At 54.8% G+C, this 230,686-nt stretch carries 201 protein-coding genes, 1 pseudogene and 1 riboswitch (1 of these 203 cut by a window edge); of the genes and pseudogenes, 100 read left to right on the forward strand and 102 right to left on the reverse strand.

Annotated elements, in window-relative coordinates; translation table 11 throughout:
- Nucleotides 1–366 precede the first annotated feature (366 nt).
- A complete protein-coding gene (locus FE848_RS03240) occupies nt 367–1,146 on the reverse strand; it encodes a LysR substrate-binding domain-containing protein (protein ID WP_200201320.1) in 780 nt (259 codons plus the stop codon).
- Between FE848_RS03240 and FE848_RS03245 the strand changes: the two genes are divergently transcribed.
- Nucleotides 1,135–1,314 carry an RSP_7527 family protein gene (locus FE848_RS03245; protein WP_200201321.1) on the forward strand — a complete coding sequence of 60 codons (180 nt, stop codon included), beginning with the start codon at nt 1,135–1,137 and terminating at the stop codon, nt 1,312–1,314. The genes FE848_RS03240 and FE848_RS03245 overlap by 12 nt on opposite strands.
- A gap of 73 nt (nt 1,315–1,387) precedes the next feature.
- Here the strand turns inward: FE848_RS03245 and FE848_RS03250 are convergent, their stop codons facing one another.
- The gene (locus FE848_RS03250; RefSeq protein ID WP_200201322.1) at nt 1,388–2,323 is read right to left on the reverse strand and encodes a ketopantoate reductase family protein; all 936 of its coding nucleotides are present in this window, start codon (nt 2,321–2,323) and stop codon (nt 1,388–1,390) included.
- A gap of 95 nt (nt 2,324–2,418) precedes the next feature.
- Here FE848_RS03250 and FE848_RS03255 point away from each other — a divergent pair, with 95 nt between their 5' ends.
- From FE848_RS03255 to FE848_RS03275, 5 genes are all read left to right on the forward strand, one after another.
- A complete protein-coding gene (locus tag FE848_RS03255; RefSeq protein ID WP_200201323.1) occupies nt 2,419–3,345 on the forward strand; it encodes a LysR family transcriptional regulator in 927 nt (308 codons plus the stop codon).
- A 126-nt stretch (nt 3,346–3,471) separates the two neighbouring features.
- Complete coding sequence (gene dctP, locus FE848_RS03260; protein ID WP_200201324.1) at nt 3,472–4,497, forward strand: TRAP transporter substrate-binding protein DctP; 1,026 nt, start codon at nt 3,472–3,474, stop codon at nt 4,495–4,497.
- Between the two features lie 77 nt (nt 4,498–4,574).
- Nucleotides 4,575–5,066, forward strand: coding sequence for a TRAP transporter small permease (locus FE848_RS03265; protein ID WP_200201325.1), 492 nt, complete (start codon nt 4,575–4,577; stop codon nt 5,064–5,066).
- On the forward strand, nt 5,063–6,340 hold the full coding sequence (locus FE848_RS03270; protein ID WP_200201326.1) for a TRAP transporter large permease: 1,278 nt from the start codon (nt 5,063–5,065) through the stop codon (nt 6,338–6,340). The genes FE848_RS03265 and FE848_RS03270 overlap by 4 nt, the downstream gene beginning before the upstream one ends.
- Nucleotides 6,341–6,344: 4 nt before the next feature.
- Nucleotides 6,345–7,106: a M15 family metallopeptidase gene (locus FE848_RS03275; RefSeq protein WP_227714856.1), complete on the forward strand. Its 762-nt coding sequence runs from the start codon at nt 6,345–6,347 to the stop codon at nt 7,104–7,106.
- Nucleotides 7,107–7,149: 43 nt separating this feature from the next.
- On the opposite strand, the gene FE848_RS03280 is transcribed toward FE848_RS03275, so the two are convergent.
- From FE848_RS03280 to FE848_RS03325, 10 genes are all read right to left on the reverse strand, one after another.
- On the reverse strand, nt 7,150–7,920 hold the full coding sequence (locus tag FE848_RS03280; RefSeq protein ID WP_200201327.1) for a heme ABC transporter ATP-binding protein: 771 nt from the start codon (nt 7,918–7,920) through the stop codon (nt 7,150–7,152).
- A 12-nt stretch (nt 7,921–7,932) separates the two neighbouring features.
- On the reverse strand, nt 7,933–8,973 hold the full coding sequence (locus FE848_RS03285; protein WP_200201328.1) for a FecCD family ABC transporter permease: 1,041 nt from the start codon (nt 8,971–8,973) through the stop codon (nt 7,933–7,935).
- Nucleotides 8,963–9,844 carry a heme/hemin ABC transporter substrate-binding protein gene (locus tag FE848_RS03290; protein ID WP_200201329.1) on the reverse strand — a complete coding sequence of 294 codons (882 nt, stop codon included), beginning with the start codon at nt 9,842–9,844 and terminating at the stop codon, nt 8,963–8,965. The genes FE848_RS03285 and FE848_RS03290 overlap by 11 nt, the downstream gene beginning before the upstream one ends.
- The gene (locus FE848_RS03295) at nt 9,835–10,926 is read right to left on the reverse strand and encodes a hemin-degrading factor (RefSeq protein WP_200201330.1); all 1,092 of its coding nucleotides are present in this window, start codon (nt 10,924–10,926) and stop codon (nt 9,835–9,837) included. The genes FE848_RS03290 and FE848_RS03295 overlap by 10 nt, the downstream gene beginning before the upstream one ends.
- A gap of 5 nt (nt 10,927–10,931) precedes the next feature.
- Nucleotides 10,932–12,095: an HmuY family protein gene (locus FE848_RS03300; protein WP_200201331.1), complete on the reverse strand. Its 1,164-nt coding sequence runs from the start codon at nt 12,093–12,095 to the stop codon at nt 10,932–10,934.
- A gap of 25 nt (nt 12,096–12,120) precedes the next feature.
- Nucleotides 12,121–14,145, reverse strand: coding sequence for a TonB-dependent receptor (locus FE848_RS03305; protein ID WP_320159498.1), 2,025 nt, complete (start codon nt 14,143–14,145; stop codon nt 12,121–12,123).
- A 143-nt stretch (nt 14,146–14,288) separates the two neighbouring features.
- The gene (locus FE848_RS03310) at nt 14,289–15,110 is read right to left on the reverse strand and encodes an energy transducer TonB (protein WP_200201332.1); all 822 of its coding nucleotides are present in this window, start codon (nt 15,108–15,110) and stop codon (nt 14,289–14,291) included.
- Nucleotides 15,107–15,532, reverse strand: a complete 426-nt coding sequence (locus tag FE848_RS03315; protein ID WP_200201333.1) for an ExbD/TolR family protein — start codon at nt 15,530–15,532, stop codon at nt 15,107–15,109. Before FE848_RS03315 ends, FE848_RS03310 begins: the two co-directional genes overlap by 4 nt.
- Nucleotides 15,529–15,927 (reverse strand): ExbD/TolR family protein, encoded by a 399-nt coding sequence (locus tag FE848_RS03320; protein WP_200201334.1) that lies wholly within the window; start codon nt 15,925–15,927, stop codon nt 15,529–15,531. Before FE848_RS03320 ends, FE848_RS03315 begins: the two co-directional genes overlap by 4 nt.
- Nucleotides 15,917–16,609, reverse strand: coding sequence for a MotA/TolQ/ExbB proton channel family protein (locus FE848_RS03325; RefSeq protein WP_200201335.1), 693 nt, complete (start codon nt 16,607–16,609; stop codon nt 15,917–15,919). Before FE848_RS03325 ends, FE848_RS03320 begins: the two co-directional genes overlap by 11 nt.
- Nucleotides 16,610–16,812: 203 nt before the next feature.
- On the opposite strand from FE848_RS03325, the pseudogene FE848_RS19015 reads away from it, so the two are divergent.
- The 4 genes and pseudogenes from FE848_RS19015 to FE848_RS03340 all read left to right on the forward strand — a co-directional run.
- Nucleotides 16,813–16,926: pseudogene (locus FE848_RS19015) on the forward strand (CarD family transcriptional regulator); the annotation flags it as partial.
- Between the two features lie 63 nt (nt 16,927–16,989).
- A complete protein-coding gene (locus tag FE848_RS19020) occupies nt 16,990–17,304 on the forward strand; it encodes a hypothetical protein (RefSeq protein WP_413785003.1) in 315 nt (104 codons plus the stop codon).
- A gap of 130 nt (nt 17,305–17,434) precedes the next feature.
- Nucleotides 17,435–18,691: a cytosine deaminase gene (gene codA / locus FE848_RS03335; protein WP_200201336.1), complete on the forward strand. Its 1,257-nt coding sequence runs from the start codon at nt 17,435–17,437 to the stop codon at nt 18,689–18,691.
- Between the two features lie 159 nt (nt 18,692–18,850).
- Nucleotides 18,851–21,676 carry a M66 family metalloprotease gene (locus FE848_RS03340; RefSeq protein ID WP_200201337.1) on the forward strand — a complete coding sequence of 942 codons (2,826 nt, stop codon included), beginning with the start codon at nt 18,851–18,853 and terminating at the stop codon, nt 21,674–21,676.
- 36 nt (nt 21,677–21,712) lie between these two features.
- On the opposite strand, the gene FE848_RS03345 is transcribed toward FE848_RS03340, so the two are convergent.
- From FE848_RS03345 to FE848_RS03355, 3 genes are all read right to left on the reverse strand, one after another.
- Complete coding sequence (locus tag FE848_RS03345; RefSeq protein WP_200201338.1) at nt 21,713–24,199, reverse strand: EAL domain-containing protein; 2,487 nt, start codon at nt 24,197–24,199, stop codon at nt 21,713–21,715.
- Between the two features lie 15 nt (nt 24,200–24,214).
- Complete coding sequence (locus FE848_RS03350; RefSeq protein ID WP_200201339.1) at nt 24,215–25,261, reverse strand: spermidine/putrescine ABC transporter substrate-binding protein; 1,047 nt, start codon at nt 25,259–25,261, stop codon at nt 24,215–24,217.
- A gap of 100 nt (nt 25,262–25,361) precedes the next feature.
- On the reverse strand, nt 25,362–27,761 hold the full coding sequence (locus tag FE848_RS03355) for a neutral/alkaline non-lysosomal ceramidase N-terminal domain-containing protein (RefSeq protein WP_200201340.1): 2,400 nt from the start codon (nt 27,759–27,761) through the stop codon (nt 25,362–25,364).
- A gap of 230 nt (nt 27,762–27,991) precedes the next feature.
- Between FE848_RS03355 and FE848_RS03360 the strand changes: the two genes are divergently transcribed.
- The gene (locus FE848_RS03360) at nt 27,992–28,621 is read left to right on the forward strand and encodes an HPP family protein (protein WP_200201341.1); all 630 of its coding nucleotides are present in this window, start codon (nt 27,992–27,994) and stop codon (nt 28,619–28,621) included.
- 163 nt (nt 28,622–28,784) lie between these two features.
- A complete protein-coding gene (locus FE848_RS18640; RefSeq protein ID WP_227715131.1) occupies nt 28,785–30,263 on the forward strand; it encodes a fibronectin type III domain-containing protein in 1,479 nt (492 codons plus the stop codon).
- 144 nt (nt 30,264–30,407) lie between these two features.
- Here the strand turns inward: FE848_RS18640 and FE848_RS03370 are convergent, their stop codons facing one another.
- The 5 genes from FE848_RS03370 to FE848_RS03390 all read right to left on the reverse strand — a co-directional run bounded on the left by FE848_RS03370 (nt 30,408) and on the right by FE848_RS03390 (nt 35,268).
- Entirely contained in the window at nt 30,408–30,737 is a 330-nt protein-coding gene (locus tag FE848_RS03370; RefSeq protein WP_227715132.1) for a hypothetical protein, read from the reverse strand.
- A gap of 61 nt (nt 30,738–30,798) precedes the next feature.
- A complete protein-coding gene (locus FE848_RS03375; RefSeq protein ID WP_320159504.1) occupies nt 30,799–31,404 on the reverse strand; it encodes an EAL and HDOD domain-containing protein in 606 nt (201 codons plus the stop codon).
- 220 nt (nt 31,405–31,624) lie between these two features.
- On the reverse strand, nt 31,625–32,566 hold the full coding sequence (locus FE848_RS03380) for an AraC family transcriptional regulator (protein ID WP_200201343.1): 942 nt from the start codon (nt 32,564–32,566) through the stop codon (nt 31,625–31,627).
- 152 nt (nt 32,567–32,718) lie between these two features.
- A complete protein-coding gene (locus FE848_RS03385) occupies nt 32,719–35,007 on the reverse strand; it encodes a ricin-type beta-trefoil lectin domain protein (protein WP_200201344.1) in 2,289 nt (762 codons plus the stop codon).
- Between the two features lie 3 nt (nt 35,008–35,010).
- A complete protein-coding gene (locus FE848_RS03390) occupies nt 35,011–35,268 on the reverse strand; it encodes a hypothetical protein (protein ID WP_200201345.1) in 258 nt (85 codons plus the stop codon).
- Nucleotides 35,269–35,529: 261 nt separating this feature from the next.
- On the opposite strand from FE848_RS03390, the gene FE848_RS03395 reads away from it, so the two are divergent.
- Nucleotides 35,530–36,699, forward strand: coding sequence for an acyl-CoA dehydrogenase (locus tag FE848_RS03395; RefSeq protein WP_200201346.1), 1,170 nt, complete (start codon nt 35,530–35,532; stop codon nt 36,697–36,699).
- A gap of 12 nt (nt 36,700–36,711) precedes the next feature.
- Here the strand turns inward: FE848_RS03395 and FE848_RS03400 are convergent, their stop codons facing one another.
- From FE848_RS03400 to FE848_RS03420, 5 genes are all read right to left on the reverse strand, one after another.
- On the reverse strand, nt 36,712–37,680 hold the full coding sequence (locus FE848_RS03400) for an arsenic resistance protein (protein WP_200201347.1): 969 nt from the start codon (nt 37,678–37,680) through the stop codon (nt 36,712–36,714).
- A gap of 24 nt (nt 37,681–37,704) precedes the next feature.
- On the reverse strand, nt 37,705–38,094 hold the full coding sequence (locus FE848_RS03405; protein WP_200201348.1) for a DUF6858 family protein: 390 nt from the start codon (nt 38,092–38,094) through the stop codon (nt 37,705–37,707).
- A gap of 147 nt (nt 38,095–38,241) precedes the next feature.
- The gene (locus FE848_RS03410) at nt 38,242–39,543 is read right to left on the reverse strand and encodes an NAD(P)/FAD-dependent oxidoreductase (RefSeq protein WP_200201349.1); all 1,302 of its coding nucleotides are present in this window, start codon (nt 39,541–39,543) and stop codon (nt 38,242–38,244) included.
- A gap of 4 nt (nt 39,544–39,547) precedes the next feature.
- Nucleotides 39,548–40,939, reverse strand: a complete 1,392-nt coding sequence (locus FE848_RS03415; protein WP_200201350.1) for a cytochrome P450 — start codon at nt 40,937–40,939, stop codon at nt 39,548–39,550.
- 58 nt (nt 40,940–40,997) lie between these two features.
- On the reverse strand, nt 40,998–41,318 hold the full coding sequence (locus tag FE848_RS03420; RefSeq protein ID WP_200201351.1) for a 2Fe-2S iron-sulfur cluster-binding protein: 321 nt from the start codon (nt 41,316–41,318) through the stop codon (nt 40,998–41,000).
- A gap of 188 nt (nt 41,319–41,506) precedes the next feature.
- Between FE848_RS03420 and FE848_RS03425 the strand changes: the two genes are divergently transcribed.
- A complete protein-coding gene (locus FE848_RS03425) occupies nt 41,507–42,562 on the forward strand; it encodes an AraC family transcriptional regulator (protein ID WP_200201352.1) in 1,056 nt (351 codons plus the stop codon).
- On the opposite strand, the gene FE848_RS03430 is transcribed toward FE848_RS03425, so the two are convergent.
- Nucleotides 42,559–42,792, reverse strand: a complete 234-nt coding sequence (locus tag FE848_RS03430; protein WP_200201353.1) for a hypothetical protein — start codon at nt 42,790–42,792, stop codon at nt 42,559–42,561. The genes FE848_RS03425 and FE848_RS03430 overlap by 4 nt on opposite strands.
- A gap of 130 nt (nt 42,793–42,922) precedes the next feature.
- Here FE848_RS03430 and FE848_RS03435 point away from each other — a divergent pair, with 130 nt between their 5' ends.
- The 3 genes from FE848_RS03435 to FE848_RS03445 are packed head-to-tail and all read left to right on the forward strand — an operon-like array spanning nt 42,923 to nt 48,873.
- Entirely contained in the window at nt 42,923–45,787 is a 2,865-nt protein-coding gene (locus tag FE848_RS03435; protein WP_200201354.1) for a CHASE domain-containing protein, read from the forward strand.
- A 4-nt stretch (nt 45,788–45,791) separates the two neighbouring features.
- Nucleotides 45,792–46,703, forward strand: a complete 912-nt coding sequence (locus FE848_RS03440) for a GGDEF domain-containing protein (protein WP_200201355.1) — start codon at nt 45,792–45,794, stop codon at nt 46,701–46,703.
- Entirely contained in the window at nt 46,684–48,873 is a 2,190-nt protein-coding gene (locus FE848_RS03445) for an EAL domain-containing protein (RefSeq protein WP_200201356.1), read from the forward strand. Before FE848_RS03440 ends, FE848_RS03445 begins: the two co-directional genes overlap by 20 nt.
- A 16-nt stretch (nt 48,874–48,889) precedes the next feature.
- On the opposite strand, the gene FE848_RS03450 is transcribed toward FE848_RS03445, so the two are convergent.
- A complete protein-coding gene (locus FE848_RS03450; RefSeq protein ID WP_200201357.1) occupies nt 48,890–51,268 on the reverse strand; it encodes a DUF6351 family protein in 2,379 nt (792 codons plus the stop codon).
- A gap of 338 nt (nt 51,269–51,606) precedes the next feature.
- On the opposite strand from FE848_RS03450, the gene FE848_RS03455 reads away from it, so the two are divergent.
- The 10 genes from FE848_RS03455 (at nt 51,607) to FE848_RS03500 (ending at nt 63,900) form a co-directional block, all read left to right on the forward strand.
- Nucleotides 51,607–53,223: a cbb3-type cytochrome c oxidase subunit I gene (locus tag FE848_RS03455; protein ID WP_200201358.1), complete on the forward strand. Its 1,617-nt coding sequence runs from the start codon at nt 51,607–51,609 to the stop codon at nt 53,221–53,223.
- Nucleotides 53,220–53,849 carry a cbb3-type cytochrome c oxidase subunit II gene (locus FE848_RS03460; RefSeq protein ID WP_200201359.1) on the forward strand — a complete coding sequence of 210 codons (630 nt, stop codon included), beginning with the start codon at nt 53,220–53,222 and terminating at the stop codon, nt 53,847–53,849. The genes FE848_RS03455 and FE848_RS03460 overlap by 4 nt, the downstream gene beginning before the upstream one ends.
- On the forward strand, nt 53,846–54,502 hold the full coding sequence (locus tag FE848_RS03465) for a c-type cytochrome (protein WP_200201360.1): 657 nt from the start codon (nt 53,846–53,848) through the stop codon (nt 54,500–54,502). Before FE848_RS03460 ends, FE848_RS03465 begins: the two co-directional genes overlap by 4 nt.
- 1 nt (nt 54,503) lies before the next feature.
- Nucleotides 54,504–56,747, forward strand: a complete 2,244-nt coding sequence (locus tag FE848_RS03470) for a heavy metal translocating P-type ATPase (protein ID WP_200201361.1) — start codon at nt 54,504–54,506, stop codon at nt 56,745–56,747.
- 241 nt (nt 56,748–56,988) lie between these two features.
- Nucleotides 56,989–57,315, forward strand: a complete 327-nt coding sequence (locus FE848_RS03475) for a GreA/GreB family elongation factor (protein ID WP_200201362.1) — start codon at nt 56,989–56,991, stop codon at nt 57,313–57,315.
- Nucleotides 57,316–57,476: 161 nt separating this feature from the next.
- On the forward strand, nt 57,477–58,502 hold the full coding sequence (locus tag FE848_RS03480) for an AraC family transcriptional regulator (RefSeq protein ID WP_227715133.1): 1,026 nt from the start codon (nt 57,477–57,479) through the stop codon (nt 58,500–58,502).
- Nucleotides 58,503–58,748: 246 nt separating this feature from the next.
- Nucleotides 58,749–60,242, forward strand: coding sequence for a parallel beta-helix domain-containing protein (locus FE848_RS03485; RefSeq protein WP_200201363.1), 1,494 nt, complete (start codon nt 58,749–58,751; stop codon nt 60,240–60,242).
- A gap of 93 nt (nt 60,243–60,335) precedes the next feature.
- On the forward strand, nt 60,336–61,541 hold the full coding sequence (locus tag FE848_RS03490; RefSeq protein ID WP_200201364.1) for an SO2930 family diheme c-type cytochrome: 1,206 nt from the start codon (nt 60,336–60,338) through the stop codon (nt 61,539–61,541).
- Between the two features lie 138 nt (nt 61,542–61,679).
- Complete coding sequence (locus FE848_RS03495; RefSeq protein ID WP_200201365.1) at nt 61,680–63,191, forward strand: EAL domain-containing protein; 1,512 nt, start codon at nt 61,680–61,682, stop codon at nt 63,189–63,191.
- A gap of 145 nt (nt 63,192–63,336) precedes the next feature.
- Complete coding sequence (locus tag FE848_RS03500; RefSeq protein WP_200201366.1) at nt 63,337–63,900, forward strand: NADPH-dependent FMN reductase; 564 nt, start codon at nt 63,337–63,339, stop codon at nt 63,898–63,900.
- Nucleotides 63,901–63,960: 60 nt separating this feature from the next.
- Here FE848_RS03500 and nhaD read toward each other — a convergent pair whose 3' ends face one another.
- Together nhaD and FE848_RS03510 are read right to left on the reverse strand one after the other, a co-directional pair.
- On the reverse strand, nt 63,961–65,469 hold the full coding sequence (gene nhaD / locus FE848_RS03505) for a sodium:proton antiporter NhaD (protein ID WP_200201367.1): 1,509 nt from the start codon (nt 65,467–65,469) through the stop codon (nt 63,961–63,963).
- Nucleotides 65,470–65,631: 162 nt separating this feature from the next.
- Nucleotides 65,632–66,390 carry a putative 4-mercaptohistidine N1-methyltransferase gene (locus tag FE848_RS03510; RefSeq protein ID WP_200201368.1) on the reverse strand — a complete coding sequence of 253 codons (759 nt, stop codon included), beginning with the start codon at nt 66,388–66,390 and terminating at the stop codon, nt 65,632–65,634.
- Between the two features lie 91 nt (nt 66,391–66,481).
- Here FE848_RS03510 and FE848_RS03515 point away from each other — a divergent pair, with 91 nt between their 5' ends.
- From FE848_RS03515 to FE848_RS03540, 6 genes are all read left to right on the forward strand, one after another.
- Nucleotides 66,482–67,483, forward strand: a complete 1,002-nt coding sequence (locus FE848_RS03515) for an LLM class flavin-dependent oxidoreductase (RefSeq protein ID WP_200201369.1) — start codon at nt 66,482–66,484, stop codon at nt 67,481–67,483.
- Nucleotides 67,480–68,007, forward strand: coding sequence for a YqiA/YcfP family alpha/beta fold hydrolase (locus tag FE848_RS03520; protein ID WP_200201370.1), 528 nt, complete (start codon nt 67,480–67,482; stop codon nt 68,005–68,007). The genes FE848_RS03515 and FE848_RS03520 overlap by 4 nt, the downstream gene beginning before the upstream one ends.
- A 122-nt stretch (nt 68,008–68,129) precedes the next feature.
- Complete coding sequence (gene dctP / locus FE848_RS03525; protein WP_200201371.1) at nt 68,130–69,155, forward strand: TRAP transporter substrate-binding protein DctP; 1,026 nt, start codon at nt 68,130–68,132, stop codon at nt 69,153–69,155.
- Between the two features lie 116 nt (nt 69,156–69,271).
- Complete coding sequence (locus tag FE848_RS03530) at nt 69,272–69,865, forward strand: TRAP transporter small permease (protein WP_200201372.1); 594 nt, start codon at nt 69,272–69,274, stop codon at nt 69,863–69,865.
- A 39-nt stretch (nt 69,866–69,904) separates the two neighbouring features.
- On the forward strand, nt 69,905–71,191 hold the full coding sequence (locus FE848_RS03535; RefSeq protein WP_200201373.1) for a TRAP transporter large permease: 1,287 nt from the start codon (nt 69,905–69,907) through the stop codon (nt 71,189–71,191).
- A 32-nt stretch (nt 71,192–71,223) separates the two neighbouring features.
- Nucleotides 71,224–71,667 carry a universal stress protein gene (locus tag FE848_RS03540; protein WP_200201374.1) on the forward strand — a complete coding sequence of 148 codons (444 nt, stop codon included), beginning with the start codon at nt 71,224–71,226 and terminating at the stop codon, nt 71,665–71,667.
- Between the two features lie 34 nt (nt 71,668–71,701).
- On the opposite strand, the gene FE848_RS18860 is transcribed toward FE848_RS03540, so the two are convergent.
- From FE848_RS18860 to FE848_RS03580, 8 genes are all read right to left on the reverse strand, one after another.
- Nucleotides 71,702–73,978, reverse strand: a complete 2,277-nt coding sequence (locus tag FE848_RS18860) for a GGDEF domain-containing protein (protein WP_200201375.1) — start codon at nt 73,976–73,978, stop codon at nt 71,702–71,704.
- A gap of 146 nt (nt 73,979–74,124) precedes the next feature.
- Entirely contained in the window at nt 74,125–75,165 is a 1,041-nt protein-coding gene (locus tag FE848_RS03550) for an extracellular solute-binding protein (RefSeq protein ID WP_200201376.1), read from the reverse strand.
- Entirely contained in the window at nt 75,162–75,929 is a 768-nt protein-coding gene (gene potC / locus FE848_RS03555) for a spermidine/putrescine ABC transporter permease PotC (protein ID WP_200201377.1), read from the reverse strand. The genes FE848_RS03550 and potC overlap by 4 nt, the downstream gene beginning before the upstream one ends.
- Nucleotides 75,929–76,789 (reverse strand): spermidine/putrescine ABC transporter permease PotB, encoded by an 861-nt coding sequence (potB, locus tag FE848_RS03560; RefSeq protein WP_200201378.1) that lies wholly within the window; start codon nt 76,787–76,789, stop codon nt 75,929–75,931. The genes potC and potB overlap by 1 nt, the downstream gene beginning before the upstream one ends.
- Complete coding sequence (gene potA / locus FE848_RS03565; RefSeq protein WP_200201379.1) at nt 76,773–77,909, reverse strand: spermidine/putrescine ABC transporter ATP-binding protein PotA; 1,137 nt, start codon at nt 77,907–77,909, stop codon at nt 76,773–76,775. Before potA ends, potB begins: the two co-directional genes overlap by 17 nt.
- A gap of 173 nt (nt 77,910–78,082) precedes the next feature.
- Nucleotides 78,083–79,150: a TRAP transporter substrate-binding protein gene (locus tag FE848_RS03570; RefSeq protein ID WP_200201380.1), complete on the reverse strand. Its 1,068-nt coding sequence runs from the start codon at nt 79,148–79,150 to the stop codon at nt 78,083–78,085.
- A 103-nt stretch (nt 79,151–79,253) separates the two neighbouring features.
- Nucleotides 79,254–79,457 carry a DUF3565 domain-containing protein gene (locus FE848_RS03575; protein WP_200201381.1) on the reverse strand — a complete coding sequence of 68 codons (204 nt, stop codon included), beginning with the start codon at nt 79,455–79,457 and terminating at the stop codon, nt 79,254–79,256.
- A 10-nt stretch (nt 79,458–79,467) separates the two neighbouring features.
- Complete coding sequence (locus FE848_RS03580; RefSeq protein WP_200201382.1) at nt 79,468–80,337, reverse strand: cation diffusion facilitator family transporter; 870 nt, start codon at nt 80,335–80,337, stop codon at nt 79,468–79,470.
- Between the two features lie 95 nt (nt 80,338–80,432).
- Between FE848_RS03580 and FE848_RS03585 the strand changes: the two genes are divergently transcribed.
- Complete coding sequence (locus FE848_RS03585; RefSeq protein WP_200201383.1) at nt 80,433–81,314, forward strand: LysR family transcriptional regulator; 882 nt, start codon at nt 80,433–80,435, stop codon at nt 81,312–81,314.
- Nucleotides 81,315–81,320: 6 nt separating this feature from the next.
- Here FE848_RS03585 and rarD read toward each other — a convergent pair whose 3' ends face one another.
- Nucleotides 81,321–82,208, reverse strand: a complete 888-nt coding sequence (gene rarD / locus FE848_RS03590; protein WP_200201384.1) for an EamA family transporter RarD — start codon at nt 82,206–82,208, stop codon at nt 81,321–81,323.
- A 113-nt stretch (nt 82,209–82,321) separates the two neighbouring features.
- Between rarD and FE848_RS03595 the strand changes: the two genes are divergently transcribed.
- Both FE848_RS03595 and FE848_RS03600 read left to right on the forward strand, forming a co-directional pair.
- Nucleotides 82,322–82,702 (forward strand): rhodanese-like domain-containing protein, encoded by a 381-nt coding sequence (locus tag FE848_RS03595; RefSeq protein ID WP_200201385.1) that lies wholly within the window; start codon nt 82,322–82,324, stop codon nt 82,700–82,702.
- Between the two features lie 42 nt (nt 82,703–82,744).
- Nucleotides 82,745–83,728, forward strand: a complete 984-nt coding sequence (locus FE848_RS03600) for a GGDEF domain-containing protein (RefSeq protein WP_200201386.1) — start codon at nt 82,745–82,747, stop codon at nt 83,726–83,728.
- An 8-nt stretch (nt 83,729–83,736) separates the two neighbouring features.
- On the opposite strand, the gene FE848_RS03605 is transcribed toward FE848_RS03600, so the two are convergent.
- The 3 genes from FE848_RS03605 to FE848_RS03615 form a co-directional block, all read right to left on the reverse strand.
- Nucleotides 83,737–84,162, reverse strand: a complete 426-nt coding sequence (locus FE848_RS03605; protein WP_200201387.1) for a hotdog fold thioesterase — start codon at nt 84,160–84,162, stop codon at nt 83,737–83,739.
- A gap of 45 nt (nt 84,163–84,207) precedes the next feature.
- Nucleotides 84,208–84,885, reverse strand: a complete 678-nt coding sequence (locus FE848_RS03610; RefSeq protein ID WP_413785004.1) for a substrate-binding periplasmic protein — start codon at nt 84,883–84,885, stop codon at nt 84,208–84,210.
- Nucleotides 84,886–85,112: 227 nt separating this feature from the next.
- Nucleotides 85,113–85,865, reverse strand: coding sequence for a substrate-binding periplasmic protein (locus FE848_RS03615; protein ID WP_200201388.1), 753 nt, complete (start codon nt 85,863–85,865; stop codon nt 85,113–85,115).
- A gap of 206 nt (nt 85,866–86,071) precedes the next feature.
- Here FE848_RS03615 and FE848_RS03620 point away from each other — a divergent pair, with 206 nt between their 5' ends.
- The 7 genes from FE848_RS03620 (at nt 86,072) to FE848_RS03650 (ending at nt 92,367) form a co-directional block, all read left to right on the forward strand.
- Nucleotides 86,072–86,755 (forward strand): type 1 glutamine amidotransferase domain-containing protein, encoded by a 684-nt coding sequence (locus FE848_RS03620; protein ID WP_200201389.1) that lies wholly within the window; start codon nt 86,072–86,074, stop codon nt 86,753–86,755.
- Nucleotides 86,756–86,892: 137 nt separating this feature from the next.
- Complete coding sequence (locus tag FE848_RS03625) at nt 86,893–87,621, forward strand: flagellar motor protein MotA (protein ID WP_200201390.1); 729 nt, start codon at nt 86,893–86,895, stop codon at nt 87,619–87,621.
- Nucleotides 87,618–88,664, forward strand: coding sequence for a peptidoglycan -binding protein (locus tag FE848_RS03630; protein WP_200201391.1), 1,047 nt, complete (start codon nt 87,618–87,620; stop codon nt 88,662–88,664). The genes FE848_RS03625 and FE848_RS03630 overlap by 4 nt, the downstream gene beginning before the upstream one ends.
- 118 nt (nt 88,665–88,782) lie before the next feature.
- Nucleotides 88,783–90,117 (forward strand): DASH family cryptochrome, encoded by a 1,335-nt coding sequence (locus FE848_RS03635; protein WP_200201675.1) that lies wholly within the window; start codon nt 88,783–88,785, stop codon nt 90,115–90,117.
- 50 nt (nt 90,118–90,167) lie between these two features.
- Nucleotides 90,168–90,587 (forward strand): YkvA family protein, encoded by a 420-nt coding sequence (locus FE848_RS03640; protein WP_200201392.1) that lies wholly within the window; start codon nt 90,168–90,170, stop codon nt 90,585–90,587.
- Nucleotides 90,588–90,655: 68 nt separating this feature from the next.
- Entirely contained in the window at nt 90,656–91,432 is a 777-nt protein-coding gene (locus FE848_RS03645; RefSeq protein WP_200201393.1) for a MotA/TolQ/ExbB proton channel family protein, read from the forward strand.
- A 5-nt stretch (nt 91,433–91,437) separates the two neighbouring features.
- Entirely contained in the window at nt 91,438–92,367 is a 930-nt protein-coding gene (locus FE848_RS03650; RefSeq protein ID WP_200201394.1) for a MotB family protein, read from the forward strand.
- 7 nt (nt 92,368–92,374) lie between these two features.
- Here FE848_RS03650 and FE848_RS03655 read toward each other — a convergent pair whose 3' ends face one another.
- From FE848_RS03655 to FE848_RS03675, 5 genes are read right to left on the reverse strand one after another with little or no spacing between them, the layout of a single operon-like run.
- Nucleotides 92,375–93,460, reverse strand: coding sequence for a lipocalin-like domain-containing protein (locus FE848_RS03655; RefSeq protein ID WP_200201395.1), 1,086 nt, complete (start codon nt 93,458–93,460; stop codon nt 92,375–92,377).
- Nucleotides 93,457–95,745 (reverse strand): ABC transporter permease, encoded by a 2,289-nt coding sequence (locus tag FE848_RS03660; RefSeq protein ID WP_200201396.1) that lies wholly within the window; start codon nt 95,743–95,745, stop codon nt 93,457–93,459. Before FE848_RS03660 ends, FE848_RS03655 begins: the two co-directional genes overlap by 4 nt.
- Nucleotides 95,742–96,422 carry an ABC transporter ATP-binding protein gene (locus FE848_RS03665; protein WP_200201397.1) on the reverse strand — a complete coding sequence of 227 codons (681 nt, stop codon included), beginning with the start codon at nt 96,420–96,422 and terminating at the stop codon, nt 95,742–95,744. Before FE848_RS03665 ends, FE848_RS03660 begins: the two co-directional genes overlap by 4 nt.
- On the reverse strand, nt 96,419–99,556 hold the full coding sequence (locus FE848_RS03670) for an efflux RND transporter permease subunit (RefSeq protein ID WP_200201398.1): 3,138 nt from the start codon (nt 99,554–99,556) through the stop codon (nt 96,419–96,421). The genes FE848_RS03665 and FE848_RS03670 overlap by 4 nt, the downstream gene beginning before the upstream one ends.
- Entirely contained in the window at nt 99,553–100,791 is a 1,239-nt protein-coding gene (locus FE848_RS03675; protein WP_200201399.1) for an efflux RND transporter periplasmic adaptor subunit, read from the reverse strand. Before FE848_RS03675 ends, FE848_RS03670 begins: the two co-directional genes overlap by 4 nt.
- 143 nt (nt 100,792–100,934) lie before the next feature.
- Here FE848_RS03675 and FE848_RS03680 point away from each other — a divergent pair, with 143 nt between their 5' ends.
- Nucleotides 100,935–101,360 (forward strand): potassium channel family protein, encoded by a 426-nt coding sequence (locus tag FE848_RS03680; protein ID WP_227714891.1) that lies wholly within the window; start codon nt 100,935–100,937, stop codon nt 101,358–101,360.
- Here FE848_RS03680 and FE848_RS03685 read toward each other — a convergent pair.
- The 3 genes from FE848_RS03685 to FE848_RS03695 all read right to left on the reverse strand — a co-directional run bounded on the left by FE848_RS03685 (nt 101,357) and on the right by FE848_RS03695 (nt 107,903).
- The gene (locus tag FE848_RS03685) at nt 101,357–104,587 is read right to left on the reverse strand and encodes an efflux RND transporter permease subunit (RefSeq protein ID WP_200201400.1); all 3,231 of its coding nucleotides are present in this window, start codon (nt 104,585–104,587) and stop codon (nt 101,357–101,359) included. The two genes, FE848_RS03680 and FE848_RS03685, sit on opposite strands and share 4 nt — an antisense overlap.
- On the reverse strand, nt 104,584–105,633 hold the full coding sequence (locus FE848_RS03690) for an efflux RND transporter periplasmic adaptor subunit (RefSeq protein WP_200201401.1): 1,050 nt from the start codon (nt 105,631–105,633) through the stop codon (nt 104,584–104,586). Before FE848_RS03690 ends, FE848_RS03685 begins: the two co-directional genes overlap by 4 nt.
- A gap of 254 nt (nt 105,634–105,887) precedes the next feature.
- Nucleotides 105,888–107,903, reverse strand: coding sequence for a TonB-dependent receptor domain-containing protein (locus FE848_RS03695; RefSeq protein WP_200201402.1), 2,016 nt, complete (start codon nt 107,901–107,903; stop codon nt 105,888–105,890).
- Between the two features lie 247 nt (nt 107,904–108,150).
- Between FE848_RS03695 and gdhA the strand changes: the two genes are divergently transcribed.
- The 6 genes from gdhA to FE848_RS03720 all read left to right on the forward strand — a co-directional run bounded on the left by gdhA (nt 108,151) and on the right by FE848_RS03720 (nt 115,947).
- Nucleotides 108,151–109,500 carry an NADP-specific glutamate dehydrogenase gene (gene gdhA / locus FE848_RS03700; protein WP_200201403.1) on the forward strand — a complete coding sequence of 450 codons (1,350 nt, stop codon included), beginning with the start codon at nt 108,151–108,153 and terminating at the stop codon, nt 109,498–109,500.
- 16 nt (nt 109,501–109,516) lie between these two features.
- Entirely contained in the window at nt 109,517–111,577 is a 2,061-nt protein-coding gene (locus FE848_RS03705) for a PEP/pyruvate-binding domain-containing protein (RefSeq protein WP_227715135.1), read from the forward strand.
- On the forward strand, nt 111,531–111,848 hold the full coding sequence (locus FE848_RS18650; protein ID WP_227715136.1) for a hypothetical protein: 318 nt from the start codon (nt 111,531–111,533) through the stop codon (nt 111,846–111,848). Before FE848_RS03705 ends, FE848_RS18650 begins: the two co-directional genes overlap by 47 nt.
- Nucleotides 111,849–111,912: 64 nt before the next feature.
- A complete protein-coding gene (locus FE848_RS03710) occupies nt 111,913–113,181 on the forward strand; it encodes a sensor histidine kinase (protein ID WP_200201404.1) in 1,269 nt (422 codons plus the stop codon).
- A complete protein-coding gene (locus tag FE848_RS03715) occupies nt 113,178–113,711 on the forward strand; it encodes a response regulator transcription factor (protein WP_200201405.1) in 534 nt (177 codons plus the stop codon). The genes FE848_RS03710 and FE848_RS03715 overlap by 4 nt, the downstream gene beginning before the upstream one ends.
- A 115-nt stretch (nt 113,712–113,826) precedes the next feature.
- Nucleotides 113,827–115,947 carry a putative bifunctional diguanylate cyclase/phosphodiesterase gene (locus FE848_RS03720; RefSeq protein ID WP_200201406.1) on the forward strand — a complete coding sequence of 707 codons (2,121 nt, stop codon included), beginning with the start codon at nt 113,827–113,829 and terminating at the stop codon, nt 115,945–115,947.
- A 16-nt stretch (nt 115,948–115,963) separates the two neighbouring features.
- Here FE848_RS03720 and FE848_RS03725 read toward each other — a convergent pair whose 3' ends face one another.
- The 4 genes from FE848_RS03725 to FE848_RS03740 all read right to left on the reverse strand — a co-directional run bounded on the left by FE848_RS03725 (nt 115,964) and on the right by FE848_RS03740 (nt 120,933).
- Nucleotides 115,964–116,623: an energy-coupling factor ABC transporter permease gene (locus FE848_RS03725; RefSeq protein WP_200201407.1), complete on the reverse strand. Its 660-nt coding sequence runs from the start codon at nt 116,621–116,623 to the stop codon at nt 115,964–115,966.
- A gap of 109 nt (nt 116,624–116,732) precedes the next feature.
- On the reverse strand, nt 116,733–118,466 hold the full coding sequence (locus FE848_RS03730; RefSeq protein WP_200201408.1) for a SulP family inorganic anion transporter: 1,734 nt from the start codon (nt 118,464–118,466) through the stop codon (nt 116,733–116,735).
- Nucleotides 118,467–118,473: 7 nt separating this feature from the next.
- Nucleotides 118,474–119,340 carry an MBL fold metallo-hydrolase gene (locus FE848_RS03735; protein ID WP_200201409.1) on the reverse strand — a complete coding sequence of 289 codons (867 nt, stop codon included), beginning with the start codon at nt 119,338–119,340 and terminating at the stop codon, nt 118,474–118,476.
- A gap of 84 nt (nt 119,341–119,424) precedes the next feature.
- Entirely contained in the window at nt 119,425–120,933 is a 1,509-nt protein-coding gene (locus FE848_RS03740) for a diguanylate cyclase (protein ID WP_200201410.1), read from the reverse strand.
- A 195-nt stretch (nt 120,934–121,128) separates the two neighbouring features.
- On the opposite strand from FE848_RS03740, the gene FE848_RS03745 reads away from it, so the two are divergent.
- Nucleotides 121,129–121,782: a peroxiredoxin gene (locus FE848_RS03745; protein WP_200201411.1), complete on the forward strand. Its 654-nt coding sequence runs from the start codon at nt 121,129–121,131 to the stop codon at nt 121,780–121,782.
- 165 nt (nt 121,783–121,947) lie between these two features.
- Complete coding sequence (gene cobS / locus FE848_RS03750; protein WP_200201412.1) at nt 121,948–122,712, forward strand: adenosylcobinamide-GDP ribazoletransferase; 765 nt, start codon at nt 121,948–121,950, stop codon at nt 122,710–122,712.
- A gap of 16 nt (nt 122,713–122,728) precedes the next feature.
- On the opposite strand, the gene FE848_RS03755 is transcribed toward cobS, so the two are convergent.
- Complete coding sequence (locus FE848_RS03755) at nt 122,729–123,394, reverse strand: DNA-3-methyladenine glycosylase I (protein WP_200201413.1); 666 nt, start codon at nt 123,392–123,394, stop codon at nt 122,729–122,731.
- 223 nt (nt 123,395–123,617) lie between these two features.
- Here FE848_RS03755 and FE848_RS03760 point away from each other — a divergent pair, with 223 nt between their 5' ends.
- Genes FE848_RS03760 through FE848_RS03820 form a run of 13 tightly spaced genes read left to right on the forward strand, consistent with a single transcriptional unit; the run spans nt 123,618 to nt 135,011 of the window.
- Nucleotides 123,618–125,102 carry a YfcC family protein gene (locus tag FE848_RS03760; RefSeq protein WP_310965364.1) on the forward strand — a complete coding sequence of 495 codons (1,485 nt, stop codon included), beginning with the start codon at nt 123,618–123,620 and terminating at the stop codon, nt 125,100–125,102.
- A 14-nt stretch (nt 125,103–125,116) separates the two neighbouring features.
- On the forward strand, nt 125,117–126,346 hold the full coding sequence (locus FE848_RS03765; protein WP_200201414.1) for an arginine deiminase: 1,230 nt from the start codon (nt 125,117–125,119) through the stop codon (nt 126,344–126,346).
- 18 nt (nt 126,347–126,364) lie between these two features.
- Nucleotides 126,365–127,366 carry an ornithine carbamoyltransferase gene (locus FE848_RS03770; RefSeq protein WP_200201415.1) on the forward strand — a complete coding sequence of 334 codons (1,002 nt, stop codon included), beginning with the start codon at nt 126,365–126,367 and terminating at the stop codon, nt 127,364–127,366.
- 33 nt (nt 127,367–127,399) lie between these two features.
- A complete protein-coding gene (gene arcC / locus FE848_RS03775) occupies nt 127,400–128,323 on the forward strand; it encodes a carbamate kinase (protein WP_200201416.1) in 924 nt (307 codons plus the stop codon).
- 19 nt (nt 128,324–128,342) lie between these two features.
- Complete coding sequence (gene atpD, locus FE848_RS03780) at nt 128,343–129,719, forward strand: F0F1 ATP synthase subunit beta (protein ID WP_200201417.1); 1,377 nt, start codon at nt 128,343–128,345, stop codon at nt 129,717–129,719.
- The gene (locus FE848_RS03785; protein WP_200201418.1) at nt 129,716–130,126 is read left to right on the forward strand and encodes an ATPase; all 411 of its coding nucleotides are present in this window, start codon (nt 129,716–129,718) and stop codon (nt 130,124–130,126) included. Before atpD ends, FE848_RS03785 begins: the two co-directional genes overlap by 4 nt.
- Entirely contained in the window at nt 130,123–130,425 is a 303-nt protein-coding gene (locus tag FE848_RS03790; protein WP_200201419.1) for an AtpZ/AtpI family protein, read from the forward strand. Before FE848_RS03785 ends, FE848_RS03790 begins: the two co-directional genes overlap by 4 nt.
- Nucleotides 130,422–130,736: an ATP synthase subunit I gene (locus tag FE848_RS03795; protein ID WP_227715137.1), complete on the forward strand. Its 315-nt coding sequence runs from the start codon at nt 130,422–130,424 to the stop codon at nt 130,734–130,736. Before FE848_RS03790 ends, FE848_RS03795 begins: the two co-directional genes overlap by 4 nt.
- The gene (locus FE848_RS03800; protein WP_200201420.1) at nt 130,736–131,434 is read left to right on the forward strand and encodes a F0F1 ATP synthase subunit A; all 699 of its coding nucleotides are present in this window, start codon (nt 130,736–130,738) and stop codon (nt 131,432–131,434) included. The genes FE848_RS03795 and FE848_RS03800 overlap by 1 nt, the downstream gene beginning before the upstream one ends.
- Nucleotides 131,431–131,709 (forward strand): F0F1 ATP synthase subunit C, encoded by a 279-nt coding sequence (locus tag FE848_RS03805; protein ID WP_200201421.1) that lies wholly within the window; start codon nt 131,431–131,433, stop codon nt 131,707–131,709. The genes FE848_RS03800 and FE848_RS03805 overlap by 4 nt, the downstream gene beginning before the upstream one ends.
- Nucleotides 131,710–131,717: 8 nt before the next feature.
- Nucleotides 131,718–132,488: a F0F1 ATP synthase subunit B gene (locus FE848_RS03810; protein WP_200201422.1), complete on the forward strand. Its 771-nt coding sequence runs from the start codon at nt 131,718–131,720 to the stop codon at nt 132,486–132,488.
- Between the two features lie 35 nt (nt 132,489–132,523).
- Nucleotides 132,524–134,122 carry a F0F1 ATP synthase subunit alpha gene (locus FE848_RS03815; RefSeq protein ID WP_200201423.1) on the forward strand — a complete coding sequence of 533 codons (1,599 nt, stop codon included), beginning with the start codon at nt 132,524–132,526 and terminating at the stop codon, nt 134,120–134,122.
- A complete protein-coding gene (locus FE848_RS03820) occupies nt 134,106–135,011 on the forward strand; it encodes a F0F1 ATP synthase subunit gamma (RefSeq protein WP_200201424.1) in 906 nt (301 codons plus the stop codon). Before FE848_RS03815 ends, FE848_RS03820 begins: the two co-directional genes overlap by 17 nt.
- Nucleotides 135,012–135,032: 21 nt before the next feature.
- Here FE848_RS03820 and bluB read toward each other — a convergent pair whose 3' ends face one another.
- The 11 genes from bluB to cbiB form a co-directional block, all read right to left on the reverse strand.
- Nucleotides 135,033–135,704 (reverse strand): 5,6-dimethylbenzimidazole synthase, encoded by a 672-nt coding sequence (bluB, locus tag FE848_RS03825; protein WP_200201425.1) that lies wholly within the window; start codon nt 135,702–135,704, stop codon nt 135,033–135,035.
- Nucleotides 135,697–137,208, reverse strand: coding sequence for a cobyric acid synthase (locus FE848_RS03830; protein WP_200201426.1), 1,512 nt, complete (start codon nt 137,206–137,208; stop codon nt 135,697–135,699). The genes bluB and FE848_RS03830 overlap by 8 nt, the downstream gene beginning before the upstream one ends.
- Before the next feature lie 3 nt (nt 137,209–137,211).
- Nucleotides 137,212–137,823 (reverse strand): cob(I)yrinic acid a,c-diamide adenosyltransferase, encoded by a 612-nt coding sequence (gene cobO, locus FE848_RS03835; protein ID WP_200201427.1) that lies wholly within the window; start codon nt 137,821–137,823, stop codon nt 137,212–137,214.
- 27 nt (nt 137,824–137,850) lie between these two features.
- Nucleotides 137,851–142,005 carry a cobaltochelatase subunit CobN gene (locus FE848_RS03840; RefSeq protein ID WP_200201428.1) on the reverse strand — a complete coding sequence of 1,385 codons (4,155 nt, stop codon included), beginning with the start codon at nt 142,003–142,005 and terminating at the stop codon, nt 137,851–137,853.
- Nucleotides 142,006–142,036: 31 nt separating this feature from the next.
- A complete protein-coding gene (locus FE848_RS03845; protein WP_200201429.1) occupies nt 142,037–143,368 on the reverse strand; it encodes a cobyrinate a,c-diamide synthase in 1,332 nt (443 codons plus the stop codon).
- A gap of 25 nt (nt 143,369–143,393) precedes the next feature.
- Complete coding sequence (locus FE848_RS03850; protein ID WP_200201430.1) at nt 143,394–144,164, reverse strand: ABC transporter ATP-binding protein; 771 nt, start codon at nt 144,162–144,164, stop codon at nt 143,394–143,396.
- Nucleotides 144,164–145,123 carry a FecCD family ABC transporter permease gene (locus tag FE848_RS03855; RefSeq protein WP_200201431.1) on the reverse strand — a complete coding sequence of 320 codons (960 nt, stop codon included), beginning with the start codon at nt 145,121–145,123 and terminating at the stop codon, nt 144,164–144,166. The genes FE848_RS03850 and FE848_RS03855 overlap by 1 nt, the downstream gene beginning before the upstream one ends.
- A 33-nt stretch (nt 145,124–145,156) precedes the next feature.
- A complete protein-coding gene (locus tag FE848_RS03860; protein WP_200201432.1) occupies nt 145,157–146,038 on the reverse strand; it encodes a cobalamin-binding protein in 882 nt (293 codons plus the stop codon).
- Between the two features lie 14 nt (nt 146,039–146,052).
- A complete protein-coding gene (locus FE848_RS03865) occupies nt 146,053–147,873 on the reverse strand; it encodes a TonB-dependent receptor domain-containing protein (protein WP_200201433.1) in 1,821 nt (606 codons plus the stop codon).
- 159 nt (nt 147,874–148,032) lie between these two features.
- Nucleotides 148,033–148,241, reverse strand: a riboswitch (cobalamin riboswitch).
- A gap of 29 nt (nt 148,242–148,270) precedes the next feature.
- Nucleotides 148,271–149,350, reverse strand: a complete 1,080-nt coding sequence (gene cobD, locus FE848_RS03870) for a threonine-phosphate decarboxylase CobD (protein WP_310965377.1) — start codon at nt 149,348–149,350, stop codon at nt 148,271–148,273.
- Complete coding sequence (gene cbiB, locus FE848_RS03875) at nt 149,290–150,237, reverse strand: adenosylcobinamide-phosphate synthase CbiB (protein WP_227715160.1); 948 nt, start codon at nt 150,235–150,237, stop codon at nt 149,290–149,292. Before cbiB ends, cobD begins: the two co-directional genes overlap by 61 nt.
- A gap of 158 nt (nt 150,238–150,395) precedes the next feature.
- On the opposite strand from cbiB, the gene cobT reads away from it, so the two are divergent.
- Together cobT and FE848_RS03885 are read left to right on the forward strand one after the other, a co-directional pair.
- Nucleotides 150,396–151,466, forward strand: coding sequence for a nicotinate-nucleotide--dimethylbenzimidazole phosphoribosyltransferase (gene cobT, locus FE848_RS03880; protein ID WP_200201435.1), 1,071 nt, complete (start codon nt 150,396–150,398; stop codon nt 151,464–151,466).
- A 14-nt stretch (nt 151,467–151,480) separates the two neighbouring features.
- A complete protein-coding gene (locus FE848_RS03885) occupies nt 151,481–152,104 on the forward strand; it encodes a histidine phosphatase family protein (RefSeq protein ID WP_200201436.1) in 624 nt (207 codons plus the stop codon).
- Here the strand turns inward: FE848_RS03885 and cobU are convergent.
- Together cobU and FE848_RS03895 are read right to left on the reverse strand one after the other, a co-directional pair.
- Nucleotides 152,085–152,600: a bifunctional adenosylcobinamide kinase/adenosylcobinamide-phosphate guanylyltransferase gene (gene cobU / locus FE848_RS03890; RefSeq protein ID WP_200201437.1), complete on the reverse strand. Its 516-nt coding sequence runs from the start codon at nt 152,598–152,600 to the stop codon at nt 152,085–152,087. The two genes, FE848_RS03885 and cobU, sit on opposite strands and share 20 nt — an antisense overlap.
- A gap of 111 nt (nt 152,601–152,711) precedes the next feature.
- Nucleotides 152,712–153,830 (reverse strand): porin, encoded by a 1,119-nt coding sequence (locus FE848_RS03895; protein WP_200201438.1) that lies wholly within the window; start codon nt 153,828–153,830, stop codon nt 152,712–152,714.
- Nucleotides 153,831–154,102: 272 nt separating this feature from the next.
- Here FE848_RS03895 and FE848_RS03900 point away from each other — a divergent pair, with 272 nt between their 5' ends.
- Nucleotides 154,103–155,989, forward strand: a complete 1,887-nt coding sequence (locus FE848_RS03900; RefSeq protein WP_200201439.1) for a DUF294 nucleotidyltransferase-like domain-containing protein — start codon at nt 154,103–154,105, stop codon at nt 155,987–155,989.
- Nucleotides 155,982–156,710 (forward strand): 3'-5' exonuclease, encoded by a 729-nt coding sequence (locus FE848_RS03905; RefSeq protein WP_200201440.1) that lies wholly within the window; start codon nt 155,982–155,984, stop codon nt 156,708–156,710. Before FE848_RS03900 ends, FE848_RS03905 begins: the two co-directional genes overlap by 8 nt.
- A gap of 25 nt (nt 156,711–156,735) precedes the next feature.
- Here FE848_RS03905 and msrB read toward each other — a convergent pair whose 3' ends face one another.
- Nucleotides 156,736–157,908: a peptide-methionine (R)-S-oxide reductase MsrB gene (gene msrB, locus FE848_RS03910; protein ID WP_200201441.1), complete on the reverse strand. Its 1,173-nt coding sequence runs from the start codon at nt 157,906–157,908 to the stop codon at nt 156,736–156,738.
- A 293-nt stretch (nt 157,909–158,201) separates the two neighbouring features.
- Here msrB and FE848_RS03915 point away from each other — a divergent pair, with 293 nt between their 5' ends.
- The gene (locus FE848_RS03915; RefSeq protein ID WP_200201442.1) at nt 158,202–158,780 is read left to right on the forward strand and encodes a hypothetical protein; all 579 of its coding nucleotides are present in this window, start codon (nt 158,202–158,204) and stop codon (nt 158,778–158,780) included.
- 66 nt (nt 158,781–158,846) lie between these two features.
- Here the strand turns inward: FE848_RS03915 and FE848_RS03920 are convergent, their stop codons facing one another.
- The 3 genes from FE848_RS03920 to FE848_RS03930 all read right to left on the reverse strand — a co-directional run bounded on the left by FE848_RS03920 (nt 158,847) and on the right by FE848_RS03930 (nt 162,956).
- The gene (locus tag FE848_RS03920; RefSeq protein ID WP_200201443.1) at nt 158,847–160,244 is read right to left on the reverse strand and encodes a sodium-dependent transporter; all 1,398 of its coding nucleotides are present in this window, start codon (nt 160,242–160,244) and stop codon (nt 158,847–158,849) included.
- A gap of 122 nt (nt 160,245–160,366) precedes the next feature.
- Nucleotides 160,367–161,941 (reverse strand): methyl-accepting chemotaxis protein, encoded by a 1,575-nt coding sequence (locus tag FE848_RS03925; protein WP_200201444.1) that lies wholly within the window; start codon nt 161,939–161,941, stop codon nt 160,367–160,369.
- A 142-nt stretch (nt 161,942–162,083) separates the two neighbouring features.
- Nucleotides 162,084–162,956 (reverse strand): carboxylate/amino acid/amine transporter, encoded by an 873-nt coding sequence (locus tag FE848_RS03930; protein ID WP_200201445.1) that lies wholly within the window; start codon nt 162,954–162,956, stop codon nt 162,084–162,086.
- Between the two features lie 172 nt (nt 162,957–163,128).
- Here FE848_RS03930 and FE848_RS03935 point away from each other — a divergent pair, with 172 nt between their 5' ends.
- Nucleotides 163,129–164,532, forward strand: a complete 1,404-nt coding sequence (locus tag FE848_RS03935) for an MATE family efflux transporter (RefSeq protein ID WP_200201680.1) — start codon at nt 163,129–163,131, stop codon at nt 164,530–164,532.
- Here FE848_RS03935 and FE848_RS03940 read toward each other — a convergent pair.
- Nucleotides 164,521–165,528 carry a GGDEF domain-containing protein gene (locus tag FE848_RS03940; protein ID WP_200201446.1) on the reverse strand — a complete coding sequence of 336 codons (1,008 nt, stop codon included), beginning with the start codon at nt 165,526–165,528 and terminating at the stop codon, nt 164,521–164,523. The genes FE848_RS03935 and FE848_RS03940 overlap by 12 nt on opposite strands.
- Nucleotides 165,529–165,709: 181 nt before the next feature.
- A complete protein-coding gene (locus FE848_RS03945; protein WP_200201681.1) occupies nt 165,710–166,141 on the reverse strand; it encodes a CBS domain-containing protein in 432 nt (143 codons plus the stop codon).
- A 205-nt stretch (nt 166,142–166,346) separates the two neighbouring features.
- Between FE848_RS03945 and FE848_RS03950 the strand changes: the two genes are divergently transcribed.
- Together FE848_RS03950 and FE848_RS03955 are read left to right on the forward strand one after the other, a co-directional pair.
- Nucleotides 166,347–167,708, forward strand: coding sequence for an alanine/glycine:cation symporter family protein (locus FE848_RS03950; protein WP_200201447.1), 1,362 nt, complete (start codon nt 166,347–166,349; stop codon nt 167,706–167,708).
- 176 nt (nt 167,709–167,884) lie between these two features.
- Nucleotides 167,885–168,538 (forward strand): peroxiredoxin, encoded by a 654-nt coding sequence (locus FE848_RS03955; RefSeq protein ID WP_200201448.1) that lies wholly within the window; start codon nt 167,885–167,887, stop codon nt 168,536–168,538.
- Between the two features lie 93 nt (nt 168,539–168,631).
- On the opposite strand, the gene FE848_RS03960 is transcribed toward FE848_RS03955, so the two are convergent.
- The 5 genes from FE848_RS03960 to FE848_RS03980 form a co-directional block, all read right to left on the reverse strand.
- A complete protein-coding gene (locus tag FE848_RS03960) occupies nt 168,632–169,414 on the reverse strand; it encodes a MetQ/NlpA family ABC transporter substrate-binding protein (protein WP_200201682.1) in 783 nt (260 codons plus the stop codon).
- 27 nt (nt 169,415–169,441) lie between these two features.
- Nucleotides 169,442–170,107 carry a methionine ABC transporter permease gene (locus tag FE848_RS03965; RefSeq protein WP_200201449.1) on the reverse strand — a complete coding sequence of 222 codons (666 nt, stop codon included), beginning with the start codon at nt 170,105–170,107 and terminating at the stop codon, nt 169,442–169,444.
- On the reverse strand, nt 170,107–171,114 hold the full coding sequence (locus FE848_RS03970; protein WP_200201450.1) for a methionine ABC transporter ATP-binding protein: 1,008 nt from the start codon (nt 171,112–171,114) through the stop codon (nt 170,107–170,109). The genes FE848_RS03965 and FE848_RS03970 overlap by 1 nt, the downstream gene beginning before the upstream one ends.
- 113 nt (nt 171,115–171,227) lie before the next feature.
- Nucleotides 171,228–171,842: a hypothetical protein gene (locus FE848_RS03975; RefSeq protein ID WP_200201451.1), complete on the reverse strand. Its 615-nt coding sequence runs from the start codon at nt 171,840–171,842 to the stop codon at nt 171,228–171,230.
- 111 nt (nt 171,843–171,953) lie between these two features.
- The gene (locus FE848_RS03980; protein ID WP_200201452.1) at nt 171,954–173,456 is read right to left on the reverse strand and encodes an amidase; all 1,503 of its coding nucleotides are present in this window, start codon (nt 173,454–173,456) and stop codon (nt 171,954–171,956) included.
- A 52-nt stretch (nt 173,457–173,508) separates the two neighbouring features.
- Here FE848_RS03980 and FE848_RS03985 point away from each other — a divergent pair, with 52 nt between their 5' ends.
- Nucleotides 173,509–174,648: a transglycosylase SLT domain-containing protein gene (locus FE848_RS03985; protein WP_200201453.1), complete on the forward strand. Its 1,140-nt coding sequence runs from the start codon at nt 173,509–173,511 to the stop codon at nt 174,646–174,648.
- Nucleotides 174,639–175,406 (forward strand): sulfite exporter TauE/SafE family protein, encoded by a 768-nt coding sequence (locus FE848_RS03990; protein WP_200201454.1) that lies wholly within the window; start codon nt 174,639–174,641, stop codon nt 175,404–175,406. Before FE848_RS03985 ends, FE848_RS03990 begins: the two co-directional genes overlap by 10 nt.
- A gap of 10 nt (nt 175,407–175,416) precedes the next feature.
- Here the strand turns inward: FE848_RS03990 and FE848_RS03995 are convergent, their stop codons facing one another.
- A complete protein-coding gene (locus FE848_RS03995) occupies nt 175,417–177,762 on the reverse strand; it encodes a GGDEF domain-containing protein (RefSeq protein ID WP_200201455.1) in 2,346 nt (781 codons plus the stop codon).
- Between the two features lie 357 nt (nt 177,763–178,119).
- On the opposite strand from FE848_RS03995, the gene FE848_RS04000 reads away from it, so the two are divergent.
- The 5 genes from FE848_RS04000 (at nt 178,120) to FE848_RS04020 (ending at nt 181,811) form a co-directional block, all read left to right on the forward strand.
- On the forward strand, nt 178,120–178,638 hold the full coding sequence (locus tag FE848_RS04000) for an Hcp family type VI secretion system effector (protein WP_200201456.1): 519 nt from the start codon (nt 178,120–178,122) through the stop codon (nt 178,636–178,638).
- A 74-nt stretch (nt 178,639–178,712) separates the two neighbouring features.
- The gene (locus FE848_RS04005; RefSeq protein WP_200201457.1) at nt 178,713–179,063 is read left to right on the forward strand and encodes a hypothetical protein; all 351 of its coding nucleotides are present in this window, start codon (nt 178,713–178,715) and stop codon (nt 179,061–179,063) included.
- Nucleotides 179,064–179,082: 19 nt separating this feature from the next.
- Entirely contained in the window at nt 179,083–179,520 is a 438-nt protein-coding gene (locus FE848_RS04010) for a hypothetical protein (RefSeq protein ID WP_200201458.1), read from the forward strand.
- 164 nt (nt 179,521–179,684) lie between these two features.
- Complete coding sequence (locus FE848_RS04015; protein WP_227715139.1) at nt 179,685–180,362, forward strand: hypothetical protein; 678 nt, start codon at nt 179,685–179,687, stop codon at nt 180,360–180,362.
- A gap of 57 nt (nt 180,363–180,419) precedes the next feature.
- Entirely contained in the window at nt 180,420–181,811 is a 1,392-nt protein-coding gene (locus FE848_RS04020; protein ID WP_227715140.1) for a WS/DGAT/MGAT family O-acyltransferase, read from the forward strand.
- Here FE848_RS04020 and FE848_RS04025 read toward each other — a convergent pair.
- Together FE848_RS04025 and FE848_RS04030 are read right to left on the reverse strand one after the other, a co-directional pair.
- Nucleotides 181,804–182,211, reverse strand: coding sequence for an NINE protein (locus tag FE848_RS04025; protein ID WP_200201461.1), 408 nt, complete (start codon nt 182,209–182,211; stop codon nt 181,804–181,806). The two genes, FE848_RS04020 and FE848_RS04025, sit on opposite strands and share 8 nt — an antisense overlap.
- A gap of 213 nt (nt 182,212–182,424) precedes the next feature.
- A complete protein-coding gene (locus FE848_RS04030; RefSeq protein ID WP_200201462.1) occupies nt 182,425–183,531 on the reverse strand; it encodes an AraC family transcriptional regulator in 1,107 nt (368 codons plus the stop codon).
- Nucleotides 183,532–183,752: 221 nt separating this feature from the next.
- Between FE848_RS04030 and FE848_RS04035 the strand changes: the two genes are divergently transcribed.
- Nucleotides 183,753–184,658, forward strand: a complete 906-nt coding sequence (locus tag FE848_RS04035) for a metal-dependent hydrolase (protein WP_200201463.1) — start codon at nt 183,753–183,755, stop codon at nt 184,656–184,658.
- A 45-nt stretch (nt 184,659–184,703) separates the two neighbouring features.
- On the opposite strand, the gene FE848_RS04040 is transcribed toward FE848_RS04035, so the two are convergent.
- Both FE848_RS04040 and FE848_RS04045 read right to left on the reverse strand, forming a co-directional pair.
- Nucleotides 184,704–185,507 (reverse strand): class II glutamine amidotransferase, encoded by an 804-nt coding sequence (locus tag FE848_RS04040; RefSeq protein ID WP_200201464.1) that lies wholly within the window; start codon nt 185,505–185,507, stop codon nt 184,704–184,706.
- Between the two features lie 110 nt (nt 185,508–185,617).
- The gene (locus FE848_RS04045) at nt 185,618–186,433 is read right to left on the reverse strand and encodes an SDR family NAD(P)-dependent oxidoreductase (RefSeq protein WP_200201465.1); all 816 of its coding nucleotides are present in this window, start codon (nt 186,431–186,433) and stop codon (nt 185,618–185,620) included.
- A gap of 199 nt (nt 186,434–186,632) precedes the next feature.
- On the opposite strand from FE848_RS04045, the gene FE848_RS04050 reads away from it, so the two are divergent.
- Nucleotides 186,633–187,091, forward strand: a complete 459-nt coding sequence (locus tag FE848_RS04050) for an NfeD family protein (RefSeq protein ID WP_200201466.1) — start codon at nt 186,633–186,635, stop codon at nt 187,089–187,091.
- A gap of 2 nt (nt 187,092–187,093) precedes the next feature.
- The gene (locus FE848_RS04055) at nt 187,094–188,128 is read left to right on the forward strand and encodes an SPFH domain-containing protein (RefSeq protein WP_200201467.1); all 1,035 of its coding nucleotides are present in this window, start codon (nt 187,094–187,096) and stop codon (nt 188,126–188,128) included.
- A 37-nt stretch (nt 188,129–188,165) separates the two neighbouring features.
- Here the strand turns inward: FE848_RS04055 and yfbR are convergent, their stop codons facing one another.
- Nucleotides 188,166–188,759, reverse strand: coding sequence for a 5'-deoxynucleotidase (gene yfbR / locus FE848_RS04060; RefSeq protein WP_200201468.1), 594 nt, complete (start codon nt 188,757–188,759; stop codon nt 188,166–188,168).
- Nucleotides 188,760–188,803: 44 nt separating this feature from the next.
- On the reverse strand, nt 188,804–191,644 hold the full coding sequence (locus tag FE848_RS04065) for a DUF748 domain-containing protein (protein WP_200201469.1): 2,841 nt from the start codon (nt 191,642–191,644) through the stop codon (nt 188,804–188,806).
- A gap of 201 nt (nt 191,645–191,845) precedes the next feature.
- Between FE848_RS04065 and pdxH the strand changes: the two genes are divergently transcribed.
- From pdxH to FE848_RS04110, 9 genes are all read left to right on the forward strand, one after another.
- A complete protein-coding gene (pdxH, locus tag FE848_RS04070) occupies nt 191,846–192,481 on the forward strand; it encodes a pyridoxamine 5'-phosphate oxidase (protein ID WP_200201470.1) in 636 nt (211 codons plus the stop codon).
- Entirely contained in the window at nt 192,450–193,232 is a 783-nt protein-coding gene (locus FE848_RS04075) for a 4'-phosphopantetheinyl transferase family protein (RefSeq protein ID WP_200201471.1), read from the forward strand. The genes pdxH and FE848_RS04075 overlap by 32 nt, the downstream gene beginning before the upstream one ends.
- Before the next feature lie 22 nt (nt 193,233–193,254).
- The gene (locus FE848_RS04080; RefSeq protein WP_200201472.1) at nt 193,255–193,875 is read left to right on the forward strand and encodes a DNA-3-methyladenine glycosylase I; all 621 of its coding nucleotides are present in this window, start codon (nt 193,255–193,257) and stop codon (nt 193,873–193,875) included.
- Nucleotides 193,876–193,932: 57 nt separating this feature from the next.
- On the forward strand, nt 193,933–194,253 hold the full coding sequence (locus FE848_RS04085) for a DUF6482 family protein (RefSeq protein WP_200201473.1): 321 nt from the start codon (nt 193,933–193,935) through the stop codon (nt 194,251–194,253).
- Complete coding sequence (locus FE848_RS04090; RefSeq protein WP_200201474.1) at nt 194,250–194,714, forward strand: DUF3429 domain-containing protein; 465 nt, start codon at nt 194,250–194,252, stop codon at nt 194,712–194,714. Before FE848_RS04085 ends, FE848_RS04090 begins: the two co-directional genes overlap by 4 nt.
- A 214-nt stretch (nt 194,715–194,928) precedes the next feature.
- The gene (locus tag FE848_RS04095) at nt 194,929–196,164 is read left to right on the forward strand and encodes an aromatic amino acid transporter (RefSeq protein ID WP_200201475.1); all 1,236 of its coding nucleotides are present in this window, start codon (nt 194,929–194,931) and stop codon (nt 196,162–196,164) included.
- A 30-nt stretch (nt 196,165–196,194) separates the two neighbouring features.
- The gene (locus FE848_RS04100) at nt 196,195–197,193 is read left to right on the forward strand and encodes a lipid A deacylase LpxR family protein (RefSeq protein WP_227715141.1); all 999 of its coding nucleotides are present in this window, start codon (nt 196,195–196,197) and stop codon (nt 197,191–197,193) included.
- 143 nt (nt 197,194–197,336) lie between these two features.
- The gene (locus FE848_RS04105) at nt 197,337–198,068 is read left to right on the forward strand and encodes an AraC family transcriptional regulator (RefSeq protein ID WP_200201477.1); all 732 of its coding nucleotides are present in this window, start codon (nt 197,337–197,339) and stop codon (nt 198,066–198,068) included.
- 85 nt (nt 198,069–198,153) lie between these two features.
- Nucleotides 198,154–199,053: a DMT family transporter gene (locus FE848_RS04110; protein WP_200201478.1), complete on the forward strand. Its 900-nt coding sequence runs from the start codon at nt 198,154–198,156 to the stop codon at nt 199,051–199,053.
- Between the two features lie 378 nt (nt 199,054–199,431).
- Here the strand turns inward: FE848_RS04110 and FE848_RS04115 are convergent, their stop codons facing one another.
- The 8 genes from FE848_RS04115 to FE848_RS04150 form a co-directional block, all read right to left on the reverse strand.
- Nucleotides 199,432–200,430: an RNA polymerase sigma factor RpoD/SigA gene (locus FE848_RS04115; RefSeq protein ID WP_200201479.1), complete on the reverse strand. Its 999-nt coding sequence runs from the start codon at nt 200,428–200,430 to the stop codon at nt 199,432–199,434.
- A gap of 112 nt (nt 200,431–200,542) precedes the next feature.
- Entirely contained in the window at nt 200,543–201,985 is a 1,443-nt protein-coding gene (locus tag FE848_RS04120; RefSeq protein ID WP_200201480.1) for an aspartate kinase, read from the reverse strand.
- A gap of 51 nt (nt 201,986–202,036) precedes the next feature.
- Entirely contained in the window at nt 202,037–203,305 is a 1,269-nt protein-coding gene (gene ectB, locus FE848_RS04125) for a diaminobutyrate--2-oxoglutarate transaminase (protein ID WP_200201481.1), read from the reverse strand.
- A gap of 76 nt (nt 203,306–203,381) precedes the next feature.
- Nucleotides 203,382–203,897, reverse strand: a complete 516-nt coding sequence (ectA, locus tag FE848_RS04130; RefSeq protein ID WP_200201482.1) for a diaminobutyrate acetyltransferase — start codon at nt 203,895–203,897, stop codon at nt 203,382–203,384.
- A gap of 149 nt (nt 203,898–204,046) precedes the next feature.
- On the reverse strand, nt 204,047–205,000 hold the full coding sequence (locus tag FE848_RS04135; protein ID WP_200201483.1) for a hypothetical protein: 954 nt from the start codon (nt 204,998–205,000) through the stop codon (nt 204,047–204,049).
- Nucleotides 204,997–206,403 (reverse strand): sodium:solute symporter family transporter, encoded by a 1,407-nt coding sequence (locus FE848_RS04140; RefSeq protein WP_200201484.1) that lies wholly within the window; start codon nt 206,401–206,403, stop codon nt 204,997–204,999. Before FE848_RS04140 ends, FE848_RS04135 begins: the two co-directional genes overlap by 4 nt.
- Before the next feature lie 398 nt (nt 206,404–206,801).
- Nucleotides 206,802–207,770 (reverse strand): radical SAM protein, encoded by a 969-nt coding sequence (locus FE848_RS04145; protein WP_200201485.1) that lies wholly within the window; start codon nt 207,768–207,770, stop codon nt 206,802–206,804.
- 23 nt (nt 207,771–207,793) lie between these two features.
- Nucleotides 207,794–209,986, reverse strand: coding sequence for an FAD-dependent oxidoreductase (locus tag FE848_RS04150; RefSeq protein ID WP_200201486.1), 2,193 nt, complete (start codon nt 209,984–209,986; stop codon nt 207,794–207,796).
- A gap of 141 nt (nt 209,987–210,127) precedes the next feature.
- On the opposite strand from FE848_RS04150, the gene FE848_RS04155 reads away from it, so the two are divergent.
- Entirely contained in the window at nt 210,128–210,883 is a 756-nt protein-coding gene (locus FE848_RS04155; RefSeq protein WP_200201487.1) for a lipo-like protein, read from the forward strand.
- Between the two features lie 21 nt (nt 210,884–210,904).
- Here the strand turns inward: FE848_RS04155 and FE848_RS04160 are convergent, their stop codons facing one another.
- Nucleotides 210,905–211,528 carry a YbhB/YbcL family Raf kinase inhibitor-like protein gene (locus FE848_RS04160; protein WP_200201488.1) on the reverse strand — a complete coding sequence of 208 codons (624 nt, stop codon included), beginning with the start codon at nt 211,526–211,528 and terminating at the stop codon, nt 210,905–210,907.
- Between the two features lie 153 nt (nt 211,529–211,681).
- Between FE848_RS04160 and FE848_RS04165 the strand changes: the two genes are divergently transcribed.
- The 4 genes from FE848_RS04165 to FE848_RS04180 all read left to right on the forward strand — a co-directional run bounded on the left by FE848_RS04165 (nt 211,682) and on the right by FE848_RS04180 (nt 215,382).
- Entirely contained in the window at nt 211,682–212,014 is a 333-nt protein-coding gene (locus tag FE848_RS04165; RefSeq protein ID WP_200201489.1) for an ankyrin repeat domain-containing protein, read from the forward strand.
- A 29-nt stretch (nt 212,015–212,043) separates the two neighbouring features.
- Complete coding sequence (locus FE848_RS04170) at nt 212,044–212,784, forward strand: spermidine synthase (RefSeq protein ID WP_200201490.1); 741 nt, start codon at nt 212,044–212,046, stop codon at nt 212,782–212,784.
- Nucleotides 212,785–212,920: 136 nt separating this feature from the next.
- Nucleotides 212,921–214,774, forward strand: a complete 1,854-nt coding sequence (locus tag FE848_RS04175; RefSeq protein ID WP_200201491.1) for a phospholipase effector Tle1 domain-containing protein — start codon at nt 212,921–212,923, stop codon at nt 214,772–214,774.
- On the forward strand, nt 214,771–215,382 hold the full coding sequence (locus tag FE848_RS04180; protein WP_200201492.1) for a DUF2931 family protein: 612 nt from the start codon (nt 214,771–214,773) through the stop codon (nt 215,380–215,382). The genes FE848_RS04175 and FE848_RS04180 overlap by 4 nt, the downstream gene beginning before the upstream one ends.
- A gap of 139 nt (nt 215,383–215,521) precedes the next feature.
- Here FE848_RS04180 and FE848_RS04185 read toward each other — a convergent pair whose 3' ends face one another.
- Nucleotides 215,522–216,082: a TIGR00730 family Rossman fold protein gene (locus FE848_RS04185; RefSeq protein ID WP_200201493.1), complete on the reverse strand. Its 561-nt coding sequence runs from the start codon at nt 216,080–216,082 to the stop codon at nt 215,522–215,524.
- A gap of 187 nt (nt 216,083–216,269) precedes the next feature.
- Here FE848_RS04185 and FE848_RS04190 point away from each other — a divergent pair, with 187 nt between their 5' ends.
- The 3 genes from FE848_RS04190 to FE848_RS04200 all read left to right on the forward strand — a co-directional run bounded on the left by FE848_RS04190 (nt 216,270) and on the right by FE848_RS04200 (nt 218,605).
- On the forward strand, nt 216,270–217,580 hold the full coding sequence (locus FE848_RS04190; RefSeq protein ID WP_200201494.1) for an NAD(P)/FAD-dependent oxidoreductase: 1,311 nt from the start codon (nt 216,270–216,272) through the stop codon (nt 217,578–217,580).
- Nucleotides 217,581–217,651: 71 nt separating this feature from the next.
- Nucleotides 217,652–218,380, forward strand: a complete 729-nt coding sequence (locus FE848_RS04195) for an HNH endonuclease (protein WP_200201495.1) — start codon at nt 217,652–217,654, stop codon at nt 218,378–218,380.
- A 27-nt stretch (nt 218,381–218,407) separates the two neighbouring features.
- On the forward strand, nt 218,408–218,605 hold the full coding sequence (locus FE848_RS04200; protein ID WP_200201496.1) for a hypothetical protein: 198 nt from the start codon (nt 218,408–218,410) through the stop codon (nt 218,603–218,605).
- Here the strand turns inward: FE848_RS04200 and FE848_RS04205 are convergent.
- The 7 genes from FE848_RS04205 to fdhF form a co-directional block, all read right to left on the reverse strand.
- The gene (locus tag FE848_RS04205; RefSeq protein ID WP_200201497.1) at nt 218,586–222,425 is read right to left on the reverse strand and encodes a DUF3427 domain-containing protein; all 3,840 of its coding nucleotides are present in this window, start codon (nt 222,423–222,425) and stop codon (nt 218,586–218,588) included. The two genes, FE848_RS04200 and FE848_RS04205, sit on opposite strands and share 20 nt — an antisense overlap.
- Nucleotides 222,426–222,516: 91 nt before the next feature.
- Complete coding sequence (locus FE848_RS04210) at nt 222,517–223,827, reverse strand: methyl-accepting chemotaxis protein (RefSeq protein ID WP_227715142.1); 1,311 nt, start codon at nt 223,825–223,827, stop codon at nt 222,517–222,519.
- Between the two features lie 157 nt (nt 223,828–223,984).
- Nucleotides 223,985–225,751 (reverse strand): diguanylate cyclase domain-containing protein, encoded by a 1,767-nt coding sequence (locus FE848_RS04215; RefSeq protein ID WP_200201499.1) that lies wholly within the window; start codon nt 225,749–225,751, stop codon nt 223,985–223,987.
- 114 nt (nt 225,752–225,865) lie between these two features.
- Nucleotides 225,866–227,215 carry an HD-GYP domain-containing protein gene (locus FE848_RS04220; protein ID WP_200201500.1) on the reverse strand — a complete coding sequence of 450 codons (1,350 nt, stop codon included), beginning with the start codon at nt 227,213–227,215 and terminating at the stop codon, nt 225,866–225,868.
- Nucleotides 227,216–227,319: 104 nt separating this feature from the next.
- Complete coding sequence (locus tag FE848_RS04225) at nt 227,320–227,550, reverse strand: formate dehydrogenase subunit delta (RefSeq protein ID WP_200201501.1); 231 nt, start codon at nt 227,548–227,550, stop codon at nt 227,320–227,322.
- Nucleotides 227,547–228,419, reverse strand: a complete 873-nt coding sequence (fdhD, locus tag FE848_RS04230; protein WP_200201502.1) for a formate dehydrogenase accessory sulfurtransferase FdhD — start codon at nt 228,417–228,419, stop codon at nt 227,547–227,549. The genes FE848_RS04225 and fdhD overlap by 4 nt, the downstream gene beginning before the upstream one ends.
- A protein-coding gene (gene fdhF, locus FE848_RS04235; RefSeq protein WP_200201503.1) for a formate dehydrogenase subunit alpha crosses the window boundary here: on the reverse strand, nt 228,400–230,686 show its 3' portion. The gene runs 650 nt beyond the window's last position; the window shows 2,287 of its 2,937 coding nt (coding positions 651–2,937); the start codon falls outside the window, past its right edge — the gene reads right to left on this strand; its stop codon occupies nt 228,400–228,402. Before fdhF ends, fdhD begins: the two co-directional genes overlap by 20 nt.

Below are 230,686 nucleotides of genomic sequence, written 5' to 3' on the forward strand. Positions count from 1 at the left end.
AAGTCGCCAGGTCAGAAATTGCGAGCCCGTTGGGCCAACGACACTGAATCCGGAAAAATGCGCCGTAGAAAAAGACGCGGCTTAAACACAGAAACAGTGTCAACTATCTTGAAAAACACCGCTATGCAACAATAGATATATCACTGGGGTGGGATTTTGGCTCAACCGGTGATCTGAGCAGTTTGAAGGTAACACTGGAAGGCAACAACCTGCTGGACAAGCGCTACCGGGAACACCTTACTGATGGAGAAATCCTGTCCCCTGGCAGGGGCCTTGTTGCAAGGTTTGAAGGTAGTTTCTAGAGTAGTGGTCAGAGGGCGCTGAAGATGGGCAGCACAGCTTTAAAACCAGCTGAACACACCCAGCTCACGCCCCTATCCCATAGACATCCGGCGCCTGGATCTCGGCAATCAACCACTCTTTAAACGCTTTCATAGCCGCCATTAAAGGGCGATGCTTCTGATGAACAAGGTAGAAGGCCTTCCGGGTGTCGAGTGGGATATTAAAGGGCACCACCAAACTCCCGGAACTGATCTCTCTTGAGGTCAATGTGAGATCAGCAAGTGCAACGCCAAGATTTTCTTGCGCTGCGGCAGTGGTCAATTGGCTGCTCGACAATTGAAGGCTGTCTTTTGGCGTAATGTATTCCGAACTGGCCACCTGAAACCAGTTCTCCCACTCCCACATGCGGGTGCTGACATAAATCAATGTGTGATGTCGCAAATCGGCCGGCTCCAGCAAAGGGTGTTTTCCTTCCAGGAGTTTGGGGCTACACACAGGTACAAGCATTACTTTTTGCAGGAAGTAGACCTCAATGTCGTCCCACTCACCATTGCCGTAGTAGACCGCCATATCAGTACTCGACTGATTGAAATCGAGCAATCCAACCGAGGCACTTATCCGTAACTCAATATCCGGAAACATCTCTCTGAAACGAGACATACGGGGCATAAGCCAGCGCGTCAGGAAGTTGGGCGCGACGCTGATCTGGACCACATTCGTTTCCTTGCTGGCCGTGAGCCTGTGAGTCGCCACTTCAATTTCGTTCAGCGCATGCTTCACAGACACCAGGTACTGCTTGCCAGAAGGCGTTAGCTCAACAAGTATGTGGTGAAAACTCAGGAGACCATCCTTATGAACACTCAAGCATCACACATTCCCAGCATTACAGAAATCAGTCAGGCTGTAGAACTGGCCAAAAAAGAGCGCAGCGAATACATGGCAGAGCTAATTAGCGCGCTGCCTGCAAAGCTGAGTGCAATCTTTCGCTCTTCAGCGCAATCTGCAACGGGCAAGGTTTCTCCCAGCCATTAATAACGGCAATCTCGGAAACTGAGCTCGTCCAGCAACTGAATAAAAGTAAATTTCATGTTGCGAGGATAGCTGTTTAAGCTCGCCCTTCGAGGGCAGCACGCATTTTCAAAGTGACCAGCACCGTGTTCAGGTGTGGCACTGCAATACCATGGCGCTTGGCTATGGCCACCACACTGCCAAGCACAGCGTCCCGTTCGATCGGGCGACCGTTCAGGTAGTCCAGCGCCATACTGTTCTTGTACGCGGGCATCTTACGGGTACTCGCGATATTCTTGTCGATCAACGACTCGCCCATGGGGTAGCCGTCGGCCGCCGCTACCTCCATCACCTCGCGCATCATTGCCCGCATTAGCTCTTCGCCTCCATCTGTGTCCACCAGGGTTCGCGTGTCCGCACCATTGGCGATGACCGACAGGGGGTTAAACGGAGTATTCCAGAGACATTTCCGCCAACGCTCGCCCACTACGCGTTCAGTCAGTTCAACATTGATCCCGCCATCCCGAAACAATGCAGCAAGTATCTGGCAGCCCCCATCAATGCCTTGCGGGTAACGCCCAAACACCAGCTTTCCAAAGGCCTTGTGCTCGACTATTCCGGAATCCACCCGGCTTACCGCCGCAAACGCCAGACAACTTATGAGCGGGTTATACGGGTAGGCATCCACCAACTCTTGTTCAATATCCAGCCCGTTTTCAATCAGTACCAGGCGAGTATTCTCACCCATCCAGGGAGCAATCATGGCTGCCCTGTCTACGCCGGGAAGCACTTTCACACAGAGAATCAGGAAGTCGGGATAGGTTTCTGGCATGTCGCCAGACCGATAGACATGATCAGGCGCGAAGGACAGGTCACCGAGCGGGCTTTCGATTCGAATGCCATGCTCTTTGATCGCTTCATAATCTGAACGCACCACAACGCTCACAGCGCATCCGGCTTTCTTGAGAATGGCACCGTAGAAGCTACCAATCGCTCCGGCGCCAACAATCAGCATGCTTGGCTTTTTACTCATGTTTACCTACCCTCTTCTACATCAACCGAATGGCTGTTTGCACCAAGCCCGTAAAGATAGTTCATTACGCACTGCCCCACCAACCGGCGTTTTATATGCTTAACCAACGTGCACTTGCCTACCTGAACGAGGTCATTCGCCGCGGCTCCTTACGGCGCGCAGCCGCCCATCTGAATGTCGACGCCTCCGCTGTTAGCCGCCAGATAAAAGCTCTGGAAGAAGAGCTGGACACGCGCCTGTGTGAACGGCACGGGCGTGGTATGCGGGCAACTGCTGCAGGGCAGCTACTTGTTCACCACTTTCATTCCCAGAGAGCTTCCGAAGAGGCTGTACTTTCCCAACTGATGGCTCTGCAAAACCTGGCCAAAGGCGAAGTTCGAATAGCCGTGGGGGAAGGCTTTGTCGCAGATTTGATTGCCGCCCCGCTAGGCACTTTTATGTCGGAGTTCTCGGGGATCAATGTTGAAATCCGCATGGCCGGCGTTAACGAAGCCATGTCGCTTCTCAAAGATCGTGAGGTCGACATAGCACTACTCTATGCGCCACCGGCAGATCCGCAGTTTTTCTGCCATGTGGAAACCCGCCAGCCACTCGATCTGATTGTGCCTCCAGACCACCCGCTAACGGAGCTGAACCGCCCCGTAACACTCAACGATCTGAAAGGGTGGCCACTGGCACTTATGGACAACCCCTTTGGTATGCGGCAGATGGTGAATATGGCAGCTCACCAGGAACATGTGCACCTTGAGGCCCGCCTTCATACAAATTCCGTCTCTGTTTTGAAGAATTTTGTCCGTTCAGGGATCGGCGTTACGTTTATGCCAGAACTCACCGTCATGGATGAAATAATGCGAGGAGAAATCATTCCTCTACCCATGCAATACCCGATTATGAACGATACTCGCGCCCAGATTGTCAGCCTCAGAAGCCAGGAGTTAACGATTGCGGCAGCCGCGTGTATCGACCATTTGCAAAAAGGAATGCGTTTTTTCTCCGCTGACGCCCCTAGACTGTTGCAATAAAGTCCACACTTTAGGTATTGCATAGTCAACACTTCAACACATAGCCTACTAACTGGCATCCTTGAAGCACCTGTGGGTTCGTGTTTGGTGCCCAGCAACTAATGACAATAAAACAGGAAATTAAATATGATGACTAAACTCTTTTCACCCAAGCGCCTGATCTCAGCTTGCCTGCTTGGCTCTGCCTTGATGGCTGGCAACGCCCTCGCAGCAACCACAATTAACCTGAGCTACAACGGCGCACCAGATCTGGAAAAGAACGCTGTTCACGTTTTTGCCACGAACCTGAAAGAGCTGGTCGAAGAAAAAACCAATGACCAGCTAAAGCTGACGCTGTACCCCAACAGCATGCTGGGCGAAGAGCAGGAGCGCATGGAGCAAACCATGAGCACGCCGTCGCTCAACATCGCATCCTTTGCGGGTGTCTCGCCTCTGGTAGATGAGATTTTTGTCAGCGCCATCCCGTTCCTGTTCGAAGATTTTGCTGCCGCACGTACATTCTTTGATGAAGGCAAGTATTGGCAGGAAGTAAGCGCTGCCCTGAAAGAGCGTGCTGGCATCGATATGCTGGCTGTTGTTGAAGAAGGCGGTTTTCTGGCCTTCACCAACAACAAAAGGCCCATCAGCCGTCCTGCTGACTTTGAAGGTTTGCGCTTCCGCGCCATGGACCCAAGCCAGGTAGCACTTTATGAAGCATTTGGTGCGTCCGGCACGCCTATCCCCTGGACAGAAACCTATATGGCTCTGCGTACCAGAGTAGCTGACGGCCAAATGAACCCGCCCATGTACATCGCCCTGGGCAGTCTTCATGAAGTTCAGAAGTACCTGACCCTTGCGAATATTCAGTACTCCGATCAGTTCCTTGTGGGCAACAGCAAGATGATCGAAGGCTGGGATGAGGATATTCGCAGCGCCTTTATGGAAGCCGTCGCCGAGGCCAACCGCAACGCCAGGGAGCTCAATGAAGCACAAGTTGAAAAGCGCATCACCTTCCTGGAAGAGCAAGGCATGGAAGTTATTCGTCCTTCTGAAAAAGACCTGGCCGAGTTCCAGAACATTGGCCAGCCCGCCTACCTGAAATGGCTCAAAGAGCGCGGTATTGAGCAGCGCTGGATTGATATGGCTCTGGAAGATGCGGGCATGAAACGCTAAACCACGCCTTTTCTTTACCACGACAGAGGGCTGGTTTCGCCAGCCCTTTATCTTTCTGCGCATACTGGAACGCTGCAATGCTCACCAAGCTTCGTTATCGCCTGTTGGCTATAAGCTGCCCGTCTACCCTGACTCTGGCGGGAGCTTTGTTATCCCTTAATGTCGCAGCCATTCTGTTTGGGGTTTTTGCACGCTACATTGCTGGTGGTGCGCCTATCTGGACAGATGAGCTCTCACGCTTTTTGATCATAGGCACCGTTATGCTCGGGGCTGGCGCGGTTTGGGCTGAAGGTGGCCACATGCGTGTTGGCCTGCTGGAAAAGCTGCTACCCGCACCAATCGCACGAGTGCTGGTTGTCTACCAATGGCTGCTTACTTTGTTTGTTGCCCTGGGAGCAGCGTGGGCCAGCTATCGCTATGCGTTGTCGGTCAACATGTTCACCACATCCGGGCTCGGCATTAGCCGAACAGTCCCTCTGATGTCATTACCTCTCGGCTTTTTACTGCTGGCCTGGCATGCACTGCTGTATGGGCCTGCCCCCCTCAAGACCATAGAGGACCAGCTATGATCCTCACCATGTTGGCCGTTTTTCTTGTCCACGTTTTACTTGGACTGCCTTTGTTCATCGCTCTGATTACAACGGCAATTGTAGGCTTCCTATTTGTTGATCCGTCGATGATTCCACGGATGATGCCGCAGCAGTTCTTTAGCGGGATCAACGTATTCTCCCTGATGGCGATTCCATTGTTTATCTTCGCCGGCAACCTGATGAACGTGAGTGGCTTGACCGAGCGTTTGATGGGGTTGGCTCGACTGCTGGTTGGGCACTTACGGGGCGGCATGGGCCACGTTAACGTGGTTTCGAGCATCTTCTTTGCAGGTATCAACGGTTCTGCCGTGGCCGACACATCGGCACTGGGCTCTCTGTTAGTTCCAGCCATGGAGAAAGAAGGCTACTCAAGGGCCTTTGCCGCCGGTTTGACCGCAGGCAGCTCGCTCATAGGCCCGATCATTCCACCCAGCATTTTCATGATTCTTTATGCCTCACTGACAAACATTTCAGTGGGTGATCTGTTTCTGGCGGGCGTTGTGCCTGGCTTGCTGCTGGGCGTGGCTTTTATGGGCATGAACGCCTGGTATGCCTGGCGCAAGAAGCTGCCCAAAAGCGGAAAGCTACCTTCCTTCGGCCAACTTGGAGTCGCATTTATTGGTGCGCTGCCCGCTCTGATTGCACCGTTCATTATCGTTGCAGGCATAGTGTTTGGCTTTGTAACTCCGACCGAATCCGGGGCGCTCACAGCTCTGTATGTGGCTTTGTGTGGTTTCGTGCTTGGCGGGCTACGTTTACAGGAGTGCTGGAAAGCGGTCGTTGATACAGCACGCCTGACCTCTGCGATTTTCCTGATCATGGCAGCCTCTGCCACCATTAGCTGGCTTCTCTCCTACGCTCAGGTTCCTGCGCAGTTTGTGTCTCTGCTCGCACCTTATGTCGACAATGGTGTGATCATTCTATTGCTGCTGAGCCTTATCACCTTCTTCACGGGCATGTTTATGGAAGAAGTGTCGGCGCTGATGCTGCTTACGCCAATCTTTGTGCCCGTGGCCATGATGGCCGGCATAGACCCGGTTCATCTGGGTGTCATCATCACGCTGAACATCACCATTGCGCTGATAACACCACCGCTAGGCGCCTGCGTTTTCGTCGCAGCGGCGGTCAGCCGGCTTGAGATAGTCTCGCTGTTCAGAACCATCTGGCCCTTTGTGCTGACGGCTGTTGCGGTACTCATTCTATTAATTCTGTTCCCACCGCTGACGCTGTGGCTCCCTACCCAGTTTGGATAAGACAATGCCTTTAACTACGTTATTGAGTGATTTGACGCCCATCCCCAGCTACCCGGCTCCCAGCTGGGAAACTCTGCGCTCCGTGTCGATTGAAGATAACGGTGAGAGCCTGGTGCCAATGAGCCTGGCTCCTGCACCCATAAAGGTATTTCCTGCCTACGCCCGAATGGGCATACCCGGTGCGATACAGGAATGCTTTGTTCGTGAAGGTGTGTACCGGGCACTACTCGCTGCGGCGCGCAGTCTGCCCGAAGGGATCGGCATCATCGTTCTGGACGGCTGGCGCCCATGGCGGGTGCAACAGTACTTGTTCGACACCCTGCATGAGGCCATTCAGCATCAGCAACCCGACCTGGACGAAGCAGCACTACTTGAGAGAACAAGGGAGTTTGTCTCGGTTCCAAGCCGCGAACCGACAGCCCCAAGCCCGCACCTTACCGGCGGTGCAGTGGATGTGACGCTCTGCGATGCTGATGGTTTGCCGTTGGATATGGGTACGTTGTTTGATGAAGCACTACCGGCTTCCCACAGCGATTATTTCGAGCAACTCGAAACCCTCACGTCGCAGCAGAAGAAAGCACGGGATCACCGCCGCTTGCTATTCAACACCATGAAACAGCAGGGTTTCACCAACCTGCCCAGTGAATGGTGGCACTACGATTTTGGCGATCAACTATGGGCTTACTACGGCGCCCATGACCAGGCCTGCTACGGCCCGGCCGAATTGGACACCATTGAAAACCGCTGGCGCCAACAGCTGGCGTAACGGCTAATATGAACATGCAGGCTTGGCGCGCCAATCGGCCGTACTATGCCTGCGGAATCACCATAGGGTAGCCCTCTGGCAAGGCCAGCACTCGCGCCTTTAAACCAAACACCTTGTCCAGCAACCCCGGCTCCAGAATGGTATTTGCTGCGCCATTTTCTACTATGCGCCCTGCCGCCATCATCACCAGGCGGTCGGCGTAGCATGACGCTACGTTCAGATCATGTATCACCGCTACGACGCTATACCCCTGATCTTTCGCCAGCTCCCGCAGCAGGCTGAATACGGTTTGCTGTTGAGCAGGATCCAGCGCCGAGGTACATTCATCCAGCAGCAATAGCCGTGGCCCGTTTGTGTGCCAGATTTGCGCCAACACTCTGGCGAGCTGCACCCGCTGCTGCTCACCTCCAGACAAGGTTGGCACCAAACGGCCGGCCATATTGCCAATGCCCAATCGCTGCAGCAGGTAATCAATCAGTTCATTGCGCTCTGCGGCAGCTAGGCCCGAGCATCCCAATGCCACTATTTCACGAACCGTGAATGGGAAGCTCACATCCACCCGTTGGGGCATCACCGCCCGTTGGCGGGCAAGCTCAGCGCCTTTCCATTGCTGAATTGAGCGGCCGAACAGTTCAATGGTGCCCTGCCCAAATGCCAACTCTCCCGCCAGCGTTTTCAACAATGATGACTTGCCGGCACCGTTAGGGCCGAGCAACGCAACCAGCTCACCCGGTTCGACGGTGAGTGACACATCTTGCAGTATTCGGCTTCGCCCTATGGTCAGCCCTAACTGCTTAGCCCTTAAAACTTTCATGGTGCCAGCTCCCTATGCGCCAATGCGCATTCTCATAAGCAGTACCAAAAAGAATGGCCCGCCTAACAGCGACATCATCAAACCAATGGGCAGTTCCGCCGGCGCCACAACCACCCGCGCCAAGCTGTCTGCCGCCACCAGTAACACACCGCCTGCCAGTCCACTGGCGGGGATCAATACCCTGTGCCCAGCGCCGACAATTTGTCGTAACAGGTGCGGCACCACCAACCCAACGAACCCGATAAGGCCGGTTACCGCCACCGCAGCGCCCGTACCCAGTGCAGACAGCAAAACCGTCGCCCGCTTTACCCACTGCACCGAAAACCCGAGATGACCCGCTACCGATTCCCCGAGTGCGAAAGCATCAAGAGGCTTGGCCAACAGGGGTGCCAGCAGCAGAGCCACCAGCATCCAGGGGCCAGCGATGCGAATGTCTTCCCAGCTGGCACGGCCAAGACTGCCCATGCTCCAAAAGGTCAACGACCGCAACTCCCCATCATCGGCGTAGAAGGTCAGCAGGCCTGTTAAGGCACCGGCCACTGCATTAATGGCTATACCTGCCAGCAGCAGAGTTGCCACAGCCACTCCACCAGAGCGACTGGCAACGCGCCAGGCCAACAGGGTTGTAACTACCGACCCCAGAAACGCCGCCAGCGGCAAAGCCCAACGGCCGGTGAGCAACGCCCAACCAGACAGCCAACTGCCCCCAAGAACAATCACCGACACCGCGGCCAATGCGGCACCACCAGAAACCCCGATTAATCCCGGGTCTGCCAGCGGATTGCGAAACAACCCCTGCAGCAGAGTTCCCGAAACGGCCAGCACAGCACCGGTGAGAAACCCTAAAACCAAGCGGGGCATGCGAACCTCGAAAAACACCATCTGGGTGGCGGGCTTTGCAAGAGCCGGTTCCACCAGCAGATTCAGCACATCTTTAGCGCCTAACGGATAAGCACCGTTGGTCAAAGAAAACAGAGCCGCCAGAACAGCCAACGCAGCCAGAACCCCGAAGGTGGCGCCAGCTGGAACTCGCCGCGCCGTATCAGTCGCCATGATTGCTGGCGAAGGTGTTCTCTGGCCGCGGCCCTTCCGGGAGAATCTGATCAATGGCCAGCATGGCCTCTGCCAGCCGTGGCCCAAAACTCAGCAGCAACATGCTGTCACCCACATAGCGGTGGCCGTTTTTCCAGGCGGGCAGTTGTGCCAGCTCCGGCCAGTCTGTAATTCGGAACTGCCCGGGAGCAGTCTCCGCCACAATAATGGCATCAGGATTGGCGCTGATGATCGCTTCGCGACTCGCCGGTTTATAGCCTCGAATATCACTGACTGCGTTGGTGGCACCGATACTATCAAGCAAGGCATCAGCACCAGTGTGGCTGCCGCCGAATGAGACACCATGATTACCTGCGGCTAACAATATCAATACGCTGGGTGCCCATTCCCTCGCAGCCACTTTCTTATCAATACCGTCAAATACCCTTTGCAGGTCGCTGACAAGCTTTGCGGCCTCAGCTTCCCGGTTCACCAGCTCGCCGATAGCGGTAATCCGCTGCAGCGTCTGTTCCGGGCTTTGGGCAACGGGTAGTCGAGTCACCTTCACTCCTACCTGTTCAAGCCGCTGCAAGGTTTGCTCTGGCTCTGCTTCTTCCGTGGTGATCAGCTGATCCGGGTTTAGCGACAACACGCCTTCAAAGGGTAAAGCACGCAGATAGCCCACCTTGGGCAGTTGATTTGCTGCAGCCGGATATTTACTGGTGGTATCAACGCCCACCAGCTGATCCTCCACTCCAAGCGCAAACAAGATCTCCGTCACCGCGCCGTCGGCACTGACAATGCGTGAACTGCCAGCGTCTGCTTCACCGGCACTTCCGGCATAAGCCGGAAGTGCCAGCAGGGTTGTCAGCAAAATGCCTATCAACCGCATAGCTTTGCCTCCAGAACTCTCACTTCGGCCTGCCAGTCTGCTGATTCTGTCTGGCCAGGCTTACGCTTTCCGAAGACAGTAAGTACGATTTCACCGTTTGCGTTATAGCCTTCCAATGAAGTTATGGTGCCGTCCACAGAAGGCCGCTTCACGGTCCACCAATCTGTCACATCGCCGGTCTTTGCATGCAGGTTGAACCCCGGGTCCAGCACATTCATCCACTCGCCTACCCGGCGAATGTTATCCACCTGACCTGTCCAGATTTGCACGATGCCGGGGTTACCCACAAACACCATAATCGGGCACTGGTTGGTTTTTACCTGCAGCAACAGCTCATCCAGCGGCGACTCAATCGAGTCCGTACTGCCCATGAGCTTTCGGGTGTAGGCAGGGCCAACCAACTCAACCGCAGTCAGGCGGTCGACTTTGTTGCGTTTGAGCATGGCGTGGAAATGGTGCACATCTTTCAGTGTTGCCCAATCCTGCTGCAGGGCTGACACGTCCACACTGGCAGGGTCCACACGCGGCTCCGGCGAGGGGGCGGATTTCAACTCCGGCGTTACAGGCTGATCGGCCTGGTATTTTGCGACCAATGCATCCCAGGCTTCGGCATCTGTGCCTGCAGTTTTATACACCTTCTGGATAGCTCGCCCGCTGGCATCAAAAAACTGCAGGCTATGGCGTGTGCCGGAACGCACCTCTTCAACCACCTGAAAACCAAAGGCCCAGCTGCGGAAGAACACCCGCAGATCCATTTCACCAACGGACAGGCCCATGGAACCACCGCCGGTTACCTTGAACCCTTTCAGGTGGCCGGTAATCTCATGCACCATTTCATCATTGCGGGCGAGCATCATAACTTCGCCAACAGATTCCAGCTCCGTTATCAGTGCACCAAAATCATTCGTCAGAGGCGTAAGTGCGCCTTCTTCACGACACATCATCAGCTCCATTTCACTAACGCCGAGCAAAGCCGCAGCATTGCGAATCCGCAAATTTGGCTGCTCAGACATCAGCAGCTGCCAGCGGTCTTTTAGCGAAATTTCTGACTGAACCTCAGGGGCTTCTATGGTTGCGTTCATAATATTTACTCTGCTGCGGTTAGTGATGCGTTAGTCCAACGAACGATGGGCTGTCCTGAAACACCGTCGTCGCCGTAATAGCCAACAATTTGAACGGCATAAACAGACGCTTCAGGATCGGTGGAGTCGGTATCGATCAGGTACACGCGGAAATTGGGACGAAGCAGATGGCCACCCGCCTGGTCGTAGGCGTACCAGCTTGTGGCCTTGAACACGCCACTTGTTGTGTCCGCGGCGTATCGGCTTTTCAGATCCTCGCCTGAAGCAGGCGCTATGGTGGCGCTGAGGTAGCCTTCCAGAACGGTCCATTCAAAGGGCCCGAATACTCCACCGTCGCCATCACCCGAGGTGCCACTGTTACTTCTCAGGTAGATATCGCGGCCAGCGAAGCCCAGCTTTACGTCCCAACTTGCAGAGGTTTCACAGTCCACCGAAGAGCCCGCATCAAAATCAAAGCAGCTTTCGCCTCCAGCCGCGCCGATCGACCCGGTAAACGTCGCCGTTTGAGTGAAAGTGTCGGTACCTGGAACCTGAACATCGAAGGCCACTGTAAAACTCTTGATGCCCTCACCCGTGCGGGTAGGAAAATCCATTTCGATCATTCGCATACGGGCGTAGCTATTGCCTTCCGCTGACCGCACCAACCAACCATTGTCCGAATTGGCGTTCATGATTCCGCCGTCAGGGTTGTAGCTGTACCAATCACTGCCAAAGCTGTTGGTGATTGAATCACTAACCCAGTCCCTGCTGCCCGGCTCTGGATACTCCGCCAATAAGGCCTCTTCCTCTGATGATGCCGTGGCATTCACCAGAAGATTGAAGTTGGGTTCGCCTGCATTGTCATAAAACTTGCCCTGGGAGTTAGCAACAGCCCCAGCCACATTGCCGGCCCCCGAGGCGCCGCCATTCACCTGCACCGTGTCGCGTTTGAATGACAGGTGCCAGTCGGTTCGGCCTTGCGCTTCTTCCACCGTCATTTGCATGGTCGCGCCAGTGTTCAAATTCAGGTAGGTGGCCTGGCTATAAGATTTCGCATCCACCACCTGGCGCTTTGTTTGTGCGCTGCCATCAGTCTCATCTGACCCGCCAAGACTGTTATCACTGCCGCCACAACCAGCCAGCAATACCACTGCTGTTGCCAACCCGAGCCCCCGGTAAATACCACTCATGCACTTTCTCCTTGTTGATCGATCGTTAGTTTCCAAAACCAAGCGTCACGCCCATGTACACAAATCGTCCTGCCACCGGGCCGAAATCATCGACATCGTCGAAGTCACGCTGTTTATTGGTGAGGTTGTCGACACCGGCAAACAGTTGCAGGTTGTCGCTAAAGGTCTGATTCAGTTTCAGATCCACCGTGGTGTACCCCGGGGACTTTTTGGTTTCGTCTGTATCCACGTACTCCGAACTCTGGTTGCGCACCCGCACCGACCAGTTCAGCCCGGGGATGCCTCCTGGCCCATCCAGGCCAAGCCGCGCTTGGTGCTGCGGCCGATTGGGTAACTCAAGGCCAGTGGCCCGGTCTTCTGCCTGGGTATAGGTGTAGCCAGCGGTCACTTCCCAGCCAGGGGAGAACTGCCAGCCAGCCGTGGTTTCCACTCCACGGGTGCGCGCCTTATCAACGTTGGCGTACCGATACACATCCACGCCATCACCACGGGCAGCGGTTGCGTCAGCATCAAATTGGGTCTGGATCAGATCATCGATCAGGTTCTGAAAGGCATTAACCTCAAACCAGCCGGTGTTCAGGTAATTGACACCCCAACCGAGCTGCAGGTTTTGCGACGTTTCTGGTAACAGGTCCGGGTTGCCTTCAACCACATAGCCAAGCTGGCTGTGGTCGAATCGGTAATGACGCTCTTTCAGGTTGGGCACTCGATAGCCGCCACTCCAGCTTGCACGGAGGTATTGGCTGGCGGGGCTATCTGGCGTCAATTCATAGCGGGTGTTTAGCTTGGGGGCATAATGGTCGCCGAAATCGGAGTCCTGCTGACCGCGGATTCCGGCGACCCACTCCCAACGGCTCGAGGGCATCCAGGTATCCTGAAACCAGATTTCCTTGCTGTTGCGCGAACGTTTGCCGCCATCCAGTTCCATCTGGCCATCAATCGTTTGTTCCAGGGTTTCATGGCGGAAATCGGCACCCACCATGAGCAGATGACTCTCACCCATGGCGAATTCACTGTGAGCCGATGCCTGGGACAACACTTGATTCGCATCGCGATGATCAAACTGGCCAAAGGTTGAATACTTATAGGTATTGTCTGTGAGTTCTTCCCGCAGCAAATTCCAGAAAACAGCCTGCGTTTCACTCACAACATGCTCGCCACCCAGCACCGTGCGCCAGCGCTCGACCGACTCTTCCTTTCCTTGTTTGACAACAGTGCCGGCTTTTTCGTTCAAGAACCGGGAGCCGGAGGCCTCATCAAAATAACCGGCTTCAGCAAACAACTTGTGATCGCTCTCCGGCAGCCACTCCAGCCGGGTATTGAACTGGTTGCGATCGTATTCATCTCCTGGCCTCGCCCAGGTAGAGGGCTCCGGATCAATACCATTGGATTTCTGGTGCGATCCACTCAGACGAAGCCGCAGATGTTCACTGCCCATGTCGATATTGGCTCGTGCACCGTAGCGACCAAAATCAGCACGGTCGCCACTGGGGTTTTGCTCGCCATAACTGCCACCATCCAGGGTAACCTCACCCCGGACGCCCGGCTCAAGATCGCGGGTAATAACGTTGACGACACCGCCGATGGCCGCACTACCGTATTGTGCAGAGCCCGCGCCCTTCACCACTTCAATCCGCTTTACATCCAGCAGTGCCAGCTGGCTTACATCCACCGACGAGCCGGTTGTGGCCGTGAGTGGCAACCCGTCTACCAGCACCAGCACCCGATCAGCACCGACACCCTGAAGCCAGACTTCCTTCCCGGCCTTGCCATGAATGTTCCGCAGCTGCACTCCGGCAACGTTCTCGATCGCCTCTGCGACGTTTCTGGCGTGGGTTTTTTCCAATTCCCGGTCTGTTACAACTTCAGTCCGCACGGGGGTGTCACTGAGCATGCGGTTGGAGCGGGTACCGGTAACGACGATTTCATCCAGGTAGTAGGAGGATTGTGGCGCGGTGTCTGCTGCCGCCTGCCCGCAAACACTCAGAGTAAGTACAGCCATAGAGAACAAAGGCAGTGTCGAACGATTCTTCCCGCATGCAGCACTCACTCACTTCCACTCCTCTCAAGTGGGCAGGCCAACAACAGCCACCCAAACAATAACGAGAAGCATTCTTGTTTAGATTTTGATTTCTGTCAACAAAAAACAAGGACTTTTATGCAGGGAAGAAAAAAGGGGCCTGGCTATGGTATCTATCGGCGATCGCTGAGTTTGAACGCCACGGGAATGGACACGCTCAGGGTGTTCTGGTCGAGATCATCCGGAAAGGCCGGCAGGGGGGCCGCGTTTTCAAGCATACGGATGACCGCTTTATCCAGCTCAGGGTAACCGGACGGCGTGGTAATACTGGATTCCACAATGCGCCCTTGGCGATCAAGGGTGAAGCTGAGCCCGACTACCCCTTCCTGACGCCGCAGGCGGGAGGATCGTGGATAGCGTTTAGCACGGGCAAGCTTGGCTGCAACCACGGCCAGATAGGAACTTCGGACACCGGGGTTGCCTCCAGAGGCACTGGCGCTGCTTTCGCCACTGCCAGCCTTGCGCGCCGGAGCAGCGGCATCCTTGGTTGCTTCGGTGTCCGGCAACGTCTGACTAGACGTCGTTGTTATGGGAGGCTCCGGAACCACAGGCTTGGGTTCTGGTTCTGGTTCCGGCTCTGGTTCAGGCTCCGGCTCCGGCTCCGGTTCTGATTCTGGTTCTGGCTCAGGCTTTGGAGATTCTTCTACGCTCACCTCTGCTGTTTGCCTGGGCTGTTCCGGCTCGCTTACTACCGGCTCCGGTTTGGGAGGTGCCGGGATCGGTTTGGGTGGCTCGACAGGGGCTGGAGCGGCCTCCTGGGTTTCGGCCTCGACACCCAGATCACCCAACATACCGAGATCGACCTCAACACCCGCCTCCCCCGGAGACTCAGCCCCTTCCGGAAGGGTGGCTGTGCGCGCAAACGCCGCAAGCACCAACAAATGAAGTGCCAGCGTCAATACCGCTGCACCGAGCCAGTGACGCCTTGCAATCATTCAGCGTCACCTTGGCGGGTTAGCAGAGCCACCTTTAACAGCCCGGCCTTTTTGATGTGGTGCAGCACTTCCTGCAATACCTCAACCGGTAACATGGCATCGGCTTTAACCAATACAGAAACTCCATCAACGGTTTCCGCTTCATCCAGTAGGCTTCCGAGCTTTTCTACCAGGAGATCCGGAGACACCTCGGTGTTATCCAGGTACATAGAACCATCAGCCGCAACCAAAACCGTCGCTGAGTGCTCTTTTCCTTGAGCTGCTGTAAGAGATTCGGGAGCTTGAACCATCACCGCATCAGAGGCAGTGATTTGCCCGGCGACCATGAAGAAAATCAGCATCAAAAATACAATGTTGATCAATGGCACCAGGTTATCATCCGAAGCCAGATCCTTTTTCGGGGCGGTTGCCGAGAGCCTCACTTCGGCCCCTCTGCAAGCGACACGTGGGCAGCGCCAGCATTCTTCAAGCGATCCAGCAGGGTGATAAGCGCCTGCGTGTGAAGACCTGCATCAGCCTGAATAGCAAACACCGCATCGGGTTTAGCCGACACCAATTCAGCCAGCTCATCGCGACTGGGGTCCCTGTAGACCCGCCCCTCCAGCTCAAAATGACCCTGATTAGAGGTTAGGCGAATCAGCTGTATGTCTTTCGGTGGCGCGGAATTACTGTCGGCAGGCGATGCAACATCCAGCTGCCGCCAAGTAATAAACGTGGATGACAGCATAAAAAACAACAGCAGAATGAAGACCACATCAATCAACGGTGTCAGGCTGATGCCTTTGGCCCGCCTTACCGGTGAGGCATCAAGCTGCATTCCGCAGCGCCTCCGATGATGCCGCGGTCTCAAACGGCGGCAGCGTGGGCGAGCAGGTAAAAACCCTTGTGACCGCATCGCTCATAGTTGCAGATACCCGCTCAACCTTGCGCTCAAGCCAGGAGTGCACGGCAACAACAGGTATGGCTACCGAGAGGCCAACGGCGGTTGTCAGCAACGCTTGCCAGATACCACCAGAAAGCACGGAAGGATCTACCTGATTGCCAGCGGCTTCCATTTGCTGGAACGCCACGATCATTCCCATGACCGTACCGAGCAAGCCCAGCAGCGGGCTAAGTGAACCAATCATCTCAAGAGGGCGGAAGAAGCTACGCAGGTCGTTCAGGTACCCCGTCGCCACTCGCTCAACTTCTTCACGCAGGATGCCATCGTCAGTGGTGTTGAGCTGCCCTTGCATTGCCATAGCCACAACCGATGAAATGGGCCGCTGCACATTCAGGGCCTTCATTGCCTTCCTGCGGTCACCCTTTTTCCAAAGGCTTAGCGCAGCGTCCACATCAGCAGTACTCTCCGCACGCACCAGCATGAATTGCCACATTTTGACCAGAATTATGGTCATGGCAACTACAGAAAACACCGCCAGAATCCACACCACCGGGCCGCCAGTAACCAACAGCCCTTGTAGCTGTGCAAAAAACGGAACAGATATACCAGCGCCCACAACGCTCCCCCTCGAGTAAACATCAACAATATTCGTGAATGCTAATTGTTATCATTTGCCTTCGCAAGGGCACCGAGAGAACTTTGACTTTCAGGCAACAAAACCGGCTGTTTGATTTTTGTGCAGAAATAGCGTAACATGCTGATTATAGTTATTTTTTAAAAGGAACATTTTCTTAGTAAAACAAGGAGAATATTATCACTATTAATCAAGGCGATCGTATTTTTCACCCCGGTCATGGCATCGGAATCGTTGAATCCATTCTTAAAAAGAGTTTCTCTGGCGAGGACAAAACCAAGTTCGTAAAACTTTATTTCGAACGTGACGACCTCACCTGGCTGGTGCGCGCCAATGATCTCCCAAGCAACATTCGCTTCCCCATGAGTGCTCAGGAAGCGAAGAAGATCATCAAGCATGTGAAGAGCTGGCAAGGAAAGTTAAGCGAACAGTGGAAAACCCGGTCAACCGCTAACCAGGCCGCTATCGATAAAGGCGACCCCTACGGTTATGCCGAGATGGTTAAAGGCCTAAGCGTGATGCAAGAGGAAAACCCGCTGAGCATGACAGACCGCAGGCACCTGAACCTCGGCATAAAGTTTTTGAGTGAAGAACTCTCCAGTGCACTGGGCAAAACGCAAGAGCGGGTACAGCAGCTTATAGAAGAAGCTTCCAGGTCAAAGCCAACCACAGCCTGACCCACAGGCAGCACGAGCTCATAATCCAAAGTGTGTTCAGTATTTTAAAGGCCTTACGCGAGAGCGTAGGGCCTTTTTCGTTACAATATGAGTGTGAGCTTTCAGCGACCCATTACATGAGGACGTTTTTATGAAGAAATTTATTAATGCGAACATATACCGCAACAGCGATGCCACCGAAATCCTCGTGGAAAATGGCGTTATTCGAGCACTTGGAACCGACCTCCCCCCGGCTGAGGAAACAATCGACCTGAAAGGCCGCCTCGTTGTGCCTCCTTATGTAGATGCCCACCTTCACCTCGACTACGTCTACACCGGCGGCAGCAAGGGGGCCAAAAACAACACTGGCACGCTGTTCGAGGGCATAGCTCGCTGGCACGATGTGAAAAAGAACCAATCGTTCGAAGATGCAAAAGAACGTGCGCTAAAAGGCATCCAGGAAGAAGTCTCAAAAGGTGTGCAGTTCATCCGCACCCACATCGATGTATGCGACCCGAATCTCACCGGGCTAAAAGCCATGCTGGAGGTTCGTGAACAACTTAAGGATAACGTCACCATTCAGATCGTCGCCTTTCCCCAGGAAGGGATGTATGCCTACAAAGGCGGTGACGAATTGGTGGAAGAAGCGTTGAAGATGGGCGCCGACTGCGTAGGCAGCATTCCCCACTTCGAGTGGGCCCGTGAAATCGGCGAGAAATCCATTCACCGCACCGTTGAGCTGGCCATCAAATACGACAAGCTTATCGACGTACACTGCGACGAAACAGACGATGTGATGAGTCGTTTTGTTGAACTTCTGAACGCCCTGGCCATGACCGAAGACATAGGCACTCGTACCGCGGCCAGCCATACCTGCTCCTTCGGTTCGGCCGACAACGCCTACGCATTTCGCATGATGAGACTGTTCCAGAAATCAGGTCTGAACTTCATTGCCCTGCCCACTGAGAATGCCTACCTGCAAGGCAGGCAAGACACCTACCCGAAACGCCGAGGCATGACGCGAGTAAAAGAGTTCTGGGAGAGCAACATTAACGTCTGCTTCGGCCAGGATTCCATCAACGACCCCTGGTATCCGGTAGGCAACGGAAACCTGATGAACATTCTGGATAACGGCATTCACATGGCCCAAACCATGTCGATGGATCAACTCGATACCTGTCTGGACCTGATCACCTTCAACGGTGCAAAAACCCTGAACGTTGAAGACCAGTACGGCCTGGATGTGGGCAAACCGGCGAACTTTCTGGTGCTGGATGCCACCAGCTCGTTTGAAGCCGTTCGCCAGCGAGCGGATGTACTGGCATCCATCCGCAACGGGGAATACCTGTTTCGGAAATCAGAGCCCAGCTACGACATTGAACTGGATCTGTTCAGAAAAACCAGGTAACACCGACTGGCCAACACTGACAAAGGGGAGCGCAAAGGTGACGCTCCCCACATTTTTACACTTCTACAACAATCTGGCTGTTTGTAACAGTCGGTAAATTAAGCAGAATCCCCGCAATTAAGAAAAGTACACCACCAAAACCGCGATAAGGGATTCAGGATGTATTTCAGAGGTGCTGCAGCACTCGGGTTAACCGCCATTTTACTTTCAGGCTGCGGGGGAAGTTCCTCAAGCAAAACAATCACCGAATCCCGGCACTCAGTCAGCTTTCCTGATGCTATCTCTATGGTCAGTTATCAGTATCAGCCAAAACATGAGGCGCTACCGGGAAACGTACGATATAGCGGATACAACCTCCCGGACTGGGCGTCCGTTGATGCAAGAACCGGAATCATTTCCGGCACCCCCGGCCCGGAGCATGCATCGGCGCAGGTCGAGCTTTCAATCGCAGCATCCAATGACTCCCATCGCTTGATCCTCATGGACACCATCAAGGTGGAACACGCTGGCGCTTTTCTCAGCCCGCCCGCACTGGATTTCTACGCCAAGGATTTTGATGGCAACCCGCGAGAGCCAAGAAACGACCTTTCAGGGGGCGAACTAGAAGGCGAAGTTCAATTTGTACAGTCCCACTCTGTTGCGCCCGCCAATAATTTTGAACGCAACACGACCGATGAGACCAAAAGCAAATACATGCCCCGGTTAACGGCACTGCGGGATACCCTGCTCCTGTTTGTCCCCAATAACGGTATTGAGCCGATTACCATGCATGCCGAAGTAAGTGTGAATGGCCAACCCTTGCTGACGCTACCAATGGCACACCCTAACGACTTGCCGAAATCCGACGTTGCGGGCGCTCAACCCATTCAGTACTCCACTAAGGCATGGTCCGTGAACCTGCCCTGGGATACCGTAAAAAACGGTTTATCTCTTGAGTTTATAGTTGATAAAGACGTAGAAAGCAGAGTTTCCGGCTACTTACCTGCTGCTGATATCGACATTGGCGAAGCCTCCCGGATTGTTTTCCAGAGCATCCGTTTGGGCATGCTGACCGAACCCGGTCAAAGCAATGGGCACTACACACTTCGGGATCCTGTGCTGGCCGCTACAGATTATTTCCAGACCCTGCCTGTCTCGAAACTCGTTATGGGTAGCTACGCAGATGCCGTACTCAACCGCGTAATCATCCGCTCGGGTACCATATACGACAAAGACATTGATGGTAGCAGTCAGGTTGAAGGTAATGTTTACAGCGGTGACATGCGCGAGAACGTTGGTAAATCGCAGGTCAGCGTTGGCATAAACATGGCCAACTTCGGTTACACCAGCAATAACATGAATCAACAGCACCCTCATGTATTCAAACAGATAACCAATCACCATGCCTGGGGCATGTACACGAACGGGCGCGTTGGTCACGGCCTCAGTGGTGGTAACGGTATCGGAACGCTTTACGACTCCCGAGGCAACGAAGCCAGCCATGAGTGGGGCCACGCTTATGGCCTCGGCCACTATCCCGGCCGAGGTCTGACCGATGATGGGCGCTGGGCTGTCCACCATGCTGACAGCGGCTGGGGATACATTGCGCACCGCAACCGGATGCGCGCCAACCTGTTTGGCCTGAACGATGAAGGTGCGTACAACTACAAGCGGGACGCCATGTCAGGCGGCTCTGATGGTGGGCCTTTCTCTGTTTACACTCACTACACGGGCTATACCGCCAGAATCATTCAAAACGATCTGGCCAGTCTCCCCATTCCAGATACAAGCTACCCGGACGGCTACAAAAAATGGAATACAACCACCGGCCAATTTGAGAATCACGCCAGCTCACATCCTGCGCCTGTGGCCGTGGGTGTGGCGGTTGCGACTATTCTGGGCGGCTATGATCCTGATGGCACCAACGCCGTCATCTATCCGGTGTTCCACGGCAACTACGGGAACCTGTTCGACCTGCCAGAACCTGACCTCAATTCCTCAGCCAATCAGTGCTGGGTAGAGGTCAATAATCGCAAGGGCGAGCAAAAGCACATCAGCGTTGCTTCCTCTCGGCATAGTCAGAACAGCATCAACCAACTCCATTTCAATTTGCGAGCGGACTTCAAGCCAACCAGCGCCAGCCTTTATTGCCGGCGTAATGGCACCGATGAGAAACTCACGGAAACTTCTTTTAGCGGGGAAATACCTGAGCTCCCACCCGTAGCGATCGTTGGTCAGGAAGCAGGACATCACCAGTTGCGCACGAAGGAAATAGCCGAAATTGAAGATAAGCTGAACGCTATGGACCCTGCCAGCTTCAATACATTGAGCGGTGATCTTGCAGTCCAGGTAGCCAGTTACACTGAGCGGGAGTTAAAGGGTGGGCTGTCTGGCCCAGCATGGCGACTGCTTCAAAAGATCAAACGCGACCAGGAGCTGACCACTGAGATTGCGGTTATCATTGCCAAGGCACGGCTTGAAAACCTGTCTTCAGAGGAAACCAAATACCGATTGATGCAATCACTGACCGCCAGCGGATTGATTGAATCAATAGACGATTTACTGCTGACTGGCGACGTTATTCAAGGGAACAATGTGTATTTCGACACAAACCTTGTGGATGCCAAATATATTGCCGTGACCACTGTGCCGGCTGACATTGCCAATGCCAGCCACTGGGTTATGGATCTCAAAAATCGCATCCACCCTGTGGCAACGCCCTGGCAATGCCTGACCCCCTCAGGCGAACGTCTGGAGTTGGCACTCTGCCAGCAGGACAATGCTGCACAGCGGTGGACCTACACCCCTGACACTCAGCTTTTGCGTAACGAAGGCAATGGCAAGTGCGTCGACTATGCTCGTCACAACGGCACCCTGATCACTTATGGCTGCTCAGGCAACTGGAACCAGCAATGGGCAGGAGTCATCACTTCAGAAAACAAGCTGTTGTCACTGTTGGATGGCAACTTACTGGCCGAGGTTTACGGAGTGATTCTGGCTGACTGACCAGGGTGTCCCCATGCGGTTTATCATCCGATGGGGTCATGACACCTGCAAGGTTAATTTGAGTAGATCCAATGCCTTTCTGCTCTTCAAAAACCGCGTCATTTCTGCTGCCGGCAACGGCCGGCTTAGCAGGTAACCCTGTAGCTGGTCGCACCCTTCACTGGCAAGATAGGCCGCCTGTTCCGACGTTTCCACGCCCTCGGCGGTTGAACTCAGGCCAAGGCTTTTGGCAATAAAAAGTACTGCTGAGACGATGGCTGCGTCTTTCGGGTCCGCCAGCATATCCCGTACAAAGCTTTTATCGATCTTCAGCTTGCTGATGGGCAATTCCTGAAGGAGGCTCAAGGACGAGTACCCGGTACCAAAATCATCCAGCGAAATAGTCACACCTTTTTGGCGCATCTTATCCAGATAACCAATCACTTCTGGCCGGATCTTCATCAGTGCGGTTTCGGTGATTTCGAGCTCAAGCTGCCAGGGATTCAGTCCATTCTCTTCCAGCACATCATCAACAATCGCTACAAGATCCTGCCGTTGGAGCTGTATAGCAGATACGTTGACGGATACACAGGCATTGCTGAGTCCTGCGGCTTGCCAAACACTTAACTGGCGCCCGGCCTCACGTATAACCCACTCACCCAGAGGCAGAATCAAACCGCTATCCTCAGCGACCGGAATAAATCTGTCCGGGGCGATGGCACCTTCCCGGGGATCATTCCAGCGCAGCAAGGCTTCCAGTCCAACAACTTTACCGGTGCTGGCTTGTACCAGGGGCTGGTAATACAGCTCCAACTCGTCATTGCTCAACGCTCGCCTTAAACCGGCTTCCAGGGAGATATGTTCCAGCGCCGCACGGTTGTAGGTAGCGGAATAAAATTGAAAATTATTACGGCCCTGCTCCTTGGCCTGATACATAGCGGCATCAGCGCGTTTTATCAGATCGTCCACCCCGGTGCCGTCATCCGGAAACAGGGAGATTCCGATACTACTGCTACTGTAAATCTCCTCATGCCCAAAGTGGAACGGCGCTTTCAGGGCATCAAGGATACGTGAAGCAACCTTTGCCGCGTCCTGGGAGCTATCAACTTTGGGCAGCAGGATAACGAACTCGTCGCCACCCAGGCGGGCGAGGATGCCCGACGTGTTCTGGGGTACTTCCGGGTGTACCACATCTTCCATCCTAAGTACCGATGTGAGACGAGCGGCCGTTTCCTTGAGCAGTAGATCACCCACTTGATGGCCCAGGGAGTCGTTAACCCGCTTGAAGTTATCGAGATCCAGAAACAACACGGCCATTTTTCCGTCTTCCCGGCGGGCGAGGGAAATCATGCGGCGCAGCGTCTCGTGGGCTCGGAACCGGTTGGGCAAGCCCGTCAAACTGTCGTGATAGGCCAGCCGCTCGATTCTGGTGCGAGAGGTGTCCAGATTGCCAGCCATCTCCTGAAAGCTCTGCACCAGCTGGCCTAACTCGTCTCTGGAGGACAGCGCAATCTTTGGCGAGAGATTTCCATGGCCTATCTCGCGTATGGCTCTCATCAGGGTTTGCAATGGGCGAACCATAAGCAAATTCATGGATATAAACAGCCCGACAATCATCAACACCACGGTGCCAAGTATGATCCAGGCAACCGTTGTCCCCAGCTGCTGACTTTCTTTGAGCAATTCCCGCTCCGGCAGCACGCCAATCATCAGCAAGCCTTCGTGCAATCGCCGGGTTGCCAGAAGACTCGCTTCCTGCTGGTAGGACGCCGGCACAAGCTGCTCACTATTTTCCGTTCCGGAGATCCTGCTCAACAGGGACTCAGGTATTTTTTGACCCAAACGGGAGCGGTCCTGATGGAACAAAATCGTGCCATCGTCATTGATAATAAGGGTGTGGCCGTCTTCGCCAATCCTGCTGGCAGCCATTTGCTCCACCATGAAGCCCAGCCCCATGGTGACGACCAGATAACCGCGCAGTGTCGGCTTGCTGTTGAGCGGGTCCTGGGTGGTTGGGTCGATTAGCCGCATGGGCCGCGCAATTTGCAGAGATACCGCACTGCTACCAGGGGTAGGGGTAACCCACACAAACGTCTCACCCTCAAACTGGCTAAGTTTCTGAAAGAACGGTGTATCCCCCTCCTCTTCGCCAAAATTTGACGCCGACGCCAAGGCGACACGCGCATCTTCATAACCATCGGGCAGCAGGTATCGAATCTCCGTGTAATCGGGGTAAGCACGCAGATAACTGGAGAACAGTTTAAGCAGTGAAGGCAACATCAATGCATATCGTTCTTCCTCATCCTCCGTTAGCGCATAGGCCCGCATCAGCGAGGCATCGGCAAACAGTTTCACGTTGGCTTTGGCAACGTCTCTATGCACCTGAAAGTTGCGCGCCATTTGATCCATTAGTGTCGTCATCTGGCTTGAGCTACGTTCCACCGCCGTCGAGCGCAGCTGTTCGTAGGCCAGCCAGCCCAGAATCATTAGCGGAATTACCGCTAAGGGTACGACGACTAGCAGAACCTTGGCATGAAGACGCATAGGCGTATCTGAGTCTCAGTTGACGAGGCGCGAATAGATAACGGCACGGTTCTTTTTGGCACGAGGCGGTAGACGGCTATAGGCTTCCGAGTTGTCCAGCGCCTCCCCTGTTGGATAGATAACCTGGTCATCTCTGAAGCTCGCGGGAAGCAATGCTTCGGCAGCCTGATTCGGGGTTGCATAATAGACATACCGGGCCAGCCGCGCGGCAATCTCGGGCTCATTGAGGAAATTAATGAATCGCTTGGCATCTGCTTTTCTGGTAGACGCTCTGAGAACGCCTAAATAATCAGTCCAGATATTGCTGCCTTCCTCTGGGAGTACAAACGCAACATTGTCACTGTGCTCCTGCAACATACGAGTGTCGCCGTTGTACATCATACTCATGGCAATCTGGCCGGATAGCAGGGCAGAGTCTTCATTCAGGGAAATGTAACGATAGGTTTTGACCGCCGGTGCCTGTGCATGCAGAAGTGCCTCTGCCTCTTTCAGCTCTTGCCGGTCAGTGCTATTGAGCGAGTAGCCCAGCGCCTTGAGCGCTACGCCAATCATATCCGCGCTGTCGCCGATCATGGCGATTTTGCCCCGCAACTCTGCCACTGGCTGCAACAGGTCCATCCAGCTTGTCACTTCGAAGGGAACCAGATCTTTACGGTAGACAATGCCGAGTGTTCCCCAGAAATAAGGCACACCATACTCTTCGGCTTTTTCAAACGCGGAGCGCCAGCGTGGGTCCACATGCACCAGGTTGGGAATGCTGGATTCATCAAGAGGTTCGAGCCAGCCGCGCTTGGCCAGAATTCGGATTGACGCCCCATTAATGAGCACCACATCAAAGCCCTTGCCTTCCGTTTCAAGCAGCAGTTCGTCTCTGGAGGTATCGGAATCGAAATAGCTTTGCTTTACCGCGATGCCCGTGCGCTGCTCAAACTCCACAAGAATCTCAGGATCCATGTAATCCTGCCAGTTGAGGAACACCAACTCCCTTGACTCAGCCGCCTGGGCAAACACTGTAGTGACGAGCAAACAAAGTGTTAGCCATAGAGCTTTACTTGAGCGCATATTCTTTCCCACCGTCTACAGTCAACAACGCATACTGTCCGCCCTGTGCCACGAACCAACCTTCGACAATGCTACAGGATTCGTTGGCTTCCATCCCCTGCTATGGGCAACTTGCTTGCACACCCTCTACTTTCACGGTTCCACTCACGCCTTCCCAGGCTCCACCAGGGCTGGCGACACCTTTGGTTCTGAGGCGATAGCTGCCCGGAGCCAGATTACGGGGTAGTTTCCAGCTAACCGTGGCTTCCGGGGCTCCGGTGAAGGGCAAATCCAAAGGCATGGGCGGCAAATACTCGGGGTGCCATGTGTACAGCAGGTCCGGATGGCGATCGCTGGCAATCACCGCCCAGCGGCCATCGTCATCAAGCTTTTCAGCAAACGCGTAACTGTCGTTAAGCATCAAGTCGTTGCGGGGGTGGCTGGCCTGAAACCGGGCTTCGATCTGATCTCCTGGTGCCGCCGAGACGGGGACGTCTTCGATCACCGCGCCAAAACCCTGCGTGCCGGGGCGGTCACCCGCTACGTAGGGAAGCCTGCGCAACACCGGGGTGACCTCTGGATATGCCGGTCCTTCTGGCAGTGCCGTCCCTTCCGCCATCGAGGCAGTGAGCTTTCTCAATTCCTGAGTAACGGCGGCCAGACTCCAGGGACCAAATACCGTGGACGCGCCTTCGTATTGCTGGCTGGCGTATTCTTCCCGAGTGGTCAGGTAGTGGTTGTAACCATTCGACAGGCCGGCGATGACCACCGTGTTGACACCCACCGGCGCCAGCTCTTTCAGTACCATCGCCCGTATACGCCGGGCCGAGGTGGTAGTCAGTTCCCACGGCAGGCCCACCAACGCCAGATTACCAATACGGAACACCTGAAATGGCTGCACCGCAGGTTCCAGATTGAGGGTCAATCCGAACAGCTTACCCAGCGTGCCGGACAGCCCGCTGAATACCTCACCCGCATTCGTGAACATCAGCACCGGCTTTTCAGCGTGACAATCCAACTTCAGCCCTGGCAATTTCTGCGCTTTGCACATCAACAATTCACTGAGAATACTGAAAGGAAAAGTAGCGCTGGCGACATCAATCGTGCCGTTGGACGCTGTGGATGGCAAGGTGCTGCACGCAAGCCCTTCCCGGCTAAGGGGACCAGGCCCATCTTCAGCACCAGCGGGGAAAGACAGGCCGAGCGCTGCATTGCAGGTTTGCTTCACCGCTGTATCCAATTCAGGAGGATGCTGCAGGCTCGCCAGTACCTGCGGGTCTGTGACTGTCACTTCGTTCATCTGGACATGCATCAACCGGTAGTCCACACCACCTGTAAGCGGCTGACCTGACTGCCAAAGCTCCAAGGCTCTGGCCAGCTGCTTGGTGCCGGAGATTGCATTGGAGTCCATCGGCGTTTCACCGCCCCCACGGCGGGGGTCAGGGTGAGGAAATTCGTTGATGAAAATATTGGGGGAAACATCACCTTCATCGGCCTGGGCAAAGGCGGCCACAAAACTGTCGGCGGCCGGATCGCCCCTGTATTCCGTGGCCATGATTTCTTCAAAGCCCAAGGAGGCGAAGCCCTTCATATCGGAGCTGACATAAGGCACCTCGGGCCCCATCACCGTCGGATGCACACCAAACCAATTGATCACCCCAACCGAGTTGCCATTAGCGCGGCGCAAATTCAGCTGCACCATGGTTTTGTTTACATTAACCTCTTCGCCCTTTACGTTCAGGTACTGCCGCCGTTCCTGCTCGGGATTCATGGCATAGGCAGGCCGTGATCGGTTGATGCTGGTATTGAGCAGCTCGCCCTCAGCAATGGAAATAGGCGCGGGTTCTGGATTGGCTTCAATGTTGCGGTGGGCACGGGAGATGGCATCTGCAATCCCATTCACTATGGTGTTGTAAACCAGCGAATCGAAACCCAAGTGCAGCGAGTTCCCGGCTTCATGATGGGCATAGCCGGCAGGGCCATTGTGGGTGTGGGTGGCGGAAAGCATGAGGTTGTCGGCGGTATATATGCTCGCCAACTCCGGTCTCGCCGCCAAGGCATTGAGCACCCCAACCCGAATGCTTCCCCACATCAAGCCAATATCGGCCGACACGAACATTATCCGCTTGCCATTGCAGGGTGATTCCACCGCAAAAGCCCGAGCATATTGCCTTTGGTGCAGGCCATGCATAACCTGGCCTGTGTCCTCCCAGCCAGCACCGCTTTTCAGGGCCACGGGGCCGGTAATATCTGACAGGCCACTGCCAAAGCGGAACGCTCGATTATCACTACAAGGGGTGCTGCGGGATTCTGCAGGGACGACAACCGGATCTGGTTGACCTGGCGAGTGTGCGGAAGGCGCATCAAGGCCTGCACCAACCTCCCGTAACGGGCTTTCCATGACACACTGTGCCAGCTCAGGGTTCGCGAAGACGTCTGCCGCTGCTGAACAGGGCATCATAACCGAAGCGAAGGCCAGCCCGAATACTGCGTAAAACCTTATCTTGGCGGTGTGGATCACAACTGATTCCTGTCAATGGACAACGACCATGTTGATCCGCTCAAAATGACCATCTTTGTTCCAATTAATACCGGATTACCTCGTCGGCACAGCATAGCGCCAGATTACTGCAAGGCATTGACTGTGGTGACTCAGGCACCAAAAAAGTGGACTTGACATAGAGCAATTGGAAAATTGCGAAACTGCTTGCTGCGACGTATTCTAGCCCGCTTTTTGTGTATGGATGCACCATGGGAATCAAGAACGAAAGATTACGCTGGCAACTGGCTTCAGGTGTTTTACGCGCATTTCATCTGGAGCGCCTGGCAAGCCGGTATAGCCGAAGAACTGTGATGGCCGGCTTCAACCTTGTGAATGGTGGGGTGAGCATTGCCCTGGTATCATTTATTGCACTGGTTACCCAGGAAGCCTTTATCTTCCCTTCGTTGGGCGCTACTGCTTTTATTCTGTTTTATGTACCCATGGCGCAACCCGCCTCCCCCAGAAACACCCTGTGCGGACATTTAATTGGCGCTCTGATGGGGCTCCTGGCGCTGTATTTGTTCGGCTTACAGGATGCGCCTTCGGCCTTCGTTAGCCATGTGGATTTACCGCGGGTTGGTGCTGCAGCCGTGTCTCTCGGCTTAACCAGCTGCCTGATGGTTTTGCTGAAAGTCGCCCACCCGCCGGCAGGCGCCACGGCACTGATTGTGTCTTTGGGGCTTATGCCCAACCCTTCCCAGCTACCTGTATTAATGGCAGGTGTACTTGTGTTACTAATTCATGCATTTCTGATGAACCGCCTCTCAGGCATTCCTTACCCTCTCTGGTCGTCCGGCACAAGCGCGCCAGCACTATCTTTGAGCCCCGAACGGCCATAATATGGCGACCGCGCGCCAGCGTTCACTCACACAAAAACCAGCACCGAAACCCCTGGGTGACGATTTTTTGGCTCAAAAAGTAACCAATTAGCGCCATATTTTACACCATTTAACACGCTTGCTCGATAGGATTGCATCATCCAAATTCCCCCGGAGATGCAAAATGCCTTTCATTACAAGCACGCGATTGAGCCTCTTTACCATCGCTCTTAGTACGCTGCTGACAGCCTGTGGCGGCGGCGATTCATCTGCCCCGTTGTCTCAATCACCCGATGTGCCAGTGACCACACCTGGCGGTAGCCTTTCACCTGAAGAAGCCACTGAAACAAAATTTTGGGTAGAGGGATATGCAGTCAAAGGCGCTATTGATGGCGGCCGCGTCTCTATTTGGCATTACGAGCAGGGAACAATGGGGCGCGACTGGGTACAAATAAGCGAAACTACCCGAACAAACGAGCTCGGCGGATTCCGGATTTCGGTGCCTGAAATCTATGCTTCTCAGCCTCTGAAGGTGGTTTTACAGTCCGATACACAAACTCTCATGCGGTGTGATGTGCAGCCAACCTGCACTACCCCATTAGACAAAACCGTTGCCTTTGGCAGCTGGTTCCAGCCTGGCAACAATCTGGAATTGAAGTCACTTGTAGTTCCTTCAAGTGCCAGCCAAGGTGTTGCTTTAACACCACTGGTTACCCTGGCATTCGAAAAGTTCATCAAGTCGAAAGATATCAGTGCCTCCAGGTTCACGGAAATCCTCCACTCTCAGGAAGAGCGTTTTGGCCTTGCAAATGGCGCCCTGTCCATAAGGCCTATCGATCTCGCAGCACCTGATTTGAAGAGCGTCCAAGCTGCAGAGTTGAAAACAGCTTTGCTGAACACTGCCTTTTTAAGCCTGGTAGACGGCCAGGACTGGAATACGCTGGGTGATGTTCTCCATACAGCCAATGAAATCTCTGGAGCAAATGGCGACTTACCGCTGAACGCAGATAGCAATCCGGAATTGAACGTTGCGCTATTGGTGGGAGCAGGCCTTTTGCAGGCTGAACGCCTGAGCGACTATCTGCAAGATGCAGGTGTTCCGAAGGGCGTGCTGGCGCAAACGATTGTCAGCCTCGAAGAAACCTTGGCTTCCATAATGCCAGCTCCAGAACCGCAGCCGCAGCCAGAGCCTGATCCTCTGCCAGAACCAACACCTGAGCCAGAGCCGCAGCCAGAACCAGAGCCTCTGCCAGAGCCGACACCTGAACCAGAGCCGCAGCCAGAACCCGAGCCTGCTCCTCAGCCAGAACCAACACCTGAGCCAGAACCAGAACCAGAACCAGCTCCAACTCCAGACCCAGAGCCAACCCCTGAGCCGGAGCCTGTGATTGGTAATGCCAAGATGAGCTGGAATGCACCGGGAACCCGCGTGAACGGAGAGTCACTGGCCATGGGTGAAATTGACAGCTACATCGTCAAGTACGGTACTGAACAAAACGTTGAAGATCGGACCCACGAGATCGTTGTAGAAGACGGCCAAGCGATGGAGTATCAAGTCGCAGGTCTTACCGAAGGCACCTGGTACTTCGCAATCAAAACCGTAGATACCAACGGCCTTGAAAGCGACTGGTCTGTTTCTGTAAGCAAAACGATTTCCCGGTAATCCCGGGAAATAAATCTAACGCCGCAACTGCATCCTGGTTGCGGCTATTTTGCTGCGCCAGAAACACATGCCCCTCCGCAACTTGCCATAGCTGTTCCAAAAGCTGACTCGCGCTGGTTCGGCGCAGTGAGGGAGTGTGGTGCATTACAGGAGATTGAAAAGCGCCTGAACCCTTTCTACGGACTTCAGATAAAGCCGCAAAAGCCTGCGATCAAGGTTTTCCAGATCAATTTTCATGTGCACCGCCCGCTCTACCCGGCATGCAAGTGCGATAAGTTTTCCAAGCTCGTTCTCACCAAACACAACGGCGGCGTAAAGATCATCAGAAAGGTGCAGCTCGCTCAGGAACGCGCTCTTGTCCACACCAAAAAGTGCGTCTGATCCCGATAGCAGTCCCGCAAGAAACGCTCTGTCTGCGGGAATTCCTGAAACAGAGCGCCTGGCAAGCTCCTGACATACAAACGCCCGAGCCAATACAATTCGGGACGTCTGCCGGCTTGTCGCATTAATTGTACCGATAAGCGCTACCCATCGTTTAAGCTTCTCCAGCCCCAGCCTGACAACAACATCTTTTACTGTCGTAATTTTTTTGTGATGACCGATAAAGAGGACTGTTCACTACACGAATCAAACTGACCGCCATCTCGGGGTCCGCAGAAACGGTGGCTGTAATTTCATTGATATCTGGCTCCGCGGCATACAGCTGGAGTATTAGTTTTACCAGATGCACCGCAGCCGGGGGCAACCGCAGCCCGTAAATAATAATTGGCCGGGCGTGAAAGTAGCCCTGAAAGAGATCAAAGCCCATATCGAGAAATGTTCGATAGGTCGCTTCATCTTCAATACGCTCAGCAAGCCAGAGAACATCGTGTTTTTGCAGCGCCTCGCGCTGAGCCATGATTTCTGCTGCGCTGTAACTTGCAACATCAACCTTGATAAACGATGCAAGCTCAAGCAACGGGTCCCAGCTTTCCTTGAATTCGAAATCGTCCAGTGCAAACCGGTAACCTTCTGCCCGCCATTTCCTGACCGAATCAACAAGCTCCGGCGTGAGCTGAATACCCTCAACCAGCTCAATGACCACACGATCAGAAGAAATTGGCAGAAAGCGCTGCGATACAGCAGCTCTAACGCAAACAATTCACCGGATTGATTGTAGATTGGCTGGGAGGCAAGCAAGGTTGCTTGTTGAGTTTCTTTCATCGATTGGCTTTCGGTTATGGTTTCTGGCGCACCCGTATAACAGTGTCCTCAATTAAGACACACTAGCACTCATACAATCCAGCACCTTTGATACGACGCAAAAACCTGTGTTTGCCAGCAGAACATTGCGCACTACCTGACCAGGTTTTTGAAGCGGATTAGGTGATTTTAGTTTGCCGGAAGGCCGTTGGCGTATCGACCAGGCGGCTAGACGCCTCCGCGATGCGAAGATGGTTGATGTAATCACTGAAGTTGCGATACCCGAGTTTCTGATTAATCAGGCGGCGTACTCTGTACTCGGGAATACCCAAGGCATTTGCCAACTGTTTCAACGTCAGCTTTTCGTTCTTGTAGAACCCTCCTTTCATGAGTTCTTCCAGCTTGAGCACATCATCACAGTCCACTTGCCGCGGGGCATCAACTGAACCTGAAGCACAAGCTAGCGGCTCCGGTTGTTGCTCGCTTTCAGTTACCTGCTCGTTGGGTGTCAATTCCAGCAACACATCGCGGAAGGAGATAATACAGAACAGGATTGCCAGCGATGCCAGGCCAACAATCATGCCCCTGGTCGCTTCAGGGTAAATACCGAAATTCAGGCTGATGGTTGCGGTACCCACTGCGCTCCCCAGAATCAGCAGCAACGCCAAACGAAGTTTTCTGCGCGCTTCAACCAGATCGTTGCGCCAATGGCGAACCACATAGATAACACCATGCAGCACAACCACATACTCAAACCACTGCCCTAATTTCAGCCCCAGAAAAATACCCAAATCAGACCAGTGGCCACCCGCTATGAAGGGGCTGGAGAAAGCAGGGGCAGCAAAGCTGTACAGCGCCATTGCGCCCCACACGCTGATTAATCGTGGGCGCGACGCAAAGACAAGCTGGCAAAGTACCCAGAACAGCGCGGGCAGTGCAGTTTGAAGATCAGAGGTTAGCCAGCGCCAGTGAGCCGGAGCGAGCGGGTCCATAAGGTATGCAACTGATGCGAGGATGATCAGAAGAAAGACCTTTCCTACCCGCAAGTGTCGGAAGTCTCGCCAGGAAATCAGGAACAGAGCAGCCAGAGAACCAAAACCGAACCCAGTGAGCGCGAGCAAAGCGAACCCCTCGATTGTTGATGTTATTATTTTTTATCAAGTATAGGAGGAATTCAGGGGATTATGCGTCGACTGGTTTGCAGCCTTGAAAACGGTGACTGTAGAGGGAGGAACCGCCCGCTCGTCAATGATGACGAACAGGCGGCTATCAACTATTGAGGCAATGTCGCAATCCACTGCTGATTGCTACCACCATGGTGCTGCCAAATCACCAAAGCCTGGCCTGCTGCATCCATAGCGTAATGGCTGCTTTGTTTCAGCCGGAAGGATTTATCGGCATGCTGCTCGAACTGCTGAGCCGCACTGGCACTGCAAGCGGCGAGCACCAGCGGTGTGTTGTTGGTGGTCTGGACCAGGTTGGGATAGCCGTTGTTCCAGGGCGCACCATTGTTATCCAGGCAGAATGCATCGTCGCCTTCCTGGTTGGAGATCGTTCCCTGTGCGAGATCGAACAACCACCGCTGATCCCGGGCCAGAGGCTGGCAGGCGTAATGATCTACCCAGGCACCACTGGTTACGCCATCGTCGTTCCCCGGAATATCCATGCAGGTGTTGGTACCACGGTTATAGATAGTGACGTAGTTTGGCAACGGATTCACAAACTGGCGATTCGTGTTGCCGCGAGCCCGCTCCCACATCTGCAGATAGGCTTCTGCGGAGTTCATAACAGACTCGTATACGCGATTAGGCGCGCGCTCACGAATATCCTGAATGTGATCAGCAACCAGGCCGTAATGTGCCATGCCATCAGAGTTGAGATCGAAACTGCGATTGCCGGTAACCTGCCTGTCTACCGTAAACCCGAACTCCGTAGTGAATGGATACTCAAGTGGCGATACCGCAACACTTGCGCGGGGGCCGGGCTGGTTGCCGATTCCGCTCATGTCGGTAGAGAAGGTCACACCCGGCAGATAATCCGTGGCCTCGACCTTGTCCAGAAACCCGGAAATCGCGCCGCCAATCGTGTCCGCATCGCTGTTATAGGGCGCCAGAATGCCACCAAGTTCAGCAATTCGAACCGCATTCGGATGCACAGTCCCGTTCGTACCGGCATGCATGTGGCTGTGGCCGGAAATCAGCCCGGAGTACTGTCGCGCCTCGGCAATATCGAGCACGGCTTCGTGGCTATGCTGGGACATATGATCCACCTCGATGACCATGCCCATATCCATCAGGCGGTTCACCAGATAGATGCCAAGGTCGGTCAGCCCACGATTGTTGCACTGCCCCGTGGTTTCATCATAGTTGGTAGAGCCACTCACCCCCAGCAAGCCCTCAAGCCCGAACAGCCCCAAGTCGTTGATCATCATCTGACCTTCTGTTTCCTCAGCACAGGCACTGGTGGAGAAATACCGGCCGGTCGACAGGTTGTTGCCCACATTGATCAACCCGCCTTCAATTCTGGCGCCACCAAACTGGTTATCAAACCGGTGAATGGGGTAGACCACACGAACACCCAAATCGTGATATTTTTGCAGTTGAGCATCCACATAGGCTTGGGAACAGGTTTGATCTTTTAAGCCACAATTAAAGAGTTCAGATGCCTCGATGCCCAAAACAATCGCCATTTTGCCATCAGCGATAACCTGCCTGGCTTGTTCGGGGGAGCTTACCAACCGGAAGAATCCCTTGCCCGGGCCGCCAGCCTGAGCATCCACATAGGCCTGCATTTCGTGCAGGCGGAGAATCTGAAGATCGATGCTCTCCATGGTATTGCAGCTGTTGGTGCCGCCCCAGCTCTGTGGCAACAGGGTAGATTGAATATTACAAAGAACTTCGTTTTCCACCAGATGGGTCACCATCATGCGCTGCCCACCCAGGAAGGCCCGCTCGATCCAGCGATAGTAGTACCCGGTATGAGACAAGCTCTGGTGGTTAGGCCAGAAAGGAAAGTCTGGCCAGCCGGCGGTGTCGTAGCGGAAGTTGATATCGTTGAAGCCCATCAGGTTGCCGATCACATCCAGCGAGCCATTGGGGCCGTGAACATCGGAGCTGTCTGCCAGCGCTTTGGTTACACCAAAGGGATGAAAAGGATCACCGCCCATCATCGTGCCACCCATGAATTCGTAGGAGGTGATGTGGGTGTGGGCATCAATAGAACCGCGAACCGGTGCGTTAACACTTCCTTTAAGCTGATCCCGATCTCCCGCAATATTCAACTCAGCCTCAGGGAAATCTGCACAGTTTTCCGCGGGTACAAAGCGAAACCAGTCTTCACTGTTCCTGTTCCAGGGGTTCAGCAAATCAATAAAATAGATGCCCCAGCTATTCCAGTTATGCCGTAGCTGGCGCTTCAGGTACAGGCTGGTTAACTTGAATTGGTGCTCACCAGCCTCCACACGTTGGTCGATACGCCAATTGGCATGCTGGGCGGGATCGGTTCCCGCTGTGATTTCAGCCGGGAGCCTTGTATCCAGAAAGCGACCGGCCTGGTCGCGCATCAGCTAGGTACCAAACCCGCTGGGCTTGAAGTAAAAACTGGCTGCTTGCCCGGCATTCTCTGCCCTGAAGTCGAAGCTCCAGCCATTATTAATGGTGCCATTGGTCTTATAGCGGCGCATAAACCGGTCATTGTGTAATGATTGAACTGCATAACAACCCTGCGCAAGCCCAAACACTGCATCTGAATTTTCCTCAGATGCATGGGCTGTTGAACCAAGTAAGGTGGCGGCTCCGAAGAGCGCCAAGATGAATCGGGCCATGATCCTGTCCTTTTATTGTGTGTTATATCGGATTGACTGGGTGGATCCGTCACAAACAATAGGAGCAGGACCTGGCTGGCGCCACAGCAAGAGGTTTGCATAACATGAAAGAGCTGTGCAGTTTCTTGAATGCGTGTCAGTACGGGCCAGGTGGCAGGTTATGACATTCACCACCAACACTTGCGTCAAAATCGAAGGAACTTGGTTCTAACCCGCCTGACACGGGTACAATTTACCTACTATTCGCTGAGGAGAATCGATATGGCTTCCGCTCCATGGAATGACCTGCTGCTGCTGGATAAACAACTGGATGAAACCGAGCGTCAGGTTCGGGACAGCATTCGCAGCTTTTGCGACCAACGCCTTATGCCCGGCATTCTTGAAGCAAACCGCCATGAAAAGTTCGACCGCAGCATTTTCAATCAGATGGGCGAACTGGGCATGCTTGGCGCTACCCTGCCCGAGGAATACGGCGGCCCTGGCCTGAACCACGTTAGCTACGGCCTGATCGCCCGCGAGGTAGAGCGTGTTGATTCTGCCTACCGCTCGGCACTGAGCGTTCAGTCCTCACTGGTAATCCACCCGATTCATGCGTTCGGGCAAGAAGCGCTCAAGCAACGCCTTCTGCCCAAACTGGCCTCAGGCGAACTGGTTGGCTGCTTCGGCCTGACCGAGCCAAACCACGGATCTGACCCGGGCAGCATGGAAACCCGCGCCAAGAAAACAGACGGTGGCTACCTGCTGAGCGGTTCCAAAACCTGGATCACAAACTCACCTATCGCTGATATTTTCGTAGTCTGGGCCAAGCTGGACGGCAAGGTGAGCGGATTTGTTATCGAGCGCGACGGTGCCAAAGGCCTCGACACCCCGAAGATCGAAGGCAAGTTCTCACTGCGTGCATCCGACACTGGCTCTATCTTTATGGACGAGGTGTTTGTTCCGGAGGAAAACAAGCTGGAGGTAGAAGGTTTAAAAGGTCCGTTCAGTTGCCTGAACAAAGCCCGCTTTGGTATCAGCTGGGGCTCTTTAGGCGCTGCCGAGTTCTGCTGGCATGCAGCCCGTAGTTACACCCTTGAGCGAACGCAGTTCGGCCGACCACTGGCCGCCAACCAGTTGATCCAGAAAAAGCTGGTGGACATGCAAACCGAAATCACTCTGGGCCTTCAGGGGGCATTGCAACTGGGCCGAATGATGGATGCCGGTGATGCCACGCCCGATGCAATTTCCCTGCTAAAACGCAACAACTGCGGCAAGGCCCTGGACATTGCACGGGTTGCCCGCGACATGCATGGTGGGAACGGTATATCAGACGAATACCACGTGATCCGCCATGTCATGAATCTGGAGGCGGTGAACACCTATGAAGGCACCCACGATGTTCACGCCCTGATTCTGGGCCGCGGCCAGACAGGCATAGCAGCGTTTAGCTAGCATCACACTCTGCTAGCCCTTCGCCACACCAAACAGGCGGTCCGTAAATTTGACGTACCAAGCGGCCGCCTGCACCTGAACAATATAAGCCAGAGCTATCAACAGTGCGGCATCCGCGCCCTCCTCGCCAAATATACCCATGGCAATCGCCAGAGCTATGGACAGGTTCCGCATGACCGTGCCGTACACCAACGCAATCGCATCGCCCCGTGGGAACAGCGCCTTGCCAACAAGTGTGCTGATTACAAAGTTCAGGGCGTAAATAAGCAACAGAGGTATCAGGTACGCCAGCAGCGACCCGGGGTTGTTCAGAATATCCTGCGATTTGAGCGCCATGGAAACAAACACCACCCCAAGAACACCAAGAGTGGAGAAGGGTGGAAACTTGGGTTTGATGTTCTTCTGAAACTCTTCCTGGCCATGCTTTGATATGAGCGCCCGCTGGGTGAAATAACCCAATGCCAATGGCAAAAACACAATCAGCGCGATCTGCATGAACACCTGTGAAACCGGAATCTCAATCACCGCGCCTAGCAGGCCTTTGAGATAGAGCGGCGCAAGCAGGGAGCCGGCAATCAGGCCCACTACCGTCATCCGCACCGCAGCAGGCACGTTGCCTTTGGCGAAGCCTGTCCAGGATATGGTCATGCCGGAGGTTGGAAGCAAGGACGTTAATAGGAGCGCCAGCCTGGCGAAAGGCTCATCCGGGAAGAAGAGCAAACCTGCGCCATAACCTATAGCAGGAACCAGAACAAAGTTGAGCAGCTGAGTTACCCACATCAACTTGCCACCCCCGGGCTGCAACAACTGGCGCAGATTCATGGTGACCATCATGGGGTAAACCATCAGGAAGGTGAGCGGGAGTATCGCCCAGCGCAACGGGCTTGGCTCCACAATCTGCCCGGTAAGAAAGCCGGCAATCATGGCGAGCGGAATACTCCAAACCAGATGCTTCTGCATCCAGAATAGTAATGGCCACATAGGTCTTCCTCCCCCGAACACAGGTTAACTGTTACGAAGCGCCAGTGCCCAGGCACGCATGGCTTCGTTGGCTGGTGCCTGCGGGGCATCCATAAAGCTCACCACAAAATGATCCCCCATATCGGCAATGCCAATGGAGCGGGGTCTTACCGCCAACACAAAGGGGTTCGGAAGTGCACGGCCAAAGCAGAACACCACGTTTATTGCGGCTTGAATATCAGGCGCGACGTCACCTTCGATCTCACGGCTGTGGGCCAGGTGATCAAACATGGTGATATAGGAGACTCTGGGAGCCTCTTCTATGCAGCGTTTAAAGTAATCCGCAATCTGCTCGGCAGATTCATATTGAGTTCCAGACTTTTTGATATCCAAAACGGTGATGGGGTACTTTTCCTGAAAGTTCAGTTGCTTCATGCCGGCCTCTATAGTTTGTCAGCGAAATGCGGATGTCGACCGCATTACTGAGCGACCCTGGCTTGATCTACGCTCAAGGTCTCCCAGCCTTTTCAACAAGGCTAGGCCAGAAACACACAAAGCACAGTGACAAAGTCACCAAGCAAGCTACGCAGTTTGTGAGCACCCCCCGGCACTAGCCAGTGCTGGACTATCCGCCAGCAGCAATTCCCTGACCGGCACAGACTCATCCGCAAACCGGTCCGGCTGAACAACCAGGTTTTGCGCGATGATTCGTTTACTCAACATGAACTCCTGTGGGCGATTTACACAGTCTGCAGCAATCAACCTCCCTTCTTTAAAATAGAAAGCCGCAAAGCTTCGACCGGTGAACCTGTCGCCGCGAATAACCAGCTGGTCATACCCCTGGCTCAGACCGGCAATCTGCAGTTTCAGGTTGTACTGGTCGGACCAGAACCAGGGCAGAAATTCTGAGGCCCTGCTTTTGCCACAAACAGACGCAGCAGCAATTTTGGCCTGTTCCGTAGCATTAGGAACAGACTCCAGGCGGATTCGGCAACCGTAGAGCTTGTTGAACTGATTGGCGCAATCCCCCGCAGCAACAATGTTCTGATCGCTGGTGCGGCAACCTTCGTCCACCACTATGCCGTTGTTCACGTTAAGCCCCGCCATCTCTGCAAGCTCCGTATTCGGCAATACACCAACACCTACTACAACCAAATCAGCGGGAAACTCGGCGCCGTCTGCACAAACCACCTTCTGCACGCGGCCGCTGCCGGAGAATCCTGCAACAGGCACATGGGTGTGAATGCACACACCACTTTCCGTGTGCACCCGATGGTAAAACTCGGATACCTCGGGCGCGGTTACCCGCCCCAGTATTCGCGGCCCTCTCTCCAGCAGGGTGACCTGCATGCCCAGTTGTCGTAGCGATGCTGCTGTTTCCAGGCCAACGTACCCGCCGCCAATGATCACGGCGTGCTGGCCTTCGGCAACACTCCGTTTAATGGATTCAGCGTCGGCCATATCGCGCAAATAATGTATTCCGCCCAGATCACTGCCGGGCAGTTCTACCTTCCGGACTCGCGCGCCAGTGCACAGCGCCAGCATGTGATAGCTCAGCTGTTCACCCTCACCATTGCTCTCTCCATCACCCCTTCCATCACCCCCAACCAAAGTCAGTGTCTGCTGTTCCCGGTTGATTGCAGTAACCCGTCCCTGGCGAAACTTTATATCGTTCTTTTGATAAAACGCAGCCGGGCGTATCGGCAAGCTTTCAGCCGTTTTCTCACCAGACAAAAACGCCTTAGACAGCGGGGGCCGGTGATAAGGCAAGTGGGGCTCATCACCAACCACCAGGATGTCACCCTCCCAGCCTTCCTGGCGAAGGCTGGTGGTCAGTTGCGCGGCGGCATGGCTGGCGCCGATGGCAATGCAGATGCGGTTCATAAGCTCATGCCTCCGTGGGTTTGGCGGTCAGCTTAACAATCATCTTTGAATAACCACGCACAAAGTTGGACTGGACGTATTCTGGCTCACCAATCACTTCAATATTGTCAAAGCGCGCCAGCAGCTCCTCCCACAGGATACGCAACTGCAACTCGGCCAAACGGTTGCCCATGCAGCGGTGCACACCAAAGCCGAAGGACAGGTGATTACGGGCATTTTTGCGATCAATAATGAACTTTTCTGGCTGGTCGATAGCGCGTTCGTCGCGATTGCCCGAGGCGTACCACATGACTACCTTGTCACCCTTCTTGATGACTTGGCCGTTCAGCTCCACATCTTGTGTTGCAACACGGCGCATGTGCGCGAGGGGCGTTTGCCAGCGGATAATTTCGGACACCATATTGGGAATCAGACTTGGGTCGCTCTTCAGCTTGGCGAACTCATCCGGGAACCGATTCAGCGCAAACACGCCACCGGTCATGGAGTTACGAGTCGTATCGTTGCCACCTACGATCAGCAACGCCAGATTGCCCAGAAACTCCAACGGCTGGTTGATCAAATCTCGGGTTTCGTCATTGCTTTGCAGCAGGGTAATCAAATCAAAGCCAGCTTCTTCCCCGGCTGCCGCTCTCGCCTTTTTGTCATACCACAGGCGTGAAAAATGCCGGGACATATCCACCATGCCGCGGAACAATTCGTGTGTATCATTCAAGCCACCGGTCGACTCAACACCGCCGCCCGCCAGGTCAGACCAGTAAACAAGTTTGCGGCGATTTTCGTAAGGGAAGTCGAGCAGGGTCGCCAACATTCTTGAGGTCAGCTCAATGGAAACCTCTTCCACCCAGTTGAAGGGCCTGTTCAGCGGAAGTTTATCCAGAACGTCCTGGGTGCGTTCACGAATCAACCCCTCCATCTCTTTCAGGTTCTTCGGCGCGACAGCACCCTGCACGGCAGCACGTTGAACATCGTGCTTGGGTGGATCCATGGCGATGAACATTTCCACCTCAAGCTCATCTGGCGCCTTACCAATAACGATAAAAGGCTCTGAGGAAAACAGCTTGTGGTTTTTGTCCACAAACAGTATGTCGTCATAGCGTGTAACCGACCAGAAGGGGCCGAATGCGCTGTTCTTCTGGTAGTGCACCGGGCATTCATCCCGCAAACGCTTGAAGTAAGACTCCCAACGATCTTGCCGGTACAAAAAGGGATTGCTGACATCAATATCTTCTATCGCCAGCGTTGATACATCCGGAATGGGCGCTTCCACAAATTCCGGAAACTCTTTGTATATGCCCAGTTTGGTTTTGGCCTTGTAAAGCACATGGGCAGCCTTGATTTGCAGGGGCATTGGGATAATGGCGGCGCCCTTCTCGGCAACCATATTAACGACATTCATAATGCGTCCATCCTTGCTTTTATTGTCTTTTTTGGGGGTGAGGGGTGACCAGCGCCTGTTACATCTGAAACTCAGGCAAACGCGCAACCAGGCCATCCATCGCATCCGTTACGATGATCTGGCAGGACAAACGGGAAGTAGCCGCTCTATCCGGCGTCATATCCAACATCTGCAACTCCTCATCGCTGGCCTTGCCTGTCTTCGCAACCCAATCGCCATCAACGATCACGTGGCAGGTACCACAGGCCGCTTCACCGCCGCAGTCTGCATCTATGCCAGGCACGCCGTTATTCATGGCTATCTGCATCAGGGATTTACCCGTTTCTATTTCAACAGCGTGTTCAGCACCGTCGTGTTCGATGAATGTAATACTGCCCATAAAGCGCTCCACAAAACCGGTTGACCGTATGGCCACCTGTATCGCAGGCGACGAGTAAAGACATACCTTCGTGTCCGACAACACCAGACTAGGCAATCAGAGCCCGGCAAAAGAGGTCATTTTTTGACATCACAGGGTCATTTAAAGACACTGTGATGTCGAGGCGCTTACTGGAAAGGCGAAATGAAATGGAGAACACACAGCCGGCCACAGGCCGAACGGTGGGAAACAACGCCTGCATACCCCCGAATTATTCTCGCCTGATCGCCCGGGTACTGGGCCTGCAAGCAAAGGAGCTGCCCACCCTGCTCGCGCAGACGGGTCTCTCGGTGGATCAGTTGATGCAGGATGACACACTGCTCACATCCACCCAGCAAATGCAGATACTGCAAAACGCCTTACGGATGACTGATGATGAACTTCTTGGGTTGCGCATTGGGCAATGCCTGACGCCGACCACCCATGGGGCCATGGGGTTTATGGCCAGCAGCAGCCCCAACCTGTTGATCGCGCTGAAGGCATTCGAGACCTACCTTCCCACCCGAGCCGACTTTTCCCACCTGGAGTTGAAGCGCAGCGGGTATTATTGGGAATGTTATTGCTACTTTGATATGGCGCTTGATGCGGATGTGCACCGCGTTATTTCAGAAGCCTACGCATCCATTCTCTTTCAGTGTGCAGAGTTCATTATCGGGCAACCGGTAGAAGGCGCGCGCACCTGCTTCTCCTTTCCGGAGCCTGATTACAGTCTTCGGTATGCTGAATATCTGCCCGGGGACATAGAGTTTTTCTCTCCGGAGTTGATACTGAAGATCCCCGCGTATCTTTGCGATATTCCCAACGCTGCGGCGAATAATGAAAACTACTCACTGGCACTGCGGCAGTGCCAATCAATGCTGCAGAAACTACCGCTCAAAACCAACAACTGGACCCACCGCCTACAAAAACTGATGCTGTCGCAGCCTCCGGGAGTGCTCAGCGAAGAAGAAGCGGCAGCCATGATGTTCATCAGCAAGCGCACCCTGGCCCGAAGGTTGGAGCTGGAAGGCCGAAGCTTCCGCAGTATTCGCGATGAAATACTGTCGCAGCAGGCCAGTAGCTATCTGCTCAACAGCACTATGTCGGTGGATGCGATTGCAGCTATCCTCAGCTACCATGACAGCTCCAATTTTCGGCGAGCCTTCAAACGCTGGTTTCAGCTAACGCCTGATCAGTATCGAAAGCAGGCAATCCGTCAAAGCTAAACCCCATCGCCTCGCACACCCAGCCTGTCCAGATAAACGTGCAGCTCTGCCTCACTCATATCAACGTATTCAAGCACCCGCCCATAAAGCATAACGGTTGGAACGTTCCGCCCATTCCGCTCTTTTTGGGTTTCATGTATCAGGTACAGGATGAGCCTTTCTGTACGTGTCAGGCCATCACGCACGTCCGGAATCACTTCCAGAACCTGCTGCCATTCTTCAGGGCTCATAAGCTTCCTTTATTAGACACCGATACAGTTTCACGTCCAGCCTCCTAACTGTTTGTCTTACTAGTAGTTCCCAGAGTCCTCAGCTAACCTGAGTCTTGGTACTCAAACTCACCGTTTAACAGATAAGTATATGGGAAAGACTAGGGGCGCCGCAGCTCAGATAACCAAACTGCATTGGATAGTGATCTGCCTTTCCTTTTTGCTGACTGTTGCAGCCTGGCAGATCTCGTCACAGATCGCCGATGCCAGGGCTGAAGACCACTTTGATCAACGGGTTGAGCAGCTCAACGAACTGTTAATGGACCGGATGCAAAAGTACGAGTTTGCGTTGATTTCCGGAGCAGGTGCCATCCGTGCAAACAACAACGACCTCTCACTCACCCAGTGGCGGCAATTTGCAGAAGTTCTTGCCGTGCAAGACCGGTTGCCCGGGGTTCGCGGTATTGGCGTTATCAAAAGGGTGCCGGAGAGAAACCTTGAAGCCTATCTGGCAGAAGAGCGGAAAGAGCGACCTGGTTTTCGTGTTCACCCGCCTCACACAGGTTCGGATTTTTGGCCCATCACCTACCTTGAACCTCTCGCCGGAAACGAAGCCGCTATTGGCCTTGATATGGCACACGAATCGAACCGTTTCACTGCAGCTCAGAAAGCCATGCGCACAGGCCAAACACAAATTACCGGCCCCATAGCGCTGGTTCAGGACGATGAAAAGAAGCCCGGCTTTCTGTTTTTCCACCCCTTCTATCGCACCCTCGAAGCACAGCATAACGATAACAGGGAAGCTGACTTCCTCGGCCTTGTGTACGCGCCTTTTCTTGTGTCCCGGCTAATGGAAGGCACCCTGGCCAACACCAACCGGCTGCTGCACTTTCAAATCAGTGATGGCGAACACCAGCTTTACAGCGAGTTCACTGAAACAGGGGAGAATAACTACGACACCTCACCCATGTTCCAGACTTCCTACTCTCTCGATATCTATGGGCGGGAGTGGCAATTTGACGTTCAGACAACCCGGCTTTTCGACAAATACAACGCCAGCCGGCAACCCGCAGCCATTCTGGTGAGTGGTCTGATCATCAACGGCCTTATCCTGCTTGCATTCCTTCTCCTCTCCAACGGCAAACGGCGGGCCGAGCAGGAAGTTATCGAGAAGACAGCAGAACTGAACATGCAGAAGCTCGAAGCCGAATCTGCTGTTAAGGTGAAAACGGCATTCCTGGCCAACATGAGCCACGAAATCCGTACGCCAATGAACGCCATTATCGGCATGTTGGTGCTTTTGAAAGAAGCTCACCTCAATGACTACTCCCGACGTCTGGTGAGCAAAGCATTTTTAGCCTCCGAGGTATTGTTGCAGCTTCTGAATGACATTCTGGACCTGTCCAGAATTGAAGCAGATCATATCGAGCTTGATTATCAGCCGTTTGAGATCGAAGCGCTGGTTCAACGCAGCGTTGAATTATTCGCCATCACGGCCGAAGAGAAAGGGCTGAAACTGCGAGTAAACATTGCGCCGTCCACACCCAGGTGTGTCACTGGCGACCTCATGCGAATTTCCCAGATATGCACCAACCTGGTGGGCAATGCAATCAAGTTCACCCAGAGAGGCAGCGTAACGGTAAGCATTGGTTTTAGCAGCACTGACAAAACCCACGGGGTTTTGGAGATTACGGTGAAAGATACCGGCATCGGGATCAGAGAAGAGGATCAACAGCGGGTTTTTGAGAACTTCCGTCAAGCCGATGAATCCACCAGTCGCGTATATGGAGGTTCAGGCCTGGGCCTGTCAATCAGCAGCCACCTTGCCAAGCTCATGGGCGCGACACTCACCCTGGAAAGCGCGGAAAACCAGGGCGCCACGTTCACCCTTATGCTTCCCGTGACTCTGCCCGAAAACGAAGAAAGCATCGGCAGCCGGCATGTTACACGCCCCACTTGCGTCTATGGGCACCTGACGCCTTCTCCCCAACCCTTGTTCAACAATTTGAGAGTCTTGATCGTTGATGATGTGCAACTCAATTGTGAAATTGTTACAAGCTACCTTAGCTCGTTTGGTGTGCAATCCGAGTCTGTCCACAACGGCGCCGATGCCATGCGGCGCCTGGAAAGCCGCCCATTCGATCTTGTTCTGATGGATCTCCATCTGGATGGTGAAACGGGACAGGACATTGCCAGCCAGATTCGACGGCACCAAGGCATCAGCCAACCCATCATCGCTGCGCTTTCGGCTTCAATATCTGAACATGATCGCAGCAGTGCATACAGCGCAGGTATGAACGACTACCTGACCAAGCCTGTTCTTCCCGGAGACATCCAAAGGTTGCTGCAAGCCTTTTTCAAAGAGCATGTTGCCAGCGGCCAACAGTCTCCTCCGGCTCAGCCGGTAAGCACACTGGAACCAGGCTCTGATGCTGAACTGCCCGATTTTATATCCCGGCCTGCGTTCCAAACCCTGTTCGGAGCCGACCCCGAGCTGTTCAAACGTTGCCGGCGCAGTTTTCTGGCCAGCTCCACAGAGATGATCGCTGCCCTGGAACACTGCTTGCTGCATAACGATTCGGTAGCAATCAAAGCCATTGCTCACAAGATAAAAGGGGCAGCGGCCAATATCGCCAATACTGAACTGGCCGGTGTTGCAGATAAGGTTGAAAAAGCTGCCGAGTCGGGCCAGTCGACAACCGGACCGGAAACGCTTCTGGCAATCCTGGTGGACCATACTCAGCAGCTATCGGAAATGGACAGCGATGCGGAACCCCCGGCTCTGGCCAATCACAAGACAAGCGAACCTGTGAACAGGGTCATTGAACGGATGATGCAGCGACTGGGTGGTAACCGAATTGCGAGTGACGATGATATTGATCAGGTGCTCGGATTTCTGAGCGAGAATGGCGAAACCATCCTGGCGTCCCGCCTGCGCCGGGCATTCGAGACCTACAAATTCAGCGAGGCTATCGATCTGCTTTCGAAGATCAAACCTGAAAGCCGGGGCAGTTAACCTGATGGATATAAATAAAGCACCAACGGTGCTGATCGTAGAAGACGAGCCAGTAGGCATTGCCAGCCTCGTCGGCATTCTGGGGGACGCCTGCGAGCTGATTATCAGCCAAAACCTGTCTGAAGCGAGAGAACTTCTGTCTGGGGAGATCGATTTAGTCCTTCTCGATCTGTACCTGCCCGATGGGTCCGGGCTCGATTTTCTGAACGAGCTGAGAGCTTCAGAGCCTTATCTGGACGTGCCCGTCATCTGCGTTTCTGCTTCGGACAACACACAGGATATTGAGGAAGCTTTCCGGCATGGCGCCACAGACTATGTACTGAAGCCGTTCAACAAAACCATCCTGAGCGCCAAAGTATCCACGTTTATTGACCTGAAGCGCAAAACTGACATGCTGGCAGAAGCAGCACTTCTTGACCCCTTAACCGGGATTGGCAACAGGCGATTGTTCTATCAACAGCTCGATCTGGAATGGCGACGAGCTTCACGCCAGGACAATACCCTTGGACTGGTGCTGGTTGATCTGGATCACTTCAAACAGATCAATGATCAGCACGGTCACGCCCAGGGCGATTTGTGCCTGCAAAAGCTGGCAGCTACCATGAATACCAGCTTCGCACGTGCTGGCGAAGTGGTTGCACGCCTCGGAGGTGACGAGTTTGTCGCGCTTTTACCCGGGGCTGATCAACGAAGCACAGTGCTGGCAGCCAACAACCTGATGAGGTCCATACAGGCAGAATGTCAGAGCTGCCCCAAATTTGCGAAAACCTGCACGCCTTTCACTGTATCGGTAGGTTGCTCGGCAATTCAGCCGTCATCTTTGTCAACTGCCGAAGAGTTGGTCGAAGCCGCAGACAAGCATCTTTATGAAGCCAAGGAAGATGGAGGTCGCAACTGTGTCAGACCCTTACTATGAACTAGCTACGCAAGATGGGTCAGAGCTGCTCAGGTTAAGTGGCAAACCAAAGATTCTGGTTGTTGACGATGAGCCTACCAATATTCTTGTCCTGACAGATGCCCTCAGTGAGGACTACGATCTGGTGGTTGCATCCAGTGCCGAGGAAGCCATGAGTATTCTTGGGCAAGGCGACAAACCCCACCTCATTCTGCTGGACATTATGATGCCTGGTACCGATGGTTTTCAGATGTGCCGTGATCTGAAAGCCAGACGCGATTTGCAGCATATACCGGTTATATTTATCACAGCCCTGAGCGACTCGAAATCAGAAGAGAAAGGATATAAAGCAGGCGCCGTTGACTATATCCACAAGCCAATCCGCTTGCCTGCGGTGAGGGCCCGAGTGCGCACGCACATTTCCCTCAGCGGTATGCTCGAACACATCACGGCTCTCAATAAGCAACTCAAAGAACAGATAGAAAAGCTGAGCAACACCGCACAGCCCAACAACAACCTGTTCGAAAGGGTCTTCATGGCAACCTCGGAAGGTATCATCGTCCTGGACGCCAACGACACCATCGTTGCAGTGAACTCTGCATTTTCCCGCATTACCGGGTACTCCGAAAAAGAGGTGCTCAACGGAAGCTACGCGAATCTGAGTGAGGATATTGATACTCAAACAAGTCTGGACAGCATCTGCAAGCATCTGACGGAGCATGACCATTGGTCGGGCGAGCTTCATAGCCGGCGCAAATCCGGCGAGTTCTACCCGGAACTCCGAACCATCAGCACCATTCGCTCCAACAACAATAACGTCACGCACTACGTAGTCGTGTTTAATGACATATCCAACGTAAAAGAGACAGAGCAGCGGCTGGAAGAACTGAAGTGGCGCGATCCGGTTACCGGCCTGTCAAACCGCGCCCTGTTCCTGAATCAGCTCGGTACCGTATTAAAGTTCTGTACTCGCGGCAGTGTATCTACCGCTGTCCTCGTAGTTGATATCAATAACTTCCGCTATATCAACGAAACCTTCGGTTTTAAATGCGGTGATCTGGTGATCAGGGAGTTCGCGAAACGCCTGCGCAGGGCTGTGTTTACCGACGATTCCATAGCCAGACTTTCTGGCGACGAGTTTGGTATTGTTCTGGCGCCTAAGCAGTGGGCCATTGATGATGCGTATCGGGTTGTGCTGGGGTTATACGATCGTATCCAGAATAGCCTGACCGAACCCATTCAAAATGGCGACAACCCCGCTCTCCACCTTGAAGTCACAGTTGGTGCCGCCTTATACCCTACCGACAGCTCAGACTCACCAACATCCGCCCTTCAACACGCGGAAACGGCACATCGCAGTGCCAAAGCGGCTAATCGGCCAATCGCTATTTTTGAAGATTCCATGAGTGATCAAATTCGCCACCAGCTACAGATTGAATCGGAGCTGAAGCGGGCGCTAGAGCGCGATGAACTGGTGCTGTACGCACAGCCCCAATTGTCTCCAGAGAGGGTTCTCTACGGGCTTGAGATTCTGGTTCGCTGGGATCACCCCGAACGCGGTCTTCTGGGCCCGGGCGAGTTCATCCCTCTTGCGGAAAATACCCGGCAAATTGTGAAGGTTGAACGCTGGATTCTGCGCAAATCCATGGAGAAGATGGTAAAAGTTCACAAAACTCATCCCGAGCTTCGCTGCGCCATTAACATATCGATTAAGCACTTCGTAGAAGATGATTTTGTAGCGGCCGTGGAAAACCTGGTAGCCGCGTCCGAGTTTCCCGCTGAGCTGCTTACCCTGGAACTCACAGAAAGCGTTTCAGCTGACAATCTGGAAACCGTTATCCAAAAGATGGAGGCCTTGCGCAGCCTGGGGTGCACCTTCTCACTCGATGATTTTGGAACCGGCTATTCGTCGCTATCCCGCTTGCAACGCCTGCCTATATCCGAGGTCAAAATTGACCGCAGCTTCGTGCTTTTAGCCCCCAATGAGCCTATGAACGCCAACATCGTTGAAATGGTTGTAAGGATTGGCGACACCATGGGCGCTCGCGTCGTTGCGGAGGGTGTCGAAACCCAGGTTCATGCAGATTTTCTCGCAACCCTGCATCCTCACGTGTGCCTGCAGGGTTACTTCTTCGGGGTTCCACAGCCTATTGAGACGTTTATGGACCCGGAAGCGCCAGCGTTGAACTGACTCTTCCGGGCTTCATTTAGCCTGCGGGGCGTCCTTGATCCGGCTGGCTGTAGTCGCAAACACCATCAGGGAAGATTTCATTCAACCTCGTAATCTCAGGTTCCGTGAATGAAACGGTTCCGTAGGTGTCGTCGTTCAATGCTGTTTCAACCGACTTTAGCGCGCACTTGAAAATACTACCCTCGATAGGGCCACCCGCTACTATCCGAGACGTAGTGTAGGTTTCGAACTCGGCAGTACAAGCGCCATCAGGCTGCGCATCGAGAATGCCGTTCCAGACATTGTCTCCTTTGGCGATAAGAGAACCGTCCGCTTTATAGCAGCTATCTACCGCTGCCGCCGGCTTGTTGTCGGCGATACTCAGCTCGGGATTCTCACGCATATTCATTAGCCAGTCGTGCAGCACACCCAGCGCATCCATGGTTGGGTCTGAGCTTTTATCCGGCCTCGGTCTGTTTCCATCCGAAGTGTCGGTTGGCCTGCCGTCGGTAAACCAGATTACCTGGTTACCTGAGTCTCCCACCTTGTTGATGATGCGCTGGCGCACTGAGAAGGACTGGTGACTGTTGTGCATATCCAGCACTTCCTCCAAGTAGTGCCTCCAATCTATAACCGGAATATTGAGCTGGCCGTCGAAGACCATCCCAACGTCATAGGCCGCCTGAATCGCTAACAAATCACCCTCAGTGCGAGGTGCTGGCGCCGTACCATCGGCACTCAGGTTCATGTTGCGGGAGCTCCAGGGGTCGAACTTGGTTGGATCAGCAAAGACGTCTGCTTCCGTACCAATAAACGGAAAGCCCTCCTGCACCATTTCGGACGGATGTTTCCATCCGCCAACCTGCGCGTTCAGTTTGAGAAACTCGGTTTTGGTGATTTTGCCATCAACCAATGCTCCGAGGCCGTACTGTACGCCAACGTTGTCGTACAAGGTGCGCGGGTCGCCGTTCTCATCAACGCCGTAGATATTTCTCAAATCGTCATAATGAGACCATTCCACGGTACCCATCACGCCGGCTGGCTCCATAAGTTCTTGATTATCCGCATACCCAAACGCAGGGTTCATAACCAAAGGCGTGAGCCCGCGCCATGCCGGGATGCACTCAGTCATTCCCGGAGCGGTGCTAAGCTGCAACATTTGCTTTGCATCCGCAAACGGGTCGGGGTACTCGTCGGTGGCATTTAACCCCACCAACCAGGAGCGGTTTTTGGTGATCTGCCACTTGGCATTGCCTTTATCGGTAACGTCCATGTAGTACTCCAACAGCTCACAGTCACCGATGTGAATGGTCTGGGTGACCATGTCGGGATAGGAGTACTGGGGCATACCTGCATCCAGCAAGCCGGGATGATTCTGAGAATAAACGTACTGTTGGATAGCGCCACCAGAGCCGCCGACGGACACTGTGTACTCAGGCACACCGAAGCGCTTGATGAAGTGCTCCTTCACCATCAATGCCGTTTCGCCACCCACCCGTAGGTTGTAGTGGGTGTCTGCTTTGGTACCGGTGGAATAGATAATGGCATAACCCTTCGCAAGGGCATCTGGGCGCAACGCTCGGCTGTTGCTAACACGGCCCTGTGAATGCCCTATGGCAACGCCGCCCTGAAAGTGGAACAACAGCCGGCCATTCCAGTTTGCAGCCGATGTGTCATCCGGCTCATCCCCGATACTGGCAAGTGTGGCAAAACTGTAGATAAACCGATTGATAGTGCCCCGCTCCTGTCGAACCACAAAATCAACAGTGCGACCATCGGTCAGTTCAGTGGTGGCCATATCTGCAGGCCGGGAACCATCGTCAGGCAACGCAGCCCAGCTAGCGCCTGTTGTGCGATAGACAAACTCCACATAAGAATCGATCGAACAGTCCTTGCTCAAACCTATCTTGTTAGCATCGCTATCCATAACCGGGAAGCCGGCATCGCCTTGGGTATCCACCAAAGGCTGTTTTCCCAGCTCGGTTGTAACGGTACATACGAACGGATATTGCTGAGGGCCAGAGAATATTGGCCCACTCACTGGGTGAACGGTCAAAGTGAGATCACTCAAGGGGCCGGATTCACTATGGTGCAGCTCCAGCCGGTTTTCCCCCTCCACGAGCCCGGCCACCAGAATCTCGGGGCCATTCCGACCAGTCCTTACTTCCGGGCTGACCATCGTGCCGTTGAGCCAGAATTTGAGGCTGTTCATTTCTCTGGAGACTGTTGTTGCATCACCCTCCAGACCAACCAGCACCGTATCGCCGCTGACTTGGTTTGGCGCACTGGAAAGACTGACGAGATCAAGATCTGGCGGGCTTGAGGAACTGCTACTGGAGCCACCAAAACAACCACTAAGCAGAAACACAGATATTCCTGCAATCGTTAAGGATTGCGCTATCAGGCGAGTAAGCATCGAAAATACCCTCTTGGCGTTATTATTGTCACCGAGCGTTTTATCGAAGCTGGAAGCTGGCACTACACGAAAAGCTGTGTTTTTTTCTTTTCAATCCTAGTCCACCTTTCACCGCAGGTACAGGGCGCCACCGGTAAAGCGTAAACCTTCACGCTGCCGCCCAGACTTGATTTAGAACAACGACAACTATCGTCCGATCTGGCTTGTCGCGTTACTGTATTGCGACTCTTCGTTATCTTCCAAACGAATACACATACCGCTTTGAAAGTCCGCCTTCCCAAGATTCGGAGTGGCGGCTCCCACAAAGAGGTATTTGTAATGCATCAACAGGACAGTCTATGACGCCCACCATCGCCATTCTCCTGATCATTACCTTCGTGCTCTCCACGGTAGGTTTGCTGCTTCTGATCTGGTCTATTGCCAACAATCAGTTCAGTCACGGTCAGGCAGCGGCACGCACTATTTTCTCTCCGGGGGAGGAAGGCCACAGTGAGGACCCTGCGCGCCCTTCAGACCCGACGTTTACCGGCAACACCAGTGAGCAGGCCGCGGCCATAGAGGCACGCTGGACAGCTGATCAATCCTCAAGAACAGCGGTCCTCACCTGGCTGAGTTCGTCGGTTTTCTGGCTGCTTCTGGGCTCGTTTTTCGGGCTGGCTTCTTCCATGAAAATGCACCTTCCGGACTTTTTGACGGCCAGTGAGTTCCTTACCTTCGGCCGGATTCGCCCCGTACACCTGAACGCCGTTACCTACGGCTGGGCCTCCATGGCCGGTATTGGCGTTGCGCTGTTCCTGATACCACGATTGTTTAAAACCTCTCTGGCTGGCGGAAAATACGCTGTTCTTGGCGGCTTTATCTGGAACATTGGTCTGGTTCTCGGGCTGAGCGCCATCACGCTGGGCCTATCCGATGGCGAGGAGTGGCTGGAGTTTCCCTGGCAAATCGACATTTTGTTTGTGATAGGAGGCGCTCTGTGTGCTATTCCCTTGCTGCTCACTGCTGCCAACCGCAAGGTGGAGCACCTGTATGTAACCAGCTGGTACCTGATGGCGGCGCTGGTTTGGTTTCCTTTCCTGTTCCTTATTGCCAATCTGCCTTTTGCCTTTCCCGGTGCCTCTGGCGCCACAGTTAACTGGTGGTTCGCTCACAACGTACTTGGGCTCTGGGTAACGCCCATCGGCATTGGTATTGCTTACTACATGATCCCGAAAATTCTCGGCAAGCCGATTATTTCCTATCAGCTATCGCTCATTGGCTTCTGGTCATTGGCGCTGTTTTACAGTCAGGTGGGTATCCATCACCTGATTGGCGGCCCCATTCCAACCTGGCTGGTCACACTCTCGATTGTGCACAGTGTGATGATGTCGATTCCGGTGATTACCGTAGCCATCAACCATCACGGCACCATGATGGGCAGTTTCGGGCGCCTGAAAGACTCGCCAACCCTGCGCTTTGTATGGATTGGTGCGCTCATGTACACCGTGGCTTCGCTTCAAGGCTCCATGGAAGCACTGCGCAGCATTAACGTAATTACTCACTTCACCCACTACACCGTGGCTCATGCGCACCTCGGCATGTATGCCTTCCTGAGCTTCATTCTGTTTGGTGCCGTGTATTTCATTATGCCTCGCCTCACGAACTGGGAATGGCCATGGCGCAAGCTGATCAGCCTGCATTTCTGGCTGGTGAGCATCGGCATTCTGATTTACGTGGTGTCGCTGACCATCGCAGGCTGGAAGCAAGGCGTTGCATTGCTTGATGCCGCCATGCCGTTCATGGACATAGTGAAAATGACACTGCCCGCACTTCAGGCCCGCACCGTCGGTGGTGCTCTGATGACGCTGGGGCACCTGGTGTTCGCATTCCACTTCATCGCCATGCTGATGCGCCGCGGTGCTGCCACTGAGCAACCGACTCTCTTCCGCCCAGCCACCAAGGAGAACGCCCAATGAAACGTGCTCTCGCAATCATGGTCGGCGCAGCGCTCATTCTGTTGCTGGCCACGCTTACCCTGGTGGTTATGCCTTATCTGCAAATGTCTGCAGAACAGGTACCGCCCGATCTCAAGCCCTACACGGAACAGCAGCAACGTGGCCGCCAGGTCTATATCGCCAATGGCTGCGTTTACTGCCACAGCCAACAGCCGAGGGACCCAAGCTTTGCGCCAGGCGATAAAGCGCGGGGCTGGGGCCGGCCATCGGTGCCTGGAGACTACGCCTACGATGAGCCACATTTGCTGGGCACCATGCGTACCGGCCCGGACCTGTTCAACATTGGCGCTCGCCAGCCCAGTATCGATTGGCAGTTGATGCACCTGTACAACCCGAGGGCGATCATTAAAGGCAGCATTATGCCGTCTTACCCCTTCCTGTTCCGTCATGTGAATGAACCGGCAGAAGGCGACAAAGTGGTGAACATTCCGCCACCTTACGGTCCAGAAACCGGAAAAATCGTTGCCACTGAGGACGCTTTAGCCCTGGCTGAGTACATGCTCGCCCTTGACCACACTTATCCGGCACCGACTTTGCCAAAAGCCCAGCCAAAATCCGATGAGCCCAAGGAGAACCGTGCGCCATGAACCAGCATGATCATCGCGCTCAATACCGTGAAGCGCCCGAACCGGAAGAAGGCACACGCGCCACGCCAAAAATTGTGCTGGCCTGGATCGCAATACTGATTGTATGGGGCGTGGGCTATTACACCTGGCAGATTGGTAAGCCCATGCTGGGTGGCGACAGCCGCTCAGCGGTGGCGGCTGTGCAGCAGGAACCCGGGCCTGCGGATGATGCTGACGCCAGCGGTTCTGCATCCTCAGAAAGCCCCGACTCTGGTGGCGGCACGGCAGCCGCCAAGGCGGATGGGGCAGCGATTTACAGCGCCCAATGCAGCGCATGCCATCAGGCAAATGGGCAGGGTGTGCCTGGTGCCTTTCCTCCGTTGGCGAGCAGTGAGTGGTTGCTAGCGGACGCGGCCATCCCGGTGGCCATCGTACACGACGGCCTGCAAGGCGAAATCCAGGTTGCTGGCAACACCTTCCAGGGCGTTATGCCCAAGTTTGGCGGCACACTCTCCGATGCCGAACTGGCCGCAGTTCTGAGTTATGCCCGCAGCGAATGGGGCAATAGCGCAGGTGAGATCGACCCGGCGACAGTAACAGAGCACAAAGAGCGCTTTGGCGATCGTGGGGACTGGTCTGCGGAGGAACTGAAGGAGGTTTTCGGGGAACCCTGAGATGGCCGCCAACAACAGAAGCACAGCGCAGGAACAACAGAATCAGGACATCCTGATGATTGAGGGGATGCGCTGTGGCAGTTGTGCGATTGCCGTTGAAGCGCTGCTGAAGAAACAACCGGGGGTCAGCGACGCTGCAGTGAACTTTGCAGCAGATGTGGCAATGATTTGCTGGGACAAGGAGAAGCCCCCGCTGGCGAACCTTCAGCAAGCTGTTGCCCGCCTGGGTTACCGCTTGCACAGCTCGGTTGATCCTGACCGCAGCAAGCTCCAGGCCGAGTCGGTGCGCAAGCACTTACAACGGCGACTGGCGGTGGCTGTAGTCTTTGGCATGTGGAGCATGATGCCGGCCCTGTTAATCTATCTGGCACCCTTTGGTGCGGTAGAGGCGGAAGTCTTATGGCCACTGGCCGTCGCCAGCGGTTTGTTCGCCGCTCCGGTCGTGCTCTATTCTGGCTCTCACTTCTATCGGGTGGGCTGGCGCACGCTGATTGCAGGCGCACCGGGCCTCGATAGCCTTATTTTTCTCGCAGTCTTCGCGGCCTGCATAATCTCTATATGGCAGCTTATCTCTGGCAGCTACCATGTGTACTTCGACGCCGCGGTTATGCTGATCACCTTCCAGCTGATCGCAAGATTGCTGGATACCAGCGTGCGCCGGCGCGCCTCGGAGATCATTCGTCGCTACCTGCAGCACGTGCCGGATCAGGTAACCCTCAAAACGCCTGAGGGCAAACTCGAAACCCGCCAAGCCAGCGACATTAAGGCCGGCGAACACATCGTGCTCAGGGCTGGAGAACAGCTGGCTCTGGATGGCCAGATTGTGCAAGGGCACGGCCAAGCCGATCTCTCCATGCTGACTGGCGAACATATGCCTCAGGCGCTCGGGCCAGGTGCAGAACTGCTTGCAGGCTGCCAGTTGGTGGAAGGTGAACTGGAACTGGTCGTAACCGCCAGCACCGGCCAGCGCCGTATCGACCAATTATCCCGCTCCATCAGCGCTTTGCTTAGCCGTAAAACCACCCTTCAACGCCTGACTGATCGCATTGCACGCATTCTGCTACCCGTTATTCTGATTGCAGCCACAGCGGCCGTGGGCCTTGCCCTTGTTCAAGGCGTTCCGATTCCAGAGGCTGCGGCACGCGGGCTGGCCGTTATGATCATCAGCTGCCCCTGCGCTCTTAGCCTGGCCATCCCTCTGGTGATCACCATGGGGCATGCCAACATGATCAATCGCGGCATCGTATTGCAAGATCCTGCCGCCCTTGAGGCAGCGGCTGAAGTGGGTGCGATTGTCTTCGATAAAACCGGCACATTGACTACGGGCGAACCCAGCGTAAATAGCATCACGCCTGCCAAGCAATGGACGGAAAGCGGCCTGCTGCAACTGGCGCAGGATACGCTCCTGGAGTCACCACACCCGGTTGCCCGGGGCCTGATGGCGAATAGGCATTCAGTGCCTGAGCCAGCACCTGAAGGAACACGGGAGAGTTTTTCCGGGTTTGGAACACGCTGGGTAAACGGGGAGACGGTCGCGCTGGTCGGGCGCGCCAGCTGGCTGAGGGAACAGGGCATCGACGTTCCGCCCACCGAAGATACGGGAATGAGTGTTCATCTGGCCTGCAACGGGCTTTATGCCGGCAAGATCGGTTTTCAGGAGACTCTCAGGCAGGAATCGGCAGCCACGATCCGCCAGCTGGTGCAGCAGGGCTACGTAATCTATTTACTCAGCGGCGACACTCGCAAGGCCTGTCTGGATCTGGCCAAACGCCTTGGTATTACTCCGGAACATGTGCTCTCAGAGTATTCCCCCGAGCAGAAACACAGCTTTATCGCAAACCTGGAACAACAGACTCCCACCGTATTTGTAGGCGACGGCCTCAATGATGGCTTGGCTTTGGCCGGCGCAAGACTGGGTATCGCCGTGGGCAATGCGGCATCCGCCACTGGCGCAGCAGCAGCTGTTTATCTCACGGAAAGCATCGCCAAGGTACCCACCACCCTGCAGTTGGCACAACGGGCACGTAAGCTGATGTATCAGAATCTGTTTTGGGCAGTGGGTTACAACGCCTTGGTAATTCCACTGGCGGTTACAGGCTGGATTCAGCCGGTAATCGCAGCCGTTGCCATGTCACTCAGCAGTCTATGCGTGCTGCTAAACAGCCTGCGCATGCAGAGCCAGATCGAATGTGACTCAGCAGTTTCTTCCTGCAAACTCAGCTCCTCCCTTCAGCCCCTTACATAGACTTTAGTACCCTTACCCTCCGCACCCTTGCCTTTAAATCCAAAGGTGCTATGGTGCCGGCAACCTCAGTGAAGGAGCTCTCCATGGTTTCTTTATTTCCCCTTTCGATTACTTTCCATTAGTCGGCGAGCCCCGCCATACGGTGCTCGCGAGCTTCCTGATACTTTTAAAAAACATAAACGTCTAAACGTTTGTGGCACCAGTAACAAAACGAATATTTTTAGTAGGCAGAGATACTGACATGATGATGAATGTAGGTTTTAACCTGGGTTCACGTGATATCGCAACGCTTAATGCAAAACTGGGAAGGCTCTACAGAAACCCCGTTATCCCCCCCGAAAATACGGCTATGATTGGCAGCACTGTAACGCTGATCAACTGCCTCGACTCATCGGAACTCACCTTCCGATTAACAGATTCCGGATCCTGCCCTGAAGCCGAAAAAGATGATGTTTGTATAGGCTCACCGTTCGGCCTCGCGCTGCTTGGCACCAAGCCAGGGAGTGTTGTTAAACTGGGGTCGGGTAACGAAGAAGGGCATGCTGTTGTTCTGAACGTCTCAAGCTGAAGTAACCTCGCCAAAAACGCCTCCTCCCTCTTCGACGCATAGTCTCTCAGCCGTGCCACTTCGTGTCGCATTGCTGGTCGTAATTGACACCGGCACGCCTGAGTGACATGTTTGCAAGCGTTTAGCGCAAACAACAATAAACAGCGTCGAGTATTTCAAGCATGCTGATTTTGACCGGCTTTGGCCTGGCTTGCCTGGTTATCCTCCTGATCACCACAACCCGAGAGCTACAACATTCATCCGCTGCACGGGTGTTCGCGGTTTTTCTAATCGCCAGCTCCGGGTTCTTACTCCACCCACTTGCGCCACCCCACTGGCAATGGCTTACGCTGAATCTGGAAGTAATGCTTCCAGCCCTGTTCTGGTTGCTGTGTCAGACCACCTTCCGCCAGCGTTTAAAGCTATTTTCGGCATGGAGCGCTATGGCGCTCTACAGTGTAATCGCGCCCTGTACAGCAAGGCTATTTTCAGATCACCAGAGTGCGCAGGGGCTCCTGCTCTTTTTCGGTTGGGAACTTGGAGAAGTATTTGAATTTTTGATCATTGCAAACGGCCTTTGGACAGTTCTTGCAGACTGGTCCTCTGACCTGGTGGAACCGCGCCGAAAGCTTCGGGCGCTCGTTCTGGTTGTTGCAGGCACCACTGTGTTTCTTGTGGCCCTGGCCTTCAATCTGGATGCTGCCTACGCAGTTAACCGAGCACTGGTAGTCTCCATTGCGGGCGTAGCCATAGCCACCTTCCTTTTGAAGGGCAGATTCAGCGATCTCTCGTTCCGCAGCGGCCCTGCCCCCGAAGTTGAAGCTATGCCATCAGTGCAGGCATCCGAAACCAGTAACCAGCCAGGTGTCCAGGATGAGCACATTGCTCGCCTTGCGAGCGTGATGGAAGAAAAATATTACCGCACAGAACATCTGACCTTGAAAATGCTGGCGAGAAAACTCGAGCTTCCGGAATATCGCACTCGTGCACTGATCAACAAGCAATTAGGCTACCGCAACTTCAACGACTACATTAACCAACTCAGAATCGCCGAAGCCGCGGAGCGCCTGATTGCCGAACCGGATACGCCCGTTCTCAATATTGCACTGGACATTGGATACAGAACCTTGAGCTCATTCAACCGTGCGTTCCGGGAAATCCAACAGTGCACACCTACTGAATTTCGCCAGAACAACGAGGCTCACTAGGGTTCCTACCTGATCACTTTCTGCAATTTCAACAATTTGCTCAGACCACAGAAACTCCCCTCTGGCCATTGTGACAGAAGGGCTTGGAGTTTTTGCACACAGGCTGCCGTATTCTGCGCAGCGGTTTTGCTCGTGATATTCGTCAATCCTGCATAGTTTGCTATCCAGCCGTGCTGTTCTTCTACTCGGTGCTGCTCGGCTCGCCATAAATAAACAACAACAATATCTCATGCATCTGGAGTTGGTATGCAGGCTACAAACAATCACATCAGCATCAACAAAAACCCCCTTTTACTCGTGGGCATTGTCCCCGCACTGCTGCTGGCAGGTTGCGGCGGCAGCGGCAGCAATAATGAATCACCGCCAGCCGTTACGTTCCCGGAGGGGGCAATCATGCTTCCGGCCGATGACACCCTGACTACCGCAGCCAAGAATGCCTTTATCAACGCCAAATCCGGCGATGTCATCGTGTTCCCGCAAGGAACCTTTTCGATCAAAGGCACGCTCACGTTTGATGCAGACTCCGACGGCGATGGCATTCCAGTTGAAAATATCACCATCGTCGGTTACGGAATGGGGAAAACCATTCTGAACTTTGAGAATTCTACCGGTGGTGACGGGCTGTTTGTTCAGAATGGCAAAGACGTCACCATAAAAGATCTCGGAGTTTACGAGGCTGCAGCCAACGCCATTAAATTCAAAAATACCGACGGCATTATTCTCAAGTCAGTTGCGACTGTGTGGGAAGGTGAACTGAACGACCAGAACGGTGCCTATGGCCTATACCCGGTTGAATCCAAAAACATACTGATTGAAGACTCATACGTGCGCGGGTCGGCAGACGCGGGCATTTATGTTGGCCAGTCAGAAAACATTGTAGTGCGTCGGAATATTGCCGAGGAAAACGTGGCAGGTATTGAGATCGAGAACTCAATCAACGCCGACGTATACGACAACATCGCCCGCAAGAATACAGGTGGCATTCTGATATTCGATCTGCCCATTGGTAACGATATTTACGGCACCAACGTGCGAGTATTTGACAACGAAGTGCTAAACAACAACGAGGTAAACTTTGCGAAAGTAGGCGATTTTGAAGGTGGGGTTCACATTGTACCGCCAGGGACCGGCATCATTGTGCTGTCTACAAACGATGTTGAGATCTATAAAAACCGCATCACGGACCATAAAACCACGTCAATTGTCACTACCAGTTACTACATTGCAGACGAGAACCTCGGCTACGTAAACCCCAAATATACCACTGTCATTGATGACGGCTGGGAAGCAGTGCCCCGCAACATTTCGATCCATGATAACGAGATCCAGAATTCAAGCTATGCACCTACCGGCTATTTGATTACCGATATCATCACGGGCTTCAACGCCTTCCATCAGGCATTCCCGGCCATTTTGTATGACGGACTAGGCGAACTGGTAGCTTATGTCGGGGCGGATGCAACAACAGCAGGGGCTCCTTTCAGCCAAGGGGATTACATCTGTTCCGCAAACAACGGCAACGTAAGCCATGGCGTTGTGTTCGATCCTGAGGGTGATGGCAGCAAGCTCGTAGATGGCGCAATGCCAGACTTCCTGTTCGAAGCCAGCCAGACCAACCTGATGGCATGCGCCACTATGCCTGCGGCACTCAGCCCATCAAAAGCAACCATCAATGGCACCAGCTACGGTTGTGGCGAAGACGACGCAAGCGACCCAAGCTCCGCGTCCTGCGCACTGTAAAACCACGAGGCCCACACCTTCGTGGTGGGCCTCGCTTCCCCTTTTTTGAAAACAGGCTTTCGGATATATCCGGAAGCCTGCAGGAGTGGCTCTATGAATCTGAAAAAAACCAACCATCTGCTGACGGGATTATCACTGGCCGGAGCCTTGTTGCTAACAGCGTGTGGCGGCGGAGGTGATGGCGACACTATTGGCAATATCACATCACCCACTGAGTCTGGTGTGTGTGGAGAGGCCGGCGACGATGTCAACATTGATGCTCTTATGACCGCCAACTGCAAATATCTGAGCAGTTACCGGCTGTTTGAAGACCCAACCAATCCCACAGCCAACCCAACCGGTAACGGCACACCTTACGACCTGACAACGGCGCTTTTCACAGACTACACCAGCAAATATCGATTCGTTTTCATTCCGGATGGCAAAGCGGCCAGGTTCTCGGAAAATGAAACCATGGAGTTCCCGGTTGGCACCGTGATCACCAAAACCTTTGCACTGCCGGCCGACACAGCATTCCGCGGCATCGAAGATGAAACACTGCTGGAAACCCGGCTGCTGATTCACCGCGAAAGTGGATGGACTGCGCTGCCCTATGTTTGGAACGCTAACGCAACAATCGCCGAATTTAAAAGCGCCGGCGCATTCTTGCCTGTCTCATTGGTTCACAACGGAAAACAGCAGGATTTCACCTACGAAGTACCCGATACCAACATGTGTAAGCAGTGTCACCAGTTCGATGTCGCCGGTACCAGCAAGTTCATGCCGATCGGACCCAAAGCTCGATTACTGAATAGATCCTATGACTACGCCGAAGGCCCAGAGAACCAACTTACTCATTGGCAAACAGCAGGCTTTTTGACAGGTCTTCCCGCGGACTTGTCGACGATCGACACGATAACTGCTTATACAGACGCAGATGCCCAGCTACTGCCGACTAAATCCAGTGCCGAACTCATGGATCTGGCAAAAGGATACCTTGATATTAACTGCGCTCATTGCCATCGGCCCGAGGGAGGCGCCAGTAACACGGGGCTGAACCTTGAGTATTGGCGTTCGTATATTGACCATAAGCCCCAACATGGCTACTGCAAAACACCTGTGGCCTACCGCGGCAGTGACGGACGCAATTATGATTTGGTGCCGGGCGACGCAGAGAACTCGATTCTGCACTACCGAATGAGTACCGCGCAGCCCAGGCATCGCATGCCTGAAATAGGGCGTGCCCTCGTACATGAGGAGGGCGTAGCACTGATTGCTTCATGGATTGACAGCTTACCCGGTGGCTCTTGCGACCCTTAAACTTGCGGCCCCACAGTGCAGGGATGCCCGGGGCCACTATTTTCCCCCTCAACCACTTTCAACTATAGTGACTGAAACCCTTTAAAGAATGCCGTGAACATGCCCAATGTTGGCCACCCCCTCCGTGGGACACAGGTCTTGATCGTCGTAATCTCAGGCCTCTGCGCTTTTTGCGTATACGCGATGATCACTCTGTTTGTGGCCATTCAGGGCGCTTTGGTGTCCCAATCGGTAGAGCTAGACGCTTTGATGTCTGAAGCCGAGAAAATCGCATTGGAGAGCCGTTCCGTTATTGACCGGTTGAATGCGCAAGGCTTTGACCAATGCAACGACACCTTGCTTGCGGTCATGCGACGGGAGCTTTTTCATACCTACCGTGTAAGGGATATTGGCTTTCTGCGGGACAACACAGTGTTGTGTACCACTGGCCAGGGGATTTTGAAAACACCGATAAAACAGGACTCGTGGGATTTTATCAGCGACGACGGTTTCAGCTACTGGCCTGCCGCCCGCCTTGCGCTCTTTGACGGTGAGATTGTTGCCCCTATCGTGGGGAAAGGTCTGTTCAATGTGGTACTTGATACCCGCTGGCTGGAACAGCTTGCCATTGCAAACAGCCGCTGGGAGTTGGTGTATCGCAACAGCCTTTCCCAGACCCAGCATGCCTTCGGAGACCCGGGCGTGTTCCGAAGCTTGAGCAAACAATCCGGGCAGGACATTACGCTCACAACCATTTATTCGGAAACCTGCAGCGACATTATTCCCTACTGCGCGAGCGCAGAAATAAAACACACCGACGTTTTAAGGCGTAGCCAGTCACTTGCAGTTTTCCTGGCAGTAACAGGGCTGGTTTTAGGCTCCGGATCAGGCCTGGTGAGCTGGCTTGTTCTGAAAAGGCGGCTGAGCACAACCCAACGGATAATCCGGGGCATGAGGCATGATGCCTATTTCCCACTGTACCAGCCGATTGTAGACCTCAAGAGCGGGAGCATTATCGGGTGTGAGGTTCTGGCCCGATTTCGTGATACCTATGGTGCCCTTTACCCGGATGAATTCATTCCGGTGTTGGCCAATATCGGTAAGGGCTGGCAATTTACCCAACTGATCATGCAGAAGACTCTGGACGACCTGAACACCAGAGCCGGGCTACCGGACGGCTTCAAGGTAAACATCAACCTTTTCCCCTCTGATATCGCCCAGAGCAGAATGAAAGATGCCGACATTTCACTGGCACTTGCAGCATCGCGGTTTAATATTGCTTTCGAGATTACCGAAGACGAGCATCTTGATACGGCTACCGCCAAAGACTGTATACAGTGGATCAAGGCCAACGGCTTTGAGCTGGCAGTCGACGACTTTGGTACCGGTTATTCCAACCTCGCAAAGGTGCGGGATCTGGGCTGCAACACACTGAAAATTGACCGCAGCTTCGTATTCGATATAGATACCGGCGGTTTGGGCGCAGCGCTTGTTCCGCTAATGGTCAGTATTGCAAAAGAACTGGGCATGGAGGTTGTTGCGGAGGGTGTCGAAACAAGCATCCAGGCCACTATTGTTTCAAACATGGGCGTCAGGTTTGCGCAGGGCTGGGCATTTGGCAGGCCCATGCCGGCAAGCAGGCTGGAGGAACTCGTGCGCCAAACATCATAGCCCTGCTTGCGCACTTGATCGGATTTCCTGTTCATCTCTCTCAAAATGCTTCGTTTGATCTAATTCGCCCGAGCATCTAGATTTAACGCCAGCTATACAATCGCCGGCTTCGGGCCGGCACTCATATCCACTCAGGACACTGTTCATGGCGCTTAAACTGAATGTAGTAATCTGCAGCACTCGCCCAGGTCGTATTGGCCCATCTATCGCAACCTGGTTTCACGAATTTGCGGCAAGCAACTCCAGTTTCGATTGCACGTTAGTCGACCTGGCGGATTTTGACCTGCCGGTATACAACGAAGCCAACCACCCACGCTCGGGTATTTATGAACACGAACACACCAAGCGCTGGTCTGAAAGCGTTAACTCAGCCGATGCCTTTGTGTTCGTAACGCCAGAATACAACTACTGCCCACCACCAGCTTTTGTGAACGCTCTGAATTACGTTTACACAGAATGGAACTACAAGCCCTGCGGCTTTGTAAGCTATGGCGGCGCTGCGGGTGGTATTCGTGCGGCAACACTGGCTCGCCAGCTGGTGACTACTCTGAAAATGATGCCGATGGTAGAAGGTGTGATGGTGCCCATGGCGTGGAACCACCTGGATGATAACAAAGTATTCAGCTCCAACGAGCCCATCGACCATTCTGCGACAGCTATGCTGACTGAAATGGAGAAGTGGGCAACAGCCCTGAAAACAGCTCGTTAAAACGCGCTGAGCAATACAGCTTGAACAACGGAGCCCGTTGAGGGCTCCGTGTCAGGGCGATCAGAACAGACTGGCGTTGAGCCACATGTGAGTTGCGATGGAAGCGGCGTACCCAAGTGCGATGACCGGCGTCCAGCGCAGGTGCGACATGAGAGTGTAATAGCCCCTTGCCTGCCCCATCAGTGCAACGCCGGCAGCGGAGCCGATTGACAGCATGGAGCCGCCAACACCTGCAGTAAGCGTCACCAGCAGCCACTGCCCGTGGGACATGTCAGGTTCCATCGAAAGCACGGCGAACATCACCGGAATGTTATCTACGATGGCCGACATAACGCCCACCGCAATGTTGGCCCCCGTGGCGTTCCAGTCGCTATATAGGATTTGCGATACCTCGGCCAGGTAGCCGATGTAACCAAGCCCGCCCACACAAAGCACCACACCGTAGAAAAACAGCAGCGTATCCCATTCTGTGCGTGCCATCGGATTAAAAATATCGAAAGGCACCGCTTTATCGAGCCGCTCAAGCAGGCGGGTATTCTTGTGATTTTCAGCCCACACCCGTTCACGGGCCACTCCACGCTTGAAGCTCCGTTGCAGGTAATACCCCAGGAACTGCAGGTAAGCCAGGCCCATCATCATGCCGACCACAGCCGGCAGGTGCAGGAAGTTATGGCCCAATACAGCGGTAGTAATGGTGAGCAGGAAAAGCACAACTGTGCGGCGGGCACCGCGCTTCATGATCACTGGGTCTGACGCATCCTTCGGTGGCTCACTCGGAACCGCAAAGCTCATAATCACAGCTGGCACAAGGAAGTTAACTGCTGCAGGAATGAACAACCTGAAAAACTCGGTAAACTCGACTACACCTTTCTGCCAGACCATCAGCGTTGTAATGTCGCCAAAAGGAGAGAAGGCGCCCCCCGCATTTGCCGCAATAACGATATTGATACATCCAAGGGCGATAAATTTGGGACTGTCTTCACCCACCTTCATCAGAACAGCACACATCAGCAGAGCTGTGGTGAGGTTATCGGCAATGGGTGAGATAAAGAATGCCAGCAACCCGGTAATCCAGAACAGACTGAGATAGCTGAAGCCCTTGCTTACCAGCCAGCCACGCAGGGCATCAAAAAGCTGTCGCTCTTCCATGGCGTTTATATAGGTCATAGCGACCAGCAGAAACAGCAGAAGCTCGGAGTATTCCAGCAAATTATGCTTCAAGGCCGCATTGGCGCTTTCGGTATCGCCGCTCATAGCAGCCGCACCGGCCACCAGGAACCAGATCAGGCCAGCTGCCAGCAACACCGGTTTGGACTTGCGCAGGTGCAGCTTTTCTTCAAGCATCACGAATGCATAAGCAATCACAAAGATGATGACAGCAATGTACCCAACAGGATGATGGGTCAGGCTTTGAGCGCCGGATTCAGCGGCGCTGGCAATCGAACTGAAGCCAAGAGTAAACACCGCTAAAATTGCCAGGGCTACTCTTGCGAATACGCTGTCAGGGGTGAGAATACGTTTGGAGCAACGCCGGAAAGGTAGCTTTTCAGAACTACTGATTTCATTCATGGTAGTAGGCTCAAAAGTTTGGGGGGCACATTATCAATCAAAGTGCACTTTGCGCACCATAGCTTCCGTCAAGTCAAAGTGATCTAAGTCGTTCGTAAGCTATTATATTTTTCGCCCGCCCGGCACCTGTACTTTCGAGCCTTTCCAAAGGCACTCATACGACTATGCCGGCCTGTTTTTCTCCCAAATTGTCAGTTCGGAAAAGCTGTGCTGGAACTTGTTGCGCGTCTCACGGATCACAAATGGCAGGCTTCGGGTCTCCATTAACAAGGTGAAGTGGGGCGCCAGCATATCGCGCAGGCCGTCAAACGTGCTGTAGTCCTCACCACCTTTCTTGAACCCGCCCACCCACTTGTCCCTGGGTGTGTACTCTTCCAGCCAGGTGTAAGGAGAGGCAATCAGCAGGAGCCCGTTATCATTCATGCGCTCGTGAATGCGCGTTAAAAAGAGGGAGGGGTCGTATAGCCGATCAATCAGATTGCCCGCCAGCACCAGATCGTATCCGGTGAACTCAGGTTTGAGGTCGCAAGCATCCCCTTGATGGAAGGCCACCCGCTCAGCAGCCTCTTCAAGGTCCAAGGACGCAAGAGTGCGTTCCTGAAAGCTCACCAGTGAGCCTTCCTCCGGCCGGGCATAGCGAACCACTTTGTCCCTGGCCATTACCTGACACTGCTCCACAAACTTGTTGGAGAAATCGATTCCATCTACATGTGCAAACGCCTGGGCCAACTCAAAGCTGGTGCGGCCACAGGCACAGCCAATGTCCAGCGCTCTCCCCAAGGTGCGCCCATCCATGGCATCAATGGCTACCCTTGCCAGTCCCCTGGGGAAGTTGGCTTCGCCATGCCACTGCTCACCAAAATGAAACTCCAGGTATTGGGCCAGTGTGGTGTCGTCTTCATAATAGGCACTTTGCTGCACAATGGATTCCTTCTGGGTAGTGGATCTCTGCGCGACCCGGCATTATCAAACCGCCTGGGGCAGTACGACCTTCAAGTGCTATCCTAGCACTATGAACCTATTACCTGACTACTCACTACTCGAACTTGCTTCGGTCCGCGAAGGCGATTCCGTGGGCAATACACTCGCAAACAGTGTGGCCTATGCCCAGCATGCCGAAAATCTCGGATTCAAGCGATTCTGGCTGGCTGAACACCATAATATGGAGGGCATCAGCAGCTCGGCAACCTCCGTACTGATTGGGCATATTGCTGGCAAAACCCACTCCATTCGAGTTGGCTCCGGCGGTGTAATGCTGCCCAACCACCCACCATTGGTTATCGCAGAGCAATTTGGAACCCTCGAAAGCCTCTACCCCGGCCGCATTGACCTTGGCCTTGGCCGGGCGCCAGGCACTGATCAAATAACAGCCCGAGCCCTTCGCCGCGACGGCCTGGGCGCAGAGCAGTTCCCGGAAGATGTTGCACAACTCCAGTCACTGCTTGGCCCCCTCCGGCCTGGTCAGGCCGTGAAGGCGATTCCGGGCGCGGGCACCAAGGTGCCGATATGGTTACTTGGCTCCAGCCTCTACAGCGCCCAACTGGCAGCTATGCGCGGCCTACCCTATGCCTTCGCAGGGCATTTTGCTCCACGCCTGTACCGTGAAGCTCTGAAACTGTACCAGGACAACTTCCAGCCTTCTGAACAACTGCAGAAGCCTTACAGCATGCTGGCAGTTCCCGCGGTGCCTGCTGCAAGCACCGGGGAAGCAAAGTACCTTGCGACTACCAGTTACCAGCGAATTCTGGCACTTTTCCGGGGACAGCCCCTTTGGATGAAAGAGCCGGTGAAATCGATGGACGGCCTTTGGAACCCTGCCGAGCAAGCAACGGTTAAGGATTTCCTTGGATTGCAGTTGCTTGGAGATGCTGCTGCCATCAGAGCCCAGATTAATGAACTACTGGCCAGTGTAGATGTGGATGAGCTTATGTTTACTGTGGATATCTATGATCCGGCAAAACGGCGGCATGCCCTCGACATACTGAACGAAACCCGGGGGACTGATGCACCATGAATAACAGCACCGTGCACGTTTTTCTCTCCCATGGCCTGGAGAGCGGCCCGGGCGGCACCAAAATCCAGGCTCTGAAAGCCATGGCGGAGTCTTTTGAGAAGGTGCAAGCCCACGCCATTGACCACAGAAGCACCAAAGATCCAGCGGTTCGTTTGGCCCAAATGCAAGATGCCATAGCTGCCAGCGGCGCAGACCCCCGCAACATCATCCTTGCGGGCTCCAGCATGGGCGGCTGGGTTTGCGCACAAACCAGTGCGCTGACTCCGGTTCTGGGCTGCTTCCTTCTGGCTCCAGCCTTGGCTCTGAAGGACTACCCGCAATCCAGCCCACGCATCCAGGCCGAACATGTGCAAATCATTCACGGCTGGGATGACGACATAGTGCCCCCAATGCCCGTTATTGAACTCGCCCGAAAACAGGCACTACCGATACTGATTCTCCCTGATGACCATCGCCTTTCAAACAGTCTTGAACGAGTCACTGAAGAGTTCCGGGCACTACTGGCAAGAGCAGGCCTCAAGTAATCGAGCACAATTTGGCCAATATGGAGCCAAATAGGTCAAATTCTTGCGAAAGTCAGTAAGTTTTGCCAGTCTCTACCAATGTAACAATAAATGTCTGAAGAAAAATGAACGGAGAAAACCCGATGAGCAGCATGAGTAAACTCAAGAAACTGGCCGGAATTTCAGCGTTCGCATTTGCGGCAATGACCGCAGCAAACTCTGTGAACGCAGCAAACTGGCGCTACGCTCACGAAGAGTATGAGGGCGACGTACAGGACGTATACGCATACAAATTCAAGGAATATATCGAAGAAAACTCCGACCACACTCTCCAGGTGTATCGCTTTGGTGAACTGGGTGAGTCTGACGACATCATGGAGCAAACCCAGGCTGGCATTCTGAACTTTGTTAACCAGTCGCCTGGCTTTACCGGTGCCCTGATTCCTGAAGCACAGATTTTCTTCATCCCCTACCTGATGCCCACAGACATAAGCACGGTTATCGATTTTTTCCGTGAGAGTAAGGCCATCAACGAAGACTTCCCGAAGCTTTATGCCGACAAGGGCCTCGAGCTTCTGCAAATGTACCCGGAAGGCGAGTTTGTTATCACACTGGATGAGCCAGTTACTACGCCCGAAGGCATGAAGAACAAGAAAATCCGGGTTATGACCAACCCCCTGTTGTCTGAAACCTACTCTGCATTCGGTGCAACACCAACGCCGCTGCCCTGGGGTGAGGTGTACGGCGCACTGCAGACCAACATGATCAACGGCCAGGAAAACCCGATTTTCTGGATCGAGTCAGGCGGACTGTATGAAGTGTCACCTAACCTGATCTACACCGGTCATGGCTGGTTCACGACTGCTGCAATGGCCAACAAGGATTTCTACGACGGCCTGAAAGATGAAGACAAGAAGCTCATTCAGGATGCCGCAGACTATGCCTTTGAGAAGATCATCACCCACATCGATGGCTTGGCGGATGAAGCACTCGCAAAAATCCAGGCAGCCAGCGACAAGGTGACTGTAACGCGTTTGAATGAAGAGCAAATCAAAGCGTTCAAGGCACGCGCTCCTCAGGTTGAGAAAAAGTTTATTGAGATGACTGGCAAGGGCGGCGAACAGCTGCTAAACCAGTTCAAGAAAGACCTGAAAGACGTGCAGAAGTAACAACCCTGCAGTGCTCCTGTGTCCGCCGGCACCAGCCGGCGGACACTCCATTGAACTAACCCGCCCCACCAAGCATCAATGTCCGGTCGGGAGCGACATGAACTGGAGCAAATCCCATGTCGGAGAACACCCCGGAGATAGACGACGATACCGGTACTTTTGAGTCCGGTCTGCCCGGGATTCTGGGAACCATAGACGGATGGATTGCCAACGCAGAAGCCGTAATACTGGCCGCGGGCATTATCCTCATGGCCATAAACACCGTCGTAAACGTTATTGCGCGATTTGTGTTTGGAGAGGGCTTTTTCTTCTCCGGCGAAATAAATCGCATCCTGATTATTCTGGTTACCTTTGCCGGCATCGGCTACGCAGCACGCTACGGTCGTCACATACGAATGTCCGCAGTTTACGATGCGCTACCATCCAAAGGCCGCAAGGTACTGATGATTTTCATCGCCCTGTTTACTTCTGCGGTGATGTTCTTTCTGTGCTACCACTCCTACGGATACATCGAGACCCTTTACAGCCGTGGCCGCATTTTGCCGGCGTTGGGTTTTGAGATCTGGTGGATTTATATCTGGGTGCCTGTGGGCTTTGCCGTGACTGGCATTCAGTATTTCCTCACAGCAATCAAGAACTTCACCACTGAGGATGTTTATCTCTCCACCGGAGTGATCGACGGATACGCTGATTCAGAATCGGAAGTCTGATCCGGTTTTACACCGGGCACGATAAAAAAGGGCACACCTATGGCGACTATTCTAATGATCATCATGATCGGGCTGCTGCTGCTCGGTTTCCCGATGATGATCCCACTGACGACCGCCGCCGTCGTCGGCTTTGTAATGATGTTCGATGGCTTCGGCCAAATGGGCACCTTCATTCAGCAGATGATGGGGGGTATTCGACCCGCTTCATTGATTGCCGTACCCATGTTCATTCTCGCTGCAGACATAATGACCCGTGGCCAGTCTGCGGACAGATTGATCAACATGGTTATGGCCTTTATCGGCCATATTAAGGGCGGCTTGGCGATCAGTACCGCAACTTCCTGCACCCTCTTCGGCGCGGTTTCCGGCTCCACCCAGGCGACCGTTGTGGCGGTTGGCTCACCATTACGTCCCAAAATGCTTAAGGCTGGCTATTCCGATTCGTTTACTCTGGCCTTGATCATTAACGCCAGTGACATTGCCTTCCTGATTCCTCCCAGCATCGGCATGATTATCTATGGAGTTATCTCCCAAACCTCCATTGCAGAGCTGTTCATTGCGGGGGTCGGCCCGGGCATCCTGATCCTGTTCATGTTCTCGCTTTACTGCCTGTTCTACGCCTACAAAAACAACGTACCCACGGAGCCCAAGGCAAGCTGGCGCCAGCGTGCACTTTCGGTTCGTGATGCCAGTTGGCCATTGTTTTTCCCGGTTATCATTGTGGGTGGTATCTATGGCGGTATTTTCAGCCCTACAGAGGCTGCAGCGGTGTGCGTACTCTATGCATTCCTGTTGGAATTCATCATATTCCGCTCCCTGAAGATTGGTGAAGTTTACAAGATTGCCAAATCTACCGGCCTGATCACCGCCGTGGTCTTTATTCTGGTGGCCGTAGGTAACGGTTTCTCCTGGATCATTTCCTTTGCCCAGATCCCCCAGGCAATCCTGGAGTCTGTGGGTGTAAACGAAGCCGGACCGGTGGGCGTGTTGATCGCTATCTGCGTCGCCTTCTTTATCGCCTGTATGTTTGTCGACCCCATTGTTGTGATTCTGGTACTGACCCCGATTTTTGCACCAGCCATTCAGGCAACAGGGCTGGACCCGGTATTGGTGGGCGTACTCATTACACTGCAGGTTGCAATTGGTTCGGCAACACCGCCGTTTGGCTGTGACATTTTCACAGCCATCGCGATCTTCAAACGGCCTTACCTTGAAGTTATCCGGGGCACACCTCCGTTTATTTTCATGCTGATCCTGGCGGCTGGTTTGATCATTGCCTTCCCCCAGATCGCCCTGTTCCTGCGTGATCTTGCCTTCGCAGACTAGCGCGCACCCGGTGGATATATAAGGAGACAAGCATGTTCAAACGGATTCTGGTGGCGGTTGATGGCTCCAAAACCTCGCTCAAGGCTCTGGATAAGGCTATCGGCTTTCAAAAGCTGATGCCTGAAACCGAAATTTTTATCCTATGTGTATACAAGCACCACAGCCTGTTTGAAGCGTCTCTCTCCATTGGGCGGCCTGCGGACATGGATATTCCAGACAAGGTGCTTTCTGATTACGCTAAAGAAGTGGTCAAACATGCCAAGGATATGGCTATCGACCATGGAGCAACGAAGGTTCGAGGTTTTGTGAAATCCGGGCGCCCCTCAAAGGTTATTGTGAAATTCGCCCAAGACAAAGAAGCGGATCTGATCGTGGTAGGAACTCGAGGTACTCATAGCGATAAGGACGGCATGCTCCTCGGCAGCGTTTCGCACCGGGTGGCCTCTCATGCCAAGTGCCCGGTTCTGGTGGTCTGAACCCCATAGTCCTGGCCGGCCCTGCGTCGGCCAGCTAGCGCTCCGGGAACGCTTCAACCCTGTTTCGCCCACCTGCTTTAGCCTTGTAAAGCATTTCATCTGCAAGCTTCAACAACTTCTCGGGTTTGTTGGTACTGCCCGGCCATGACGCAACACCAATGGATATGGTCAGGAAGCCAAGATCCTTGTCCTCAAACACAACCGTCTCTTTTCGCACCGCTTCACGCAATTGCTCAGCACGTTCCCTCGCACCGACTATATCCGAGGCCGGAAGAATCACCACAAACTCTTCGCCACCGTAGCGGCAGACAACATCACTGCCACGAAAACGCGATTCCAGTATTGCAGCAAACGCTTTCAGCGCGGCATCACCTGCCTCATGCCCATGAGTATCGTTAAACTGTTTGAAGTGGTCTATATCAACCAATAGCAGAGATAACGGCAGTTCTTTGCGCAGAGCTACGCTAGCTTCGTGTTCAAATAGCTGGTCAAAATACCGGCGATTCTTGAGCCCCGTGAGGGCGTCTTCATAGGAGAATCGGTGCAGATCTTCCTTGAGTGACAGGCCAGAAAGTGTCACCCCTATTCGCTCGACTACCAGGTTGATCGAGGACATTAACCTTGCTGCGCCATCTTCAGTGTGCCCGGAGTTGCTTATGCCCTCCGCGTCCAGCAACAACAGGCTTTCCGGTGCGGGGCCGTAGTTCATAAACTCCACATTGATAGAGAAGCACACCAATCCCTGACAGTTTCTGCAAGCCGCCTCAGCCTCCTCAACGGAACCGGCAAGAAGGCGCACCGGGGGCGGCATATGCTCGAGTGTCTCAATAACCGGGTGCAAGTCAGGAAGCGCGCTGCCATAACCCCAGAGCGCAAGGCGCTCATATCCACCGCAAGCCATTCGCCGATAGATCATGCCCTTGATAGGGCTGCACAGTCTGGGCATTGCTTCGGTGAGCACCTGGAATGCCTGATCAAGGTTAGCGCAGGCCTGTAATTCAGCCACAACCTCTGCAAACTCTCGGCTTTTCTCATTCTCAAACGCCAGCACCTTCGCCCGGGCCTTCTCTCGCTGCAAAAGCCTCTCTGTCTTTTCGGTTCGCTCAGCCACCTGCTGCTCAAGCGTGACAGTTAGCTCCTGCAGGGCTCTCTGGGTCATTCCGTAATGTCTTAACGAGATTATTACAACGGCCAGTATAAATACGAGCAGACCCAGACCAACGGGTACCTGGACCCATTGCATGAAACCATGCGCCACTGCCATATCTGCAACCAATAAAGCACTGAACACGCCGCACGCCAGCACAAGAACTTGCTGCTCTTTGGTCATTAAACGAATACGGGGAACCGTTATCAGCCCCATCAAAAAGAGGGATAATAAAAGCAGAGCATCGAATGGAGGGAAGGTAAACGAAAGGCCGATAACACCAGTCAATGCCAGGCCCAGTGCTCCAAGCATGTAAACAAGATGCAGTTTCCAGATCACTGAAATTGCCCGGGGTGGACGCGTGCCACCCAGCCACTGGTCGAGCATAAGCCAAAGACCAACAGGCAGCAGAAAGTAACTTCCCGCGGCCAGGTAATCCCACATCAAGGCATCGGGCACAATCAGTTGGCTGGCAGAGCTTTCGGAGAGGAGCATCACTGATGAAGCCAGAGAAAAAAGAGCAATGCTGGTAAAGGTTTTCCTGCCGCCCTGCAGCAGGGAAAGTATCAGTGCGAGCAACGCCACCAGCAGAGAAAACCCTGCAACAAGAAGGGCCTCCAGAGAGTTGTTAAGGATATGCAGAATTAATTCTGAGTGATCCATGAGGCTCACTTCACCCCAAAGACCTATGTCCGTGTAATCAGAAAACACGCGGAAATACAGCGTTTTATTCTCGTAACCCTCTGGCAGAGTTATTTTGTGCCAGGGCCAGCCTTCGAATTTGCCCCGACCATCTTTGTCGAAGGTGCCGTATTGGTAGATGTTTTCACCATCCAGCCACACCTGAACAATCAAATCGATACTCAGGATATAAAGCACGGGATCCTGCCAGTCACCCGCGGGCAGAGTTACCCGATACCACACCTGATCCTGGCCATTTCGGCCTGGGGGGTTAGAAGGAAAATCAATGGCGTGCCACTGTTCTGGCTGCTGTGCAAGGGACCAGTCAGGTGTACCTTCCGCGGTGAAAGGTATGTCGCCCCAGCGGTACTCCCAGCCTTCCGTTAGAGGCTGTGGTGCAGCCAGAGATGCGACAGGTACAAGCCCGCACAGGGCTCCAAACAGAATAATGAGGGCTTTCAGAATGTGTGCAGATATAGACACGGATATTCGGCCATTAGGAGCTATACCGGCCAGTATAGAGCACCCTCGCCTCGACGTGTACAAAATCCGGACACCAGAATATATTAAAACGTGAGGGTTGCAGGGCCAGGAGAGGGCCCTGCAATGTCACACTCTGAGGCCAGGATTTACAGCCCTGATTTCAGCTTTTCCCAGTATTTGGCATAGACCTGCAAGGCTTCATCCCCTATGTCGGTCTGAAACTCGGCATTCACCATATCTTCAGCTGTTGGATAGCTGGCGCGATCTCCGGCAACCTCGTCACCCAACAACTCCCGGGCAGATAGAACTGGCGTGGCGTAGCCAATATCTTCGCTGATCAGCGCTGCGATTTCCGGTTTCAGCACGAAGCTGATGAACTGGTGGGCCGCTTCAGGGTTCTTGGCATTCTTGGGAATTACGAAGCTGTCCAGCCAGGCAATAACGCCCTCTTCCGGATACACATACTCCAGCGCTTCCATGCTCTCCTTGCCCATAACGGCTTCGCCGTTCCAGATCATGCCTACGTCCGCTTCACCTTCAAGGAAGGGCATACGGGGTGCATCCGAATTAAACGTACGCACGGAGGGCATGAGTTCCGTCAGCTTTTCATAGGCCTCCTCGATTTGCTGAGGATCAGTGCTGTTGCCGGGATAACCCAGTACCCGCAGGCTCATGTGAAAGACTTCACGCATATCATTGGTCAGGTTCACCTTGCCTTTGAAGCGCTCATCCCAAAGGTCTGCCCATGCTGTCACCGGCTCACCAGTAACATCAGCGGTATCCACACCAATGCCGGTGGTACCCCAAAGATAAGGCACGCTGTACTGGTTGCTCGGGTCGATATCCAGGCCAGTGAGCTCCGGATCAAGCTGGTCAAAGCCGCTGATCTTGCTTTGGTCGATGGGCAGCAACAGTCCTTCATTGCGCATTTTGCTGACGTAGTAAGTTGAAGGCACAGCTAGATCGTAGGCAGCACTATCATCCAGCAACTTGAGTCGGGCATACATGGCTTCGTTGCTGTCGTAGGTGGTGTACACCACTTTGATGCCGGTCTCGTCTTCGAAGCGGGTCAGCACTTCCTGAGGCATGTATTCAGACCAGTTGTACAGATTCAGTACCTGCGGGTCATCGGAACTGCAGCCAGTCAGGCCAAGGGCCAGCATGCCGGCCAGTGCGAGTTTTTTCATTGTTTGCTCCTTGAAAGAATCCATTGCGACAACATCAACATCACTAGTGAGAACACTAGCAGCAGCGTGCCAAGTGCGTTTACTTCAGGTTTAAGCCCCACGCGCACCATGGAGTAGATGCGTAAAGGGAGAATTTCATAACTTGGGCCGCTCACAAAGGTGCTCACCACCACATCGTCCATGGAGAGGGTGAAACCGAGCAACCAGCCTGCCATTAACGCCGGCATGATAACCGGAATCAAAACGGTGCGGGTCATGGTGAAATCACTCGCGCCCAAATCCCGGGCCGCTTCTGGCAGGCGTTCATCAAAACCACTAAGCCGCGCCATAACCGTAATCACCACAAACGGCAGGCAGAATGTCACGTGCGCAAGCAGCAGTGATACATAACCAAGCTTCAAGCCCAGCAACAGGAACAGCCCGAGTAACGAAATGGCCAGCACAATTTCAGGTGACATCATCACCACAAAGAGCATGCCGTTCAGAACTCTTTTGCCACGAAAGCGGTAGCGATGCAGGGCCAGTGCGGTGAGGGCGCCGATTACCGTCGATACCGTAGCAGCGGTAAGTGCCAGCCACAAAGAATTCCACATGGCCTGCACCATGGCGTGGTTATTAAACAGGGATTCGTACCAGCGCAGGCTCAATCCACCCCAGCTGTATCCCGTTCGGGAGTCGTTAAAGGAAAACACCACCAGCACCACAATTGGCACATACAGCAGCAAGTACACCAGCGCGAGGTAACTGCGGGATAACCAGCGCATCACGCACCCTCCTCGCCCAAACGGCGTTTACTGAGGCGATGAGCAAACATAAGCAACGCCATGGTAAGCGAGAGTACTATGCTGGCAGCGGCGCCAAACGGCCAGTTACGGGCATCCAGAAACTGGTTCTTGATCACATTACCCACCAGCAAGTTGCGCGAACCGCCCAGAATGTCCGGCACAAAGAACAAGCCCATGGCGGGCAGCAATACCAGCATCACACCGGCCAGCACGCCCGGCAGCGTCAAAGGCACCACTACGTTTTTAAAGGTAGCCAGGCGACCCGCACCCAAATCGTGAGAGGCCAGCAGAACATCCTGTCGCAAATCTTCAAACACCGAGTACAGTGGCAGGATCATAAAGGGCAGCAACAAATACACCAGGCCGACAATCACGGCACCTTCTGTGTACAAAAGCTGCGCGGGTTCATCAATCACACCCAAAGACATTAGCGCACTGTTCAAAAGGCCGTTGGTCGCGAGGATGAGTTTCAACGCGTAGGTGCGCACCAGAGAGTTTGTCCAGAAAGGCACAATCAACAGGAAAATCAGTAGCATTTGCCGGTTTTTTTCCACCCGCGACAAGGCCCAGGCAAAAGGATAGCCGATCAGCAGGCAAATCAGAGTCGTTAGTGCTGCCATGTAAAGGGAGTGCAGAAACACGTCCAGATACAAGGGGTTAAACAGTTGCCGGTAGGCTTCCAGATTCAACGGCAAAGAGATAAAGGTAGATGGGTTCCGCGTCATCACGCTGGCACCCACCACAAGCATATTCGGCGCAAGTACGAGGAACAGCAGCCACCCCCAAACCAGCACCAGTACAGCCGCTCTGAACGGCTGCTGCTTAATGCTCCGCATCATCGGCTGCCAGCTCCTCTTCATCGGTGAGTGGCTCATCGCCCTCTTCCGCCAGCAACCATTCCCAGCCATCTACCCAGCTCACGCGCACCCGCTCACCAATGCTGTAATCGAATGTGGGGTCGTCTTCATCAAAGAATTCGCTGGCCATCACATGGCTGCCATCTTCCAGTTCAATCACCGAGTCCAGAGTGCTGCCTTTGTAGTTCCGCTCTACAATCTTGCCAGCCACACCTTCGGTATCATCCGGCGCGAGCACGCGGATATCTTCCGGGCGCAGCAAAACGTGCAGTGACTGGTTCATGGCTACACGGAACGACGGCTTGCTCAGGTCCCGGTTCAAGCCAAACACATCCACGCTGATGCGCTCGCCTTCGATTTTGGTTACGCGGCCAGGGAAGAAGTTGGTCTGGCCAACAAAGCGTGCGGTGAACACATTTGCCGGGCGTTCGTAGACCTCACGGGGCGTACCGAGTTGCTGAATATAACCGTCTTTGAGCACCACAATGCGATCAGACATCGACAAGGCTTCTTCCTGATCGTGGGTAACAAACACGAAGGTTATACCCAGCTCACGCTGCAGGCGTTTGAGTTCCACCTGCATGGTGCGGCGCAATTTGTAGTCCAGTGCAGACAAGGGCTCATCCAGTAGCAGCATTTTGGGCCGCTTGACGACTGCCCGGGCAATCGCAACCCGCTGCTGCTGGCCGCCGGAAAGCTGGTGCGGCTTGCGCCTGGCAAAGTCCTCCAGCTGAACCATCGCCAGGGCCTCTTCAACTCGCTCGGCTATTTCAGCTTTCGGTCGCTTTTCCATTTTCAGGCCATAGGCCACATTGTCAAAAACCGACATGTGTGGGAACAGCGCATAATTCTGGAACACGGTATTAAGCGGGCGGTGTTCAGGCGAAGTCTGAGTGATATCAACACCAGACAGGGTAACGGTTCCCTCATCCGGGTGCTCAAAACCCGCCATCATGCGCAACAAGGTGGTTTTACCACATCCGGAGGGCCCCAGAAGGGTAATGAACTCGCCATCGTCAATGGTAAGGCTGAGTTCATCCAGCACGGTTTTGCCATCGAATTGCTTGCTGATACCGCTTAGCGATAAGAGTGTTTTAGTCATCAACCCTGCCCAAAAATAAGAGAGCTTCTGAAAAAGCCCCTGCTGCGGCGTATTTTTCCAGAAAGGAGGCTACATAAAAAGCATTGTGCAGGATTTACGCACTGCATTCATGGGGATTGTTCTGCAATGAGAGCACCCTGTCTACCTCAGTAGCCAGGGTGCAGTGTAGCGGGTCAGTCAGTAGCAATACTGTTCAGGTAGGCTTTGTCAGAAATATTGGTCCACTGTCGAACCTGTTTCAGATAGTCACGCTGGGAATTGATGATCTCTTTTGCAAGATCGTCCTTCTCAGCCGCTTCAGCCAGCAGCTTGTTTGTTGCATCGCGCATGGCGTTAATGACTTCCGGCGGAAACGTCTTGTGGGTCACATTCGGATAGTCTTCTTTCATGCGATCCCAGGCTACGCCGCTTTCGTGGGTAGTCTGAATGTACATGTCGTAAGCCGCAGTGCGCATGGCGATGCGAAGGATTGCCTGCAAATCTTTCGGCAACTTGTTCCAGGCTTTATCGTTAATCAGGAACTGCACTTCCGCGCCAGGCTCTTGCCAGCCTGAATAGTAGTATTTAGCAATCTGGTGAAAGCCCATGGGGAAGTCCAGTGCCGGACCAACCCATTCAACAGCATCCACGGTGCCGCGCTCAAGTGCGGTGTATAGCTCACCGGGAGGCAGATTGGTAACGGCAACACCCAACTCCGCCATCACTTCGCCGGCAAACCCTGGCGTGCGCATTTTCAGGCCTTTGAGATCCGCAACCGAATTGATTTCCTTGTTGAACCATCCGCCCATCTGGTTGCCGGTATTGCCGCCCGGGAACGACTGCAAACCAAAGGGCTCATATACCTTCTGCATCAGCTCCATGCCCTGATCGTGGTAGAACCAGGCATACATTTCCGGGGCAATCATGCCAAAGGGCACAGTGGTGAAGTACATGGCATTGGGAATGGTGCCCTTATAGTAATAAGAGGCAGTGTGACCCATGTCGTACTGGCCATTACGCACCAGATCAAAAATACCAAAGGGCGCTTTGTGTTTGTTGGCGCTGTCGATGCGGATTTTCAGACGGCCACCAGACACTTCTTCGGCCATCTTGGCCATGTTCAGGGTGGTTTCACCAAGAATCGGGGAATTCGGGCCCCAGGTTTGCGCCAGTCGTAACGTATGTTTATCTGCGGCTACGCCCAGTGAACTGACAGAAAACAACAGCATCACCGCTGCCATCCTGAACAGACGAGTCATCATTGTTAGCACCATTTATCGTTTTGTTTGATCGCGTTGTTATTACTCAGAGGGTTGCAATACTAGCCCGTCGCTCGCCCCGGAGCCAAGGGTTGCCAACAGCGCTTTATGCATCGGGAGGTGCCCCCTCGTCACACTTGCGGCAGTTGAGCTCAAAGCCCAGCATGGAACGCCGGCCTTCTTCGGTGATTACCCAGGGCCGGTTTACCCAGGGCGGCGTGTGGCGCACATGCTGATTATGGCCACAGGCCAGCCGGGCAACCCAATGGTCTTCTTCGTCTGTGTGGTAGGCGGTTATCGGTTGTTTCATACCGCCCAAGTTAACTGACCAGGCTGCGGATGAAAATCGCCGGGCGTACCGGAAGGTCCGACAAATGTTTCACCAGACTCCGCTTCAAGCGCTCAGAGCGCCCCGGCCAGTTGGCTGGAAGGCTGATTTCCATCATCAGGTTAGGGCCAACCTTGGCCATTTTCACCTGATCCGGATCCAGCCCAACAGAACTCAAGGCCTCATGAACCTCTTCTGCAAATTCCGCCGGAGGCGCTGCCAGCAACAACTCACGCACGGCACCAACGGTCATTTTCACAGGCACAATGATGAAGTAGGCGGAAATAGCGATCATCATCACCGGGTCGGCATACACAGCCCATGCGGACCAGGCGCTCTGCTCCAACCACCAGGCTATTCCAAACCCCATCAGCACGGCTGCGCTGAGTACAGAGTCCATAAACCACTGACCCTGCTCTGCAACCAGCAAGCCCGAAGACTGGCGACGCTCGGCCCACTTCAGGTACACCCACACCGCCGCACAACCCAAAACACTCACGCCGGCAAACACCAGCGCCTTGTCGGCACTGACAGCGCGACCGCCTTCAAGCATGGCAGCAATGGCAGAAGCCAAAGACAACACACACACCAGCGTTATCACCAGGCCTTTGATAGCGATCACCAATGGCTCAACCGCACCGCGGCCGAACGGGTATTCCTTACTGGCCGGGCGGCGAATAATCCGCGCAGCGTATAGCGACAACAGCGACAGCAACAGGCTGACCAGTGAATAGGCGCCGTCAAACAGAATAACCAGCGAATCAATCCACAAACCCCAAGTAATACCGGCCAGAGCAAACAAACCAGCAGCTACCGCAGACAAACTCAGCGCCATGTTTTCCCGCGCTATAAACTTAAACATTTTGATCTCCCGTGAATTACCAGCATATTATCGCCACATAGCTGACAGTGTGAGTCGGTCACCGACGGAAAAACCGGCGGAACAGGAGATTGCTTTTGAAAACATCGCAAATACAGGTTTTTCTGGCTGTGGTTCGCAATGGCACCATCGCTGCTGCGGCCCGGGAGCTTAGCCGAAGCCGCACCACAGTAAGCACCGCCCTCGCGGCGCTGGAAGACGAACTGGGCGTGGAGTTGTTTGAGCGCAGCGGCAACCAGTTGCAACTGACCACCATCGGCCAGGCCATAGTGACCGATTGCCGCCGATTTGATCAGGTCGCCGGGCAGATTTTTGCGCGCTGCCAGCACCACCTCAGCGGTGCCGAGTCGGTTTTGCGCATAGCCCGGGATGATTCAATTCCAGAGCCTGTGTGGCGCGATCTTCTGCGCCGGCTCAAGATCCGCTTTCCGCAGACCAGTCTTTCGGTTTATCTGGCCACACCCCGGGAGCTGCCGCCTCTGGTCAAAAGCCAGTCAGTGGATGTGGCCTACGGGCTTATGCCTGCGCTGGCAAGCGAGGGCTATCAATGGTTTCGTGAGCTTGCCGATGTGCGAATGCTCACGGTAGCGGCACCGGATCATCCACTGAGTCAGCTGAAGCGGGTAACCCAGGACGATCTCATCAGCTTTACCGAAGTCACACTGGCCTTTATGGAAAACGATCGGTTGGAGGCAGAATCCCCGGAAACCGCGAACTATCTGGCCTTCACCATGTACGAACTGATCCGGGACGCGGTGATTGATGGTGCAGGATGGGCAGATCTCCCCCTGCCCCTGATTGCAGATGCCCTGAAACAGGAAACCCTCAAGATTGTTCATCACCGCAGCGCGCGCTGGTGGAAAGCATTCAGTGCACTGGAGTCCGAACAGGCACAGGGCGGTGCGGTTGTGGGCTGGCTGGCGGAAGAACTGGAGCAATACCTCGAAACAATGGAATAGGCTCTGCTACGCAACTGACCGGCTGCGCCCTGCCCAGGCCGACCATGAATACATTGCCAGTGCTATCCAGATCATCACAAAACTTGTTAGTTTTTCGGGGCTAAGGGGTTCGCTGAACACCAGTAGCGCGATCAAAAACTGGATGGTCGGGTTGATGTACATAAGGAAGCCAACGGTGGAAAGCCGCAGTCTTCTGGCGGCACCGGCAAAGGCAAGTAGAGGAACTGCGGTCACTATGCCGCTGGAGAGCAATAAAAGTGTAGTTGCGGTACTGCTACCGAAGTGCGAAACCCCGGCGTAACTGAGGGTCGCAAGAGCAAGCATGCCAACAGGCAACAGTAGAAGCGTTTCGACAAACAGACCGGAAAGCCCGTCGAGAGCTACCTGTTTGCGGAGCAGGCCATAGGTTCCAAAACTGAACGCCAGCACCAGTGTTATCCAGGGCACGACTCCAAGCAGGAATAATTGATACAAGATCGCAATGGTTGCCAGCACCACCGCCACTATCTGAAGCCGGGTAATACTCTCCTTCAGCACCAGCATACCCAACCCGACATTCACCAGAGGCGTGAGAAAATAGCCAAGACTGGCCTGTAGTACCTGTCGGCTCTCCACTGCGTAAATGTAAACGCCCCAGTTGACCGCAATCAGAACCGCACAACCAAGCACGTACCCAAGTTTCGAAGGCCGTGCCAAAGCAGCTTTCACGGGCTGCCAACGCTTCAGGAAGGTAACAATCACCGCCAGAAACACACAGGACCAGAGCACCCGGTGAATAACCACCTCCCAAGCTGGTACACCGTCAAATAACGCAAAATACAGCGGGAAGCAGCCCCACATAATGTATGCAGACAGACCGTATGCAACGCCCTTACTGGTTTCCGACAGAGCCATTAAATAGCTTCCTCACTATGCTTTACTGATGAATTTAACATACCTGAGGGGTTACGCACCTTGGTAATATGTCTTAGTCTGAATACACATTCATAGGGTAGAGAGAAGCTGTTATGAAAACCGCACAGGACTTGGTTGCAGAAGCAAAGCAGCAGATTGAGGAAATATCGCTGGAACAGGCAGAAAGCGCAATTCAGGCTGCGGATCTGCTACTGGATGTTCGCGATGGCGACGAGTACCGGCAAAGCCACATCCCCCACGCCACACACGTATCCCGAGGCACTCTGGAGTTCAAGTTCAGCAGCGACCCCGCACTTGCCAATCGGGATATGAAGATTGTGCTTTATTGCAAAACTTCAGGCCGATCAGCGCTGAGCGCGAAAGCTCTGAAGGATATGGGTTACCTGCATGTGCAATCGATTGAAGGCGGGTTTGATGCCTGGCAGGAAGCAGGAAAACCCATTACCAAACGGGAACTGCCATCCTTCGATTGATCGTTGCTATACTGCGCTCAAAATCGCCATGAACTGACGCTGATGACTACCCATAAACCCAGCCACAGGATTCCTGCCCAGGAGGTTGACGCCGATCCTCCAGCTCCTGTGGCTGTTTCAGGGATTGCTGCCAATGCAGCCCTCCCGACGATTCTTGATAACCTCGATGCCCTGGTGTACGTCGCGGATTTCGAGACCCACGAAATGTTGTACATGAACGCCTATTGGCAAAACAACAACCTGGGCGATTACTGGGCCGGCAAGAAGTGCTGGCAAGTCCTGCAGAACGCCGATGGCCCTTGCAGTTTCTGCACAAACCACCTGTTGATTGACAGCTCGGGCAACGCCACAGGCATCCACGTTTGGGAGTTTCAGAACAAGGTAGACAAGCGCTGGTACCAGTGCAGAGACCAAGCTATCAGGTGGACAGACGGCCGCCTGGTTCGCCTGGAAATTGCCACCGACATTACCGAACGGAAAAATATGGAAGTGGCCCTGCAGGCTGCCCAACAGGCTGCAGAAAAAGCATCTCTGCAGGACGAACTGACGCTACTGAACAATCGTCGGGCTTTATTCCAGTTTGGGGAGCAAATCATTAAACAGGCAAGACGAAGCCAGACACCGGTTGCCGCCATCATGTTTGACCTGGACCACTTCAAGCATATCAACGACACCTATGGCCATGAGGCCGGGGATGCGGTTCTCAGGGAAGTAGGTACCATGCTTCGGAGCAGGGTGAGGGGGTCTGATGTAGCTGCACGCATCGGGGGTGAAGAGTTTGCACTGCTGGTGCCAGACACCCAACAGAATCAGGCCCTGGAATTGGCGGAACTTCTGCGCCAAGCACTCCATGCACTGAAGATTCCTCACAAACACACAGAGCTAAGGCCGACCGCCAGCTTCGGTATTGCCATGCTGGCTGATGATGACGGTCGCCTTGAGGCATTGCTGTCACGGGCCGATGAAGCCATGTACTTGTCCAAGACCAAGGGCCGGGACAATGTCAGCCTGTACCCACAATTTTGAACGACCGCCTATGGGCGCTTTGTAACAGCCATAGTCAGGCGTGAAATACAGGTGGTCTTACCTTCTTCATTCGACATGCGAATTTCCCATACCTGGGTTGTACTGCCAATATGAAGAGCCCTTGCTGTTCCGTATACCCAACCCTTGGTCACGGGGCGTATATGGTTGGCATTGATTTCCAGCCCCACCGCCACAGTTCCGGGATCTTTCAGGCAGTAATTGGCGGCCATACTTCCCAGGGTTTCCGCCAGCACTACCGATGAACCGCCATGAAGAATGCCGAACGGCTGAACCGTGCGCTCGTCAACCGGAATACGACCGGTTACGTAATCATCTCCAACTTCGGTGTACTCAATGCCCATGTGGCTAACTGCGGTATTCGCACTGGCCTTGGCCAAATGCTCAAGATCCGGTGTACGGGTCCAGATTGCCATACTGATAAAACTCTCTGACTGGGTTGGTGAATTGTCCCTTGAGCACTAAGGCTGAAGAAACATGTAACGGGCCGTGTACTCGCTGACAAGCTCGTCCAGGCGGCCTTCATTGATCAGTGTATACAGACGATCAGCAATGCGCTCACGGAATTCGAACGTATTGCATCTTGAATTCTTGGAAAAAGTAAAGAACAGTCCCTCGGTACTGACAGGCACATCCAAAGCCACAAACTCATCCGCCAATCCCAGGCGCTGTAACTTCACCTGCCCCTGCAAGCGCTCATACAAAACGTAATCTATGCGCCCTGCAATAGCCATTTCAAAAGACTGCTCTATGGTTCTCACACCAACAATCTGCAAGTTCTCTTCTGCATAGCGATCGAAACCCTGACCAAAGCTATTGTTGATCAAAGTGCTTCCGCGCTTGCCTTGCAAGTCTGGCCAGTGGCGATACTCGAAAACCTTGTCTTTGGGCACCCAGATAGACGCAGCCAGGTTGGTAAAGGGCGGCAGCAGATAGTCCATATACTGGATGCGCTCAGATGTGATAAAAGCACCGGCAATCATATCCAGCTCGCCAATCCTGGCAAGGCGCTGAACCCGCGCCCAGGATCCAAGATTCTGAACCTCAAGCTTGACCCCAAGAGACTCAAGAATTTCCCCCAAAAGCGCGGTGACTGCTCCCGTTAGCTGCTCTGGCGCAACCGGATCTTCCCACAGCAACGGAGGGTACTCCGGGTTGCCGCTCGCAGTTAAAGTTTTGCAGTTGGAATTTTCCGCAGCTCCGGCTGTACAAAAAAACGTAAGCGCTAACAGAAAAGTAAAAATTCTGGCAAAAACGGAAAGCATCTTCTTTTTAAGGGCTAACACGTAAATGACCATCCTGCTCCTGGGCATCAAGCCACCTGAACTGGCCGGGGCAATATCAATACCCGGCAGGCTATCTAATATTACTGAGCGTACTGATCCATGTACTTTAGTACCAGCTCTTCATATATACCCTCTGCCTCTATCAATTTGAGCGCAGCTCTTATGTCATCCGAATACTCCAGTACCGGCGACGTATTGGCAACTGCTATCCAGGACCGCTCCCCAGGCATAAAAAACGGAGACACCTTCACCGGCATTCCGAGTTTCCCGAGTGTGTAGATGCCAATCAGTTCGGGCACTACAACCACGTCTACCCGCTCTTTTTCCATCATCAGCATCAAATTCTCATAACGGGGTCCAGACTCTTTACGCAACTGCTCATCGTTATCAAAACGCCTGAAGTAAGTAGAGCCCTCAAGCACACCAATCGTTTTGCCGTAGAGATCCGAATAACGCTCTATGCGATTCGCCTCATCAAAATACAGAAACAGCCGGCGATCTGCTGGAAAAGCCGGAGCTACGAAAGTCATATAAGCCTCTCTTTCCGGTGTTTCCCGAGCACCCAACATCACGTCCACCTCGCCCTTCTGTAACAGATTCAGCACTCTGCGAAAGGGCACTTCCCTGTAGTGCGTCTTCCACCCGAGCCGATCCGTGATCTCCTTGAAAATCTCCACATAAAGGCCTGAGGGCTCGCCGCCCTGAACAATCCGGTACGGCGGCGCATGGTTTGCACCCACTGTAACCGTGAGGGCACGAACGGTCTCAGTGCCTTGCTGGGCTGCAGCAGAAAACGTTATCGCTACCAGCAAAGCAGCAATCAGTAATCGCATTGTTTGTTGTCTCCTGAACACCTTTGCAAATCACGACTGGCAGTGAAATGTATACAGAGTATAGACGCTCTCAGATCTGCACAGGGTCTGGTTGCGTAAAAAGGCACAGGTCACTGCGGTTGAATTATCAGGCCAGCAGCACAAGACACGGTAACACGTCTGGTAAAACAGGTGACTCTCACTTTACGAAAGAAAGGAAAGGCACTATGAAGATCCTTATGGTACTTACGTCACACAGCCAAATGGGCGACACCGGGCATAAAACCGGCTTTTGGCTGGAAGAATTCACCGCACCCTACTATGTGTTCCGCGATGCAGGCGCAGACATCACCATCGCCTCTCCAAAAGGTGGCAAGCCACCGGTTGACCCCAATAGCGAAGCGGATGATGCCTTGACCGAATCCACCCGCCGCTTCCAGAAGGACGCCCACGCCAGGGAAGCCCTCGCAAGCACAAAGGTGCTGAGCAATGTAGACATGAACGAATTTGATGCCATCTTCTACCCGGGTGGTCACGGCCCTTTGTGGGATCTGGTGAACGACACGGCATCCATCGCCCTGATCAAAGCCGCTTACGAGCAGGACAAGGTGATTGGCGCGGTATGCCACGCACCAGCGGTGTTCAAGCATGTTGAAATCAAGCCCGGCCAGAACCTGGTTGGCGGCCGCCAGGTAACGGGCTTCAGCAACAGTGAAGAGGAGGCAGTTGGTCTCACGAACATCGTACCTTTCCTGCTGGAAGACATGCTGAAAGAAAACACTGCAACCTACTCCAAAGGTGACGACTGGGCTCCGCACATCGTTGTGGATGGCAAGTTAATCACCGGCCAGAATCCGGCGTCATCCGAGGGTGCGGCCAAGGCAATGGTGCAGACGCTTCAGCAAGACTGATACCGGTAACGCGTGCTCCGGCTTGGCGCCACGCCTGGCCGGGGCACTGTTACCACCATGATGTCCCGCAATTAACCATCAAGATTCGCCAGTCTGTGCTAACTTTTGAGGAACATCTCAAAAGGCTGGCTTCTTTCATGAGTAATCCAAAACACACCCTTTTCTGGATGACCTTTTTTCTGGCAGTTGTTACCGCGGTTGGCGTGTTGGTTCACAAACCTCTGGCCACCGCGTTTATGGCGAACTGGGTCTTCAACCTGCTGATCGTGTGCGTTCTGATTGTCGGCATCGGCCTCACTTACCGTCAAGTATTCGTTTTATTCCCCGAACTGCGCTGGATCGCCCAGTTCCGCACCGGCCATTCCGGCCTTTCGGTGCTGGAAGAACCCCGGCTACTCAAGCCCCTGGCACGGCAGCTTGGCGAAGATGCCAAACGTGATCGTTTCACCCTTTCAACCATGTCATTAAGAACAGTTCTGGATGGCATCCATTCAAGAATGGATGAACAGCGTGAAATTACACGCTACTTCATCAACCTGCTGGTGTTTCTTGGTCTGCTCGGAACCTTCTGGGGGTTGCTTGGCACCATCAATGCTGTTGGTGAGGTCATTACCAACCTGGATATGGGCCAGGGTGACTTCGGCAAGGTATTTGCGGATCTTCAGACAGGATTATTGACACCCCTGCAAGGCATGGGCACGGCATTCAGCTCGTCTCTACTCGGCCTTGGTGGTTCGCTGATACTGGGCTTCCTCGACATTCAGGCAGGCCATGCCCAGAACCGGTTTTACGACGGCCTCGAAGAATGGCTGACCGGCGTGACCAACCTGCTGGACCCATTCACCAGCAATGAACGCCAGCCATGATCGGATCCAGGCGTCGCAGCCGAAGCACCACGAACGTATGGCCGGGGTACGTAGATGCTCTGTCGGCTTTGCTGATGCTGGTTATATTCATGCTGTTGATTTACGTGGTCAGCCAGCTTTTCCTGTCTCAGACACTGTCTGACCGCAACTCCGAACTCGCCCGGCTGAACCAGCGCCTGAACGAAATCTCGCAACTGCTGGGTCTGGAACAAAGCAAAACAGACGCTCTGGAGCAACAAATACTCACTGTTCAGAGCAACTTCAGCGACAGCCAGGCTGAGAACCAGGAACTGCAAGAGCGGCTGGAAGCTTCCCGCAATCAGCTTATGCAGCAAACAGCCGACGCTGAAGCTCGCGCAGAAAGGCTGGCGAACATGAATCAGGAACTGGATAACAAAGACGAGCTCTCCGTCAGCCAGCAAAACATGATTTTGCAGTTATCGAATCAGATTGCTTCGCTGCAGAACCAGTTACGACAGATTACCGCTGCGCTCAAATTGCAAAAAGAAATGACTGCAGACAAGGACGGCGAGCTGGAGAACGTCAGCCGACGCCTGAATACCTTGTTGGCAGAACGCGTTAACCAGCTGGAACAATACCAGTCTGAATTTTTCTCCCGCCTGCGGAACATTCTGGCGGCCAATGAAAACATTCGGGTGGTCGGCGACCGTTTTTTACTGCCATCCGAGTTATTGTTCGCTTCCGGCTCAGCCCAATTGGGCGATGAAGGCAAACAGGAACTCAATAAACTGGCGGGGGTATTGCTCGAAGTGGTCAAGACCATCCCGGCCGATCTCGACTGGATTCTGCGCATTGACGGCCATACGGATCTGATACCCATCAACACGCTGCAATTCCCGTCCAACTGGGAGCTCTCCACCGCCCGCGCCGTAGCCGTGGTTCGCTACCTGGCGAATCAGGGCGTGCCACAAAACCGCATGGTGGCAGCAGGCTTTGGCGAGTTCTTCCCGGTTGCGGAAGGTGTCACGCAGGAAGCCTTGCAGAAGAACCGGCGCATCGAGGTAAAGCTGACGGACCGCTAATCAGAATGGCGCTCCAAAGGCATCCAAGCTCGCCCAGCTCCGGGCAATCCTTATACGCAAGAGACTCGTAAAATCATGGGTGACATCCATGAATCGTCTGGAATACGGAATCAATAAATTGCGCACCTTATACTGGTTTACCAAGGATCTCCGCCTGCACGACAACGCAGCTCTGCTGGCAGCTTCCAAGACAGACATGCTGCTTTGCGTTTACGTGGTCGACCCGCGCTGGTTCACCCCCGGGCCACTGCAATCCAGAGCCATGGGCTCACACCGTTGGCGTTTTTTATGGCAAAGCCTGATGGCACTTGAGCGCAACTTGCGGACACAAGGTCAGCGATTGCACATTGCCTTTGGCAAACCCGAAGAAGCAATTCCGTCATTGGCGCTGAGCCACAAGGTGGATTGCGTGATTCGATCGCGCCAACCAGGAACGCAAGAGGCCGATCAATGGAAAGCGATCCAGAACAAACTTCCGGGCATAAGGCTTCAGGAATTCGAAACACTCAGTTTGTATACCGAACGCTCGCTCCCCATGAGCTTGCACGAACTCCCGGATACGTTCTCCCAGTTTCGCAAGCAGGTAGAACAGAGCGGCGAGCGTGGTCCTTCAGGACTTCGAATTTCAACCATTACCGCACTGCCGCCCGCTCCGGGATTCCCGCAGGATAACCGTGGGGAATGCCCTCCGGTTAACAGCCCATGGCACCCACACCCATTCGCCGGCGGAGAGCAAGCGGGTCTTACACGGCTTCAGGAATACCTGTTTGGCACCAACGCAATCAATGAATACAAGAAGACCCGAAATGCCCTCGATGCGCTGCATGAGTGGGATGCATCCTCCAAGCTTTCACCCTGGCTGGCCAACGGAGCACTCTCTGCAAGGGAAGTTGCAGAAACCATTGCAGAATACGAGCGTACTGAAACCCGAAACGAATCTACCTATTGGCTATGGTTTGAGCTGCTATGGCGAGAATATTTCTACTGGTACGCATTGAGACACGGCAAGGCCCTGTTCAGCCGTGACGGTGTGCAACAGAAACGCAGGCCGGTGACCTTCTACGGGCACCGCTTCAAAGCATGGTGCGAGGGAAACACGCAATACCCAGTAGTGAATGCCGCCATGAACCAGCTTAGGGAAACCGGTTATCTGGGCAACAGGGGCAGGCAACTGGTAGCCAGTTGCTTTGTGAACGAACTGGAACTGGATTGGCGTTACGGTGCGGCATGGTTTGAGGAGCAATTGATCGATTATGATGTGGCGAGCAACTATGGTAACTGGCAATACCTGGCCGGTGTAGGTGCTGATCCCCGCGGCCTCCGCCGGTTCAATCTGGAAAAGCAGGCGCAGCAATACGACCCGACCGGCACGTTTATCAACAGGTGGAACGGCCACGCCGAACAACCCGTCGGGCTACACACCGTGGATGCGGCAGACTGGCCAATTTCGTGACATCATACAGGCCGGTCATCTACTATTTTTCCAACAGAGGACACATGTTCATGGCCCTGTTCAGCCAGAAGAACGCCCGCAAACAATTAGATGCAGAAGCCGAGAAGGTAAACCGTGCTGATCTGGAAACGCTACTGGAGCGGCAGAAGGCTATTGAGAAAAAGGTCAAAGGCAGTGGAAAGCTCAAACGCTTCCGTGCCGATATCAAGCTGATGTTTTCCATGATAAGGGATTACTGGAACGGCAGTTATCGCGACGTACCATGGAAGAGCATAGCTGCCATGGCCGGAGCGCTTCTTTACGTAATGAACCCTCTGGATTTCATTCCCGATATTATCGTTGGCATCGGTTTTCTGGACGATGTCGGGGTGGTTGCACTATGTTTGAAGCTGGTCGAGTCTGATTTACACAAGTACGCAGCCTGGAAAGAGGTTAAAGAAGAATCAAGGCAATCGGTACATGCTGATTGATTGAATAATGAACTATAGGTAACCTGAGCTAATTCCCCATTTAAACCGTCAAATCCCCTGGAGATCACGTGGATTTAGCCACCCTGATTGGCCTTCTTGGTGCCATATTACTTATCGTAACGGCTGTTGTTCTCGGTGCGGCCCCCGGTGTTTTCCTCAACGGTGCATCACTGCTTATCGTTCTTGGTGGAACTTTGCTGGTGGTTCTCGCAAAATTCAGCATTCCGCAGTTTCTTGGTGCCTTCAAGGCGGCTGCCCGGGCGTTCAAGTTTAAACTCCCGGAAACCCAAACCAGTATTGAAGAGCTGGTAGAAGTTGCAAACATAGCCCGCAAAGAAGGCCCCTTGGGGCTTGAAGGCCGTGAGGTCAGCTCGCCATTCCTCGGTAGTGGCATCCAGATGCTGGTGGATGGCCAAACCGATGACACCATCAAGCAACTTCTGGACAAAGAACGCCTGATGACTCTGGATTACAATCGCTCCGGCTCCAAAGTATTTATGGCCATGGCAGATGTTGCACCCGCCATGGGCATGATCGGCACCCTGATTGGCCTGGTTCAGATGCTCTCCAACATGGAAGACCCGAAATCCATCGGCCCGGCCATGGCGGTAGCTCTGCTGACCACCCTTTATGGCGCAATGATTGCCACCATGATCGCCACCCCCATTGCCGACAAACTCTCTTTGCGGATGACGGAAGAGGCCCGCATGCAAATGCTGTATACCGATGCGCTGGTCGCCATTCAGCAAGGCATCAACCCGCGGGTTATTGAGCAGATGCTGTCCAGCTACCTGACTCCAAAAGAGCGCGGCAAGGCGCCTGAGGCGGAGGCCGCCAGCGGATAAGCCACATGGATGAACTCCCAGAAGAGGAAAAACCGGGTATCCCGGCCTGGGTTGTAACCTTTGCCGACCTGATGTCGCTTTTGATGTGCTTCTTTGTACTTCTGTTGTCTTTTTCTGAAATCGACGCCATGAAGTTCAAGCAGATTGCTGGTGAGCTATCCAAAGCCTTCGGTGTGCAACGGGATATACCGGCACTGGAAATCCCCATGGGTACCAGCCCCATCTTCGACAAGTTCTCGCCGGCGCCACCAGAGCCAACGCTGGTTAATGAAGTAAAACAGACAACAACCGATCAACAACCTGAACTGCAAACCCTGAAAAGCCCCACCGAAGACGCGCTGGAAGCGGCGGCAAACGAATCGCTGGAAGCCAGTACATCCAGCATTCAGGAAGTGCTTGAGGACGCTATTGACGAGGGGCGAATTACGGTAGAAGCCGATCTGGACAAACACAGAATTGTTATCCGGGTTGAAGAAAAGGGCTCGTTTCCTTCAGGCTCTGCAGAGTTGACCTGGGAATTCGAAGGTCTGCTTCTGGAAATGGCAAAGGTGCTGGCAGATATGCCTGGCGAACTCACAGTAGAAGGGCACACCGACGACGTTCCCATTCGGACAGCCCGTTTTTACAGCAACTGGGATCTGTCTGCCGCTCGTGCAGCGGCGGTTGCCAATGCCCTGCTGGCCACCGGCGGTGTTGAGGCAACGCGCCTTGCGGTTAAAGGCCTGGCTGACACCGAGCCACGGGTGGAAAACAGCAGCTCGGAAAACCGGGCAAAAAACCGGCGCGTCGAGATCATCATCGACATGTCCGAGCCCCTGGAAGAGCAACGTTTGCGGCTTCGGGAGTTAATTGAAAAAGACACAGCCGAACGCGAGGCCATCATCGATATCCGCCCTGTCAGCCCGGATTCGGATTCAGGCACCATTACCTGGTAGCTCACGCTCAATCGGCATACCCGGTGAGCTCCATATAGCCCACTCCGGAATGGCTTCCTGACACTTTCACCGGGCTCTCCCAATAGGGATAGAGCCCGGCATTCAGGTAGTTGCCCCTTGGCGCACTCAACTCCAGATTCACCTGATAAGCCGGAACGCTGAGCTTCCAGCGCACAGGCACGCCCTTACGCCGCTCCAGTGCTTTTACGCTAATCTCTTCAGAACTCAAGGCAATGGGACCACCTTCTGCAGGAAGCCAAGTGCCAGATAGAAAACTGCCGCTGTCGTCCCGTAGCTGGAATGCCATCAGCTTGTCGCCGGTATCCAGATGCAGCGCAAACCAGTCCCATCCTTTTTGTCCGGTTTTCAGAAGCTGGCTGCTCCATTCCCGATCAAACCAGCCTTTACCTGATACCTCCAATGTCTTGCCTTCCAGCACCACCTCGCCGGTTATGGCAATGTCTACCAGGCTGAAGTACATGGAACCCTCACCACCCGCGGATTTGGCGCTGAAGCCCTTATTCCCATGGCCCACTGGCTCGCCCTGAATAGCGAGCATCAGGTCGTAACTCCAGCCTTCGCCTGCCGCTTGCAGTTGCCAGCGATCGTTATTGGCATCGCCCTGCAGCCGCCAGTTATCCAGCCAAACCTGAAAGGGAACGGCCGTTGCCCCCGCATTCCCCATATCGCCACGGGCCAGCTTTTCCGTAAAGTAGTGCTTCCCCTTCCAACTCACTGCGCCGTGGGCCATCCATGCCGCTTGTAATGGCCAATCGGTTGAATCCGGCGCTGGCTTGGAGGCAACTCTGGGCTGGAGTGCCTGCCTAAACTGTGTCCACTGAACACCCAAGGGTTCACCCGTAGCTGTTTCAAGGTTTGCGGTGAGATACCACCACTCTATGCGATGCTGAGGATGCGGCCCGAAATCAGCGGGGAACGCCAACCGATCTCCGGGGCCGGGCTGCAAATAGGGCGTTTCTCCTGCAGCACTTTGCTCAAGCCCCGCCAAACCTGCAAAGCCTTGCTCGCTGGCATCGCCAGAGCAGCCAGCCAATAGCAGTAGCCCCAATGAAAATCCCAGATACCGATTCATCGCTCGCCTCCCGTCAAGGCGCTGGCAGATACAGGTGCAACGGAGGGCTTGCCAAGTTGCCTGCGCATCAGCACAGCAATGCTCAAGCCAATGGCCAGGCTAAGAGCGCCAAGTTCCAGCCAAAATGTCGGGTACACGGCCATGGGCAGCGACCAGCCAAATGCGAGGGGGTTGATCCGGTGCACCAGCACCCAGGTGAGCCAGACACCCAGTGGCAGGGCCAGCAAGGCAATACCGCCAGTCAGCGCCAATGCCAACCGCAGCAACTGGCCTGCAACTTCCTGCTGAGACATACCCCACACCACCAGAAGCCGGAAGTACCAGGCTCGAGTGGTGAAAAACACCCAGCCCATCATCAACAACGCAGACGCTGCCAGAATCAGGGTAAGCAGAGTCATGGCGCGAGTTAACGCAAAGGTCTGATCAAACACGCCGGTCGCCAGCTCGCGAATGGTGCTGTTGTCTCTCATGGATAGGGTTTCAATACTCCAGATTCGCTTTAATCCATCGGTAACAGGCGTAATCCCCAACTCACCCGGCGTTATGGAGAAGCTCTCGGAACGGGCAATGAAATTCTCGGGCAGAGCTTCTGCGTACATCAACACTTCACCCACCGGGCGGCCATAGTCCGGGTAAACCCCGAGAATCCGCATGTCCCGAGTCTGCTCGTCGAGAACTAATTGCAGGGTATCCCCAGCCCCAAGCGTTTGCCTGCGGGCCAGTTGCTCGTTGATCATTACGCCCTTATTGCCAGCCAACGCCTCCCAGGGGTGATCTTCCGCTTCCAACAGTCCCCACCCGGTTATCAGAGAGCTTATGGGCGCAAGCGCGTAAATATCCACCTGCTGGCTGCTTGCAGCAGCCTTGTCTGCCATCCGGGTGCTGCCCCGAATTACCTGATGCCACTGCATGCCCGGATTACTTGCCTTGTGGCCGATGAGCCAATCAGATGCTTTTCGGCTGTCCGCCCCAGCGGGCACTTCAATGTAATAGGCTGCTTCCAGTCGCTGCCCCAGCCAGCGATCAAAGGTATCTTCAAAGGTGGTGACCAAAGCCTGAATGGCCAGCACCATGGCGAGGGCAAACTGCAAGGCGACCAATGGCAATGTCAGGCGGCGCGCCAGCACAGCGAGTTCCCTGTAGCGCCACTGGGCAAGCGGAGCTTTCGATTGACCTGCGCGCCAATTGGCAAAGTGAGTGACCGTGGCCGGTGTCAGCCAGGCAGCACCGGCGAAAACCAGAGCCACCGCAACAAACACCCAGGGCAGCGAAGGCGCCAACCAGGCCATAACCACTCCAGCCAAAAACAAAGCCGTCGCCAATCTGCCCTGACTGGGCACCGACAAAGACAAGCGCTCCCGGAATCTGAGCAACAGCAGATCCCCCAAACAGGCAATCACAACCACGGCCAACATAACCAAAACTGGCATTATCCAACCCTGCCCATGCCCGGCATAGAGAGGTATATCGAACAACCCATCAAGAGCTTGGCCAAAGCCACCGCCCAGCCCGGCGGCCAGCCATCGACCAAGCCATACGCCGGGCACCACACAGATCAGCGCCAACGCAATAATTTCCAATACAAGCCAGCGCTGAACCTGCCCGGGCGAAACCCCAAACCGGTGCAACAAGGCAAAGCTGTCCCGGCGTTGCGCCAGCCCCAGCAGGTATACGCTACGCAACAGCAGAGCCGTAATGAGCAGAACCAGAACGCCCAAGGCTTCAAGATTAAGCAAAAAGCTGTCACTGAGCTCACCTGTTTCCGGGCCGGTTGTGAAGGTTTTCAGGTGGTAGGCAGCCGGTAGATCAGAGTCTTGGATAGAGTCAGGTGTCAGCAAATACAAATGAGCTTCACTAGCGCTGGCTGCGGTGCTCATATCCACAAAGGGTTTGCCATCCAGTGGTTGATCGACCCCTCGAGTTGCACCAGACCCAAAACAGTGGGCCGCCAAGGGATCGATCCCGATAATGCGGTTTCCCGATGCCGGGGTTACCTCCAGCCAGGGCATTACACACACACCAGCAATGCGAAGGGATACAAAGTCTTCAACCATTAAAGGCTGGCCATCATCCCTGACCACTTGCTGGCGCTCTGCCACCGCTTGTTCGCTCTGCTCAAGGCTCGCTCGCGCCTGGCTGGTGAGTTGATTCACCCCCGTCCACAACATGGTGGCGAGAACGATCATGGCCGCCAAGGCGAGTAGCTGCAGAGGGTGACGGCGGTAATGGCTGAGCAGGGCCCGCGGTATGGGCAATGACGATAAGAAAGAAATGCGCCGCTTCATACGGCGCTCAGGTGGCAAAGATCCAGAAGCTGCTGACAACCGGCGGCAAGGTCGGCATCGTGGGTTGCCAGTATCAGGCCGCAGCGGTAACGGGCCTGAAGATCGAACAATACCTGGGTAACCTCTGCGGCTGTCTGTCGATCGAGACTGCCGGTGGGTTCGTCTGCCAGAATCAGTGCGGGCTCCATGGCGAACACCATAGCCAGTGCCGCACGCTGGCGCTGGCCGCCGGATACCTGATCCGGAAAACGCCGGGCCAGATCACCTATATCCAGACGTGTCAGCCAGTCTTCACTGTTTGCGGGGTCACGACCTGCCAGTTGGGCGCGAAACCGGACATTCTCCAGTAGCGTCAGGGCGGGCATCAGGTTGGCTTCCTGAAACACCACGCCAATCTGCTGCCGGCGCAAGCTGGCCCATGCCGCAGCCTTTTCCCGTGTCGCTGCGCTGCCCGCATCAAAAACCTGCCCCTGCATAACAATGGTGCCCGCATCGGGCGACTCTAGGCCGCACAACAGGTTCAGCAGCGTACTTTTACCGGAGCCGGAACGACCCACCAAAGCCAATGACAGGCCTTGGTCGAGGGTGAACGTCAGCTTTTCAATCACCGAGACCGTTTCATTGCCACTGACGAAATGCTTGCACAAGCCCCGAACAGCTAGCAGAGACTCTGTCATATCGGCGACCCTCCTTGCCTCCATTCACGAAACTGTTCCAACAAGGATAGCAGGGCCGGAATAATCACCAGCACCAGAACCGTAGCCAAGCCCAGCCCAAACGCAATAGAGGTGGCCATAGGAATCAGGAACTGCGCTTGCAGTGAGGTTTCAAACAGCAGGGGTAACAGCCCACCGATGGTGGTCAGCGAGGTCAGCAATACAGCACGCACCCGCTGCACGGCCGCCTCGTTCAGTGCTTCGTTAATGCCCAATCCTTTCTCACGCTGGTGGTTATAAAAAGACACCAGAATGATCGCGTTATTCACCACAATGCCTGCCAGCCCAAACAAACCGAACAGCGATAGCACCGTGAGCTGAATCCCCATCACCCAGTGGCCCAGCAAGGCACCCACCAGGGCGAACGGGATAATCGCCATCACGATCAACGGCAAGCTCCAGGAGGCGAATACCCAGGCCAGGATCACATACATCAGGGCGATACCGACCACTAGGCCGGTTTTCATATCCGCAATGGTTTCCCGCTGATCCGCCGACCGGCCTTCAAAGCTGTAGCGCACGCCAAAGCGGCTGGCAATGTCCGGCAGGGCGTCGGCCTCCAGGCTTTCAATAATCTGGTCAGTGGTGCTTACCCGCGTGTTCAAGGCGGAGGTTACCTCTACGGCCAGCTTGCCACCGGCATGGCGCAGTGCCTCGAAACCCTGGCGGTGATCCAGATTCATTACCTGCCCGAGCGGCACGAAACGCCCATCCGGTATGCGCACTGTCACGCGAGAGAGTGTGGATAAACGCTCACGCTGATCCTGGGGCAGCTGCACCCGCACTTCCATCTCATCACGCCCATCCTGATAGATCTGGGCAACCCTGCCATCAAATGCTGCCCGCAACTGGCTACCCAAATCGGTCGTGGTGAGGCCCAGCGCCTCGCCATAAGCACTGGCCTGATAAATCAACTGCTCACGCCCCCAGGGCATGTCATCTTCTACATCCAGCACGCCGGGCAATGTTGATAACGCTTGCGCCAGCTCTTCTGCGGCAGACTTCAGGTTCTGTGCATTCTCTCCGGTAAGCCGCACATTCACATCGCGGCCCGGCGGCCCGGCCTGGCGTTCGGTGATGGACAGGTTATCCAGCCCGGCTGGCAGGTTCAGGCGATTACGCCATTCATTGATAAATTCCGGATTGCGCACCTCACGCTGGTCCGAAGGCGCCAGCTCAATCATTATGGAGCCCAGCTCATCACCGGCGCGGGAGCTTCCACCTCCGCCCAGGGTGGCGCCCTCTGTGGTCACTGCATGCAATATGAGATTGCCGCCCAGCGCCGATTCCGTCTCGTTCAGTGCTTTTTGCATATCCGCCATAAACCGGTCTACGGTTTGGCTGTCGGTGCCCGCAACAAAGCTGGCGTTGGCGTAAAGCACAGATGGCTCGGGAGTGGGGAAGAAGTTGAATCCGAGGCGACCACCGGCCAGCAGCCCAACGGTAACCAGCGCCAGGGCCAGAACACAGGCCATGGTAACGCCACGGTTCTCCAGGCTGCGCTGGGAAAACCGGCGGAAGGGGCCTTCGCGAAAACGATCAAACCGGCGTTCGAAACGATTGCGAAAGCGTGCAATGGGATTACGGCTGGGCCCGGCAGGTTCCGGAGTACTCGTGTTAGCATTCCGAGGCTTGAAAGCGTGCTGCAAGTGCGCCGGCAGAACAATGAAACACTCAAGCAGCGACGCAATAAGCACGCAGATCATAATGACCGGAATATCACCAAGGATATTGCCGATCACACCACCCACAACCAGCAGCGGCATAAAGGCAGCGACGGTGGTCAACGACGACGCCAATACTGGCCACACCATGCGCTTGGCCGCGCCTTCCGAGGCGTAAATGGAGGCCTCACCCATGCGGGCATGGGCGTCTGCGTCTTCCCCCACCACAATGGCATCGTCCACAATAACCCCCAGCGCCATGATCAGTGCAAACAGGGACATCATGTTGATGGAGCCGCCAATCAGCCAGAACACACCAAGTGCTGCAAGAAAAGCGGTTGGAATCCCCACGGCCACCCACAGCGCAACGCGCCCTGGAAGGAACAGGTACAGCAGGCACACCACCAGTATCAGGCCGCTGAGGCCGTTGCTGGTGAGGAGGGAAATACGGTCGTTCAGCAGTTGCCAGGTTTCATCGTAAACCTCCAGCTGTATCGTAGGCGGCAAGGTGGCACGGGTATCATCAAGCCACTGTTCGAGAACCTTGGCTGCTGCCAGGGAGTTACCGTTTTCAGATCGCTGCAGTTGTAATTCAATGGCCGGAAAACCATTACGGGTGAGTGCCACCTGGCTTTCGCGGTCTTCCTGACGAACATCGGCAATGTCCCCCAGCCGCAACTGAACACGCTCACCGCTGAGCACTGGCAAGGATTCAAACGCCTGCGGGCTGCGCCGCTGTTCTATGGATCGCAGCTCACGGGCCGCATCCTGCTGTGCCATGATTCCGGCGGGCAAATCCCGCGAAACCGACGCTACTCTGTCAGCAATCTGCCCGAGCGTAAGCCCAAGCGTCTCCAACCTTTCCACCGGAAAATCAATACTGATTTGCTGCTCCGGCAGGCCCCGGAAAGACACCCGGTCTATGCCCCGCTGCAGGAGTTCGTCTTCATAGCGGTAAGCCAGCGCCCGCAGTTCACTGCGATTCATATCACCGAACACCAGCAATCGGGCGACGGGCTCGTAGCGCTCAATTCGGGCGACCCGGGGTTCCTCGGCGTCTGTGGGCAGGTTGTTGAATTCATCCACTTGCTGGCGCACATCATCCAGAGCTGTGATCGGGTTGGTGCCCTCCTGAAACTCCAGAGTGATCGACGCAATGCTCTGGGCGGAGGTGGATGTCATCTTCTTGAGGCCATTCACACTGCGCAGCCGCTGCTCCAGCGGATTGGTAATGCCCTGCTCCACATCTTCCGCAGAGGCACCGCTCCAGACCACGCGCACACTGACCACGTCCAGCGCGAATGTGGGGAAGAACTGGACGTTCATACGGGTAAGGCCCAGGGTACCGGCAAGCAGCATCATCAACATCACCAGGTTGCCAGCAACCTTGTGATGGACAAAAAAACCGATGACGCCTTTTCTGCGCCTCATTGAACCGGGCTCCCTTCGCTGGCCACGTCTACTTTAAGGCCAGTGAGGGCATTGGGAAGATGGGTAATGATGAGCTGGCTGCCCGGCTTGAGCGCCTCACCGGCAACCAGAAGACGCCGCTCACCCTTGGCGGAGAGCGCTTCGCCTACCCGCTCAACAGACACGCGCTGCATGCGGCTATCATCTGCCATAAGGTATACGTTGTTGGCGCCATACAAGGCACTGAACGGAATGGCCACTGTCTGGCTGCGCTCTGGCCGCTCGAGGGTGACGGGCAACAGAGCTCCAGGCCGCAAGCCCGCTGAATCTCCAGCCAGTGCGAGGATTGCCTCGGTTCCTGCAGGGTCGCTGATTCCGGCAAAACGCTTGAGCCGGAAGCGAATCTCACGCTGGTCGCTGTAGGCAAACAGGTCTTTGCCCTGCGCCAATGCGCCCATCAGTTCTGCCCGATACAGGTCAGGCACCCGGGCCCGGAGCTCCAGACCCTCTATCGCATACACGGAGAGCAGCTTCTGGTTTTTCGATACCTGATCGCCCAGAGCCACCTGAACATCCGTGACAACCCCATCAAACGGCGCGACAACCCGGGAGCGGTCGGCATCCCGCTGCGTTGTCGCAAGTGCGGCTTCTGCTTGCGCCAGCCTGGCCTCCAGGCTTTGCAGCCGTGCCGGGTGTTCGTCAATGGCGCGCTGGCGAATGCTTGCGGTTAACTCAGCTCTGGCAGCGCCATCCGTTACGCTTTCCAGGCTCTCACGGGAGGCAAGGTTTCGGTCCACCAGAGAACGCGTGCGCTCCAGCTGCCGGTGAGCATTGGCCAGGATGGCCTGCTCGCTTTTGAGCGCAGCCTGATCATTCCGGTGGCGTACCTGTTCTGAGCGGATCTGCGCTTCAAGATCAGCCACCTGGGCTTTCGCCTGGGCCAACACTGGCTCAACATCCTGGGCATCCAGAGCCACCAACAGATCACCGGCACTCACCCGCTGCCCTTCTGCCACGGGCCGCTCTGATATACGGCCAGCCATAGCAGCAACCACCAACATCTGCTCGGGGGCCACCACTTCGCCGTACAAAGGCAGCACGGGCGTGTGCACGGCTGGTTCAACCACTTGAACCTGCACCCGCCAGCTTCGCTCAGTTGCAGAAACCTGGGCCGGCTCCGGGCGGGTCATTTTCAGAAACAGGAAGCCCAAAATTCCGGCGGCGAGAATAATTACGGGTATAAATCGTTTGGACATAGCGTGTGGGCCAGCTAAGGTAAATAAAGCTCCGCCACAAGACGGGAACGAGTAGCGAGATGCCTCTGAAAGACACCTCCGGATTGCTATAAAAAAGTACCTTCAGGAGTACTATACGTTTGTTCTCAGAAGATTATGCCAACCTGTTCAGTGCCACAATCATCAACTCCTTCATTGTGGTGATTGTTGTGCTTATGCATCGCGAGGCGCTTGTTCGCCTGAGCGCTTTACTGAAAATAATGCATTCTCGCCATCACCTGCGCCTGGTCACTGCCGTTCTTGGTGTGCTGCTTGCCCACACAGCACAGGTGTGGGTATTTGCAGCGGCCTATTTTTTCATGCACCACGCCGATGCATGGGGCACGCTGGAAGGCAACTTCAACGGCAGTTTTCTCGACTGCGTGTACTTTTCTTTCAGCACCTTCACCACCGTTGGCTATGGTGATATCGAGCCCTTGGGCGCGCTGCGTTTTCTGACCGGAATCGAAGGGCTCACAGGGTTAGTATTGATCACCTGGAGCGCTTCCTTCCTGTTCATGAAAATGCAGCGCTACTGGACGGGCAGCTAAATCCATTTACATCTCGCCAGCGTGTAGTAAAGCAAGGGCACTACCACAACGGTCAGCAAGGTAGAGAGCGCAAGCCCGAACACCAGCGAGATTGCCAGCCCGTTGAAAATCGGGTCATTCAGGATGAAGTAAGCGCCCACCATCGCCGATACAGCCGTCAGGGCTATGGGTTTGATGCGCACCGCCCCCGCCAGAACCACAGCTTTCTCAAGTTCAATCCCTTCTTCCAGGAGTTGCTGGATAAACACCACCAACAAAATGGAGTTGCGCACGATAATGCCCGCCAGCGCTATCATCCCGATCATACTGGTTGCCGTGAACTCCCTATCCAGCAGAGCATGCCCGGGCATGATGCCGATCAGGGTCAGCGGTATGGGTGCCATGATTACCAGCGGCAGAATATAGGAACGGAATTGCGCCACCAGCAACACAAAGATCATGAACACACCTACGCTGTAGGCTGCGCCCATATCCCGGAAGGTTTCATAAGTAATCTGCCACTCACCGTCCCACTTGAGCGTGCCTTTTTCCGGCAGAGGTGGCTGATCAATAAAGAACTGCTCCGGCGCGCCTTCCTGCTGCTTCAGCCGCGACACCATGGCAAACATGCCGTACAAGGGTGAATCTATATCCCCTGCCATATCAGCGGTTACATAAGTCACCGGCAACAGGTTCTTGTGGTAGATAGCACCCATCCAGTCGGCTTCGCGCACCTGGGCAATGCTGGCCAGAGGCACCAGATTACCGGCCCGGCTGCGCACCTGCAGAGACATAAGCACTGATGGCTGAGCCTTATCGGCATCCTCAAGCGTTACCCGAATAGGTACGGGGTATTTGGCATGATCGTCGTGCAAGAAGCTGACGTTCATGCCACCCAGGGCCATCTGTAACGCTTCAACCACTTGCGCCTGAGATACGCCCAAACGGGCAGCGCGGGCGCGATCCACTGCTATTTCCCACTGCCGTGTAGGGGCTTCAAGCGTGGTATCAATATCCACAAGCCCTTTCACCTCTGCCATACCGGCGGCTACGGAGTGAGCCAGCTTGGCGCGCTGATGAGCGTCGGCACCGTAAATCTCTGCCACCACGGGCGAAAGTACAGGCGGCCCCGGCGGTACTTCAACAATCTTGACGCTGGCGTCGTAGCGCTCGCCAATGGCGGTCAAGGGCGCACGCAACGCCTGGGCAATGTCGTGAGACTGGCGGAGGCGCACGCTCTCATCGCTGAGATTCACCTGAATGTCACCCTGGTAGGGGTCACTACGCAGGTAATACTGACGCACCAGACCATTGAAGTTGATGGGCGCGGCAGTGCCAGCGTAGCTCTGCCAGCTGGTCACTTCGTCAACAGTCTCCAGATAATGCCCCATTTCCAGAAGCGCCCGCTGGGTTTGCTCAACCGGCGTGTGTTCGGGCATATCAACCACAATCTGGAACTCGGATTTGTTGTCGAAAGGCAGCATTTTCATGATCACCGCCTGAAACCCCGGCAACGAAGCCGCTGCCAGAGTGAGCAGGATCACGCCGAGGGCCAGAAAGCGGCGACGCCAGTGGTGCTCGCCCAGGAAGGGCGTAAGAACACCGCCAAATATTTTCATGGCCATGGGGCTGACCCCGTCCGCGGAACTGCCGGATTCTTCCGTTTCCGTAACGGTTTCGCCTTCTTTGCGCTTCAACAACCGGAACGCCAGCCAGGGCGCGACCACAAAGGCAACAATCTGGGACAGCACCATACCGGCGGATGCGTTGATGGGAATGGGGCTCATATAAGGCCCCATCAAACCACTCACAAAGGCCATAGGCAGCAGCGCCGCCATAATGGTCAGGCTGGCCATGATGGTGGGCGTACCCACTTCGTCCACCGCTACCGGAATAATGTCCTTCAAGGGGTGGTTGGAATTGCGAATGCGGCGGTTGATGTTTTCAGTGATCACTATGCCGTCATCCACCAGAATACCGATGGAGAAAATCAGGGCGAATAGCGACACCCGGTTCAGGGTAAAGCCCCAGGCCCAGCTGAATACCAGCGTCAGCAACAGGGTAATCAGCACGGCTATGCCGACGATCAATGCCTGACGCCAACCCATGGCGATCAGCACCAGCAGAACCACGCCCAGGGTAGCGGAAATCAGGTCAGAAATGAGTTTTTGCGCCTTGGCAGAAGCCGTTTCGCCATAATCCCGGGTAACAATCACTTCCACACCCTCAGGCAAAGCCCGGTTGCGGATTTGCCCCAACCGCTCCTCAATGGCCCGTGTGATATCCACGGCGTTTTGCCCGGGCTTCTTGGCGATGGCCAGTGTCACTGCCGGGTACACATCACCAGGCTGGCCAACACTGCCCGTATCCACTGCCGGCCCGAAGCCGGTCATTACGCTCTGGTCCGGCGCAGTGCCACCGCGACTGACACTGGCTACGTCGTCGAGATACACCGCTGCGCCAGCGTGCATACCCACCACGAGGCTGCGCACATCATCGACGCTCTCCAGCAAAGTGCCGGCCTGAACCGGTATGGACAGGTTGTCGCGAGTAATACGGGTTTCCTGGGCGCTGGCATTGGCCGCTTTCAGGGCATCGCGAATATCGCCGAGGGTAAGATTGAACCCGGCAAGCAGAGCCGGATCAAAATGGATATCCACCCGGTCGGGCACGCCGCCCACGGTGTAAACATCCCGGGTTCCGGGCACCCGTTTGAGCGCCACTTCCAGCATGTGGGCCAGGCGCGTCAGTTCTTCTCCGGTATGACCATTAACCGGGTCATAGAGGGTCAGCGTCATGACCGGCACATCATCAATGCCTTTGGGTTTGATGACCGGCTGAGAGGCACCCAGTTCCGGCGGCAGCCAGTCCTGGTTGGAATACACCTGGTTGTAAAGCCGGACCAGCGCTTCCTTTCGCGGAATACCGACTTCAAACTGCACCGTAATAACGGCCTGACCCTGACGGGACACGGAATACACGTGTTCAACGCCGGAAATTTCGCTCATAACCTGCTCGGCAGGCGTTGCGATGGCGCTTTCCACTTCCTGGGTGCTGGCCCCCGGGAACGCGATCATGATATCCGCCATGGTGACGTCTATCTGCGGCTCTTCCTCTTTTGGCGTGACCACAACCGCAAGCACGCCCAGAATGATAGAGAGTAGCGCTATCAAAGGCGTTAGATGGTTATCCTGAAAAACCCGGGCAATCGCCCCTGACGGGCCAACCGGAGGCAGTTTGCTGCTCAATTCCCAGCCTCCCTGTTCAAGCGATCTGAACCCACCAGCTCACCGGGATAGATAACAACCAGCTCGCCTTCGCTCAGCCCTGCCAGAACTTCCAGGCGGCCGTCCTGCTGCGCACCGGTACGAACCTGCCGTAACCGTGGGCGGTTCTGTTCATCCAGCACAAACACGGCCCTCAGCTCACTGCGGCGAACAAGACTGCTGGCGGGTATCCACAACACTTCACGCGCTGCGACCGGAACACCCACCTTCACCAGCATGCCCGGAAACAACGAGCCGTTGGGCTCATTCAGGCGCATCCGCAAACGGAAGGTATGAGTCGCCGGATTGGCGTAGGGATAGAACGTCATATCGCCGGTTTCCAACACCCGGCCATCGCCCAGGGTCACCTTCGCCTGGCGGTCGCGCCGGGCCAGATCGGCATATTGCTGGGGCAGATCTACAACAACCCGCAACTGCTCCAGGGATAGCCCGCTGAGCAGGGGCTGGCCGGGGCTGACAGACTCACCGAGTTCCACATGGCGTTCAGTCAGTATGCCGCCGTAAGGCGCAATAATACGGGTATAACTCAACTGTTCCCGAGCTTCCGCCAATGAGGCCTCGGCCCGCTCCAGCCGGGCTTTGGCGCCCGCCAGATTATTCCTGGCACGATCAAACTCCTGCCTGGACACAAGCCCGCGCTCGTGGATGCTCTCAATCCGGTCAAATTGCTGCTGGGCATCATCCAGGGTTGCTCTGGCTTCGTCCCGGCCAGCTTGCGCCTGATTGAGCCGCGCGCGCTGTTCACTGCTATCCAGCTGCACAATCAAATCGCCAGCAGCCACCGAATCGTCTACATCAAAAGGCAACTGCTGAACGGTGCCGCTGGTTTGTGCAGATACGGTACTCTGCTGAACCGCCTCAATCACACCATCCAGAACCAGGGTTTCCTGCAGCTCACTGCGCTCCACTGGCGCAGTCTGCAATTGGCCAGACGTATTCGCCCCCAGAACGGGTGCCGAGCAAACCAACGCAAGCACAATCGCGCCCAGTACAGAAATGTGTGTCACCACCAGCCACCTCTAAAACAGTTATTAGGTAATAACCATAGGTTATCAATATAATTAAGGGTAGGACACACCCATCTCCCTTCAGTTACCTGTGATTGCTCTCCTGCAAATAAGTCAGCTTGAGCATAGTCCATAGCAACAAGGCGCGAGTCAGACAGACTCCTACAAAAAAGCCCCGTGCGGGAGGAATTGTCCTGCACGGGGCGAAGAGTTACCCGCCGGCTATGAGTAGCGGGCAACCGCCATTGCAAGGTTTACCACCTGGCCGTCAGTGCCGCGCGTAACGTGCGCCCCGGCTCGCTTACACGGATCGCATCAGGATTGAACGGATCGGTGTTTGCACGGCTCACGTGCGGCGCCCAGGTGTTATCAAACAGGTTGTTCAGAGCCCAATTAAAGGTAAGGAACTCCATTAACGGATGGCTACCTGAAAGGTTGAACACGCCATACCCGGGTGAAACTCCCGCATCCAGCCCCGATTGTGGATCGATGTGATCCTGACGGCGGGCAAGCTGCCATTCAGCCTCAATACTATGGCCCATCGCCTGCCAGCCTAAAGTTTGCACAAATTGAACCGGAGGAATCTGCGGCAGGGCTTTATCATCACCACGGTTTTCGCCGCGAACCGACGCCAAGGCACTGCTGCTACTCCAGGTGCCATCGGTCCACCCAATCATTGCCTCAACCCCCAACAAGCGGGCATCTATGTTCTTGTAGCGAGTGCAGCCGTTGGCCTTGCCGCACTGAGCCTGCGTCTCTTTGTAACGCAACACAAAGTCATCCACCTGATCGACCCAGACAACGGGCTTCCAGCTCCACTGATTCTTGCTGCCACTCAGGGCCAGCTCCAATTTGTAGTGTTTTTCGGTATCCAGATCCGGGTTGCCAATCCAGCTGTCGCCCATGGTATTGCGCGCCAGATAGCGTTCCGTAACACTGGGGCTGCGCACACTGCGGCTGCCGGTCAGGGTTAGCGCCTGGTTCTGCGGCAGGCGCCATTCGCTCGATACGAACCCGCTTACGTTATTATCTTCAACATCTACATCTGACGTGCCGTATGCACTCTGGTAAAGCATGGCCGGAGTCATACCCATGCTCGCCACGTCGTCCGCTTTGGTAGCATTCATTTCCACACGGTCGTACCGCAGGCCCGCACCCACTTTTATGTCACGGGCAATACGCCGAAAGCCCTCCGCGAAAAGCCCCGCCCGCTCACGCTCCACTCCCGGCCACATGAGCGAAATCGTCATTGGCATAGGGTTACTGACGTTGAGCAGGGTGGCATCCCAGTCGTTTGCCTCAAAATCTGCACCCACGGCCCAATCGGTTACGCTGTTAGGGCTTTGGTCGAGCGTGAAACGCAGGCCTCGGGTTTCGGTGATGGAATTCGTCTGCATCTTCATCATGCCGGCCGGGCGCAGGCTGAAGTTATCCATGATGTGATCCACATCGGCCTGCCACGCGAGCAAACTCCACTCGCCCTTTGCTACCGGAGAACCGATCTCCATGCGGTAAATATCCGTGTCGGTTTGCGGTGCATCCATGCCGGAACCTGCGTATTTCACATCGCTTTCTTCCTGCCGGCTCACCATAGCCCTGATGAAGAAACCAGTCTCCGCTGTCCAGGCAGCGTCGGCGCGACCTTCGGCATTTTCGTAGGCGCTGCGCACTTTGTTGCCATCACCGTCTTCGTAATCGCTGGCTTCGTCATAGCCGCCAGACAGCCTTAACCAGGCCGCCTCGCTACCCACGGCCGCTGCCGCATTCACCAGTTTGCCATTTCCATTATCTGACCCACCAAGCGTTACCTGGCCGGTGCTCACACTGCCGTTGAACCGAGGCTCGGCGGTAGTGGCAATCACCTGCCCTCCGGCAATGGGGCCCCAACGCAGGGTGCGGTTATTGGTTCGGACTTCCAGAGCCGGCGCCAGTGCGCTGCTAAGGCGGCTCGTTGGCGGATCCATGCGGTTGGGACAAGCGCCTTCCACCCGAATGCCGTCCAGCAACACATCCACTCTTTCCTGGCTTTGCCCCCGCACCACAGGCTCCAGGCCGCGACCGCCCATCCGGGAGAGTGAGATTGCGGGATCCATGGCCAGCCGGCTTACCGGCTCGCTGGCCAACACAGCAGCGGAATTGTCACTGGTCTGCCCTTCGGTTACCCGAATAACAAGGCTATCCCCGGAGGCTTGCGCCAGTGCAAGAGCAGGTATTCCTGCGAATCCTAAAGCCGCGATCCATGCGCATTTCGCAAATACTGGTTCTTTCATGCAACTGCTTCCCCGGGGGCGTTTTCGCCTATTAATTTGTAGAACAAAAGTGTCCGGGCATGATAAACAGGCAGCCGCCGCAGCGCGTGAGACACAATGCCGCATCTCTATGGGGGTATGCCTTCAGCCCCCTACTGCAGGGGCTCGCTTGCCAAACCTGCCGCAATATGGTCAAATCACCGCCCCATTTTTCCACCATCCTTTTCACTTTCCTGCAATAAGCAAGAACCGAAATGAGGAAGACTCTATGACCGCCCGACTTGATGAGAAACTGGAACTGATTTACCAAGACGTTCTGCACCGCAATCCGGGTGAAAACGAGTTCCACCAAGCTGTACACGAAGTACTGGAGACCCTGGGGCCCGTTCTGGTGAAGTACCCGGAATTTGCCGAAAAGAAGATCATTCAGCGCATCTGCGAGCCCGAGCGCCAGATTATTTTCCGCGTGCCCTGGCAGGACGATAAAGGCGAGATCCACATCAACCGCGCCTTCCGCGTGGAATTCAACAGCGCCTTGGGCCCCTACAAGGGCGGCATGCGTTTTCACCCGTCCGTATACCTGGGCATCATCAAATTCCTGGGCTTCGAGCAGATCTTCAAGAACGCCCTGACCGGCCTGCCTATTGGCGGCGGCAAAGGCGGCAGCGACTTCGATCCCAAAGGTCGCTCAGATGACGAGATCATGCGTTTTTGCCAGAGTCTGATGACTGAGCTGTATCGCCATATCGGCGAATACACTGATGTTCCAGCCGGTGATATTGGTGTGGGCAAGCGGGAAATCGGCTACATGTTCGGCCAGTACAAGCGCATCACCAACCGCTACGAGTCTGGCGTATTTACCGGCAAGGGCCTCGACTGGGGCGGCAGCCGCGCACGTACCGAAGCAACAGGCTACGGCACCGTGTTCTTCACACAAGAAATGCTGAAAGCCCGCGGCGACTCCATGGAAGGCAAAAAAGTGGTTGTTTCCGGCTCAGGTAACGTTGCCATCTACGCCATCGCCAAAGCTCATGAGCTGGGCGCAAAGGTTATTGCCTGCTCCGATTCCGGCGGCATTATTGTGGACGAAAAAGGCATCGATCTGGCAGCACTCAGGCAAATCAAAGAGGTTGATCGCCGTCGCCTCAGCGCCTACACCGAGTTCCATAAAGACGCAAAATACGTCAAGGGCGGCAGCATCTGGTCCATTCCTTGCGATATTGCTCTGCCTTGCGCCACTCAGAACGAGCTTAATGCCAACGACGCTAAAACTCTGGTTGAGAACGGCTGTATTGCGGTTGCCGAAGGCGCCAACATGCCTACAACTCCTGAAGGTATCGCGATCTTCCAGCAGGCCAAGCTTATGTACGGCCCGGGTAAGGCTGCCAACGCGGGCGGTGTAGCAACGTCTGCCCTCGAAATGCAACAGAATGCCAGCCGTGATTCCTGGACCTTCGACTATACGCAGAAGCGCCTTGAAGACATCATGATCGACATCCACAAGAGCTGCTATGAAACCTCTGCGGAGTTTGGCTCTGAAGGCAACTACGTACTGGGCGCCAACGTGACCGGCTTTATCAAGGTCGCCCGCGCCATGCAGTCTATGGGCGTTATCTGATTATGGAGTAGGGCTCATGAGCAGGAACGGCGGAAACTCACAGGATAGCAACCGGGTTTCCACCGGCCTCCCGGGGCTGGATGACGTTCTTGATGGCCTGAGAATTGGCGATAATGTGGTCTGGAGAGTCAACGATCTGGACGACTACCGCCGATTCGTTACTCCATTTATTGAGTCTGCGGCGTCCGCCGGGCGCCGTATCATTTATCTGCGTTTTGGCCAGCATCCTCCGCTGGTGCCCGCAAGCACCAACATCCACACCGAAAACGTCGATGCTCTGGATGGCTTTGAAGCTTTCACCGGTAGAGTATGGCGCCTGATTGAAGAACATGGGCGCGGCGCATTCTATGTGTGCGACTGCCTGAGTGATCTGCTCAACGCGTGGGCCACCGACGCCATGGTAGGCAATTTTTTCCGGGTGGTTTGCCCCTTCCTCTTTGAACTGGATACGGTCGCCTGGTTTGCTCTTTACCCGGACCGGCACTCCCGCACCACGCTGGATCGCATCCGGCAGACAACCCAGGTAATGGTGGATGTGCACCGCCTGGAGGACGATGTACAGGTTCAGCCGATCAAAGCCTGGTGTCGCCAATCCCCCACCATGTTTCTGCCACATCGAGAGCGCGATGGTCGCTTTCTGCCGGTCTCCGACAGCAGCGATGCCACCCGACTACAAGCCGGTCTGGAGGTGGCGCAACTACATCGACAACCGCTTCTGGATTACTGGGACCGTCTGTTCATGCAGGTTACCAGTGCCATGCAAGATGATGATCAAGAACAGGCTGCCGCTATTCATGAGCGGGTGCTGAACGTACTGATCAGCCGGGATTCGCGCATATTGGACTTGGCCAGAAACTATCTGAATCTTGAGGACCTGCTCGCGATACGCGCGCGAATGATCGGCAGCGGGTACATTGGTGGAAAGGCCGCTGGCATGTTGATCGCCCGCAGCATCCTGCTTACCAATCAGCCAGCTATCTGGCAGGAAAGCCTAGAGCCTCATGATTCCCGCTATCTTGGCTCAGACGCCTATTACGCATTTCTCGTACACAATGGGTTGTGGCCAGCGATCATGCGTCAGCGTGCTCCCGAGGGGTATTTCAGTGAAGCGGCAACCTTGCGCCAAGGCTTACTGGAAGGTGAGTTCCCACCGGAAATCCAGAGTGAACTGGAGCGGCTGCTGGATCACTACGGGCAATATCCGATTCTGGTGCGCTCAAGCAGCCTGCAGGAAGATGGTTTTGGCAACGCCTTTGCCGGCAAGTACGACAGCGTTTTCGTGATCAACCAGGGCGCTCCGGAACACCGGCTTGACGCTCTGGAGGACGCCATCCGCCAGGTTTATGCCTCTACCATGAGCGACGACGCCTTGGTATACCGTAAACAACGCGGCCTCGACCAGCGGGAAGAACCCATGGCGCTGCTGATTCAGCGAGTCAATGGTCGCTTCCATGGCCGCTACTACCTGCCAGATGCTGCGGGTGTTGGTGTTTCTCGTAATACCTTTGCCTGGGATACCGATATGGACCCGGCCGCTGGCATGGTTCGTCTGGTCATGGGGCTGGGCACCCGGGCCGTTGATCGGATTGAAGGCGACCACGCCTGTGTGATGGCACTGGATTACCCCCACCGCCAGCCCTTTCGCAATCAGGATGAAAGCTACAAGTTCTCCCAGCACCTACTGGATGTACTGGATCTGCGAGAAGGAGATTTAACCACCCTCCCGTTGAGCCAGCTCACAAAGGAGGTTTCCGATCTGCCGCTGGGCCACTTGGGCGAAATAGACCAGCCCGCCAGCAGACGAGCCCGGGAGCTGAATTTGCCAACACCGGTATGGCGCCTGACCTTTCACCCCTTGGTACGCAATGGTCTTTTTGTGGACCGCCTCTCCTGCTTGTTGAAAACCCTCGAAGCAGGATATAACCACCCGGTGGACGTGGAGTTTACCCTGCATCTGAACAGCGCCGGAGAACCGGCCTTTAATCTGGTGCAATGCAGGCCGCTGGGGCACCAGCAGCCCCGAGCTGGGCGTGCCAGTTCGTTTTGCGGACATCGCGGGCGTGGCCGTGCTGGTTGAAGTGGCAGAAATGGACGGCGATATGGTGCCGGATCTTTCTTACGGCTCACATTTTTTCCAGGACCTGGTAGAAGCCGATATCGCCTACGCAGCTCTTTTCCCCAATGGCCGGAACAGCGTTTACCAACCAGATCGACTCCGCGGCACAAGCACACACAGGCAAGGTGTTTCTCCTGAGGCCGCAATCCAGAGTTTTGACCTGCGTGCGAACCCACTGCAGCTGACCGGCGATGTGATCAGCCAGGACCTGGCCTGTTACTACCCTGTTTGATACCTATCAACTATTTCACTGCCTCTAGCACCAATAAACACCCTGCCCTGCTAGAATCCAGTCCATGGAATGGCTCACTCACTCTCAAACCGGTTTTCAACAGGCTGCCCGCTACTTGCTGGGTATGCGTTTGGCCATCGTTACGCTCCAGCTCGCTGCCATCGCGGTAGCCGAAACAGTTATCTCCCTTGCCCACCGGGCTGAAGCACTCATCCTTTGCCTGGTCTACGGCATTTTTGCGACCCTGTGCTGGCTCTGGTTTACCCGCAGACCACCACGCTCCCCAATCAGTGTAAGTGTTGGCCTGGCAGTAGATCTGGCCCTGATTGGCGCCTGGCTTTTTCTCACCGGCGGCTACACCAACCCCCTTGTGTCCCTGTTACTGCTACCTATAGCGGTAGCAATCATTCTGGTACCACTCAGTCAGAGCATTGCACTGACTCTGGCAGGAATCGGCATTTATACCGCCCTGGTTTTGTGGCACACCCCCATTACCCATGATCACCACGATGCCAATCTGGCCCAGTTGCATCTGGCCGGCATGTGGGTGACCTTCGCCATGACGGCTGCAATTCTGCTATTAGTGGTCGGTGCCCTGGCACGAAGGTTAGGGCAGCAACAGCAGCAGCTTTCAACCATTCGGGAAACACGCCTGCGCGATGAACAGATCATTTCACTGGGGCTTTCCGCAGCGGCCGTTGCCCACAGGCTGGGAACACCCCTGAATACCATGACCTTGCTAGTGGAAGAACTCCGCTCTGCGTTCCCGAACCCCGAGCTCGCCGAAGACCTCAACCTGATGGAGCAACAACTTGTTCTTTGCAGCAAACACCTGCAGCAACTGTCCAGAGCCGCAGTACAAGCAAAAACTGCGCAGCTTGAGAGCCTCACTGCCAAGGACTGGGTGGCACGATTGAAAGAGTCGGCAACGCTGCTATGGCCCGCTGCGCCCATTGATTGGTCGGCGGCAGTTCCGGACTGCCGGGTTGCGGTAGATGCCACCCTGGATCAGGCCATTCTGAACCTGTTGGCCAACGCACTGACCGCCAGCCCCTCCTGGGTAGCTGTCAGTGTTCGCTGCGCAGAAAACAACCGGGTTGAAATGGTGGTGGAAGATCATGGTGACGGGCTGGAAGATGCCTTCCAGAACAGCCTGGGCGAACAGATTGTTGGCTCGGAAAATGGCATGGGCGTTGGCCTCTTTCTTACCAACGCGACCATCCAGCGCCTGGGGGGCACACTGAAGGCACGGGTTGACCAGCATGGCACGACCATGATCATCGATATGCCCCAAGCCGGACCGTCCAGTCTGGAAACCTGGAGTAACACGTGACAACCACTGATAACTGGCTGCTTATTGACGATGACACTGCCTTTCTGGAGATACTTCAACGCGCCCTCAAGCGCCAAGGTGTCGAAGCCACCAAGGCCCAATCTCATGCTGAAGCGCTTGGCGCGCTGAGCACACAAAGTTTCCATCGGTGCGTGCTCGATCTGAACCTTGCCGGCGAAAGCGGCCTGCAACTTCTGCCCGAGTTGCTCAGCCGACAACCTGATCTGAATGTTCTCGTACTCACGGGTTATGGCAGCATTGCCACAGCAGTTGAGGCCATGCGCCGCGGGGCAATCAACTATTTGTGCAAGCCGGTTACCGTGAATCAGCTCATCAGCGGTTTTGATGCTCTGGCAACTGCTCCCGAGCTTCGCCCTGAACCACCGTCGGTGGAAGAAATGGAGTGGGAGCACATTCAACGGGTACTCAATGAGCATGAGGGCAATGTATCCGCCACCGCCAGGGCTCTGAACATGCACCGGAGAACCCTGCAACGCAAACTGCAAAAACACTCTCGCTGGCGCAATTGAAACATCAGGCATAGACTTGATGTACATCAAACCTGATATCCGCAATCAGAAGTAACCTGAACGACTGCTTTCTAAATATGACCGCCGAAATGTCTGCGGAGGCACAAATTGAGCCATGCCAAATATAAAGGATCCAGTAGACAAAGTGCCCACCCCAAAGGTTGACCCCAAGCGCTTGTCATTGGTTGCGAGCGCCAGCCGCAATATGGTTCTGATCCTTGACGCCGCAGGCACAATTGAGTGGGCTAATCCGGTCTTTGAGGAATATACCGGCCATCTGCTGCAGAACATTACCGGTATCCGCCCCAGCGAGCTGCTCAAAGGCCCCGCCACAGATACGACAGCGCTTACACGCATTGCCCGCGAACTGCACAGGGTTAAACAATTCGAAGAAGAGGTTTTGCTCTACACCCGCACCGGGGAACCATTCTGGGTTCACGCCTACGGGCTGCCTATTGGAGATGAACAGGGCGTGGCGCCGGGTTTTATCGTTATCATGAACAATATTTCGGACCACAAGCACAGCGAACGCGGCCTTCGTATAGCGGCCAGTGTGTTTGACCGAAGCCACGAAGCCATCATCATTTCGGATCAAAACAACCGAATACTCGATGTAAATCCTTCATTTTCGCGGATTACAGGATACAGCCGTGCCGATGTTCTGGGCCTTAACCCTTCCATTCTCAGTTCCGGGCGACACTCCCCGGCCTATTACCGGGCCATGTGGCAGAGCATTGAAGAGTCGGGGCACTGGCGAGGTGAGATCTGGAACCGACGGAAAAACGGGGAAGAATTTGTCGAGCTGCAGTCCATCAGTCGCATTCACCTGGACGAACCCGGAAGCTATTACCATGTGGCTAATTTCACCGATATTACAGAGCTGAAAAATCATGCCAAAGACATAGATCGCGCAGCAAATTACGACGATCTCACTGGCTTGCCCAATTTACAGCTACTGAAAGAACGCCTGCACCATGCTCAGATACAGGCGGATATCCACCAAAAAAGCCTGTCGGTCGGTTACATTGATCTGGATGGCTTCAAGGCAATTAACGAAAACTTTGGAGCAGAGGCGGGAGACAAAATACTGTGTATCCTGGCCAGCCGCCTGGCGCAAGGCTTGCGCAGCGGCGACACAGTGGCCCGAATTGGCGGCGATGAATTTGGCCTTATCCTGCAAAGCGATAACCATGACGCTATCTATGACCGCATACTGTCTTCCATCAACGAATCGGTTGATCTTGGTGGAGAGGCAGGCTCGATCGTTGTTACAGCAAGCCTTGGCATCACCCGCTACCCTGAAGACAACGCCGACGCTGAAGGCCTGATTCGCCATGCCGATCAGGCCGTATACGCAGCCAAGGACAAAGGGCGAAACCTGCTACACGTTTTTGACCCGGAACAGAACGAACATCGCCAACAGAGACGCGCGCAACTCATAGAGCTCAGCCGGGCGCTGGAAAACAAAGAGTTTGAGCTCCACTTCCAGCCTCAGGTGCGGATAGCCGATTGTAAAGTCATTGGTTTTGAAGCACTTATCCGCTGGAATCATCCGCACAAAGGGCTGCTTTATCCAGACGCGTTCCTGCCATCGCTGGAAGCCAGTCACCTGGAAGTGCCCCTGGGCCAGTGGGTTCTTGAAGAGGCAGTTTTTCAGATGGGTCTTTGGCACGATGCGGGCGAGGATTTGTCTGTCAGCATAAACATCAGTGCGCGACACATGATGGACTGGAGCTTTACCTCCTACCTGGAAAACTATCTGCAGTGTCACCCGGCAATCAAGCCGGAACAAATAACCCTGGAAGTTCTGGAATCGACCTCTCTGGAGGACATAAAACGTGCCAGTGATGTGCTTGCCCGCTGTCAGGAACTGGGGTTCCGCGTTGCTCTGGATGACTTTGGCACGGGTTTTTCGTCACTGTCCTACCTCAACACTTTACCGATCGATCTGGTGAAGGTAGACAAGAGTTTTGTGATCAACATGCTCAACGACTCAAACGATCGAGCAATCGTGGAAAGTGTGATCTTTATGGGCCAGCGGTTTAGCCACCCTATTCTGGCCGAAGGCGTTGAAACTTTTGACCATGCCCGTGCCTTGAGCGATTTAGGCTGCGAGTATATGCAAGGCTACGGGGTTGGACGACCAATGCCAGCTGGCAATGTTCTTGAGTGGACGCAGCAGTGGCGCAAGAGCCACCCTGCCTCATCTGAGGCAGCGCAGCCTGCAGGCTGGTAGTTTCAAGCACGCCCAGCTATCGATAGCGACGCGGATCTAACGTTGTTAGCCGGTCCGGATGGAACACCATCATGCCCGTTACAATCGCGCCGTTCACAAAGCCCTCGGGAATCATGAACAACGGAAGATACCGCAGGTAGTCGTGAACCAGTTCTGAAAACTCATACACTCCGCTAAACCAGAGCATCAGGCACATCACCAGTCCTGCCGCAGCCACTGATATACCCGCCCCGAAAAAACCGCAGAAGAAAATATAGGCAAAGAAATTACTGAAGTTCCGATGGCGCTCCCAAAGCATGATGCCATGGGTTACAAGCGCAGGAATCATCACGGTAATCAAGCCATTCGCAGCAAACATGATGACCGGCTCCCGGCCGGTAATCACAGTGAGAACCAGGGCCAAAAGCCCGGCGAATACTGCCAGCCCCCAACCCAGCACCAAAGTGACCGCGGTGATACCAAAGATATGAATGGCGAGGCCGGGATAGATGCCGGCGCGCAACTGCCAGATAAAACCCAAGGCAACCGCTGCGCCAAAAAAAGAGTGCTGCAGAACATTGTCTGAACGCAAGGTGCGCCAACGCACAGAGCGTGCGGCCTGCAACAGGACAAGCAGAAACAGGAACAGTGTTACAAACCACTGCCCGGTCGATAGCAGATTGTCGGTCATGCCCATAATAAAAAGCGCTCGCTGAAATCCGGAACCGGCTACATGATAACGGTGTTACCGACCCCATAACCAATGCTCTGGATTATACGAAGCAAAGCCGGAACAGAGCCCTGCATCAGGCGACGTCTTTTAGTGGGCCCCGGCTATCAGTGAGCGCCTGCCAGGCTTCGTAAGTGCTGAGAAATACCTGCCCACCCAGATGCGACAGAAACTCAGTGCGCTTCAAGCGATCCATAACAGGCCCCTTCACCTCGGAAAGATGCAACCGAACCCCGGCATCTTTCAGCCGTTCGTTTATAGCCTCCAGGCTTTCGAGGGCCGACGCGTCCACCAGATTAACCGCAGGGCACACCAAGACCAAATCTCTCAGTTCCGGCTCGCCGGCGGCCAAATCCATCACCGCCTCTTCCAGAAAGCGGGCATTGGCAAAATACAGGCTTTCATCGACACGTAAAAAGGTCACCTTCGAGCACAACTCAACCTTGTGCCTCTGCACATTACGGAAGTGCTCCGTGCCCGGAACCCGGCCAACAACCGCGCTATGGGGACGGCTGGTACGGTACAGGAACAGCCCCACAGAAAGCACAACCCCAGCAATAATGCCTGCTTCCACGCTGTGCACAAGCGTCAGGACAATAGTCGCCAGCATGGCGCCAAAATCAGTACGGGAATAGCGCCAGGTGCGGCCCAGCGCCGGCAAGTCGATGAGTGTTGCTACGGCAACAATGATGGTTGCGGCAAGAGTGGCCTGGGGCAAAAAGGCAATGGCTGGTGTAAGAAACAAAGTTGCGAGGGCAATTCCGACGGCAGCATAGGCACCCGCAGCTGGCGTCTCTGCGCCCGCATCAAAGTTGACGACGGAACGTGAAAACCCACCGGTAACAGGCATACCACCTGAAAAACCCGCGCCCAGGTTGGCCGCACCCAGGCCGATCAGCTCCTGATCCGGGTCGATTCTCTGGCGCCGCTTTGCGGCCAGCGTCTGGCCCACAGAAACCGACTCCACGAACCCCACCACGCTGATCAGCAAGGCACTGACCGCCAGTTGCTGCCAAAGCCCCCAGTCCATCGAGGGCATGGTCAGCTCTGGGAGCCCCGAAGGCACAGCACCCACCAACCGGACGCCTTGAGTATCAAGCTGGAGCAACCAGGCAACCAGCGTAGTTACCAATATCGCAAGAATCGGTGCGGTTTTGGTAAGAATATCCGCCAGCCGGGAGCCAATACCTGAACGGATCAGCAATGGCTTTAACTGCTTGCGCGCAAAGACAAGAAACAGCAAAGCTCCGGAGCCAATCAACAGGGTTGGCAGATTGGTATCGCCCAACGACACAACCAGGGACTGACCAATGGTCAGCAGGTTCTGGCCAGAGGCTTGCACGCCTAAAATATGTTTTAGCTGACTTGCAGCGATCACAATTCCAGAAGCAGTGATAAAGCCGGAGATCACCGGATGGCTGAGAAAATTAGCAAGAAACCCCAGCCGTAAAATGCCCATCATGGTGAGCATAAGCCCCGACATAACGGCCAGCAGTATGGCCCCGGCAACGTATTCCGGGCTTCCGGCCTCAGCCAAAGGCGCCAGTGCAGCGGCGGTCATAAGAGAGACCACTGCCACCGGGCCCACTGAAAGCGTGCGGCTTGTACCAAAGAGAGCGTAGAGCACCAGTGGCAAAATGCTGGCATACAAACCTATATGCGCAGGCAAACCAGCCAACAGGGCGTAAGCCAGGGATTGCGGAATCAGCATCACGGTCACAATAACCGCCGCCACCATGTCACTGGTGGCCTGGCTACGTCCGTACTTTGGCGCCCACTGAAGAATAGGCAGAAAGCGTTTGAAGTTCATTCGGTGCTCAGAAGAAGTTGACCGGAACTTTCAGGTACACCTGGCCATTATCCTCTGGCGGCGGCATCTCTCCTGCCCGCATGTTCACCTGCACAGAGGGCAGAATCAGCCGTGGCATATCGAGGGTTGCGTCGCGCTCGGTTCGCATCTTCACAAATTCGTCCTCGCTGATGCCGTCGTGCACGTGAATATTGGCCTCACGCTGCTCTGCCACGGTTGTCTGGTGCACATACTCATCCCGTCCCGGGGCCTTGTAGTCATGGCAAAGGAAAATACGGGTTTGCGCCTGCAGGGCCAGCACCTTGCGAATCGACTGGTACAGCACACGGGCATCGCCACCCGGGAAATCACACCGCGCGGTGCCATAATCCGGCATGAACAGGGTGTCTCCCACAAAGGCCGCGTCACCAATCACGTATGTCAGGCAGGCAGGAGTGTGGCCAGGCGTGTGCATTACACGGCACTCAAGCCCGCCAATCGCAAAGGTGTCACCGTCCCGGAAAAGGCGATCAAACTGGCTGCCATCACGGGCAAATTCTGTTCCCGCATTAAAGGCCTTGCCGAAAATTTCCTGCACATCCCGTATGTGGGCGCCAATGCCGGTTTTTCCGCCGAGTTTCTGGTGAAGATATGGCGCGGCGGACAGGTGATCCGCATGAACGTGGGTTTCCAGAATCCACTCAACACTCAAACCATTCGCGCGCACGTACTCAACAATCTCATCTGCGGAGCGCACATCGGTAGTGCCTGAGGCGTAGTCAAAATCGAGTACTGAATCGATAATGGCACAGGCCTGGCTGGCAGGGTCGCGCACCACGTAGCTGAACGTATTGGTGGGTTCATCAAAAAAATGTTGAACAATAGGGCTGTTCACTGCACTCACCTCCGTTGGGGCGTAATCCTACATTTACATTCTAAGGATATACCAAAACGGAATATAAGGTGAAATTCTCTTTTCCTATATGCGCGATACCCCTAATACATCAACAAGACAGTCGCGCCCCGCCTGCTTTGCAGCATAAAGCCTGTCGTCTGCCAACCGGATCAGCGGGTCAGGCCAGGTTGGAACAACATCCAGTTCACTGATATCAGCAACACCGGCACTCACCGTTAACGGCACGACTTGACCCTCAAGAACGAAATCATGATTGCGCACGGCACAAAGAATACGGCCTACAATACGTCGTACACCTGCCGGGCTTATACCGCTGAACGCAACCACGAACTCCTCCCCACCAAAGCGCGCCACCACATCGGCTTCCCGGGTTTGTTCCAGAAGAATATCGGCAAAATGACGCAGGCAGTTATCACCGCCCAAATGACCGATGGAGTCGTTAATCTGCTTGAAGCGGTCGAGGTCGAACATGGCCAGCGCAAAGGGCTCCCCGTAACGGCTGGCACGGCTCAGCATTTCATGAAGCCTTGGCATCAGATAGCGGCGGTTGTGCAGTTTGGTTAAGGGGTCACGAATGGATTGGTTAAGAAGCTCACTCTCAAGCCGGTTGCGCTCAAGCGCACCCGAAAGCAGGCTGGATACGATAATCAGGAGGTCTGCCTGGTCTTCTCGCCAGGCACGCTTACGGATGGAATCCACGCCAAAGAAGCCGGTTACCACACCTCGCACACGAACCGGCACACAAAACATTGAGCACACACCCTGCTCCTCAAGCATCGTACGCTCGGGGCCGATCGGTATCTGTTCTATTTCTTCAACAAAGATGACCCGGTTGCCACTCACCATTTCGTTGATTTTGCACTTCCACCATTCAAAGTCGTCAGTTGGCACATTGCGCTGATCATCAATAAGGGGTTGCACATCGGCGGAACACCATTCGTGAGTGTTATCCATAACACGGTAGTCCGGAGAAAACTCATACAAGTAGGCCCTGTCCACCTCAAAAAAGCTGCCAATGGTTTTCAATAACTCGGTAACGCATTGATCAATAGTGCCAAAGCCCAGATTAATAAACTGGGTCGACAGATTGGCAATCAGCTTCTGAAAATCAGCCTGGAATGCTGATTCTGCCTCGCGTTCCCTGAGTGTGTGTTCAAGGTCTTTGTAACACTGAATATTATGGTACTGGCCATGCCAGATGGTACTTCCATCGCCCTGACGTTCCGGCACTGCGTGGGCCTCAAACCATTCATAATGCCCGGCCTTCACTTTTACTCGAGCCTGATATTCCCATGGGGTCAGGGCTGCAGCAGACTCAACAATACTCGCTCTTACAGCAGACACATCATCTGGATGGACCGCAGCAAACAAAGCATCTGCGCTTTCCCGCAATATATCCGGAGCGATGCCCAGCAGGCTCTGCACCTGCTCGCTGATAAACAAAAACCGATGCGCCTCACCATCCGCGCTTAGCCAATATGTGCTGAGCACATCGGGAATAGCCGAAACCAATTTCCGGAGCGGTGAGTCCGTATTGGCACACCATTGACGCTTACCAGCCTGTTCTGTCATGGGCTGCTCATTTGCTTACCGCGAATTTGCCTTGTTCAAAAAAGTGTAGTCCACAGTGCCACGCAGAGCTATTTCTGAGCAGCGCATCTGATCTGTTGATAAAAATCACCTATAGCACCAATTAGAATATCCTTATTCCATTAAGAACCTATAGAGCTATAGTGAACTCAACACCAACGGCATAGGAGCCATACCATGGAACAATCAAACAACCCAGTATTCGGTTTGCCACGTTTGAATGAACGCGCCCCTGAGTTCAACGCCCCCACTACCGATGGCGTAAAGACCCTCGACAGCTACAAGGGCAAATGGCTGGTGCTTTTCTCCCACCCGGCTGACTTTACACCGGTCTGTACCACTGAATTCATGGCCTTCGCGAAGATGGCGCCGGAATTCAACAAGCGCAATTGCGAGCTGCTGGGCCTGTCCATAGACAGCCACCACTCACACATTGCGTGGATGCGTAACATCAAGGAGAAGTTTGGCGTCGAGATACCCTTCCCGATCATCGCCGACCTTAAAATGGATGTTGCCCGCGCTTATGGCATGATTCACCCGGGTGCTGCAGACACATCTGCGGTCCGTGCAACCTTCATGATCGACCCGAAAGGCGTGCTGCGGGCGATGGTGTACTACCCCATGAGCAACGGCCGTTCTATTCCGGAATTCCTGCGCCTGCTGGATGCCCTGCAGACCAGTGACGAGCACGGAGTAGCAACGCCTGAAGGCTGGCAGCCAGGTGATCGCGTTATCGTGCCACCCGCAGCCACTGCGGCAGAGGCTGACCAGCGCGTAAGCTCCGGCGAGTACGACTGTGTAGACTTCTACTACTGCACCAAAGAGCTGTAAGCATCGATAGTATTCGTTAGAAAAGGCTGCCCTTCCTGGCTTGTTAATGGCCAGGAAGGGCGATTCCTTCAGGAAAAACATCCGCACTCATGATACCTTCCAGACACTCCCGTTAGCCGGCGTTTCACTGCCCGAGGGAACACCCTCAGCTGAACCGAGTCGCACATGCCCACAAAAACACATCAGCTTTCCAATGAATGGCAAGCCTTCTGGCTGGCCGTTGGCTTTCTCACCCGCATTCCCATGCTCGCTCGCATTGATTACTCCCAGAAGCTGATGAACCAGTGCAGCATGTACTTCCCGCTGGTAGGGCTTTTGCTCGGTGCCTCATATGCCGGCTTGTTTGCGCTGCTTAATCTGGCTTGGAGCCCGCTGGTGTGCGTGCTGCTGGTTTTGTGCTTCCACTTGTTTGTTACCGGCGCTTTCCATGAAGACGGTCTGGCCGACAGTGTGGATGCATTGGGTGGTGGATATACCGTTGAGAAGCGCCTGGAGATTATGAAAGACAGCCGCATCGGCACCTATGGCACCGTGGCATTAGTCATGGCTTTGGGCCTGAAAGCTGCGCTGCTGATGGATGCCCAAAGCATCTGGCTGGCGATGTTGGTAGCGCCAGCGATCAGCAGGCTGACGCCACTGTTGTTGATGGCATTTTTGCCCTATGTAACCGACCCGGACAAGAGCAAAAGCAAACCTATTGCGGAAGGCTTCTCGCGCAACCGCTTGCTGGTCAGTTGCGGGTTTACCGCGTTGGTGGCTCTGGCTTTCAGCCTCTGGTTGCCGGGGCTGTGGCTGGCCGCAGTCACTGCCATTATTGCCGTGGCGTTGCTTTGGGGTTGGTATCTGAAACAGCAATTGGGCGGTTACACCGGCGACGCACTGGGGGCCAGTGTGGTGTTTTGTGAGCTGGTCTTTTTGCTCGGGCTCTAGCCCTTAGACTGCACCCTCAATCTACTGAATACGACAGTATGCGCGACAGTTGGCTATACGGCAGACCAGTTTCCTGGTGCCAGGCGGTAAACGCTGCCTGTGCCTGCTGCAATCCGTTCTTGCTCGTGGGCGAAGCATCCAGAAGATTGGCATGGCGCAGGCCGGCAACAACATCGTGGGACAGGATAAAACCGTCCCAGCCCACCATACGCAAAAAGTACTGGGCGCTGTTACCGCCCAAGCGAGAGCCATTGCGCTTTAACCACAGCAACAAGCCCATCTGATCTTCCGACGGCCACTGGCTCAGGAATGCGCCAAAGCTGCCATGTTCCCGCGCCGCATCCATAATCATTCGGGCATTCTCCGGCACAGTGCGGATTTTCTGCATGTTGCGCACAATTCGCTCATCCTGAGCCAGCTCTTCCAATACGTCTGGCGGTACCTGCTGCCAGTAGGCAGGCACAAAGCCATGGAAGGCCGCTTCGAAACCTGCCCATTTGTTATCTATAACTCGCCACACAAAACCGGCTTTAAATACGCAGCGGGTAATCTCCGAAAGGTAGCGATCGTCTGCCCGCGCCTCCAGCGCAGTCGCAGCCGGCAATTTGGGCAGCAGGGCATTCAGCTCTTCGATGCCGCCTTTACGTGCAATCGCACGTTCGTGAATCTTTGAAAAACCCATAACGTCTCATCATCGATTTAGTAATAGATGGCCAAGAATTAATGTCGCTTTTTAATTAATAGTGACCTAACTCAAAACATTTTCTCATATTTCTACTACCTTGGGGTTAACGATCCGGAAATCGTGCTCGCTCCTGGCTGCACAAGAACATATTGCTCTCAGCTGGAGTCGAGTCCCTTCATTAGCTCTACACACTGCCTGTGCAGATAAAAGGAGATGCGCTGTGGATGATGAATTCCGATCCCCTGAAACCCCTTCTGATAACACGCCGGATAACTCACACAATGACCCGGAACAGGATCTGGCAACGCGGTTCCCCACCGCTTACACCATTCTGTTTTTGCTGATCATATTTGTGGCGGCGTTAACCTGGATTATACCCGCCGGGCAATACGACCGCGCAATGAACGAAGAAGTCGGGCGTGAAGTGGCCGTGCCAGGCACCTACCAGACGGTCGACCCCAACCCTCAGGGTTTTATGGAGATAATGCTTGCCCCCACGGCCGGCTTCTATGATCCGGACAGCTATGTGGCCAACGCCATTGATGTTGCCCTGTTCGTACTTTTCCTGGGCGGTTTCCTCGGCGTAATGAACGCTACGGGAGCCATTGATACCGGGATACGCAGCGCCATGCGACACCTCAAGGGCCATGAAATCTGGATGATACCCATATTGATGACCCTTTTTGCCATAGGAGGCACAACCTATGGCATGGCCGAAGAGACCCTGGCTTTCTATGCCATTCTCATCCCGGTCATGATGGCCGCAGGATACGATGCGGTAACCGGGGTAGCCATCATTCTGGTGGGCGCCGGCATTGGCGTACTGGGCTCCACCATCAACCCGTTTGCCACGGTTATCGCCGCGAACGCAGCTCAAATCCCGTTTACTGACGGCATTGTGGTGCGCTTTATCCTGCTCATTGGCGGCCTGCTGATTTGCTCTGCCTACGTTATGCGTTACGCCCTTCGAGTAAAAGCGGATCCATCCCGCTCTGTGGTATCCAAGCAATGGGATGCACACCGCAGGCTCTTTTTGGGCAAGCATGCTGATGAAATCCAGACGTCTACCCTCACCAGAACCCAGATTGTTGCACTCCTCATCTTCGCTGCCACCTTCGTGGTCATGATCTGGGGTGTATCGTCCCAGGACTGGTGGATGGCTCGCATGGGTGCGCTGTTTTTTGGTGCCGCCATTGTGATAGGCATTATTGCCCGCCTTGGTGAGAAAGAGCTCACTGGCAGCTTTGTGGATGGTGCACGCGATCTCTTGGGTGTTGCTCTAGTGGTCGGGCTTGCGCGAGGCATTGTCGTGATTATGGATCAGGGCATGATTGCCGACACCATTTTGCACAGCGCTGAAACATCCCTCGGTGGCCTGCCGGAACTGGCGTTTATCAACCTGATGTTCTGGATTGAAGTAGGCATGAGCTTCTTTGTGCCCTCGTCATCCGGGCTGGCGGTTCTGTCCATGCCGATTCTGGCGCCACTTGCTGATTTCGCCAACGTAGGGCGCGACCTTGTGGTAACCGCCTACCAGTCGGCCAACGGCCTGGTGAACCTGATCAACCCGACCTTTGCCGTAGTGGTCGGTGGCCTGGCGATTGGCCGCGTCTCCTACGACCGCTGGATAGCGTTTATCTGGCCTTTGCTCCTGATCCTTACCATCTTCATTTCGGTGGTTATCAGCGCAGCTGCACTTATTTAACGGAGGACTGAACCATGTCTGAACATAAGCTTGGCGTACATTCAGAAACCGGAAAACTGCGGCAGGTGATTGTCTGCCGCCCAGGCCTGGCACACCGGAGGCTGACCCCCTCCAACTGCGACGCCCTGTTGTTTGACGACGTTTTCTGGGTGAAGCAAGCGCAGAAAGATCACGATGTGTTTGTCAGCGTAATGCGTGACCGCGGTGTCGAGGTACTTGATGTTAACGAGTTGCTGGCCGAAACCCTGGACATTCCGCAAGCCCGCAAGTGGATTCTGGACCACCGGATTACCTGGAACGACATAGGCGTGGGGATGATCTCTGATCTGCGCGCCTGGATGGACGAGCTCCCCGGCACCGAACTTTCAAAATATCTGATTGGCGGCCTGGAAGTGGGCGACTTGCCCTTTGACCCCACCGGGCTTTTCGGTAATCACCTTGGCCACTATGGCTTTGTACTGCCACCCTTACCCAACTACCTGTTCACCCGGGACAACAGCGCCTGGATCTATGAGGGCGTTACCCTGAACCCCATGTACTGGGCTGCGCGCCAACCGGAAACCCTGCTGATGGCTGGCGTGTACAAATACCATCCGAAGTTTGCCGGCAAGGTGGATGTGCTCTGGGGTGACCCGACCAGGAACCACGGCCTTGCCACGCTTGAAGGCGGTGACGTAATGCCGGTAGGCAATGGCACCGTGCTTGTCGGTATGGGGGAGCGCTCATCACCCCAGGCCGTTGGGCAATTGGCTAACGCTCTGTTTGAAAGAGGCACGGCGGAACGGGTTATTGCCTGCCAGATCCCCAAAACCCGTGCAGCCATGCATCTGGACACCATCTTTACTTTCTGCGGCGGCAACGTGGTTACCGCCTTTAAAGAAATGGCTGACGAGCTGATTTGCTACGACTTGCGCCCCGGTGAAGGCAAAAAGCACCTGTCTTTCCGCCAGGACCCCCGGCCCTTTTTTAATGTGGTGGCTGACGTTCTTGGCTACAAATCCCTCGAGGTTGTACCGACCGGCGGTGATAACCCGGCCGAGCGGGAACGGGAGCAATGGAACGATGGCAACAACGTGTTGGCGCTAAGCCCCGGCGTGGTCATTGGTTACGACCGCAACGACGACACCAACGCAGCACTGGAAGCCGCGGGCATTGAAGTGCTGGCCATTCCGGGTGCCGAGCTGGGCCGTGGCCGTGGCGGTGGGCGTTGCATGAGTTGCCCCACAATGCGTGACCCCATCTGATCCAGGAGGACAAAGACCATGGCTTTTAATCTGAAGAATCGTCATTTCCTCACCTTGCGGGACTTTTCCCCGCAAGAAATCGGCTTTCTGCTGAGACTGGCCAAAGACCTGAAAGCGGCCAAATACGCGGGCACCGAGGTGCCCCAGCTGACTGGCAAAGAACTCGCGCTGATCTTTGAGAAGAACTCCACCCGAACAAGAGTGGGCTTCGAGGTGGCTGCTTACGATCAAGGCGCCAGAGTGACCTATCTTGGGCCTTCAGGCACCCACATTGGCCACAAGGAATCGGTAAAGGATACCGCCCGGGTTCTGGGCCGCGTTTATGACGGCATTGAGTACCGGGGTTTCGGCCAGAAAATTGTTGAGGAGCTGGCCGAGTATGCCGGCGTGCCGGTATTTAACGGCCTGACCGACGAGTTTCACCCAACCCAGATTCTTGCAGATTTTTTAACCATGCAGGAACACGTTGAGAAACCGCTACATGAAGTGGCCTATGTGTATATTGGCGACGCCGCCAATAACATGGGTGACAGCCTGCTGATTGGCGGGGCCAAAATGGGCATGGATGTGCGCTTGTGTGCGCCAAAAGAGTGTTGGCCAAAGCAGTCCATTCAAGACGAAGCCCGGGCTATCGCTCAGGAAACAGGTGCCCGGATCACCATTACTGAAGACGTTGATGCCGCCGTAGCAGGCGTCGATTTTGTGTACACCGATGTGTGGGTGTCCATGGGTGAGCCGAAAGAAAAGTGGGGCGAACGCATCAAGCTGTTAATGCCCTACCAGGTGAACGCCGCCCTGATGGAAAAAACCGGCAACCCGCGAGCCCGCTTCATGCATTGCCTGCCCGCGTTTCACAACACCGAAACCACGGTGGGCAAGGAAATAGAGGCCGAGTTCGGCATTACTGCCATGGAAGTGACGGATGACGTTTTCGAAAGCCCCGCCTCCATCGTGTTTGATCAGGCGGAAAATCGCATGCACACCATCAAGGCAGTGCTGGTAGCCACACTTGGGGCCTGATACTGGCTCCAACTGCTGAAAAGGATGCACAGGATGCTGATTGTTGCAGCTCTGGGCGGTAACGCCCTCTTAAAGCGCGGCGAACCGTTAACCGCCAAGACTCAGCGCACCAACGTGAAAATTGCTGCGAAATCACTGGCCAAACTGGTACAGGCCGGACATGAGCTGGTGATTACCCACGGCAACGGCCCCCAGGTGGGGTTGCTGGCATTGCAGGGCGCGGCATACAAGCCTGAGGAAGCCTACCCGCTGGATGTGCTGGGCGCGGAGACCGGTGGCATGATCGGTTATATGATCGAGCAGGAGATGGAAAACGCCCTCAACCATAGCCGTCCTGTGGCAACCCTGCTCACCCAGGTGGTGGTTGACCGGGAGGATCCGGCCTTCAAAAATCCCACCAAATTTATCGGCCCGGTCTACGATAAGGCAGAAGCCGAATCCCGGGCAGCAGCAGCCGGCTGGCACATTGCGGCCGACGGCGACAAATGGCGCAGAGTCGTACCCTCCCCTGCACCTAAAGAAATACCCGACATGCGGGTACTGAAACTGCTACTGGATCAGGGGGTAATTATCATCTGCACCGGAGGTGGTGGCATTCCGGTGCTACGCCGTAACGACGGCAGCATGACCGGTGTAGAAGCCGTGATTGACAAGGATGCCGCCAGCGCTTTACTGGCGCGCGAGCTAAAAGCCGATGCCCTGCTGCTTTTAACCGACGTGGATGCTGTGTATAAAGATTTCAATACACAGGCTGCAACCCCGGTTCGTAAAATCACACCGGAACATGCCCGCAGACTCGATGTACCAGCGGGCTCCATGGGGCCAAAAGTGGCGGCGGCCTGCAATTTCGCCGACACTGGAGGTGTCAGTGGCATTGGCCGACTGGAGGATGCACTCGATATTCTGGGTGGGCGCGCAGGCACACTCATCAGCAAAGACGCCACTCATAACACTTAATCACTCGGGCCCGTTATTCATGTCGGATCAGATCGTTGATGTTGGACAGGTTGTAGGCGTTCGCGGCGGCGTTGTCGATGTGAAGTTTCCGGCAACCTCACCCCGTATTCAAGATCTGGTTTACGCTGGCAGCCTGGCGATGGAAGTAACCTCGCTCCTGGAAAATGGTGCCGTGCGCTGCATGGCGCTGGCACCGGTGCGTGGGCTGGGCCTGGGAATGCCAGTAAAAGCGACAGGGGCTGCAATTCAGGTACCGGTGGGTGATACGGTGCTGGGGCGCATGCTCAACGTGTTTGGTGAGCCTATCGACGACAAGCCCGCCCCTGCCGCCACAGAGCGGCGATCCATTCATCAGCCCCCACCGGCATTGGAAGATCGCGTCATCCACAGCGATATTCTGGAAACCGGCATCAAGGCCATCGATTTGCTCTCCCCCATTGAGCGCGGCGGTAAGACCGGGCTGTTCGGCGGTGCCGGCGTGGGTAAAACCGTGCTGATTACCGAGCTGATCAACAACACGGTTCAACATTATCAGGGCGTAAGCCTGTTCTGCGGCATTGGCGAGCGCTCGCGGGAAGCGGAAGAGCTTTACCGGGAGATGGGCGATGCCGGTGTGCGGGATAAAACCGTGATGCTGTTCGGGCAGATGAACGAAGCCCCGGGTGTGCGGTTTCTGGTAGGCAAAACCGCACTCACCATGGCGGAGTACTTCCGCGACGTGCAGAAACAGGATGTGCTGCTACTCATCGATAATATTTTCCGCTTTGTGCAGGCGGGCTCGGAAGTCTCCGGCCTGATGGGTCGCATGCCCTCCCGGGTGGGCTACCAGCCCACGTTGGCTACCGAACTGGCAACGTTGCAGGAGCGCATCACATCCACACGCAATGGTGCCATCACCTCAATCCAGGCGGTTTATGTGCCTGCTGATGACTTCACCGACCCGGCCGCGGCGCACATTTTCTCGCACCTTTCCGCCTCGGTGGTGCTGTCGCGCAAGCGTGCCAGTGAGGGCCTTTACCCGGCGGTGGACCCCCTCGGTTCTGCCTCGGTTATGCTGACTCCGGCCATCGTTGGCCAGCGCCACTACGACATTGCCCGGGCGGTAAGGCGCACCCTGGCCGAGTACGAAGATCTACGCGACATTATTGCCATGCTGGGCATGGAAGAGCTCTCAGCCGCCGACCGGGCCACCGTGGCGCGGGCGCGGCGGCTTGAGCGTTTTCTCACACAACCGTTTTTCACCGTCGGCGCGCTGACCGGCGACAGCGGCAGGCGCGTGTCGATCAAGGACACCCTGGACGGTTGCGAAACCATCTTGAATCAGAGCGAGTTTCACGATAACGAAACTGACTACTACATGATTGGCTCCCTGAAGGATCTGGAGAAAAAACCATGAGCCTTGCCGAATCCATGCAGGTAACACTGCGCCTGCCAACCCGAACCCTGTTCGAAGGCAGCGTGCAGCGGCTATTCGCCACCGCGCAAAACGGTGCTTTCGGCATGCTTCCGAACCATACGGATTTTGTGACGGCGCTGGTGCCCTCGGTGCTGATTCTCACATCAGCCGACGGCACCGAAGCCTTCTTTGGTGTGGACGAAGGTGTGCTGATGAAAAAAGGCCACCAGGTAGACATCGCCATACGCCGAGGCGTTCAGGGCAAGGATCTCGAATCCCTGAACGAAACCATTCAGGCTGCATTTATCGAAGTGGATGAGGAAGAGCGGGTTGCACGCTCGGCTTTGTCCCGGCTGGAAGCAGGAATAGTGCGGCGGTTTGGCGACTTGCGGAAACCCTCGGTATGAGCCCAAAAAGCGATCGCTCAGCAGAAGACATACGGCGCAGTGCCGAGCGCATGAAGCGCGCAAGCGATGAGCCCGGAGTTAGCCCCCTGCGCGGGCTTGGTGCCTTTGGAATCATCGGCTGGTCGATTGCAGTGCCCACCGTGGGGGGCGCTTTCCTGGGATTGTGGCTGAACGACGTAGCACCACAGAACTTTTCCTGGCCCATTGCCCTGATTCTGGGTGGCGTGGTTGCAGGAGGCATCATTGCCTGGAGCTGGATCGAACGGGAAGGGCCAGACCGCAAGGGAGACAAACGTTGATAATTGTAGATTGGCCAGCGGTATTGCTGGGGTTTTCATTTGGTTTACCCGTCAGTGCGCTGTTCTTCATAGGGCTGGCCTGGGGCATGCGACGCGCCCTGGGCTCTGACCGGCCCGGCCTCTGGCTGATGGCCAGCTCGTTTTGCCGGATTGCAGTGCTGCTTGGTGTTGGTTTTCTGGTAACGGCTTACGCTGACAGTAACTGGGCCATCGCCGGCTACGCATTGGCGTTTTTCCTGGCGCGGCTGGTGGCCGTGCTCTGGGCCAGAATCAGCAAGGCACCCACAACGGCTCCACAGGAGGGCGCATAATGCAGCTTACCCCGGATGACATTATCGTTTTTACGCTGGCCGGCTGGGAGGTTAACGCCACCATCGTTAACACCTGGATTGTGATGGCGTTACTGGTGGGTATTTCCATGCTGATTACCCGCAACCTCCGGCCAGATGTACCGCCCAATCGCTGGCGCACCTCGCTGGAAGTGATCGTAAAGCTGATTCAAGGCCAGATCGAAGAGGTAACCCGGAACTCCGCACGCCACGTGATGTACTTTGCCGGCACCCTGTTCCTGTTCATCGCTTTATCAAACCTGATGCTGGTGGTACCCGGGTTTTCACCGCCCACATCGTCGCTATCCACCACAGCGGCACTGGCCTTGTCTGTGCTGGTGGCGGTACCGGTGTTCGGCATCGCCAGTGGAGGCGTAGGGCATTATCTCAAAACCTTTATCGAGCCCTCGGTCATCATGTTGCCATTCAACATCATCGGCGAGTTCTCCCGGGGCATCTCACTGGCCATCCGTCTTTACGGCAACGTAATGAGCGGGGCGGTTATTGCGGCCATCCTGCTTACCGTCGCGCCGTTTTTCTTCCCGGTGGTCATGGACATGCTTGGCTTGTTAACCGGCATGATTCAGGCCTATATATTCGCCATTCTTGCTACCGTTTACATTTCATCTGCCACGGCAGAACCAGACGCTTCAGCGCTCAAAAAAGAGGATAAGTCATGACCGATCTAGCCATTATTGCGGCCATTTCGATATTTACCGCGGGTTTTACCATTGCCATCGGCGCCATTGGCCCGGCACTGGGTGAAGGGCGAGCCGCCGCCGCTGCGATTGCCGCCATTGCACAGCAACCGGATGCAGCGCCAACTCTGTCACGAACCCTGTTCGTGAGCCTGGCGATGATTGAATCTACCGCCATCTACTGCTTTGTGGTGGCTATGATTCTTATTTTTGCCAACCCGTTCTGGGATGCCATGCAGGTTGCCGCAGGAGGCTAGAGCCGATCATGTCCATTGACTGGATTACCGTTATCGCGCAGATCGCCAACTTTCTGGTGCTGGTGTGGCTGCTGAAGCGCTTTCTCTACCGTCCGATTCTTGATGGCATAGATGCCCGTGAGGCTGAAATAAAGCGCCGCATGGCAGAGGCAGGAGAGGCCGAGAAAAAGGCCCAGGCTGCCGAAGCGGAATTCCGCCAGCAGCAAAAACAGCTGTTGTCGGATCAGGATGCTGTGGTCAAACAGGCCCTGAGGGAATCGGAAGATCAGCGCGACAGCCTGCTGGCCGAAGCTCGCGCCAAGCTGGAGCAGGAACAGCAAGACTGGCACAAGCACCTTGAGCGTGAACGCCAGAAGTTCACCGCACAGCTGCAGCGTACCGGCGAAGAAACCCTGCTGGAGCTGACCCGCAAAGCACTGCGGGATCTTGCGGATGAATCCCTGGAAGAGGCTATCGTTCGCCATGTAAGCGCGCGTTTGCGGCCTATTGCTGGCGAACTCTCGGATGCTGCCGGCGACAGCAAGGAGGCGGTAGCAACCACACGCGACACCTTGCCCGAAGCGGCACAGGCGCTGCTGCTTGCTGACGTTAAAAGCTTGCTACCAGGCATCAACCTGCGCTTTGAAAGCGACCCGCAACAGTCGCCAGGCCTGGTTCTGCGGGTTGGCGGCGCACAGGTAGCCTGGACTGTGGACAGCTATACCGAAGAATTTGATGCGCTGCTAAACGAGCGCATGGCTGCGGGTGCTTCCGGGCGCATTCAGCCGGCGGGCACATAAACCCGGTTGTGCATAAAAAGGATAGATTAAACGCTATGGCCGACACCGATCACAGTGCTCCGAAAAACCGCTCTCCATCACAGCCCCAATCGCACGCTGAATTGCATTCAGCCGGGCAGTTCGAGACATGGCGGGAATCCCTGCTGGCAGCGCCTATACCAGCACCGGTAATAACCGAAGTAGGCCGTGTAACCGAAGTAGGCGATGGCGTTGCAATTGTGACCGGTCTGGCTCGAGCCTTGGCCGATGAGCTGCTGATTTTTGAATGCGGTGTTCAGGGCATAGTGCTGGATCTGGAACCTGGCCGGCTCGGGGTGATTCTGCTTGGTCCTTCCGAGCTGATTACTCTGGGCGAGGATGTACGCCGCACCCGCAAGGTGGTGAGCGTGCCCGTCGGCCCCGCGTTGCTCGGGCGTGTGGTTGATGCCATGGGCCGCCCGAGGGATGGTTTGGGAGCTATCGCCGCTGTTGCAGAAACCCCCATTGAAGCAGAAGCACCGGGCATTCTCAGCCGCTCAGCTATTTTCCGGCCACTGGCAACCGGCCTTAAAGCCATTGATGCTGCCGTACCTGTAGGCCTCGGCCAACGCGAGTTGATCATCGGTGATCGCCAAACCGGCAAGACCTCCATCGCCATAGACACCATGCTCAACCAATCGCGCTCAGATGTTGTCTGCATCTATTGCGCCATTGGCCAGCGTGGCGATGCTGTATCCCGAGTTATCGCAGCATTGAAAAAGGGCGACATGCTGGCCCGCAGCATCGTGATGTCGGCCGGTGACGAAGAAACACCGGGGCTGGCTTACATAGCGCCCTACTCCGCCATGGCCATGGCAGAGTACTTTTCCGATCAGGGCCGGGATGTGCTGGTGATTTTTGATGACCTTACCCACCACGCGCGCTCCTACCGCGAGCTATCATTGCTGTTGCGCCGGCCACCAGGGCGCGAAGCCTTCCCCGGCGATATTTTCTACGTGCACGCCCGCCTGCTGGAACGGGCCGGCCAGTTTACCCAGGAAGCCGGTGGTGGCTCGATTACCGCCTTGCCGGTTGTGGAAACCCAGGCGGAGAACCTGTCGGCCTACATTCCCACCAACCTGATCTCCATCACCGATGGGCAGATCTACCTGTCGCCACGACTGGTGCGCCGTAACCAGTTCCCGGCCGTGGATCTGGGCCTGTCCGTTTCTCGCGTGGGCGGCAAAGCGCAAAGCCGCACCCTTCGCGAAGTAGCCGGCAACTTGCGGGTTACCCTGTCGCAATTTGAAGAATTGGAAGACTTCGCCCGCTTCGGTACACGCCTGGACGACACCACCCGCGCCCGCCTCACCCGTGGCGCTGCCGTTCGCACCGCCTTGCGCCAGGCCGAGCGTGACCCCATGCCCCCCGCCGAGCAACTGGCGGTTTTGATTGCCGCAATGGAAGGGCTTTTCGATGCCTTGCCGGAAGAACAACTGAGCGGTGCCATGGACCGCATTCGTGCCGCTGCCCGGAAACACTTCCAGTTTATCGACGAGCGTATCAGCGAAAACAAGGGGTTGAGCAAAGAAGACCGCGAACGGATTATCACAACCGCTCGCACCGCACTGTCTGCGAACCGCTCAGACGAGGTCAGCCATGGCCCAGACGCTTGAGACGCTGACCCGGCACAGCGACACCCTGACGAGCATTCGCGGCATCGTTCACACCATGAAAACCCTGTCGGCGATTAACGCGGCACCTTATGAACACGCGGCCCGCTCGATTGAGGCCTATCACCAGACTATATTGCAGGGCTTTGCCGCCTTCGCTTATCGAACTGGTGGTATCAACCTGCGACAGGAAAATGCTGTGGAGCATCTGGTCATCGTGTTCGGCTCCGACCACGGCCTCTGCGGCAATTACAATGAGGTGCTTGCAGAAGTGGTGCAGCAACATTGCCAGAGCCAAACGATCGGCAAGCAACGCCTGCTCTGTATCGGCGCGCAAATGAACGATGCTCTGGATGATCAGGACCTGCTGCCAGAAGCTGTCTTGCTGCCACCGGCGTCTGCGGATGGCATAGGCCGCCTTGCTGGCGATATAGTTACCCGCATAGACCGTTTTAGCCGAGGCCAACCGTTGCACCATCTGGCCGTCACTCTGGCGTTTACCCAGCGCGGCGAACACGGCACGCGGGAACCGACAATACAGAGCCTTCTTCCGCTTGCACCCTCACTACTCGAGCGTAAAACACACTGGGATTCACGCTCACTTCCGGATTACACCATGGAAGCGGACGCGCTGTTGTCATCCCTGATTCGCAGCCATATTTTTGCCAGCGTTTTCCGGGCCTCGGCAGAAGCCATGGTGACAGAGAACTCCGCCCGGCTGGCTTTGATGCAGCAGGCGGAGCAATCGGTGGATGAGCGCATTGAGGTGGTGGAGGGGGAGCTTCGATCGGTGCGGCAAACGGAGATCACCAACGAGTTGATGGACGTGATTATCGGGTTTGAGGCGTTGAAAAAGCCGAAGAAGCGGGTGGTTTCTGAGCAACCGCAATAAGGCCCAAATTGCGCCCCAAGGTCACCAAGTCAGGGGGTTCCCCCAGCCATTTCCATGCACCAACTCTTCCAGCGGCAGGCGTGAGCGCCAGCCTTTGGTCTCCAGCTCCGGCTTGTCCAGAAACTCACTGACATAACCCAGACACAAATACGCCAGTGGGTAGACGTTTTCCGGCAGGTTCAGAATATCGGCCAGTCTGGTTTGATCGATAATACTGACCCAACCCACACCGATGCCTTCCGCCCGCGCCGCCAGCCAGAGGTTTTGTACGGCAAGGCAGGTACTGAACAGATCCATATCCACAATGGAGTTACGCCCAAGCACATGGGCGCCACCGCGGCTGCGATCACAGGTAATACACAGATTCATCGGGCTTTCAGTAATGCCCTGCAGTTTCAGGCTGCGATAGGTTTGCTGGCGCTCCCCGGTGTAATTGTCTGCGGCTTTTGCGTTCTCTTCATTGAAGCTGGCCAATACCTGCTCGCGAACGTCCAGGCTGTCGATGAGTATAAAATCCCAGGGTTGCATAAAGCCCACGGAAGGCGCGTGGTGCGCGGCTTTCAGGAGCCTTGCCAGCACGGGTTTTGGAATCGGGTCTGGTAGAAACTGTGAGCGCACATCGCGGCGTTCGTATATGGCACGGTAGAGTCCGGCGCGCTCGCTGTCACTGAAGCTGTTATCTGAATTACTCATTGTGCCTGGTGTCCTCCGGGGTGAACGCTATCGGGCTCAGGTTCAGCAGTTCGCGCAACCACGCGGTATCGAGATGCTGCTCTATCTGATCCGCCAATCGGTCCAGTTGCGCCATGCGATGCTGCTGATAATCCACCGCAGCGCCCGACTGATTCAACCCGGCCCAGTGCAGGATTGCATCACAGGCGGTGGGCTCGTCGAATATTCCATGCACGTAGGTTCCGGCGATCTGGCCGTCAGTACTCATCGCGCCCTCGTTGCTGCCATTTATCCGGCCCAGCGGGCGCGTCAGAGCCGCTCCCTCACTCACGCCGTTGTGCATTTCGTATCCGCTGAAACTGGCCTCTACCTGCGCAGAATCCGTTGCCGTCAGGTTTAGCACGCCCTGCACGTTTTTCAGTTGTTTACCGGCCACCATTTTGGTGGACATTTCCAGCAAGCCCAAGCCATCCGTTTTGCCCGGGTCGCCTTCCAGCCCATCTGGGTCAGTCACCTGCTTACCCAGCATCTGGAAACCGCCACAGATACCGAACACCTTGCCGCCGTAGCGCAGATGTTTACGAATGGCTTGCGCCCAGCCTTGGCTGTGCAAAAAGTCCAAATCTGTGCGGGTGCTTTTACTGCCGGGAAGTATGATTAAATCCGCCGGAGGAATAGGCTGATCCGGCCCGATGAACTGCAGATTTACACCCGGGTGCAACCGAAGCGGGTCAAAATCGTTGTGGTTGCTAATGCGCGGCAATACCGGCACAACCACATTGAGTGCTCCGGCTTCGCTGGTGCCGGATGTGCCTATGCTGTCTTCAGAATCCACAATCAGGCCGTGAAGATAGGGCAGCACGCCAATGACCGGTTTTCCGGTGCGCTCGCTCAACCAGTCCAGGCCCGGTTCCAGCAAGCCGATATCACCGCGAAAGCGGTTAATAATAAAGCCTTTGGTACGCTGCTGTTCGCTGGCAGAAATCAGCTCCAGAGTGCCCACCAACTGGGCAAACACACCGCCCCGATCGATATCGCCCACCAACAGCACCGGGCAATCCGCCGCTTCCGCAAAGCCCATGTTGGCGATGTCGTTGGCCCGCAGGTTAATCTCCGCCGGGCTGCCAGCGCCTTCGGCAATGATTACATCGTAGCGTTCGCTGAGTGAACGCCAGGCGGCCATCACCGCCTCCATGGCTTCGGCTTTGTAGGCGTGATAATCCAGCGCATCCATATTGCCGTGCACCTGCCCACGCAAAATAACCTGGGCGCCACAGTCGCTTTGCGGCTTCAGCAACACCGGGTTCATATCGCTGTGGGGCTCAAGCCCGCAGGCCAGCGCCTGTAACGCTGTTGAGCGGCCAATTTCGCCACCATCAATGGTGACCGCACTGTTCAACGCCATATTTTGCGGCTTGAACGGTGCCACTGACACACCCTGGCGGGCCAGCCAGCGACACAGGGCAGCAACGACAGTAGTTTTACCGGCGTCGGAGGTAGTGCCCTGGATCATGAGGGTGGTCATGGGTTAAAGCTCAACGCCTTTTTGTGCCTTGATGCCCTGGTCCTTGAAGGCGTGTTTGACCACACCCATTTCTGTCACTGTATCCGCAATATCAATCAGCTCCTGCGGGGCGCTGCGACCGGTGACAACCACATGTTGCATCTCCGGCCGGGCTTGCAGGTCGTCCAGCACACGGTCCAGATCGATGTAGTCGTACTTCAATGCGATATTAAGCTCATCCAGCAAAATCAGATCGTAACTGTCGTCTTTCAGCATGCCCGCAACGATATCCCATGCGGCATTAGCCGATGCCACATCCTGCTCCCGGTTCTGGGTCTCCCAGGTGTAGCCCTGGCCCATCACGTGGTAATCCACATTGGGCAGATCCCGGAAGAAGGCTTCTTCACCCGTACTGAAGGCACCTTTAATGAACTGCACAATGCCTACTTTCATACCGTGGCCTAAAGAACGAGCCACCATGCCAAAACCGGAGCTGCTCTTACCTTTGCCCGGGCCGGTCAATACCAGCAATATGCCCTGTTCTTTCTGGGCGTTGGCAATGCGCTCCTGCATGATTTTTTGCTTAGCTGCCATACGCTTGGCGTGGCGTTCTGGGTCTTTAGCGCGTTCACGCATGGGTATTCTCCTGGTCATTTTGGAATGTCAGCCCTGGGGTGCGAGCTGATAAGTCGTAGATCCACCCTTGCGGGCGGAATCGAAAGCCTCCCGCTGTTGCGGTTCCAACTGATCCGCAACCCAGTCCATCAAAGGATGATCCGGGCGGGTGTGGCCGCTTCCTGGCAAGCCATGATCAATGATATTACCGGCGAAATCACGCACGAGGGACTTCAGGGTGAACACATTCACTTCCCAGAAACCTCGCTTGGCTGCCAGTAGAGCAATGGCCTGCATATGGGTCTTTACGTGAACATTGTGCTCTTCTGCCAAGAAGTCACTCAGGCCCAGCCCGTGGCGATCCTGAAAATACACCTCATTGATGTCATCCCAGACACTCGAGCGGAGCACCTGTGGACTGGTCACCTGCCAACCCCAGAGGTTATCCAGAAAATCACTGCCCATGGTGCGCGCACCGGCATAACCGTGCTCCATCAACGGTGCTAGCCATTGGGGGTTCAAATTTCGGGCGCGAAGCTCAACCTGCAGCGCCCGCTGAAGCGAGTCCACCGTTGGGTTCTTTGGATCCTTGTACTGTAAAACCATATTCTCCGGTGGCTCACCCCGCAAATGCTCCACTGCATTGGATAGCCCGCCTTGGAAATCAAAGCCGTCATCATTATCAAGCAGGCCATACAAATGGCTGGATCGTCCCAGATAGGTTTTGTCTACGGAAAGCAATTGGCGGTCAAAGGCCTCATGCGCCGGCTCACCTAGGCTTTCTTTACCGTAAACATGCCCCATTCGACGACGATAGGCGTCGCCCAACTGCTGCCGCCCCTGCCATGCGCCAGTGCGGGTAGCGAGCCTGTTCACCCCAGCCCCATAAGCACCTGGCGCTGTGCCAAACACTCGGTAGGCCGCCTGGTCACCTGCATCCTGCGCCGACTGTCCGGCGGCCAAGAGAACCCGGGTATCGGCCACCCAGCGTGCGGCCACGCCATTGATTTCCAGCGATTCGCTACCGCGTTTTTGCAGGGCTACCGGCAAGACCGACAAAGCCTGATCGAGTGCGGGTGCCAAATCCGGGTACTCAGTCGCTATGGTTTTTGCCGCGCCCGCCAGCGCGTACCGAGAAGCCAGATCCAACCACTCCAGCTTGCTTCCGTATAGATCCCGGAAGAGCCCTGATGTGGTAAAGAGCACGTTACGACGAACCGGGTTGTCCGTACCCGGCCCTGCGGGTAGTCGCTCCAGGCCGTTAACAATGCCCCGACTGTTCCACACCGGGCGGATACCCATAAGCTTCAGACCGAAGGCAATCATCACGCCTTCGTCACGCACCGTGTCCGACGCCCAGAGAACCAGCGCATCACTTTCGTTACTTTGTCGGGTGCCCGTTTTTTCTGCTTTTGCGGCTAAATCCTCGGCCAGCGACCAGGCCACTCGCGTCGGAATCAGGTCGTCAGACAAGGCATGGAAATTTCGCCCCGTTGGTAAAACATCCGGGGTCCGCAACGGGTCGTTGCCATGCCCGGGCGCTACAAAACGACCATTAAGCGCGTTCAGCCAGCTCTTCCGCTCAGCCGCGGGTGACATCGCCAACCTCTGTCGCCAGCTCGGTTCTGGCTTGCCTGACTTGCTCGCCATTGAGGTCAGCATCGTGTCCAGCATCTCATCGGTCCAGTCTTGCCCAAACACATGCAACCCCAGAGGCATGAAATGCTCCTGAATGTCCGTCACATAGTGCCCGGCTTCATGAACCAGTAGCTCTGGAGACAGCTCTTCTATCGAAACTTCATCTGCGGAAAGCCCCATTTCATTGGCAATTTCCTGTTCGATATCGTCGCCGATATCCAGCAGCAAGATTTTCTCGCGTAGCATTTGCAGCGCCCGCTCACGGGTTGGGCTATCAGGATCGGTCGCCGACTCCCAAGTTTCCACCAACTGCCTTATTTCAAGCAGATCGTCGTACAATTCTGTAACCGCTAGGGGCGGTGTCAGATGACTGATCATTACGCCCAGCGCACGCCGCTTGGCCTGAATGCCTTCACCCACTCCATCGACGATGTAGGGGTAAATAAGGGGCAGACTACCACCCAGCAAATCAGGGTAATCATCCTCAGTCAGGCCAGCGCGACGCCGTGGCAGGAATTCACGGGTGGAATGCCGCCCCACGTATACCAGCGCATCGGCTTTATAGTGGTCTCTCAGCCAATGGTAGAAGCCCACGTATTGGTGCGTTGGTGGGAAAGTGGTATTCGCGTGCAGCAGCTCTTCATCCACCTCCCAACCTCTTGGCGGCTGGGGCCCAATGAAAATATTCCCGAATCGCAGGCCGGGGAAGATCAAGCGGTCATCGACTACCATCGACAGCCCGGGCGCTTCACCCCAGCCTTTCAGCCCCGGTATGCCCGTATCCGCCAATAAAACTCGCTGTTCGTTCAATTCACTTTTGTTCCCGCCTTCTTTCAGGCGCTGGCTCCACAGTGCTTCGTATTGATCAAGCTGGGCGAGGGCTGTGGGCCGGTTCGGGTGTTGTACATGCTCGATTAAATTCCGCAGATCCTTAACGCCGCGATCCAGAAGGCCCAGAGCCAAGTCCTGCTCCCCTAATTGATGGGCTTGTTCCAAGCGTTCATGGAGATACCCCAGCGGACCGTGCGCTATTTCTTGCTGCACAACGTTTGGTAGAGATTGCAGATAACGCTGGTAGGTTTGCGCGCTCATCGACGGGACCTCACTGGCCATTTCCTTCATCGAGCGCGGGTCATCCGGCAGACTAACCCCGCGCTGTTGAATCAGATCTAGCAAGGCTTCCGGGCTGTCAGGGAGCGGGCCGGTGCTGTACCCCTCGGCTTTTAGCCAGGTCAGCATTTGGAACAGTGAAGCTGGAACATCCAGGTTGTCCGCACCTATATTCTGGCGCCCGGGGGGATGGTTGTAATAAACAATAGCCACCCGTTTGTCGGCATTATCTTTGGTTTGCAGCACCTGCCAACGCTTAAGGCGTTCAGCCAATGCAGCCACACGGTTTGGAACCGGTTGCGTCAGCGTCAGCGCAACACCGGTTTGGGGGTCTATCTCTTCAGGCTCCGCCGTTGCCAGTACCATGGGCTGGCTTACACCCTGAAGTTCCGGCATGGCCAGGTTGTAATGCACCTGATCGGTGGGGATACCATCAACGGAAAGCTGCCATTGATTGCGAGTTCGGGAGGCCAGCCTAAGGCCTTTGATGACAGGCACGTTGAGGCGAATCAGCTCTTCCGTCACCTCCCGGCGGCCCTCACCTCCGCCAATGGTGAAATCCTGTAGGCTAACAATACCCGCCAATGTTGCTGGTTGAATCGCTTCTTCGAGCGTGCGCAAGGCATCAAGGCTGGCACCACCCCATCGGGACAGGATCGCAAAGCACTGAAGCTCCCGAGCGTCCAAGGCCGCACAGGTATCGTCCAGTAAGTCCCGATCCCCCGGCCGGTCTCCGCTATCCAGATCAAGAACCACGACTACGGGGGTGTCGGTCAGCGTCAATGCTGAAGCGTCAGCGCTCGCTTCACCATTCTGGTAATAACGGATACTGGCACGGGGCTCGGGCTTGTCGTAACCCATGTCGTGTCCCGCTTTGGCCAATAGCCACCGTATCAGGCCATCCAGATGTTTCGGCGTCCTGCCCTGATAGAAAGCGCGGCCTTCCAACCAGTCAGCCTGGGCGGGAAACAGGGCCTGTCGATCAACCAAATCCTCAGCAGCATCAACTCCGGCCGCCGGAGCCGCAACCAAGGCCTTGAGCCCGGCGGCATCCAGCTCCGCCAATGGCTTTTCGCCATTGAGCTGAGACAGCCGTGAAATACGCCAATCACTGTTGATACCTAGCACAGGCATCTGCCCAGCGGTGTCATCCGCTGCCACGTCTTTTACCAACCCGGCAAGGCGCTCCACCTGGTCACCAAAGACCGCCGCCAGCACGATCGCATCGGCATTCTTGAGCAACTCGAGCACTTGTTGGTCGCTCTGAGTGGCCAGTTGATCGGGGGTTCGCAGCAACACGCGGTGGTCTGGGTTATGTTCTAAAAAACGGTGAGCACCAGCGGCCATTTCTGCGGCTGAACGCTCAGAAACAATGCCCACGACGCTAGCAGCCATCACTGAAGACGCCCAAAGCATTACTGTCATGGCCGTCAGAAAAGCCTTCAGATATCGCATGCGTGGAAGCCCTTTCACAAGTTATGGTCGATTACGAATGATTTTTCTCGGAGTTGCCCGGAAATATCAGTGCCTCACCGCGGAAAATCGCCGCCACAAGTTCGGGTGCTGAGGGGAAGTAACCGTGGAAATAGCTGGCCACCAGAGCATTCTCACAAAAAACAGCTTCACTGCCGGTGCCCGCCTGTTTTTGAGTTTGGGCAGCAGGTTGCCAAGTGGTATCCAACGTGGATCGGTGAAAAGTGTGGCCCCGCAACTCGCCTTGTTCCGTCGTCAGGCTGTGCATACCCAGGCCCTGTAAGCGCTTGGCCATACCCGCTCGCCCCGGTATCAAGCCATACAGCGAATGTACAACGCCGTCTTTATCCGACAGCTCTTGCGCGCAGGCCATCAGGCCGCCGCACTCCGCCAATATTGGCTTACCTGCGTTATGAAAGGCACGAATTGCATTCGCCATCGCGGAATTCTCAGCCAAGGTATTGCCATGCAGCTCCGGGTATCCACCGGGAAGCCAAAGCGCATCCGCGGGCGGCAGTTCCGAGTCTTCCAGCGGGGAGAAATAGTGCAGCTCAGCGCCCATAGCCTGCAGCAGCTCGGTGTTGGCTCGATAAATAAAACTAAAGGCGGCATCACGAGCGATCGCAATACGAAGGCCGGCCAACAGTGCTTTCGGCCTGGTTGCCGGTTCAACGGTGGGAATCTCTACCGCTTTCGGCAATTCATCGAGCCCCGCCTCTTTCAGCACTTGGGCAGCGTCATCCAGTTTCTGGTCGAGGTTGCCCAGCTCTGCCGGTTGCATCAAACCGAGGTGTCGCTCGGGTATGTTCATGGCGTCGTTTCTAGGGATAGCCCCTAACAGACGAATCCCTTCAGGCAGCCTCTCTTTCAGCATTTCACCATGGCGTGGGCTACCAATTTTGTTCGCAATCACGTCATAAACAGACAGATCTGGGTCAAAGCGTGCAAGCCCCAACACAAGAGCACTAAAGGTCTGAGCCATGCCACTGGCGTCGATCACGGGCAATGCAGGAATACCCATAAGCTTTGCCAGATCAGCACTCGATGGATCGCCGTCGAACAACCCCATCGCACCTTCGATCAGAATGAGGTCAGCGTCTTGTGCTGCCTCAGCCAACCGCCAGCGGCACTCATCTTCTCCGGTCATCCAAGGGTGTAACTGATAGACGGGGTGGCCGGATGCAACCTCCAGCACCATCGGGTCGAGATAATCCGGGCCGTGTTTGAACACCCGCACCTCGCGCCCGGCGTTCCGATGCAAGCGGGCCAGCGCAGCTGTCACCATGGATTTTCCCTGCCCGGAGGCGGGCGCAGTAATCATCACGGCCGGTACGGCTTTACTCATTGGCTTACCATTTTCATAAAGTGAGTCAGGCGGACACTGGTACAAATACGGGGGCACCGTCCGCTTCTACGGTGATCAACTTCTGGTTATACAGTTTCTCAAGTGCCGATGATTCAAGCATGGCGTCAGCTGGCCCCCAACAGGCATCGCCATTGGTATAGAGCAACAGAACATGGCTACACCAGCGGGCAGCCAGATTCAGATCGTGCAGGCACATAAAAATAGTTTTCCCGACACGTGCCTGATCCCGAAGCAAGTGCATCACTTTGACCTGGTGGTGCAGGTCCAGATGATTAGTGGGCTCATCAAGCAGCCAGACATTCGGGTTTTGGGTCATCAATGTAGCGATAGCGACACGCTGGCGCTCTCCACCCGACAAGGTGTTCAGCAAGCGATCAGACAGGTGATCAACATCCAGCGAAGTCAGGGCCTGCTGCGCCCTTGCCTGATCATCCCCTTGCTCGCTTTCCCAGGGGGATAACCAGGGGTGCCGTCCTATCAGGGCAGTTTCCATAACGGTCGCGGGAAAACTGTCCTGCCGCTCTTGAAACACCAGCCCGATATGACGGGCAATCTCACGGCGCTTCAGGTCTGCTAGCGGTGACTCATTTAACAGTACCTGACCGCTGCGTGCAGGAAGTAAACCCGCGAGGGTGTGCAGCAAGGTGGTTTTGCCGGCACCGTTGGGGCCCAGCACACCCCAGGTTTGGCCAGATTCAATATCCATATCCAGCGCATAACCGTCAGGCCGTCCCGGTACATTGATAACCAAACCACGGGTGCGCAACGTACTCATCAGCGACTCCGGTGCAGCAGGTACAGAAAGGTAGGTACGCCCAGCAAAGCGGTAATCACACCAACAGGCAACTGTTCGGGTGCAATGACCGTGCGCGCCAGAGTATCCGCCAGCACCAATAATGTGCCGCCTGCCAGGGCACAGGCCGGCAGGATAATCCGCTGGTCATTGCCCAGTACCAGCCGGAGCATGTGGGGCACAATCAAGCCCACAAAGCCAATGCTGCCGGCGGTTGTAACAGCCGTTGCTGTCAGCAGGCTGGCGAGTATATAAATTGTCCACTCCAGAGGCCGAACGGATACGCCCAGCGCCGCCGCCTGCATAGGGCCGCGCGCCAGCACATTCAAATTACGGGCAAGGGGGAGAACCAGCACAATGGATAACGCCAACACAATCAACGGCGGCCAGGGTGTGCGAGCATAGGAAACATCACCCATCAACCAGTACAGCATGCCGGGAAGCTTGTATGAAGGGGTGATAGCCAACATTAGGGTGATCACCGCGCCCCAGCCTGCTGCAACCACTACGCCCGTCAGCAAAAGGCGCGAGGGAGTCCAGCTGCCGGTTCCATGGGCCAGGCCGAATACCAGCACGGTGGCTAGCATAGCGCCGGCAAAGGCAGAACCTGATATCAGCAGGGTTCCCATACCTGTCAACATGGCCAGCAGTGCTCCTACTGCGGCACCGCCGGACAACCCGAGTACATAGGGGTCCGCCAGCGGGTTGCGGAGTAATACCTGCATGAGCGCGCCGGCAACGGCCAGCAGTCCGCCGGTGGCAAACGCCGCAAGTGTTCGCGGCAAACGCAGTTCCCACAAAAGCGTGCGGTGCAGCGCGTTGCCTTCACCTTGGATAACCGCGAGAAGATCAGCGGGAGAGACGGTCACACTGCCCAAAGCCAGGGCCAGTAACACCGCCAGCAAAGCGACAACGCACAGGACAGACAACGAGCGAATCATTGATCCCGAGCCCGCAAAGATCTGGTCATGGCATTAGTTCTCACGCGCTATATCCAGCTTTTGGCACACAGCCTCGCTGGCTTCAAGAAGCCTTGGCGTAGGCCGGGAGATAGGAGAGGCGGGAATGAAGAACAGGTTACCCCGGGCAACGGCCGTCATACCGGAATAGCTTTTCCAGTGATCAAGTTCGTCATCGCTTGTGCCTTCCACGCTGCCCGTCAGAATGACATGAGGATCGGCAGCAAGCACAACCTCGGCACTGATTCTGGGCACCAGCCGGGGCATATCACCAAACACATTAAGGCCACCACACAGCTGCAGGACCTTGCCAATCAAATGATCATCACTGATGGTCATCAAAGGCGTTTCCCATACCTGATAGAACACCGGTATTGGTTCTACATTGCGGTATTTCTCTGCAATAGCCGCAATACCTGCGCGAAACCGTTGCGCTTCTGCATAGCCTTCTTTTTCCGTTCCAGCCAGAACAGAAAGCCGCTCTATCACGCCAGACACTTGCTCAAACGTTCGCGGTTCAATAGCAAATGTGGTCAGGCCGAGTTCCTGCAGCATTTCCATCTGGGCAGGCGGATTGCCCGTTACCCAGGTGATTACCAGATCAGGTTCGAGGGCCAGCAGGGCCTCAAGGTCTATTCGGGTGTGGTTGCCAACGAGCGGGATTTTCTGTGCAGCGGGCGGATAATCGCTGTGATTAACCACAGCCACCACTTTTTCCCCGGCACCTGCTGCAAACATCAGCTCTGTTGCACCTGGCGACAGGGTTGCTATGCGTTTGGCCGGTTCGGGCAGGCACACCTGCACCCCCCGTCGATCTTCAGCACACACCTCTGCCCACGCCATTGCGGGCAGTGTCAGAAGAGCGCAAAGCAATGCTTTAACCGGCCAGTGGTTCATTAATTAACTCTCGCTCAGCGGAGATCGTAGCGCACGGTAAGCATACCCGTGCGACCCGAAGCGATATACTTTACACCATCAAAACGTTCGGCCGTTGAGTACTCTTTATCCAGTGCGTTCACCAGTGTCAGGCGTGCATTCCAGTCCGGAGCGAAATTCCAGGCCGCACGTAGATCCAAGGTTGCAAAGCCGGCGAGTCGGTTGTTATTCGCCGCGTCGTCGTAACGATCGCCTTCTGCAACCACAGACCCACCGAATGTAAAGTCACTGATCGCCTTGTCCAGATCAATCCGGGCGGTACGACTTGTGATGCGACGGAGCTGATTGCCGGTTTTGCGGTCTTCAGGATCCAGGTAAGTCAGGGCGACAGCCGTGCGCCAGCCGTTGTACTCGTATCCAGCGCTAGCTTCTGCACCCTGAATTCGCGCTCTATCTATGTTGACCCGCGTATCGACAGTGCCCACCTGGCCCGAACCAATCAGATTTTCAATGTCCATCTGATAGATTGCCAGGTCCCAGAACCATCTTTCATATGACCCGCTCGCACCTAATTCATAGTTTTCTGACGTCTCGGGTTCCAGATCCGGGTTACCCTGGTAATTGAACGCCAGCGGCCAGTAAAGATCATTAAATGTGGGAGCTCTGAAAGCAGTGCCGTAGCTGGCACGCACACGGTGCGAGCGGTCGAACATATAGCCAAACGCCACGCCGCCAGTTTCTTTGGTTCCGTATGCTTCGTTATCATCACTGCGCAGGCTGAACTGAGCATCAACGGGGCCAAAATTCAGCCGTAGCTGGCTGAACACGGCGGCGTTAGTACGGCTGGTTTCGGAATAATCCTGGGTACTGCTAACTTCGTCCTGTTGGAGCTCGGTACCCACAACCAGCTCATGGACACTATATGTGAAAGTGTTTTCCCACTGGGCCTGCCGCAACCGTGTGTTATAGGTGGTGTCACTAAAGCTGCTGAAGGTATCCGACTCGTCTCTCGATTCCGAAAACTGAATTGACGTTTTCCAGTTGTCATTCACAGGCGTCATAAGCCCAAGGCCAAAGGTTCGGATCATATAATCAATATTGCCGCCCTCGTACTCTGTGTTACCTTCAGACTGCAACAGCATTACGCTCGCTTCGCCGCCATTGTCCAAGGCGTGCACTACCCGGCCAAGACCGGCAGTATTGCGGAAACCTTTATCCTCACCGTCTTCAATAATCGCCGTACCATCAGTTTCCTTGTGCAGACCACTCAGGCTGAACCTTGTGTTGCCCACGGAGCCTGAAACACCTGCGCTCACTTTTTGGGTATCGAAATTGCCTGCTCCGGCCTCGACCCAACCTCTCTTGCCGTACTTGGGATCAAGCGTAAAGGCCTGAACAACGCCTCCCATGGCATCGGCACCATAAAGTGAACTGCGAGGCCCCCTTACAATTTCAACACGCTCAATCAGGTCTGTTGGAAAGTACTGCCAGGAAGCGCCACCGCTGGTTGCGGAACGGAGTTTTACGCCATCCACAAGCAATACAGTTCCTGCGTTCTGAACACCGCGGGTGTATACACTTGTCGTTTTGCCGAAAGAGCCGTTACCGGTCACGTTAATGCCTGGCTGGCCACGCAAAAGGTCAGTGAAATCCGCAGGAGCTTTGGAACGAACCTCTTCCTCATCAATGACCGTGACCGACGCAAGGCTTTCACCAACCGTTTTCGGCCCCAGCGTTGCGGTAACAACAATGGGATCCAGTTGCGGCGACTCGGCTTCCTGGGCTATGGCTATCGAGAGGGGGTTGAATGCAAAAGGGAGTACCAGAGCACCGGTAATCGATCGGGAAACTTTCATTACATACACTCGCAGTCACACCACGCGCACCCGCATGGTTGATTATTTAGTGCTGCAAAGGGAAGCGTAGCCCGACAAAAAACAGGCTGGAGCATAACAAGGGGTGGGGAAATTCCGTGAGACAGGCCGGTGTTTACCCACCGCAACTGCCCTCCGCAGCGTTCGGTGTGTTTGACAGGCCGGTCTCCGGACTTGTGAGCGTATGCTGATCGGCACAAACCTTCCCATGCTTGCACACAGTGGCATCTTTCTTAGCCGATCACTCACTTACCGTTGCGGGGGCAGTGCCGGACTTTAACCGGCTTCCCGTTTCACTGCTGGGGCGTTGATGATTACGCGACAACAGCACCTACAAACGCAGGGCAAGGCTAACAACGCGTTAATGTCTGGTCAATGACTAATCGCAAGGCTTGCCCGCTAACGCGACTTCCAGCTTCTGCCACTGGCTCTCACCTCCTGGCAGCCCAAACCTCAACATTCCCGGTTGTTCAAAGACCCTGACCAACACCGCCCAGGTGGCCAACTGATCCGCCAGCGGCTGAGGCCTGTCGAGACGCACGGTCTGAAATAGCGTGCCACTACCAACCAGCGTTAGCCCTGCTGTCTGCAACATTGCACGCAACCTGGAAGCGCTGAACTGCAGGTTCATCCGGGATTGCTGCTGCCACGCCCCATCTTCTAGCGCCCTGCGCATTACGAAACGACCAGGCCCACTAAGGGACCAGGGCCCGAGCATTAATTTCAACGACTCGGCAACAACTGAGTCTGAAAGCACCGCCCCCGCTCGCACGCCAGCCAACCCGAAAAACTTCCCCAGAGAACGCAGAATAACCAAACCCGGCAAACCGGCACGGGGCGCCAAACTGAATGCCGGCGTAGCATCCATAAACGCTTCATCAACAACCAACCAGCCACCGCGCTTCTGCAACCGCCGATGCCAGCGCAAGAGAGTAGAGGGCGGGACGATTGCTCCAGTAGGATTATTAGGATTGATCCACACCAGCACATCCAGCCGGTCCAGCCACCGGTCATCACAGCCTGTCGCCCCACCGCCTGTTTGCTCAGGCCCTATCGGAACAATTGCATGGCCCGCCTGCCGCCAGTTGTGGCCATGCTCACGATAGCCCGGCACGGGTATACCCACACGGCAGGGTTTGCGTAATTTCGGCAGCGCCATAATCGCCGCCTGGCTACCCGGCACAGGCACACAGGCCGCTTCCGCGGGCGTTCCTGACCACTTGCGAATAACTTCTTCAAGCCCATCATCGGCTTCGGGCAGCCTTTGCCAAAGCTCTGCCGGTATCTCAGGCACTGGCCAGCCATTGGGGTTAATGCCGGTAGACAGATCAAGCCATTCCGACCGAGGGATTCCCCAGCGTTCTGCCGCTTGGTTCAAGCGCCCTCCATGTTCCAGCATCATGATGAATGCAACGCCAAAAATATAAACACTGTGGTCACCAGAACCGCCACAAGCCATAGCCAGACACCGCGCCGCACCAATGCGATCGCAGCGTCCACACTGGCGGAGCTCGCATCATGAGCACCACCCAGCACCAGGCGCTGCTTGACGCCGGAAGGATAGGGTGAGGGCCCGCCAAGCTGAACATTCAGTGCGCCGGCACCCGCCGCCATCACAGGGCCGGCATTGGGGCTATCCCATTGTGGCGCCTGATTTCTCCAGCACCACCAGGCCAGTTTGCGATGGCCCAGCAGCATGTAGGTAAGCGCTGTCAGGCGGGCCGGCACCCAGCCCATAAGGTCATCCAGCCGGGCTGCCACTCGGCCAAAATACAGAAACCGTGGGTTGCGATAGCCCCACATGGCATCCAGGGTATTCACCATTCGGTGCAGCACCACACCCGGAATGCCTGCAACCAGGAACCAGAACAAACTGGCAAACACCGCATCGGCTCCATTCTCCAACATGGACTCAGTTGCCGCTGCAGCCACACCTTTTTCGTCCAGCGCACTCGCCTTGCGGCTGACAATACGGCTGACTTGCTCACGAGCTGTATCAAGATCGCCGGCCCGCAATGGCTCTGCCACTGCTTTGCCATGCTCAGCCAATCCGCGAAGAGATAGGGCGAGCCAAAGGACAATCGATTGAATCAACACCAACGGCCAGCCATCAAGAGTGGCAGACGCCCAGATCGCCAGGCCCAAAAACGGCGCTGTGAGCAAAAACACGGAAAACAGACCAGCCAACAGACTTAGCCGGGAATTAGTCGGTGTGGTGTTAAATTGCTTTTCAGCTGCATTTGCCAAATGCCCAAACCCGACCAGAGGGTGAAAGTGGCGGGGCTCACCGAACAGATAATCAAGGGCGAGAGCAAGCACAAGAACAATCAAAGGAGCGAATAGCAACACTGGTGATCCCGAGCCGGTCAGTCGATGAAAGCGTCAAGCCTACCTCATTACAGCCAGTCGGAGTATGATCCCGCTCCATACTCTATTGAACCCAAGCCCTGATCACCGCAATAGCTCCTTGCATTGCGATCTATTGATGTCTGAAGGTATGTGAAATGTCGTTTCCCAGCAGTTGGACTACCCCTCCCCAGCAACCCGATGCACTGTTATTTGAACGAGCCGCACAACGCCAAAACGTTCTGACCAAACCGGCCGGCTCGCTGGGCCGGCTTGAAAACGTGGCGGTTCAGCTAGCCGGTCTGCAGGGCACAGTTACGCCAGCCGTTGATCGTGTTCAGATCAGTGTTTTTGTGGGTGATCACGGTATTTGTGAGGAAGGCGTTTCAGCCTATCCCCAGGCGGTTACGGCTCAAATGATTGCCAACTTCGCCAATGGCGGCGCGGCCATAAGCGTGCTGGCCAAATCCCTTGGGGCGGAACTGGAAGTTGTTAACCTGGGAACGGTTGCGGATGTTCCACCCAACTTACCCGGTGTTATCGATGCTCACATCGCACCCTGCACCCGTAATTTTTCAGAAGCCGATGCCATGACGACGGAGCAGCTATGCGCCGCGCTGAGCCACGGCGATGCCGCAGCCCAGCGTGCTGCAGACAAGGGCAGCCAGTTATTCATTGGCGGCGAAATGGGTATAGGCAACACCACTTCCGCCACGGCTCTTGCCAGCTCTCTCATGAGCAAAAATCCCATGAAACTGACCGGGCCCGGTACGGGTCTGGATGTGGCGGGCGTGCGCCACAAAGCGGAAGTCATCATTCTGGCCATTCAGCGCCACGATAACGACGACGATGGCGAGGATGCCATTGCCGTGCTCAAGGCCTTTGGCGGCTTTGAAATTGCCGCTCTGGCTGGCGCTTTTGCTGGCTGCGCAGCACGATCCATTCCGGTGCTGGTCGACGGCTATATTGCTTCTGTTGCAGCTTTGCTTGCGGTAAGCCAGCAACCAGACATACGCCCATGGCTACTGTTTGCACACCGCTCTGCTGAGCCGGGCCACGAAGCCATTCTTGAGGCACTGGATGCCGAACCCCTGCTGGATCTTGGCATGCGTCTTGGTGAGGGCAGCGGCGCAGCTGTAGCGATTCCGCTACTGAGAATGGCCTGTGAGCTACACAACAAAATGGCCAGCTTTGAAGACGCTGGCGTTAGCAATAGAGACCAGGAATAAAGAGGATTGGCATCATGGCTGATAGCACATCCATGTTTGACCTTATTCGCCACGGCGAGCCGGAAGGCGGCCCCATGTATCGCGGCAGCAAAGACGACCCGCTAAGCGAGATGGGGTGGCAGCAGATGCGAAGCGCGGTTACTGAAAGCGACCGCTGGGATGCCATAGTTACGTCGCCCATGCTGCGTTGCGTACACTTCGCTCAGGAGTTGGCGGATACCCGCGGGATTCCCCTGCACAAGGACGAGCGCTTGCGGGAGATCAACTTCGGGGAATGGGAAGGGCGCACGGCGGATGAGGTAATGGCCAACGATGGCGAGAGGCTAAGCCAGTTCTGGGCGAATCCGGTTGCCCACACGCCTCCCGGTGGTGAAACAGCCAAGGACTTCAATCGCCGCGTTACTGAAAGCTGGCACCATTGGCGGGAAGAACTTGCGGGCCAAAAGGTCCTGATCGTTTGCCATGGTGGCGTGATACGAATGGTTGTTGCAGATGTAATGAACATCCCTCTGGAGCATTCGTTCTCCAGCGTAGCCACGCCCTATGCCTGCCGCAGCAGAATACAGGTAGACACCTCGGCCCACGGGCTTTTCCAAAGCCTTGTAGCCCACGGATCATTCAAGGCTTCAACACCATAGGCAGCCCGGCGACACTCATCACCACTTTGTCGCTCACTGCGGCCAACGCCTGATTCAGCCAACCCAGCTCATCCGCAAAACGCCGGGTGAGTGGGTCCATTCCGATCGTACCCAAGCCTACCTCATTGCTGACTATCACAAGCTCGCCAGGATAAAGGCTTACCTGATTTAAAAACGCTTCCCGTTCCCGGTCAAAGATTTCTTCTCCTGCGTGCAACAGGTTGCTCACCCACAAGCTCATGCAATCAATCAGTATGCACGGCGCATGCGTGGTTTTCCCCTGGCGGGCAAGCACTTGGGCCAGAGCCAGCGTCTCTTCCTCAAGCCCCCAACCATCCGGGCGCTGCTGTTGATGGCGCTGAATGCGCGTGCGCATCTCGTCGTCTCCGGCGGTTGCGGTTGCCAGGTACACCACTGAATTGTTTGTGCCCGAAGCCAACCGCTCCGCAAGCGCGGTTTTACCGGAACGGATACCGCCAAGAACCAAAGTGTGCATGCAATTCTGCCTCCGGGAATCAGGAGTGCATGCTAACTGGCCAACCGACCGAAAAGCAAAAAGCCCCGCGAACGGGGCAAGGGTTGGAGAGAACTTATTTCCAAAGGCAGATTAGAACTTCACGCGGGCACCGGTCATAGCAATATTGATGTCATCGTAGCTACGCTCTTTTGCACTCAACTGATAGTTATTGAACGAAGCGTACACATCCAGCCATTTCGCTGGCGCATAGACATAACTGATGCCGTAGGCTTTAACTTCGCTATCGGTTACAGGAGCTGGCGTATACTCAGTGCGGTCTTCACCGATCGCATGGTGAATCGCTACCGAGTGGTTGCCGGTTTTGTAGCCGGTTTTCACCATATAGAAGTCCGAGGAGGTTCGTGTTTTATCCTCCTGCATGGAATAGACGCCACCAAGGTTGAAGCCACTGGTGTGTAGCCAGGAAGCGGACCCACCATAGGTTTCCAGTTTATCGACTGCACCGCCAACGTCCTTGCGGGAATAGCCAACACCCGCAACCAGCTTGCCCGCCAATGGCAAGGTCAGGGTAGCCGCCAGCTCGGTTACATCATCACTGCCGGTGCCGCCACTTTTTTGCTTGTAACCCTGGCTCACTGAAACAGTTACAGGGCCAATACGGGGGCTGTCATAACGCACGCGGTCGTAGCGTGCTTCAAAATCCTGGTTGTTCAGAGCCTGAAGCAGTTTTACGTCGTTACCAGAGCCATCTTTTGCCACAAACGGCAGCGAACCACCTACCAGCCCAAGGTTAGAGAATGCCGCCACCTTGGTACCAGAGAGATCAATTTCGGTGTTGCCATCAGCAGCACCTGAGCCCTGCCCAATAGAAACCTGGCCAAAGCCACCCGCAACAAACAGGTTAAGGTGGCGCTCTTCCAGCTCACCGCCTATCGAGCGGTTGTCCGGCGTGACTTTACTTGAATCGTTGTGCTCATACTCAAACTCCATATGGGTGCCAACTCGCACGCCAAGATCATCCAGCTCCTTGCTGATTTTCGCGCCGAAACGGCTGGAGGCGTATTTGTTGTCCACAATGTAGGTTTCAGAACCGTTGCCAGTGTCGCCATACATCACCGCCATGTTCACCCAGCCGTAGGTATCAATATCGAGATCGGGCACTTCTACGGTTTTTGCGGAAGCCGAGGCGGCGGCCATACCGCCACTGATCAAAGCGATAGCCAGATAAAGTTTGCGCTGCTGCTTCATTTAAATCTCCTGCATTTCAGTTGCTTGGAATTACACGCTTCATAACCGGTAGTAGGCTAACCATAGTCAGGCCAAGCAAATGCAGATTGATCCTTATCAAGTTGATGCGGCTTAATGATGCCGGCTAGGGACAAACACCTAGCAAAATCTCCATGTCCGCTGCGAAGTTGGAGAACGCTGATATAGCCTTTCGGCCCAAGCTCCACCGCGGCAGCCGGCGGCTTCTGCTATAGTTTTGCCCAAACGTTATCAAATTCCATCCGGGAGACAGCATGCAGGCTGAACTGATCGACATCCGTAACCACCTCATCCAGCATGCGCCATTTGATGAAATGCCTGAGGAACTGGTTAACGAGCTTACTGCCAACATTGAGATCAGTTATGTGCGGGCGGGAACCCAGATAACGGAAACCGGGCAAACCAGCACCCGTATGTATTATGTGCGCAGCGGCGCAGTGGAAATCTTCCGCCGCTCGGGCGAGCTCTATAACCGCATAGGTGAGGGCGAAATTTTTGGCCAGTTTGGTTTGTTGATGCGTGGCCAGGTGAGATTTCCTGCCCGGGCACTGGAAGATAGCCTGCTCTATCGCGTTCCTGCCGAAACGTTTCACCACTTGTTTGAAAACGACGAAAACTTTGCAGACTTTGTGGAGATTGAAGACCGCAGCCGTTTGCGCTCGGCCGTGTCCCGCCGGGAAAAGTCCAACGCTCTGATGACCTCCCGCGTTAACCGGCTTATTTCCAGGGAAACCGTCTCTGCACCCACCACTGTGCGGCTCCAGGAAGCTGCGCGAATCATGACCGATCAGGGCGTGTCGGCTCTGTTGCTGATGGACGAAGAGTGCGGTGCCACCTGCGACAGTGAGCGTCTGGCGGGCATTATCACCGACCGGGATCTGCGCACCCGGGCGGTCACTGAAGCACTTCCTTCCGAAACACCGATCAGCGACATCATGACCACTGGCCTGATAACCATTCGGGCCAGCAGCTATGTGTTTGAAGCCATGCTCACCATGCTGCATAACAATGTGCACCATCTGCCAGTCATAGACGGAGATGAAGTTCGGGGCGTGATCGCTCTTGCGGACATCGTGAGGTACGAAAGCCAAAGCAGCCTGTATCTGGTGAGCAATATTTTCCACCAGCAGGATGTGAAAGCCCTGAAAAAAATCAGCCGGGATGTGCGCGACAGCTTTGTGCGCATGGTGAATGAAGACGCCAACTCCCACATGATTGGCAGTGCCATGGCAGGCATTGGTCGCAGCTTCACACAACGACTGCTGGAACTGGGGGAAGAAAAACTTGGGCCGCCACCGGTTCCATACTGCTTCATGGCGCTGGGTTCCATGGCCCGGGACGAGCAACTGGTGGTGACAGACCAGGACAACGCCATGATCCTGGACAACAGTTTTGTGCCGGAAGAACACGACGAGTACTTTCTCGCACTGGCAAAATTTGTGTCCGATGGGCTGGCTGAGTGCGGCTACACCTACTGCACCGGCGACATAATGGCGACCAACCCGAAATGGCGCCAGCCATTAAGGGTGTGGCGCGACTACTTTACCGACTGGATAGAAAACCCCAAGGCGCAGGCCCTTCTGAACAGCAATATCTTTTTTGATCTGGATGGCATACACGGCCGCACAGAATATGCCGAAGAACTAAAAGCGCTGGTCGCGGAAAAGGCCAGCAAAAGCCAGCTATTCCTGACACTTATGGCGCGTAACGCTCTGAACCGAACGCCGCCACTTGGCTTTTTCCGCACCTTTGTACTTGAAGAGGACGGAAAGCATCAGAAAACCTTCAACCTTAAACGCCGGGGTACCGCACCGCTGTCTGACCTGATCCGTATTCACGCACTGGCTTCCGGTTCGCGGGCCCAGAACTCTTTCGAGAGACTGAAAAGCATCGGTAAAACCAAGCTGATTATGGAAGACGATCTGAGCAACTTGCGGGATGCACTGGAGTTCATTTCTATTGTGCGTATTCGCCACCAGGCGCTGGCCCTGGAAGCTGGAGAGGAGCCAAACAACAATGTGCGGCCGGAGGATCTCTCGCCGTTTGAACGCAGTCATCTCAAGGATGCGTTTCAGGTTGTGAGCAACGCCCAGAAGTTTCTGCGGTTCCGCTATAACTCGCAGGCCACCCGGCATGTCTGAAAACCAACCTGTGCCAGATGCCGTTAAATCCCTGCCATGGCCCGAGCAATACCGGGCTCTATCGGAAAGTGCCAAAGCGCCCGTGCTGAAGGCATTCTATGAAGCCGGCTGCGTTTCTGAGGACACGCCCATCTCCGAGGTTCCCATGGTAGCGCTGGATTTTGAGACAACAGGCCTGGATTCAGAAGCTCACTCAATCGTCAGTATCGGGCTGGTGCCATTTACACTGGATGCCATTCTGCTTAACCAGGCAAAACACTGGATTGTCCGCCCAAGACTGCCACTGCACCAGACATCAGTGACTTTCCATGGCATCACACACGCTGATATCAGCGATGCGCCAGATCTGTCAGAAATACTTGAGGAGGTATTTGCCAGCCTGAACGGCCGTATTCCGGTCGTACACTTCAGGCATATCGAGCGGCCTTTCCTGAACGTGGCCTTACAGTACCGCCTTGATGAAGGAATTCGTTTTCCTCTTATCGACACAATGGCCATAGAGGCGCATCTGCACCCAGACCGACAACCTTCTTTCTTTAAACGTCTGGTGGGGGAAAAACCAACATCTATACGTCTTGGAGATAGCAGAAAGCGTTACGGGCTACCTCACTATGCCGCCCATAACGCTCTGGTGGATGCCATTGCCACTGCGGAATTGCTGCAAGCTCAGATACAACATCACTTCAGCCTGGAAACACCTATTGGCAATTTATGGCTGTAAACCGATCAAAGAGCTTTCGGTACTATTACTGCGCCTTCACTTCAGCAATCCAGTCGCCATAGCCTGCCGCGGCCATTTCCTCCAGCGGAATAAACTTCATCGCTGCTGAGTTCATGCAGTAGCGCAAGCCGGTAGGTGCAGGGCCATCATTGAACACATGCCCAAGATGCGAGTCGGCAAACCGGCTGCGAATCTCGGTACGTTTCATGAAGAACCCGTTGTCTTCCTTTTCCACAACCGCGTCCGAGCTCAGTGGGCGGGTAAAGCTCGGCCAACCGGTTCCGGACTTGTATTTGTCCCGGGAAGAAAACAACGGCTCACCTGAGACCACATCCACGTATATTCCGGGCTGCTTGTTATCCCAGTAGGGGTTGCTGAACGCACGCTCGGTACCGTCATTCTGGGTTATTTCATACTGCGTGCTGGTCAGCAATTGCTTCAGCGTTTCGGCATCCGGCTTCACAAAGGTCGCCGGATCAAAGCCTTTATTCTCACCCGAGCGACTCATTGCCTTGTCGTCCGGCTTGAACTGGCTGAAGTCCAGTTCATAGTCATCGCCATACACGCTCTCAATAAACTGATAACGGCCCGAGTTGTAGGTGTAGAACTTATAGCGCACAGGATTCGTTTTGTAATAATCCTGGTGGTACTTCTCGGCATCGTAAAACGTATCGAATGGCGTAATTTCAATGACCACCGGCTTTTCATAAATACCGGAGGCCTGCAGTGCCTTTTTAGCGGCTTCAGCCAACCGCTTCTGCTCGGCATTATGGTAGAAAATCGCCGGGCGATACTGTTGCCCACGGTCCACAAACTGGCCGTTGGCATCTGTCGGGTCCATTATCCGCCAAAGGCCTTGCAGCAAACCTTCGTAGGTTATTTCATTCGGATCGTAGTAAACCTGCACCGCTTCTGTGTGCCCGGTGCTACCCGAGGCGACCTGTTGATAGGTCGGGTTAGGCTCAGTTCCACCTGCGTAGCCTGAGACAGCCTCTACTACGCCGGGGATCTTTTCATAACCCGCCTCAACGCACCAAAAACAGCCACCGGCAAAGGTAGCGACCTTCAAATCGGGGTTTGACGGCGCATATTCACTAGTCCTGGCTGCGTTTTCCTCAGCCGTGGCAGCGGCGGCATAGTAGATACCGGGTGCGGCTATAAACAGTGCAGTGACTATTGCGAGCATTTTGCGGCTCATAACAACTCTCCTGGGTTCACTATTGAGAGATACGTTGAAAAACGCTCACGAACTTATACGAACCTGTAGCGCTGTGGATTCTTTTGCGTGCTCCATTATGGAGCGACTCTTGCGCTAAAAGTTCACGTTTTTATTAAAACCACATCTGGCTCTGGCCTTAGCAACCCCCTTTACGCGGGGCCGTCGCCAAGATAAAACCTATGGTCTAATCTGAAGCTCGAACTCAGGTTGTATATCCATCGAATGAGAAAGGTGGAATTATGCCGTTTAATATTTTGAATAAGGAGTGTTCTATGTTCAGGGGTCACACCATCCGTCAGTGTATGCTGACACTGCTACTATCGATACTGGCATTCTCTGCACAGGCAGAGAAGCTGACTGACTCAACAATTCGTGCGTTTATTGCTTCCATGCAGGACGCTCAAATATTGGAGGATCAATATAAAGGCACTGAGGGCTGGCCAGACGCCGACGGCGAAGACATGGACTCAATGCCTGACCTGTCACGGCTTTTTTCTGAAGGCGTGAAAAAAATGAAAGGCGGCCCCGCCTATGACAAGTACGAAAGCCTGGTTAAAAAGCACGGCTTCAAAAACCTTCCATCCTGGGCATCTGTTGGTGACCGGGTTTTCGCCGCAATGATGGCGGTTGAAATGAAAAGTGCTGACGCCACCTCGGAAATGGCCGAAGTTATGTCAGAAATGGAAAATGATCCGAACCTGTCACCTGAAATAAAAGCACAAATGCAGGCAATGATGGGTGCCGCCATTAACATGACAAAAACCGCAGACAATGTACCTGCTGCCGACATTGAAGCCATCAAGCCTCATCTGAAAGCATTGAAGGCCGTATTGAACGACGACGAAGACTGAGTCTTATCCACAAAAAAAAGCCCGGAAAGCACTACTGCCTTCCGGGCTTTTTTATTTCCGGTGCAATTACACCAGCAAGTTGTATGCAAACACGATCACAACCGCCACCGGCGTAACAAAACGCAAGAAGTTCAGCCACAGTGCAAAGGTGCCGTCGCTCATTCCCAGATCTGCTTTCAGTGACTCTTTAGCTACAAACCAGCCTACAAAAATCGCCGTCAGCAAGCCCGACAGCGGCAGCAGGATGTTGGCTGTAAAGAAGTCCAGCAGGTCAAAAATCGTTTTGCCTTCAAAGCGTGCGAACATATCAAGGGGCGCAACATCTGCCCAAACGTTCAGCGACAACACGGAGGCAATACCCAGAAGCCAGCACAGCACGCCAACAAAAATGGCACTGCCCGAACGCTCCATATTGGTGTTCTCTTCTACCCATTCAACAACAGGCTCCAGCAGAGAAATCCCCGAGGTCCAGGCTGCAAACAGCAGCAACACGAAGAACAGGGTGCCGAACAGATCGCCCATAGGCATGTTTCCAAATGCCAGCGGCAAGGTCTGGAATATCAGGCCCGGGCCGGCACCGGCTTCGAGGCCATTGGCAAACACAATCGGGAAAATGGCCAGGCCGGCAAGCAGTGCCACGGCAGTATCCATCAGCCCGATGGTTACCGCGGTGCGCCCGACAGCCACATCGCGCCCGAGGTACGAGCCGTATGCCATCATGATGGCCATGCCCAGGCTGAGCGTGAAGAACGCATGGCCCAAAGCAATCAGCACACCGTTTACTGTCAGAGCTTTAAAGTCAGGGGTGAACAGGAAGCTGACGGCTTCACCGAAGTGCCCTGTGGTAGTCGCGTAGCCAACCGTTATCAGCAACAGTATGAACAGCGCCGGCATGAGTATGCTGACCGCCCTCTCCAGCCCGTTTTTAAGGCCTTGAGACACCACCAGGATAACCAGTGCCATGAACACAGTATGCCAGGCTAACAACTGCTTGGGGCTCGCCAGCAGATCACCGAAAAGCTTACCAATCGACTCTGCGTTGCCTCCGTTAAAATCACCCATTGCGGCATGGCCAATATAGGATGCGGCCCAACCACCAATAACAGAATAAAAGGACAGAATTACAAAGGCGGCGATCATGCCGATAACGGCTGAGATTCGCCACGCAGGTGAGCTCAGGTTGCGCTCGGCAACCAACCGCATACTGCCTATCGGGTTATGGCGGCCGCTGCGGCCTATGTAGATCTCAGCCATCATGATGGGCACGCCGATAATGGCGATGCACAACAGGTAAACAAGCACAAATGCACCGCCCCCGTTCTCACCTACGATGTAAGGAAACTTCCACACGTTTCCAAGACCAACCGCGGAACCGGTTGCGGCAAGAATAAAGGCAAAGCGAGAAGACCATAGGCCGCGGGATACGCCGGAATCGTTAGTTGAAGCCGGGTTAGACTGAGACATGTTTAGTTCCTGTGCTTTTGGCTGAGGACTCGGATTTGAAAAAATTGTGGGAATTTTGCCAGCAGTAGCCGTGGGATACCAGAGCCAGCAACAGATTGGCCCCGGATTCCCTGCAGGAACACCTAATCGCCTTTGTGGAGAAAACGCGAAACCAGATCTTTCAGCCCATGGGACATATTGCTCAGGCTATCACTGCTTTGTTTGGCGGAGCTGGCCTCTTCTTCGCTGTGGTCTGCCAGCTCGGCAATGTTGATAATCTGACGATTAATTTCCTCAGACACCTGATTTTGCTCCTCAAACGCTGCCGACATGCTGATAAAACTGCCAGAAATGTTTCTTATGGATGTAACAATATCCCGCAGCGAGTTCTCAGCTTCGCTCACTTTTTCCAGGCCTTGGCCGGCAACCGCCTCACCATCCTGAGTAGCCTGGACTGCAGCGCCTACCTGCAAGCGAAAATCATCTATTACATCCTGAATGCGCACGGTGGACTCACGCGTGCGCCGGGCCAGCGACCTGACCTCATCCGCAACAACCGCAAAACCACGACCCTGCTCTCCGGCACGGGCTGCCTCAATGGCCGCATTCAGGGCCAGCAGGTTAGTTTGATCCGCAATGTCTGAAATCAGGCTGGTGGCCTCACCTATGCTTTTGGTGGATTCCCCAAGCCTGCTGATGGCCTGACCAATCCCGTTTACACTGGTCACCAGCTGCTGAATGGCCACAAGTGCTTCCGAGCTGCGCTCACTGCCTATCACCGCTAGGCGATCTGCTTCTTCCGCCTCGTTGGCATTGCTCAACATGGAGCTTGTGACTTCCTGAATGGACGCCGTCATTTCTGTGATAGCAGAGGCTACCTGATCTGTTTCAGCACGCTGGCGCCCAATGGCCAGGGCCCCATCACTTATATACCCATGGGAGGCCCGGGCTTGCTCGAAAAGCAGCTCTGCCTGATCTTCAATTCTTGCAAGAGCAGTACGCACTCGGGCTTCTTCACTAATCAGCAACATGGCCAACTGGGAGAAAGTTCCAGCCTCACCGCTGTAGGTACGAGCGACGACAGGGTCATGGAATGCATCCGGGCGAAGCTCCAACAGCTTTCTAAGCCGGCCTGTAAGGCCTTTCTGGAACAGGAATGCAGCCAAAAGATGGCCCGTTACAATCAGCCCAGCCGCTAACCAGGTTTTCTCAAACCCGAGAGCAACAACGCTCAGTGCCAGCGATAAAATGAGTGGCCAGGCTGTTTTCAGTGTGGATTGGACTCGGCTCAACTTGTGCCGGATGGGCTTGCCGGCAACGATTCGTGGATAGAGCTTCTCAGCCCTTGCTACGTCTTCACGAGCCGGCTCTACCCGCACCGACTCATAGCCCCTCACCTGGCCGTTCTCCCGGATTGGGGTCACATAGGCACTCACCCAATAGAAATCACCGCTCTTTGTACGGTTTTTAACCAGGCCCATCCAGGCCTTGCCCGCTTTGAGGTATCGCCACATGTCGCCAAATACGGCCTGCGGCATATCGGGGTGGCGAATAATGTTGTGAGCCTGGCCAATCAGCTCAGCCTCGGAAAAACCACTTATCTCCGCAAACTCTTCGTTGCAGTAGGTGATAACGCCTTTGAGATCGGTGGTAGTAATAAGCCGGCCACCCTTGCGCATTTTTACTTCACGCTGGGTTACGGGGAGGTTTTTGCGCATAAGTTGGTCTGTTGCTCAGTGCAGGCTGGAGTATAGGTCGCTACACAATATAGATTCACCCAACTCATTGATATTGGTCAAACGTAAAACAGAGTAACAGGACTTATCCATCCGCCCCATGGCTGGGGCGGAATTTACCTACTTATGCAGTTCCGGCAAGCCGGGCACGGGGGTGGAGGCGCGCATTCACCCAGAGCGAAAAGGCGATAATGGCACCACCCAGCGCAAGTTTCAGCAGGTCGGCATCACGGTTCCAGATCACAAGGTTTACCACCAATCCGGCAGGCACCAGCACGTTATTCATGATAGCCAGCGTGCCTGCATCCACTTTGCAGGCGCCACGGTTCCACAGGAACAGGCCGGCGCCGGAAGCCGCCAGGCCCAACCACGTCAAAACGCCCCATTGCAGAGCCGTTGAAGGCAAACGCTCGGCATTGCCAAATATCATGAACGACGGCAGGGCAATAATCAGCGCACCGATAAAGAAGTAACCGAAAGTACGGTATGCGGGTATATCCACCGGATAGCGCTGCATCACGTGCTTGTAGCCCACCTGCCCCGCCGCAAACGTGAAGTTGGCCACCTGCAGCAACAGGAAGCCTGTAATGAAGTCTTCACTCAACCCATCATAACGAATAACGCCTGCGCCAAATGTTGCGATTGCAGCAGCGACAAGTGCCACCGGGGAGAACCGCCGGAACAATGCATCATCAAGCAGGGTGACGTAGAGCGGTGTAAATATGGTGAACAGCAGGACTTCCGGGACTGTCAGGTAACTAAAAGAGCGATAAAGGCACAGGTAGGTGATGCCAAACTGCAGCATGCCTGTTACCAGCACGCCGAAGCGGAGCCCTCCCGGTACACCGCGCCAGCGCGTGAAAGGTAAAAAGATAAGCGTTGCCAGCAACACGCGGCTGAGCACTGCAAAATCGCTGTCGACCTGACCGGCCAGAAACTCGCCAATCAAGCTGAAAGAAAAAGCCCAGAGGATCGTTACAAAAACCAGAAGCCCCATACTGCACGCCACTCGAAGGAATTGGACGGGTACTTTAACGGGTTTTAAAGTGAGTTTCAGTGCCTTTGCGCGACAAATCCCTATAACGCGCGCACTGACGAACGGGTAGGATATTTCGCCCGCAATTCAACCACTCATGCCTAACAGCACCAGCTATCCGGATCAGCACTCTATGGATGAAGCCGACCAGCCACTACCGGAAGTTCGCAAATCCCTCCTCTCGCGAACACTGACCGAATGGAAAACCCTGGCAATTCTCGGCGGGCCTATTTTGATTGCCCAGCTAGCTCAGATGGCCAACGGTGTTATCGACACGGTGATGGCGGGCCATGCCAGCGCAGAAGACCTGGCGGGCGTGGGAATAGGCAGTAGCCTCTGGGCACCGTTGTTCCTGTTATTCATGGGAATGCTCGGCGCACTGCAACCCATCATTTCCGGCTACAACGGCGCGCGTACACCGGAAAAAATAATGCCGGCTACGTGGCAGGGCCTCTACATTGCGGGGGTAGGGGCCATCATCATGACTCTGCTGCTCACCAATGTTCACCCGGTTTTGCAAGGGTTGAACCTTGAGGCCAATACCGCGCGCATCACCCAGGGCTACCTGGATGCTTTTGTCTGGGGAATTCCAGCACTCCTGTTAATGGCTGCGCTTCGGGGCCTGACCGATGGTCTGGGACACACTCGAGTGATTATGGCGTTCTCACTACTGAGCACGCTAATTAACCTGCCACTGAACTATATTTTCATTTACGGCAAGCTCGGGCTGCCCGCCATGGGCGGCATTGGCTGCGGTTGGGCAACCTCTATTTCCAATGGCGTTGCTGCGATTGCACTGCTCGTATACCTGAGCCGCAGCAAGATATTCAAAAAGTTTCATCTGATTGCAGACTGGGCCAAGCCCAATCCCGCCTTGATTCGCTACGTGTTGAGCATTGGCATACCCATCGGGTTCACTATTTTTGTAGAAGTCAGCATGTTCTCGGTGATCGCGTTGTTTCTTGCGCCGCTGGGGCCTGTGGTCGTTGCGGGACATCAGGTTGCCCTGAACGTTGTCTCCTTGTTGTTCATGCTGCCTCTGAGCATTGGCATGGCCCTTACCCTGCGAGTCAGCTTTCTTATTGGCGCTGGTGCCCCGGATACAGCCCGACTGATTTCCCGCAGCTCACTGATTCTGGCGGCCATGACAGCCCTGGTGTTTGCCACCCTGTTGTTTACATTCTCACAAGGCGTTTCAGCGCTCTACACCAGTGATGCAGCGGTTCAGGCAGTGACAGTAAGGTTGTTGATGTTCGCAGCTATTTTTCAGGTGGCAGACGTCATTCAGGTAACCTGCATCAGCGCCCTGAGAGGCTATAAAGATACGAGTATTCCCTTTTTGATCATGTTGTTTTCGTTCTGGGGTGTGGGTTTGCCGGTAGGTTATATGTTGACCTTTACTGACCTGCTGGCGCCGGCAATGGGGGCTGCCGGTTTTTGGGTAGGGCTGACTGGAGGACTGGGTTGCGCCAGTGTGCTGCTTGGGTGGCGGTTGTTTCGCTATCGACCTGCAACCGGCGCGCCGTTAGCTAGCTAGTTCCGGGTTGGCCGCTGGCATGGTATCGGAAAACACTACCCGATCCCGCCCTGCCTCTTTGGCCTCGTAGAGGGCTCCATCGGCCCGCTCCAGCCAGCTGCCGACGCTTTCACCGTGCTTTAGCAGCGCGACCCCGACCGACACGGTGATTGGGCCACCCGGGTGCGTCATCTTTTTCCGCAGGATGTGCTGGAGATTATTCATCACCGCAACCAGCCCGGCACCATCAACGCCAGGCAGCAAAAGTACGAACTCTTCGCCTCCATAGCGGAAAAGTTCATCGGATTTTCGCGTGCTTTGTTGTATCAACCTCACCAGATCAATGAGAACCTCATCGCCTACTCCGTGGCCGTACTCATCGTTCACCTTCTTGAAGTGGTCTATGTCCAGCATAACCAGCGCATAAGGTATGCCCGTACGTTCTGCATGGGCCGCGGCCAGATCAAGCTCTTCATCCATGGAGCGCCGGTTTTTAACACCGGTCAGAGGATCAATGGTCGCTAACTGTTCCAGACGCTCTCGCTGACTGTTCGTGCGCAATGCAAAGGCATAAGCGGTCGCACTAACCACCATGGCAGTTGCCGTAAAGGTCCACTTCTGAATATCGTCCTGAAACACATCGCCTTGAAGCACTATGACACCGATTGATGTGAGGTTGAGAAGTGTTGCAACCCGTGGGCTGACCAGGAAAAAGGTTGTAACAAGACAAGGATAAAGCCAAAACAGCCCTACCTCACCAACCACCATAGCTACAACAACGGCCCCGGAACAGGCAATAACGGCAAGAACCATCCCGGAGCGCCGCGTGTCACCAGTGATCCACGCATACGCCATACCGCCAAAGATGGTCAGCACAAGAGTGGTATCTATTGCTCCCGCAACAAGATCATCCTGCAAGAAACGCATGATCGCGAATGGGGTGATACCCAGGAGGGAAGTGGCTCCCAGAATAGTAATAATCGACAAACGAAAATCGGCTCTTAAGCGCTTCAACATGCTTGGTATCTTCCGGTCAGGCAGAGCTTGCTCCCCAAGCATAATTCAGTACGGCCCGATAAGCTCCAGATGCTACGCTTTGTAACAAAATGCCTTAAAAGCGTCATATGAAGCTACAGATATAAATTCCACATACCTCCCTCTGTCTATCGGGAAGGCTGTGTTTAGCGGCTGGGCTTTATCAGTCGTCGTCGCGGGTGCCCTTCGAAAGTTCCAGCCCACACCCAATGCGGGCAAGCTCAGCGAGAACCGCTGCGCGCGTCACAATCCCAATGAGCTTTCCATGCTCCACAACAGGGTAAACTTTCGGCTTACCAGAGCCAAGTTTCTGGGCGAGGTCAACAATCGCCATGTTTGGTGAAATCGCCAAAGGCTCACGGAACATAACATCGTCCACAATCGGGTCACCTTCACAGTGATAGTTACTGACCAGCAAGGCATGGATGCAATCCTGTTCTGAAACGAACCCCAGTATACGCCGCTCCGCATCCACCACTGGCAGCCCGGTTATATGATTTTCAAGCAGTGACTTGACCACCTGTGTCAGCGGCGTTCCGCAACGGATGGGCTCAATATGATTGGACATGACATTGGAGACTTTAAGCGCACACATGGTTAACTCCTTACGGTTTTGATAGCCCAGCAGCAGTAACTGGTTCCTGACCCGATACTCTACTGTAAACATAGACAATTGGCGCCTAATCCTCCATTTTCCACTCTCTGAGTTTACAGATGCCAATATGTGACTAAACTCAACCAGTTATACTCCTTGCGGTTTAAATCACAACATCAAGCCATGGCACAAAAAGGGGAACCCCATGGAAGCCTTTGAAAACATTGTTGGTTCAATTAACGGGCTGGTCTGGGGACCACCCATGTTGATACTGATTCTTGGCGTTGGATTGTTCTTGAGCCTCGGCCTGAAACTCATGCCAGTGCTGAAGATTGGTACCGGCCTCAGGTTAATGTGGTCAGGACGCAGCTCCAAAGACGCAGAATCCGAGGGTGAAATCCCCCCGTTCCAGGCACTGATGACCGCCCTTGCTGCAACCGTCGGAACCGGCAATATCGCCGGCGTAGCAACCGCCATTTTCCTTGGCGGGCCGGGTGCTCTTTTCTGGATGTGGCTCACCGCCCTCGTGGGTATGGCCACCAAATACTCTGAAGCCGTGCTTGCGGTACGCTTTCGTGAAGTGGATGAACGTGGCGTCCACGTTGGCGGCCCCATGTATTACATCCGCAATGGTCTTGGTAAAAAGTGGGCCTGGCTGGGTGTACTCTTTGCGATTTTTGCTGCTATTGCCGGCTTTGGCATTGGCAACACAGTACAAGCCAACTCGGTTGCCGACGTTATGGAGGCCACCTTCGGCCTGCCACACTGGATCTCAGGCGTTATTCTGATGGTACTTGTGGGTCTGGTGCTGATTGGCGGTATCCGCCGCATTGGCCAGGTCGCCAGCGCCCTGGTTCCCCTGATGGCACTTTCCTATCTGGTTGCAGGCCTGGTTGTTCTTGGCATTAATTTCTCGGAAATCCCAAACGCATTTGCCCTGATCTTCGAGCATGCCTTCAGCCCCATTGCAGCAGAAGGTGGCTTTGCCGGAGCAGCCGTGTGGGCCGCAATACGTTTTGGTGTCGCCCGCGGTGTCTTTTCCAACGAAGCCGGCCTGGGTTCTGCGCCAATTGCTCATGCGGCAGCGCAAACCAAAAATCCGATTAACCAAGGCATGGTGGCCATGCTGGGCACCTTTATCGATACCATTATCATTTGCACTATCACCGGGCTGGTTATCATTACTTCTGGTACCTGGACATCTGGCGAATCCGGCGCTGAACTCACCTCCATGGCCTTCGCGCAGGCGCTTCCGGGCATTGGTGATTATGTAGTCGCTCTTGCTCTGGCAATCTTTGCATTTACCACCTTGCTTGGCTGGTCATTCTATGGAGAGCGCAGCGTTGAGTTTCTGTTCGGGGTGAAGGCTATCGTGCCTTACCGTATTGCCTGGATCCTTGCCATTCCTCTTGGTGCAACCGTAAATCTGGGTCTGGTATGGCTGGTGGCAGACACACTGAATGCCATGATGGCACTGCCAAACCTGATCGCCCTGTTGTTACTCAGCCCGGTTGTATTCAAATTGACGAAAGAGCACTTTGAACGAAAAACGGCTGCAGGGTTCTAACACAGTAATAGCTCAACAGGCATCCGGTGCGGGATGAGGTGAATCAAGTGACCCTTGCAAACAGGTCATCCCGCACCAATGATACTCGTATACACTTACTAGATAGTTCCGGTGGGCAGATGCCCGCTGGAAGCTCGAATAAAGCCACTAACAAGTGACACCGAAGGAGAGCAAATATGAGCTTACGTTTAGGCGATACTGCGCCGGATTTCGAACAGGATTCCAGTGAAGGCAAGATTTCTTTCCACAGCTGGCTAGGTGACAGCTGGGGTGTGCTGTTTTCTCACCCGGCAGACTTTACGCCAGTGTGCACCACAGAACTTGGCCTGACTGCGAAACTTAAAGACGAGTTTGCACAGCGCAACGTCAAAGCCATCGCGCTGAGCGTTGACCCCGTTGATTCCCACCATGAGTGGATCAAAGACATCAACGAAACCCAGGGCTGCGCGGTGAACTTCCCGATTATTGCAGACCATGACGGTAAAGTTGCCGAGCTGTACGACATGATTCACCCCAATGCCGACAGCACGCTTACCGTACGTTCGCTGTTCGTGATTGATCCGAACAAAAAAGTTCGTCTGATCATCACTTATCCAGCGAGCACCGGCCGTAACTTCAACGAAGTTCTGCGGGTAATTGATTCTCTGCAACTGACCGACGACCACAAAGTTGCCACCCCGGGTAACTGGGAGCGCGGCGGAGACGTGGTGATTGTGCCATCGCTTCAGGATGAAGATGAGATTGCGAGGCGCTTCCCCAAGGGCTACAAGAAGGTGAAGTCCTACCTGCGGATGACGCCAGACCCCTCAGCTAACTGGGGTGGCGAGTAATCACCAGCGCCAGTGTCTGAATGCAAAAAGCCGGGCAGTTTTCACTGCCCGGCTTTTTTTGTACTGCTTTTTCAGGTTGTGTTCTGGCTTCGATCAGAATGCCGGAACAACGGCACCTTCATACTTTTCTTTGATGAACTCGCGAACCGCATCAGATTTCAATGCATTCGCAAGCTTCTGCATGGCATCGCTGTCTTTGTTGTCAGGACGCGCAACCAGAATGTTCACATACGGCGACTCGGAACCTTCAATAATCAGCGCATCTTCAGACGGGTTCAGGCCCGCTTCCAGCGCGTAGTTGGTGTTGATCAGTGCAACATCCACCTGGCCAAGGATTCGAGGCAAGGTTGCCGCTTCAAGTTCTTTGAAGTCGAGTTTTTTCGGGTTATCGGCAATATCACGCGGGGTTGCAGTGATCTTGCTGCCGTCTTTCAGAGTGATCAGCCCGGCTTTCTGCAGCAATAGCAGTGCGCGGCCACCGTTGGTGGGATCATTTGGAATGGCAACAGTTGCGCCATTTTTCAGCTCATCCAGAGACTTGATCTTGTTCGAATAAGCGCCAAACGGCTCAACGTGAATACCGGCAACCGTCACCAGGCTGGTGCCACGGCCGTCATTGAACTCATCAAGGTACGGCTGGTGCTGGAAGAAGTTGGCATCCATGCGCTTCTGGTCTACTTGTACGTTTGGCTGGATATAGTCGGTGAATACTTTCACATCCAGTTCCACGCCCTGTTCTGCCAGCTGTGGCTTCACAAATTCCAGCAGTTCGGCATGGGGTACAGGGGTTGCTGCTACAGACAGCTTCTCAGCGGAGACCGCAGCGGAAAAAACAGATGCGGCAGCCAGTGCCACCAGGGCTTTCTTAAAGCTCATCATTCACTCTCCTGTTAAATTGAATAACTACTTACGACTGAAATACAGAACCAGACGGTCGCCGGCCATCTGCAGCACTTGTACGAAGATGACCAGAAGCGCGACAGTGATGACCATTACGTCTGTCTGGAAGCGCTGGTAACCAAACCGAATGGCCAGATCACCCAGGCCGCCACCACCAATAACGCCAGACATGGCCGCGTAGGACACGAGCGTGATCGCAGTAACAGTGATGCCGGCGATGATGCCCGGAAGTGCTTCAGGCAGCAAGGCACCAAAAATGATCTGTCGCACGTTGGCACCCATGGCCTGTGTGGCCTCAATGATGCCACGGTCCACTTCACGCAATGAGGTTTCCACCAGTCTTGCAAAGAAGGGCGCACCACCGGCAACCAGAGGCGGAATCGCGCCGGCCACACCCAATGAGGTGCCAATCAACATCACGGTGAAGGGAATCATCACTATCAGCAGAATAATGAATGGCACCGAACGAAGTACGTTAACTACAAACGACAATACGCCGTATGCCAATGGCTGCTCCAGTAGCTGTCGCTTACTGGTTAAAAACAGCAATACACCGATGGGCAGGCCAGCCAGCACACTGAACAGCAGCGACATGCCTACCATTACCAGTGTATCCCAGCTTGCTATACCAATTTCTGGCCAATCCACGTTACTTAGTAAGGCTTCCATCAGCGCAGCACCTCCACGTGTACATCGGCTGCTTCCAGTGCGGTCATGGCCGCCTCCAGGTCGCCACCGATAAGCGAAAGCGTTAGCTGGCCGTAGGGCGTGTCTTTTATGTGATCGATGCGGCCAGAAAGTATGCTGAAATCAACGCCCGACGCACGTGCCACGCTGCCCAGCAGAGGCTGGTAGGTGGATTCGCCCTTGAAGGTCAGCCGCAAAATACGGCCATTGGCCTTTTGCAGGTCTTCCTGCATTTCCTGGCTATCGATGCTTTCGCTTTCAAATACGAAGTCCCGGGTGGTGGGGTGTTTCGGGTGCAGGAAAACCTCACTCACAGGGCCCATTTCCACCACGCGACCACCGTCCATTACTGCAACCCGGTCACATACTCTGCGCACAACATCCATTTCGTGGGTAATCAGCACGATGGTGAGGCCAAGCTCTTTATTGATCTCGGAAAGCAAACGCAGCACCGACTGGGTCGTTTGGGGATCCAGTGCGCTGGTGGCTTCGTCACATAACAGGATGGTTGGTCGGCATGCCAATGCCCGGGCTATACCCACTCGCTGTTTCTGACCGCCCGACAGCTGAGAAGGATATTTGGTGGCGTGATCAGCCAGGCCAACACGATCCAGCAATTCCTGCACCCGATCGCGAATTTCCATTTTGGAATATATACCCGCCAACTTCATGGGGAAGGCGATGTTGTCCGAAACGGTTTTTGAGGAAAGCAGGTTGAAGTGCTGGAAAATCATCCCGACTTTACGGCGGAACGCACGCAATTCGGCAGCGCTGTAGCGGGTGATATTCTCATCATCAATCAGAATTTCACCACCTGTTGGCGGCTCAAGAAGATTGATCAGGCGCACCAACGTGGATTTTCCCGCCCCGGAATGCCCGACAATCCCGAAAACCTCGCCATTTTCAATGGTCATATCGGTTGGGTGCAGCGCGGGGATCGCCCGGCCGTCCACCTGATACGACTTCTGTACCTGGTTAAATACAATCACGGTCAGCGCCTTGTGGGTGCAGGATTAAGGCCGGCGATTATAGACTATTCCCGTGCCAAACCCGAATCCGGATTTCCCCCCACTTTCCGACGCTGACCGCTTCAACAAGGTAGTTAGTGCAAAGCCCGCAACTGTCTCGGATACAGCGCAGCACTGACTTCCGGTTCATCCATAAATCCAGACAGTTCAAGATCAACGTCCATATCCTCACCATGTTCTGGCAGGGGGTCAAACAGCGTGCTGAGCCAGGAGGCGATTGATGGCTCCTCGTCACGCCGGTAATCCGTAGACAACGCCTTGATACGGCGAAAGCCGATGATGCGCTGATGCTTGGGGTCCCGGATCTGTTCAAATCCACGCCAGTAAACATGATCCCGAGTGTGGAGTTGCACAAACAAGGTATCTATCGGCTCGTTTGGCTCACCCTCGGAGCTATCACTTGATGAGGCCTCAAGGCCGTCATCTGCTTCGGTTTCCTTCTTTTTCTCACGAATGGTTGTCCAGGCCGGGTACAAAACCGCCACGGCATCCGCTTCAACATGCTCACGGGCAGCGCGGAGAATCAATCCCCAGCGTGCCTTGTCGGCATCGGTTTCAAGTGAGTTGATGGGCAGGTCATAACTTTGTTCACTGGCCAGAACAATCGCCATCATGGGAGCATCCAGCTCTCCCATGGCTTCTGCCTGTGCTACTGATACCAGTTCTTCGATTGCCATCGGTTGGTTCATAATACGCTCGCCTCCTCGATGCCATCAGGGTGTAACAGGAAGATGATCTCCCTGATACACAGCATAGCCTGATACGCGTAGAAAGATAAACGTGGGGTTTCGATCAACAGATCACAAGCCCGCTGCAGGAAAAGCATTTTCCAGCCGTTCGTAATAGCCAAACCAGGGCGCGGCTTCTTCAAGCTGAGCCGCCAGCTGCAGCAATACGCCTTCACCGCCATGGGGTGCGCCCAGCTGCACACCAACGGGCAGCCCATCGGCCGTCCAGTGCATGGGCACAGACATGGCCGGTGTTCCGGTCAGGTTGGCAAGCTGGGTAAATGGTGTGCGGGCCAGGCTGTCCATCGCAATCTGATCCACCTGGCCGCTACGGTGCAGCACTTTCCCCGCCTTCAGGGCCAACATCAGCTTTGCGGCCATTTTCAGGTGCGCCGGCGTGTCCAGCTCACCGATGCGCGCAGGCAATTGGCCGGTGGTGGGGCAGAGGTAAAGATCGTAGCCCGCAAAAAACGCGCCCAGCGCGCGGGCGAACTCATTCCACTGCTGGCGACGAAGCACATAATCGGACAGCGGCATGGTATCACCCAGCATGCCCATCAACCGTGTATCCAGCTCAAAATCACTGTCTGCAGCACCAAGCTGGCTCCTGGCTTTCGCTATCAAGGCCGACACTTCTCCAAAATAGAGGCCAAGGTAGCAACGGGCCAGCGCCATGCCATCGAACTCCGGCCGGGCGTATTCAACCTTGTGTCCCAGGTTTTCCAGAATCCGCGCAGTTTCCTCAACCGCAGCAACACATTCGGGAGCAACCGCGGTATCGTAGGGTGACGCGGTGAATACACCAATCTTCAGGCTGCCGGGCGACTTCTGCATCAAATCTGCATAGGCTTCGCCGGGGCCTGGAATAACAAACGGATCACCAGAAGCCGGGCCACTGAGCACATCTAACATGGTCGCACTGTCGCGTACCGTGCGGGTAACCACATGATCTGCCGAAGCGCCCGTCCAGGCCTCGCCTACCAAAGGCCCATTGGAGATGCGCCCGCGAGAAGGTTTGAGCCCGAACAAGCCGTTATAAGCTGCAGGGATACGGATTGAGCCACCGCCATCGTTTGCACCAGCCATGGGCACCACACCGGCTGCAGCGGCAGCACCGGACCCACCGCTGGAACCGCCCGGGGTAAGATTGGTGTTCCACGGATTGCGTGATGGCCCCCACAACTCGGATTCCGTCACCGCTTTGAGGCCGAACTCCGGCGTTGCTGTACGTCCCAGAAACACCAGCCCACCCTCACGGGCACGGCGCACAAACTCGGAATCCTGAGGCGCAATGTAATTCCGGAAGCCGCGGCTGCCATAGGTGCAGGGCCGATTACCCTGCTCCTGAGCCAGATCCTTGAGCAACAGGGGCACACCTGCAAATGCTCCTTGCTTTGGAAAGTCCTGAGCCAGGGCTTCTGAAAACTGAGGAAAACAGATGGCATTCAGGGCGCCATTCACAACGGTTGCCCGTTCCACTGCAGCCTCGCATACTTCCCGAGAGGTCACTTCGCCACGGCGGATAAGATCGGCCAGTGCGGTGGCGTCATAACGCAGATATTCAGATTGCTTCATAGCGGCGCCCATTTGTTATTGTGGTGCCCGGAATGCCACGGACACATTGCTTATGTACACAAGATTCGCAAGCTTACGTCAGCTTGCTGCTATTTTCATCCTGACTGTGCTGGCGCCTACAGCAGCGCAGTCAGAGGAAAATCAGTCCGAAGCCGAAAGCACTGATACTGCTGGCTGGACCGCCATTGTGAGGAACTCGCCCTACTGGGTCAGCCAGGGCGTTTACACCAATATCCTTACAATCCGCCGATGGGTTCTGAAGGAATCCGGTTATTGCTCAAACACAGATCGCCACATTCTGTTCGATATGCGCGGGCAATTTTTGGGGTGGATCAGCAATGGTGCTACCAGTGCCGCCACTCAGCAGCGTCTTAACGACACCCGCAAGGCACAGCACGCAAAAGGAGTCACGGATGAATGGATTGCCGGGAGCGCCACTACCAATGGCTACCCGTTTGCATTAGCTTGTGACCAGCCCCACGTAGACCTGGATCTTGCCGTTGGCCGCTATCTGGGCGCCAGGAGCAGAGACCGTGTTTGGGGTGCCTGGGACGACCTCTCCTTCGCCACGCGCGAAAACCCGGGATCGCTACACGATGCGCTGATGTACATAGTTCAGCTCAGGAGCGAGCAAAACCGATATACGTTGCCGGCGGTTTTACCCAGGTATCTGGCCGGGCAAATCCTGATTGAAAGCGGTGGGCAAGCCCGGGCACACTCCCGTGCGGACGCCAAAGGCATTCTTCAGCTGTCTCCCTCCGCCCTGAATGACTGCCAGATCAAGCCGCAAAACTATTGGCACCGGTTGGCCCAGATTGATTGTGCATTGCGCCTGATGCACCAAAACGCCCGCAATCTGCAGCCGGTCTTTAATGAGCGCTTCAGCCACCTGCCGGAGGACAAACGCAACGAGTTGTTTGTACTCTTGCTGGTTCAGGCCTACCACGGCGGCGCGGGGCGCGTGCAAGCGCTTCTTGATGATGAAACACTGGCAAAGCCAGCCGAGTACTTTGCAGCCAACCACGAACGCTTCACCGCAGGTGATATTGCCTTTGGCATGGTGTTTCACAATCTGGGCCGGGACAGACTTGGGCTGGCATCCCTGTATTATGTGGCCGATGTGCAGCTGGCAACAGAAGCCCTATGCCGAACCCCAACTCTTGAATCCGAGGAATTCTGCGCGTGGAAATAGCGTTGCTCCCTGAGAGCCTGAGCCTGTCGGTGGCGATTTTCCTGCTGGCGAGTTCTGTTGTTACTTCAATGATCACCGCCAGTTTGGGCGCCGGCGGCGGTGTTCTTCTGTTGATTCTGATGGCCACATGGATGCCGGCAGCCGCTATTATTCCCGTGCACGGCATGATTCAGCTGGGTTCTAACGGTGGCAGGACAATACTGACCTGGAAGCACATCGACTGGAGAACCATTGCGGCTTTTGCACCCGGCGTTATCGTAGGTGCAGCGGCGGGTGCCTGGTTGCTGGTGAGCCTGCCAGCCTATTTATGGCAACTGGCCATTGCGGGCTTCGTGCTCTACCTGTGCTGGGGACCATCGTTACCAAAAGGCGCTTTCGGCCCGGTTGGTGTTTTTATTGCTGCCGCACTAACCAGCTTTATCAGTCTGTTTGTGGGCGCTACTGGCCCGCTGGTCGCAGCGTTTATCAAGCAGATTCACGCTGACCGGTTTCGCACCGTCGCCACCTTTGCCACTGCAATGGTTCTGCAGCATGCTCCCAAGGCGCTGGTTTTTGGTGTGACGGGCTTTGTGTTTGCGCACTGGCTGCCGTTCATCCTGGCCATGATCGCCTGCGGCTTTGCCGGCACCTGGTTGGGATTGCGCGTTCTGAACTCGCTTAACAATCACTGGTTCAGCAAAGCGCTCAATCTGGTTCTGACCGTTCTGGCTTTACGCCTGATTTGGCAGGCCAGCCTCGCAGCACACTGGTGGGCGTGACGTTATCTTGTTACTGCTCTGGCGCAGGTATAACGACAACCCGGTTGCGGCCTTTTGATTTGGCTGCATAAGCGCCTTCATCGGCGCGGGCAACCACGTCTTTGGGGTCCCGGTCTGTCGGGAGCAGCTCAGTCACTCCAATACTGGCCGTAACGCCAAATATACGCCCTTCGTGCTCTATTTTTAGCGCCTCAACGCCTGCGCGAATGAGCTCGGCAAGGGTTTTGGCTCTGTCCATCCCGCACGCTGGCAGAATGATGCCAAACTCGTCGCCACCCAAGCGGGCAACCGTATCCGACTGGCGCACCGAGTCTTTGAACAGATCGGAAAGCCGACGGAGCATTTCATCACCAAGCAGGTGCCCACCTTCGTCGTTCACCGGTTTGAAGTGGTCAAGATCGATGAGCATTAACACTGAGCTTGTGTCCTGTCGCGGCATATCGCCCAAGCATTTGTTAAGCGATGCGGTGAAGGCCCGACGGTTCAGAAGTTGCGTCAAACTGTCGTGGGTTGCCTCCCAGGACAACCGCTCTTCCTGTCGCCGGCGCTCGGCATCATCCCGAAGAACAAATACCAACCGCTCGTTCTGCCGCCCCTGGCGGATATGAATCATGCTGAGGTCTACGTCAAACAGGTCGCCGTTAGTGTTGCGAAGGGTAACGTAAAGGCTGTCCAAATCATCCCGGGCAAGAAACCACTCGTGGCTGAGGGCCTGATCCTCGTGGTCGATGCCCACCAACTCAAATACATTTTTACCAATATATTCCCCACCGGCACCCAAAAAATGGGCCGCGGCTTGATTCGCGTAACGGATAACGCCGCCAGTATCGGCCATTAAAACGCCGTCCTGCATCACACCCAGTATGTTCTCTGCCCTCTGCTGCTCGTCTCGTAGGGCTTCTTCTACTTCCAGTTCGTGGGAAATATCCCGGACTACCGTGATGGTACCCATAACCTTTTCCGGCGTTTCAAGGATTGCGGTCATTACCTGACACCAAACCGGAAGGCTGGAATTTGGCCCCTGCAACTGAAAGCGGCCACGGAATACTTCCAGTTTTTCAAGCGCCTGCTGCCAACCCTGAATGACCGCATCACGATCATTTTCAGAGACACAATCAAATAAATGAGAACCTGAAAGTTCAGCCAAATTCAGGCCAATAATGCTTTCAAATTGCGGGTTCACGAACTCGATGCGCCCAAGAACATCCGCCTGTACGATGCCAATGGGTGCCCCTCGGGTGAGTGACCTGAAAAATGCTTCCCGTTCGGCAAGAGAACTCAAAACATCATCACGTTCATCCATGACCATGTTGAATATGTCAGCCACCTGGCTTATTTCCGAACTGCCCGAGACCCCCACCGGATTGTTACGCACGCCCAGATGACGCTCACGTACCTGCTGCCCAAGCTCACCCAAAGGCGCCATCAGGCGACGGAAGCGCCACATGGCCACCGGAACAACCAGCAGAATCACCACCAGCAAAATCCAGAGGAAGGCATCCTTGATGCGGATAGCAGGCGCGTAGGCTTCCCGAGCGGGCCAGACCGCGGCCACAAACCAGGGCACCTCAGACATTTGTTGAACCGACAGGATAATACTCTCACCCTCAGAGCTACGGGTTCTGGCGGTGCCGTCAAATCCACCCATCGCATCTTGCAGCAGGGGGTTCGCATCGCTTATCGGCCGCATAACTTCACCAGTCCGGCCATTGGCCAGAACCATCCCGCCACGGGTTACGATGGCCAAATAGCCCGTTTTGCCAATGCGGATATCAGAGAATTCTTCAATAAGGTGCTCACCCGCAAGCGATATTGCGCCCCCGAGCATGCCAATAAACCGCTTGTTGTGATCAAACAGAGGGACCGCCACCATGACAGCAGCTCTACCTTGGTAGTGGGAGCGGTAGGGTTCACTGATGAGAGGGGCAAGTTGCTCAGAGGACATGCGAAAGTAGGAACGGTTGCTGACATCTGTCCCGATCATCTTCAAAGTCTCGGGATTTTCCGCAATCACCTTACCTGTCGCATCAATCAGGTAAACACCATCAAACAAGTGCTGCAAGGCCGTTTGGCGACGCATAAGAATTTTTGCACGCACTTCAAAAGCCGCTTCACTCATGGTCAGGCTTTCAGCGACGTGGCTCAATGCATCGAGACGCTGCGACAGCTTGTCGTCCAGTTCTCCGGCAACGAGCTGCGCAATGGTTTCAACCTGGGTTGCCGCCTGCTGCTCAAGCTCCGATCGGCTGAGAAGCGCGCCTGCAAGCGCAACCAGCAGCGCCGTCAAAACAACAAAGCCCACAACGAGAAGCACCGCCCGATTGACCAGGCTACCCAGCCAACGATCAATTAGCACAGCAGATTTTCTCGGTTCTGCAGCGATTGAATGTTAATGGCAAGGCCTCCGGATTCGAATCAGGTCATTCAGGCAAACAAGCTCCTCGACGCCTTAATTCTAACAGAGGCTTGGGAGACGGGGGATTACAGACCGGAAATAGGCGCAACACCCTGCTCGGGCAATTATTGGCCCAGACAGCAACTTCTCGCTCAGAGGCTGAGCATAAGCTTGCCCACCGCAGTATGGAGCCTTATCTGGATTCGTCTACTCACTGTTTTAACAGCACTTTTCCAACTTGGCACGGGCTTTGTTTACATCTGCTCGTCCACGGAACATCCAGGGACTTTTATTCATTCAAACGTCACGGAGCAGACTATGCCAACTCCTTGTTATATCTCTATCGAAGGCAAAACCCAGGGTAACATTACCGCTGGTGCATTCACTTCCGACTCTGTAGGCAACATCTACGTTGAAGGCCACGAAGACGAAGTGCTGGTTCAGGAATTCAGCCACGTCGTTACCGTTCCTACCGATCCCCAGTCCGGTCAGCCTTCCGGCCAGCGTGTACACAAGCCATTCAAGTTCACCTCTGCGCTGAACAAGTCCACACCGCTGATGTACAACGCTCTGGCTTCTGGCGAAATGCTGCCAAAGGTTGAGCTCAAGTGGTACCGCACGTCTGTTGAAGGCAAGCAGGAGCATTTCTTCTCCACCATCCTGGAAGATGCCACCATCATCGACATCAACTGCACCATGCCACACTGTCAGGACGCAGCCAGCGCTGACTTCACCCAGCTGGTTACCGTTTCCCTGTCCTACCGCAAGGTAACCTGGGAGCACGCAGTTGCAGGCACTTCCGGTGCTGACGACTGGCGTTCGCCAATCGAGGCGTAAGTTTCGATTTGGTTCTAAAAGAGAGGCTCCACGCCTCTCTTTTTTGCATTCCAACTATCAAAAGGAAGTTGATAGTGAGCAATACCAATTTATCTGAAGAAGATGTCTCAGCTGTAAAAGCAGTAATCACTGCCTTTTACGGTGAGCGCATCGCAAACCGTTTTCATGCGGGCAGCATTACGCCAGAGACGCTACAGCTTGTTGCTCAATTAATAACTGAGACTGAAGTGTGCAGCCAATGGATCGATGCTGTCCCAAACCCAAAAGACATACTTTCTCCCGCAAATGGCATTCGAAAATGGGCCATCAGGGTTATTCGAGCTGCAGGCGAGCCATTTGCAAAGGGCCACATTAAAATCAGCCTTACTTGCAAACTAACTCGTGGACTACAATTCAGGAGTTTGCTGGAATCCTCTCTCAGATAAGACAAGGAAGCCTGAATAAATGAAACTCATCAGCACAGCTATATTTTTACTGTTTTTATCGGGCTGCAGCTCGGTTCAGCCGATATCATTTTCGCCAAGTCAGGATTACTCGGTGTCTGTGGGTTCTTCTTTATTCGATGCAGTGCGTATTGACGTAAATGACACATCTTTCTTCCGTGAAGGAAAGGCCCTTGGGTTCATCCGCATTGAACCTGTCCCCGAAGGCTTCGGGTCAGCGGAAGCTTTTCTGAACGAGCTCAAGCTCAGCTCTGAATCAGCATCCACGAATACAACGCCATTGAATCTCCCATCTGGCTTCACGGGGTTCGCAGCAAAAAACCGTAATTACGTTACCGGCTACCTATTCAGCGAAACGCACTCCGACTCAATTCTTATTTTCAGCTTCCCTGAGGGTGACTTCGACGAAATCGTCAAGACAGTCTCGGCCGGAATTTAATACGCCGCCTTCAGACAAACCGTCACCACTTATTTTTATTTGGTGACGGTTTGTCTGACTCGTCGCCGAGAATCGAGTAAATTGGCAGGTAATCTAACGAAACCGACTTACCTGATCATGAGGCGCGTAGTCCTTCGATTGACATGAAGCACCCGAAATCTCAAATGCGTCAGCTAGGCGAGCTGATGTGCACTGTTACAGAGCAGATTCTCTGGCAACCCGCTGCAAACCAGGTTCAGGCACAAGCGCCCGGGAGCACTCTGGTGTGCCGGGTAGGCTCAGGCCAGGCGACCTATCATCGCTTTAACCCGCTGCCAAAGCAGCACCAGATCACTTACGGCCTTCACATGATTCAGGCCAAGCATCATCCCGCCACAGCGAGCGGCTGGCTCTCCAGCCGGGAGATTCACCGGCGCGGATATTTCGGCGGCGAGCTGAACACGCTTAATCTGCTGGCACACACCTGCTGCCACGAGTTCGCACATTTGCTGCAACACAGTGCGGGCCACAGGTTTCCTGGCTCAGTTCACAACCGGCACTTCTATAACATTCTTGATGATCTGCATGAGAATGGAGAGGCAGGTGTCGTGCGAAGAGTATTAGCGGATCGCGCGGAGCAGCTGGGTATCGACCTGCCTCGGCAGCCTTTCGAAATGCCGGATCTCAATAAACAGAAGGCGGCCTGGAACGTTGGCGAAGCCGTGGCCTTTGACCATGGCTTGCGGGAATTTCAGGGCGAGATTACGCGGGTTAACCGCAAAACCTGTACCGTGGACGGCACAGGAAAATCCCGAGGTGTCCGATACCGGGTCCCCATGCAGATGCTACGGCGTACAAGCTAGAGCGATACTGCTATTCTCTATACATAGGACAGGATCAGAACAACAATCATAAAAAGGATGTCGACCGTGAAGCCTCTCAGCCCTACAGACCAGCTTTTTCTCTGGCTGGAAAAGCGCCAGCAACCCATGCATGTGGGCGGGCTGCAGATTTTTTCGTTTCCGGAGGATGCGCCTGACGATTATGTCGCAAGGCTTGCGGAACAACTTCGAAAAGATACGGAAGTAACAGCGCCTTTCAACCTGCGGCTGGACAGCCGCTTGGCACAACCTGTGTGGGTGCACGACGAACACCTGGATCTGGAGCACCACTTCCGCTTCGAAGCCTTGCCTACACCCGGCCGCATACGTGAGTTGCTTGCGTTTGTTTCCGCCGAGCACTCCCATCTTATGGATCGGGAGCGGCCCTTGTGGGAGTTCCACCTTATTGAAGGGCTTGGCGACCGGCAGTTTGCGGTTTACGTGAAGGTGCACCACTCCCTTGTGGATGGCATTTCTGCTATGCGCATGACTCAGAAAATGCTCTCTACAGATCCCTCAAAACGCAACATGCCGCCGGTTTGGGATATGTCTGTACGGCAAGGGCGAGGCGGGGACAGAAGCAGCCCCTCTCTCTGGCAGAGTATCAGCCATTTACTGGGGGAATCGGGGAAGCAGCTTGGAACGGTGCCAACCGTCGCACGGGAGTTACTGCGCTCGGTGAATCAGGCTCGCAAGGACCCTGTCTACAATTCCATGTTCCATGCTCCGCGCAGCATCCTTAATCGCAAGATTACCGGCTCCCGCCGATTCGCAGCTCAGTCGTACTGCCTGAAACGCATAAAAGCCGTTTGCCATGCGAACGACGCCACTGTGAACGATGTGGTCACCGCCATGTGCGCCAGTGCGTTACGCACCTATTTGATGAATCTGGATGCGCTGCCGGAAAAGCCATTGATTGCGATGGTTCCGGTTTCTTTGCGCAAGTACCAGAAGCCAGGGGAGGATCAAGCGGAAGGCAATCAGGTGGGTGTTATTCTGGCCAATCTGCATACGGACGAACACCACGCAGGTGAGCGGCTGAAGAAGATTCATCAGGGCATGCAGGAAGCAAAGGATCGCTACGCTCACATGTCGCCTGAAGAAATTCTGAACTATACCGCGCTTACCTTGGCGCCGGCGTGCTTTCACCTTCTTACTGGCATGGCTCCAAAGTGGCAAACGTTCAATGTGGTGATTTCAAACGTTCCTGGGCCGAAAGAGACTTCTTACTGGAACGGCGCCAAGCTGGAGGGTATGTATCCGGTGTCGATTGCCATGGATCGCATGGCATTAAACATGACACTGACCAGCTATAACGATCAGGTGGAGTTTGGTTTGGTCGGGTGTCGCCGCACCCTACCGAGCCTCCAGCGGATGCTGGACTATCTGGAGGACGGTTTGGTGGAGCTGGAGCAGGGTATGGCTAGTTGAATTTCACTTCGCGGTTACGCTCTGAGATCTGGTCGTTTAATGTCCAGAAGTCGTAGAGAATTCCAATCAGGAAGAGGCCGCCGGTCAGCAGGTAGATGATGCCTGTGATCCATTTGCCCATGTACATTCGGTGCAGGCCAAATACGCCGGTGAAGGTAAGTAGTAGCCAGCCGATGTTGTAGTCGACTTCGCCTTCTCTAAACCTGCTGTCTGCCTGTTCGTCCATGGAGGGGATCAGGAAGAAGTCGATTATCCAGCCGATCAGAAAGAATCCGAACGTAAAGAACCAGATGGTTCCGGTGATAGGTTTGCCGTAATAAAAGCGGTGTGCGCCCAGAAATCCGAAGATCCAGAGGAGGTATCCAAACAGTTTGCTGTGTGTATCTGGGCGGTTGATCATTGCTACTCCGGGGGGCGGTTGTTTGTGACTTTTATATGGGGTTGAGGAGTTGGTTCTGCAAGGTCTTTGACTTGGGTGCTGGGCCGGAGGGTGGCGCATATTCTCCTTGGGAAAAATAACTCGCTTCGCTCAGACATCTTTTTCCTGGCGGAGAATATGCGCCACCCTCCGTCCTTCGACTCTTGCGATACCTCCAAATACTTTAGACGTTGGTCATGGCCCTAATTCCGGTGCGGGGTCGGGGCCGCCTTCGCGGAATTCGCTGGCGGATTTTCCGGTCCATTTTTTGAAGGCTCGGCTAAAGTTGGAGAGGTCGGCATAGCCCAGTTCGTAGGCGATTTCGCTTACGGATTGGTTGGTGTAGCGCAAGAGCTGAATGGCGCGGTCTTTGAGTACTGATTCCACGATTTCGCGGTAGCTGGTTTCGCGGTCCGCCAACCGGCGCTTTAGTGTGCGTGAGGAAACGCAGAAGCGTTCTGCCATAACCTCCAGGGAGGGCAGTGGCCCGGGGGTCAGGCGCAGCAGGTTGCGTACGGCCAAGGCCAGGTCGCCCTGTTCTTTCAGTGCTTTTTGCAATTCGAACTCACACTCGTCGCTGGCCATGCGAGACGCTTCCGCATCAGCCAGTCTCATGCGCACATCCAGCAGTGCTTTCGGGAGCACCAGGAGTTCGTCTGGCTGGTTATACTCGAATTTTACAGGTAGCTGGTCTGCAAACTGGCGGTAGTAAGCCGGCTCTGGGCCCTTCAGGCGCACACTGACGCCGGGCAGTTTGCCGTCGCTTGTGGAGAATCCGCGGTTTTCCGCATCGCTGCGGTCGAGCAGTTGTTCGGTGAGCATCACCAGTGTTGTGCAAACGGTTTCTACCAGAAACGGTGCAAGGCCGGGCACGTCGAATTCTGTGCATAGTTTCACCAGCACGCTGTCTTCGGTTTCTGCCTGGCTCATGCTCAGAAATGGAGCCCGTAGCTGCAGATAACGGCGAACCGAATCAAGGGCTCCGGCAAGGGTAGGGCTGGTTAGCGCGGCAAATCCAAGGGTGCCATGAATAGTTACCCGCAACTCCCGGGCCAGCACAAAACTCAGCCCGTCTGTGCCCGCCAGCTTCACGGCGCGCTCGGCCATAACGATGGCATCGGTTACAAACACTCGGCTGTTGTTGGCTTTCAGGTCTTCGGAGCTGAAGTTCAGGCCTTCGTAGAGCAGGCGCTCGTTATGGCCGAGCTGCTTTACAGTCTGAGCCAACAGCCGCATATACACGCCTGGCACCAGGAATAGTCCCAGCATCTGCCGTTCTTTTTCCGGCCCGGAGGTCGCCATAGGTTGCCCTTGTTTGCCTGAGTGAGTACTTCTTAAAGACTCTAGCAGAAGCCTGCAGCCATGGCAGTGGGGCCGGTTGCACCTGGTGTTCCGTCGCGTTGGCCAACTTTTCCGCCGCACTGTCCCATTTTGAATGGTGACCGGCCTGCTTTCGCATTCATCCCGACAGTCGACTCCGACACACTGAAGCCATGTCATCAGCCAATGTGAGGAGTAGACCCATGCTGAGTACAAAAGCCGTCGAGCAGCAGGCCACAGCAGCCAATCGGGCTTCAAAGACGCCGGATAACGTCAATATCAAGGCCCAGCGCATGGGCTTCGAGTTTGATGAGCAGGTGCCCCAGTACTGGTTGGAGGACAGCCCTTTTCTGAGCCACATGATGAACGCACTTTCGGTGCTCTTTCCTCAGGGCGAGCAGTTTTTTGTGGATTCTGTGCGTGCCTATCGGGATCAGATTAACGATCCCAAACTGAAAGCCGAAGTGCGGGGTTTTATCGGCCAGGAAGCCATGCATTCTCTGGAGCACATGGCCATGAACCAGCATGTTCGGGACCAGGGCATGCCGGTTGAGGAGTTGGAAAAGCACCTGAAAGTTGTTCTGGATGCAGCCAAAATGCTGCCGAAGCGTCACCAACTTGCCATTACCTGTGCGCTGGAACACATGACAGCCATGATGGCGGATATGCTTCTGGAGCGCGACGATGTGCGCGAGCGCATGCACGACACCATGCGCCCGCTCTGGGCATGGCATGCCATTGAGGAAACTGAGCACAAGGCGGTTGCCTACGATGTGTTTCAGGAAGTGGGCGGCACCTACGCCGAGCGAACCTTTTACCTTGTGTTCAGCACGGCCGCTCTGGGTGTGATGGCTTCTTATTTCACGGGCCGTATGGTGTTGAGCGACACCAAAGGCTTTTCGATCGCCGATACTGGTCGTGGCTTGTGGCGCATGTGGGGTAAGAACGGTACTTTCTCAAGCCTGATCCCCACATGGTTCAGTTACTTCAAACCGGGGTATCACCCTTGGGATCATGACAACAGTGAGCTGATCGCGCGATTCAAAGCGGAGATTCAATCTTACATCGCACCTCAATACCAGAACGGAAACCGTAAAACCCTGCAGTAATTCCAGCGCACAACCAGGCAAGCCAGCAATACAACGCTGGCCTGCCTAGTTAGCCGCAGTACCACTTTGTTCGTTAACTGCAATGCCTTTGGCTTCCACAATACCCTTGCGCCACAACCGCCATTCGCCGGGCTGGTAAATATCCCATTCTTCATCGCTGGTCAGCGGTTCAGTCACGATTACGCTTACAATATCGTTCGGCGTGGTTTCAGATTCAAAATCCACAATCACATCCGCATCTTTCAACCTTGCCGGGCCAAACGGGGCGCGGCGGGTAATGCTGGCCATTTTGGTGGTGCAGTAGGTGAACAGCCAATCGCCGTTGCTCAGCAAAAGGTTGAAAACGCCCTGTCCTGCAAACGTCTTCGAGAGTTCCACCAGATGCTGTGTAGTTACCTCGGCCGAATCATTCCTGTCGCAATGGCTGCGCAGATGGTTGAGGATTTCGCAGAACAACGCCTCGCTATCGGTGCCGCCAACCGGCTCGTAAAACCCCGGCGATGACTGGAATTCAGACAGCTGGCCGTTATGGGCAAACACCCAATAACGGCCCCAGAGTTCGCGCATGAACGGGTGGGTATTGGCCAGGCAGATTTCACCCACATTGGCCTGACGAATATGGCAAATCGCCACTTCGCTTTTGATCGGGTGGGTCTGAACCACTTCAGCAAGCCGGGAGTTGGCGCTGGCATCTACATCGTGGAATGCCCGCACACCCTTACCCTCATAAAACGCCACGCCCCAGCCATCCTTGTGGGGGCCGGTGTCGCCACCCCTGCGAGTCAGGCCAGTGAAGCTGAAGCAAAGGTCAGTGGGTGTGTTGGCGCTCATGGCCAGTAGTTCGCACATAAAAAATGCGGCTCCTTGCGGTGTCGGAATAACAACCGTAAGAATACCGCACTTGGGCAGGCAAGCCAGCGGCCCTTCTGCCCACTTCAGGAAATTTCAGCTCAGGGTGTTCAAACAATCAGCTTATTGCGAGTAAAGCGCTCCACCAAAGGCTGATAAGCCGACCCCAGTAACCGGTTAATGGCATCTATACCCCATGCATCCGGCCCGACAAGAATGCGGGATTCATTTTTGAGAATGCCTTTTACAATGATTTCTGCAGCTTTTTCCGGCGTGGTCATGGCAATCTTGTCGAACGACTTGCGCAACTCCGCCGCGCTGTCGAGCCTGCTCATGCGTGCAGAGTTGGCGATGTTGGTACGAATGCCGCCCGGATGCACACAGCTTACCGCCACCGGCAGCTTCTCCATTTTCATTTCCTGGCGCAGGGATTCTGTAAAGCCACGAACTGCAAACTTGGCCGCGTTGTAAGCACTTTGCGTGGGCACGCCAATCAGGCCAAACACACTGGATATATTCACCACATGGCCATCGCCAGAGGCAATCAGGTGCGGCAAAAAGGCACGGGTGCCATGGGCAACACCCCAGAAGTCGATATCCATGATCCACGCAAAGTCTTCGTCAGACATTTCTCTCACCGTGGCAGAGAGCGCAACGCCTGCGTTATTGATGATCACATTAACCTGGCCGAAATCCTGCACCACCTCCGCTGCATGGGCGTAAATCGCATCCTTGTCGCCAACGTCCAGCTTGTAAGTTTTAACCTCCGAACCCGATACTGCAGCTGCGGTTTCCGCAAGGCCTTCTTCGTTAACGTCTGACAGCGCCAGCCTGCAGCCCCGCACTGCCAGGGCTTTCGCCAGAGCTCGACCGATACCAGAACCAGCACCGGTCACTACCACCACTTTGTTTTTCAGATCTTTCATGGGCTTTGCACTCTTGTTGTGTGTTGTGCTGCTTAAAGAAGATACTCTATCAACTGCCTCTGAACAGCCTATGGCCTTGAATTTCTATGTTACGCGACGCGCGGGCCACTCGGATTCAGCCCGGGCTTTTGGGTACAATCCACCTTCCGGGAGTTCAATCTCGCGGATTTCTTTAACCCTGAACCTGCGGACTTTCTGTATGGAATGGAGTCTTACGCATTTTTGGCTGATTCTGGCCCTTGCACTGGGCCTGGCTGAGTTAGCTTATGGCATATTTCTGCTGCTGGCGCTGGCTATAGCCGCTGCTCTCACCGCCACACTGGCCTACGTCGGCATGTCGTTTGAGTGGCAGCTGGCTGGCATGGGCGTATTTTCGGGCCTGCTGGTACCCATTATGATTCGCTGGATTCGCCCGCGCTTCTCCCCCAAAGGCGTGGCCTACGGAACCACAGGTACCGGTGTGGAGAAAGGCGTGCGCTATCGCACCCTCAAGCGGGATTTTGATGGTGCTACCGGCATCAAGATCAACGGCGATTTTTATCGCCTGAGGGACGACAATACCGGCGCCACCGATTTCCCGGAAGGAACCGAGGTTATCTTCAGACAATTTGATGGCACAACTGCCATCGTTCACTCAGCCACACACAAGGAACAATAAGTATGGAAGCGTTTATTACACCAGGGCTGATCATCAGCCTGATTGTTGTCGCTATCGGCGTCTTTGTCATCGCAAAAGGATTGGTGATTATCCGGCAGTCAGAAGTGATGGTTATTGAGCGTCTGGGCTCTTTCAACCGCGTTCTGGAAAGTGGTGTGAACATCATTATTCCCTTTGTCGAACGGCCCCGCCCCATCACCATGATCCGCTACATGCGCATGGGCGAGGAATACCACCCGATGATGTCTGACGAAACCCGCATCGACCGCCGGGAAACGGTCATGGACTTCCCGGGCCAGCCAGTAGTAACCACCGATAACGTGACTGTGAAGATCAATGGCGCGCTCTATTACCAGATCATCGACCCCCGCCGTGCGGTATACGAAGTGGCCAACATGAGCCAGGCGGTAGAAGTATTGGCTAAAACCACCCTGCGCTCAGTCGTGGGCAAAATGGAACTGGACAAGCTGTTCGAATCCCGCGCTGAAGTGAACAACGCCATTCAGGCTGAAATGGAAGAAGCGGCCTCAAAGTGGGGCGTAAAGCTGACCCGGGTGGAAGTTCAGGACATCAGTATGCCGGAAGAAGTTGAAGAGGCCATGCGCCTGCAGATGGCCGCCGAGCGTAAACGCCGGGCCACGGTGACCGAGGCCGAGGGTGAAAAATCTGCAGCCATTGCCAAGGCTCAGGGCCAACGTGAATCTGCCATTCTTAACGCTCAGGGTGATAAAGAATCGGCCATTTTGCGAGCCCAGGGTGAGCAGGAATCCATCCGCCTGGTACTGAGTGCCATGGGCGATACAGAAGAAAACAAGCAGACCGTTATCGGCTACCTGCTGGGGCAAAGCTACATCAAGGTGCTTCCGAACATGGCAAAAGACGGCGAGCGGGTATTTGTACCTTACGAGTCTTCTGCTCTGCTTGGTTCTATGGGTATGTTCCGGGAACTGGCCGGAAGCCCGGAAGATGCTGTTCGCCAATCACTGCAACGTGATGGTTTGCGTGGCGGCATAGTGGGTAGCGCAAGCAACTCCTGATTGTTGCAAGCGTGAAGCAAACACAACCTGCTGGGCCCTATCCCAGCAGGTTGTCCAAAGGCTCTTCATAGCTTGGCGCAAACACCTCCATAAAGTAGTTCACCTCCGGCAACCCTTCTTCCTCAAGCCTTTGCCTGATCTGCCTCTCAGCTGGCTCAAACTCGCGGTTCCCCGCACGAACTTCCGCTTGGCATTTTAACCAGGCTGACAAACGATCTGCCGCCTTGATCAGTTCGCGATCCCCTTCTGGCAATTGAGACTCCTGAAGATAAGGCGCAAAGTCTTCGCGCAAATCCTCTGGTAACAACGCCAGTAGCTCCGATTCTGCCTTATGCTCAATATCGCCAAAGGCCTCTCGCATAACCTTGGAGTGATACTTCACCGGGGTGGGCATATCGCCGGTAATAACCTCAGTTGCATCATGATAAAGCGCGGCTGCAGCAATCTTGTCGGCATTTACCTGCCCGCCAAAGTGCCGGTTGCGGATCATGGCCAAGGCGTGGGCCAGGGTGGCCACTTCCCAGGAGTGGGTTGCTACGTTTTCTTCTATGGCGTTACGCATCAACCCCCAACGCTTGATCCAGCGCAAACGGGAAACGTAGGCAAAGAAATGACTGCTAGCCTTGGGCACGCGTTGTGTTCCTTTTGAATGCGGTTGTGTGTTGCATGTATTCCTTAGCGGGTATCCAGAGTGAAGCCTACGATAACCTGACCATCTTCCGACACAGTCGCATCGCGGGAGGGTTCAAGAAGAAATAGCTGCTTGCCTGGTACACCGTGGGTATCGCGCAGTATCTCCATCAACGCAGTACCCCGGGTATTGGCGAGATTACTCAGCGTCTCTGGCGCCAATGACCGCTCGCCAGCAAGATACGCCTCGCGGGCCTCCTCCCAGGCTTGCTCTGTCAACTCGCCGCCCTGGCTTGCCTCCATCTCATCACGCAGCAGCGCGAGCCCGTCAGTCTCAGGCGAAACGCCACCGCGAACATTCAGTAACAGGTTCGGGCGATCCAGCAGGGCTTTGCCTAAAGCCGCCAGCTTCTCTGCCTCACCCTGGACCAGCCTGCTTGTACCCGGCTCAAAACTTACCTGGCCAAGTTCTTCGCCACTCAAGCCCGCAAGCTCAGCAATAGAACCCAGCATACTGAACGGCGATGTTGCTGCTTTCGCCAACAAATTCACAAACGTTCGCATCACCACCTGGCCGACCCTGAAATCCGGGCTGCTCAAATCGCCGCTGACTGGCACATTCACGTCAATAACACCATCGCTGTCCCGCAGCAGCGCCAGCCCCAGCTTCACGGGAGCATTAACGGCGTCTTTACTGGCAATCGACTGGCCCAGCCCAAGGCGATCCATAATCACCCGGTTCGAGGCTTTTATCTGGCTACCGGTGATCTCATAGTCGAGATCCAGTTCCAGCTTTCCGCTGTCGATGCTATAGCCCAGATAACGCCCCAAATAAGGCGAAAGAGCGGGCAATGAGAGGTTTTTCATCACCAGTGTAAGACTGTTGGTCTCCTCCGCGCCCAGGGTGCCGATTGTGCCATCAAAATCGATACTCGCACTGTTTCCTATCCGGCCTTTCAGGGCTACCTTACCCTGCTGTGGCGACACGTTGCTGAGGCCGGAAACCGTGCCGTTGAGCCTGTCTATAGAGGTAGTGAAAGCCGGATTAAGGGTACGATCTGTGTAATCCAGAGCGCCTTGCTCAATCACCAACTGGCCAATGCGGAAGATAAGCCCAGGTTCATCTGCGGGTTCCTCCGGTGCGGGCTCGGCCGCATCGGCCGTTGCGGAAGCCAGGCTGATTTGTTCAACGTTGTGTATGTTATCCGGGTTACGCACCAGGTTAATCGCTGGCTCAGCGAGTGTCACCGTGCCGATTTCCAGCCGGGCCGGATGCACGTTGTACTCAATGGGGGCCAGGCGCAAAGTCTGCCATGACACAAGGCGCTCCTTGCTGTCCGGCAACTGAAGATTCAAACCGGAAACCTCTGCGGTACCGCTGAAGGTGCCGGTTAAAGGCTCCTGCTGGCCATCCAGATCCAGGTTTCCATCCAACCCCAGTGTGCCGCCAGCAATGGCGAGATTGGCGGATTCTTGCAAATAGGGTTCAAAAACCGCCAAGAGAATGCCTGAACCTGAGATGGCGGCCTCCAACGTAAAAGGCTGAGGCGTTAGCTGGCCTTTTGCGGAAAGCGTGCCACCGCTACCCAGAGCCGCCTGAAGCTCATACGGCACCTGATCTTCCATAGCGCTGTTCACGCTACCGATAGACAGGGATAGCGGCTCAATTACTAGCTCCGCCGGCGATCCAGGCTGCTGGTCCTGCCAAAGCACACGGCCCTCAGACACATCGATACCAGCTAGCGACCAGCGAAACGGCTGTTGAGTTTCCGCGGGTGCAGGCTCGCCCGACTCGGGAGCCTTTCCTTCGTTGCCCGCTTCACTCTCTTTGGAAAACTCAGCAAGTGAGGCAATCCAGTCGATCTCTCCGCGGTTGTTCCGAGCCAACGCAACATCTGGCTGCGCCAAGGTAATTTGCCCAACCCTGGCTTCGCGGGCGCGGAGATCAAACCCGATATCGTTGATGGCGATTGAGACTGCGCTCAACCGAGCCTGCTCTGCCTGTCTATTCGGCGCAACAGCCAGATTTTCCACCAACACTCTGCCATTGGTAGTGGTGAGTTGCAGAGTGTCTCCTGCCTGTAGCTCATAATCGGAAGCCACGCTTACTTTGCCGCCGAGCAAACCGTAGGGCAGATAGGGTGCAAGAAAATGCCCGATCGTTTTGTGGTCGACCCCCGAAATAGCAAGACTTCCGCTGGAATAGAGCGGTGTAATGCTCAGGTTACCCTGCCACTCAACACTGTGATCACCTTTGGCTGCCTGCAGGTGATAATCACTGTTGCGGTCATCCCTCTGCCAGGTAGCCAGATCGCTCAAGGTAAGATCCAGAGGCATAATGCGGAACTCTGCCATTTCCGGCTTGGTAAAATCCCGGAACAGCAACTCACCTCCATTAATATTGAGTTGCTGAAAATACAGCAAGGGAGGCGACTGACCTTCCTCTGGCTCAGTGGACTCATCAGCCAGCCCCTCATCACGTGCACTGGCAGCCTGGAAGTCCCGGACAAAGTTCACGCTGTAATCGTCAAGCAAGTCCACACGGATGAACGGTTCGTCCAGTTCAATCGCCTCGAACCCGACAATGCCGCGAATCAGCTCAAAGAAATTGAGGTTGATATATAAACGCTCAAACCCCACAACCTTTTGGTTGTCGCTATCGTGGGCCGACAGATTCAGGGCCTCAACGCTCAATGCAAACGGGTTACTGCTGATCTCGGCAATATCTGCCTGCCAGCTCATATGTTGTGCCAATTGATCAGGCAAGGCACGTTTCAACCACCAGGGCAGCACCAGAAAGCCGGCGAGGCTGTATAACACGATGAGTATAATCGCGCCGATTACCAGATTTTCGGGAAGGCGATTGCGCTGACGGCTTTCGGCCACTGTTATCTCCTTACAGTCAGTGGAATTCGAGTAAATCCCTTCCACAAGGATAGTCGGGTGAGCACCAGTTTGTCAGCCACTGTGCCGCAACCGCTGACACAGGAAACCGAACTCTATATCCTGAACCTTCGTATAGAGCTCAGCTAATAAACTCTTTTGAGTACGTCTTTTTTAAATTTGAGCATGTGAGGGCAGGCTTTTATGGACATCAGCGATATGCGTCGCGATTTTGAAAGTGAAGGGCTCGATCGCGAGGCCCTGAGCAATGACCCGGTGCAACAGTTCGAAGCCTGGTTCGGAGACGCGCGCGATGCTGGCATTCTCGAACCTAATGCCATGTCCCTCGCCACCTCAGGTGCCGACAACATGCCCGACTTGCGCACGGTTCTGCTGAAGTATTTTGATAACCGCGGGTTTGTGTTCTATACCAACTATGAGAGCCGTAAAGCTCACGAGATTGCTGAAAACCCACGGGCGGCGCTGTTGTTTCCCTGGATTGGCCTGAACCGCCAGGTACGAATTCAGGGCAAGGTAGAGAAGGTCAGTAAAACCGAATCCCTCAAGTACTTTGCTTCGCGCCCAAGGGGCAGCCAGATTGGTGCCTGGGTTTCCGAGCAGAGCAAGGCCATCACTTCAAGAGGGCTGCTTGAACAGAAAGTGGCGGAAATGAAACGCAAGTTCAGCGAAGGCGAGGTGCCACTACCTGGCTTTTGGGGTGGCTACCGAGTGGTGCCTGAGCGCATCGAATTCTGGCAGGGCCGGCCCAGCCGCCTTCACGATCGCTTTGAATACGTGAGGGAAAGTGATGGCTGGCTCATCCAACGGCTCCAACCCTGATTCCGGCGGCGTTCTGCAAAAGCCCACCATAAGGCTGTGTCACCAGACCGGGCAAGTACCCGACGTAGCACCGGGCTGGCTGACCGCTCATGAGCTCGACCGGTTCGCCCAACTAAGTGGCGATCGCGCGGTTGAGTTCCTTACCAGCCGATGGTTAATCCGCCAGACTTTGAGCAAAGCAGGCTCAATAGAGCCTGACCTGTGTTGCCCGGTTGAAGGCCGGCCAACAGCCGCTGCCTGCCCGGCAGGCTGGAATCTCTCCCTGAGCCACAGTTACGGGCTGTCTGCCTGCGCCACCCAATACGACTCAGCATTGGGCATAGACATTGAACCCAGCAAACGATATCCACAATGGCAAAAGGTGGTAAAACGCTGGTTCTCCCCGGTGGAGCAGGAATGGCTATTTCAAGAGGACGACCCCGAAGCCTTCCTTCAGGCTTGGACACTCAAAGAAGCCTGGCTCAAGGCCACTGGCCGTGGCATTGCCGGCAACTTGCAAACGCTGGAAGTGCACAGGAATTTCGAACTCTACGGCGACCAGCCTGAAGGCCACTGGCAAGCCTGTGCCTTTTACACAGAAGGCTTTCTGTGCACGCTGGTGTACAGGCAGAACCCAAGTAATAAAAATGGCTCATGGCCCAGAATCACACTGCTGGAGCCGCCACCTGATGACTACAACCTGAATACGGCCAAGCACCTGGAAACGCACTGGGAGCCACTGTTTTATCGCAAAATTCACGCCCAACGCTGAGTGGAATTACAGGGAACCAACCATGCCAGCTTCGCCAGACAACAAAAACACCCAAACGGCGCAAACCATCGCCAAGCGCTGCTCATGGTGCGGCACCGATCCACTTTACGTGCACTACCACGACACCGTTTGGGGGCGCCCGGAATACGACGACCTGGCTTTGTTCGAAAAACTCTGCCTGGATGGCCAACAGGCCGGCCTGAGCTGGATAACCATTCTGCGTAAACAGGAAAGCTATCGGGCTGCCTATAACAACTTCGATCCGGAGAAGATCATTCAGTACGACGATACCAAGGTGGCGGAGTTGTTAGCGAACCCTGGCATTGTACGAAACAGGCTGAAAGTGCAGTCGATCATCAAAAACGCCAAAGGCTTTTTGAAACTGCAGGAAGAAGGCAGGGGGTTTTCAGATTTTCTCTGGTCGTTTGTCGGCCACGCACCCATTCAAAACAACTGGCGCAGCTTTGATGAGGTACCCGTTACCACGCCAGAATCCGAGGCCATGTCCAAGGCGCTCAAACGCGCAGGGTTTAACTTTGTTGGCCCAACCATTGTTTATGCATTCATGCAGGCCACCGGTATGGTGAACGACCACATGGTGTATTGCCCACAACACGCCCAGTGCCATTCACTGGCGGAATGATCTTAAAAGTCCATGGCCTCGTAAGTTCTGAAGATTCAGATATCCCGGAGCCTGGCCGTGCGCATCACACTGGAACAACTCGCTACCCAGCCCATGCAGGCCATAGACCTGCTGGAAATCATATCCATTGAAGGCCAGCAGTACATGGCCAGGCTGAGCCTTGGCCACAAGCAGCTTTTGCTGACCGATAAAAATGGGGTGACCTGCCTTTTTCGTAGCGCCCGACAGCTTCAGGAAGCGCTCGCCAACTTCACCATCAAAGAATCCCAGGTTGTTCACCCTTCTACGTACAACGAGATGATCGGCATGGAACCATCGGCTGTAGAGCCTTTGCGCATCCGGGTTCAGACACAGCAAACTGCGGGGCGAAAAGCATGATTTCAGTAGCAAGACTGGCATTCTTTGTTGGAATGGCGGGGTTGGTACCCTTCATTGCCTGCATTGCGGCTATTTTTGCAATGCCACAATACAGTGTTTCCCTGCTGAACTATTTTTACCTCTACAGCGCAGGCATTCTGGCATTCATGGCGGGTGTTTACTGGCCTATTGCCATGCAACTGGATAACCGATGCTACCAACAGTCGCCGTTGGTGACCATGCTTCTGAGCCAAGTGTTCTTTGTTGTCGCAGGCGTTGGCCTGTTGCTGAGCACACCGGCGCAGATCGCGGTTTACACTTTGGCCTACCTTGCGCTCTACATCACTGATGTACGCTGGATGAAAGAGTATTGGCCCGCCTGGTACTTACGTTTACGACTGGTTCTGACACTCGTAGCCGTTGTCTGCCAACTCACCGTCGGCGCCTGGTTCTTCCTGCTGCATTCCAGCCACGGTCTTTGAATTTCGAAACCACCTGTTCTGCTTTCTTTTAAACAGAAAGCGGATATTCGCCTCGTATTTCAAACCAAGCTCTTTTTCCCGGCAGATCGGCATTCAAGATTTTGCTAATAGAATCAGTTCTAGCGTTATTTCTGCCCGTAGTGTCGGCAAATTCAAAGCGGTATCATGCGGCCGCTGTTAAATCCAAAAGCTGATACGCGACGACGGAGGCCCATTGACCGAGCGCGCAGAATCCAGAGCCAGGCCTTCCCTGATTGGCGGGGCGAGTATTATTGCCAGTGTTTGCGTCGGTGCCGGTATGTTGGGCTTGCCCAGTTCCGGTGCAGGTGCCTGGACGACCTGGTCCAGCCTGGCACTGGTGCTTACCATGGTGGTGATGACACTGTCCGGCTGGATGCTGCTGGAAGCCTTCAAACACTTCGGTTTGCGGGCATCGTTCAATACCGTTACCAAATCTCTGCTCGGCTCCCGGGTGAACGCATTCAGTAATCTGACGGTGTACTTTGTTGGCGGCATTCTCCTGTACGCCTACATCACGTCGTCTGGCCTGATCCTGCAGAGCATGACCGGAGTCGACAGTAAGCTGGCTTCGGTTATTTTTGTCCTGTTGTCCTCTTTGGTAGTGTGGCACTCAACCCGCGCAGTGGACCGACTTTCGGTGGTGCTCATCACTTTCATGCTGGTGAGTTTTGTACTCGGCGTCTCTGGGCTAGCGGTCAGAATTGACCTGGCTATTCTGTTTGATACCGCAAATGCCGACGGCCAATATGCGCCCTATGCGATGGCGATGTTGCCAGTGGCGCTGACATCTTTCGGCTATCATCATTCGGTGGCATCAATGCGCGCCTATTATGGCGAGGAAAGTACCGCCCAGAAAGCCATTCTGGGCGGTACACTGGTGGCTTTGATGTTCTACCTGGTGTGGCTGTTCAGCATATTTGGCAATCTGCCAAGAGCGGACTTCGGCCCGGTGGTCGCCCAGGGTGGTGACGTGGATGTTTTGCTCGCCGCCCTTGGTTTTGCCATCAATTCCGAGCGGGTGGCGACCACCATCAGCGCTTTCTCAACGGCTGCCATTCTGTCGTCTTTTGTCGGCGTTGGCTTGGGCACCTTTGATTACATGGCCGACCTGCTGGGCTTCGATAATGATCGCAAAGGGCGCTCCAAAACCTGGGCAATTACGTTTATTCCGCCATTGCTGCTGTCGTTGTTTTTTCCGTTTGGCTTCGTTCTTGCCATTGGCTATGCCGGTGCGGCTGCGGCGGTCTGGGCCTGTATTGTTCCGGCGCTGCTGGCCCGGAAGTCCCGAACACTGAAGGGTGGGCGTCGTGGCTTCATGGCCCCGGGTGGCCAGTTGGGCATTGCCCTGGTCCTGATTTTTGGCGGCCTGACCATCCTTTTCCATTTCATGGGGCTGGCGGGTTGGTTGCCGGAACCTGTGTTGCTCTGAGATCTGACGACGTTGATGGGAGGGATGGACTTGAGTCGCCGCTGCGAATGTACCCTCCTGCTGTTTTTCGTTATTAGCGTTTTGCCAGCCAGCCTGAAGGCAGAAGTCGTGAACCTGTCCTGGGATAACGACCTGCTTACCGGATCCGACCGCGGATATACAAACGGGGTACGCTTGTCGTATCTGACGGACACCGCTGATGAGAACGATGGAAAGTCGGCAAGATTTGCCCGAACTCTTCGTGATGGGCTGCGCTTTCTGCCCGGTATCGGTGCTTCTGATTCAGAGCATGCGGTTACACTGAGTTTGCGGCAATTCATGGTTACGCCTGAAGATATCACGGTTGAAAATCCGCAATTCGACGACATTCCCTATGCCGGCCACCTGTCATTCAGCGGCACGCTCTGGAGCTGGGACGCCGATACGATAACCGGTTTTGGCGCTCACATCGGTGTTATTGGGCCCGAAAGCGGTGCCGAGTCGGTTCAGAAATGGGTGCATAAAGCCACTGGAAGCGACAAGCCGCAAGGATGGGGCAATCAGCTTGAAACCGATGTGGTGGGTGGCATTCAGGGTGCGCATGGCCGAAAGCTGCTGCAACTCGGGCAGGGCGGCAACATTGAACAGCGTGTATCGGTGATTGGGGCTGCACTATTGTCGAGTTTTCGAACTTCTGCAAAAGCCGGGTTGGTCTGGCAGCTTGGTAGGCATCTTCCAATAAATTTTGTGCCGGATTACGCAGGCACCTCTTCAACCATCGCCCTGCCGGGCTCTTTCAAGGATTCAGGCAGTAGCTGGTCAGTGTATGTTGGGCTGGGCGTGGAGTATGTAGGCTATTCCTATATTGACGACAATGCCGGGGCTTATCGTTTTGACGAAGGGCCGCTGATTGGTCAGCTCGGTCTGGGCGCTACCTGGCAGTGGGATCACCTGCTGGCCTCCGTCACACTGCGTGCCTCGACAAGCGAAGACGAGCGTCATAAAGATAACTTCAGTTTTGGGACGCTGTCATTTTCTTGGGCATTATAGAAAAGTCCGTTTCGACTCGTTGTTCACGGGTCACTTCGTCGTGGTCAGCCAGGCCTGACAGGGGTGATGTCTGGATGATTAAACTGAATTTCCAAGGAGTGGTTGTGTGAGGACTCTCAAATGTTTCTGATTATACTGGTGACATGAAGCATTCAGAGATTGGCCTGCACATACGAACGTACGATGATGAGGGGAAAAGTCACTCCCACGACCATCATCAACTGGTACTACCCTTAGCCGGAACATTATCTCTGTCAGTAGATGCCAGGGAAGGCGAGGTTGCTCAGCGTCGAGCAGCAATCATTCCCGCAGGAATTGGTCATGGATACGCTGCGACCGACGATAACCGGTTTTTGGTTGCAGACGTTCCCGAAGGCTTGGCCCCGGCGCTAGATAAGCTGCCTTGTTTCGTAGACCTAGATCCAGCATTGCTCCATTACGTCCAGTTCCTTCACGCACAGCTCCAAAATGGGACTGAGTCGGATTTTACCCAACATCAAATGCTACTCCTGCTTATTCAGTTGCTTCAGGAGCGCCATGGAAGTCAGCTAAAGCTGGACCGCAGAGTTCACGCCGCAAAACAATTTCTGGACGAAAACTTCAGCCGACGCTTGTCCTTGGCCGAAACGGCTGCCGTGGCACATCTGAGCATTCGGCAGTTGAACGATCTGTTTCGGCGCCAGGTCGGCATGACGCCGCATCAATACCTCACGGAGTTGCGAATGAAAGAAGCTTGGCGGCTTTTGGAGCAGTCGGGGCTCAGTCTCCAGCAAGTTGCTGACGCTGTCGGCTATTCGTCGTTATCAGCATTTAGCGACCGGTTCAGAGCCCACTTTGGCAAAGCGCCCAGCCACTTCCGCCGTATTTCGAAATAGTTCCGCCAGGATTCGAAAGTTTCTCTTCTTCGCACTGGATACCCTTCTGAAATCATTCACACATGAGAATTTCGGGGAGGGCTTCATGGCATCCGTTAACGCCGCAACCTGGATCGGGTCAATTTCGGTTCTGTTATGGGGCACTTTGGCATTGCTGACCAAGCTTTCCGGTGGCGAGATTCCAGAGTTTCAGCTCATGGCCATGACCTTCGGCATCGCTTTCCTGTTGATGTGCAGCCGTTGGATCTTCTCGGGGCATTCCGGTGTGCGTTATTTACGGCAGTCGCCACTTGCATGGTGCATCGGCATCGTTGGCTTGTTCGGTTATCACTTTGCCTACTTCAAGGCCATGACGCTGGCCCCTGCCGTTGAAGTCAGTCTTCTGGCTTACCTCTGGCCGCTACTGATCGTTCTGCTGTCGGCCTTGCTGCCAGGCGAGAAATTGCGAGCTCAGTACATCGTTGGGGCCATGGTTGCGCTGGCAGGTTGCTGGTTGTTGATCAGCCGTAATGCAGACGGATTTGCCTGGGAGAACCTGCCGGGTTACCTGGTGGCTCTGTCCTGCGCTCTGATCTGGTCATCTTATTCCGTTCTTAGCAGATTGGTTCGCTCGGTACCGACCGATGCAGTGGGCTGGTTCTGCGGTGTTACGGCCATTCTGGCGTTGGTCTGCCACCTTTTGTGGGAAGAAACGGTATGGCCGGAGGGCGCAACGGAATGGATTGGCGTGATCGGGCTGGGCCTCGGACCGGTGGGCGTAGCGTTCTTTACCTGGGACCATGGTGTAAAACACGGAAACATCCAGTTACTGGGAGCCCTGGCATACAGTGCGCCACTCATTTCAGTGATCCTATTGATCCTTGCTGGATTCGGCGAGGCTACGTTTGCCGTGTTGAGTGCCAGCATTCTGATTGTCATTGGTTCATTGATCGCGGGTCGTGCGAAAAGCCGGGCGGTTGCCGAGCCAGAAATGTTAAAAGACTAACTACCCCGAGGGAGCAGCGTGATGATTACTTGGGACGATTTTGAAAAAGTTGAACTGCGGATCGGACCCTTTTTATCGGAGTGCCTGGTCACTGGTGTGCAGACGGAGAAGGGCGCAGTTACTCTGGTAAGACCGGAGGCTCCAGTGGATAACGGGGAACGCTTGTTCTGAGTTTTGGCGGATTACACATCACTGGCCAAAGTCTCTTGTGCTGCAAATGGTGAGCAGATAGCTCACCGTTGCCGCGCTCCAAAAAACTTTCCGCCGATTCGCTGCCCCAAAAAAGCCGAAAAGCTCCGTTTACTAGACCAATGCAAATGTCCGCTTTGCGACCGAAGCCGCCAACTTATGATGTCATTACCACCACCGTGAAAAAACTCAGAGCCGGTAAAGCGCTTCCGGCCTATCGGCCAACGCCTGCAGCTTACGCAACGCCACTTTCTCTATTTGCCGCACTCTTTCCCGACTGATCCCCATATCGTCTGAAATTGCCTGCAGGGTATCGGGCTCTGACAAACCAAGACCATAGCGGCGAGAAAGGATTGCCTGCTCCCTGTCGGTAAGTTCACTAAACATAGCCTTCAAAGCACGGCGATGATCCCGACCAGACATTTTGTGCTCAGGGCTCGCCTGCTCACCCGTCCCAAGGCTATCACCCAAAGTGATGGAGCCATCCTCAACTAACGGCACATCCGTTGAAATCTCTCTCCTGGCAAGCGCCCTGAGCAGGCCTATACGCGATGGCGTTGCCTCCAACGCTCGTGCCAGCTCGGTTTGTGAGGGCACACGCCCAAGGCTCTGATGCATTCGCAGAGACACTTTCTGGAGGTTACGAATCTCTTCCACCACATTCTCTGGCGTATGAACCAGGCGCACACCCCGTTGCAGGCAGCGTTTTACCTCTTCACTGATCCACCAGTAGGCATAGGTGGAAAAACGGAACCCCTTGGTTGGATCAAATCGCTCAGCACCTTTGATCAGACCCACATTGGCATCCTGAATCAGATCAGACATGGGTATGCCTTGCTGGTTGTAGCGGCGAGCAATATGCACCGCCAAGCGCAAATTACTCTGGATGAGCTTGCTGCGACAGGCGCTTGCAAGATGGAAGGCACGACGGCACTTGGGTGAAAATGCGCAAGCATCGCCAAGGCTGCCGATAACAGCGCGGAAAGTTTGAGGGGTGTCGTCAGGCAGCATCAGTTCCGCGCTGATAACCCGGTAGCATCGTGTCAGTTTGCGAGAAAGGCGGCGCTCAGTCGCCTCTGTGAGCATTTCATACCGGGACGCATCCCTGAAATACAGCCCTACTACAGAATCCCTTTCACCATCGTTGGGCATTTTAGGAGACGGACCCAGCCTTTCGAAATTCGTCATGGCCTGGTACCGGTAGCAATTTACAGAGGATACGACCTCATGCCAAAGATGGATTCATCACAAGGCGCCCACACCCTGCAACGAATCCATCCTGGTTTTCAGTATTCAGTATTCAGGCGGCAACAATAGCGTAGCCGTGGTTGTGAGGTTCAACCAACGCACCGTGCAGCGCGATGATCGCTTTCTCGTAGTTATCTTCATCAACCACAAACTGGATATCAACCTGGCGCATACACTGGTGCATGGCCAGCACACTGATTTCTTCATCCGCCAGTGCTTTGACCGAACGCACGAGAATATCCGGTATTTTTATATCACTACCAATCGCTGAAACCACCGCCACTTTGCGGGTGCTGATTTCACCGTTGGGGAACTCCTGCTTCAACGCACTCACCACGCGTTTGACGTGCTTGAGCGTGCTACCCACGTAATGGGTGATGGTGTTGGCGTTGGTGTCCTTGGCCATAAAGCGCACTTTGAAGCGGCTCAGGATATCCAGAATACGACGGTCGGAACCCGGCTCGCCCTGCATGTCCTGATCGAACACCTCTATGGCGAAAACACCCTTGGCCCCGGCAATAATCTCGATCTGGGGCTTCTCACTGACGTAATCGCCGGTGATCAGGGTGCCAGTATGCTCAGGCTCAAAGGTATTCATCACCCGCAGCGGAATCTCCGCCTGGCGCAGGCCTTTGCCGGCGCGAGGGTGAATTGCTTCCATACCCAGGTTAGCCAGCTGGTCGGCCACGTCGTAGTTGGTACGGCCCAGAGGAACCACTTTATCGGCACCCACAATGTTGGGATCAGCCGAACTCAGGTGGTATTCCTTATGAATGATCGCTTCGCGAGCGTCGGTCATCACCGCCACACGGCTGAAGGTCATCTCGCTGTAGCCCCGGTCAAAGGTACGCATCAGGCCTTCTTTGCACTGTGCGTAACCGGTCACGATGGGCAATTCACGGCTCAGATCAACAGACTCGAATGTCTGCTTCAGCTTTTCGTCCAGCGGCAACAACTCGGTATCGCGCCAGCCGGTAAGGTCAACAAAACGTGCATTGATACCTTCCTGCTGAAGCTTCAATGTGGTGTTGAAGGCACTGTGCGCCTCACCAATGCCGGCAAGCATTTCACGAACCGTCAGCAAATGCTCTTCCAACTGGAACTGGCCGTATGAACACAAACGCTGCAAATCGATCAGACAGCCGCGAACGCCTTCAATACGGTCAGTAATGAACTGGTCCGCCTGCTGCCTCAGCATCGGGTCTTCAAACAGTTCGCTGTTAATATCGGTAATAAACTTGATGAGCTGGGTAAGGTCGTCACCCCACGCCCAATCCGATTCAGCATCGGCAAACAGAGCATAGACACCCGGCTCGCCGGTCTTTTTGTGCTCCAGCAGCTCGTTGGTTACTCCGGCGTATGCAGACACCACAAAAATACGCTGGTAGAGCTCTTCCTTGCTACGATCCGCGACAATAATATTGTCACGTACAGCTTCGTAGTTACTCATCGAAGTACCGCCGATTTTCTCGACGGTATGTAATTGGCTTGTCATATTCCTACCCTGGCTACCCTGCAGAATGAATGTCCTGAGTGCGCAAGCGTCTTACGACGCTTCGCGGATTCCTTCCTGCATGATTTCATCCACACTCTTTGCCAGCAACTCGGCACCCAGTTTCAGGTCGTCCTTGCTGGTTGTCAGCGGCATAAGGCACTTGATGACTTCATCATTCGGGCCGCTGGTTTCGATAATCAGGCCGTGCTCAAAGGCGCGTTTGGTAATCGGGCCGGTAATATCAGCATTGGTCGCCTCGATGCCCCGCATCAAGCCACGGCCCTTCATTTTGAACTCACCCGGATATTTATCGCAAATGGCCTTGAGCGCATCGCCAAGTACCTGAACCTTTTCCTGAACTTCTTTGGCAAAGGTATCGTCTTTCCAGTATGTCTCAATGGCAGCACGGGCGGTTATAAACGCCATGTTGTTACCACGGAAGGTTCCGTTGTGCTCACCCGAAGACCAGATGTCCAGCTCCGGCTTGAACAGCACCAGCGCCATTGGCAGGCCATAGCCACTCAGCGACTTGGAAACCGTTACGATATCCGGCTTGATACCCGCAAACTCAAAGCTGAAGAAGTTACCGGTACGGCCATTACCCGCCTGAATATCATCCAGAATCAGCAGCATGTCGTGTTTCTTACACAGCGCTTCCAGTCCTTTCAGCCACTCGGCACGGGCAGCATTCAGGCCACCTTCGCCCTGAACGGCTTCAACAATGACGGCTGCAGGCACTTCAACACCGGAAGAGCCATCTGACAGCACCTTGTCCATAATTTCCAGGGTGTCTACGTCTTCACCCAGGTAGCCGTCGTAGAACATGAAATCTACGTTGCCCAGCGGCACACCCACACCACCACGGTGGTGCTTGTTACCGGTAGCCGCAACAGCGCCCATGGTTACGCCGTGGAATCCATTGGTGAACGAAATGATTCCGGAACGGCCCTTTACCTTGCGGGCCAGCTTCAGAGCGGCCTCCACACTGTTGGTGCCGGTAGGACCAGTGAACTGAATTTTGTAGTCCAGGCCACGGGGATCAAGAATGTACTTCTTGTAAGCTTCCATGAAACCTTGCTTGGCTGTCGTAAACATATCCAGGCCCTGGCTAACGCCATCCGCCTCAATGTACTCAAGCAGTGCTTTTTTCAGTGTGTCGTTATTGTGGCCGTAGTTCAGTGAACCGGCGCCGGCCAGAAAATCCAGGTACTGCTTGCCGTCTTCCGTGTAAAGATGCGCGTTTTTGGCGCGGTTAAAAATCACGGGGAATGCGCGGCTATATACACGTACTTGCGATTCAGTGGACTTGAAAATTTCCATAATGTTACCTCTTTGCCTTCCGGCACTTTAATGCAGAATGATTGATTGATGGTTCTGATGTTGTTCGTGCGGGCACTCAGGGCTTCTTGGTAAACGGCCCAATGCGCAGCAGAAATTCAGAATCGTGCTTGCCGCCAAAATGAATGCCTTTCTCGAAGTGCTCATGGTGCTCAATCTCTGCGCCCATATCTCGCGCAAAGGAACGGAACAACGCCCATGAAGCTTCGTTATCGGCGGTAATCGTGGTTTCCATGTGGGTCACGTTTTTGCACGCTTCCCGGGCCACGATCTCTTTCAGCATCCGCTTGGCCAAGCCTTGACCGCGACCCTTTTCATGCACGGCAACCTGCCATACAAAAACGGTTTCGGGTTTTTTGGGGGGGATATATCCGGAAATAAAACCGACCAGATCGCCATCTTTCTCCGCAGCTACGCCTGTTTCGGCAAAATGGCTGCACTGCAGGAGGTTGCAGTAAATGGAGTTGGCGTCCAGTGGAGGGCACTCTGCCACTAACTGGTGGAGCCTGAAGCCATCATCCTTGGTGGGGGTACGAAGGGTGATGGCGGTGGTATTCGATCCTTCAGAAGTCATAACTTAAGTGGTTCGCTTTTAAAATTAAGCGTTAAATTATATAGACCACAAAATATATTTCAAGTCGGGCAGGGGAATTACGTCCCGGAAAACCCTGATACTCACTCTGAGAATAGTCTGAATCACTGCATTTGCCAACACCACAAAGATTATGACGCCGCAGGGAAAACAATCTCACCAGGGTTGAGCGAAGCGCCCTCGATAAGACGCCTCCGATAGGATATTGCTGCCGGCGAACCCGATGGCCAGAGTTGGTCGAACTGCTCCACCCATGCACTGACGTTATAATCTACAGGTATCAAATCCACGTGCAACCCGGCAACCGAAGGCAGGCCAGCCACAGGCTCAACTGCTGACACCGTGCGACTTATGCGCGTAATCAGCCCTCTTGCGTCTCCGCTCAGGTTGCCCATACCGGATGAGCCGTTATTGGCCACCGCACGAGGCCTCCCACAAACCCGGCCAGACCAAAGCACAGGGAGGCACGTATGGGTAGAGACCATTACATCTGCGCCGGATTCCCGAAACCACCCCTCAAGACTGCGTTCGTTGCCGGCAGCAAAGGATTCATGGGCCAACCCCCAACCAGCCAAAGACTCCGGATCGCCGTGCAAGACCAAAACCTTTAGTCCTCCAAACATCAAGCATTGATATCTTGGAAGAGCAGCCAACCGCTGCTGAATATCCGGGTGCGATCCGGCAAGTTTTTGTAGCCTCGAAATAATCTGATTGGAACGCTCAACCACACCCTGGCCCACAAATTCAGGGTAGGCACAGCCACACCCGGCACCGCTATTCGGAGTTGCCAGTTCATAATCCACGTTGCCCAAAATGGCCATATGGCTCAGTACCCGGCTGTTGATATCGCGGAACAGCTCATCACTGGCGTTAAACCAGTTGAAATCGCCGTTGAACACCAGCTTTACGCTGCGCCCCTGCCGCTCTTCTGCAAGGGCCATGTTCTCAATTTCATCCAGCGCAAACGGATTGCCGTAGAGCCCGCCAATTACATAAATAACGTCTTCAGCCACCGGCACAGGGTCGGCACACAAAACAGCGGGCTGATAACGATACGCCAGCGGGCAACTGCGGCCTTCCGTCATCGCGCTTCTCCGGCCGCCAAGGTTTTCCCGGCCAGCAGGCGCACCGCTAAAGGCAGGAAGAAGCCCGCGGTGCAGATCAGGAACCCATAGGCGTTAACGCCCAACAGCGTGGCGTACTTGCCATCCCCAATCGCCCAGTTCGCCGGAATAAGCCCCGCCGCCAAAAGAATGCCAAGCCCGAGGCCCGTCCAGAAACTGAGATGAAAACTCCACGGCGACCAGCGAGTGAACCCATAGAACAAAAACACCGGCGCCAGCCCCATCACCATAGTGCCGGAAACGGTCGTGGCCTTGAGAATATCGGTGCCCGCAAACATCGGCAGGTTGCCGATCACCGCAAACACCACCATCACCACCGCCCCCACGCGCATGCTTGGCAGGCGATCTTTCGCCCCACGCACCAGCCGTGGCAGATCCACCGCCAGTGATTTGGCCAGTGAGGTAAAGGTTGAATCCAGAGTAGAGCCCGCAGACGTCATCATCACCACACTCATGAAAAACAACGCCACCAATCCCAATGACTGCCCCACCGCCACCGGCGCATTGCCCATGGCCTCAATGCCGTTCAGGCGAGCGTGAACACCCACCAGGCTGAACAAAAACACCGCCACAAAGCCCAGCAAGCCTGCCACCACAAAGCTCTTGAGCATGGTTTTTTCTTTATTCACAAAGGCTCGATCAGTAAGCACCGGATCGTGAAACGGATAGCTGAACATCTGCAACAGGGCCACAAGCAACAGATCGAAGCCCGCATTCAACCGGAACTCGCCCTCGCTCAGCAAAGCGGAAGAATCGTTGGCCGGGATAATCATGAACAGCACCGCCCCCAGGAAAAACACAAACACGAACGTTTGAATCACATCCGTAAAAATCGAAGACCGCAGCCCGCCCTTCAGGCTGTAGGCCAGCGTAAACGCCGTGAACACCATCGCCGCGAGGTAATACTCCAACTCCCCGGGAAGCCCGAAGTAACCACCCACAACCGCCGTATTGCTCCAAACCTCGTTATACAACCGAATCAGAATAGCCGCCGCAAACGCCAACCCTGCAAAACGCCCAAACCGCGACGTAAGAAAATCCTGCAAACTCCGCGCACCCGTCTGCGTGCGAATCAGATAAATCACATACCCGGCCACCGGAATCGAAAGCCAGTAACTGGCATAAGCCAGCCCGCCAACCACCCCGTAATCCGCCCCCAGATTCGCCGCATTGGTCACCGACTTGGCAAAAATCCAACTAATAAAAATACTGGCCGTAAGCGACCACTGACCAACCGGATTACCCTGATCATCCGCGCCCTTGTAAAAAGACTCCGAGTTCCTGCTTTTCGGCGACAGCACATACATAACCACGCCATAAACCAGCAAGAACCCCCAAAACAGAGCGGCTTCTGTGATATTCACTGTTGTTTACTTCCTCGTTGTATTCCGGGGGCTACCTAGAGAACTTTATCCGGGGGCATTGTTCGTTTTTCTGGTTCAGAGGTGTCGGCACTGGTGGGGTTGGGGTCAAAAAACCGCCCGTGAACCCATCCATGGGGGGCTTGGTCGCGCCATCCCTGGCGCTCCACATTTTTTGACCCCAACCCCACCAGCACCTTGGCTGAACCAAGTTCTTTCGTTCCCCGACAAAAAAGGCGCCTGAAACACTTACATTTTTAAACCATGAGGCTCGCAAGGTGTTCCCGCGGTATGGGGGGTGACGTTTTATTTTCGCCGGAAAAAGATGTCTGAGCACAGCGAGTTGTTTTTCCAAGAAAATAAAACGTCACCCCCCATGCCGCCAACTCCCATGCCAAAAATCAAACAGGCGCCGAACAACTAGCCCCATAGCGGTAACAGGAAAAGCACCGATGATGCCGCAACATAATCCGCTCACCCATGCTCTCCGCCAGCGACCCACCCAAATCATACTCAGGGTCATCATCCACCAGCGTGCAAGCATAAACCCGCACCGAATCGCCCTTCTTCACCAACATCCGCGTATAAGTACACATGAAATGAGCACGACTCTGAGGCGTTGGATATTTCCCCATACACCCCTCAGTAATCTCAGGGCTACCATCCTCCGACCCCGGCGTACCCAAATCCGGGAACGCCGTAAACGCCAGATTCTCCGGAATTCTCCATTCCCGGAAAATCTCGCGGAAAGCCGCCTCCACCTCTGCCGGCACCTCACCTGCATCAGTCTGGCGAGCAACAGACACCTTGAACCCCTGCTCGATCAGCCAGTGAATCCCCTCCAGCGCCTGATCAAAACTTCCCTCACCGCGATCCTTGTCGTGACGGGCACGATCAGGAAAATCCAGGCTCACTCGGAAATGAATCGGGTAGGGGTTATCCAGCAACGGCAATACCTGATGCCGGCGCTTGAGTAACGGCTCAGTGGCATTGGTCAGCACAAAACAGGGCCGGTGCTGGCTGGCATAATTGAGAATATTCACAAAATCGCGAATCACGAACGGCTCGCCACCCGTGAAGGAAAACTGCTCCACGCCCATATCAATGGCTTCGTGGATAAACGGCTTCACATCGCTCAGCTTCATGCCAGGAATACGACCATCACCGGGATGACTGCCCTCCAGGCAGAACGGGCAAGCCAGGTTGCAGGCGGTGCCCGTGTGAATCCACAACTCTTTCAGCTTGTCCGCATCAATGTAACCCCGAGGGTCGCCATTGCGAGTGTGGGTCCAGCTGTCGCGGCCTCTGGGTGCCCGCACTTCTACCGCGAGTATGCGCTGCCTGGCAGGTCGTGTTTCAGTCAGGGGCATGGATGCTCCTTGATTCGGTGACATTACGGCGTCACGTTTGAAGTGTCGGGCAAGCTGCGTGGGCTTTTGCCACGTCGCCAACCGTGTAATTTTTCCAGCAACCTGAGAACCGTCTCGGGCGCATTGGCACGCTTCCACTCACCCGCAGCGTACTTGGCTGATTCGTTCCAGGTGGGGTACGGGTGAATCGTGCCCAAGATCTTGTTCAGGCCCAGGCCATGCTTCATGGCCAGCGTAAATTCCGCCAGAATTTCAGCGGCATGGGCGCCAACTACCACCGCACCAAGAATCTTGTCCTTGCCCGGCGGCGTGAGCACTTTGATAAAGCCGTAGTCTTCGCTGTCGGTAATCGCCCGGTCGAGATCGTCCAGGCCGTAGCGGGTTAACTCGTAAGCCACACCCCGCTCCTTCGCTTCCGCCTCACTCAGGCCCACACGAGCCACTTCCGGCGAGGTAAAAGTGACCCAGGGCATCACCCGATAATCCACCTTGAAGCGCTTGAACTGGCCAAACAAGCCGTTTACCGCCGCATACCAGGCCTGATGCGCCGCCGCGTGAGTAAACTGATATGGCCCAGCCACATCGCCACAGGCGAATACGTTGGGATATCGCATGCTCATGTCGTCGTCTACTGGCACAGTGCCGTTAGGCAAGGGTTCAATGCCAATCCGGTTTAGATTCAAGCCCGACGTATTCGCAGCGCGGCCCACAGCCACCAACACCTGATCGAACGGAATACGCACCTGCTCACCCTTGTGATCGCAGTAGGCAACTTTCTCACCGTCTTCCATGCAGAATTTTGTGGCCGCATGGTTCAGGCGCAGATCAATGCCATCGGCTTCAAACTGCTTTTTCACCACATCAGACACATCAACGTCTTCTTTAGCCAGCAAACGGTCATCCCGCTCCACCTGAATCACCTGGCTACCCAGCCTTGCAAACGCATGGGCCAGTTCCGAACCGATAGGCCCTCCGCCCAGAACCAGCAGCCGCTCTGGCTGCTCCTCCAGATCCCACAGGTTGTCTGAATTCAGCGGGCTCATTTCCGCCAGCCCGGGTATCGGAGGCATGGCCGGTTTGCCGCCGGTCGCAACCACGATGCTGCGCGCGGTCAGGCGTTCAGTGCGGCCATCATTGTGTTTTATTTCAAGCTCCCAAGGAGATACGAAACTGGCCTCACCAAAGATGCAGTCCACACCCAGTTTTTGATAGCGCTCGGGGGAATCGTGGGGCTCTATCTTGGCAATCACTTCCTTCACCCGGCTCATGATGTTTTTGAAGGAGCCCTTCACAGGCACAGATTCCAGCCCGTAACGGTTGGCATGGCGCATGGTGTCGGCGGCTTTGGCACTACGAATCAGTGCTTTGGACGGAACACAGCCAGTGTTCAGGCAATCGCCTCCCAGCTTGTGCTTTTCAATCAGTGCCACCTTGGCTTTTACGGCAGCGGCAATATAGGCCGTCACCAAACCGGCAGACCCTCCACCAATCACCAGCATGTTGTAATCAAAGGATTCCGGTTTTTGCCAGCCAGCGTAAACACGGCGACGACGAATAAAACCCACCACGAACTTGGCAATCAACGGGAAAACGCCCAGCAAGGCGAGGGAGATCAACAAATCGGCAGACACAATATCGGACGTAGACTGAACCTGGCCCAACTGGGTTCCGGCGTTCACATAGATGAATGTGCCAGGCAGCATTGCCACCCAACTTACCAGCGCATAGGTGCGCAGCTTCATTGACGTCAGGCCCATGGCCAGATTGATCAGGAAAAACGGGAATACCGGTACCAGCCGCAAGGTGGCGAGATAGAAAGCGCCGTCTTTCTCCACACCGCGATCCATCTTCGCCACGGTTTCCCGGTAGCGGGAACGCAGGGTATCGCGCATCAGGAATCTGGCAACGAGAAAGGCGAGAGAAGCCCCCACAGTAGACGCCAGGGAAACCGCCAGCAGCCCGTATATGTTGCCAAAAAACCCACCGCCAGCGAGGGTCATAATTACCGCGCCAGGCAGGGAAAGCGCCGTCACCACCACATAAATAACCATGTAGCCTGCAACCGCCAGCAGCAGATTTGCCTCAATCCATTGGGCCAGGCTTGCCTGATGGGACTGCAGGTTAGCCAGGGTGAGCAGTTTATGGCCGTCCAGACCAATAAAAACGCCAACCACGGCCACAATGGCCAGAATCAGTATCAGCTTGCTTCGATTCATGTCTAAGCCTGTAAGAAATGTTTAGAACAATACGTTTGTTGCTGTGACACGATCACCGCCCAAATGTTGCAGCGCACATGAAACGAATTTGAAAAGCTATCCTGAAGACAGAAAGCCAAATATACACAACCGGAGTGAAGAATGTTTCTGAACTGGCTAGCGAAGCATCTCGCCGCCTACCTTTCCAAGCAGGTAGCGCAGCACCCTGTGGCCACCTCAACCTACGAGGCCGTGGCAAAGGCGCTCAGGCCCGGAGATGTCTTGCTTGTGGAGGGTGACACCCGCATTAGTGTGGCGATAAAGTACCTGACCCAATCCACCTGGTCTCATGCGGTTCTTTATCTGGGGCCCGATGCCGGTCTGGGAACATCAGAAAATGGCGAGCCCCACACGCTGATTGAGGCAGACCTGGAGGTTGGCATTCGCACGCTGCCGCTATCCTTCTATCGCAACAGCCATACCCGTATCTGTCGCCCTGTAGGACTGGATGACGAAAGCATTCGCATGCTTACTGACTATGCCCTGAGCCGACTGGGCAACCGGTACGATCTGAAAAACGTGTTTGATCTGGCGCGCTATCTCATCCAGACGCCACCGGTTCCTTCACGGCACAGACACAAATTACTATCCCTCGGCAGCGGCGATCCAACACGCACGATATGCTCCACGTTTATTGCAGAGGGTTTTCAGCGCCTGCGCTACCCCATACTTCCGACCATAGACACCATTCCTTCTGACGACCCCAACTGCCGGGACTGCATTCGTGAGCACTACCGAATCCGGCAAACATCCTTGTTTACACCAAGGGATTTCGATGCATCGCCGTACTTCCAGATAATCAAACCAACGTTGGAAAACAACTTCGATTTCAGAGCCATCGACTGGGCAGACTTATAAGCTGCCCATTACCGATCGGCTTTAACGCAAATCCGGGTTCAGCGTATAGGTTCCGGTCACTCTCGCACTGGCCAATACGTGACCTTTCATGGCCTTGCGCACCGCCTCGCCATCAAACTCACCAGAAAGCCCCAACGACTCCACATCCAGCGCATGCACTTCGTAATGATAGTGGTGCAGCAGCTCATCATTCCAGGGCGGGCAGGGGCCATCGTACCCGGTGTAAGTGCCGGCCATGTCAGGGTTGCCTGCCAAAAACTGGGTAAAGTTATTCACCCCGCGCAGGCCAAACACGCCATCAGCGCTGTCTTTGCCTTTTGGCGTAACGCCATCACTGTCTTCGCCTTCCGGAATGCGACTAACACGGGCAGGAACATCCACCAGCAGCCAGTGGAAAAAATCAACCCGTGGAATATCCTTTGAAATGGTTTTGCCTTCCTGGTTTGCATCGTCCGCCACACTGGGTACATCCGGGTCGAACATCATAATCACAAAGCTTTTAGTGCCTTCCGGTACATCTTCCCAGGACATTCCCGGGTTCCGGTTAGGGCCAAAACTCATGCGATCTTCCGGGTGGAACACGCCGAACGCGAATAGATCCGGGATCGGCTTACCCTCTTCAATCCCCTCAACGTTCAGTTTCATGGTGCCTTCTCCTGTCAGTTATTGCTGTTATTAGCTTAGATATATTCTACCGATTGTGTCTGAGGCTAACTCATTCTGTGATAAAAGGTTGTATCAACGGTATCGTACTCGTGTCTACAACCACTGTTCAGACATCATTTAAATGGAGCCAAGATGAGCGAACACAAGCCCGGCCAGCCGCAGCAACCAGAGAACCAAATGGATGAAGATGCCATCGCCTTCGCCCAGGGTATTTTTGAACTGGCACGCAACGGTGGTGCCGGCCCTCTCAGTATAATGCTGGATGCCGGCGTTCCGGTGAACATGCGCACCAGTAACGGCGAAAGCCTGCTCATGCTTGCCGCCGGCAACGACCATGCAGATACAGTGCAACTTCTGCTGGAAAAAGGCGCCAACCCGGAATTACAAGACGCCGAGGGCAATACTGCATTAAGCCTGGCCCGCGCCAATGGCAACCAGAACGCGATCAAGCATCTGAACCGCTAGCACCCCGGATTTTTCTCAAAGAGCAACGCATGTTCAACAAAGGCGATATTATTCACCACAGCCGGGACAAACTCGGCAGTATTCTGGTGATCGACTACCGCAAACACCGGGTACTGACCTTTAACTCAGTGTTTGAGCAAAGCAAGATCGACCGGCGCTACCCTCACGTTCCGGTGCACGAATACAACCGCGCCATGTTCCTGCCCGCCGCTTTCAAAAGCCCGCAGCACGTCACCATATTGGGGCTCGGCGGTGGTGTAATGGCCAGTGCTTTCCATCATCTATATCCCGACTGCCGCATACACGCTGTTGAGTTGCGCGAAGCTGTGCTCTACGTGGCCCGGGAATACTTTGATCTACCCGATAGCAACCGCATTGAAGTGACCATTGCCGATGCCCGCAATGCCCTGAGCAACATCCCTGAAAGCAGTACGGATTTAATTCTGGCCGACCTGTACAGCGCAGACCGCATGAGCCCCGCACAGGCGCAACGCCAGTTTTTAGAAGGCTGCAGCCGGGCGCTGAGCGACCATGGCTGGTTGGTGTTGAACTACCATCGCTCCCCGGATCCCGAAGGGCCTTACTTCCGCCAGCTGAAAAAGCACTTTGCCGTGTTACTGGCTTTCAAGAGCAAAACCAACAACACCATTGTGTATGCCAGCAAAAAACCCTTTGAGGCCATACACCCGAAGGATCCTGCGCTGGCCAGCCTGGAAAAACGCCTGCCTATTGGCTGGAGCCAGTTAATGGGCAAGGTGATCCGGCTTTAACTTCATCGGGCGCGCCCTCGTCAAGTTCTCATGGCCGGTCATGGTAACCCCCCAAAAAAACGTATAATCTTTTCCCTTACGGATACAAGCTGGTTTGCGGAACTAAACCGGTCATCACCCAAGGAAGGAATGCCCCATGAGCAACCTCGAGGTCGCCTGCATTGGCGACACCCACGTTTGCCCCATCCCCGGCCACGGCAGTAGCCCCATAATCGCCAACGGCGCGACAGCCAGCCTGGATGGCGTGCCCATTGCCCGGGTGGGCGATGCCTGCGGCTGTGGCGCGAAAATCATTCAGGGTTACCCTCTGGCCTTTTTAGATGGCCGCCCTCTGGCCCATATGGGCAGCCCGACCGACCACGGCGGCCAGATTATCACCGGCAAACCCCGTCTCATCCTGGGCCTGGCCACGTCCACAGCACCAATAGTGGATTTCGCCAAGGCAGGGGCGCTGGACAGCCAGGGACAACTAACCCCCGAGGCCAGACGGGCTTTGAATACAGACCCTGCAGGCTTTGTTGAATGGGCCAAAGCCAAAGGCGCGCTGGTAGACGCAGGCCTGGGAAGCACAAACCCGGATGAAACTGAGGCCTCGAAGCACCCCGACGACGGCCAGCGCACCACAGTGACCGTTGAAGCAGGCATCTTCTTCGACGGCACTGGTAACAACAGCGACAACACCGGTGCCTTCGAGCGAAAAGTGGATGAGTGCCTGACCGCTCAGGCCGCGGGCGCCATCAGTGAGGAAACCTGCAGTGCCGAAATCTCACAGCTGATGGAGGGGAGTTACCTGAATGCTGAGACTAATGTGGCGAAGCTGCGGGATCTATACTTACCCTCCTCCAGCCTTACGTCAGACACTGAAAGTCACCAGTTTCCTATATACGTCTCAGGCGTCGGCACCAAATCAGGCAAAGATGACGACGCCTGGGCAATGGGAACCGGCACAGGTGAGCTTGGCATTCTCGCGAAGATGGCATTAGCATGCGATGAATTTGCAACCTTCATCTCCCGTGAAACACGTGGTTCAATCGACGAGCTGACTCTTGATGTCTTCGGCTTCAGCCGGGGAGCTGCCACTGCCCGGCATTTTGTGAACGAGGTGAGAGACGGTGCCAGCGGTGCTTTGGGGCAGGCGTTCCAGAAGCAGGGCATTGCCTGGCCCAAAAAAGTGACCATCCGTTTTCTGGGCCTGTTTGACACTGTTGCAGCTGTTGTAGACATACTGGACGCCGACTTCTCTGCCCACAATGCTCATAATGGCAAGGTGCGCGTGGACATTGCCGCTGAAACGGTGAAGCGGGCCGTACACCTGACCGCCCGGGATGAATGGCGCTACAACTTTTCCCTCAACAGCCTGAGGGCGCCGGATGGCAGCCTGCCGGATCACTTTGACGAGTGGGTGCTGCCCGGCGCCCATTCCGACATAGGGGGCGGATACCCCGATAACTTCCATGAACGCATTCAGGTAGCCTTGCCCCGCAAGTTTATCGGCCGCTTCCCCAGAGACAGTTATGAGTACACAAGAATCCTGATGGATCGCAAGCGCATAGTCAGCGAAGGCTGGTTGGGGCCATACAACCCGGGCGGCACACTAACCATTGAAGAAGCGTATCGGCGGCAGCTGAAAGAGGGGGAAGTGGAACTGCAGTTCCGCCTCTGGCTGGACCGCAGGATACAGGCGGAGTACTCACGAATAGCCTTGCGGCAGATGTACCGGTTAGCAAAAAATGCGGGTGTGCCGCTAGATCCCATAGATCCGGCTGATCCAGATATCGTCTTACCAGATGAACTCCAATCTATAGCGACCAAGATCACCATTCACATCAACGAAGGTCGGCCTCTGGAGCTATCTGCTGCGGAGGAAGCTCTGCTTCACCAACGCTATATTCACCATTCAGCCCATTACCAGGTTTCCGGGCCACTTTTTCCATTCAAACCTGCCCCCGACAAGGTGCGGGGCGTACACCCAAACAAGGGGCTCCAATGATCAAAAAGCTCGTCATCCTCTCCGTTGTGTTCTGTGCAAGTGTATTAACGGGTGGCTGCTCTCTAGCGGGCACCCCTGAATGGGATCATCCGGTGAAGTACCGGCTTCGTGTCAGTGTGCCCCGACACTACGATGCGTGGGTCAAACCGGTGCAGTTTGAAGCAACTGGGAAACGAGCCTGGTGGCACCCGGTTGGCATCACCACTTGTTGCTGGAAGGCGCCTGGTAACGGGAACGCGCACCTGGAACCCATGCCCGACTATATCCACGTCACCTGGTTTTCCTTTGCCGAGCAGCAATCCTATACCCGGCTGATACATATCCCGGATCCCGAAGTCCTGCGTGAACGAATGGAGCAGCCCGCACCGGTTCAAAGGAATGGGAAAACCATCAACATGCCCCGCGACACCTTGGTTTTGGGGCTTGCCCCCGGTGGCACAGTTGTCCTGTGGATTATGAACTGGGCCGAGACGGCCATCGAAGTGGGGCGTTATAAAGCGGTCAAAATAGAAACTCACCCTGAGCACTATGAGAAGAGAACCGAACGCTATTTATCGGATCACGGTGACTACCTTAGAGAGCACGGCCTGCAGCTGGATCGGTGGTAGGCATTAATCGCCCAGGATACCAAGAAGCGCACAGACAGTAGATCCGAAGCCTGTCGCCAACTCAGCCCACTACCACGTTTCCGGACCATTCTTCCCATTCAAACCTGCCCCCGACAAGGTGCGGGGCGTACACTCCGCCTCAGGTCCACTTCTCCGGCGGCGCCGTGTAGCCATTAAAGCCCTCTATCAGCGCCGCCGGTGTATCGGCCAACACAATCATGTCGAGGTATTGCTGCTTGACGAACCCGGAAGCCACCATGGTTTTAACCATCTCAAGCTGCGCGTCGTAAAATCCATTCACATTATAGAAAGCGCAGGGCTTTCTGTGAAAACCAAGCTGCCCCCAGGTCCACACCTCGAAGATCTCTTCCAGTGTGCCAATGCCCCCTGGCAGGGCCACAAAGCCATCGGCCAGCTCTGCCATCTTCGCTTTGCGCTCATGCATGCTGTCTACAACAAAAAGCTCTGTAAGACCCGGATGCGCCAGCTCCCTGTTAACCAGATGCTGCGGAATCACGCCAAAAACCTTGCCTCCGGCTGCCAATACCGCATCAGCAACAACGCCCATAAGGCCAACATGCCCGCCACCAAACACCAGGTCTATCCCGTTATTACCGAAGAACTCGCCCAGCTCTCTGGCCTTTTCAATATAGAGCGGCTCATTACCTGAACGGGAACCACAGTAAACTGCTACTTTCATATCTTCCTGTCTCTTGCTGTATTTCAAATGATTAATGGGCCTTCCGACCAATTGTGCAGCCTGCCCGGCGCGCGTTAGTATTATCCCCGCAGCACCCGTATCCTACCTGTAAGCCAGCCCCAGTGACGACAGCCAAGCGTTTTTCCGCAAGAGCGTTTGGCTTTCATTACTTAAAGGTCTGAACGCTATGGATAACCTTCATCACATTGTGGTGGTCGGCGGTGGTGCCGGCGGCCTCGAACTTGTTACCAGCCTGGGCAGAAAACTCGGCAAAAAAGGCAAAGCCCGCATTACCCTTGTTGATGCCGGCCTGACCCACGTGTGGAAGCCCCTGCTGCACGAAGTGGCCTCCGGCTCACTGGATGCCAACTCCAACGAAGTGAACTACCGGGCCCACGCCCGCAGGCACCACTACGAATTCCAGCTCGGCCGCATGAATGGCCTCAACCGTGAGGCCAAAGAACTGGTGATCGCCCCCTTTTTTGATGAGGAGGGCATTGAAGTAGTACCTGAGCGCCGACTGAAGTACGACACGCTGGTGATTGCCGTAGGCAGCACCGCTAACGATTTTGGCACTCCCGGTGCACAGGAGAACTGCCTGTTCCTCGACAGCCTGAAGCAGGCACGGCGCTTCCACAACCTGATGCTCAACGCCTTTTTGCGCAAAAACCACGAAGCCATGCAAGGCGGGGCTCACGCCCTCAACATAAGCATTATAGGCGCAGGCGCCACAGGGGTTGAGCTGGCTGCAGAACTGCGAATGGCATCACGGGAACTGCCCGTTTACGGCATGAACCACCTGAAAGCCTCCGATGTATCCATTACCGTAATTGAAGCCGCCGACCGGATTCTACCGGCGTTGCCGGGGCGGCTATCGGCAGCCGCCACCAAAGAGCTAGGCCGCCAACACGTGAAAGTACTCAATGGCCAACCCGTAAGCGAAATTCGCCCTGGCCTTGTGGTACTGAAAGACGGCACCGAACTGCCCTCAGAAATGACCATCTGGGCCGCTGGCATTAAAGCGCCTGCATTTTTGGCCGACCTCGACGGGCTGGAATCCAACCGCAGCAACCAGCTAATAGTGCACCAAACCCTGCAAACCACCCAGGATACAGACATATTCGCCTTCGGCGACTGCGCAGCCTGCCCGCAGCCGAATTCTGACCGCCCCGTAGCGCCCCGCGCCCAGGCGGCACACCAACAGGCCGACACCCTGTTTAAAACCCTGTGCAACCGGCTGGAAGGCAAGGATGCGGAGCCCTTCGTGTACAACGACTATGGCTCACTCATCAACTTCAGCCACTACACCACCGTAGGCAACCTGATGGGCAACCTCTCTGGCCGCAGCATGTACATTGAAGGCAAGATGGCCCGGCTGTTTTATGTATCGCTGTACCGCATGCACCAGGTGGCCTTGCACGGCTTTCTGCGCACGGGCGTGATCTGGTTTATGGATAAGATTAGCCGGGCTATGCAGCCGAGGATGAAGTTGCATTGATGGGCTAACTGAAAACGCATTGGCGAGGTATCGAAATGGCAACAAGGAAACAATGGTCGGAATTTGATCGTTTGGTTGCCCTCGGGCTTTATTGTGAGCTGCCTTTTGGCAAGTTTGATGAGCGCAACTCTCGCATTATTGAGGTGGCAAAAAAGCTGGAGCGTTCGCCCGGCTCCCTTGCTATGAAATTGGGCAACCTTGCTAGCTTGGACCCGGTAATTACCAGTTCTGGGCGCAAGGGGTTGGTTGGAGCCTCAAAGGCAGATCGGGAGTTATGGCAGAAATTTAGCGAGCAGCCCTCCAAAATCATGCCAGAGATCGCCACGGCTCTTGAGAGCCTTGATAAGGCAGCTTTCAAGGACTCAGAAATTATCGAGCTAGATGACTACCGCGAAGAAACTGCCACCGCAATCATCCAACGTCGAAAGAGCCAAAGCCTATTTCGCAAAGCAGTGCTTTCAGCTTATGACAACCAATGCTGCGTCACGGGCATTGCCGACCCGCGCTTTCTCGTTGCCAGCCATATAAAACCTTGGGCTGAAGATTTGGATAATCGCCTGAACCCTCGCAATGGCCTGTGCCTCAGCACCTTTTTTGATCGGGCCTTCGATATTGGCCTGATTACGTTCTCCGATGATTACGCTCTAATTGTTTCCTCGGAACTAGAAAAGCAGCAGAGCAACGACCATATTCGAGAGACGTTTTTAGAACGAAGCGGAACTGCGATTGAGCTACCAAGCAAGTTTTCGCCATCACAAGACTTTATGCGCTGGCACCGTGAGAGCCTATTTATACAGTGAGCAATCTAGGAGTGTGAGGTGCCCAACATGGAAAACAGCATTTCAGAAATTGAGCTGATTCTTAAACAGCGATATGGCGTTTCATTCACAGATATCGGGATCGAAGGCGAAGAATGGCTGGATCGCTTTGGCGACCAGCCATTAGTGGATGCTGTGGAGGCGTATGCAGCCAAGTATGGTTTAACGCCACTAACTTCTACAGGCCTTATGCCCTCTTCAAAATAACACTCATAGGGCTGCTGCCTTCGTGGCTTTGGTAGTCCATTGTTCCGTAGTAAGTAAACGGAGCTGCCTTTTTGTTTAGGAGCTTATTCCCACGCACAAAAAGATGGATCGTCAGCCCTAACTCTGCATGGTTGATTAATTCCCTGCCACGCTTACTCTCAGGTGTTGTGCTCCTTTGGCTTTGCCAATGGAACAATTTTTCATCAATCCAATGATCCACGTAGCGATGGCTCTCTTCTTTACCTTGTTTATTCAAAGTCACTAACAGCACATGGGCGTTTGCATCGGCCAAGAAAACATGCCCGCTCTGCCAATTGCCCGGGTTGAATTCAGCTCCAAATAGCGCCGGAATATCTTCCCGCATAAAGCTTTGCCCCACGGCCAACTCTAGCGGATCAATCACCGCTTCAAGCCGAGCAAATGTCCGAAACTGCTCACTTAGCTCAGGCGTTACCAAAATATCGACATAGCTTGGATTCTTAGCTTTTAGAACATATTGGCCTTGGCTGGTTTTCTCGACCACACGAAGCAGGTATTGCGTGTCACCCGTTTCATCCATGCGCTCAATGGCTAACGTCTTGCCAGTGATGCTGCCCGCTTGGTCGGGATTGATTTGTTCCAGCAGCAAATAATCGCCGCTGTGAATTGGATTTTTGCCGCCATTCATCGAGTCACCCGATGCTTGCGCGATAAAGTGCCGGCTGGGGTTCAGTCGGCCATAACCTTCGCCAAGATGGCGGTACTCTTCGGCCTCCGCAGAACTGCTTCGAAAGTGTCCGCAGGCGATTTTCAATGTAGGGAAAAATGGCAGCTCGGTACCTGGGGCATCATTGCCCGGGAAAGCAGATACGTTCTGATCAACGGGCTCTATGTTGCTCCGTGCCTCGTAGCTGGCCAACCGATAATCCACCAACTCCTGAACCAATGCGGTGAAGGTATCTATCTGGTCACTCTCAAGCGTAATAGCGTTAGTAAAGTGCCCCTCAGTAATCTTGAAGAATCCAGCTGTCTTGGTGTTTTCACCGATCCATGCCCTCACTGGATTCCTTCGCCAATAAGCCTGCCAAGCCTTTGGTTCAGGGTTCTCCCGCATCTCTCCCGGCAGTTCCCCCAACAAAGAGCGCCTACGCTGTAAAACTTTCAAAGACTGGCTGGCTAATGCAGCCAATTCCGGTGGACTGCGCCAGCCATCCAGCTCTTGAAATGCCTCAAGGAGAACCATTTTGAACGACTTGGTCATGGCCGTTTTTTCGAGCTCAGTAAGAAACGCCGTTTGCTGCTCTACAAGCTTAGATTCCGTCTCGTCCAAGTCCTCCATGTGCGCCACTAGCGCAAACCAGTGGCCGAACTGTTTGCGCAATTGGGTGAGACTGGCACCAAAACGATAGAACTCGGTGAGAGTGGGGCGTCGACCCAGAGTATCCCGCAGCAAGCGATAGTCTTTCTCAGTACCTGCTCCATCCAAAGACTTCAAAAAATCGATCAGTTGCAGGTCGTAATTGATGAAGCAGCCATCTGGTAAATCCAGTTTTTGAGTTTCTGCCTTGCGAGCATACTGCGCCAACTGTCGATGGTTCATGTCCGCGCCCATCAGCGCCTGAGGCTTATGTAAAAAGCCTTGGTGGTTACCAATAAAGTCTAAAACCACCAGCTTGTCTTTGCCTTCTGCTTTACGGAGTCCCCGGCCAAGCTGCTGCAAGAATAGAATTTTCGATTCCGTTGGTCGCAGCAACATCACGGTATCAATGGTCGGTAAATCCACGCCTTCGTTGAACAGATCCACCGAAAACAGTATGACCAACTCGCCAGAGCGCAGCTGCTCTAAAGCCTCCCCTCGGGACAGCTCAGACCGGCCATGAACAGCAGCGGCAGCAAAGCCTCTTTTTTGGAATTGCTCTGCCATGAAGTCTGCATGATTGATCGACACACAGAATGCCAAGGTGCGTTGTTGCCGGTGTTTCTGCCATACGCGCTCCGCATGGCGAGCACGGCCTAAAGTGGCAAGTTTGTGAGCAAGTTGGTTGGGGTCGAACTTACCATTGCGCCAAGGAATTTCAGCATAATCAACGCTGTCGTCGTAAATTCCGTAGTAATGAAAGGGTGCCAACAGCTTACTGCGGATGCCTTCAAACAAGTTGTGGGCATAAACCAGATTGTCGTCGCACAGAGAAAGAATATCCGAGCGGTCGGTCCGATCTGGTGTGGCGGTCAAACCCAACATGAACGTGGGGGCAAAATAGCTCAGCAAGCGGTGATAGGTTGGTGCCGCGGCATGGTGAAATTCGTCCACCACAATGTAATCAAAGTGCTGGGGTGCAAAGCGCTCTAAGTGGGCCTCTTTTCCCAGAGTTTGTATCGAGGCACAGAGCACATCCACAGCCATATCCCGCTGTTTACCCATATAAAAGCCCACACGGCTTTTGGGACGAATGCGGATAAATGTTTCGGCTGCCTGATGAAGAATTTCCTCCCGGTGGGCAACAAACAGAACTCGCCTGGCACCCATTTGCGCCGCATCAAACGCAGACAGCCAGGTTTTACCCAAGCCTGTCGCCAACACCACCAAACCTCGGCTATATCCTTCAGATCGTGTTTCGCGCAGGGCCTCTAACGCAGCAGTTTGTACCGGCGTTGGCTCTGGTGGTTCTTCAACTTCGTGGCTGCCAGCTTCCATAGGGCGAGGTGGGAGAACTCTTCGAGCTTCGTACTCATCAATCCAACCATCTGACAAAGGCAGGGTGTTGCGGTGGCGAAATAGCTCCTCAAAACGGCTCAGCGCTTCAAAAAAGCCGTTATCGCTAGGGTAGTCCACCCGGTAGTTCCACTCCAAACCATCCTGAAGCGCTTGGCGGCTGATATTGCTAGAGCCAATAAACGCCGTTCCCTGCCGCGCCGTTTCATTGCCAACATAGGTGAAAATATAGGCTTTAAGATGAAAGCTTGAGCCTGCACTTTCATAGACCCGAACCTGCGCGCCCCTCTCTTGCAGTAGCATTAAACTGCGCAATGCTTCAGGGTCGGTGATGTCCATATAATCACTGGTTAGAACCCGAACTCGCGCTGGCAGTTCGTCTCGGCCAAGGGCATCTAGTAAATCGGGGAGCACCAACTTCAATCCGGTGGACTTTACGAAGGCCACCGCCATATCAACCTCACTGGCTTTATTGATGCTGGCACAAAGGTGCGGAAGGAAATGCTGGTGCTTACCGCCCGTAATCAGCTTGTCGGGCGTTGCGGCCTGCTTATGAAAAACCCCATTCACCCAATACTCATCCCGCCCCGGCCTGCGATCTGCAGTTTGCCAGGTGGCTATCTTCTCAAGCCCCGGTAGAGCACTTGCCCAGCTTTCAAGCTGAGCCTCTGTCGCATCGGTAAAGTGCCTGCCGTTGTGTTCGCGCTGGTGTTCACCACGTTTGAAGCTCAGGTATAAAGCGCCGCCGGGCTTCAGGGCTTGCCATAACCGGGAGAGTGCTTGGGGTATCTGTTGCAGGGGGAGGTGGAGCAAGCTGGCGCAGGCCCAGATGCCATCGTAGGCCTGATGTTCAGTAACCTGGCTGAACGTGCGAACAGAAACCGGGTGGCTTATGGCTTTGGTTGCCAGGGCAGCCAGTTTTTCGGAGGCATCAAACGCCGTAACGCGGTAGCCACGGGCCAGAAACTCGCGGGAGTCCCGTCCTGAGCCGCAACCTGCGTCCAGAATATGGGCATTTTCAGGGAGATGAGGCAAAAAAGCGTCGTACAGCGCGGACATATCCACATGCAGCGTTTCGTCTATAAATTGCTGCGCGTGCGCGTTGTAGTAGGCAACCGATTGGCTCATGCCGGGCAATGCTCTTTTATTATCGACAGAGCACAATATAAGCGACTGTTTTATAAATACAAACCGTTAAGGCAACTTATGGCCTGCCCGTCTATTTGAATCGCACAACAAGCTCGTGAAGTTCTCCGGCTATATGTTCCAGCCGCTGAACCCGCTCTATTGCCAGCTCCCCTTTTTGCAGGCTATCGGAGCCCAGGCTGGATATGTGCTCAACCTGCTCATTTATCTCATCAAATACTTGGGCTTGCTGCTCTACGGCTGCGGCCATCTGTATCGACATTTCAGCAATGGTGCTAACCGATTTGGCGATCTGCCCCAATGTGGTTTCCGCTTCCAGCATGTGGGCAAGCCCGCTATCGGCCGATTTTTTACCCTCATCGGATGCGCGCACAGAAGCGGAGGTTCTGGAGAGCAGGGCTTCAATTATTCCGTGTATTTCCCGGGTGGAATCTTGCGTTCGTCTGGCAAGGCCCCGCACTTCATCAGCTACCACGGCAAAGCCGCGCCCGTGCTCGCCGGCCCGGGCCGCCTCAATGGCTGCGTTCAGTGCCAGGAGGTTGGTCTGTTCGGCAATCTCTTCAATAATCTTGGCAACGCTGGCGATTCTCTGGGTTTCTGTAGCCAGTTCACCCACCGACTCGCTGATGCTGTGCACAGCCGCTTGCAGGCCTTCAATGCCTTCCCGGGTTGTTGCTATAACACTTGCCCCACTATCCGCCAGCCCACGGGATTCTTCTGCTTTCTGGGCCGTGCTTTGAACATTAGAAGACACTTCTGTAATGGTCTGGGATACCTCATTCACAGAGGCCGCCACGTTACTGATTTCTGCCTGCTGTTTTCTCAGGGCTTCATGGGATTCGTAAGTGACTTCAAGCCCTTGTACGGCGCCGGTTTTTACTTGCCCTGCAGATTCTTCCAGGCGAGTAAGCACCGCATCCAGGTGGGCCTTTTGCGCCATTACCGCAACCTTCATACGCCCGGACTCCAGATCGTCGTCGGTAAAGCTGCGTGCGGCGAGGTCGTCGGTAAAGCTTTTATCAAGAAGCTGCATTACGGAGCTTATTAACTGGCGCCGTGAGCTGTGCAGCCAGAGAGCGTAGGTGATCGCTCCAATCAACAGAATAGCCTGGGCTACCAGAGACTGACCGGAGAAAAAGGTGAGTGCAGCCACAACCACCACGGCAGCCATAAACAAGGTTTGTGGCGCAAATCTTTTGAAGAAAGGTGTATGGACGCTGCCTTGGCGAATTCTGGCGTACTGTTTTTCAGCACGCTGGATGTCTTCTCTGGAAGGGCAGGAGCGAACCGATTCGTACCCCACAACCGCGCCAGCTTTGGTGATGGGTGTTATGTAAGCGCTAACCCAGTAGTAGTCGCCGTCTTTGCGACGGTTTTTGACCATTCCCATCCAGGGTGTGCCAGCCTGCAGGTGGGGGCAGGTTTTTTCTCACAACGATCGCCTCAGCGTAGCCAACACTATTACTCTAATGTGGTACAGGATCGTCGATGTGTACAATCTTTGCAGTTTGCATATATAAACTTAAAAAATGAGCGTCGGTTCAATAGCCTCCATGGTTGCCGCTATCATTCTCATCATCTAGCAGGGGGTGCTCGCTGATAAAGAACCGGTTCTTACCCGCGCGCTTCGCCTCATACATAGCGGCATCGGCACTTTGCATAAGGCCCTCGTTGGTAATTCCAGCTCCGCGAGCAACCACAATGCCAATGCTCGCACTCACTCGTCCCACCCCTTCAGGCATATAAACGGGCTCTGCAACTGCTTGAATGATTTTTTCAGCCACTGTTATGGCGTTTTCCGGTGAGGAGACTTCTGGCAGCAGTACGATGAACTCATCGCCGCCCATGCGCGCCACTGTGTCTGTCTCACGAACGCTGCTCTGCAGTCTGGCTCCAATCTCTTTTAACAGACTATCGCCAGCATCGTGGCCAAGGGTGTCGTTTACTTCTTTGAAGTGGTCAAGATCAAGGAACATAAGCCCAAGATGGCGGGAATGGCGCCTTGAAAGCGCTATAGCCAAGCTGAGGCGGTCATCCAGAGCGCGCCGATTTGGGAGGCCGGTCAGAATATCATGGTACGCGAGCGTGTGGATTTTCTCCTGATACTCTTTCATCTCGGAGAAATCCTGGAATGAAATCACCACACCTTCGTCGCCGGTATCGCTGGTGAGGGGTGCGGCGTTCAGGATCACCGGGATGGTGGCGTTGTCTTTGCGCCGAAACTCCTCGTCTTTACTGCGGTAAAGCTCTCGGGTGTTCATTACGTTGAGGATGGAGCAGCTCGCCTCATCCCCTTCGTGTACGTGGAATACATCGTGCCCTTGTTTAGAGACTATGTCCTCTGAGTTCCATCCCAAAATGCGCTCAGCTTCCGGGTTGATGTAGGTTACAACACCCCCACTATCCATAACGATCAAACCATCCCCAAGCACGCTGGAAATTTTCCAGAAACGCCGGGCCTGCTGTGCGTTTTCGCGTCTTAGTTCGCGACGTTTGTGGAGGGAAAACTGGAAATAGAACACCGTCACTAATATCAGCATCAAACCAATCAGGTAAAACCCAACAACCCATGGGTGTACCAAAAGAGCGTTAGCTGGCAGCGTGCTGTGGGGTAAAAACGACACAGCCTTCCAAACGTAACTCTCACCTTCTGCTGATGAATCCAGCCCTTGAAGCGGGTGAATGGTTTCAAACACAAAGAGGCCTGCCGGCGTATCAACATGACCCTTTTCTTTTTGGGATATGTACTTCCATGCTTGCGGATAATCTCGCTGGAATGCAGACGGTAACCCAAACATGAAGCCCCACTCGTCGTTTGCATCCGGAGCAGATAACACGCCACCCTCGCTGTTAAGCAAAAATGCCGGGTAGGTTTCCCCCATGCTCTGCCTGAAGGTGTCCAGAAGCGACTGGCCTAGCATATTGAGAATTACCGTACCTCGCTTTTGGCCACCATCACCAAACACCGGTACACCAAACCGAACCATAGGCAGGTAGGGGTATTCGACCTTGCCGTTTTCAACATTCAGGTCGAGAGGGGATACGTACACACTGCCCTCAGGCATCGCCAAGGTGCCAGTGAAATAGTAACGGGTGCCTTTAGACTGCAGTTGGCCATCAGGGGTAGTTATGCTGCTGCCGGATGAATAATCCAGCCGAACCAACTCAGTTCCATCAATGTCGAGAAAGCGAATCTGGTTGTAGATTGATTTTTGTTCGAGCAGGACCCGAAAAACCTGCTTAAGCCGTACTTTGTCAATTTCAGCGCGGGATTGATTGAACGCCTCGGCCGCTGGCAATTTTGACACTGTGCGCAGGTCATTCGCGACGTAATCAAAGCCGATTTAATATACCCTTGCTCTTTTATTCCAATACCTGACATGTGTTTCCAAAGAGTTCTTTAAACGAATGGAATGGCTGACTCAGTACCCCCATTCATCCTCTTCGGGGTCAAGCGCTGGTGAAGTCGCGGCTACAATCAAGCCGCCCTTCACAAAATCCTGCAAAACAATACCGTAAGTGCCGTCCGGCACCTCTTTGGATATATGGTAAGGCCGATCTTGCTCGTCTAATGGGCCCATTTTCAAGTCCAGGATTCTAGCAGGTGTCTTGGGTATTTTAAGCGCGTCCCGAACCATTAACACCTTCGGTTTGAGCTTATGGTCAGGATCACTCTCAACGACAATCCCCACCTCTCCGTTCATCATTTCAACGACGGAGCCAGGTGGGTAAATGCCTATCATCTGGATAAATGCATCTGCCAGTTCCGCATCAAACTGGGTTCCGCGATTTTTGTGAATAATTTCCAACGCATGCATGGATGCCAGAGCTTTTTGGTACACCCGCTTGCTGGTTATTGCGTCGTAGGTATCAACCAACGCAATGATCTTCGCAAAATATGGGATTTTTTCAGCCGGTAGGCCTCTTGGATACCCTTTGCCATCTTCTCTCTCATGATGGGAGAAGGCCACATCCACGGCGGAGTGCAGCGCCGCGCCTGTACTCATCAGAATGGTTCGGCCATGAACTGCGTGATTTTTCATTAAATCAAATTCTTCGCTCGTCAGGCGGCCTGGCTTGTTCAACACCTCGTTCGGTATTCTGGTTTTTCCTACATCGTGCAGCAGGCCGCACAGCGCCAGATTCTGAATTTCACCTTTTATCATGCCCAAATGTTTGCCAAACGCTGCCGCCAGTATGGAAACGTTAATGCAGTGCTCGGCGGTATATTCATCCTGGTTCTTGATTCTGGTGAGCAACATCAAGGCGCTCTCGTTACGCAGTACACTCTCTACGCAATCGTTTACAACCGCTCGTGCGTTATTGATATCCAGTGCCCGGCTAACGCGTAAGCCAGACATGATGGATTTGGCTGTGTCTTGAGCCTCTTCAAATCGCATGCTGACGTTTTGAAGCTCACGGCCCACACTTACCTGATTAATGTAGGAAACCCGCTTTCGGGGAATAGGTCGGGCAGTGCCGGGTTGCGGTGCTTGTGCCTGATTCTTCTTGCGATTGAAAAGGCCTGCAAGGCGATTGGAGTCGGGCGTTTTTTCTATGGGCTCCCGACGCTTTTCAGCCACGCCTTGTATAACAACATACTCGCACTGGCGGCGCACAGCATGGAGGTCTGAGGTGTCATTGATAATAAACCCCTGAACAAGGAAATCGGTGTCTTCCCAGGGTCTATCCAATCGGATTACATGCATTCCGATTTCCAGGTCAGAAACATCGACCTGGGTTTCAATAAGCTCAACGTATGTGCCGCGCATGTGCTCTGCTCAAAAGTGAGTTTTCCAACATCATCACTATGCAGTCTAAATGTAAAACGGGCTTTGGGTCTGTAAAAAACGGTTAAAACCTGTACAGCTTCACGCTACTCCGTAGTAGGTTCGAGTTTCTCGACCGTCAATTTCGCCAAAACAGACAACTCTCCCGGGCTTTGGTTGGCATAGGCAATGATTTGCTGCTTCATGCTCCTGGCCCAGAATTTTTGAAGGTGGTCGGCTGCTACGTCGGTTACCTTTTCGTCGTCACCGTGGTGCAAGTTGTTGGCGATTATCTGCTCGAGCATTTTAATCAGGTTGTTCAACTGCTGATCACTCACAACTCTCTCTCCTGAGCCTTTTCGTCGCCACGGGTATAGGCTACGTGGCGGCCGGGGCGGGCAAATCCGATAAGGTTCATGCCGCTTTTTTGGGCTTCTCGAATGGCCAGAGCGGTAGGGGCAGACACCGCCACCAGGCTGCCTATGCCCACGCTGGCGCTTTTTTGCACCATTTCAAAACTTGCTCGGCTAGAGATCAGCGCAAAACCTTCACTGAAAGCTTCACTGCCATGTTCCCGTAGCCGGGCACCTATCAGTTTATCCAATGCGTTATGCCTGCCCACGTCTTCCCTAGCCAATATAATTCTGCCCTTGGAATCGCACCAGGCGGCTCCGTGGGTAGCACCGGTTTGCAGCTGTAAGGGCTGGTGCGTTTTCAGATTACTCAGCGCATCCTGCACAGCCTGGTCGCTGGGGAGTGGTTGCGGGGCAACTTGCTCAAGTACTCGCACCACATGGGCTAGAGATTCGGTTCCACACAGCCCGCAGCCGGTTCGGCCGGCCATATTACGGCGTTGCTCCCGCAAACGGGCATAGCAATCCCCGACAATGTGCATGTCCACTTCTATGCCGTCCTCACCCGGTTTTATCTCAATACTGAACAGCTGATCCGGCCGCTGCAGAATGCCTTCGCTCAGGCTAAAGCCCAAGGCAAAGTCTTCGAGATCGCAGGGTGAAGCCATCATCACCGCATGGGACACACCGTTGTAGACCATGGCTACCGGAACTTCTTCCGCAACAAGATCCTGCGAACGGGCGCCTGCAATACCACCGCGCACACTCACCCGCGCTTCACTCACCGGGGGTGAAGCGCTTGCAGCTGTGTCATCCATGGCAGCCACCCCTTGTTTATTTGAGAGCGTTTGCATGGCTGCCTTCCTCGCTTTCCATGGCCGGTTGCAGCAAGGCCTGCTGGCGCTTGTCGAAATCCACAAAGTTACGCTGCCAATCCGAGGGCTGGGATACTTTCTCTACCTGAACGGCGGTTACCTTGTATTCCGGGCAGTTAGTTGCCCAGTCAGAGTTGTCGGTGGTGACCACGTTGGCACCGCTACTCGGGTGATGGAAGGTGGTGTAAACAACCCCGGGCAGCATTCGAGTGCTCACCTTTGCACGCAACACTGTGTGGCCAACGCGGCTGCTGATGCCAAGCCAATCACCGTCTTTTACCCCCCGTAGCTCTGCATCGCTTGGGTGCAGCTCCAGCACGTCTTCTTCATGCCAGTCGCTGTTGCTGGTGCGACGGGTTTGGGCGCCAACGTTGTACTGGGACAGAATTCGCCCGGTGGTCAGCAACAGCGGGAAACGGCGGCTTGCACGCTCTTCGGTTGCCAGGTACTCGGTTACAGCAAACCGACCCTTGCCGATGGGGAAGTCCGCCATGTGCATGGTGGGCGTGCCATCCGGGCACTCATCGTTGCAGGGCCACTGAATGCTGCCCAGCTGCTCCAGTTTGTCGTAATTCACGCCGGTAAACGTGGGGGTTAGCGATGCAATTTCATCCATGATTTCAGAAGGATGGTTGTAGTGCATGGGGTAGCCCAAAGCGTTAGACAACGCCATGGTTACTTCCCAATCTTCCATGCCCGCAACGGGCTCCATCACTTTGCGCACGCGGTTGATGCGGCGTTCAGCGTTGGTGAAGGTGCCGTTCTTTTCCAAAAAGGTGGAGCCCGGCAGTAACACATGGGCGAACTTGGCGGTTTCGTTCAGGAAGATGTCCTGTACAATCAGGCAGTCCAGTGCTTTCAGCGCAGCTTCTACATGTTGGGTGTTGGGATCTGACTGGGCAATATCCTCACCCTGCACGTACAGTGCCTTGAAGCTGCCAGCGATGGCGGCGTCAAACATATTCGGAATGCGCAGCCCCGGTTCGTTATCGATGGGCACACCCCATACAGCTTCGAAGCGCTCACGCACGGCTTGATCGTTCACATGCTGGTAGCCCGGCAACTCATGAGGGAAGGAGCCCATATCGCAGGAACCCTGCACGTTATTTTGCCCGCGCAGCGGGTTCACTCCGCCCCCCTCTTTGCCGATGTTGCCCGTGGCCAATGCCAGGTTGGCGATGCCCATCACCATGGTGGAGCCCTGGCTGTGTTCGGTTACACCCAAGCCATAGTAGATGGCTCCGTTATCTGCCTGCGCATACAGGCGGGCGGCTTCGCGCACTTTGCTTGCAGCTACGCCAGTAACCGCCTCCATGGCTTCGGGGGAATTCCGCTCTTCCGCAATAAAGGTTCGCCAGGTGTTGTAGGCCTCCGTATCACAACGGCTATTTATGAACGCCTGATCTTCCAGGCCTTCGGTCACAATCACATGGGCCAGCGCATTCACTATGGCCACGTTAGTACCGGGGCGCAGCGGCAGGTGCAGGCCTTCTTCAGCATTGGGCGTGTGAATCAAATCAATACGGCGCGGATCAATCACGATCAGCTTGGCACCCTGGCGCAAACGCTTACGCATCAGCGAGCCAAATACCGGGTGGGCATCGGTTGGGTTGGCACCAATCACCATGATGGTGTCGGCCTTCATCACCGAATCGAAGGTCTGGGTACCGGCCGATTCGCCCAAAGTGGTTTTTAGGCCGTAGCCGGTGGGGGAATGGCATACCCGTGCACAGGTATCTGTATTGTTATTGCCAAAGGCGGCACGCACCAGCTTCTGCACCAGATAGGTTTCTTCATTGGTGCAGCGTGAAGAGGTAATACCGCCAATGCTTTCGCGGCCATACTCGGCCTGAATGCCTTTAAGTTTCTTCGCCGAGAACGCCAGTGCTTCGTCCCAGGACACGACTTGCCAGGGGTCGTTGATGGATTCGCGAATCATCGGTTCGCGGATGCGGTCGTCGTGAGTGGCGTAGCCAAAGGCAAAGCGGCCCTTCACACAGGAATGACCGTGGTTGGCTTCGCCACCTTTGTAAGGAACCATGCGCACCACTTGGTCACCCTTCATTTCGGCTTTGAACGAGCAGCCAACACCGCAGTAGGCGCAGGTGGTGACTATGCTGTGCTCGGGCTGGCCGGCGTCGATCACGCTTTTTTCCATCAAGGTGGACGTAGGGCAAGCCTGCACACAGGCGCCACAAGACACGCACTCGGAATCCATGAACGGATCGTTCTGGCTGGCGACCACT

The organism is Marinobacter sp. 1-3A (assembly GCF_016597775.1).
Taxonomy (GTDB): Bacteria; Pseudomonadota; Gammaproteobacteria; order Pseudomonadales; family Oleiphilaceae; genus Marinobacter; species Marinobacter xiaoshiensis.

What these genes read in the sequence shown, in the direction of transcription:
- FE848_RS03245 (WP_200201321.1), top strand. Translation starts at nt 1,135, where the DNA reads ATGAACACTCAAGCATCACACATTCCCAGCATTACAGAAATCAGTCAG.
- FE848_RS03250 (WP_200201322.1), bottom strand. Translation starts at nt 2,323, where the DNA reads ATGAGTAAAAAGCCAAGCATGCTGATTGTTGGCGCCGGAGCGATTGGT.
- FE848_RS03255 (WP_200201323.1), top strand. Translation starts at nt 2,419, where the DNA reads ATGCTTAACCAACGTGCACTTGCCTACCTGAACGAGGTCATTCGCCGC.
- dctP (WP_200201324.1), top strand. Translation starts at nt 3,472, where the DNA reads ATGATGACTAAACTCTTTTCACCCAAGCGCCTGATCTCAGCTTGCCTG.
- FE848_RS03265 (WP_200201325.1), top strand. Translation starts at nt 4,575, where the DNA reads ATGCTCACCAAGCTTCGTTATCGCCTGTTGGCTATAAGCTGCCCGTCT.
- FE848_RS03270 (WP_200201326.1), top strand. Translation starts at nt 5,063, where the DNA reads ATGATCCTCACCATGTTGGCCGTTTTTCTTGTCCACGTTTTACTTGGA.
- FE848_RS03275 (WP_227714856.1), top strand. Translation starts at nt 6,345, where the DNA reads ATGCCTTTAACTACGTTATTGAGTGATTTGACGCCCATCCCCAGCTAC.
- FE848_RS03280 (WP_200201327.1), bottom strand. Translation starts at nt 7,920, where the DNA reads ATGAAAGTTTTAAGGGCTAAGCAGTTAGGGCTGACCATAGGGCGAAGC.
- FE848_RS03285 (WP_200201328.1), bottom strand. Translation starts at nt 8,973, where the DNA reads ATGGCGACTGATACGGCGCGGCGAGTTCCAGCTGGCGCCACCTTCGGG.
- FE848_RS03290 (WP_200201329.1), bottom strand. Translation starts at nt 9,844, where the DNA reads ATGCGGTTGATAGGCATTTTGCTGACAACCCTGCTGGCACTTCCGGCT.
- FE848_RS03295 (WP_200201330.1), bottom strand. Translation starts at nt 10,926, where the DNA reads ATGAACGCAACCATAGAAGCCCCTGAGGTTCAGTCAGAAATTTCGCTA.
- FE848_RS03300 (WP_200201331.1), bottom strand. Translation starts at nt 12,095, where the DNA reads ATGAGTGGTATTTACCGGGGGCTCGGGTTGGCAACAGCAGTGGTATTG.
- FE848_RS03310 (WP_200201332.1), bottom strand. Translation starts at nt 15,110, where the DNA reads ATGATTGCAAGGCGTCACTGGCTCGGTGCAGCGGTATTGACGCTGGCA.
- FE848_RS03320 (WP_200201334.1), bottom strand. Translation starts at nt 15,927, where the DNA reads ATGCAGCTTGATGCCTCACCGGTAAGGCGGGCCAAAGGCATCAGCCTG.
- FE848_RS19020 (WP_413785003.1), top strand. Translation starts at nt 16,990, where the DNA reads ATGAGTGCTCAGGAAGCGAAGAAGATCATCAAGCATGTGAAGAGCTGG.
- codA (WP_200201336.1), top strand. Translation starts at nt 17,435, where the DNA reads ATGAAGAAATTTATTAATGCGAACATATACCGCAACAGCGATGCCACC.
- FE848_RS03340 (WP_200201337.1), top strand. Translation starts at nt 18,851, where the DNA reads ATGTATTTCAGAGGTGCTGCAGCACTCGGGTTAACCGCCATTTTACTT.
- FE848_RS03345 (WP_200201338.1), bottom strand. Translation starts at nt 24,199, where the DNA reads ATGCGTCTTCATGCCAAGGTTCTGCTAGTCGTCGTACCCTTAGCGGTA.
- FE848_RS03350 (WP_200201339.1), bottom strand. Translation starts at nt 25,261, where the DNA reads ATGCGCTCAAGTAAAGCTCTATGGCTAACACTTTGTTTGCTCGTCACT.
- FE848_RS03360 (WP_200201341.1), top strand. Translation starts at nt 27,992, where the DNA reads ATGGGAATCAAGAACGAAAGATTACGCTGGCAACTGGCTTCAGGTGTT.
- FE848_RS18640 (WP_227715131.1), top strand. Translation starts at nt 28,785, where the DNA reads ATGCCTTTCATTACAAGCACGCGATTGAGCCTCTTTACCATCGCTCTT.
- FE848_RS03385 (WP_200201344.1), bottom strand. Translation starts at nt 35,007, where the DNA reads ATGCGCGACCAGGCCGGTCGCTTTCTGGATACAAGGCTCCCGGCTGAA.
- FE848_RS03390 (WP_200201345.1), bottom strand. Translation starts at nt 35,268, where the DNA reads ATGGCCCGATTCATCTTGGCGCTCTTCGGAGCCGCCACCTTACTTGGT.
- FE848_RS03395 (WP_200201346.1), top strand. Translation starts at nt 35,530, where the DNA reads ATGGCTTCCGCTCCATGGAATGACCTGCTGCTGCTGGATAAACAACTG.
- FE848_RS03400 (WP_200201347.1), bottom strand. Translation starts at nt 37,680, where the DNA reads ATGTGGCCATTACTATTCTGGATGCAGAAGCATCTGGTTTGGAGTATT.
- FE848_RS03405 (WP_200201348.1), bottom strand. Translation starts at nt 38,094, where the DNA reads ATGAAGCAACTGAACTTTCAGGAAAAGTACCCCATCACCGTTTTGGAT.
- FE848_RS03410 (WP_200201349.1), bottom strand. Translation starts at nt 39,543, where the DNA reads ATGAACCGCATCTGCATTGCCATCGGCGCCAGCCATGCCGCCGCGCAA.
- FE848_RS03415 (WP_200201350.1), bottom strand. Translation starts at nt 40,939, where the DNA reads ATGAATGTCGTTAATATGGTTGCCGAGAAGGGCGCCGCCATTATCCCA.
- FE848_RS03420 (WP_200201351.1), bottom strand. Translation starts at nt 41,318, where the DNA reads ATGGGCAGTATTACATTCATCGAACACGACGGTGCTGAACACGCTGTT.
- FE848_RS03425 (WP_200201352.1), top strand. Translation starts at nt 41,507, where the DNA reads ATGGAGAACACACAGCCGGCCACAGGCCGAACGGTGGGAAACAACGCC.
- FE848_RS03430 (WP_200201353.1), bottom strand. Translation starts at nt 42,792, where the DNA reads ATGAGCCCTGAAGAATGGCAGCAGGTTCTGGAAGTGATTCCGGACGTG.
- FE848_RS03435 (WP_200201354.1), top strand. Translation starts at nt 42,923, where the DNA reads ATGGGAAAGACTAGGGGCGCCGCAGCTCAGATAACCAAACTGCATTGG.
- FE848_RS03440 (WP_200201355.1), top strand. Translation starts at nt 45,792, where the DNA reads ATGGATATAAATAAAGCACCAACGGTGCTGATCGTAGAAGACGAGCCA.
- FE848_RS03450 (WP_200201357.1), bottom strand. Translation starts at nt 51,268, where the DNA reads ATGCTTACTCGCCTGATAGCGCAATCCTTAACGATTGCAGGAATATCT.
- FE848_RS03455 (WP_200201358.1), top strand. Translation starts at nt 51,607, where the DNA reads ATGACGCCCACCATCGCCATTCTCCTGATCATTACCTTCGTGCTCTCC.
- FE848_RS03460 (WP_200201359.1), top strand. Translation starts at nt 53,220, where the DNA reads ATGAAACGTGCTCTCGCAATCATGGTCGGCGCAGCGCTCATTCTGTTG.
- FE848_RS03465 (WP_200201360.1), top strand. Translation starts at nt 53,846, where the DNA reads ATGAACCAGCATGATCATCGCGCTCAATACCGTGAAGCGCCCGAACCG.
- FE848_RS03470 (WP_200201361.1), top strand. Translation starts at nt 54,504, where the DNA reads ATGGCCGCCAACAACAGAAGCACAGCGCAGGAACAACAGAATCAGGAC.
- FE848_RS03475 (WP_200201362.1), top strand. Translation starts at nt 56,989, where the DNA reads ATGATGATGAATGTAGGTTTTAACCTGGGTTCACGTGATATCGCAACG.
- FE848_RS03480 (WP_227715133.1), top strand. Translation starts at nt 57,477, where the DNA reads ATGCTGATTTTGACCGGCTTTGGCCTGGCTTGCCTGGTTATCCTCCTG.
- FE848_RS03485 (WP_200201363.1), top strand. Translation starts at nt 58,749, where the DNA reads ATGCAGGCTACAAACAATCACATCAGCATCAACAAAAACCCCCTTTTA.
- FE848_RS03490 (WP_200201364.1), top strand. Translation starts at nt 60,336, where the DNA reads ATGAATCTGAAAAAAACCAACCATCTGCTGACGGGATTATCACTGGCC.
- FE848_RS03500 (WP_200201366.1), top strand. Translation starts at nt 63,337, where the DNA reads ATGGCGCTTAAACTGAATGTAGTAATCTGCAGCACTCGCCCAGGTCGT.
- nhaD (WP_200201367.1), bottom strand. Translation starts at nt 65,469, where the DNA reads ATGAATGAAATCAGTAGTTCTGAAAAGCTACCTTTCCGGCGTTGCTCC.
- FE848_RS03515 (WP_200201369.1), top strand. Translation starts at nt 66,482, where the DNA reads ATGAACCTATTACCTGACTACTCACTACTCGAACTTGCTTCGGTCCGC.
- FE848_RS03520 (WP_200201370.1), top strand. Translation starts at nt 67,480, where the DNA reads ATGAATAACAGCACCGTGCACGTTTTTCTCTCCCATGGCCTGGAGAGC.
- dctP (WP_200201371.1), top strand. Translation starts at nt 68,130, where the DNA reads ATGAGCAGCATGAGTAAACTCAAGAAACTGGCCGGAATTTCAGCGTTC.
- FE848_RS03530 (WP_200201372.1), top strand. Translation starts at nt 69,272, where the DNA reads ATGTCGGAGAACACCCCGGAGATAGACGACGATACCGGTACTTTTGAG.
- FE848_RS03535 (WP_200201373.1), top strand. Translation starts at nt 69,905, where the DNA reads ATGGCGACTATTCTAATGATCATCATGATCGGGCTGCTGCTGCTCGGT.
- FE848_RS03540 (WP_200201374.1), top strand. Translation starts at nt 71,224, where the DNA reads ATGTTCAAACGGATTCTGGTGGCGGTTGATGGCTCCAAAACCTCGCTC.
- FE848_RS03550 (WP_200201376.1), bottom strand. Translation starts at nt 75,165, where the DNA reads ATGAAAAAACTCGCACTGGCCGGCATGCTGGCCCTTGGCCTGACTGGC.
- potC (WP_200201377.1), bottom strand. Translation starts at nt 75,929, where the DNA reads ATGCGCTGGTTATCCCGCAGTTACCTCGCGCTGGTGTACTTGCTGCTG.
- potB (WP_200201378.1), bottom strand. Translation starts at nt 76,789, where the DNA reads ATGATGCGGAGCATTAAGCAGCAGCCGTTCAGAGCGGCTGTACTGGTG.
- potA (WP_200201379.1), bottom strand. Translation starts at nt 77,909, where the DNA reads ATGACTAAAACACTCTTATCGCTAAGCGGTATCAGCAAGCAATTCGAT.
- FE848_RS03570 (WP_200201380.1), bottom strand. Translation starts at nt 79,150, where the DNA reads ATGATGACTCGTCTGTTCAGGATGGCAGCGGTGATGCTGTTGTTTTCT.
- FE848_RS03575 (WP_200201381.1), bottom strand. Translation starts at nt 79,457, where the DNA reads ATGAAACAACCGATAACCGCCTACCACACAGACGAAGAAGACCATTGG.
- FE848_RS03580 (WP_200201382.1), bottom strand. Translation starts at nt 80,337, where the DNA reads ATGTTTAAGTTTATAGCGCGGGAAAACATGGCGCTGAGTTTGTCTGCG.
- rarD (WP_200201384.1), bottom strand. Translation starts at nt 82,208, where the DNA reads ATGGCTCTGTCGGAAACCAGTAAGGGCGTTGCATACGGTCTGTCTGCA.
- FE848_RS03595 (WP_200201385.1), top strand. Translation starts at nt 82,322, where the DNA reads ATGAAAACCGCACAGGACTTGGTTGCAGAAGCAAAGCAGCAGATTGAG.
- FE848_RS03600 (WP_200201386.1), top strand. Translation starts at nt 82,745, where the DNA reads ATGACTACCCATAAACCCAGCCACAGGATTCCTGCCCAGGAGGTTGAC.
- FE848_RS03605 (WP_200201387.1), bottom strand. Translation starts at nt 84,162, where the DNA reads ATGGCAATCTGGACCCGTACACCGGATCTTGAGCATTTGGCCAAGGCC.
- FE848_RS03615 (WP_200201388.1), bottom strand. Translation starts at nt 85,865, where the DNA reads ATGCGATTACTGATTGCTGCTTTGCTGGTAGCGATAACGTTTTCTGCT.
- FE848_RS03620 (WP_200201389.1), top strand. Translation starts at nt 86,072, where the DNA reads ATGAAGATCCTTATGGTACTTACGTCACACAGCCAAATGGGCGACACC.
- FE848_RS03625 (WP_200201390.1), top strand. Translation starts at nt 86,893, where the DNA reads ATGAGTAATCCAAAACACACCCTTTTCTGGATGACCTTTTTTCTGGCA.
- FE848_RS03630 (WP_200201391.1), top strand. Translation starts at nt 87,618, where the DNA reads ATGATCGGATCCAGGCGTCGCAGCCGAAGCACCACGAACGTATGGCCG.
- FE848_RS03640 (WP_200201392.1), top strand. Translation starts at nt 90,168, where the DNA reads ATGGCCCTGTTCAGCCAGAAGAACGCCCGCAAACAATTAGATGCAGAA.
- FE848_RS03650 (WP_200201394.1), top strand. Translation starts at nt 91,438, where the DNA reads ATGGATGAACTCCCAGAAGAGGAAAAACCGGGTATCCCGGCCTGGGTT.
- FE848_RS03655 (WP_200201395.1), bottom strand. Translation starts at nt 93,460, where the DNA reads ATGAATCGGTATCTGGGATTTTCATTGGGGCTACTGCTATTGGCTGGC.
- FE848_RS03660 (WP_200201396.1), bottom strand. Translation starts at nt 95,745, where the DNA reads ATGAAGCGGCGCATTTCTTTCTTATCGTCATTGCCCATACCGCGGGCC.
- FE848_RS03665 (WP_200201397.1), bottom strand. Translation starts at nt 96,422, where the DNA reads ATGACAGAGTCTCTGCTAGCTGTTCGGGGCTTGTGCAAGCATTTCGTC.
- FE848_RS03670 (WP_200201398.1), bottom strand. Translation starts at nt 99,556, where the DNA reads ATGAGGCGCAGAAAAGGCGTCATCGGTTTTTTTGTCCATCACAAGGTT.
- FE848_RS03675 (WP_200201399.1), bottom strand. Translation starts at nt 100,791, where the DNA reads ATGTCCAAACGATTTATACCCGTAATTATTCTCGCCGCCGGAATTTTG.
- FE848_RS03695 (WP_200201402.1), bottom strand. Translation starts at nt 107,903, where the DNA reads ATGAAAGAACCAGTATTTGCGAAATGCGCATGGATCGCGGCTTTAGGA.
- gdhA (WP_200201403.1), top strand. Translation starts at nt 108,151, where the DNA reads ATGACCGCCCGACTTGATGAGAAACTGGAACTGATTTACCAAGACGTT.
- FE848_RS03705 (WP_227715135.1), top strand. Translation starts at nt 109,517, where the DNA reads ATGAGCAGGAACGGCGGAAACTCACAGGATAGCAACCGGGTTTCCACC.
- FE848_RS03710 (WP_200201404.1), top strand. Translation starts at nt 111,913, where the DNA reads ATGGAATGGCTCACTCACTCTCAAACCGGTTTTCAACAGGCTGCCCGC.
- FE848_RS03720 (WP_200201406.1), top strand. Translation starts at nt 113,827, where the DNA reads ATGCCAAATATAAAGGATCCAGTAGACAAAGTGCCCACCCCAAAGGTT.
- FE848_RS03725 (WP_200201407.1), bottom strand. Translation starts at nt 116,623, where the DNA reads ATGGGCATGACCGACAATCTGCTATCGACCGGGCAGTGGTTTGTAACA.
- FE848_RS03730 (WP_200201408.1), bottom strand. Translation starts at nt 118,466, where the DNA reads ATGAACTTCAAACGCTTTCTGCCTATTCTTCAGTGGGCGCCAAAGTAC.
- FE848_RS03740 (WP_200201410.1), bottom strand. Translation starts at nt 120,933, where the DNA reads ATGACAGAACAGGCTGGTAAGCGTCAATGGTGTGCCAATACGGACTCA.
- FE848_RS03745 (WP_200201411.1), top strand. Translation starts at nt 121,129, where the DNA reads ATGGAACAATCAAACAACCCAGTATTCGGTTTGCCACGTTTGAATGAA.
- cobS (WP_200201412.1), top strand. Translation starts at nt 121,948, where the DNA reads ATGCCCACAAAAACACATCAGCTTTCCAATGAATGGCAAGCCTTCTGG.
- FE848_RS03755 (WP_200201413.1), bottom strand. Translation starts at nt 123,394, where the DNA reads ATGGGTTTTTCAAAGATTCACGAACGTGCGATTGCACGTAAAGGCGGC.
- FE848_RS03765 (WP_200201414.1), top strand. Translation starts at nt 125,117, where the DNA reads ATGTCTGAACATAAGCTTGGCGTACATTCAGAAACCGGAAAACTGCGG.
- FE848_RS03770 (WP_200201415.1), top strand. Translation starts at nt 126,365, where the DNA reads ATGGCTTTTAATCTGAAGAATCGTCATTTCCTCACCTTGCGGGACTTT.
- arcC (WP_200201416.1), top strand. Translation starts at nt 127,400, where the DNA reads ATGCTGATTGTTGCAGCTCTGGGCGGTAACGCCCTCTTAAAGCGCGGC.
- atpD (WP_200201417.1), top strand. Translation starts at nt 128,343, where the DNA reads ATGTCGGATCAGATCGTTGATGTTGGACAGGTTGTAGGCGTTCGCGGC.
- FE848_RS03785 (WP_200201418.1), top strand. Translation starts at nt 129,716, where the DNA reads ATGAGCCTTGCCGAATCCATGCAGGTAACACTGCGCCTGCCAACCCGA.
- FE848_RS03790 (WP_200201419.1), top strand. Translation starts at nt 130,123, where the DNA reads ATGAGCCCAAAAAGCGATCGCTCAGCAGAAGACATACGGCGCAGTGCC.
- FE848_RS03800 (WP_200201420.1), top strand. Translation starts at nt 130,736, where the DNA reads ATGCAGCTTACCCCGGATGACATTATCGTTTTTACGCTGGCCGGCTGG.
- FE848_RS03805 (WP_200201421.1), top strand. Translation starts at nt 131,431, where the DNA reads ATGACCGATCTAGCCATTATTGCGGCCATTTCGATATTTACCGCGGGT.
- FE848_RS03810 (WP_200201422.1), top strand. Translation starts at nt 131,718, where the DNA reads ATGTCCATTGACTGGATTACCGTTATCGCGCAGATCGCCAACTTTCTG.
- FE848_RS03815 (WP_200201423.1), top strand. Translation starts at nt 132,524, where the DNA reads ATGGCCGACACCGATCACAGTGCTCCGAAAAACCGCTCTCCATCACAG.
- FE848_RS03820 (WP_200201424.1), top strand. Translation starts at nt 134,106, where the DNA reads ATGGCCCAGACGCTTGAGACGCTGACCCGGCACAGCGACACCCTGACG.
- bluB (WP_200201425.1), bottom strand. Translation starts at nt 135,704, where the DNA reads ATGAGTAATTCAGATAACAGCTTCAGTGACAGCGAGCGCGCCGGACTC.
- FE848_RS03830 (WP_200201426.1), bottom strand. Translation starts at nt 137,208, where the DNA reads ATGACCACCCTCATGATCCAGGGCACTACCTCCGACGCCGGTAAAACT.
- cobO (WP_200201427.1), bottom strand. Translation starts at nt 137,823, where the DNA reads ATGCGTGAACGCGCTAAAGACCCAGAACGCCACGCCAAGCGTATGGCA.
- FE848_RS03840 (WP_200201428.1), bottom strand. Translation starts at nt 142,005, where the DNA reads ATGCGATATCTGAAGGCTTTTCTGACGGCCATGACAGTAATGCTTTGG.
- FE848_RS03845 (WP_200201429.1), bottom strand. Translation starts at nt 143,368, where the DNA reads ATGAGTAAAGCCGTACCGGCCGTGATGATTACTGCGCCCGCCTCCGGG.
- FE848_RS03850 (WP_200201430.1), bottom strand. Translation starts at nt 144,164, where the DNA reads ATGAGTACGTTGCGCACCCGTGGTTTGGTTATCAATGTACCGGGACGG.
- FE848_RS03855 (WP_200201431.1), bottom strand. Translation starts at nt 145,123, where the DNA reads ATGATTCGCTCGTTGTCTGTCCTGTGCGTTGTCGCTTTGCTGGCGGTG.
- FE848_RS03860 (WP_200201432.1), bottom strand. Translation starts at nt 146,038, where the DNA reads ATGAACCACTGGCCGGTTAAAGCATTGCTTTGCGCTCTTCTGACACTG.
- FE848_RS03865 (WP_200201433.1), bottom strand. Translation starts at nt 147,873, where the DNA reads ATGAAAGTTTCCCGATCGATTACCGGTGCTCTGGTACTCCCTTTTGCA.
- cobD (WP_310965377.1), bottom strand. Translation starts at nt 149,350, where the DNA reads ATGGCTTGTGGCGGTTCTGGTGACCACAGTGTTTATATTTTTGGCGTT.
- cobT (WP_200201435.1), top strand. Translation starts at nt 150,396, where the DNA reads ATGTCGTTTCCCAGCAGTTGGACTACCCCTCCCCAGCAACCCGATGCA.
- FE848_RS03885 (WP_200201436.1), top strand. Translation starts at nt 151,481, where the DNA reads ATGGCTGATAGCACATCCATGTTTGACCTTATTCGCCACGGCGAGCCG.
- cobU (WP_200201437.1), bottom strand. Translation starts at nt 152,600, where the DNA reads ATGCACACTTTGGTTCTTGGCGGTATCCGTTCCGGTAAAACCGCGCTT.
- FE848_RS03895 (WP_200201438.1), bottom strand. Translation starts at nt 153,830, where the DNA reads ATGAAGCAGCAGCGCAAACTTTATCTGGCTATCGCTTTGATCAGTGGC.
- FE848_RS03900 (WP_200201439.1), top strand. Translation starts at nt 154,103, where the DNA reads ATGCAGGCTGAACTGATCGACATCCGTAACCACCTCATCCAGCATGCG.
- FE848_RS03905 (WP_200201440.1), top strand. Translation starts at nt 155,982, where the DNA reads ATGTCTGAAAACCAACCTGTGCCAGATGCCGTTAAATCCCTGCCATGG.
- msrB (WP_200201441.1), bottom strand. Translation starts at nt 157,908, where the DNA reads ATGAGCCGCAAAATGCTCGCAATAGTCACTGCACTGTTTATAGCCGCA.
- FE848_RS03915 (WP_200201442.1), top strand. Translation starts at nt 158,202, where the DNA reads ATGTTCAGGGGTCACACCATCCGTCAGTGTATGCTGACACTGCTACTA.
- FE848_RS03920 (WP_200201443.1), bottom strand. Translation starts at nt 160,244, where the DNA reads ATGTCTCAGTCTAACCCGGCTTCAACTAACGATTCCGGCGTATCCCGC.
- FE848_RS03925 (WP_200201444.1), bottom strand. Translation starts at nt 161,941, where the DNA reads ATGCGCAAAAACCTCCCCGTAACCCAGCGTGAAGTAAAAATGCGCAAG.
- FE848_RS03930 (WP_200201445.1), bottom strand. Translation starts at nt 162,956, where the DNA reads ATGGGGCTTCTGGTTTTTGTAACGATCCTCTGGGCTTTTTCTTTCAGC.
- FE848_RS03935 (WP_200201680.1), top strand. Translation starts at nt 163,129, where the DNA reads ATGGATGAAGCCGACCAGCCACTACCGGAAGTTCGCAAATCCCTCCTC.
- FE848_RS03940 (WP_200201446.1), bottom strand. Translation starts at nt 165,528, where the DNA reads ATGTTGAAGCGCTTAAGAGCCGATTTTCGTTTGTCGATTATTACTATT.
- FE848_RS03945 (WP_200201681.1), bottom strand. Translation starts at nt 166,141, where the DNA reads ATGTGTGCGCTTAAAGTCTCCAATGTCATGTCCAATCATATTGAGCCC.
- FE848_RS03950 (WP_200201447.1), top strand. Translation starts at nt 166,347, where the DNA reads ATGGAAGCCTTTGAAAACATTGTTGGTTCAATTAACGGGCTGGTCTGG.
- FE848_RS03955 (WP_200201448.1), top strand. Translation starts at nt 167,885, where the DNA reads ATGAGCTTACGTTTAGGCGATACTGCGCCGGATTTCGAACAGGATTCC.
- FE848_RS03960 (WP_200201682.1), bottom strand. Translation starts at nt 169,414, where the DNA reads ATGAGCTTTAAGAAAGCCCTGGTGGCACTGGCTGCCGCATCTGTTTTT.
- FE848_RS03965 (WP_200201449.1), bottom strand. Translation starts at nt 170,107, where the DNA reads ATGGAAGCCTTACTAAGTAACGTGGATTGGCCAGAAATTGGTATAGCA.
- FE848_RS03975 (WP_200201451.1), bottom strand. Translation starts at nt 171,842, where the DNA reads ATGAACCAACCGATGGCAATCGAAGAACTGGTATCAGTAGCACAGGCA.
- FE848_RS03980 (WP_200201452.1), bottom strand. Translation starts at nt 173,456, where the DNA reads ATGAAGCAATCTGAATATCTGCGTTATGACGCCACCGCACTGGCCGAT.
- FE848_RS03985 (WP_200201453.1), top strand. Translation starts at nt 173,509, where the DNA reads ATGTACACAAGATTCGCAAGCTTACGTCAGCTTGCTGCTATTTTCATC.
- FE848_RS04000 (WP_200201456.1), top strand. Translation starts at nt 178,120, where the DNA reads ATGCCAACTCCTTGTTATATCTCTATCGAAGGCAAAACCCAGGGTAAC.
- FE848_RS04010 (WP_200201458.1), top strand. Translation starts at nt 179,083, where the DNA reads ATGAAACTCATCAGCACAGCTATATTTTTACTGTTTTTATCGGGCTGC.
- FE848_RS04015 (WP_227715139.1), top strand. Translation starts at nt 179,685, where the DNA reads ATGCGTCAGCTAGGCGAGCTGATGTGCACTGTTACAGAGCAGATTCTC.
- FE848_RS04020 (WP_227715140.1), top strand. Translation starts at nt 180,420, where the DNA reads ATGTCGACCGTGAAGCCTCTCAGCCCTACAGACCAGCTTTTTCTCTGG.
- FE848_RS04025 (WP_200201461.1), bottom strand. Translation starts at nt 182,211, where the DNA reads ATGATCAACCGCCCAGATACACACAGCAAACTGTTTGGATACCTCCTC.
- FE848_RS04030 (WP_200201462.1), bottom strand. Translation starts at nt 183,531, where the DNA reads ATGGCGACCTCCGGGCCGGAAAAAGAACGGCAGATGCTGGGACTATTC.
- FE848_RS04035 (WP_200201463.1), top strand. Translation starts at nt 183,753, where the DNA reads ATGCTGAGTACAAAAGCCGTCGAGCAGCAGGCCACAGCAGCCAATCGG.
- FE848_RS04040 (WP_200201464.1), bottom strand. Translation starts at nt 185,507, where the DNA reads ATGTGCGAACTACTGGCCATGAGCGCCAACACACCCACTGACCTTTGC.
- FE848_RS04045 (WP_200201465.1), bottom strand. Translation starts at nt 186,433, where the DNA reads ATGAAAGATCTGAAAAACAAAGTGGTGGTAGTGACCGGTGCTGGTTCT.
- FE848_RS04050 (WP_200201466.1), top strand. Translation starts at nt 186,633, where the DNA reads ATGGAATGGAGTCTTACGCATTTTTGGCTGATTCTGGCCCTTGCACTG.
- FE848_RS04055 (WP_200201467.1), top strand. Translation starts at nt 187,094, where the DNA reads ATGGAAGCGTTTATTACACCAGGGCTGATCATCAGCCTGATTGTTGTC.
- pdxH (WP_200201470.1), top strand. Translation starts at nt 191,846, where the DNA reads ATGGACATCAGCGATATGCGTCGCGATTTTGAAAGTGAAGGGCTCGAT.
- FE848_RS04075 (WP_200201471.1), top strand. Translation starts at nt 192,450, where the DNA reads ATGGCTGGCTCATCCAACGGCTCCAACCCTGATTCCGGCGGCGTTCTG.
- FE848_RS04080 (WP_200201472.1), top strand. Translation starts at nt 193,255, where the DNA reads ATGCCAGCTTCGCCAGACAACAAAAACACCCAAACGGCGCAAACCATC.
- FE848_RS04090 (WP_200201474.1), top strand. Translation starts at nt 194,250, where the DNA reads ATGATTTCAGTAGCAAGACTGGCATTCTTTGTTGGAATGGCGGGGTTG.
- FE848_RS04105 (WP_200201477.1), top strand. Translation starts at nt 197,337, where the DNA reads ATGAAGCATTCAGAGATTGGCCTGCACATACGAACGTACGATGATGAG.
- FE848_RS04110 (WP_200201478.1), top strand. Translation starts at nt 198,154, where the DNA reads ATGGCATCCGTTAACGCCGCAACCTGGATCGGGTCAATTTCGGTTCTG.
- FE848_RS04115 (WP_200201479.1), bottom strand. Translation starts at nt 200,430, where the DNA reads ATGACGAATTTCGAAAGGCTGGGTCCGTCTCCTAAAATGCCCAACGAT.
- FE848_RS04120 (WP_200201480.1), bottom strand. Translation starts at nt 201,985, where the DNA reads ATGACAAGCCAATTACATACCGTCGAGAAAATCGGCGGTACTTCGATG.
- ectB (WP_200201481.1), bottom strand. Translation starts at nt 203,305, where the DNA reads ATGGAAATTTTCAAGTCCACTGAATCGCAAGTACGTGTATATAGCCGC.
- ectA (WP_200201482.1), bottom strand. Translation starts at nt 203,897, where the DNA reads ATGACTTCTGAAGGATCGAATACCACCGCCATCACCCTTCGTACCCCC.
- FE848_RS04135 (WP_200201483.1), bottom strand. Translation starts at nt 205,000, where the DNA reads ATGACGGAAGGCCGCAGTTGCCCGCTGGCGTATCGTTATCAGCCCGCT.
- FE848_RS04145 (WP_200201485.1), bottom strand. Translation starts at nt 207,770, where the DNA reads ATGCCCCTGACTGAAACACGACCTGCCAGGCAGCGCATACTCGCGGTA.
- FE848_RS04150 (WP_200201486.1), bottom strand. Translation starts at nt 209,986, where the DNA reads ATGAATCGAAGCAAGCTGATACTGATTCTGGCCATTGTGGCCGTGGTT.
- FE848_RS04155 (WP_200201487.1), top strand. Translation starts at nt 210,128, where the DNA reads ATGTTTCTGAACTGGCTAGCGAAGCATCTCGCCGCCTACCTTTCCAAG.
- FE848_RS04160 (WP_200201488.1), bottom strand. Translation starts at nt 211,528, where the DNA reads ATGAAACTGAACGTTGAGGGGATTGAAGAGGGTAAGCCGATCCCGGAT.
- FE848_RS04165 (WP_200201489.1), top strand. Translation starts at nt 211,682, where the DNA reads ATGAGCGAACACAAGCCCGGCCAGCCGCAGCAACCAGAGAACCAAATG.
- FE848_RS04170 (WP_200201490.1), top strand. Translation starts at nt 212,044, where the DNA reads ATGTTCAACAAAGGCGATATTATTCACCACAGCCGGGACAAACTCGGC.
- FE848_RS04175 (WP_200201491.1), top strand. Translation starts at nt 212,921, where the DNA reads ATGAGCAACCTCGAGGTCGCCTGCATTGGCGACACCCACGTTTGCCCC.
- FE848_RS04180 (WP_200201492.1), top strand. Translation starts at nt 214,771, where the DNA reads ATGATCAAAAAGCTCGTCATCCTCTCCGTTGTGTTCTGTGCAAGTGTA.
- FE848_RS04185 (WP_200201493.1), bottom strand. Translation starts at nt 216,082, where the DNA reads ATGAAAGTAGCAGTTTACTGTGGTTCCCGTTCAGGTAATGAGCCGCTC.
- FE848_RS04190 (WP_200201494.1), top strand. Translation starts at nt 216,270, where the DNA reads ATGGATAACCTTCATCACATTGTGGTGGTCGGCGGTGGTGCCGGCGGC.
- FE848_RS04200 (WP_200201496.1), top strand. Translation starts at nt 218,408, where the DNA reads ATGGAAAACAGCATTTCAGAAATTGAGCTGATTCTTAAACAGCGATAT.
- FE848_RS04205 (WP_200201497.1), bottom strand. Translation starts at nt 222,425, where the DNA reads ATGAGCCAATCGGTTGCCTACTACAACGCGCACGCGCAGCAATTTATA.
- FE848_RS04210 (WP_227715142.1), bottom strand. Translation starts at nt 223,827, where the DNA reads ATGGTCAAAAACCGTCGCAAAGACGGCGACTACTACTGGGTTAGCGCT.
- FE848_RS04220 (WP_200201500.1), bottom strand. Translation starts at nt 227,215, where the DNA reads ATGCGCGGCACATACGTTGAGCTTATTGAAACCCAGGTCGATGTTTCT.
- fdhD (WP_200201502.1), bottom strand. Translation starts at nt 228,419, where the DNA reads ATGCAAACGCTCTCAAATAAACAAGGGGTGGCTGCCATGGATGACACA.